The sequence below is a fragment of the Sphingomonas sp. Leaf343 genome (assembly GCF_001423765.1).
In the GTDB taxonomy this organism is placed as follows: Bacteria; Pseudomonadota; Alphaproteobacteria; order Sphingomonadales; family Sphingomonadaceae; genus Sphingomonas.
Genome location: NZ_LMPG01000014.1, coordinates 111,582 through 312,556, shown reverse-complemented (window position 1 = coordinate 312,556; position 200,975 = coordinate 111,582). Strand labels below are relative to the sequence as shown.

General features: G+C 67.4%; 186 protein-coding genes, 6 tRNA genes, 2 other RNA genes and 1 pseudogene (1 of these 195 only partly in view). 120 read left to right on the top strand and 75 right to left on the bottom strand.

Translation table 11 applies throughout. The features are described 5' to 3' along the window. Nucleotides 1-120 precede the first annotated feature (120 nt). The 4 genes from ASG07_RS14240 (at nucleotide 121) to ASG07_RS14225 (ending at nucleotide 2,249) form a co-directional block, all read left to right on the top strand. Nucleotides 121-297 carry a hypothetical protein gene (locus ASG07_RS14240; protein ID WP_236694695.1) on the top strand — a complete coding sequence of 59 codons (177 nt, stop codon included), beginning with the start codon at nucleotides 121-123 and terminating at the stop codon, nucleotides 295-297. A gap of 704 nt (nucleotides 298-1,001) precedes the next feature. Then, nucleotides 1,002-1,463, top strand: a complete 462-nt coding sequence (locus ASG07_RS14235; RefSeq protein WP_156361887.1) for a hypothetical protein — start codon at nucleotides 1,002-1,004, stop codon at nucleotides 1,461-1,463. 115 nt (nucleotides 1,464-1,578) lie between these two features. Beyond that, on the top strand, nucleotides 1,579-1,890 hold the full coding sequence (locus ASG07_RS14230; RefSeq protein ID WP_055848040.1) for a hypothetical protein: 312 nt from the start codon (nucleotides 1,579-1,581) through the stop codon (nucleotides 1,888-1,890). A 95-nt stretch (nucleotides 1,891-1,985) separates the two neighbouring features. Next, a complete protein-coding gene (locus tag ASG07_RS14225) occupies nucleotides 1,986-2,249 on the top strand; it encodes a hypothetical protein (protein WP_055848036.1) in 264 nt (87 codons plus the stop codon). A 3-nt stretch (nucleotides 2,250-2,252) separates the two neighbouring features. Here ASG07_RS14225 and ASG07_RS14220 read toward each other — a convergent pair whose 3' ends face one another. After that, nucleotides 2,253-3,158 carry an NAD(P)/FAD-dependent oxidoreductase gene (locus ASG07_RS14220; RefSeq protein ID WP_055848034.1) on the bottom strand — a complete coding sequence of 302 codons (906 nt, stop codon included), beginning with the start codon at nucleotides 3,156-3,158 and terminating at the stop codon, nucleotides 2,253-2,255. Between the two features lie 124 nt (nucleotides 3,159-3,282). Between ASG07_RS14220 and trmD the strand changes: the two genes are divergently transcribed. The 4 genes from trmD (at nucleotide 3,283) to ASG07_RS14200 (ending at nucleotide 7,105) form a co-directional block, all read left to right on the top strand. Continuing rightward, the gene (gene trmD, locus ASG07_RS14215; protein ID WP_055848031.1) at nucleotides 3,283-4,011 is read left to right on the top strand and encodes a tRNA (guanosine(37)-N1)-methyltransferase TrmD; all 729 of its coding nucleotides are present in this window, start codon (nucleotides 3,283-3,285) and stop codon (nucleotides 4,009-4,011) included. A gap of 2 nt (nucleotides 4,012-4,013) precedes the next feature. Continuing rightward, nucleotides 4,014-4,406, top strand: a complete 393-nt coding sequence (rplS, locus tag ASG07_RS14210) for a 50S ribosomal protein L19 (protein ID WP_055848026.1) — start codon at nucleotides 4,014-4,016, stop codon at nucleotides 4,404-4,406. A 115-nt stretch (nucleotides 4,407-4,521) separates the two neighbouring features. Further along, nucleotides 4,522-5,880, top strand: coding sequence for a DUF418 domain-containing protein (locus ASG07_RS14205; protein WP_055848023.1), 1,359 nt, complete (start codon nucleotides 4,522-4,524; stop codon nucleotides 5,878-5,880). Between the two features lie 10 nt (nucleotides 5,881-5,890). Beyond that, nucleotides 5,891-7,105 (top strand): DUF418 domain-containing protein, encoded by a 1,215-nt coding sequence (locus tag ASG07_RS14200; protein ID WP_236694694.1) that lies wholly within the window; start codon nucleotides 5,891-5,893, stop codon nucleotides 7,103-7,105. A 252-nt stretch (nucleotides 7,106-7,357) separates the two neighbouring features. On the opposite strand, the gene rpoD is transcribed toward ASG07_RS14200, so the two are convergent. The 4 genes from rpoD to ASG07_RS14185 all read right to left on the bottom strand — a co-directional run bounded on the left by rpoD (nucleotide 7,358) and on the right by ASG07_RS14185 (nucleotide 12,175). Next, nucleotides 7,358-9,391, bottom strand: a complete 2,034-nt coding sequence (gene rpoD, locus ASG07_RS14195; RefSeq protein WP_055848019.1) for an RNA polymerase sigma factor RpoD — start codon at nucleotides 9,389-9,391, stop codon at nucleotides 7,358-7,360. Further along, nucleotides 9,391-11,250 carry a DNA primase gene (gene dnaG, locus ASG07_RS14190; RefSeq protein WP_055848016.1) on the bottom strand — a complete coding sequence of 620 codons (1,860 nt, stop codon included), beginning with the start codon at nucleotides 11,248-11,250 and terminating at the stop codon, nucleotides 9,391-9,393. The genes rpoD and dnaG overlap by 1 nt, the downstream gene beginning before the upstream one ends. Beyond that, nucleotides 11,247-11,576, bottom strand: a complete 330-nt coding sequence (locus ASG07_RS17025; protein WP_082474826.1) for a GIY-YIG nuclease family protein — start codon at nucleotides 11,574-11,576, stop codon at nucleotides 11,247-11,249. Before ASG07_RS17025 ends, dnaG begins: the two co-directional genes overlap by 4 nt. Before the next feature lie 131 nt (nucleotides 11,577-11,707). Continuing rightward, nucleotides 11,708-12,175 carry a GatB/YqeY domain-containing protein gene (locus tag ASG07_RS14185; RefSeq protein WP_055848012.1) on the bottom strand — a complete coding sequence of 156 codons (468 nt, stop codon included), beginning with the start codon at nucleotides 12,173-12,175 and terminating at the stop codon, nucleotides 11,708-11,710. Nucleotides 12,176-12,297: 122 nt separating this feature from the next. Here ASG07_RS14185 and carA point away from each other — a divergent pair, with 122 nt between their 5' ends. The 5 genes from carA to ASG07_RS14165 all read left to right on the top strand — a co-directional run bounded on the left by carA (nucleotide 12,298) and on the right by ASG07_RS14165 (nucleotide 18,299). Then, nucleotides 12,298-13,455, top strand: coding sequence for a glutamine-hydrolyzing carbamoyl-phosphate synthase small subunit (gene carA, locus ASG07_RS14180; protein WP_156361886.1), 1,158 nt, complete (start codon nucleotides 12,298-12,300; stop codon nucleotides 13,453-13,455). Next, on the top strand, nucleotides 13,452-13,766 hold the full coding sequence (locus ASG07_RS17320; protein ID WP_156361885.1) for a hypothetical protein: 315 nt from the start codon (nucleotides 13,452-13,454) through the stop codon (nucleotides 13,764-13,766). Before carA ends, ASG07_RS17320 begins: the two co-directional genes overlap by 4 nt. Further along, nucleotides 13,766-17,110 carry a carbamoyl-phosphate synthase large subunit gene (gene carB, locus ASG07_RS14175; protein ID WP_055848005.1) on the top strand — a complete coding sequence of 1,115 codons (3,345 nt, stop codon included), beginning with the start codon at nucleotides 13,766-13,768 and terminating at the stop codon, nucleotides 17,108-17,110. The genes ASG07_RS17320 and carB overlap by 1 nt, the downstream gene beginning before the upstream one ends. 75 nt (nucleotides 17,111-17,185) lie before the next feature. Then, entirely contained in the window at nucleotides 17,186-17,662 is a 477-nt protein-coding gene (gene greA / locus ASG07_RS14170) for a transcription elongation factor GreA (RefSeq protein ID WP_055848173.1), read from the top strand. Between the two features lie 4 nt (nucleotides 17,663-17,666). Then, the gene (locus ASG07_RS14165) at nucleotides 17,667-18,299 is read left to right on the top strand and encodes a rhomboid family intramembrane serine protease (RefSeq protein WP_055848001.1); all 633 of its coding nucleotides are present in this window, start codon (nucleotides 17,667-17,669) and stop codon (nucleotides 18,297-18,299) included. 91 nt (nucleotides 18,300-18,390) lie between these two features. Here the strand turns inward: ASG07_RS14165 and ASG07_RS14160 are convergent, their stop codons facing one another. The 5 genes from ASG07_RS14160 to ASG07_RS14140 are packed head-to-tail and all read right to left on the bottom strand — an operon-like array spanning nucleotide 18,391 to nucleotide 20,355. Continuing rightward, nucleotides 18,391-18,618, bottom strand: coding sequence for a DUF4170 domain-containing protein (locus ASG07_RS14160; protein ID WP_055847998.1), 228 nt, complete (start codon nucleotides 18,616-18,618; stop codon nucleotides 18,391-18,393). Nucleotides 18,619-18,671: 53 nt separating this feature from the next. Then, nucleotides 18,672-19,151, bottom strand: a complete 480-nt coding sequence (locus ASG07_RS14155) for a DUF883 family protein (RefSeq protein WP_055848170.1) — start codon at nucleotides 19,149-19,151, stop codon at nucleotides 18,672-18,674. Further along, a complete protein-coding gene (locus tag ASG07_RS14150) occupies nucleotides 19,151-19,489 on the bottom strand; it encodes a DUF3618 domain-containing protein (protein ID WP_082474825.1) in 339 nt (112 codons plus the stop codon). Before ASG07_RS14150 ends, ASG07_RS14155 begins: the two co-directional genes overlap by 1 nt. After that, complete coding sequence (locus tag ASG07_RS14145; protein WP_236694693.1) at nucleotides 19,486-19,794, bottom strand: phage holin family protein; 309 nt, start codon at nucleotides 19,792-19,794, stop codon at nucleotides 19,486-19,488. Before ASG07_RS14145 ends, ASG07_RS14150 begins: the two co-directional genes overlap by 4 nt. Before the next feature lie 27 nt (nucleotides 19,795-19,821). After that, a complete protein-coding gene (locus ASG07_RS14140) occupies nucleotides 19,822-20,355 on the bottom strand; it encodes a hypothetical protein (protein ID WP_055847992.1) in 534 nt (177 codons plus the stop codon). Between the two features lie 150 nt (nucleotides 20,356-20,505). On the opposite strand from ASG07_RS14140, the gene eno reads away from it, so the two are divergent. Both eno and ASG07_RS14130 read left to right on the top strand, forming a co-directional pair. Next, nucleotides 20,506-21,789, top strand: coding sequence for a phosphopyruvate hydratase (gene eno, locus ASG07_RS14135; RefSeq protein ID WP_055847989.1), 1,284 nt, complete (start codon nucleotides 20,506-20,508; stop codon nucleotides 21,787-21,789). Further along, the gene (locus tag ASG07_RS14130; protein ID WP_055847985.1) at nucleotides 21,786-22,106 is read left to right on the top strand and encodes an FtsB family cell division protein; all 321 of its coding nucleotides are present in this window, start codon (nucleotides 21,786-21,788) and stop codon (nucleotides 22,104-22,106) included. Before eno ends, ASG07_RS14130 begins: the two co-directional genes overlap by 4 nt. Nucleotides 22,107-22,127: 21 nt before the next feature. On the opposite strand, the gene ASG07_RS14125 is transcribed toward ASG07_RS14130, so the two are convergent. The 6 genes from ASG07_RS14125 to ASG07_RS14100 form a co-directional block, all read right to left on the bottom strand. Beyond that, entirely contained in the window at nucleotides 22,128-22,844 is a 717-nt protein-coding gene (locus tag ASG07_RS14125; RefSeq protein ID WP_156361884.1) for a hypothetical protein, read from the bottom strand. 209 nt (nucleotides 22,845-23,053) lie between these two features. Beyond that, nucleotides 23,054-23,608, bottom strand: coding sequence for a dCTP deaminase (gene dcd / locus ASG07_RS14120; RefSeq protein WP_055847979.1), 555 nt, complete (start codon nucleotides 23,606-23,608; stop codon nucleotides 23,054-23,056). 66 nt (nucleotides 23,609-23,674) lie between these two features. After that, the gene (locus ASG07_RS14115) at nucleotides 23,675-25,417 is read right to left on the bottom strand and encodes a bifunctional metallophosphatase/5'-nucleotidase (RefSeq protein ID WP_055847975.1); all 1,743 of its coding nucleotides are present in this window, start codon (nucleotides 25,415-25,417) and stop codon (nucleotides 23,675-23,677) included. A 225-nt stretch (nucleotides 25,418-25,642) separates the two neighbouring features. Beyond that, nucleotides 25,643-26,200, bottom strand: coding sequence for a 30S ribosomal protein S9 (gene rpsI / locus ASG07_RS14110; protein WP_082474824.1), 558 nt, complete (start codon nucleotides 26,198-26,200; stop codon nucleotides 25,643-25,645). Next, nucleotides 26,200-26,679, bottom strand: coding sequence for a 50S ribosomal protein L13 (gene rplM, locus ASG07_RS14105; RefSeq protein ID WP_082474823.1), 480 nt, complete (start codon nucleotides 26,677-26,679; stop codon nucleotides 26,200-26,202). Before rplM ends, rpsI begins: the two co-directional genes overlap by 1 nt. Before the next feature lie 138 nt (nucleotides 26,680-26,817). Further along, nucleotides 26,818-27,834 (bottom strand): COX15/CtaA family protein, encoded by a 1,017-nt coding sequence (locus tag ASG07_RS14100; protein WP_443024610.1) that lies wholly within the window; start codon nucleotides 27,832-27,834, stop codon nucleotides 26,818-26,820. Between the two features lie 151 nt (nucleotides 27,835-27,985). Here ASG07_RS14100 and ASG07_RS14095 point away from each other — a divergent pair, with 151 nt between their 5' ends. The 5 genes from ASG07_RS14095 (at nucleotide 27,986) to ASG07_RS14080 (ending at nucleotide 32,118) form a co-directional block, all read left to right on the top strand. Further along, nucleotides 27,986-28,369: a MerC domain-containing protein gene (locus ASG07_RS14095; protein WP_236694692.1), complete on the top strand. Its 384-nt coding sequence runs from the start codon at nucleotides 27,986-27,988 to the stop codon at nucleotides 28,367-28,369. 44 nt (nucleotides 28,370-28,413) lie between these two features. Then, complete coding sequence (locus ASG07_RS14090; protein ID WP_055847965.1) at nucleotides 28,414-28,881, top strand: Fur family transcriptional regulator; 468 nt, start codon at nucleotides 28,414-28,416, stop codon at nucleotides 28,879-28,881. Between the two features lie 105 nt (nucleotides 28,882-28,986). After that, a complete protein-coding gene (gene dxs, locus ASG07_RS14085; protein ID WP_055847962.1) occupies nucleotides 28,987-30,912 on the top strand; it encodes a 1-deoxy-D-xylulose-5-phosphate synthase in 1,926 nt (641 codons plus the stop codon). Next, nucleotides 30,909-31,058, top strand: a complete 150-nt coding sequence (locus tag ASG07_RS17315) for a hypothetical protein (protein ID WP_156361883.1) — start codon at nucleotides 30,909-30,911, stop codon at nucleotides 31,056-31,058. Before dxs ends, ASG07_RS17315 begins: the two co-directional genes overlap by 4 nt. Next, nucleotides 31,051-32,118: an Ig-like domain-containing protein gene (locus ASG07_RS14080; RefSeq protein WP_055847959.1), complete on the top strand. Its 1,068-nt coding sequence runs from the start codon at nucleotides 31,051-31,053 to the stop codon at nucleotides 32,116-32,118. Before ASG07_RS17315 ends, ASG07_RS14080 begins: the two co-directional genes overlap by 8 nt. 57 nt (nucleotides 32,119-32,175) lie before the next feature. Here ASG07_RS14080 and ASG07_RS14075 read toward each other — a convergent pair whose 3' ends face one another. Further along, on the bottom strand, nucleotides 32,176-32,841 hold the full coding sequence (locus tag ASG07_RS14075; protein WP_055847954.1) for an RBBP9/YdeN family alpha/beta hydrolase: 666 nt from the start codon (nucleotides 32,839-32,841) through the stop codon (nucleotides 32,176-32,178). 183 nt (nucleotides 32,842-33,024) lie between these two features. Here ASG07_RS14075 and ASG07_RS14070 point away from each other — a divergent pair, with 183 nt between their 5' ends. From ASG07_RS14070 to proC, 5 genes are all read left to right on the top strand, one after another. Further along, complete coding sequence (locus ASG07_RS14070) at nucleotides 33,025-33,759, top strand: TlyA family RNA methyltransferase (protein ID WP_055847950.1); 735 nt, start codon at nucleotides 33,025-33,027, stop codon at nucleotides 33,757-33,759. A 129-nt stretch (nucleotides 33,760-33,888) separates the two neighbouring features. Continuing rightward, complete coding sequence (locus tag ASG07_RS14065) at nucleotides 33,889-34,440, top strand: TspO/MBR family protein (protein ID WP_055847947.1); 552 nt, start codon at nucleotides 33,889-33,891, stop codon at nucleotides 34,438-34,440. A 22-nt stretch (nucleotides 34,441-34,462) separates the two neighbouring features. Next, nucleotides 34,463-34,741: an accessory factor UbiK family protein gene (locus ASG07_RS14060; protein ID WP_055848159.1), complete on the top strand. Its 279-nt coding sequence runs from the start codon at nucleotides 34,463-34,465 to the stop codon at nucleotides 34,739-34,741. A 69-nt stretch (nucleotides 34,742-34,810) separates the two neighbouring features. After that, nucleotides 34,811-35,320 (top strand): YbjN domain-containing protein, encoded by a 510-nt coding sequence (locus ASG07_RS14055; protein WP_055847944.1) that lies wholly within the window; start codon nucleotides 34,811-34,813, stop codon nucleotides 35,318-35,320. After that, entirely contained in the window at nucleotides 35,317-36,123 is an 807-nt protein-coding gene (gene proC / locus ASG07_RS14050; protein ID WP_055847939.1) for a pyrroline-5-carboxylate reductase, read from the top strand. The genes ASG07_RS14055 and proC overlap by 4 nt, the downstream gene beginning before the upstream one ends. Before the next feature lies 1 nt (nucleotide 36,124). Here proC and ASG07_RS14045 read toward each other — a convergent pair whose 3' ends face one another. Then, a complete protein-coding gene (locus ASG07_RS14045; RefSeq protein ID WP_055847937.1) occupies nucleotides 36,125-36,613 on the bottom strand; it encodes a MarR family transcriptional regulator in 489 nt (162 codons plus the stop codon). 62 nt (nucleotides 36,614-36,675) lie between these two features. Here ASG07_RS14045 and ASG07_RS14040 point away from each other — a divergent pair, with 62 nt between their 5' ends. Beyond that, the gene (locus tag ASG07_RS14040; protein WP_055847932.1) at nucleotides 36,676-37,758 is read left to right on the top strand and encodes a branched-chain amino acid aminotransferase; all 1,083 of its coding nucleotides are present in this window, start codon (nucleotides 36,676-36,678) and stop codon (nucleotides 37,756-37,758) included. 46 nt (nucleotides 37,759-37,804) lie between these two features. Beyond that, a tRNA-Gln gene (locus tag ASG07_RS14035) sits at nucleotides 37,805-37,879 on the top strand. Between the two features lie 90 nt (nucleotides 37,880-37,969). On the opposite strand, the gene ASG07_RS14030 is transcribed toward ASG07_RS14035, so the two are convergent. Then, complete coding sequence (locus ASG07_RS14030) at nucleotides 37,970-38,512, bottom strand: HEPN domain-containing protein (RefSeq protein WP_168377355.1); 543 nt, start codon at nucleotides 38,510-38,512, stop codon at nucleotides 37,970-37,972. Between ASG07_RS14030 and ASG07_RS17020 the strand changes: the two genes are divergently transcribed. The 3 genes from ASG07_RS17020 to ASG07_RS14015 all read left to right on the top strand — a co-directional run bounded on the left by ASG07_RS17020 (nucleotide 38,511) and on the right by ASG07_RS14015 (nucleotide 43,834). Beyond that, entirely contained in the window at nucleotides 38,511-39,026 is a 516-nt protein-coding gene (locus ASG07_RS17020) for a DDE-type integrase/transposase/recombinase (protein WP_168377354.1), read from the top strand. The genes ASG07_RS14030 and ASG07_RS17020 overlap by 2 nt on opposite strands. 178 nt (nucleotides 39,027-39,204) lie before the next feature. After that, a complete protein-coding gene (locus ASG07_RS14020) occupies nucleotides 39,205-41,787 on the top strand; it encodes a TonB-dependent siderophore receptor (RefSeq protein WP_082474821.1) in 2,583 nt (860 codons plus the stop codon). Nucleotides 41,788-41,800: 13 nt separating this feature from the next. Then, nucleotides 41,801-43,834 (top strand): hypothetical protein, encoded by a 2,034-nt coding sequence (locus ASG07_RS14015; RefSeq protein ID WP_055847926.1) that lies wholly within the window; start codon nucleotides 41,801-41,803, stop codon nucleotides 43,832-43,834. Nucleotide 43,835: 1 nt separating this feature from the next. Here ASG07_RS14015 and ASG07_RS14010 read toward each other — a convergent pair whose 3' ends face one another. Both ASG07_RS14010 and ASG07_RS14005 read right to left on the bottom strand, forming a co-directional pair. Then, nucleotides 43,836-44,513 (bottom strand): DUF6445 family protein, encoded by a 678-nt coding sequence (locus tag ASG07_RS14010; RefSeq protein WP_055847923.1) that lies wholly within the window; start codon nucleotides 44,511-44,513, stop codon nucleotides 43,836-43,838. Next, a complete protein-coding gene (locus ASG07_RS14005; protein ID WP_055847920.1) occupies nucleotides 44,510-46,009 on the bottom strand; it encodes a tryptophan halogenase family protein in 1,500 nt (499 codons plus the stop codon). The genes ASG07_RS14010 and ASG07_RS14005 overlap by 4 nt, the downstream gene beginning before the upstream one ends. A gap of 175 nt (nucleotides 46,010-46,184) precedes the next feature. Here ASG07_RS14005 and ASG07_RS17015 point away from each other — a divergent pair. The 5 genes from ASG07_RS17015 to ASG07_RS13975 all read left to right on the top strand — a co-directional run bounded on the left by ASG07_RS17015 (nucleotide 46,185) and on the right by ASG07_RS13975 (nucleotide 53,162). After that, nucleotides 46,185-46,948 (top strand): IS5 family transposase gene (locus tag ASG07_RS17015; protein ID WP_156361881.1). Its coding sequence is split into 2 segments (ribosomal slippage): nucleotides 46,185-46,491 and nucleotides 46,491-46,948, totalling 765 coding nucleotides; the frame shifts between segments, so codons are not numbered across the junction. A gap of 218 nt (nucleotides 46,949-47,166) precedes the next feature. Next, the gene (locus tag ASG07_RS13990; RefSeq protein WP_055847908.1) at nucleotides 47,167-47,496 is read left to right on the top strand and encodes a hypothetical protein; all 330 of its coding nucleotides are present in this window, start codon (nucleotides 47,167-47,169) and stop codon (nucleotides 47,494-47,496) included. Nucleotides 47,497-47,553: 57 nt separating this feature from the next. After that, entirely contained in the window at nucleotides 47,554-48,816 is a 1,263-nt protein-coding gene (locus ASG07_RS13985; RefSeq protein ID WP_055847905.1) for a TolC family protein, read from the top strand. Continuing rightward, complete coding sequence (locus tag ASG07_RS13980) at nucleotides 48,813-49,961, top strand: efflux RND transporter periplasmic adaptor subunit (RefSeq protein WP_443024609.1); 1,149 nt, start codon at nucleotides 48,813-48,815, stop codon at nucleotides 49,959-49,961. The genes ASG07_RS13985 and ASG07_RS13980 overlap by 4 nt, the downstream gene beginning before the upstream one ends. A gap of 3 nt (nucleotides 49,962-49,964) precedes the next feature. Continuing rightward, nucleotides 49,965-53,162, top strand: a complete 3,198-nt coding sequence (locus ASG07_RS13975) for an efflux RND transporter permease subunit (protein WP_055847902.1) — start codon at nucleotides 49,965-49,967, stop codon at nucleotides 53,160-53,162. A gap of 145 nt (nucleotides 53,163-53,307) precedes the next feature. Here ASG07_RS13975 and ASG07_RS13970 read toward each other — a convergent pair whose 3' ends face one another. The 3 genes from ASG07_RS13970 to ASG07_RS13960 are packed head-to-tail and all read right to left on the bottom strand — an operon-like array spanning nucleotide 53,308 to nucleotide 58,234. After that, nucleotides 53,308-53,697, bottom strand: a complete 390-nt coding sequence (locus tag ASG07_RS13970) for a hypothetical protein (RefSeq protein WP_055847899.1) — start codon at nucleotides 53,695-53,697, stop codon at nucleotides 53,308-53,310. A 43-nt stretch (nucleotides 53,698-53,740) separates the two neighbouring features. Then, complete coding sequence (locus ASG07_RS13965) at nucleotides 53,741-57,325, bottom strand: ABC transporter permease/M1 family aminopeptidase (RefSeq protein ID WP_055847896.1); 3,585 nt, start codon at nucleotides 57,323-57,325, stop codon at nucleotides 53,741-53,743. A gap of 12 nt (nucleotides 57,326-57,337) precedes the next feature. Beyond that, complete coding sequence (locus ASG07_RS13960) at nucleotides 57,338-58,234, bottom strand: ABC transporter ATP-binding protein (protein ID WP_055847892.1); 897 nt, start codon at nucleotides 58,232-58,234, stop codon at nucleotides 57,338-57,340. Nucleotides 58,235-58,503: 269 nt separating this feature from the next. On the opposite strand from ASG07_RS13960, the gene ASG07_RS13955 reads away from it, so the two are divergent. Both ASG07_RS13955 and ASG07_RS13950 read left to right on the top strand, forming a co-directional pair. Next, on the top strand, nucleotides 58,504-59,187 hold the full coding sequence (locus ASG07_RS13955) for a response regulator transcription factor (RefSeq protein ID WP_055847887.1): 684 nt from the start codon (nucleotides 58,504-58,506) through the stop codon (nucleotides 59,185-59,187). After that, the gene (locus ASG07_RS13950) at nucleotides 59,184-60,476 is read left to right on the top strand and encodes a HAMP domain-containing sensor histidine kinase (RefSeq protein WP_055847882.1); all 1,293 of its coding nucleotides are present in this window, start codon (nucleotides 59,184-59,186) and stop codon (nucleotides 60,474-60,476) included. The genes ASG07_RS13955 and ASG07_RS13950 overlap by 4 nt, the downstream gene beginning before the upstream one ends. Nucleotides 60,477-61,009: 533 nt before the next feature. On the opposite strand, the gene ASG07_RS13945 is transcribed toward ASG07_RS13950, so the two are convergent. Genes ASG07_RS13945 through ASG07_RS13930 form a run of 4 tightly spaced genes read right to left on the bottom strand, consistent with a single transcriptional unit; the run spans nucleotide 61,010 to nucleotide 66,701 of the window. Next, nucleotides 61,010-62,164, bottom strand: a complete 1,155-nt coding sequence (locus ASG07_RS13945) for a glycerophosphodiester phosphodiesterase family protein (protein WP_055847879.1) — start codon at nucleotides 62,162-62,164, stop codon at nucleotides 61,010-61,012. A 52-nt stretch (nucleotides 62,165-62,216) separates the two neighbouring features. Further along, a complete protein-coding gene (locus ASG07_RS13940) occupies nucleotides 62,217-62,771 on the bottom strand; it encodes a hypothetical protein (RefSeq protein ID WP_055847874.1) in 555 nt (184 codons plus the stop codon). A 31-nt stretch (nucleotides 62,772-62,802) separates the two neighbouring features. Further along, nucleotides 62,803-63,930, bottom strand: a complete 1,128-nt coding sequence (locus ASG07_RS13935; protein WP_201781030.1) for a hypothetical protein — start codon at nucleotides 63,928-63,930, stop codon at nucleotides 62,803-62,805. Next, the gene (locus ASG07_RS13930) at nucleotides 63,927-66,701 is read right to left on the bottom strand and encodes a TonB-dependent receptor (RefSeq protein ID WP_082474819.1); all 2,775 of its coding nucleotides are present in this window, start codon (nucleotides 66,699-66,701) and stop codon (nucleotides 63,927-63,929) included. The genes ASG07_RS13935 and ASG07_RS13930 overlap by 4 nt, the downstream gene beginning before the upstream one ends. Nucleotides 66,702-66,827: 126 nt before the next feature. Here ASG07_RS13930 and ASG07_RS18090 point away from each other — a divergent pair. After that, nucleotides 66,828-67,520 (top strand): annotated as a pseudogene (locus tag ASG07_RS18090) (ROK family transcriptional regulator); the annotation flags it as partial. A 277-nt stretch (nucleotides 67,521-67,797) separates the two neighbouring features. Here ASG07_RS18090 and ASG07_RS17920 read toward each other — a convergent pair. Then, nucleotides 67,798-69,168, bottom strand: a complete 1,371-nt coding sequence (locus tag ASG07_RS17920) for an MFS transporter (protein ID WP_330219023.1) — start codon at nucleotides 69,166-69,168, stop codon at nucleotides 67,798-67,800. Nucleotides 69,169-69,576: 408 nt separating this feature from the next. On the opposite strand from ASG07_RS17920, the gene mgrA reads away from it, so the two are divergent. The 3 genes from mgrA to ASG07_RS13905 all read left to right on the top strand — a co-directional run bounded on the left by mgrA (nucleotide 69,577) and on the right by ASG07_RS13905 (nucleotide 72,425). After that, nucleotides 69,577-70,659, top strand: coding sequence for an L-glyceraldehyde 3-phosphate reductase (gene mgrA / locus ASG07_RS13915; RefSeq protein WP_055847860.1), 1,083 nt, complete (start codon nucleotides 69,577-69,579; stop codon nucleotides 70,657-70,659). Nucleotides 70,660-70,748: 89 nt separating this feature from the next. Continuing rightward, entirely contained in the window at nucleotides 70,749-71,885 is a 1,137-nt protein-coding gene (locus ASG07_RS13910; RefSeq protein WP_236694689.1) for a glycoside hydrolase family 43 protein, read from the top strand. Between the two features lie 60 nt (nucleotides 71,886-71,945). Further along, the gene (locus ASG07_RS13905; protein ID WP_055847857.1) at nucleotides 71,946-72,425 is read left to right on the top strand and encodes a hypothetical protein; all 480 of its coding nucleotides are present in this window, start codon (nucleotides 71,946-71,948) and stop codon (nucleotides 72,423-72,425) included. Between the two features lie 153 nt (nucleotides 72,426-72,578). Here the strand turns inward: ASG07_RS13905 and ASG07_RS13900 are convergent. The 3 genes from ASG07_RS13900 to moaA all read right to left on the bottom strand — a co-directional run bounded on the left by ASG07_RS13900 (nucleotide 72,579) and on the right by moaA (nucleotide 74,507). Further along, nucleotides 72,579-72,653 (bottom strand) — tRNA-Asn (locus tag ASG07_RS13900). 97 nt (nucleotides 72,654-72,750) lie between these two features. Continuing rightward, entirely contained in the window at nucleotides 72,751-73,530 is a 780-nt protein-coding gene (locus ASG07_RS13895) for an NAD kinase (RefSeq protein WP_055847853.1), read from the bottom strand. Continuing rightward, on the bottom strand, nucleotides 73,527-74,507 hold the full coding sequence (gene moaA, locus ASG07_RS13890) for a GTP 3',8-cyclase MoaA (RefSeq protein ID WP_201781029.1): 981 nt from the start codon (nucleotides 74,505-74,507) through the stop codon (nucleotides 73,527-73,529). The genes ASG07_RS13895 and moaA overlap by 4 nt, the downstream gene beginning before the upstream one ends. Nucleotides 74,508-74,658: 151 nt before the next feature. On the opposite strand from moaA, the gene ASG07_RS13885 reads away from it, so the two are divergent. Both ASG07_RS13885 and ASG07_RS13880 read left to right on the top strand, forming a co-directional pair. Continuing rightward, complete coding sequence (locus ASG07_RS13885; RefSeq protein ID WP_055847847.1) at nucleotides 74,659-76,125, top strand: EAL domain-containing protein; 1,467 nt, start codon at nucleotides 74,659-74,661, stop codon at nucleotides 76,123-76,125. Beyond that, nucleotides 76,122-76,541, top strand: a complete 420-nt coding sequence (locus ASG07_RS13880) for a YybH family protein (protein WP_055847844.1) — start codon at nucleotides 76,122-76,124, stop codon at nucleotides 76,539-76,541. Before ASG07_RS13885 ends, ASG07_RS13880 begins: the two co-directional genes overlap by 4 nt. A 27-nt stretch (nucleotides 76,542-76,568) precedes the next feature. On the opposite strand, the gene mfd is transcribed toward ASG07_RS13880, so the two are convergent. Then, complete coding sequence (gene mfd / locus ASG07_RS13875; protein ID WP_055847840.1) at nucleotides 76,569-80,036, bottom strand: transcription-repair coupling factor; 3,468 nt, start codon at nucleotides 80,034-80,036, stop codon at nucleotides 76,569-76,571. 36 nt (nucleotides 80,037-80,072) lie between these two features. Further along, on the bottom strand, nucleotides 80,073-80,339 hold the full coding sequence (locus ASG07_RS13870) for an FAD assembly factor SdhE (protein WP_055847837.1): 267 nt from the start codon (nucleotides 80,337-80,339) through the stop codon (nucleotides 80,073-80,075). Nucleotides 80,340-80,413: 74 nt separating this feature from the next. Between ASG07_RS13870 and recG the strand changes: the two genes are divergently transcribed. After that, nucleotides 80,414-82,465, top strand: coding sequence for an ATP-dependent DNA helicase RecG (gene recG / locus ASG07_RS13865; RefSeq protein ID WP_055847834.1), 2,052 nt, complete (start codon nucleotides 80,414-80,416; stop codon nucleotides 82,463-82,465). A 117-nt stretch (nucleotides 82,466-82,582) separates the two neighbouring features. Then, complete coding sequence (locus ASG07_RS13860) at nucleotides 82,583-83,023, top strand: DMT family transporter (RefSeq protein WP_055847830.1); 441 nt, start codon at nucleotides 82,583-82,585, stop codon at nucleotides 83,021-83,023. 176 nt (nucleotides 83,024-83,199) lie between these two features. Here ASG07_RS13860 and ASG07_RS13855 read toward each other — a convergent pair whose 3' ends face one another. The 5 genes from ASG07_RS13855 to serS all read right to left on the bottom strand — a co-directional run bounded on the left by ASG07_RS13855 (nucleotide 83,200) and on the right by serS (nucleotide 88,063). Continuing rightward, nucleotides 83,200-83,517, bottom strand: a complete 318-nt coding sequence (locus ASG07_RS13855; RefSeq protein WP_055847828.1) for a PilZ domain-containing protein — start codon at nucleotides 83,515-83,517, stop codon at nucleotides 83,200-83,202. Between the two features lie 69 nt (nucleotides 83,518-83,586). After that, nucleotides 83,587-84,816: a tyrosine--tRNA ligase gene (gene tyrS / locus ASG07_RS13850; protein ID WP_055847825.1), complete on the bottom strand. Its 1,230-nt coding sequence runs from the start codon at nucleotides 84,814-84,816 to the stop codon at nucleotides 83,587-83,589. A 50-nt stretch (nucleotides 84,817-84,866) separates the two neighbouring features. Next, nucleotides 84,867-86,018, bottom strand: a complete 1,152-nt coding sequence (locus tag ASG07_RS13845; RefSeq protein WP_055847820.1) for a M23 family metallopeptidase — start codon at nucleotides 86,016-86,018, stop codon at nucleotides 84,867-84,869. Between the two features lie 3 nt (nucleotides 86,019-86,021). Continuing rightward, the gene (gene surE / locus ASG07_RS13840) at nucleotides 86,022-86,786 is read right to left on the bottom strand and encodes a 5'/3'-nucleotidase SurE (protein ID WP_055847816.1); all 765 of its coding nucleotides are present in this window, start codon (nucleotides 86,784-86,786) and stop codon (nucleotides 86,022-86,024) included. Further along, nucleotides 86,786-88,063 (bottom strand): serine--tRNA ligase, encoded by a 1,278-nt coding sequence (gene serS, locus ASG07_RS13835; protein ID WP_055847813.1) that lies wholly within the window; start codon nucleotides 88,061-88,063, stop codon nucleotides 86,786-86,788. The genes surE and serS overlap by 1 nt, the downstream gene beginning before the upstream one ends. Nucleotides 88,064-88,171: 108 nt before the next feature. Between serS and ASG07_RS13830 the strand changes: the two genes are divergently transcribed. The 4 genes from ASG07_RS13830 (at nucleotide 88,172) to ASG07_RS13815 (ending at nucleotide 91,234) form a co-directional block, all read left to right on the top strand. Then, nucleotides 88,172-88,681, top strand: a complete 510-nt coding sequence (locus ASG07_RS13830) for a host attachment family protein (RefSeq protein ID WP_055847809.1) — start codon at nucleotides 88,172-88,174, stop codon at nucleotides 88,679-88,681. Nucleotides 88,682-88,836: 155 nt separating this feature from the next. Beyond that, complete coding sequence (locus tag ASG07_RS13825) at nucleotides 88,837-89,748, top strand: hypothetical protein (RefSeq protein WP_201781028.1); 912 nt, start codon at nucleotides 88,837-88,839, stop codon at nucleotides 89,746-89,748. A gap of 526 nt (nucleotides 89,749-90,274) precedes the next feature. Next, nucleotides 90,275-90,736, top strand: coding sequence for an RNA polymerase-binding protein DksA (gene dksA, locus ASG07_RS13820; protein ID WP_055847806.1), 462 nt, complete (start codon nucleotides 90,275-90,277; stop codon nucleotides 90,734-90,736). A gap of 114 nt (nucleotides 90,737-90,850) precedes the next feature. Further along, on the top strand, nucleotides 90,851-91,234 hold the full coding sequence (locus ASG07_RS13815) for a PilZ domain-containing protein (RefSeq protein WP_055847803.1): 384 nt from the start codon (nucleotides 90,851-90,853) through the stop codon (nucleotides 91,232-91,234). A gap of 30 nt (nucleotides 91,235-91,264) precedes the next feature. Here the strand turns inward: ASG07_RS13815 and ASG07_RS17005 are convergent, their stop codons facing one another. Next, nucleotides 91,265-91,423 (bottom strand): DUF465 domain-containing protein, encoded by a 159-nt coding sequence (locus ASG07_RS17005; protein ID WP_082474815.1) that lies wholly within the window; start codon nucleotides 91,421-91,423, stop codon nucleotides 91,265-91,267. Between the two features lie 170 nt (nucleotides 91,424-91,593). On the opposite strand from ASG07_RS17005, the gene ASG07_RS13810 reads away from it, so the two are divergent. Both ASG07_RS13810 and ASG07_RS13805 read left to right on the top strand, forming a co-directional pair. After that, on the top strand, nucleotides 91,594-91,791 hold the full coding sequence (locus tag ASG07_RS13810) for a YdcH family protein (RefSeq protein WP_055847798.1): 198 nt from the start codon (nucleotides 91,594-91,596) through the stop codon (nucleotides 91,789-91,791). A gap of 72 nt (nucleotides 91,792-91,863) precedes the next feature. Then, the gene (locus ASG07_RS13805) at nucleotides 91,864-92,328 is read left to right on the top strand and encodes a DUF1465 family protein (RefSeq protein WP_055847795.1); all 465 of its coding nucleotides are present in this window, start codon (nucleotides 91,864-91,866) and stop codon (nucleotides 92,326-92,328) included. Nucleotides 92,329-92,353: 25 nt separating this feature from the next. On the opposite strand, the gene ASG07_RS13800 is transcribed toward ASG07_RS13805, so the two are convergent. Continuing rightward, a complete protein-coding gene (locus tag ASG07_RS13800) occupies nucleotides 92,354-93,322 on the bottom strand; it encodes an NAD(P)H-dependent flavin oxidoreductase (RefSeq protein ID WP_055847791.1) in 969 nt (322 codons plus the stop codon). Nucleotides 93,323-93,430: 108 nt separating this feature from the next. Between ASG07_RS13800 and ASG07_RS13795 the strand changes: the two genes are divergently transcribed. Beyond that, nucleotides 93,431-96,028: a M1 family metallopeptidase gene (locus ASG07_RS13795; protein ID WP_055847788.1), complete on the top strand. Its 2,598-nt coding sequence runs from the start codon at nucleotides 93,431-93,433 to the stop codon at nucleotides 96,026-96,028. Nucleotides 96,029-96,071: 43 nt separating this feature from the next. Here the strand turns inward: ASG07_RS13795 and ASG07_RS13790 are convergent, their stop codons facing one another. Together ASG07_RS13790 and ASG07_RS13785 are read right to left on the bottom strand one after the other, a co-directional pair. Beyond that, on the bottom strand, nucleotides 96,072-98,348 hold the full coding sequence (locus ASG07_RS13790) for a putative bifunctional diguanylate cyclase/phosphodiesterase (protein WP_236694687.1): 2,277 nt from the start codon (nucleotides 98,346-98,348) through the stop codon (nucleotides 96,072-96,074). 11 nt (nucleotides 98,349-98,359) lie between these two features. Further along, nucleotides 98,360-100,042, bottom strand: a complete 1,683-nt coding sequence (locus ASG07_RS13785) for a ShlB/FhaC/HecB family hemolysin secretion/activation protein (protein ID WP_236694686.1) — start codon at nucleotides 100,040-100,042, stop codon at nucleotides 98,360-98,362. A 162-nt stretch (nucleotides 100,043-100,204) separates the two neighbouring features. On the opposite strand from ASG07_RS13785, the gene ASG07_RS13780 reads away from it, so the two are divergent. Both ASG07_RS13780 and ASG07_RS13775 read left to right on the top strand, forming a co-directional pair. Next, the gene (locus tag ASG07_RS13780) at nucleotides 100,205-102,202 is read left to right on the top strand and encodes a FecR family protein (RefSeq protein WP_055847782.1); all 1,998 of its coding nucleotides are present in this window, start codon (nucleotides 100,205-100,207) and stop codon (nucleotides 102,200-102,202) included. A 71-nt stretch (nucleotides 102,203-102,273) separates the two neighbouring features. Next, nucleotides 102,274-102,912 (top strand): TetR/AcrR family transcriptional regulator, encoded by a 639-nt coding sequence (locus ASG07_RS13775; protein ID WP_055847779.1) that lies wholly within the window; start codon nucleotides 102,274-102,276, stop codon nucleotides 102,910-102,912. Here ASG07_RS13775 and ASG07_RS13770 read toward each other — a convergent pair. From ASG07_RS13770 to ASG07_RS13720, 11 genes are all read right to left on the bottom strand, one after another. Beyond that, nucleotides 102,822-104,315 carry an efflux transporter outer membrane subunit gene (locus ASG07_RS13770; RefSeq protein WP_082474814.1) on the bottom strand — a complete coding sequence of 498 codons (1,494 nt, stop codon included), beginning with the start codon at nucleotides 104,313-104,315 and terminating at the stop codon, nucleotides 102,822-102,824. The genes ASG07_RS13775 and ASG07_RS13770 overlap by 91 nt on opposite strands. Then, nucleotides 104,315-105,880 carry an MDR family MFS transporter gene (locus ASG07_RS13765; protein ID WP_055847776.1) on the bottom strand — a complete coding sequence of 522 codons (1,566 nt, stop codon included), beginning with the start codon at nucleotides 105,878-105,880 and terminating at the stop codon, nucleotides 104,315-104,317. Before ASG07_RS13765 ends, ASG07_RS13770 begins: the two co-directional genes overlap by 1 nt. Nucleotides 105,881-105,882: 2 nt before the next feature. Then, nucleotides 105,883-107,043: an HlyD family secretion protein gene (locus ASG07_RS13760; protein ID WP_055847772.1), complete on the bottom strand. Its 1,161-nt coding sequence runs from the start codon at nucleotides 107,041-107,043 to the stop codon at nucleotides 105,883-105,885. Between the two features lie 80 nt (nucleotides 107,044-107,123). Continuing rightward, on the bottom strand, nucleotides 107,124-107,795 hold the full coding sequence (locus ASG07_RS13755) for a spermidine synthase (RefSeq protein ID WP_055847769.1): 672 nt from the start codon (nucleotides 107,793-107,795) through the stop codon (nucleotides 107,124-107,126). Then, nucleotides 107,792-108,142, bottom strand: coding sequence for a DUF6481 family protein (locus tag ASG07_RS13750; RefSeq protein ID WP_055847765.1), 351 nt, complete (start codon nucleotides 108,140-108,142; stop codon nucleotides 107,792-107,794). The genes ASG07_RS13755 and ASG07_RS13750 overlap by 4 nt, the downstream gene beginning before the upstream one ends. 101 nt (nucleotides 108,143-108,243) lie before the next feature. Then, a tRNA-Lys gene (locus tag ASG07_RS13745) sits at nucleotides 108,244-108,319 on the bottom strand. Between the two features lie 91 nt (nucleotides 108,320-108,410). Further along, nucleotides 108,411-109,520: a rod shape-determining protein RodA gene (gene rodA / locus ASG07_RS13740; RefSeq protein WP_055847761.1), complete on the bottom strand. Its 1,110-nt coding sequence runs from the start codon at nucleotides 109,518-109,520 to the stop codon at nucleotides 108,411-108,413. After that, nucleotides 109,517-111,592: a penicillin-binding protein 2 gene (mrdA, locus tag ASG07_RS13735; RefSeq protein WP_055847758.1), complete on the bottom strand. Its 2,076-nt coding sequence runs from the start codon at nucleotides 111,590-111,592 to the stop codon at nucleotides 109,517-109,519. The genes rodA and mrdA overlap by 4 nt, the downstream gene beginning before the upstream one ends. After that, nucleotides 111,589-112,128, bottom strand: a complete 540-nt coding sequence (mreD, locus tag ASG07_RS13730; protein ID WP_055847755.1) for a rod shape-determining protein MreD — start codon at nucleotides 112,126-112,128, stop codon at nucleotides 111,589-111,591. The genes mrdA and mreD overlap by 4 nt, the downstream gene beginning before the upstream one ends. Next, a complete protein-coding gene (gene mreC / locus ASG07_RS13725; protein WP_055847754.1) occupies nucleotides 112,125-113,003 on the bottom strand; it encodes a rod shape-determining protein MreC in 879 nt (292 codons plus the stop codon). Before mreC ends, mreD begins: the two co-directional genes overlap by 4 nt. Before the next feature lie 23 nt (nucleotides 113,004-113,026). Next, nucleotides 113,027-114,067, bottom strand: a complete 1,041-nt coding sequence (locus ASG07_RS13720; protein WP_055848136.1) for a rod shape-determining protein — start codon at nucleotides 114,065-114,067, stop codon at nucleotides 113,027-113,029. Nucleotides 114,068-114,232: 165 nt separating this feature from the next. Here ASG07_RS13720 and mutL point away from each other — a divergent pair, with 165 nt between their 5' ends. Next, the gene (mutL, locus tag ASG07_RS13715) at nucleotides 114,233-115,987 is read left to right on the top strand and encodes a DNA mismatch repair endonuclease MutL (protein WP_055847751.1); all 1,755 of its coding nucleotides are present in this window, start codon (nucleotides 114,233-114,235) and stop codon (nucleotides 115,985-115,987) included. Nucleotides 115,988-115,994: 7 nt separating this feature from the next. Here the strand turns inward: mutL and ASG07_RS13710 are convergent, their stop codons facing one another. Next, a complete protein-coding gene (locus tag ASG07_RS13710) occupies nucleotides 115,995-116,810 on the bottom strand; it encodes a hypothetical protein (protein ID WP_055847748.1) in 816 nt (271 codons plus the stop codon). Between the two features lie 205 nt (nucleotides 116,811-117,015). On the opposite strand from ASG07_RS13710, the gene ASG07_RS13705 reads away from it, so the two are divergent. Together ASG07_RS13705 and pncB are read left to right on the top strand one after the other, a co-directional pair. Then, complete coding sequence (locus ASG07_RS13705; RefSeq protein WP_055848132.1) at nucleotides 117,016-118,227, top strand: multidrug effflux MFS transporter; 1,212 nt, start codon at nucleotides 117,016-117,018, stop codon at nucleotides 118,225-118,227. 315 nt (nucleotides 118,228-118,542) lie between these two features. Then, the gene (pncB, locus tag ASG07_RS13700) at nucleotides 118,543-119,847 is read left to right on the top strand and encodes a nicotinate phosphoribosyltransferase (protein WP_055847744.1); all 1,305 of its coding nucleotides are present in this window, start codon (nucleotides 118,543-118,545) and stop codon (nucleotides 119,845-119,847) included. A gap of 249 nt (nucleotides 119,848-120,096) precedes the next feature. On the opposite strand, the gene ASG07_RS13695 is transcribed toward pncB, so the two are convergent. Together ASG07_RS13695 and ASG07_RS13690 are read right to left on the bottom strand one after the other, a co-directional pair. After that, nucleotides 120,097-120,354, bottom strand: coding sequence for a hypothetical protein (locus tag ASG07_RS13695; protein ID WP_055847741.1), 258 nt, complete (start codon nucleotides 120,352-120,354; stop codon nucleotides 120,097-120,099). Beyond that, nucleotides 120,330-122,036, bottom strand: coding sequence for a M1 family metallopeptidase (locus ASG07_RS13690; RefSeq protein WP_055847737.1), 1,707 nt, complete (start codon nucleotides 122,034-122,036; stop codon nucleotides 120,330-120,332). The genes ASG07_RS13695 and ASG07_RS13690 overlap by 25 nt, the downstream gene beginning before the upstream one ends. A gap of 119 nt (nucleotides 122,037-122,155) precedes the next feature. On the opposite strand from ASG07_RS13690, the gene lon reads away from it, so the two are divergent. The 5 genes from lon to ASG07_RS13665 all read left to right on the top strand — a co-directional run bounded on the left by lon (nucleotide 122,156) and on the right by ASG07_RS13665 (nucleotide 130,038). After that, nucleotides 122,156-124,552: an endopeptidase La gene (lon, locus tag ASG07_RS13685; RefSeq protein ID WP_055847734.1), complete on the top strand. Its 2,397-nt coding sequence runs from the start codon at nucleotides 122,156-122,158 to the stop codon at nucleotides 124,550-124,552. 165 nt (nucleotides 124,553-124,717) lie between these two features. Then, entirely contained in the window at nucleotides 124,718-124,990 is a 273-nt protein-coding gene (locus tag ASG07_RS13680; RefSeq protein WP_055847732.1) for an HU family DNA-binding protein, read from the top strand. Nucleotides 124,991-125,064: 74 nt separating this feature from the next. Continuing rightward, nucleotides 125,065-125,139, top strand: a tRNA-Val gene (locus ASG07_RS13675). Between the two features lie 466 nt (nucleotides 125,140-125,605). Then, the gene (locus ASG07_RS13670) at nucleotides 125,606-127,204 is read left to right on the top strand and encodes a hypothetical protein (RefSeq protein WP_055847727.1); all 1,599 of its coding nucleotides are present in this window, start codon (nucleotides 125,606-125,608) and stop codon (nucleotides 127,202-127,204) included. A gap of 101 nt (nucleotides 127,205-127,305) precedes the next feature. Further along, a complete protein-coding gene (locus ASG07_RS13665) occupies nucleotides 127,306-130,038 on the top strand; it encodes a TonB-dependent receptor domain-containing protein (protein ID WP_082474813.1) in 2,733 nt (910 codons plus the stop codon). Between the two features lie 166 nt (nucleotides 130,039-130,204). Here ASG07_RS13665 and ASG07_RS13660 read toward each other — a convergent pair whose 3' ends face one another. Further along, nucleotides 130,205-130,855, bottom strand: coding sequence for a prolyl hydroxylase family protein (locus tag ASG07_RS13660; protein ID WP_055847724.1), 651 nt, complete (start codon nucleotides 130,853-130,855; stop codon nucleotides 130,205-130,207). Nucleotides 130,856-130,968: 113 nt separating this feature from the next. Between ASG07_RS13660 and ASG07_RS13655 the strand changes: the two genes are divergently transcribed. From ASG07_RS13655 to ASG07_RS13560, 20 genes are all read left to right on the top strand, one after another. After that, nucleotides 130,969-131,826, top strand: coding sequence for a type II secretion system protein N (locus ASG07_RS13655; protein ID WP_055847720.1), 858 nt, complete (start codon nucleotides 130,969-130,971; stop codon nucleotides 131,824-131,826). Next, nucleotides 131,823-134,060, top strand: coding sequence for a type II secretion system secretin GspD (gene gspD / locus ASG07_RS13650; RefSeq protein ID WP_055847717.1), 2,238 nt, complete (start codon nucleotides 131,823-131,825; stop codon nucleotides 134,058-134,060). The genes ASG07_RS13655 and gspD overlap by 4 nt, the downstream gene beginning before the upstream one ends. After that, nucleotides 134,057-135,646 carry a type II secretion system ATPase GspE gene (gene gspE, locus ASG07_RS13645; protein WP_082474812.1) on the top strand — a complete coding sequence of 530 codons (1,590 nt, stop codon included), beginning with the start codon at nucleotides 134,057-134,059 and terminating at the stop codon, nucleotides 135,644-135,646. Before gspD ends, gspE begins: the two co-directional genes overlap by 4 nt. Before the next feature lie 50 nt (nucleotides 135,647-135,696). Further along, on the top strand, nucleotides 135,697-136,920 hold the full coding sequence (gspF, locus tag ASG07_RS13640) for a type II secretion system inner membrane protein GspF (RefSeq protein ID WP_055847713.1): 1,224 nt from the start codon (nucleotides 135,697-135,699) through the stop codon (nucleotides 136,918-136,920). Nucleotides 136,921-136,942: 22 nt separating this feature from the next. After that, nucleotides 136,943-137,380 (top strand): type II secretion system major pseudopilin GspG, encoded by a 438-nt coding sequence (gene gspG / locus ASG07_RS13635; protein ID WP_055847710.1) that lies wholly within the window; start codon nucleotides 136,943-136,945, stop codon nucleotides 137,378-137,380. Continuing rightward, nucleotides 137,355-137,843, top strand: a complete 489-nt coding sequence (locus ASG07_RS13630; protein ID WP_055847706.1) for a GspH/FimT family pseudopilin — start codon at nucleotides 137,355-137,357, stop codon at nucleotides 137,841-137,843. The genes gspG and ASG07_RS13630 overlap by 26 nt, the downstream gene beginning before the upstream one ends. Next, a complete protein-coding gene (gspI, locus tag ASG07_RS13625; RefSeq protein ID WP_055847702.1) occupies nucleotides 137,833-138,219 on the top strand; it encodes a type II secretion system minor pseudopilin GspI in 387 nt (128 codons plus the stop codon). Before ASG07_RS13630 ends, gspI begins: the two co-directional genes overlap by 11 nt. A gap of 47 nt (nucleotides 138,220-138,266) precedes the next feature. After that, entirely contained in the window at nucleotides 138,267-138,917 is a 651-nt protein-coding gene (gene gspJ / locus ASG07_RS13620; protein ID WP_236694685.1) for a type II secretion system minor pseudopilin GspJ, read from the top strand. Next, nucleotides 138,907-139,863, top strand: a complete 957-nt coding sequence (gene gspK, locus ASG07_RS13615; RefSeq protein WP_055848120.1) for a type II secretion system minor pseudopilin GspK — start codon at nucleotides 138,907-138,909, stop codon at nucleotides 139,861-139,863. The genes gspJ and gspK overlap by 11 nt, the downstream gene beginning before the upstream one ends. Next, a complete protein-coding gene (gene gspL, locus ASG07_RS13610; RefSeq protein ID WP_055847699.1) occupies nucleotides 139,860-140,936 on the top strand; it encodes a type II secretion system protein GspL in 1,077 nt (358 codons plus the stop codon). The genes gspK and gspL overlap by 4 nt, the downstream gene beginning before the upstream one ends. Beyond that, nucleotides 140,933-141,406, top strand: coding sequence for a type II secretion system protein GspM (gene gspM, locus ASG07_RS13605; protein WP_055847695.1), 474 nt, complete (start codon nucleotides 140,933-140,935; stop codon nucleotides 141,404-141,406). Before gspL ends, gspM begins: the two co-directional genes overlap by 4 nt. After that, a complete protein-coding gene (gene gspN / locus ASG07_RS13600; RefSeq protein ID WP_055847690.1) occupies nucleotides 141,403-142,128 on the top strand; it encodes a type II secretion system protein N in 726 nt (241 codons plus the stop codon). The genes gspM and gspN overlap by 4 nt, the downstream gene beginning before the upstream one ends. A gap of 49 nt (nucleotides 142,129-142,177) precedes the next feature. Beyond that, nucleotides 142,178-142,254 (top strand) — tRNA-His (locus tag ASG07_RS13595). Nucleotides 142,255-142,278: 24 nt separating this feature from the next. Next, nucleotides 142,279-143,325 carry a Leu/Phe/Val dehydrogenase gene (locus ASG07_RS13590; RefSeq protein ID WP_055847687.1) on the top strand — a complete coding sequence of 349 codons (1,047 nt, stop codon included), beginning with the start codon at nucleotides 142,279-142,281 and terminating at the stop codon, nucleotides 143,323-143,325. Between the two features lie 76 nt (nucleotides 143,326-143,401). Further along, a complete protein-coding gene (gene ccmC, locus ASG07_RS13585) occupies nucleotides 143,402-144,127 on the top strand; it encodes a heme ABC transporter permease CcmC (RefSeq protein ID WP_055847683.1) in 726 nt (241 codons plus the stop codon). 117 nt (nucleotides 144,128-144,244) lie between these two features. Continuing rightward, entirely contained in the window at nucleotides 144,245-144,679 is a 435-nt protein-coding gene (gene ccmE, locus ASG07_RS13580) for a cytochrome c maturation protein CcmE (protein WP_055847680.1), read from the top strand. Further along, nucleotides 144,676-146,589, top strand: a complete 1,914-nt coding sequence (locus tag ASG07_RS13575) for a heme lyase CcmF/NrfE family subunit (RefSeq protein ID WP_055847677.1) — start codon at nucleotides 144,676-144,678, stop codon at nucleotides 146,587-146,589. Before ccmE ends, ASG07_RS13575 begins: the two co-directional genes overlap by 4 nt. Continuing rightward, entirely contained in the window at nucleotides 146,586-147,113 is a 528-nt protein-coding gene (locus tag ASG07_RS13570) for a redoxin family protein (protein ID WP_055847674.1), read from the top strand. The genes ASG07_RS13575 and ASG07_RS13570 overlap by 4 nt, the downstream gene beginning before the upstream one ends. After that, nucleotides 147,110-147,511 (top strand): cytochrome c-type biogenesis protein, encoded by a 402-nt coding sequence (locus ASG07_RS13565; protein ID WP_055847669.1) that lies wholly within the window; start codon nucleotides 147,110-147,112, stop codon nucleotides 147,509-147,511. The genes ASG07_RS13570 and ASG07_RS13565 overlap by 4 nt, the downstream gene beginning before the upstream one ends. Continuing rightward, complete coding sequence (locus ASG07_RS13560) at nucleotides 147,508-148,149, top strand: tetratricopeptide repeat protein (protein ID WP_236694684.1); 642 nt, start codon at nucleotides 147,508-147,510, stop codon at nucleotides 148,147-148,149. The genes ASG07_RS13565 and ASG07_RS13560 overlap by 4 nt, the downstream gene beginning before the upstream one ends. A gap of 213 nt (nucleotides 148,150-148,362) precedes the next feature. Here the strand turns inward: ASG07_RS13560 and ASG07_RS13555 are convergent, their stop codons facing one another. Both ASG07_RS13555 and ald read right to left on the bottom strand, forming a co-directional pair. After that, nucleotides 148,363-148,581 carry a DUF3072 domain-containing protein gene (locus ASG07_RS13555; RefSeq protein WP_055847667.1) on the bottom strand — a complete coding sequence of 73 codons (219 nt, stop codon included), beginning with the start codon at nucleotides 148,579-148,581 and terminating at the stop codon, nucleotides 148,363-148,365. Between the two features lie 66 nt (nucleotides 148,582-148,647). Beyond that, entirely contained in the window at nucleotides 148,648-149,748 is a 1,101-nt protein-coding gene (gene ald / locus ASG07_RS13550; protein ID WP_055847664.1) for an alanine dehydrogenase, read from the bottom strand. Nucleotides 149,749-149,952: 204 nt separating this feature from the next. On the opposite strand from ald, the gene ASG07_RS13545 reads away from it, so the two are divergent. The 3 genes from ASG07_RS13545 (at nucleotide 149,953) to ASG07_RS13535 (ending at nucleotide 152,496) form a co-directional block, all read left to right on the top strand. Then, entirely contained in the window at nucleotides 149,953-151,830 is a 1,878-nt protein-coding gene (locus ASG07_RS13545) for a potassium transporter Kup (RefSeq protein WP_055848114.1), read from the top strand. Nucleotides 151,831-151,841: 11 nt separating this feature from the next. Further along, nucleotides 151,842-152,357, top strand: a complete 516-nt coding sequence (locus tag ASG07_RS13540) for a 2'-5' RNA ligase family protein (RefSeq protein ID WP_055847660.1) — start codon at nucleotides 151,842-151,844, stop codon at nucleotides 152,355-152,357. A 62-nt stretch (nucleotides 152,358-152,419) separates the two neighbouring features. Then, a tRNA-Met gene (locus ASG07_RS13535) sits at nucleotides 152,420-152,496 on the top strand. Here ASG07_RS13535 and fdhD read toward each other — a convergent pair. The 3 genes from fdhD to ASG07_RS13520 are packed head-to-tail and all read right to left on the bottom strand — an operon-like array spanning nucleotide 152,475 to nucleotide 156,057. Then, nucleotides 152,475-153,233, bottom strand: a complete 759-nt coding sequence (gene fdhD, locus ASG07_RS13530) for a formate dehydrogenase accessory sulfurtransferase FdhD (protein WP_236694683.1) — start codon at nucleotides 153,231-153,233, stop codon at nucleotides 152,475-152,477. The two genes, ASG07_RS13535 and fdhD, sit on opposite strands and share 22 nt — an antisense overlap. 47 nt (nucleotides 153,234-153,280) lie before the next feature. After that, the gene (locus tag ASG07_RS13525; RefSeq protein WP_055847656.1) at nucleotides 153,281-153,787 is read right to left on the bottom strand and encodes a molybdenum cofactor guanylyltransferase; all 507 of its coding nucleotides are present in this window, start codon (nucleotides 153,785-153,787) and stop codon (nucleotides 153,281-153,283) included. Next, nucleotides 153,784-156,057, bottom strand: a complete 2,274-nt coding sequence (locus ASG07_RS13520) for an FdhF/YdeP family oxidoreductase (RefSeq protein ID WP_055847652.1) — start codon at nucleotides 156,055-156,057, stop codon at nucleotides 153,784-153,786. Before ASG07_RS13520 ends, ASG07_RS13525 begins: the two co-directional genes overlap by 4 nt. Before the next feature lie 112 nt (nucleotides 156,058-156,169). Between ASG07_RS13520 and trxB the strand changes: the two genes are divergently transcribed. Then, a complete protein-coding gene (trxB, locus tag ASG07_RS13515; protein WP_055848108.1) occupies nucleotides 156,170-157,138 on the top strand; it encodes a thioredoxin-disulfide reductase in 969 nt (322 codons plus the stop codon). On the opposite strand, the gene ASG07_RS13510 is transcribed toward trxB, so the two are convergent. The 3 genes from ASG07_RS13510 to ASG07_RS13500 are packed head-to-tail and all read right to left on the bottom strand — an operon-like array spanning nucleotide 157,119 to nucleotide 158,829. Continuing rightward, a complete protein-coding gene (locus tag ASG07_RS13510; RefSeq protein WP_055848103.1) occupies nucleotides 157,119-157,889 on the bottom strand; it encodes a hydrolase 1, exosortase A system-associated in 771 nt (256 codons plus the stop codon). The two genes, trxB and ASG07_RS13510, sit on opposite strands and share 20 nt — an antisense overlap. Beyond that, the gene (locus tag ASG07_RS13505) at nucleotides 157,877-158,518 is read right to left on the bottom strand and encodes a hypothetical protein (protein WP_055847646.1); all 642 of its coding nucleotides are present in this window, start codon (nucleotides 158,516-158,518) and stop codon (nucleotides 157,877-157,879) included. Before ASG07_RS13505 ends, ASG07_RS13510 begins: the two co-directional genes overlap by 13 nt. Before the next feature lie 35 nt (nucleotides 158,519-158,553). Further along, a complete protein-coding gene (locus tag ASG07_RS13500) occupies nucleotides 158,554-158,829 on the bottom strand; it encodes an acyl carrier protein (RefSeq protein WP_055847642.1) in 276 nt (91 codons plus the stop codon). Nucleotides 158,830-158,973: 144 nt separating this feature from the next. On the opposite strand from ASG07_RS13500, the gene ASG07_RS13495 reads away from it, so the two are divergent. From ASG07_RS13495 to ASG07_RS13440, 12 genes are all read left to right on the top strand, one after another. Continuing rightward, the gene (locus tag ASG07_RS13495; protein ID WP_055847639.1) at nucleotides 158,974-160,473 is read left to right on the top strand and encodes an AMP-binding protein; all 1,500 of its coding nucleotides are present in this window, start codon (nucleotides 158,974-158,976) and stop codon (nucleotides 160,471-160,473) included. After that, nucleotides 160,470-161,687: a pyridoxal-dependent decarboxylase, exosortase A system-associated gene (locus ASG07_RS13490; protein ID WP_055847636.1), complete on the top strand. Its 1,218-nt coding sequence runs from the start codon at nucleotides 160,470-160,472 to the stop codon at nucleotides 161,685-161,687. Before ASG07_RS13495 ends, ASG07_RS13490 begins: the two co-directional genes overlap by 4 nt. A gap of 134 nt (nucleotides 161,688-161,821) precedes the next feature. Beyond that, on the top strand, nucleotides 161,822-162,418 hold the full coding sequence (locus ASG07_RS13485) for an XrtA/PEP-CTERM system exopolysaccharide export protein (RefSeq protein ID WP_201781032.1): 597 nt from the start codon (nucleotides 161,822-161,824) through the stop codon (nucleotides 162,416-162,418). Between the two features lie 10 nt (nucleotides 162,419-162,428). Further along, nucleotides 162,429-163,940: an XrtA system polysaccharide chain length determinant gene (locus ASG07_RS13480; protein WP_055847633.1), complete on the top strand. Its 1,512-nt coding sequence runs from the start codon at nucleotides 162,429-162,431 to the stop codon at nucleotides 163,938-163,940. After that, complete coding sequence (locus ASG07_RS13475; RefSeq protein ID WP_055847630.1) at nucleotides 163,937-164,983, top strand: AAA family ATPase; 1,047 nt, start codon at nucleotides 163,937-163,939, stop codon at nucleotides 164,981-164,983. The genes ASG07_RS13480 and ASG07_RS13475 overlap by 4 nt, the downstream gene beginning before the upstream one ends. Next, nucleotides 164,980-166,578, top strand: a complete 1,599-nt coding sequence (locus ASG07_RS13470) for a hypothetical protein (RefSeq protein ID WP_055847627.1) — start codon at nucleotides 164,980-164,982, stop codon at nucleotides 166,576-166,578. Before ASG07_RS13475 ends, ASG07_RS13470 begins: the two co-directional genes overlap by 4 nt. Before the next feature lie 10 nt (nucleotides 166,579-166,588). Further along, on the top strand, nucleotides 166,589-167,683 hold the full coding sequence (locus ASG07_RS13465) for an ExeA family protein (protein WP_055848097.1): 1,095 nt from the start codon (nucleotides 166,589-166,591) through the stop codon (nucleotides 167,681-167,683). 16 nt (nucleotides 167,684-167,699) lie between these two features. Next, nucleotides 167,700-168,509 carry an XrtA system polysaccharide deacetylase gene (locus ASG07_RS13460; RefSeq protein ID WP_236694682.1) on the top strand — a complete coding sequence of 270 codons (810 nt, stop codon included), beginning with the start codon at nucleotides 167,700-167,702 and terminating at the stop codon, nucleotides 168,507-168,509. Between the two features lie 2 nt (nucleotides 168,510-168,511). After that, a complete protein-coding gene (locus ASG07_RS13455) occupies nucleotides 168,512-169,546 on the top strand; it encodes a FemAB family XrtA/PEP-CTERM system-associated protein (protein ID WP_055847621.1) in 1,035 nt (344 codons plus the stop codon). Beyond that, on the top strand, nucleotides 169,546-170,679 hold the full coding sequence (locus tag ASG07_RS13450; RefSeq protein ID WP_055848092.1) for a TIGR03087 family PEP-CTERM/XrtA system glycosyltransferase: 1,134 nt from the start codon (nucleotides 169,546-169,548) through the stop codon (nucleotides 170,677-170,679). Before ASG07_RS13455 ends, ASG07_RS13450 begins: the two co-directional genes overlap by 1 nt. Then, complete coding sequence (gene xrtA / locus ASG07_RS13445) at nucleotides 170,676-172,175, top strand: exosortase A (RefSeq protein ID WP_055847618.1); 1,500 nt, start codon at nucleotides 170,676-170,678, stop codon at nucleotides 172,173-172,175. The genes ASG07_RS13450 and xrtA overlap by 4 nt, the downstream gene beginning before the upstream one ends. Nucleotide 172,176: 1 nt before the next feature. Beyond that, nucleotides 172,177-174,063 carry an XrtA/PEP-CTERM system amidotransferase gene (locus ASG07_RS13440; protein ID WP_055847615.1) on the top strand — a complete coding sequence of 629 codons (1,887 nt, stop codon included), beginning with the start codon at nucleotides 172,177-172,179 and terminating at the stop codon, nucleotides 174,061-174,063. A gap of 79 nt (nucleotides 174,064-174,142) precedes the next feature. Here ASG07_RS13440 and ASG07_RS13435 read toward each other — a convergent pair whose 3' ends face one another. Further along, nucleotides 174,143-175,222, bottom strand: a complete 1,080-nt coding sequence (locus ASG07_RS13435; RefSeq protein ID WP_055847612.1) for a 1,9-bis(guanidino)-5-aza-nonane synthase — start codon at nucleotides 175,220-175,222, stop codon at nucleotides 174,143-174,145. Nucleotides 175,223-175,340: 118 nt separating this feature from the next. Beyond that, nucleotides 175,341-176,573: a type III PLP-dependent enzyme gene (locus ASG07_RS13430; RefSeq protein ID WP_055847609.1), complete on the bottom strand. Its 1,233-nt coding sequence runs from the start codon at nucleotides 176,571-176,573 to the stop codon at nucleotides 175,341-175,343. A 140-nt stretch (nucleotides 176,574-176,713) separates the two neighbouring features. On the opposite strand from ASG07_RS13430, the gene ASG07_RS13425 reads away from it, so the two are divergent. Further along, complete coding sequence (locus ASG07_RS13425) at nucleotides 176,714-177,676, top strand: threonine ammonia-lyase (RefSeq protein WP_055847608.1); 963 nt, start codon at nucleotides 176,714-176,716, stop codon at nucleotides 177,674-177,676. Further along, nucleotides 177,673-177,852, top strand: a complete 180-nt coding sequence (locus ASG07_RS13420) for a hypothetical protein (RefSeq protein WP_055847605.1) — start codon at nucleotides 177,673-177,675, stop codon at nucleotides 177,850-177,852. Before ASG07_RS13425 ends, ASG07_RS13420 begins: the two co-directional genes overlap by 4 nt. Before the next feature lie 162 nt (nucleotides 177,853-178,014). Here ASG07_RS13420 and ASG07_RS13415 read toward each other — a convergent pair whose 3' ends face one another. After that, on the bottom strand, nucleotides 178,015-178,671 hold the full coding sequence (locus ASG07_RS13415; RefSeq protein ID WP_055847601.1) for an alpha/beta hydrolase: 657 nt from the start codon (nucleotides 178,669-178,671) through the stop codon (nucleotides 178,015-178,017). 138 nt (nucleotides 178,672-178,809) lie between these two features. Here ASG07_RS13415 and ASG07_RS13410 point away from each other — a divergent pair, with 138 nt between their 5' ends. The 9 genes from ASG07_RS13410 (at nucleotide 178,810) to ASG07_RS13375 (ending at nucleotide 184,745) form a co-directional block, all read left to right on the top strand. Continuing rightward, nucleotides 178,810-179,823, top strand: a complete 1,014-nt coding sequence (locus ASG07_RS13410) for a cysteine desulfurase family protein (protein WP_055848088.1) — start codon at nucleotides 178,810-178,812, stop codon at nucleotides 179,821-179,823. After that, nucleotides 179,820-180,848, top strand: a complete 1,029-nt coding sequence (locus ASG07_RS13405; protein ID WP_055848084.1) for a cysteine desulfurase family protein — start codon at nucleotides 179,820-179,822, stop codon at nucleotides 180,846-180,848. The genes ASG07_RS13410 and ASG07_RS13405 overlap by 4 nt, the downstream gene beginning before the upstream one ends. Then, the gene (locus ASG07_RS13400) at nucleotides 180,845-181,156 is read left to right on the top strand and encodes a 2Fe-2S iron-sulfur cluster-binding protein (protein ID WP_055847598.1); all 312 of its coding nucleotides are present in this window, start codon (nucleotides 180,845-180,847) and stop codon (nucleotides 181,154-181,156) included. Before ASG07_RS13405 ends, ASG07_RS13400 begins: the two co-directional genes overlap by 4 nt. 149 nt (nucleotides 181,157-181,305) lie before the next feature. Then, on the top strand, nucleotides 181,306-181,650 hold the full coding sequence (locus tag ASG07_RS13395; protein ID WP_055847595.1) for a hypothetical protein: 345 nt from the start codon (nucleotides 181,306-181,308) through the stop codon (nucleotides 181,648-181,650). 87 nt (nucleotides 181,651-181,737) lie between these two features. After that, a complete protein-coding gene (locus tag ASG07_RS13390) occupies nucleotides 181,738-182,040 on the top strand; it encodes a hypothetical protein (RefSeq protein WP_156361879.1) in 303 nt (100 codons plus the stop codon). Nucleotides 182,041-182,077: 37 nt separating this feature from the next. Then, nucleotides 182,078-182,173: signal recognition particle sRNA small type (gene ffs / locus ASG07_RS17000), an RNA gene on the top strand. 307 nt (nucleotides 182,174-182,480) lie between these two features. Further along, nucleotides 182,481-184,100 (top strand): DNA polymerase III subunit gamma/tau, encoded by a 1,620-nt coding sequence (locus ASG07_RS13385; protein ID WP_055847590.1) that lies wholly within the window; start codon nucleotides 182,481-182,483, stop codon nucleotides 184,098-184,100. Continuing rightward, a complete protein-coding gene (locus ASG07_RS13380; RefSeq protein WP_055847587.1) occupies nucleotides 184,097-184,420 on the top strand; it encodes a YbaB/EbfC family nucleoid-associated protein in 324 nt (107 codons plus the stop codon). Before ASG07_RS13385 ends, ASG07_RS13380 begins: the two co-directional genes overlap by 4 nt. Nucleotides 184,421-184,502: 82 nt before the next feature. Further along, nucleotides 184,503-184,745 carry a hypothetical protein gene (locus tag ASG07_RS13375; protein ID WP_055847584.1) on the top strand — a complete coding sequence of 81 codons (243 nt, stop codon included), beginning with the start codon at nucleotides 184,503-184,505 and terminating at the stop codon, nucleotides 184,743-184,745. A gap of 33 nt (nucleotides 184,746-184,778) precedes the next feature. Here ASG07_RS13375 and mtgA read toward each other — a convergent pair whose 3' ends face one another. From mtgA to ASG07_RS13355, 4 genes are read right to left on the bottom strand one after another with little or no spacing between them, the layout of a single operon-like run. Beyond that, a complete protein-coding gene (mtgA, locus tag ASG07_RS13370; RefSeq protein ID WP_055847580.1) occupies nucleotides 184,779-185,453 on the bottom strand; it encodes a monofunctional biosynthetic peptidoglycan transglycosylase in 675 nt (224 codons plus the stop codon). 9 nt (nucleotides 185,454-185,462) lie between these two features. Next, entirely contained in the window at nucleotides 185,463-186,683 is a 1,221-nt protein-coding gene (locus ASG07_RS13365) for a flavin monoamine oxidase family protein (protein ID WP_055847578.1), read from the bottom strand. 14 nt (nucleotides 186,684-186,697) lie between these two features. After that, nucleotides 186,698-187,600, bottom strand: coding sequence for an RNA polymerase sigma factor RpoH (rpoH, locus tag ASG07_RS13360; protein ID WP_055847575.1), 903 nt, complete (start codon nucleotides 187,598-187,600; stop codon nucleotides 186,698-186,700). A gap of 59 nt (nucleotides 187,601-187,659) precedes the next feature. Continuing rightward, nucleotides 187,660-188,607 (bottom strand): RluA family pseudouridine synthase, encoded by a 948-nt coding sequence (locus ASG07_RS13355; RefSeq protein WP_055847572.1) that lies wholly within the window; start codon nucleotides 188,605-188,607, stop codon nucleotides 187,660-187,662. Between the two features lie 17 nt (nucleotides 188,608-188,624). Between ASG07_RS13355 and ASG07_RS13350 the strand changes: the two genes are divergently transcribed. The 10 genes from ASG07_RS13350 (at nucleotide 188,625) to ASG07_RS17310 (ending at nucleotide 198,207) form a co-directional block, all read left to right on the top strand. Then, nucleotides 188,625-189,059, top strand: coding sequence for a M67 family metallopeptidase (locus ASG07_RS13350; protein ID WP_055847569.1), 435 nt, complete (start codon nucleotides 188,625-188,627; stop codon nucleotides 189,057-189,059). 10 nt (nucleotides 189,060-189,069) lie between these two features. Further along, entirely contained in the window at nucleotides 189,070-189,714 is a 645-nt protein-coding gene (locus ASG07_RS13345) for a histidine phosphotransferase family protein (RefSeq protein ID WP_055847566.1), read from the top strand. A 90-nt stretch (nucleotides 189,715-189,804) separates the two neighbouring features. Next, nucleotides 189,805-192,156: a chemotaxis protein CheA gene (locus ASG07_RS13340; RefSeq protein WP_055847563.1), complete on the top strand. Its 2,352-nt coding sequence runs from the start codon at nucleotides 189,805-189,807 to the stop codon at nucleotides 192,154-192,156. Then, a complete protein-coding gene (locus ASG07_RS13335) occupies nucleotides 192,153-192,575 on the top strand; it encodes a chemotaxis protein CheW (protein WP_055847560.1) in 423 nt (140 codons plus the stop codon). The genes ASG07_RS13340 and ASG07_RS13335 overlap by 4 nt, the downstream gene beginning before the upstream one ends. A gap of 91 nt (nucleotides 192,576-192,666) precedes the next feature. Further along, a complete protein-coding gene (locus tag ASG07_RS13330; protein ID WP_055847557.1) occupies nucleotides 192,667-193,032 on the top strand; it encodes a response regulator in 366 nt (121 codons plus the stop codon). A gap of 19 nt (nucleotides 193,033-193,051) precedes the next feature. After that, the gene (locus ASG07_RS13325) at nucleotides 193,052-194,152 is read left to right on the top strand and encodes a chemotaxis protein CheB (RefSeq protein ID WP_055847554.1); all 1,101 of its coding nucleotides are present in this window, start codon (nucleotides 193,052-193,054) and stop codon (nucleotides 194,150-194,152) included. Continuing rightward, a complete protein-coding gene (locus ASG07_RS13320; RefSeq protein WP_055847552.1) occupies nucleotides 194,149-195,018 on the top strand; it encodes a CheR family methyltransferase in 870 nt (289 codons plus the stop codon). The genes ASG07_RS13325 and ASG07_RS13320 overlap by 4 nt, the downstream gene beginning before the upstream one ends. Before the next feature lie 76 nt (nucleotides 195,019-195,094). Further along, complete coding sequence (locus tag ASG07_RS13315; RefSeq protein WP_055847550.1) at nucleotides 195,095-195,784, top strand: N-acetylmuramoyl-L-alanine amidase; 690 nt, start codon at nucleotides 195,095-195,097, stop codon at nucleotides 195,782-195,784. A 13-nt stretch (nucleotides 195,785-195,797) separates the two neighbouring features. Then, nucleotides 195,798-196,189: RNase P RNA component class A (rnpB, locus tag ASG07_RS14245), an RNA gene on the top strand. A gap of 17 nt (nucleotides 196,190-196,206) precedes the next feature. Then, nucleotides 196,207-198,207 carry a hypothetical protein gene (locus tag ASG07_RS17310; protein ID WP_055847546.1) on the top strand — a complete coding sequence of 667 codons (2,001 nt, stop codon included), beginning with the start codon at nucleotides 196,207-196,209 and terminating at the stop codon, nucleotides 198,205-198,207. 21 nt (nucleotides 198,208-198,228) lie between these two features. Here the strand turns inward: ASG07_RS17310 and ASG07_RS13305 are convergent, their stop codons facing one another. Next, nucleotides 198,229-198,864: a carbonic anhydrase gene (locus ASG07_RS13305; protein ID WP_055847541.1), complete on the bottom strand. Its 636-nt coding sequence runs from the start codon at nucleotides 198,862-198,864 to the stop codon at nucleotides 198,229-198,231. Then, nucleotides 198,861-200,423 (bottom strand): SulP family inorganic anion transporter, encoded by a 1,563-nt coding sequence (locus ASG07_RS13300; protein ID WP_055848082.1) that lies wholly within the window; start codon nucleotides 200,421-200,423, stop codon nucleotides 198,861-198,863. Before ASG07_RS13300 ends, ASG07_RS13305 begins: the two co-directional genes overlap by 4 nt. Before the next feature lie 224 nt (nucleotides 200,424-200,647). Here ASG07_RS13300 and ASG07_RS13295 point away from each other — a divergent pair, with 224 nt between their 5' ends. Continuing rightward, nucleotides 200,648-200,975, top strand: partial view of a J domain-containing protein gene (locus tag ASG07_RS13295; protein ID WP_055847538.1) — the 5' portion only. Its footprint extends 206 nt past the window's final position; only the first 328 of its 534 coding nucleotides appear in the window; the start codon lies at nucleotides 200,648-200,650; its stop codon lies off the right edge, out of view.

Sequence of the window (200,975 nt, the reverse complement as noted above, 5' to 3'; positions counted from 1 at the left end):
CCCGCCGATGCTGCCAGGCGGGTTGTGCAACACCGCCCCGAGGGGCACCATACTAACCCCGGACTCCAGTTATGACTGGTAGAGCTTTGGGGAACACGTCAGGAGCGCTATGCGTCGCTGATGAACCTGGCCGTGCGGGCCAAGGCGCTATTTGCGGCCGACCAGGACGACACCAACGGGAAGACGGACGAGGGTCGTGCGTTGCTGTTCGAGATGAAGGACGTGCTGAAGGACGTTCGCAACCGGCGCGTCCGAGAGGAACTGCCGGACGATGAGGGCGAGGTCACCGGCGACTGATCGCTATTTTCTAATGATCTGAGTGCCCAGCTTTGTCCCCTGTGGAGCACCATCTTCACGTAGAAATATCGTGGGAGAACCGCCTGGTTGCTTGTCCGGTGCGGGTGCCGGGTCGTGAACTTGACTTTTGAGCAATCTGTTCTCTATTTGTTCCATTGGGCAACGGGGGCTGTGGCATGGCAGGAATATCTGGCGGAAGGCAGTCGGACGCGTTTTCGTGGTGGCTGCGGACGGGCAAGTTGCCTCCAATACCCGGTACCTGCAATCTCGAATTAAAATTCAACCCGTGGCATGATCCCACCGACGGGCGGTTCACCTTTGCGGGCGCGGGAAGCCGCTACGGCGGGGGCAGTGATGCCGCAGCCGGTGCAGCAGGACGTGGCACATCAGGACGGGCCGGTCGCACGCTCGACTTGAATACACCTGTATACACGCAGAACGCGAAACCGCCGAAGATTAAGGTGCCGCGAGCCGATTCGTCGGCAGGAGGGCAGAGATCGGCGAGACATGACGCATCGAGGACGAAGCCTTGCGACATTGGCAGAACGCCACCTGGCGATCAGCCGAATCCCGTCGGCGAATTCTTCGGGGGTGTTGGCGAAGGACTTTCCGACGTCGGGAAAGGAGCAGTGGAAGGCATCCGCTCGGCGCTCACGACGAGTCCGGCGACGACCGTCCGCGACGCGGCCGGCGGGGTTGCGAGCATGATCGATGCCGCGATCTTCGCGGAGGATACGCCTGCTCGCATCCAGGTTTCGCGCGCCGCAAGCGCGGTGGCCAATGCCTCGGCGCGGGACGTTGGTCGTTTTACCGGATCGGTCGCTGGAAATGTCGCACTGGCGGCAGCGCCGGGAGCAACGCTCTCCAGAGTTGCAGCATTGCGCCGACTTCGCGTGGCAAGGCCGCGCAGGACTTTCGACCCGCCGCAGATCGGCTGGGTCAAGGAAACCACGAAGTCCAAGAAACCTTGGAAAGCCTATAACGACGCGGCGACCGGCGCGCGTCCCGGTCTGGCGCCGACGTTGATGCGGACGATGGCGGATGGTTCGAAACGGCCGGTGAAGTTCGACGGGGTCCGTGGCGATTATGTGATCGACCGGAAAATGAAAGTGGTCGATGCCCCCCCCGCGCGCGGGCTCAGCTCCTGCGACAATCGGGGGTATTGACAGAACATCATTTGATCGGATTATGGGCAGTTCCAACTGCTGCCCAGAAAATTAAGGCTTTGAAGCTGTTCAGAAAGATGAACGCCACCAATATCCATGTGAAGGTCATGAAGCCATGATTGCCAGGCAGGTTGCAAGCATTATCGCGGAGTTCTACGTATTTCTGGAACTGAGCGACGAGGAAGAGCTCAATCCTGATAATGCTGTGAACATGATAGAATCCCTCGCCTGCCATCTCGAGGAGATGGAAAAGGGATTCCTCAGAGAACTGGTGGATGCTTTCGCGATAATCTCCGAAGACTACAGCGACGAGGCACGGGAGTTGGTGCGCGACATACCGTATAGCTTGTATCTGGAAGAGGCGCTCGCAGCCGATGATCCCGTCAGGCTCGCCGAGTTGGAGGCGCAGCGTGACGCGAGAGACTGAAGAGGCGACGTGAGCATCGTAGATTTAAAGTCGCATCCAAATGCGGCGGTTCTGGGTGCCAGGCCGCGGCGAAAAGTCTGTCCGGATCAGTAAAAATGCCGAGCAACAGCACCGTCGCCGCAGCTTGCCGAAAGTTCGGCGTCGTTCGAAGAAAGGTCGGTGAGGAGCGATACGCGATCCTGATGGATACCGCTGAACATGCTGAAGCGTTGTTCCAGGCTGACCCGAACGCCGACAATGGTAAGACCAACCGGGGACGCGATCCATTGTTCGACATCGAACACATGGTGCAAGATGCTTGTCGGAAACGCGTCGAGGCCAAGCTGCTCGACGAGGAGGGCGAAGCATGCGGCGATTGACCCTCACCGCCGCAACGGCCGCTGTTCGTCCAGCAGGTTGCGGATCGTCGTGGCGGCGACGCCGGCTTCGCCCATGGCGTGGCTGATCTGGTCGAGGCCCTTCACCACGTCGCCGGCGGCGAAGAGGCCGGGCAGCGTGGTGCGCTGGTGGTCGTCGACCTCCAGACAGCCTTCGCCGGTCGCGCCCGCCCCTGCGGCGACGGCGAGGTCAGAGCGGATCACGGAGCCGAGCGCCGGGTAGACGCTGTCGAAGCGCATGCGGCCTCTGGCGGTGTCGAACGCCAACTGGGCGCCCTCGACTGCGAAGCCGCCGCAGGGCCCTTGCACGCGGGTAATGCCGGCGGCGTCGAGGGCCGCTTCGCAGGCGGGATCGAGGTCGAGATCGGCTTCGGGGCTGACCAGCGTCACGTCGCGCGTGTAGCCGCGCAGGAACAGCGCCTCCTTCATGCCGTGGCTGCCCTTGCCGACGATGCCGACGCGGCGATCGGTCACTTCGTAGCCGTCGCAGATCGGGCAATAGCGGAGCAGGCCGCGGCTCAGCGCTTCGTCGTGCAGGGCGGTATCCATCTTCGGGCGATTGTTGACGACGCCGGTGGCGAGCAGGACGGTCCGCGCCCGGGCAAGGCGGTCGCCCAGACGCACCACGAAGCCGTCATCGACCGGTTCGATCGCGGTGACGACCGCTTCCTCGCGGACGGCGCCGTAGAGTTCGGCCTGACGCAGCATCAGCCCAAGCAGGTCGCGGCCGGCGATCCCGTCCGGATACCCCGCATGATTGTGCGTGCGCGGAATCCAGGCGGCGCGGCTGTCGCCGGAGTCGAACAGGCGGATGCCCAGGTGGAAGCGCGCGAGATAGATGGCGGCGGTCAGGCCGGCGGGGCCGGCACCCACGATGATGCAGTCGTCCATGCGGCTTGCCTCGTTCTTCGCCCTTGCCCTAGTGCCTCCTATAGATGGAGGAACGGATGAGTAACGACTTTCCTGCGAAGCCGTTCAACCGCAGGCGTTTTCTGAACAGCCGGGCGAGCTTCGCATGACGTTCGCGGCAACCGTGCTGACGCTGTATCCCGAGATGTTCCCCGGGCCGCTCGGCGCAAGTATCGCCGGGCGAGCGCTGCGCGAGGAACGCTGGTCGCTGGAGGCGGTCCAGATCAGGGATTTCGCCACCGACCGGCATCGCTCCGTTGACGATACGCCGGCGGGGGGCGGCGCGGGGATGGTGCTGCGCGCGGATGTCGTGGCGGCGGCGCTGGACAGCGTCGCCGATGACCGACCGGTGCTGGCGATGACGCCCCGGGGTGCGCCGCTGACGCAGGACCGGGTCCGGGCGCTGGCGGCGGGGCCGGGCGCGACGATCCTGTGCGGTCGGTTCGAGGGATTCGACGAACGGCTGTTCCAGGCGCGGGCGATCGAGGAAGTGTCGATCGGCGACTATGTGTTGTCGGGGGGCGAGATGGGAGCGCTGGTGCTGCTGGACGCTTGCATTCGACTGATCCCCGGCGTAATGGGCGCGGCTTCCAGCGGGGACGAGGAAAGCTTCGAAAGCGGCCTTCTCGAATATCCGCATTATACCCGCCCCTATGAATGGGAAGGGCGCACGATCCCCGAAGTGCTGCGATCGGGGGATCATGCGCGGATCGCGGCGTGGCGCAAGTCACAGGCCGAGACCGATACACGGCTACGGCGGCCGGACCTTTGGGAGCGCCATGAGGGTGCTCGGGTCCAGTCGCCCTCTGGCGCGCGGCGACGACAGGACGATTGAATATGAACATCATCCAGCAGATCGAAGCCGAGCAGATCGCGAAGCTGACCGAGAAGCGCGCAATCCCCGAATTCCGCGCCGGCGACACGCTGCGCGTCGGCGTGCGCGTGGTCGAGGGCGAGCGTACCCGCGTCCAGGCGTACGAAGGCGTGTGCATCGCGCGTTCGAACAAGGGCATGGGATCGTCGTTCACCGTCCGCAAGATCAGCTTCGGCGAGGGCGTCGAGCGCGTTTTCCCGCTGTATTCGCCGAACATCGATTCGATCGACGTCGTGCGCAAGGGTGCGGTGCGTCGCGCCAAGCTCTACTACCTGCGTGGCCGCACCGGTAAGTCGGCGCGTATCGCCGAGCGTCGCGACACGCGTCCGGCCAAGGGCACCGCAGCGGCCGAGTAAGCCGGGCGAGCTTTTTCCGGCTTTCAGATCGGGCGGTGGTTCCAGACGGGACCGCCGCCTTTTCTTTTGCCCCGATGCGGCGCATGATGTCGCCTTCGTTCGGGGGAGCGGGGGCATGACGACGGGGATAGTGGCGACCGACGCGGTCGTCGGGGTATTGGCCGTGCGTGAGGAGCCGGACGGCGCGCCGCGTATCGCGACGCTGGATATCCTGCGAGGGATCGCGATCCTCGGCATCCTGTTCATGAACATAAATTCGATGGGCGGGACGATGGCGGCTTCGCACGGGCCCCGGCCGGATCTGATCGGGTGGACGCCGCTCGATCAGGTCTTCTGGTGGGCGCGGCAGGTCTTCGCGGCCGGCACGGCGCGCGCGCTGCTGGAGATGCTGTTCGGCGCGGGGATGGTGATCCTGACGACGCGCATGGCGGATCGCATTGGACGGTGGCGGATGGTCGGGCGCTATTACTGGCGCAACGTCATGCTGTTCGGGTTCGGGATGGTGCACGTCTTCGTGCTGCTGTGGCCGGGCGACGTGCTGCACAGCTATGCACTGGCGGCGCTGATCGTCTTTCCGTTGCGGCGGCTGCCGGTGGGGTGGCTGATCGTGCTGGGGCTGAGCTTCGCGACCTGGTCGACGGCCAACGAATTGCCCAAGATGTTGCGGGCGGTGCAGGAGAACGTGCTGGTCGCCTCCGCCGGCCTCCACCATGCGCAGGGTATCGCACCGACCATGGATGAGAAGAAGGCGATTGCCGGACTCGGCTCATGGCACGGCTTCGTCGCAAAAACGGTGAGCGATCATGCGGCCGAACTACGGGCGCGCACGGGCGGCTACACCGAATGGCGCGGGGTGATGATCGGCGAGTATGTCCGGCGTGCGTCGCGGCCGACGACGGTTCTGACAGTCCTGTGGGAAGCGGGCAGTGTGATGCTGATCGGTGCGGCGCTGTTCCGGCTCGGCATCCTGCAGGGCGCGCGCGACATCGCCTTCTATCGCCGAATGACGACCGGCTGGTACGCGATCGGGCTGGGCATGCGGGTGATTACGGTGTGGCGGACCAGCCGACTGGATGACAGCGTGACGCTGTTGTGGGCGTTCGAGGAATATGCCCGGATCGCGGTGACACTGGGCCATGTCGGGCTGGTATGCTGGCTGCTGAAGACGGGTGCGGGGGCTCGCTGGTTGAGGCCGTTCGCGGCGGCGGGGCGGACGGCGCTGACGCTGTACATCGCGCAGACGTTGGTGTGCCTGTGGTTGCTCTATCCGCCATTCGGCCTCGGCGTGTTCGGGACGCAGGGATGGGCCGCATTGATGCTGACGGCGCTGGCGATCGACGCGGCGCTGCTGTGGGCGGCGACCGTCTATCTGCGCCGCTATCCGATCGCGCCGGTCGAATGGCTGTGGCGGTCGCTGGCGGAGGGCCGGCGAATGCCATTCCGCGGCGTTGCGGCGGAGGCGCGTGCGGGGTAGCGACTGTGCGATGACGGCTGGTGCGATGACGGGCGAGCCTTCGATCGCGGGGAGCGAACCCGATGGCGCGCCGCGGCTGCTGTCGCTCGACGTGCTGCGCGGGGTCGCGATCCTTGGCATATTGTTCATGAACATCAACGAGATGGGAGGTTCATTCTGGGCATCCTGGGTGGAGCCTCGGCATTTCGGCTGGACGTTGGTGGATCGCAGCGTGTGGGCGGTGCGCGAGGTGCTGGCGGAGGGGACGGCACGCGCGTTGCTGGAGATGCTGTTCGGGGCGGGCATGGTAATCCTGACCGACCGCGCGGCGGGGTCGATCGGCGAAACGCCGGCGGTGCGGCGCTATGTCGGGCGCAATCTGGTGCTGCTGGGTTTCGGAATCGTGCACATGCTGGTGCTGCTATGGCCGGGTGACATCCTGCACAGCTATGCCATCGCAGCGCTGATGATCGTCTGGTTCCGGGGGCTGGAGCCGGGGCAGATGCTGGCGATCGGACTGTGGCTGACGGTGACGGAGTTGATCGCGAACGGCGTGGCGCTGATCGACCCGGGGGCGGCGGTGACGGTCATCGACCATGCACGCGATATCGCGCTGGAGGATGCGGCGCGGATGCATGACTTCGGCGCATGGGCGGGTTTTCTGTGGGGGATCGCCGCGACGGTCCTGGCGGCGGGCGAGATCGAAACGGTTCTGGAGGCGGCGGGAACGATGCTGGTGGGGGCTGCGCTGTATCGCTGGGGCGTATTGCAGGGCGGGCGCTCACGGCGGTTTTATGTGGCGCTGATGGTGGTCGGATATGGCATCGGCTTTCCAGTCCGCATCGCGAGCGTGGCGCAGGAGTGGGCCGGGCGCGATGTCGGGCGCGGGATCGACATGCTGTACGAGGTTTCGCGACTGGCGACGACGCTGGGACATATCGGGATGCTGCACCTGCTGCTCGGTACGGCGGTCGGCGTGGGGCTGTTGCGGCCGTTCGCGGCGGCGGGGCGGACGGCGCTGACGCTGTATATGGTGCAGTCGGTGCTGTGCCTGTGGGTGCTGTATCCGCCGTTCGCGCTGGGGCTGTACGGGACGCAGGGGTGGGCGGCGATGATGGCGACCGCGCTGGTGGTGAACGCGGTGCTTCTGGTGGCGGCGAACTGGTGGGTCGCGCGCTTCCGGATTGCGCCGGTCGAATGGGCGTGGCGGTCGCTGGCAGAGGGGCGGCGGTTGCCCTTCCGGTAGGTGGGGACGGGGGGATTGGGGCTGCCCCGCAAATTACCCTCCGTTCGCCCTGAGCCTGTCGAAGGGCCTGGGGAATTAGCGCTTGCGGTCGGGTGGGCTTCGACAAGCTCAGCCAGAACGGTTCGGCGCGATGAGCGAATGATAACCTGGTCTCGCCGCACAACTGTTTGCCGGGGGTGAGGGTACTCGTCCTCACCCTTCCGTCGCTGCGCTCCTCCCTCCCTCTCCCGAGGGGAGAGGGAAGAGAAGAGACTACTGGTCGAGGAAACTGCGCATCTTGCGGCTGCGGCTGGGATGCTTGAGCTTGCGCAGCGCCTTCGCCTCGATTTGGCGGATGCGTTCGCGGGTGACCGAGAACTGCTGCCCGACCTCTTCCAGCGTGTGGTCAGTGTTCATGCCGATACCGAACCGCATGCGCAGCACGCGCTCTTCGCGCGGCGTAAGCGAGGCGAGGACGCGGGTGACCGTTTCCTTGAGGTTCGCCTGGATCGCCGCATCCACCGGAATCACCGCATTCTTGTCCTCAATGAAATCGCCCAGATGCGAGTCCTCCTCGTCGCCGATCGGCGTTTCGAGGGAGATCGGCTCCTTGGCGATCTTCATCACCTTGCGGACCTTCTCGAGCGGCATCGAGAGGCGCTCCGCCATCTCTTCAGGGGTCGGCTCACGGCCCTGCTCGTGGAGGAACTGACGGCTGGTGCGGACCAGCTTGTTGATCGTCTCGATCATATGAACCGGGATGCGGATCGTCCGCGCCTGATCCGCGATCGATCGAGTGATCGCCTGACGAATCCACCACGTCGCATAGGTGCTGAACTTGTAACCGCGGCGGTATTCGAACTTGTCGACCGCCTTCATCAAGCCGATATTGCCCTCCTGGATCAGATCCAGGAACTGAAGACCGCGGTTCGTGTACTTCTTCGCGATCGAGATCACGAGGCGCAGGTTCGCCTCGACCATTTCCTTCTTGGCGATGCGCGCCTCGCGCTCGCCCTTCTGGACCATGTTGACGATCCGGCGGAACTCGGTGAGCGCCATGCCGGTCGCCTGCGCGATCTCGCCGATCTCGTTGCGGATGCGGTCGACCGACTCGCTCTCGTTGGCGACGAACGCGGACCACTTCTTGTCCATCTTGCCGAGCGACTGGAGCCACGTGTCGTCGAGCTCGTGCCCGACATAGCGGTCGAGGAAGTCCTTGCGCGGCACCTTGTGGCGCTCCGCCAGACGCAGCATCTGGCCACCGAGCGCGGTCAGGCGACGGTTGAAGGCGTAGAGCTGATCGACGAGATATTCGATCTTAGCGTTGTGGAACTGGACGCTCTCGACCTCGGCGGTCAGCTCCTCGCGCAGCTTCTGGTACTTGCGCTCGTCCGCGGCCGACATGTCGCCGCCGGCCGACATCGAGTCGAGCCGTGACTGCTGCAGCTTCGAGAACTTCTTGTAGAGCGCGGTGATGTTGGCGAACCGCTCCAGCGCGATCGGCTTGAGCTGCTCCTCCATCTGCGCGAGGCTGAGGGTGTTATCCTCCTCCTCGTCGTCGGACGGACGCGGCGTGCGACGCTCGGTCAGGTCGTCCTCGTCGTCGGCGGACGCCTCTTCCTTGACGTCCTCCTCTTCCTTGAACGACGCGCCGGCGGTCTTCTCGCTGATTTCGTCGCCTTCGTCCTCGGCACCCTCGACCTGCTCGGCCGACGGCCCCTTGGACAGCATCGCGTCGAGATCGAGGATCTCGCGTAGCTGCATCGTGCCTTCGTTGAGCGCGGTCGACCAGTCGATGATCGCGTTGAAGGTAATCGGCGATTCGCACAGGCCCAGGATCATCGTGTCCCGGCCGGCCTCGATCCGCTTGGCGATCGCGATCTCGCCCTCGCGCGACAGGAGCTCCACGGCCCCCATCTCGCGCAGGTACATGCGGACCGGATCGTCGGTACGATCGATCGTTTCCTTTTTCTTTTCGGGCAGTGCGGCGTCGGGGGTTTCGCCCTCCGCGGCCTCCGGCTCGTCGCCGTCGTCCGCGCGTTCCTCGGTTTCGCCGTCCTCGCCCGCTTCCTCGTTCTCGACGATGTTCACGCCCATTTCGTTGAGCGCGGACATCACGTCCTCGAGCTGGTCGGAGGACATCTGGTCCTGCGGCAGAGCTTCGTTGAGCTGGTCGTAGGTGATGTAGCCGCGCTTCTTCGCGCGGGCGATCAGCTTCTTGATATTGGCGTCATTGAGATCGATGAGCGGCGCGTCGGTCACCTCGACGCCGCCATCATCACCACCGCTGCCGTTCGACTTCGCCATTAATTACCCTCGGGTCCCGATAACCGGGCGTCTTCGTGCGCCTGACATAGGTTTGCAAGCCGCAATTCCAACGCCTGTTTCTCTCTAACCAATGCCACTTGTCGCTCGAACGCCTCGTCGGTGAAGCGCGCCTGCATCGCCGAGGTCGCCTCGGCCAGCAGTGCATCGACCTCCGGCCGAGCGATCAGGATGGCGATCGCCTCATCGAGATCTTCCCGAATACGGATCGCATCCGCCGTCTTGCGTGTGAACGAATAGGGCATCGTGTCGGCGCGGAGAAGATCGCTGGCGATCCCCTCGAAACCGGATTGTGCCAATATGGTGACGAGGCGCGCGCTATCAAGCTGGCGATCCTCCAGCGCGACGTCGACCACCGCCTCGAACAGCCGGCCGAGCGCGCCGTCAGCCAGTTTCAGGCTGCCTAGCACCTCCATATGGCGTGCGATCTCCGCGGGATGCCGGATCAGGCCGGCGAGCACCGCCTTCGCCAGTACGCGGTCGATCCCGGCGGCGCGCACCGCCTTCGCGTCCTGGGTCACGGGAAGCGGACCGGGCCGCCACGGCTGCTTGCCGCGCTGGAACGGCACGAACGGCTTGCGCTGCGGCGTGACCTGCGCGTCGGCACGGCGACGGAATTCGGCGAGATATTCCGATTTCACGTTCGGATCAGCGATGGAGTTCGCCAGATCGGACAGGCGGCGCTTCAGGCCGGCGCGCTGCTCCGGCGTGTCGAGCGGTTCGGCGGCGACCTCGCTCTGCCACAGCCGTTCGACCAGCGGCTCCGGCTTGGCGAGCAGCGCCTCCATCGCGGCTGGGCCACCCTGCTTGACGAGGTCATCGGGGTCCTGACCCTCTGGCAGGGTCACGAACGACAGGCTGCGACCCGGTGCCAGCATCGGCAGCGCGCGATGCGCGGCCCTGAGCGCGGCCTTCTGCCCAGCGGCGTCGCCGTCGAAGCACAGGATCGGCACGTCCACCATCCGCCACAGCCGCTCCAGCTGCGCCTCGGTCAGCGCGGTGCCGAGCGGGGCGACGGCCTCGTGGATGCCAGCCTGAGACAGGGCAATCACATCCATATACCCCTCGACCACCAGCACGCGGCCGGCCTTGCGCGCGGCGGGGGCGGCGCGATCGAGATTGTAGAGCGTGCGGCCCTTGTCGAAGAGCGGCGTGTCGGGCGAGTTGAGGTATTTCGGCTCGCCCTGATCCAGGATCCGCCCGCCGAACGCGATCGTCCGGCCGCGCGCGTCGCGGATCGGGATCATCAGGCGGCCACGGAACCGGTCGTACGGCTCCTTGCCCTCCACCTGGATCAGCATGCCGGCCTCGACCAGCAGCGGACCGCCGTAATCCTTGAGCGCGGTCTTGAGCCGCCCGCGCGAATCGGGCGCGAACCCCATGCCGAACGTCCGCGCGGTCTCTGGCGAGATGCCGCGCCGGTCGAGCAGCGCACGCGCATCGTTCCCTGACAGGCCGTTAAGTTGCTCCGTGAACCAGGTGGCGGCGTCCGCCATCGCTTCGTGCAGGCCCTTGGCGCGCTCCGCCTTTTCCGCGGACTGACGGTCCTGCGCGGGCATCTCCAGCCCCGCCGCCTGCGCCAGTTCCTTGACCGCATCGATGAAGGGCAGGCCGCGCTGGTCTGTCATCCACCGGATCGCGTCGCCATGCGCGGAGCAGCCGAAGCAGTGGTAGAAGCCCTTGTCGTCGTTGACGTAGAAGCTGGGCGTCTTCTCGTTATGGAACGGACAGCAACCGCGCATCTCGCGGCCGGCCTTTTGCAGCTTGGTCGTCTTGCCGATCAGCGCCGACAGCGACGTGCGCGCACGCAGTTCGTCGAGGAATGCGGGCGACAGGCTCATGCGACGACGCTCATCGCCACGTCTTCCGTTCGTCCTGAGCCTGTCGAAGGGCATGCAGCCCGCGAGCGGGAGAGTTGGACGACTCGTTCCCAATCGCCCGCGATCAGCGCTTCCTTCTTCGCGCGGCTCCAGCCCTTGATGCGTCTTTCGCTTTCCAGCGGGCTCGGGAAGTCCTGTGCCCGTGCAAAGGTGATCGGCTGCCGTCGGGCGGTGTAGTCGCAGCTTCGCCTTGCCATGTGCTGCGAAACCCGCGCATCCAGATTGTCCGTGTGACCGGCGTAGAAGCTGCCATCGCCACAGCGGAGAAGATACGCTCGGAAGACCATTGCGCTCCGCCTGCCACAGAGGCGTGATTCGGTCGAGATGTTTGCGCTCGAGGCATGTCCTTCGACAAGCTCAGAACGAACGGGGGAGAGATTGCTCCTCCCGATGAGGGAGGAGCGATCGATAGAAATGCCTACGCCAACGCCGCCTTCACCAGCCCGCTGGCCTTAGCCATGTCCAGGCTCACCGCGTGGCGCGCCTTCAGTTCGGCCATCACGCGGCCCATGTCCTTCATGCCGCTCGCGCCCAGATCGGCCTTGATCGCCTCGATCGCGGCGGTCGTCTCTTCGTCCGTCATGCGCGTGGGCAGGAAGCGTTCGATCACCGCGACTTCCGCGGCTTCCGCGGCGGCGAGTTCGGGGCGGTTGCCGGTCTCGTACATCGCGATCGATTCGCGGCGTTGCTTGACCATCTTCTGCAGCACCTCGACGACGAGGGCGTCGTCGTCGTCGGGGGCCTTGCCCTCGCGGCTCTGCGGCGCGCGGGCTTCGATGTCGCGGTTCTTGATCGCGGCCTGGATCAGGCCGATCGCGGCGCGGGATTCCTTGTCGCCGGCCTTCATGGCGGCGATCTGGGCGTGTTTGATGTCGTCTCGAATCATGGTGGTGGGGCCATAGCAGATTGACGGGAGGGGTGGGCGAGTTTAGCGGGCGGGGCTTAGCGACATCGTAGATCAACCAACGGAGTGCCCGCCGCATCATGGTCGAGCCCACGCCTTTCGTCATGCCCGCTAAACCCGATGGGGCCACCGGCTGTCTGGTGCTCGCCAGCGGCGACGTGCTGTGGGGCCGCGGCTTCGGTGCGGAGGGGCATGCGGTCGGCGAAGTGTGCTTCCACACCGCGATGACCGGCTATCAGGAGATCATGACCGACCCGTCCTTCGCGGGTCAGATGATCGCCTTCACCTTCCCGCACATCGGCAATGTCGGCGCGAATCCCGATGACGTCGAGGCGGACGGCCCGCATGCGCTCGGCATGATCGTGCGTGAGGACCCGACCGCGCCGTCGAACTTCCGCAGCATGGAGCGGCTGGACGGCTGGATGGCCCGGCATGCACGGATTGGCCTTGCCGGCATCGACACGCGCGCGCTGACCCGCCGCATCCGCACCGGCGGCGCGCCCAACGGCGTGATCGCGCATTCGGCGGCGGGTGAGTTCGACCTCGAAGCGCTGCTGGGCATTGCGCGCGCCTGGCCGGGGCTGGAGGGCATGGACCTCGCCAAGGCGGTATCGCGCGAGACGCAGGGCGGCTGGGGCGGCGGCGTCTGGCGGCTGGGCTTCGGCTATGGCGAGGCGGTCGGCGAGGAGTCGCGCCCGCACGTCGTCGCGATCGATTACGGTAGCAAGCACAACATCTTCCGCAACCTCGTTCATGCGGGAGCGAAGGTGTCGGTGGTGCCCGCGACCGCCAGTTTCGATGAGATCATGGCGCTGAAGCCGGAGGGTATCTTCCTCTCGAACGGCCCCGGCGACCCCGCCGCGACCGGCGAGTACGCGGTGCCGGTCATCCGGCAGTTGCTCGACACGAAGCTGCCGCTGTTCGGCATCTGCCTCGGGCACCAGCTTCTCGGGCTGGCGGTCGGCGCGATCACGACCAAGATGTTCCAGGGGCATCGCGGCGCGAACCACCCGGTCAAACGGCTGAGCGACGGCGCGGTCGAAATCACCAGCATGAACCACGGCTTTTCGGTCGAGCGGGACTCGCTGCCTGCCGGTGTGACGGAGACACACGTGTCGCTGTTCGACGGCTCGAACGCCGGGCTGGAGCTGGACGGCGGGCGCGCGTTCAGCGTGCAGTATCACCCGGAAGCGTCGCCGGGACCGCAGGATAGTTTCTATCTGTTCGAGCGGTTCGTACGATCGCTGGTAACGCCGACGTGATCGCGGCGTTTCCTCCGGCGATCCATCATTGCGTCGATCCGGCATCGCCAGCCGCGCAGAACAGCCGCGCAATCTGGGACGTTGTTGGCTCTCCCCCCGTCATCGACGACCTGCTCCGTTCAACAGCATTAGGTGAATGGGCAGTCGTGGTTCTCAATGAGGTGCATGATGGTAAACGACGCTTGTCGTTTACCATCGATCCATCGGCGAGATACAGCGTGATCGCCGGATTAATTCACCGCGCCCAGACCCTGAAACTTGATCTCACCAGCAGATTCGATCCCCCGATCTGTGAGGCGGAACAGAAATAATGCCCAAACGCACCGACATCTCCTCCATTCTCGTCATCGGCGCGGGGCCGATCGTCATCGGGCAGGCGTGCGAGTTCGATTATTCGGGCACGCAGGCGATCAAGGCGCTAAAGGAGGAAGGCTATCGCATCGTTCTCGTCAATTCCAACCCCGCCACGATCATGACCGACCCCGAGCTGGCCGACGCCACCTATGTGGAGCCGATCACGCCCGCTGTGGTCGCGAAGATCATCGAGAAGGAGCGGCCCGACGCGGTCCTGCCGACGATGGGCGGGCAGACCGCGCTCAACACCGCGCTGGCGCTGTTCCGCGACGGGACGCTGGAGAAGTTCGGCGTGCAGATGATCGGTGCGGATGCCGATGCGATCGACATGGCCGAGGATCGGCTGAAGTTCCGCGACGCGATGGACCGGATCGGGCTGGAAAGCGCGCGTTCGGCTATCGCACACACCGAGGCGGAGGCGCTGGAGGGGCTGGAGAAGGTCGGGCTGCCGGCGATCATCCGGCCGAGCTTCACGATGGGCGGTTCCGGTGGCGGCATCGCGTACAACCGCGCCGAGTTCATTCAGATCGTTCGCAACGGGCTCGACCTGTCGCCGACGACAGAGGTGCTGATCGAAGAATCCCTCCTCGGTTGGAAGGAATATGAAATGGAGGTGGTGCGCGACCGCAAGGACAACGCGATCATCATCTGCTCGATCGAGAATGTCGATCCGATGGGCGTCCATACGGGCGACTCCATCACCGTCGCGCCGGCGCTGACGCTGACCGACAAGGAATACCAGATCATGCGCAATGCATCGATCGCGGTGTTGCGCGAGATCGGTGTGGAAACAGGTGGTTCCAACGTACAGTTCGCGGTCAATCCAAAGGACGGCCGCCTGATCGTCATCGAGATGAACCCGCGCGTGTCGCGGTCGTCGGCGCTCGCATCGAAGGCCACTGGCTTCCCGATCGCCAAGGTCGCGGCGAAGCTTGCGGTCGGCTATACGCTCGACGAGATCGAGAACGACATCACCGGTGCGACTCCAGCCAGCTTCGAACCGACGATCGACTATGTCGTCACCAAGATCCCGCGCTTCGCGTTCGAGAAGTTCAAGGGATGCGAGCCACTACTCGGTACCGCGATGAAGAGCGTCGGCGAAGTCATGGCGATCGGCCGCAATATCCACGAGTCGATGCAGAAGGCGTTGCGTGGGCTGGAGAGCGGTCTGTCGGGCTTCAACGAGGTCGCGCATCTGGTCGGCGCACCGCGTGCCGAGATCGAGGCGGCGCTCGCCACCGCAACTCCCGACCGGCTGCTGGTCGCGGCGCAGGCTCTACGCGAGGGCTTCACCGTCGCCGAGGTTCACGCGATCGCCAAATACGACCCGTGGTTTTTGGAGCGGATCGCGGAGATCGTCGCGGCCGAGGCCGAGGTAATGGCGAACGGCCTGCCGATCGACGCGCCGGGTATGCGCCGCCTCAAGGCGATGGGCTTTTCCGACAAAAGGCTGGCGTGGCTGGCGCTGCAATCGGCCAATTTGCGCGGCATGAACCGGGGCATCGCGCGTGGGTCGGGCCTGATCCACGAGGTCGTGAAGGCGATGACCGGTGGGGTCACCGAGGACGAGGTTCGGGCGCATCGGTTGAAGCTGGGCGTGCGTCCGGTGTTCAAGCGCATCGACACCTGCGCGGCCGAGTTCGACGCGAAGACGCCGTATATGTACTCGACCTACGAGGCTCCGACGTTCGGGGCGCCGGAGGACGAGAGCCAGCCGAGCGATCGGCGCAAGATCGTGATCCTGGGCGGCGGACCGAACCGGATCGGGCAGGGGATCGAATTCGATTACTGCTGCTGCCACGCCTGCTTCGCGCTGGCGGATGCCGGATTCGAGACGATCATGGTCAATTGCAACCCGGAGACGGTCAGCACCGACTACGACACGTCCGACCGCCTGTATTTCGAGCCGCTGACGGCGGAGGACGTGCTGGCGATCCTCGACGTCGAGAAATCGCGCGGCGAGTTGGTCGGGGTGATCGTGCAGTTCGGCGGACAGACTCCGCTCAATCTGGCGCGGGCGCTGGAGGCGGCGGGCATCCCGATCCTCGGCACGTCGCCGGCGGCGATCGATCTGGCGGAGGATCGCGAGCAGTTCGCGGCCCTGGTCAACCGGTTGAAGCTTTTGCAGCCGTCGAACGGCATTGCGCGCAGCCGCGATGAGGCGATCAACGTCGCCGCACGCGTCGGCTATCCCGTGTTGATGCGGCCCAGCTTCGTGCTGGGCGGGCGGGCGATGGAGATCGTCGAGGGGCCGGCGCAGCTCGACGATTATATCCAGACTGCGGTGCAAGTATCCGGCGACGCACCAGTTCTGATCGACCAGTATCTGCGCGATGCGATCGAGGTCGATGTCGACGCGATCTGCGACGGCGACGATGTCGTGGTCGCGGGCGTGTTGCAGCACATCGAAGAGGCGGGCGTCCATTCGGGCGACAGCGCCTGCTCGATCCCGCCGTACAGCCTATCCGCCGATATCATCGGAGAGATCGAGCGGCAGACGGAGGCGCTGGCGCGCGCCTTGTCCGTCGTCGGGCTGATGAACATCCAGTTCGCGGTGAAGGACGGCAAGGTTTATCTGATCGAGGTCAACCCGCGCGCATCCCGGACCGTGCCGTTCGTCGCTAAGGCGATCGGCACGCCGATCGCGAAGATCGCAGCACGCGTGATGGCGGGCGAGAAGCTGCGCGATCTGCCCCGGATCGACCGCAACATCGCGCATGTCGCGGTCAAGGAGGCGGTGTTCCCCTTCTCGCGCTTTCCCGGAGTCGATCCGGTGCTCTCACCGGAGATGCGATCCACCGGCGAGGTCATGGGAATTGCAGGGGATTTCACGACCGCGTTCGCGAAGGCGCAATTGGGTGCCGGGACCGTGCTGCCGACCAGCGGCGCGGTGTTCGTCAGCGTCAAACCGGGCGACAAGGCACACATCCTGCCCGGTGTGGAGGCGCTGGTGGAGGCCGGTTTCACGATCGTCGCGACCGACGGCACCGCCGATCACCTGACCCGCGCGGGCGTACCGGTCGAGCGCGTCAACAAGGTCGCGCAGGGCCGGCCGCATATCGTCGACCGGATCGCGGACGGTGGCATCGACCTGATCTTCAACACCACCGAAGGCTGGCAATCGCTCAAGGATTCCAAGCCGATCCGTCAGGCGGCCTTAGCCGGGCGCATCCCGTACTTCACGACAGCGCCCGCCAGCGTTGAAGCGGCGCGCGCGATCCTCGCCTCAAGGAAGGACGCGGGCGGGGGTGTCCTTGAAGTCAGGCCCCTTCAGTCCTATTATTCGCAGTCGCACGACTGACCCGGACATAACGACGTGACGTGTGCGGGCGATTCCAAGGGATCGCTCCGGGAACAGGAATTGGGGAACGAGATCATGGCGACCGTCGAGAAGATGCCGATGCTGCAGGAGGGGTATGAAACCCTCACCGCGGAGTTGCGGCGTCTGAAAGAGGAGCGCCCGTCCATCGTCGATGCGATCGAGGAAGCACGCGCGCACGGCGATTTGTCGGAAAACGCGGAATATCACGCTGCCAAGGAGCAGCAGGGTCAGAACGAAGCGACGATCAGCGACATCGAGGACAAATTGTCCCGTGCGCAGATCATCGATCCACGCGACCTGTCCGGCGACAAGGTGGTATTCGGAGCGACGGTGACGTTGCTGGACGACGACGACAAGCCGGTCGTTTACCAGATTGTCGGCCAGACCGAGGCGGATGCCAAGCGTGGCCGCATCAGCTACAACTCGCCGCTCGGCCGGGCGCTGATCGGGCGCAAGGTGGACGAAGAGGTCGAGGTGTCGGTGCCAGCCGGCGACCGCTACTATGTCGTCTCGAAGATTGCGTTCATCTGACATCATGAACGAATGGCGCGAGTGGCGGGTTACCGCGGTACTGACCGTGGTCACACTGATCGCGTCCGTGCTTCTGATCCTGACCGACAACATTCCCGCTGCGGCCATCGAGGCCGGGTTCATTCCCGGCCGGATCGGCGGGGTGCCAGTCGATCATGTCTTCCTCGTGCCCGAATGGCTGACGCCGTTGACCGCGACGCTGATCCACGGTGGCTGGGCCCATGTCGCGCTGAACCTTGTGATGCTGGTATTCTGCGGACAGCAGGTCGAGCGCGCGCTAGGGCCGGCGGCGCTGCTGATACTTTATGGTGTCGGCGCATATCTGGCGGCGGCGGGGCAGTGGGCGTTCGATCCGGCGTCCACGATGCCGATGATCGGCGCATCCGGTGCGATCTCGGCCATCATCGCGGCCTATGCGCTGCTTTACGGTGAGCGCCGGGCGCGGCGAATGGGGCCGCTGTCGGCCAATATCGTGCATGCCGCGTGGCTCGCGGCGGCGTGGATCGGTATCCAGCTGCTGATCGATCTTGCCGGAATGGGCGGCGTCGCGGTGGCGATCGGCGCGCACATCGGCGGGTTCGTAGCGGGGCTGGTTCTAACCCGTCCGCTGTTAATGTGGCGGTATCGCAGCGCCTGACGCGTTGGGTGGCAGCGCTGTCGTAGCCTGCTACCCCGAAAGCGAGCGACCAAAATACACAGGCTACTCTCGGTTATCCCGGCCGACGGCCCTAGCCGGCCGGCGTAATCGCATCAGGCTCCAGCAACCGATGCAGATGTACCACGACGAACCGCATCTCCGCGTCGTCGACCGTGCGCTGCGCCGCAGCGCGCCACGCCTTCTCGGCGCTGGCATAGTCCGGAAAGATGCCGACCACATCGAGATTGGCGGGATCGGCGAAGTCGAGTGTCTGCGGGTTCGTGACCCGGCCGCCGAAAACGAGATGGAGCTTGCTCATGGGCGCACCTCTAGCGGCAGACGGCGGGGGAATGAACCCCCGCCGGTACGGCATCAGACGGTTTCGGGGGCAGAAGGCGCCGTGTCGCTCTTCTTGGCGGATTGCGCTGCTGCACTGCCCGCACTGACCAGCGCCTTCTTGACGCCGTCGAGCAGGTCCTTGCCCCGATCCTTGGCCGCACCCGGAGTGAGCCCGGCCTGATCCAGTTCGCTGCGGCCGGCTTCCTTCGCCGCGGCGAATGCCTGACGCGCGGTATCAGACAGTCGCTTCCCGACCGGGGCGAGCAATTCCTTCTCCTTCGCACTGCGCGGGATCAACGCACCGACAAGCGCTCCGACGGCCAACCCGCCAGCGAGGATCGCGAGAGGGTTGGTTTCGATCTCCGAAGCGGCGCGATGGACCGCCTGTTTCGTCGTCTCCCTGGATGTGGCCAGCGCCTCGGCGGCCTTGTCACGGGCGTCGTGCAACTTCTGCGCGGCGGCGGTGCGGGCGTCTTCCAGACTGGAGTGGGTGTCGTTCGACTGGTCAGTCATCATTCTGTTCCTTGCGTCGAAGGGGGCGTCGAAGGGGATGGGGATGCGGGTTCAGCGGGAAGTGGCTTGCGAACCTTGCGGCGGTGGAAGAACCGGGCGATGGGGCCGCTGGCGAGCAGCAGGCCCGTGGCCGCCGCCGCACCGGCGACGAGTCCCGGATTGCGCCGGGCACCCTCCGCGCCCGCGCGAGCCGCGGAGAGGCCGGCGTCCTTCGCTTCCTCCGCCAGTGCCTTCGGGTCGAGTTTCGCCTGAAGTTGCGACACGGTGCCCGACAGGCGTTCGCGGGCAAGCGCCGCTTCCGCCTCCGCGGCGAGCAGATCGAGTTTCGGATTGCTCATGCGTCGCGCTCCGGTCCTGCGAGCCGGCCCTTGCCGACGATACCGAGGATCGCGGCCAGCACCAGCACGACGCCGACCACGATCAGCGTCGCCCAGATCGGATGCAATACCGTCGACAGCGCCATGACGAGGCCGACCAGCAGCGCGATCAACGCCGCCAGCGCCAAGATGCCGGCCACCACGAAGAGGACGATCGCCGACTTGTATGCGGACAGCCGCTCCGTCGCCTTCGCCTTGTACAACGCGACTTCCGCCGACACGAGCGTGCGGCTTTCGTCGACGAGACGCCCGACGAGCGTCGTCACGCCCGGTTGTTCCCCGAACATGAAGGTTCAAGCCCGGTCGTCGAGGCCGGACTGGAACAGCCGGGCGACGACGAAGCCGAGCGCGGCGGCCGCACCGATCGCCACACCGGGGCTGGCGCGAACGAAGCTGCGTGCGTCCTCCAGCAGATCGTCCACGTCCTTGTTCTTCACGGTATCCGCAAAACCCTGAACCTGATCGGCGGCGGAGCGGGCATATTGCCCGTATTGCGCGCCGAGTTTCTCATCGACCTGACCGGCAGCATCGATCAGCAATTGCGACAGCTGGTCGAGGGCCGACCCCGCGCGCGCCTTGCCGTCATCCGCATAAAGTCGCAGCTTCTCGGTAGCTTGCTGGCCTACCTTACCGGTCGTGTCGCGGATCGCCTGCTTTGCGGCATCGGTCTTGCTGGCACCCGCTCCCGCTAGAGTACCGGTATCGGTCGAGGCCGATTCGAACTCCACGCCCGCGGTCTTCAGCGGTTCCGCCGGCTGGAATTGCGTTGTCGCGGGCGGGGTTACGATGTCGCCGTCGCTGATCGGCTTGAGGTCGTCGTCGGCCATGTGTGTTCCTCCGTTACCACGCTTCAAACAAAACCTACCCGCGGCGGTTCCCTGTAAACAAGGTCGGATGCGAAGGTGGGCGGGGCGATTGCCCGCACGGCGGCACGGCTCTACAGCGTCGCGCGAACGATACGCTGCCAGGAGCGCCCAGTGACCGCCATCATCGACATCCACGCCCGCCAGATCCTCGACAGCCGGGGCAATCCCACCGTGGAGGTCGACGTGCTGCTGGAGGATGGCAGCTTCGGTCGCGCCGCAGTCCCGTCGGGCGCGTCCACCGGCAAGCACGAGGCGGTCGAGAGGCGCGACGGCGACAAGAGCCGGTGGGGCGGCAAGGGGGTCGACGAGGCGATCGAGGCGGTGAACGACGAGATCGCCGACACCGTGCTGGGTATGGATGCGGAGGATCAGGCCGATCTGGACCGGGCGATGATCGAACTGGACGGCACCGAGAACAAGAGCCGGCTGGGCGCCAACGCCATTCTAGGCGTCAGCCTTGCAGTGGCGAAGGCGGCGGCGGAGGCGCGCGGCCTGCCGCTGTACAAATATGTCGGCGGCGTTTCGGCGCACCTGCTGCCGGTGCCGATGATGAACATCATCAACGGCGGCGAGCATGCCGATAACCCGATCGATTTCCAGGAATTCATGGTGATGCCGGTCGGCGCGCCGAACATCCTGGAGGCGGTCCGCTGCGGCTCCGAAATCTTCCACGCGCTGAAGAAGGCGCTGCACGACAAGGGCTTGGCCACCAGCGTGGGCGACGAGGGCGGCTTCGCGCCGAATATCGCCAGCACGACCGAGGCGCTGGACTTCATCATGCGGGCGATCGAGACGGCGGGCTATACCCCCGGTGACGACGTGATGCTGGCGCTCGATTGCGCGGCGACCGAGTTCTACAAGAACGGCCGGTACGACATCAGCGGCGAGGGCAAGGTGCTCGGCAGCCACGAGATGGCGGAGTATCTGGCGGACCTGACCCGTCGCTATCCTATCCTGTCGATCGAGGACGGCATGAGCGAGGACGACTGGGAGGGGTGGAAGGCGCTGACCGAGGCGGTCGGCGACAAGGTGCAGCTGGTCGGCGACGACCTGTTCGTGACCAATCCCAAGCGGCTGAAGCAGGGCATCGACGGCGGCTACGCCAATTCGATCCTCGTGAAAGTGAATCAGATCGGCACGCTGACCGAGACGCTGGAGGCGGTGTCGATGGCGCAGCGTGCGCGCTATACCGCGGTGATGAGCCACCGTTCGGGCGAGACCGAGGATTACACGATCGCCGATCTCGCGGTCGCGACCAACTGCGGCCAGATCAAGACCGGCAGCCTGTCGCGTAGCGACCGGTTGGCGAAGTACAACCAGTTGATCCGCATCGAAGAGGAACTGGGCGACGCCGCGCGTTATGCCGGTCGTGACATCCTGATGGGAGCGCGATGAAGAAACGGGAATCCGCCCTCCGCAACGCGCTGCGCCGCGCTGCCGTGCCGGCGCTGGCGTTGACGGTGCTCGCGTTTTTTGGCGCCTATGCGATCCTGGGCCCGAACGGCGTGCTGGCGTATGGCGACTATAAGCGGCAACTCGCCAAGCGGGAAAAGGACTTCGCGGTGCTGGACAAGCGCCGTGAGGTTCTGCGCAACCGGGTCGCGCTGCTCAACCCGGATCATGCGAACCCGGACATGGTCGACGAGATGGTCCGCAAGGAACTGAACGTCGCGCATCCGGACGAGGTGATCGTTCCACTCGATACGAAGTAGGGCGAGCGTGGTGCGATCAGGTCAGGCGGCGGGGATCAAGCTCGCCACGTTCCTGGCGGCGACGACCCAGCGATAAAAAGCGTCGAGCACATACGCCCGGAAGTTGGTGGGATCGATCACGATCTTGCGGTTTTCGCCAAGACAGGCGCGGCCCTCGACCAGCATCGCCTGCGTCAGGCCCTGCCCAAGTGCAGACCCCGGCGCGGAGCGGATCAGCCGCGTTGCCAATTCCGGCTGCTCGCGAACGAGGCACGAAGTCAGTACGAGCGCCTCGCGATCTCCACCGATCCGCAAGCGATTGCGCGGGATCTCACGATTCCTGAAGCGCTCCCGGACTTCGGGATCATGCGTGTCGGCGATCGTCAACGCGGCGTCCGGCGCATGAGTTTTGAAGACTTCCTCCAGCAACGCGGCGCGATCAAGGCTCGAGCGACCAAAGTCGGCGACATCAGGGGCAGCGGATTGGCTGGGAAATCCGGGATAGCAGACGCGGTTCTTCAAGACGATCCAGCCTTGTGCGAAGGTTGCCTGTGCCGAATTGGGCTCGCCGTCGACAACCTTTCGTAACCACGCGGAGCCCGTCTCCCTGGCGCATTTCGCGAATTCGCGCGCCCGTTCATATTGTATCCGGTTGTGCGTCGCCCTGACATAGCTCCAGCGAACCTGCGTCGGTAACGCCCGACGGGGAAGCCGCAATGCCTCGACGATGATCTCGTCGCTGTCTTCGGCGTTCGGCAAGTGGACGGTTCCGCCCTGTTGAGCCATTAGTGGCGCCGCGAAGCCGAGCAGGACCGCTGCGCTTGCGACCAGATGGCGAACAGCCTGTCTCACATCGAGTCTCCCACGCCGTCAGCGGCCGGCCGGCGACCCTTTCCGGCCGAGCGTCTGCCGACAGCGATGTCGCCGATCCGGCGCAGCGGCGCAAGCAGCCTGTGAGCGACCCGGGGTCAGAGCCGCGGCAGCGTGACGCCGCGCTGGCCCATATATTTGCCGGCGCGGTCGGCATAGCTCGTCTCGCACGGCTCGTTGCCTTGCAGGAACAGGAACTGGCATGCGCCCTCGTTGGCGTAGACCTTGGCGGGGAGGGGCGTGGTGTTGGAAAACTCCAGCGTGACATGGCCCTCCCAGCCCGGCTCCAGCGGCGTCACGTTCACGATGATGCCGCAGCGGGCATAGGTGGATTTGCCGAGACAGATCACCAGCACGTCGCGTGGGACGCGGAAGTATTCGACCGTGCGGGCCAGCGCGAAGCTGTTGGGGGGGATGATGCACACGTCGGTCTTGCGGTCGACGAAGCTGTTGGCGGCAAAATTCTTCGGGTCGACGATCGCGCTGTCGACATTGGTGAAGATCTTGAACTCGTCCGCCACCCGCGCGTCATAGCCATAGGAGGACAGGCCGTAGCTGACGCAGCCGTCGCGGCGTTGCGATTCGACGAACGGCTCGATCATCGCATCGGCGAGCGCGCGCTCGCGAATCCAGCGGTCGGACATGACGGACATCGTTGGGGCTCCCTTTGCCGTCGCTCATCGCGGCAAGGACGGGGCGGGGCAAGAGCGTCGTTGGGGTCAGCCCGCCGGAGGCGTCCGATCGGCGATCCGGTTGACGGCGGGCGGCGTCACCGTCGCGCGGCCGAGATAGTCGGCGAGTGCGTCGACATCGGCGACGGTGCCCGCGGCGATATCCTGCCCGGCCGAGAAGCCGGTGAACCCGTCGCCGCCGACCGCGAGAAAGTTGCTCATCGATACGCGGTACGGGGCGGCATCGTCGAGCGGTCGGCCCTGCACGAGGATGTCCGACACGCGGTGACCGACAGGGCGCGAACGGTCGAAGGCGTAGGTCATGCCGGCGACGCTGAGGATCAGCGGCTTGCCACCGGCCATCTCGAATTGCTGCTCCAAGACGGCGCGAAGCTGAGCCCCGGTGAAGGTGCGGACCATGAGTATGTTGCCGAACGGCTGTACCGCATATGCATCGGCGAAGGTCACCGTGCCGTCCTGCCCGACCTTGAGATCGGTGCGCAGGCCGCCCGGATTCATGAACGCCACCTGCGCGCCCCCGTTCGCGGGCAGGCTCATCGCGGCAAGCTGGGCATCGGCGACGAGGTTGCCGAGTTCCGTCTCGTGATTCCGGGGCGGCCCATCCTTCGGTGCCGGAGCGCGGGTCATGCGGCCTACGATGCGTTTCGCCAGCGGCTCGGCTGCGGCGACATAGCGATCGACGATCGTCGCGACGGCCGGGTCGGCGGCGAAGCGGGGGACGGCATCGGAGACGGCGATGGTCGAACCATTCGCATCGAACCCTTCGCCCTGGACGATGACGTTGCGGGCCGTGCTGTCGATCAGGCGCTTCGTGCGGGGATCGAAGCGCAGGGTCATGTCGGTGACCAGCGTGCCGAACTTGCCCGCGCTGGTCAGCAGCAGCGATCGCCCGGCGATTCCGGGGCAGATATACGCCTTATGGGTGTGGCCCGACACGATGACCTGGATCGCGGGATCGAGCCGCCCGGCGATGTCCACGATCGGGCCGCTCAGGCCGTCGCAGGCGTCGGGATCGGTGTCGGGCCGGGGATAGGCGCCTTCGTGGATCAGCAGCACGATCGTGTCCGCGCCGGCCTTGCGCAGGGCGGGGACGAGGCGGTTGGCGGTGTCCGCCTCGTCCGCGAAATGGATGCCGCGGATGCCCGTGGGGCTGACCAGCGTCGCGGTGGTGCGCGTCGTCAGGCCGATGAAACCGATCGTCACCTGCCGCGACCCCCTGCCGAAACGGCGGATGGCGGTGCCGGGGAGCAGGCTCTCACCACTGGCGGTGATGGTGTTGCCGGCGAGATAGCGGAAGCGCGCGCCGGGAAAATTCTTGTCGATCTGGCAGGGCAGGGGCGTCGCGTTGCGATCGCAGCCGCCGTTCTGGAGCCGCAGCAATTCGGTCGTCCCGCGGTCGAATTCGTGATTGCCCACCGCGTTCAGATCGACGCCGATCGCGTTCATCGCCGCGATCGTCGGTTCGTCGAGGAAGATCGACGAGGGCAGCGGACTTGCTCCGGTCATGTCGCCGGCCGAAACGGTGATGGAGTTCGGGTGCGCGCGCCGCAGGGTGGCGATGGCGGACGCCAGATAGGCCGCGCCGCCGGCCGGAACCGCCGTCGTACCGTCGGGCGCGGTGATCGCCAGATGCGGCGGCTGGATATTGCCGTGAAAGTCGTTGATCGCGAGGATGCCCACCTCGATCGGTGCCGGGCGGGTCGCGACGCGATCGGCGGCGCATCCGGCCAGCATGGTGAGCAGCAGCGTGGTGAGGCAGCGCGCTGTCATGGCGATCTCGTCGTTGTCCGGGGTATCGGCCGCGCCTCTAGCGACTGTGCCGCAGGATCGCCAGTGGGTTGCGGACAAGTGTGGGTTACGCGGAAGCGTGGATGCCGGGACTGGCCCGGCATGACGGGGGCCGGGAGCAGGTCCGACGATCCCCAACACCGGAAGCCGCAACGAAAAAGGGCGGCCCCGCAGGACCGCCCTCCGTCGTTCGCGGGAAGCGAAGGATCAGCGCTTCGAGAACTGGAAGCTGCGGCGGGCCTTCGCCTTGCCGTACTTCTTGCGCTCGACCGTGCGGCTGTCGCGGGTCAGGAAGCCCGCGGCCTTCACCGGCGCGCGCAGGATCGGCTCGTACTTGGTCAGCGCCTGGCTGATGCCATGCTTGACCGCGCCGGCCTGACCCGACAGGCCACCACCCTTGACGGTGCAGACCACGTCGTACTGGCCCTCACGCTCGGTGATGCCGAACACCTGGTTGATGACCAGACGCAGCGTCGGACGGGCGAAATACACTTCCTGATCGCGACCGTTGATCGTGATCTTGCCCGAACCCGGCTTCACCCAGACGCGGGCAACCGCGTCCTTGCGGCGGCCGGTGGCATAGGCGCGGCCCTGCTTGTCGATGATCTGCTCCCGCAGCGGCATCGTCGGCGCGCGGGGCGCCTCGACCGCACCCGACATATAGTCGTCGGCCTGCTGCGAGGACGTGTCGCCCGACTGCGGGGCGGGGGCCGGCGTCTGCGTCAGCGCGGCCAGATCGGCGAGGGACTGGCGGTTGTCGGTCATTATGCGCCCACCTTGTTCTTGCGGCTCATGCCGGCGATATCGAGGACCTCGGGGTTCTGCGCCTCGTGCGGGTGCGCTTCGCCCTTGAAGATGCGCAGGTTGCGCATCTGCTCGCGACCCAGCGGGCCGCGCGGGATCATGCGCTCCACGGCCTTCTCAAGGACGCGCTCCGGAAAGCGGCCCTCAAGCACCTTGGCGGCGGTCACGCCCTTGATGCCGCCCGCATAGCCGGTGTGCTTGTAATAGATCTTCTTGCCGGCCTTGTTGCCGGTGAAGCGGACCTTGTCGGCGTTGATGACGATGACGTTGTCACCGCAATCGACGTGCGGGGTGAACGACGTCTTGTGCTTGCCGCGCAGGACGTTGGCGATCACCACGGCGGCGCGACCGACCACCAGGTCGGTGGCGTCGACGATGTGCCACTTCTTCTCCACCTCATGCGGCTTGGCCGACTTGGTGGTCTTCATGAGCGCCTTCATGGGCGTAGACCTTTCAAACGAGAGCGCGCCGCTTCCAGAAGGAGCGGCGCGGACCGGAAGCCATTCGTAGAAAACCGGGAATAAGTCAAGCAATCCGCCGCTTTGCTGGCGGGTATCCTGGTACCATGCCGGTCGCGCTCAGGCGCGGCGTTGTCCGATCGCATGCGCGGCCATGACGGCGGCGATCAGCAGCAGCGCGGCATTCGCCTGATGCGCGACGGCGATGCCGATCTGCACGCCGCTGAGCAGCGTCGAGATGCCGAGCGCGATCTGCAGGCCGACCAGCACGACGACCATGCCCGCCGCGCCGCGTGCGCCGACCCGGCTGGCGCGCCAGGCCAGCGCCACCAGGGCGGCGGCGGCGGCGAAGGCGAACCAGCGGTGGATGAACTGCACGACGATCGGGTTGTCGATCGCGTTGCTCCAGCCCGGCGACTGCATCGGCACGCCGGCCGGAAACAGCGCGTCGCCCATCAACGGCCAGCTTGCGAACGCGTAGCCCGCGTCGAGCCCGGCGGTGAACGCGCCATAGACGATCTGCGCGAACAGCGCCGCCAGCGCCACGGTCGCTACCGGGACCAGCCGCGCCGGCGCGGCCATGCGGCTGCCGTGCAGCAGCATCAGGTCGCGGGCGGTCCAGACGATGCCCGCCAGGATCACCAGCGCCGTCGTCAGGTGCACCGCCAGCCGGATATGGCTGACATCGGTGCGCACCGACAGGCCGGACGCGACCATCCACCAGCCGATCGCGCCCTGAAGCCCGCCAAGTGCCAGCAGCGCGGTCAACCGCCAGCCATAACCGGCGGGGATGCGCCGCCGCACCGCGAACCAGATCAGCGGCAGCGCGAACGCCATGCCGATCACGCGGCCGAGCAGCCGGTGGAGATATTCCCAGAAGAAGATCGCCTTGAACCCGGCCAGCGTCATGTCCTGATTGAAGGCCGCATATTCCGGAATGCGCCGGTAATTGGCGAACTCCGCCTGCCATTGCGCCTCGTTCAGCGGCGGGACGATGCCGCTGATCGGCTTCCACTGGGTGATCGACAGCCCCGACTCGGTCAGGCGCGTGATACCGCCGACGATCACCATCGCGACGATCAATGCGGCGACGGCATAGAGCCAGCGCGCGACGGCGCGGGGGCGGGCAGTGGACATGAAGGCGGCACTGGGTTGAAGCATGGGGGCATTTACCGCAGCCGGTGGCGCGAAGGAAGCGGCGGCATCTGCGGAGCTTCCGAGCATCGGGACGCGCGATTTTTGCCGATGTGATGTTGTAACCTTGCGGCCTTCTGGCTACATGGTGGACGTGAGTTTCGTCCTGCATCGTCCCCATTGGCTGTCGAGCCTCGATCGGTTCGCGATCGGGCTGTCCGGCCTGTGCGTGGTGCATTGTCTGGCGACGTCGGTCCTCCTGGCGCTGGCCTCGACCGCGGGCGGCATGCTGCTCGACCCGATCTTCCACGAAATCGGCCTGACGCTGGCGATCATTCTCGGCGCGGTGGCGCTGGGACGGGGCATCATGAAGCACGGCTATGCGATGCCGGCGGCAATGGGCGCGTTCGGGCTGGGCGTGATGGCCGGCGCGATGAACCTGCCGCATGACGGTTCGGGCGGAGAAGCGCTGTGGACCATCGTCGGGGTCGGTCTGCTGGCGTTCGGTCATGACCTGAACCGCCGGGCGACATCCTGACGGCGCGCTTGTCCGGTGGCTCCGGTCACCTTATCTCATCCGGCATGGCGCACGCGCACGATCATCACGAACCGGAGGGCGACGCCCTCTTCACCGCGGCGCAGGCGACGCTGGAGAAATCCGGCGAGCAGTGGACGACGATGCGCGCCAGCGTGTTCGAGGCGCTGGCCGGCTTCGCCAAACCCGCCTCCGCCTATGACATCGCCGATGCGGTGTCGAAGCGGGAAGGGCGTCGCGTCGCGGCCAACAGCGTCTATCGCATCCTCGACCTGTTCGTCGGGGCCAATCTGGCGCGGCGGGTCGAAAGTGCGAACGCCTACGTCGCCAATGCCCATCCCGATTGCCTGCACGACTGCATCTTTCTGGTGTGCGACCAGTGCGGGCAGACGACTCACCTCGACAACGATGCGGTGACCGGCGGCGTGCGCGCGGCCGCCAGCGCGGCGGGTTTCCAGCCGGTCAGGCCGGTGATCGAAGTGCGCGGCCGCTGTGCGGATTGTCGGGTGAACTGAGGACGTTCGTCGACGTCCCGTGCACAGGTCGTGCAGGACGTGACAGAAATTCGCCCATGACCGGTTGCAATCGACACCACCGCCGGGCTGGGATAAGCCGACGGAATGTCTGATCTTCCCGCAACCCCGTTGCTCGATACCGTTTCGACCCCGGCCGACCTCCGCACCCTCCAGCCGGAGCAGCTTCGCCAGCTTGCCGACGAACTGCGGATCGAGACGATCTCCGCGGTCGGGACGACCGGCGGTCATCTCGGCTCCGGGCTGGGCGTGGTCGAGCTGACGACCGCGATCCACTATGTCTTCGACACGCCGCGCGACCGGCTGGTCTGGGACGTCGGCCACCAATGCTATCCGCACAAGATCCTGACCGGGCGGCGCGATCGGATCCGCACGCTGCGCCAGGGTGGGGGGCTCAGTGGCTTCACGAAGCGGTCGGAAAGCGAATATGATCCGTTCGGAGCGGCCCACAGCTCGACCTCGATCTCCGCGGCGCTGGGCTTCGCGATCGCCAACAAGCTGGCGGGGACGCCCGGCAAGGGCATCGCCGTGATCGGCGACGGCGCGATGTCGGCGGGCATGGCGTATGAGGCTATGAACAACGCCGAACAGGCGGGCAACCGGCTGGTCGTGATCCTGAACGACAACGACATGTCGATCGCGCCACCGGTCGGCGGCCTGTCCGCCTACCTCTCCCGGATCGTGTCGAGTCGCGAATTTCTGGGCCTGCGCGAGCTGATGAAGAAGTTCGCGCGCAAACTGCCGCGCCCGTTCCACACCGCCGCGCGCAAGACCGACGAGTTCGCCCGCGGCATGACGATGGGCGGCACGTTGTTCGAGGAGCTGGGCTTCTACTATGTCGGGCCGATCGACGGCCATAATCTCGACCACCTGATCCCGGTGCTGGAGAATGTCCGCGATGCCGAGGAGGGGCCGATCCTCGTCCATGTCGTGACCAAGAAAGGCAAGGGCTATGGCCCGGCCGAGGCCGCCGCGGACAAGTATCACGGTGTCCAGAAGTTCGACGTCATCACCGGCGCGCAGGCCAAGGCTCCGCCGGGGCCGCCGCAGTACCAGAACGTCTTCGGCCAGCAGCTTCTGAAGGAAGCCGAGCGCGATCCGACGATCTGCGCGATCACCGCGGCGATGCCGTCCGGCACCGGGCTCGACAAGTTCGCGCAGGCGTTTCCCGACCGCTGTTTCGACGTCGGCATCGCGGAACAGCATGCGGTGACGTTCGCGGCCGGTCTCGCCGCTCAGGGGATGCGGCCGTTCTGCGCGATCTACTCCACCTTCCTCCAACGCGCCTACGATCAGGTCGTGCACGACGTCGCGATCCAGAACCTGCCGGTGCGCTTCGCGATCGACCGGGCGGGGCTGGTCGGCGCGGACGGCGCGACGCATGCCGGGTCCTTCGACCTCACCTATCTGGCGACGCTGCCCAATTTTGTCGTGATGGCCGCTGCGGACGAGGCGGAGCTGGTCCACATGACGCACACCTGCGCGCTGCACGACAGCGGCCCGATCGCGGTCCGCTATCCGCGCGGTGCGGGTATCGGCATCAACCTGCCCGAGCAGCCCGAGCGGCTGGAGATCGGCAAGGGGCGCGTCGTACGGGAGGGCAAGACCGTCGCGATCCTGTCGCTCGGCACAAGGCTGGAGGAGGCGTTAAAGGCCGCCGAACAACTGGAGGCGAAGGGGCTGTCGACCACCGTCGCCGATTTGCGCTTCGCCAAGCCGCTGGACGAGGCTCTGATCCGCCGCCTGCTGACCACGCACGAGGTTGCGGTGACGATCGAGGAGGGCGCGGTCGGCGGCTTCGGCGCGCACGTGCTGACGCTGGCGAGCGACGAGGGGCTGATCGACGGCGGGCTGAAGCTGCGCACGATGCGCCTGCCCGACACGTTCCAGGATCAGGACAAGCCGGAGGTGCAATACGCGTCCGCCGGACTCGATGCGGACGGTATCGTCGCCACCGTGCTGACCGCGCTGCGTCACAATAGCGCCAGCGTGCCGGAGGGCGCGCGGGCGTGAAGGGGTGGACGGCGGTCGTCGTCCTCACCGGATTGCTGGTGGTGATGCTGGTCGGCGTCAACGTCCATCTCTGGCGCAGGATGAAGGCCGCCACCGCCACTGCCCGCGCGCGGAAGGAGCGGGACGGCGCATCGGTCGATGGCTGAGCTCTCCGCGTCGGACCTGCCGCTGACGGGGATCGAACGGCGCGTGCTCGCGCTGCTGGCGGAGGGGCATACGGCCAAGACCGCCGCGGTCGAACTCGGCCTGACCGAGAATGCGGTCAATGAGCGTCTGCGCGAGGCACGTCGCAAGACCGGCGTGGGCAGCAGCCGCGAACTCGCCCGCAGGCTGGCGGCGAGCGTCTCACAAGAAAATCGGGACGAGGAAATCGGGATGGCCGTCGCGCCGTCCGCCGACCAGCACGTCGCCACGGACCCGCCGCACAGGGCGACGGGCCGCTGGCCGAAAGTGTTGATCGCCATGTCCATCCTGATCGCGGTGGGGTTGCTCGCTTATGTCGTCGTTCCGCAGCAGACTGCGCGGAACGCACCCGATCCTCTGCTTGGCGACGTTGCCATGAAATCGTTCCCGGACATCGACGCTCTCTACGGCAAGCTTCGCCGCGAGACGCGAGACGCTGGTTGGGGTGCCAGGACGGAGGCGGCGTTGCTCAACCGCTACGGTTCGATCGCCGGGTTGAAGAAGCTTCGCACAACATGTGCTTCGACCCTGTGCGAGGTCGCGGGCGAGATCGGTGACGAACGTGGGGGCAAAACGCTCGAACAGCTACAGAATTACGGGTTGATCCGCCCGCAGGAGATGGGCTTCGGCCTCGACGGAAGCTTCGCTGTCGCCTCGGGACCAAGCGGAAAGGGCGTGTTCGTCGCGTATCATCACCGCCTCGACACGGACGCGCCGACTGTGAGCCGCAGCAGTCCCGCCGACGGGGCTATCGTGCCTGCCGGTCCCATAACCCTGTCGGTGACGTTCGACCGGCCCATGCAGCGTGACGGATATTCCTTCACGTCGACAGACTTCGGAGCCACGCCCGAGTGCAAACCCAAGGCGGACGTCTCCGCGGACGGGCGGACCTTCGCGCTGCGCTGTTCAGTAGAGGCGGGAACGTCCTACGCCGTCGGCATTAATTACGGGCACTTCCGGAGCTTCGCGGCGCGGGATGGGACCCCCGCCAAAATGAGTATTATCCGCTTCTCAACGCGCTGAAGCAGGTTTGCCGGCCAAGCCCGCGAGGACGGATCGGAGCGGCGGCGACTCACCCATTCAACTCCGCACGCCCCGCCGCATCGCCTCCGCCCGTGTCGCCAATACGCGGCGCGCATCGCCGGGCGTGCGCTGGTGGCCGCGGCCGTCGCCGCTGGCCGCGATCACGCGTTCCAGAAAATCCTGTCCCTCGTGCCACGCGCCGACGCCGCTCGCCGCGTTGATGTGGCCGAGCGCGCCGACCTCCTCGAAATGGCTGCCCCATTCCGCCGCCAGACTGTGCGCCCGCTGCGAGGTGATCCACGGGTCGTCGGTCGAGGACACGACGATCGACGGGAACGGCAGCGCGCCACGCGGGGCGGGCGCGAAGCCGGCGATCTCCGGCGGCGCATCGGCGCGGTCGACATCGGCGGGGGCGACCAGCAGCGCAACCGCCACCGGCCAGCCATAAGGCTGCGGGCTGAGCGACGCCCACCACGCCACCGCGATACAGCCGAGCGAATGCGCGACGAGGATCACCGGGGCCTGCGCAGTCGATATCGCCTGATCCAGCTTCGTCACCCACGCGTTGCGATGCGGCGTGTTCCACATGCCGAGTTCGGCTCGAATCGTATCGTGCCGCTCCCGCTCCCACAGACTTTGCCAGTGCGACGGGCCGGAGCCGCCAAGGCCCGGCACGGTCAGGATGGTCGGCTGTACGCCCTCGAACGGAGCGAACGATCCCATGACGCCTCTCCTTCTATCCAGTCGAGGAGGCGTGGGCTTCCGGCGCTTCAGGGCACGCCATCAGGCCACGCTCTCCCGTCTGCGAAGTTATTCCCATCAAGCCGGTAGACAATAGCGATTCGAGATCGCTGCGCCGGTGCGACGCCGGGTTGCGGCGAGACGAAGCGGGCGCGATAGGGGGCCATGCCGAAACAGCGCGCGGACCAGATGCTCGTCGACCGCGGGCTTGCCGAATCGAGGACGCGGGCCGCCGCGCTCGTAATGGCGGGGCTGGTGTTCGCCGGCGACCGTAAGCTGGACAAGCCTGGGCAGCAGCTTTCCGACGACGTCGTGCTCGACGTGCGCGGGCGCGATCATCCGTGGGTGTCGCGCGGCGGCATCAAGCTGGCGCACGGTTTGGACGAGCTTGGCTGGGACGTGACCGGTGCGGTGGCGATCGATGTCGGTTCCTCCACCGGCGGCTTCACCGACGTGCTGCTGACCCGCGGCGCGGCGAGGGTCTATGCGGTCGACAGCGGCACCAATCAGCTCGCGTGGAAGCTGCGGCAGGACCCGCGCGTCGTTGTCCACGAGCAGACCAGCGCGCGCATCCTGACGGACGCGCATATCCCGGAGGCGATCGACGTCGTGGTGTGCGACGCCAGCTTCATCGGCCTGTCCAAGGTGCTGGAGCGACCGCTGTCGTTCGCCAAACCCGGCGCGCGCCTGCTCGCGCTCATCAAGCCGCAGTTCGAGGCGGGGCGGGGAGAGGTCGGCAAGGGCGGCGTCGTCCGCGATCCGGCGATCCACGCCCGCGTCTGCGCGGAGGTGGCGACGTGGCTGGAAGGATCAGGCTGGCACGTGGCGGCGACGACGACCAGCCCGATCACCGGGCCGGAGGGCAATGTCGAATTCCTGATCGGCGCGGTGCGGGGATAGGGCCCGCCGGGCTGCGTCTTCCTCCGGATACGGGTGCACCGCGCACGTTCGACCGTGCCCGGCATCCAGCCCGCTTTACGCCACCCCGCCAGTCGGGCATCACCCGCGAAACGACGGACAGGAGCGCGCGTGGGCGGGATCGCATCGAAAGGTCAGTTGAGGGCGTCGTTCCTGCGCTGGGCGGTATTCACCGTGCCGCTGATCCTGCTGCTCGGCTTCCTGTCGGGCCGGGCCGTGTCGGCCGGCGGCGACAACGCCTGGTATGTCGCTTTGGACAAGCCGTCGGTGAACCCGCCCGACATCGTGTTCCCGATCGTCTGGACGGCGCTCTACATTCTGCTCGGTCTGGCGTTGGCGATGATCCTCAACGCGCGTGGTGCACGCGGGCGGGGCACGGCGATCCTGCTGTTCGCGCTGGCGTTCGGGTTGTCCCTGTTCTGGACGCCGCTGTTCTTCGGCGCGCATCAGGTGCTGGCCGCCGCCGCGCTGATCGCGGCGATGCTGGCGACGGCGATCGCCGCCACCGTCGCGTTCGGACGCATCCGCAGCGCGGCGGCATGGCTGATGGTGCCTTATCTCGTCTGGATCAGCTTCGCCGGCGTGCTGACATGGAGCATCCACCGCATGAACCCGGACGCGGAATCCCTTGTGCCGACCGCCCGTACATCCCAGATGCTGTGATCCAGTCTTCTAAGGAATCATGATGCAGTCCGAGAACCGCCTCCTCGACGATGTCGCCAAGCTGCTGAACGGCGCGGCGGGGACGATCGCCGGCATGGGGCGGGAAGCCGAATCGAGCGCCCGTTCGCGCGCACGGGAATGGATCGGCGGCCTCGATTTCGTCAGTCGCGACGAGTTCGACGCGGTGAAGGCGATGGCCGCCGCCGCGCGCGACGAGGCGGATGCGCTGCGTGCGCGGCTCGACGCGCTGGAGGCGAAGACCGCGAGCGCGGCCGAGCCGCTGAGCGCGGATCTGGGCTGAACAGCCCGAACATCCGCGAGCGGTGGCACGGGTGCCTCGCATCCACCGCCGCGATGCGCCATAAGGAGCATGATGCTCGACCAGACCGACCACGACGACCACGAACCGTCCGCCCCCATCGACATGCTGGAGGCGTATTACGCCGCCCATAACTGGGAGTTCGAGCGGCACGAGGATGAGATCGTCGCGTCTATCAAGGGAAGCTGGACGACCTACGAATTGCGCGCCCTGTGGCGGGAGGACGACAGCGTCCTGCAATTCCTGGCCTTTCCGGACATCAAGGCGACCGATGACCGCCGGCCGGCGCTGTACGAAGCGATCGGCCTCGTCAACGAACAGCTCTGGATCGGCCATTTCGAACTGTGGTCGTCCAGCGGCATCCTGCTGTACCGCCACGCCGCGCTGGTCGATGGCGAGGAGGAGCCGATGCTGAGCCTGTCGGGGGCTGAATTGCTGGTCGAATCCGCGATCGAGGAGTGCGAGCGCTTCTACCCGGTGTTCCAGTTCGTTTTGTGGGGCGGCAAGAACCCGCGCGAGGCGCTGGCCGCCGCGCTGGTCGAAACGCACGGCGAGGCATGAGCGCGGTTCTGGCCGTGAACGGCCCGCTCTGGATGATCGGTTGCGGCAATATGGGCGGTGCGATGCTGTCGGGCTGGATCGCTGCCGGTCTCGATCCCCGGCAGGTGACGGTCGTGACCCGGACGGAGCGCTTCGGTCCCCCCGGCGTTCGGCACCTCACCGCCGTTCCCGCCGACGAGCGGCCGGAGGTGCTGGTGCTCGCGGTCAAGCCGCAGCAACTCGACAGCGTCGCGCCCGCTCTGGCGGGGCTTTCGCCGGCGGTGCTGATCTCGATCCTTGCCGGGGTGGAGGAGGCGGCGCTGGCCGCCCGCATCCCGTCTGCCGCGATCGTGCGTGCGATGCCCAATCTGCCGGTGGCGATCGGGCGCGGCGTGACGGCGCTGCACACAGGCAGCAGCGATCCGGCCGTCCGGATGCTCGCCGAGGCATTGGCCGCGCCGCTCGGGCTGGTCGAATGGATCGCCGATGCGGGCGACTATGACGCGGTGACCGCGCTGGCGGGGTGCGGTCCCGGCTTCGTGTTCCGTTTCGGCGAGGCGCTGGCGGAGGCCGGGGCGGCACTGGGGCTGCCAGCCGATCAGGCGCTGCGCCTTGCCCGCGCCACGTTGGCCGGCGCCGCCGAGATGCTCGCCGCCAGCGACGAAACACCTGCGACGCTGGCCGACCGGGTTGCCAGCCCCGGTGGATCGACGCGGGAGGGACTGAACGTCCTCGACCGGGACGACGTAATGAAGCGGCTGATGAAGGCGACGCTGGCCGCCTCGGCCGAGCGCAACGCCGCGATGGCCGCCGCGGCGCGCTAGGTCACTCGCGCAGGCCCTGGACCTGCCCGCGCTCGTCTTCGGGGATCAGGCCCTCCAGCACCGCCCAATAGCCTGCCACGGCGGCTTGACCGGCGCTGGCATAGGCGGCCGACATCAACTGCCGCACCCCTTCGAACAGGTCGCTCTCCATCGTCACGCCGGCGGGCGTCAGACGCAGCAGTCGTTGCCGCCGGTCGCGATCGCCCGATCGCGTCTCGACCAGACCGCGCTCGGCCAGTTCCGTCAGCACCCGTCCCAGCGATTGCTTGGTGATCGCCAGCAACGATAGCAGCTCGCTCACCGTCAGGTCCGGCTTGCGGGCGATGAAGTACAATGCGCGGTGATGCGCCCGTCCCAGACCCTCCGCCGCCAGAACGCGATCGGCCGATTTGGTCAGGTGAGCATGACCGAAATACAGCAATTCCATACCCCTGCGAAGCTCGGGCTCGCGGAGGAACAGGGCGGGGGCAGAGGGAGCAGCGGCAGCCATGTTGACCCGTTTAGACATCCGTCTTAGGCGACTGCAACACCCAAAACGCCAGAAAGACGCCGATGTCCAGTTCCTTCCGGTTCGATCCCAACGCGGCACCGGTCGCCAGCACCGAGCGGGCGGAGCGACTGATCGACCCTGGTTTCGGCCGCGTCTTCACTGATCACATGACGGTCATCCACTTCTCCGACGCGGAGGGCTGGCACGATCCGCACGTCACCGCGCGCGCGCCGCTCCAGATCGATCCCGCGTCGTCCGTGCTGCATTACGCGCAGGAGATTTTCGAGGGGATGAAGGCCTATCGTCTCGCCGACGGCGGCACCGCGTTGTTCCGGCCCGATGCCAACGCCCGCCGGTTTCAGGACAGCGCGCGCCGGCTCGCCATGCCCGAATTGCCGGAAAGCCTGTTCATTGAATCGATCGAGCGTCTGGTCGATGCCGACCGCGACTGGATACCGGGCGGCGAGGGGGCCTTGTACCTGCGCCCCTTCATGTTCGCGTCGGAGGTGTTCCTGGGCGTCAAGCCGGCGAGCGAGTATCTCTACATGGTCATCGCCTCGTCGGTCGGGGCCTATTGGAAGGGCGGGATGCGTCCGATCACCGTCTGGGTCAGCCGCGAGCATACCCGCGCCGCCGCCGGCGGTACCGGTGCGGCCAAGTGCGGCGGCAACTACGCCGCCAGTCTGATCGCGCAAAAGGCCGCGATCACGCAGGGGTGCGATCAGGTCGTGTTCCTCGACGCGGTCGAGCGCCGCTGGGTTGAGGAACTGGGCGGCATGAACCTGTTCTTCGTACTGGACGACGGAACGCTGGTGACGCCGCCGCTGACCGGCACGATCCTGCCCGGTATCACCCGAGACTCGCTGATTACGCTCGCCCGTGCCGATGGGCTGACCGTGCGCGAGGAGCCCTATGCGATCGACCAGTGGCGCGCCGATGCCGAAAGCGGCCGTCTGGTCGAGGCGTTCGCCTGCGGCACCGCCGCGGTCGTGACGCCAGTCGGCAAGGTCAGGGATTTGGAAGGCGATTTCGCGATCGGCGGCGGCGGCACCGGCCAGATCACCCGGCGCCTGCATCAGGCGCTCAACGCCATCCAGCGCGGCACCGCGCCCGATCTGCACAACTGGCTGCACCGCCTGAACTGAACGGGCTTCCTTCTCTCGCGAGCGTCGCTATAAGGCCGCGCTCCACTGGGGCGTCGCCAAGCGGTAAGGCAGCGGCTTTTGGTGCCGCCATGCGCAGGTTCGAATCCTGCCGCCCCAGCCAAATCCGTAAAATACTGCCTTTAGAATGACTTAGCGCCTTCTTTTTGCTTTCTGTGGGGCAGGATCGTGGGACAGGGTTGTGAGGCTGCGATTAAACGCAAGCCGCGTGGATCCCGTGGCCTACCGGTTCGACTATGTCGATCATCCCCTCGACCATCTCACGGTTGATGGGCCAAAGTTGTCTTGGAAAGGAGGGATCCACGTCTGCTTCGTGCGCAATCTTGTTCCGTCGATCAACGATCAAGCCAAGGATCGCTTTCACATCAGCCGCAGTCATGTCCATTTCTGCTCCCACCGCTTCCCACAGGCTAACGGCAGAGAAGAGCCGAACGGCTTCCGCAATCTTGTCGGGATGCTGGAAGGACAAGTGGCTGTGCTTCGTCCGTATCTCGGCATCGAGGGTTGATGCCGCCGTTGCAGAAAGCCGCAACAGCGGTGTTACGGAGAGCGGAACAGGAAAGCGGTTGAAGGCATCAGTTTTCGGGCGCGCTCCGGCGTAGCTTTCCAGCACGCCAAGGCGTGCTAGTGTATGGACATAACGATCCAAGGCGCTGACAACCATTACAACCTCGGCGCGCAGGATGTCGCTTACGTTGTCCGCCGGTGAGGTGCGCAGGAAGCGCGTCAACCACATGCGTGGCATCCGCCACTGGCGCTGGCACCCGGACGAGATGTACGTGAAGCTGGATGGCGAGACGGCTTTACCTCTGGCGAGCAGTAGATCACGAGGGCGAGGTGCTGGAGAGCTAGTCACGAAAAGCGGCGATAAGGCGGCAGCGCTCACCTTCATGAAGAAGGCGCTGAAACGCCACGGCTCACCCGAGGCGATTACCACCGACGGGCTGCGCTCCTACCGTGCAGCGATGAACGAGCTTTACCGCCTCAAGCTTGAACTCGCGGCTGAACTTCCGTCGTTGCATTCACAGCCTCCGGTCTCAAAACTCCTTATCTCGGTGTCCACGAAACCGGCAGCAGCTCACCTCGCGCTGTCCAATACCGGCGACAAACCGAAGGAAGTCGGCATCGACCTGCGCTGGCTCGGCCTGTCGCGACCGGTATCGGTACGCGACCTCCGGACCGGACGCGACGGAGGCGCGCGACCAGCCGAATCGTCACCACAATCCCCGCGCACGGTGCGGAACTACTGAGTCTTGGCTAGACCCGTCTTCGCTCCGCAAGGCCGGTTAACCATGCTGTGGCTCGCTCGCCACAGCAAAAGCTTATTCTCTAATGGGTGCAAATCAACGCATTGCGGGGGAGAGGACGCAGGTCTAGCCCGGTGGCAGCCGCCGCAGAGTGGCACCGGAACCACCACGGGAGAGCAGCATGTCCGCCTTCAACCGCTTCGGTCCGCGCGCCCTGTTGCTGGCGGGGGCCACCATGCTCCCCACCAGCCTTTTCGCGCAGACCGTGCCCGGCGACCAGCCCACGACGCAGGCGACCACGCCCGACGCCGCACCGTCGGGTGAAAGCAACGACGACCTTCAGGACATCGTCGTCACCGGCCAGACCTCGCGCGATCGGCCGCTGATCTCCGCCTCCGCCGACATCACCTATGCGACGCGCGAGGATATCGATCGCCGAGCACCCCGCTCGACCGCCGACATGCTCGAACTCGTTCCCGGCATTTTCGTCGAGGCGACGGCGGGCGAGGCGTCGAACAACTATTCGGTCCGCGGCCTTCAGGGCGGTGGCCAGCGCTTCGTCCAGCTCGAAGAGGACGGCATGCCGATCCTCTACGGCGGCGGCGGTGCCGACTTCTTCTTCCAGCAGGATCTGACGATCGACCGTCTGGAGGCGGTGAAGGGCGGCTCGTCCGGCGTGCTGACCGTCAACGGTGCCGGCGCGACCATCAACTTCATCTCCAAGCGTCCGAACTTCAAGGAGTTCGAGGGTGCGATGCGGCTGACCGGCTACAGCTACGGTCTGAAGCGCGCGGACTTCTACTATTCCGCGCCGCTGGCGGAGAATCTCGCCTTCAACTTCGGCGGCTATGTCCAGAGCAGCCCCGGCGTCCGCAAGAACCCGTTCGACTATGCCGGCTACCGGATCAAGGGATCGCTGGAATATCGCCTGTCGAGCGGCGGTTCGGTTCGCCTGTCGGGACGGCGCGGCGACATGGAGACCGCCTATTACGCCTCCGCTCCATACCGCTTCGATGATGGCGATCCCGCGAGCATCCCCGGCTTCAACATCCAGCGCGACAATATCGGCGGCGATGCCTTCCGGTCGATACAGGTGCCGGTATCGACCGCGGTCGACCCCGACGGGTTCCGCCAGTTCCGCTACAAGGACGGCATCCGTTCGCTCTCCAATCAGGCCCGACTGGACATCGACGTCCCGCTGTCGGACACGCTCAGCGTCTTCGGACGTGGCCGCTACATGGACTACAGCTACGACTTCAACGGCCTGTTCCCCGGCTCGGGCACCGGCAATGCGGGTCTGGCGAGCGCGGTCAACTACCTGACGCCGGACCCGGCGGTATCACCCATCATCGACCTGCTCCGCGCCGGCTTCGCCGCCTATCCGACCGCCCAGCGGTTCGGCATTCGCAACATCCGCACCGGCCAGGTCATCGGATCGAACCAGACCGCAGCGCTGAACGCGCTGAACGGCAACGGATTCCTGCAACGGACGACGCTCAACCACGATTATGTCGACGGCCGCGATCTCGGCATCAACGTCGGCACGCGGTGGGAGATTGGCACCGGGTCGATCAAGAACTCGCTGACCGTCGGCGGCATGTACTACAACGTGCGCCGCAACCAGGACCAGTCGGCCACCGCCAGCGTCGTCAACGACGTGAGGAACAACAGCGACATCTACGACATCGTCGCGCTCGACGCGGGCAATGGAGTCGTCGGGTCGCTGACCGATAGCGGCCTCGTTTCCTATGGCGACTGGGGAAACGGCATTCGCCAACGCAAGGACGAGAGCTACTCGCTCTACGCTAACGACGAAATCGCGTTCGGCGACCTGCGCATCGACGGCGGCATTCGCTGGGAGAGCGATACGGCGACCGCGTTCGACGGCAACAGCGCAACGGTCAATCAGGCGGTGCAGCCAAGCGTCGGCGGCGTCGTGCGCAACGTCGGCTCGACCTTCAACGGCACCTTCTCGCCCACCAATGCCGGGCGTACCGGCGCGGACGGCAAGCTGACGCAGGACAAGATCTCCTGGACGGTCGGCGCCAACTATCTGATTACGCCCAGCTTCGCGGTCTATGCGCGCTATGCCGACGGGTTCCAGACCAACAACATCGACCCGATCACGACGATCGAACTCTACGAGGCCGGCGTCCGTTACCAATATGGCCGCCTGTTCAGCGGATCGGTGACGGTGTTCCGCACCAACTTCAACAACCAGAGCTACAACTTCGCCAATCCCGCAAATCCGACGCAGCAGCAGAACATCAACGCCGATCTGCGCACCAAGGGTGTCGAGGTCGACGTCGTAGTTCGACCGGTGCGCTGGTTCTCGGTCGATTTCCAGGGCGTGTTCCAGGATCCGAAGCTGGAGAACCTTCAGATCGACGGCGCGACGCAATCCGGGTTCGAAGGCAATCGACCGGAACGCACGCCGGCGCGCCTGTGGACGGTGACGCCTGCGATCCAGCTGCCGAACGGCCTCGGCGACATCTATGGCCGCTACAAATATGTCGGCAAGATCTTCGCGGATGCGGGCAACGGCGTCGCGCTGCCCAGCTACGGCGTGACCAGTGTCGGCGTGAACCTGAACGTCACGCAGCAATTGCAGGTCAGCTTCAACGCGGAGAACATCTTTGACGTCGTCGGCCTGACGGAGGGCAATCCGCGACAAGGCCAGACTCAGGCGATCACCGACGGCTATTTCTATGCCCGCGGAATCGTCGGGCCGACCTACGGCGGATCGGTGACGTTCCGCTTCTGATGAGGCGCAGGCGATGAAGACGATACGCAGCGCAATTATGCTGGCGGCCGGCACGGCGCTCGTTGCACCGTGGCCCGTGATTGCTCAGGCGAAACCCGAACTCGCCTATCAGGTGACGGAGGGCCAGAATCTCAACGCCTTCGTTCGCGACGGTCGCGTCGCAGCGCACCTGTTGCTGCGCAACGGCACGGACCCGCGCATTCTCGTGGCGTTTCCCGCGGGGAACAGCGGCGTCGGCCTGTGGTTCGAACCGCTGTCAAAGCCCGCGACATGGCGGCTGGAGAAACCGCCCCGCCCGACCACAGCGCCTGGCATCGCGGGACCGCAGCCGGCGATCGTCACCATCGCGAGCCTCGCCGCGCCAGAACTGCGCATCAAGCAGGCGGTGCTGTCCAGCGTCCGCTTTCTGCGCGACTATCAGGCGATCGGACGCTTCCCGCCGGACGTCGCGGTCGCCCCGGTTTTCGCGGGCGACACGATCCGGTGGAGCCGGCCACGGCTGGACGGCAAGCCGGGCTATATGCTGCAGCTGCGCGTGCTCGCCGGCCGCGTGCAGGGATCGCGCGTCGTCGCGAACGGCGGCGCACCGATCCGGCTGGAGATCACAGCATCAAGCGGCGAGACACCGCTGACCGGCCTCGCGCAGGCCGACTTGCTCAACGCCCGTGCCGCGAACGACAGTACCGCCCGCAACGCGTTGCGCTTCCTGAGCTACCGGGAGAAGTTCCTCGCCGGTTCGTGGCGGTTCCAGACCTATTTCGGGCGCGACACGCTGATGTCGCTGCGACTGTTGATGCCCGTCCTGCAGGCGCGCGCGATCGAGGCGGGGCTGGGCTCCGTGCTCGCGCGCCTCGACGCGAGCGGCGATGTCGCGCACGAAGAGGGAATCGGCGAGTTCGCGGTCGTCGACCGTCGCCAGCACGAAGGCAGCGGCGACGCCGCCGTGCTCGATTATGCGATGATCGACGACGACTACATGCTCGCGCCGGTTGCAGGCAGCTACCTACTCGATCATGCCGACCGGGCCGCCGCACGCCGCTTCCTTGATGCGCCGCTGGTCAGCGAAGGCGTGCCGGGCAAGACCGAGCCGACGGGGGCGGCACTGGTCCGCAATCTATGCTTTATCATCCGGCATGCCCGCGCCTTCACCGACGCACCCACTGTCGAGCACCTGATCCCGCTGAAGCCGGGCCGCCTGACGGGCCAGTGGCGCGACAGCGACGAGGGACTTGGCCGTGGCCGTTACGCCTATGACGTCAACGCGGTGTTCGTCCCCGCCGCATTGGATGCCGCCGCGCGAATGATGAAGGCGGGACTGTTGGATTCTTACCTGACGCCTGCCGACCGCGCGCTGCTGGCCGACGCCGAGCGCATGGCAAGCGTCTGGCGCGAGCATGCGCCGGCCCTGTTCAGCGTGACAATTCCGAACGCCGACGCCGTGCCGGCGGTTCGCCGTTACGCGAAAAACCTCGCCATTCCCGCCGAGCCGGCGGTCGCCGCGCTGGGCACTTCGCCGCTCGTCTTCCACGCGCTCTCGCTCGATCAGGAAGGGCGGCCGGTGAAGATCGTCAACTCCGACGAAGGCTTCGCACTGCTGTTCGCGCAACCATCGGCGGCCGATCTGGAAACCTACGTCAGCACGGCCATGCGCCCCTTTCCCGCCGGGCTGATGACCGACATCGGCCTGCTCGTCGCGAACGCCGCGCAGACGGATGCGGCGACGCAAGATCGCTTTACCCCCGCCGCCTATCACGGCGCGGTCGTGTGGTCGTGGCAGCAGGCACTGTTCGCCGCCGGTCTGGAGCGGCAACTCGCCCGGCCCGACCTGCCAACGTCAACCCGATCGGTGCTGGCGCGCGCGCAGTCGACGCTGTGGCGCGCAATCTCCGCAACGCGGGCGACGCAGAGTTCGGAGCTTTGGTCGTGGGCGTTCGCCAACGGGCGCTACAAGGTCGTGGCATTCGGAGCCGGCAAGCAGGACGTGGACGAGTCCAACGCGGCGCAATTGTGGAGCACCGTGTACCTCGCCGTGCAGCCGCCGAAATAGCTCAGCCCAGCGACAGGAACGCCGTCACCGTCAGCCGCCCGCGTGTCGGATCGTCGCTCAGCGCCGCGTCGGGCGCGATCGCCCCGCTGTGCAGCAACGCGCTCCGGTACAGCACTGCACGATTGTACCGTGCGTCAACCTGCGCGATCCGCTCGAACAGCGGCGTCGACTCCGTAACATAGCTCGCGGGCGGCGCTCCCCCCTGCTGCAACTCCGCATTGAGCGTCGCAAGGTACCGCTCGGACCGCATTGCGTCGATCGTCTCGTATCCGGTCGCGCGGTGACGGAAGAAGGCGGTGCCGTCGCCACCGTCCGGGTCCAGATACTGGACCAGCGCAATGCGGTTCAGGTCCACGGCGTCCATATGCGGCAGTCGCTGTTGCACGCTCAGCGTCTCCGGCGGGTGCGTGACGATCGAGAAGCTGGCGTCGATCAGCGCAACGTCGCCCGCCAGGCCGAACACACCCTTCAGCGCCGTCGTCAGGGCGGGCCGGACGCGGTCGAAATAATTGATCGGCAGCGTGGCGCGGATGCCTGGATAGTGGTTCCGGCCCGGCCCGAACGCGGCGCGCGCGGCCGCAAGACGCAGCGCATCGGGATCGGGGTGGAAGCCGTCGATGATCGCGATCGGCTGTGCCTCCTGTCCGATCCGCCGTGCGGCGATGTCGGGCCGGATCACGCCATCAGCTCCGCCAGCGCCGTGTCGTGCAGCGGCAGCGTCGGTGCCGCGCGCGCGATGACGTCGGCGATCTGCTGCACCTGCGCGCGGTTGGTGGCGCTGTCGATCGCGTCTGCCAGCGGGTTGTACCCCGCCGCGGTGATTCCCTGCCCGTTCAGAACCGCGAGCCAGCTTGCGTCGCGAAACAGCTCCTCGGGGTCGAGCATCAGCCGGCCGGAGCGGCGATACTGCTCCTCGCGGATCAGCAGCGTGTCCGGCAGCGCCATCGTCTGGCAGCGTCGCCACAGCGGTTCGTCACGTCCGCTCGTCGCATGATAGTGGAGGATCAGGAAGTCCCTGATACCGTCCATGTCGCGGCCCAGCAGCTGGTTGTACCGATCGGCGAGCGCGGGGTCGCAATCCCTGTCGGGAAAGAGCGTCAGCAATTTGGTGATGCCGCTCTGGATCAGGTGGATGCTGGTCGATTCCAGCGGCTCCAGAAATCCTGAGGCCAGTCCGATCGCCACGACATTGCCACGCCACGCGCGCCGCCGCATCCCCGCGGCGAAGCATAGCATGCGCGGTTCCGCCAATGCTTCGCCGTCGAGGTTCGCGAGCAGGGTCGCCGCCGCTTCGTCGTCCGAGATATAGCGCGACGCATAGACATACCCGTTGCCGGTGCGATGCTGGAGCGAGATCCGCCACTGCCACCCCGCCGCACGCGCCGTGGACCGCGTGAACGGCGGCGTTGCTGTGGTCCGCGCGCACGGCACCGCCACCGCACGGTCACAGGGCAGCCAGTGGGACCAGTCTTCGAACGCCTCCCCCATTGCCTTTTCCACCAGCAACGCACGAAAGCCCGAGCAGTCGACGAACAGGTCACCCTCCATCCGCTCGCCACGCTCCGTCGTCAGCGCCGTGACGAAGCCCGTCTCCGGGTGTCGCTCGACCGCCTGCATCTTGCCCTCGACCCGCCGCACGCCGTGCCGCTCGCTCAGCCCGCGCAAATAGGCCGCATAGAGGCCGGCATCGAAATGATAGGCATAGCCCAGCGTCGAGAGGATCGATCGTCCGTCGCCGCCCGGCTTTGCGAAGCGCCCCTGCGCTGCCAGCCGCCCCGCCAGCGAAAGGTCGGACAGGGGCATGTCCAGCCCCTCCGCCCGCGCCTTCAGCCAGCGGTGATGGAAGGCGACGCCCGGCAGCGCCGCGCCAAAGTGGCCGAACGGGTGAAAGTAGCGGCTGCCCGGTGCCGTCCAGTCGACGAATTCGATGCCCAGCTTGAACGTCGCCTTGGTCGCGCGCAGGAACTCCGCCTCGTCCAGCCCGATCAGGTCGTTGAACCAGTGGATCGTCGGGATCGTGGCTTCGCCGACCCCGACGGTGCCGATCTCTTCCGACTCCAATAGCGTTATCGAAATTGAGCGGCCGAAGCTGCGCGATAGTGCAGCAGCCGTCATCCAGCCGGCGGTCCCGCCCCCGAGGATTACGACGCGCCGTATCCGTGCCTGCTGCTCCATATCGCTTGGTAGGCCGATCCGGCAGCGAATGCACCCGCATTGGCGCGCGTTTTGCGGCTTCCGAGACCGGCTCAGGCTGCTGGGGTCAGGACCCATTGATGTGAGAGGCGCGATCTGATTCAGGCTCCCTGAGGAGACTGAGGATGAGCGCCTATACTGGCTGACGGAGGAGCAGATGGCGCGCCTGCGGCCATATTTCCCAAAGAGCCATGGCAAGCCGCGAGTTGACGACCGGCGGGTGTTGAGCGGCATCGTTTTCGTGAACCGCAATGGGCTGCGCTGGCGTGATGCGCCCCGGGACTACGGCCCGCACAAGACGCTCTACGATCGCTGGAAACGATGGGGTGAGATGGGTGTGTTCCTCCGCATGATGGAGGGCTTGGCTGCCGCTGATGCCGACCCAAAGACCGTTATGATCGACGCGACGTATTTGAAGGCGCACCGCACGGCATTGAGCCTGCGGGTTAAAAACGGGATCTCGGGCGCCTGATTGGTCGCACCAAAGGTGGCATGGACACGAAGCTCCATGCCGTGACCGACGCAAACGGCCGTCCGCTCAGCTTCCTCATGACCGCCGGACAGGTCAGCGACTATACCGGTGCGGCCGCGTTGCTCGACGATCTGCCCAAGGCGCAATGGCTGCTCGGCGACCACGGCTACGACGCTGACTGGTTCAGGGATGCCTTGCAGGCCAAGGGTATCCAGCCATGCATCCCAGGTCGGACGTCCCGGCTCGAGCCCATCAAATACGACAAACGCCGCTACAGGCGCCGTAGCCGTATCGAAATCATGTTCGGACGGCTCAAGCACTGGCGCCGCGTTGCGACCCGCTACGATAGGTGGCCGACGGTCTTCTTGTCCGCCATCGCCCTCGCTGCCACCGTCATCTTCTGGCTTGATCAACGAGTCCTGACCCTAGCCGATAGCTGTTTCAGCTAGCATCGTGGCAATCTCTGACACCTTCATCGTCTCGTCGATCGCGCCGGCCTGTGTCCCGTCGCGTAGACCCAGCGCCTCGGTGAGTTTGGCGCGACTGATCGCGACATAGACCAAGCGGGCGTTGACGGTGTTGAACGTCTGGATTGGGTCCTCTCCACCGCGTCCGTGCGGGCAAGCAACCCGGGTTACGCCGCGCCGACTGAGTGATAAGGGGAGAAATGCGCAAGCTGTTGCCCTTGCTGGCGTGCATGATGCTGGTCCTCACGACGTGGGCCGGTATGGCACATGCCGCGGAAGCAGGCGGCGTCGAGATGAGCACGACCGAGATGTCCGCCCATGCGCCGGGCGACGGCGACGAGGTCCCTGCCGATGCCGATAAGGGCTATCCGCATCACCATGCGAGCTGCCACGAGCATCAGGTTAACACGCCGACCGTCGGGGCGGCGATCGACGCAACCATCGGAGCACCGACGATGCCACCGGCCGTGTTCAGCCGCGCGCTGACCGGGCACGATTCGGAAGCAGCTCTCCGACCACCGCAGGCCTGACGCGTCGATCGGGCGCGCGCGGATGCGCGTCCGGGATACTACCGTCAGGAGCATATCATGCATCGCATCATCGCGGCCGTCCTGGCCGCCGGCGCCTGCGCATCGTCGCTGCAGGCCCAGACCGACCGGACCGTCGCTCCGCCACCGGTCCTCACGCTTGCCGAGGCGCTCGACAGGGCGGGCGCGTCTTCGCCATTCCAGGGCGTAGCAGCGGCGGGCATCCGTGCCGCCGAGGCGCAGCGTCGCGTCGCCGGGCTTCGTCCCAACCCGTCGATCGTCGGCGAGGCGGAGAACGTCGCGGGGACCGGCATCTATCAGGGGCTGCGATCGTCGGAGACGACGATCGGCCTCGCCTTGCCGCTCGAACTCGGCGGCAAGCGCGGCGCCCGCATCGCCGTCGCCAAGGCGCAGATCGGACGTGCCGGTTTGCAGGCCGATATCGCGCGCGCCGACCTGCGGCTGAGGGTCACGCAGACCTACAACGCCGCCGCCGCCGCCCAGCGTCGGGTCATCATTGCGGAGGATCAGGTCGGCATCGCGGCCGAAGTGCTGCGTGCCGCCCGCGTGCGGGTGCAGGCAGGCCGCGCGTCTCCGCTCGAGGAGCAGCGCGCGGACGTCGCCCGCATTTCCGCCGAAGGGGCGCTGGAACGGGCACGTCGGTCGGCCGAGGCTGCGTCCGGCAATCTCGCGCGGCTGCTGGGCATGCCGGTGGGACAGCTCGATCGCAGCTGGTTCGACGCGGTGCCTTCGACCATCACGACGCGACCGATGGCGACTTCCGGGACCCTGACGGTCGCCGCGGCGCGCGCCGACCTCGACACGGCGAGCGCGCAGGTGCTTCTGGCACGCAGCCAGCGGGTGCCCGACCTCACGGTCAGCGCCAGCGCGCGGCGACTGGAACAGACCAACGACGTCGCCGCGGTGTTCGGCATCTCCATCCCGCTCAACGTCTTCAACAACGGGCGCGCCAGCATTGCGGTGGCCGAAGCCCAGCGCGAGCAGTCTGATGCGCAGCAGCGCGTCGCGCTGCTCGATGCCGAGCAGGACGTGGCGACGACGCAGGCCGATGCCGGGAACGCCGCGACCACGGCGCGCAACGCCGCTGGACCGGCGCTCGTCGCGGCGACCGAGGCCGTCCGCATCGCCCGCATCGGCTACCGCGAAGGCAAGTTCGGGCAGCTCGATCTGCTCGATGCCGAACGCACGCTGCTCGACACCCGCACGGCCGCGATCGACGCGCTGGCGGCCTATCACGACGCACAGGCGCGGCTGGAACGGCTGACCGTCGCCGCGCCGCTCCCCAAGGACGATCAACGATGAACCGCATCATGAAAGCCGCGATGCCGGCCGTTCTGGCCCTCGCCGTCTCCGGCTGTGGCCGGTCGGCGGAGCCCACGGAAAACAGGGGCGAGGCCGGGGAAACCAAGGAAGCCGCTACCGGCGATCCGATGACCGCCACGCTCTCCGCGCAGCAGATCGCCGACGCAGGCATCGAGGTCACCCGCCCGACCGTTGGCGGCGTCGCAGGCGCGATCGAGCTTCCTGCGACCATCGAGGGCGATCCTGAGGGAGTTCAGGTTGTTTCAGCTGCGATCGCGGGCCGCCTCGTCTCGCTCACCCGCAACCTTGGCCAGCCGGTCCGGCGCGGCGAGACGTTGGCCATCATTGAGAGCCGCGAAGCCGCGAGCCTCAATGCCGAGGTGGAAGCCGCCCGCGCCCGCTCCACGCTGGCCCAGTCGAACCTGCGTCGCGAGCAGCGCCTGTTCGCCGAGCGCGTGTCACCCGAACAGGACCTCGTCGCCGCCCGCACCGCCGCGACCGAGGCGAACATCGCGCTGCGTCTCGCCCGCCAGCAGCTGTCGGCCACCGGGGGTGGCGGTGGGGCGCTCAACCGCATTACCGTCCGTTCGCCCATCTCCGGTCAGGTGATCGCTCGCTCAGCCACGCTCGGCCAGCAGATCGCCGCCGACGCCGAGATCTTCCGCGTCGCGAACCTCGCCAGGGTATCCGTGACGATGTCGCTGGTGCCCGCCGATGCCGGACGCGTCGCGCCGGGCGCGCGCGTCGAGGTGACGTCGGCAGGACGACGTCAGGAAGGCCGCGTGACCTTCGTCTCGCCGATCCTCGACGAGACCACCCGGCTGGTGCCGGTGATCGCGACCATCGACAACGCTGGCGGCACATGGCGCGTCGGCGAGAACGTCAGCGTCTCGGTGCTGCTGCCCGCGACCGGCGATCGCAGCGTCGCCGTGCCCTCCGCCGCCGTGCAGATGATCGGCGACAAGCCGCATGTCTTCGTCCGCACGCCGTCGGGCTTCGAGGCGACCCCGGTGACGCTCGGCCGCACCAACGGCGGCTCGGTCACCGTCATGGCCGGCCTGACCGGCGAGGAGCGCATCGCCTCCACCAACTCGTTCACGCTCAAGGCCGAACTCGGCAAGGGCGAAGCGAAGGACGAGGACTAGGCCATGCTCGCCCGTATCGTGACCTTCGCCGTCGAGAAGCGCTGGCTTGTCCTGCTGCTGACGCTCGCCGCGGCACTTGCCGGGGTGTTCGCCATCCAGCGGCTGCCGATCGACGCCGTCCCCGACATCACCAACAATCAGGTGCAGATCAACGTCGTTGCGCCAGCACTCTCGCCGGACCAAATCGAAAAGCAGGTCGCCTTCACCATCGAGACCGCGCTCGCCGGCACTCCCGGCCTCGAATACACCCGCTCTCTCAGCCGCAACGGCTTCGCTCAGGTCACCGCGGTGTTCGACGAGAAGACGGACATCTACTTCGCACGCCAACAAGTCTCTGAACGGCTGCGCACGGCGGAGGAGAGCCTGCCCGAGGGCGTGAACCCGGAGATGGGACCGATCGCTACCGGGCTCGGCGACATCTTCATGTGGACGGTGGAATATCGCGAGCTCGATCAGGTCAACCACCGCAACGGCGAACCCGGCCTGCAGAAGGATGGCAGCTACATCACCCCGGAGGGTGACCATCTCGTCGATGCCGCCGACAAGGCGACCTACCTTCGCACGGTGCAGGACTGGATCGTTACGCCGCAGCTGAAGAGCAGCGCTGGGCTGGCCGGGGTCGACAGCCTTGGCGGCTACACCAAGCAGTATCTGGTCGTCCCCGACATCCAGCGCATGGCGGCGATGAAGATCACGCTGCAGGATCTCGCCACCGCGCTGGAACGTAACAACACCAGCGCCGGTGCCGGCGTCGTCAACCGCAATGGGGAAGGGCTGGCCGTCCGTGCGGATGGTCGCGTGCGCAACGCCGACGACCTGGCGCGGACAGTGATCGCCACGCGCGAGAGCGTGCCGATCCTGCTCAGCCAGATTGCCACCGTCCGCACCGGACAGGCGCTACGCATGGGCTCGGCATCCGAGAACGGCCATGAGGTGGTCGTCGGCACCGCTGTCATGCGGATCGGCGAGAACAGCCGCACCGTGTCCACCGGCGTCGGTGAACGGCTGAAGGCAATCGGTCGCGCGCTGCCCGTTGATGTCGTCGTCAAGCCGGTGCTCAACCGCACCGAGCTGGTCAACTCGACCATCGCCACCGTCGCCCGCAACCTCGCGGAGGGAGCGCTGCTCGTCATCGTCGTGCTGTTCGCGCTGCTCGGCAACGTCCGCGCGGCGCTGATCGCGGCGCTCGTCATTCCGATCACCATGCTGCTGACCAGCGTCGGCATGCTGCGCGCGGGCGTCTCGGCCAATCTGATGAGCCTCGGCGCGCTCGACTTCGGCCTGATCGTCGATGGCGCAGTCATCATCGTCGAGAATGCGCTGCGGCGGCTCGGCGACGCGCAGCACGGGCGTAGCGACGCGCTGCCGCTCCGGCGACGCCTCGATCTGGTCTCAGCATCGGCGCGCGAGATGATCCGTCCGTCCGTCTACGGTCAGGCGATCATCATCCTCGTATACGCGCCGCTGCTCACCTTCACCGGCGTCGAGGGCAAGATGTTCGAGCCGATGGCGCTCACCGTCATTATCGCGCTCGTCTTCGCCTTCATTCTTTCGATGACCTTCGTGCCGGCCGCCATCGCCATCTGGCTCAGCCGACCCGTCGACGAGAAGGAGAGCCGGATCATCGGCTGGCTCCGTCGCCGCTACGAGCCGGGTCTCGGCAAAGCGATGGGGCGGCCGAGCGTCACGCTCGGCATCGCGGTGGGCGCGCTCGCACTCGCCGGTGTCGCGTTCACCACCTTGGGGCAGGAATTTCTGCCGCAGCTCGACGAGGGCAACATCCTCGTTCAGGCGGTCCGCATTCCCGGCACCTCCGTCGACCAGAGCCAGGCGATGCAGTTCCAGGTCGAGAAGATGCTGGCGCGCCAGCCCGAGGTGCGCTTCGCCTTCTCGCGCACGGGGACGTCGGAGATCGCGTCCGACCCGATGCCGCCCAACGCCACCGATACCTTCGTCATCCTGAAGCCGCGTGCGGAGTGGCCCGACCCTGGCCTCGGCAAGGAGGAGCTGGTGGAGCGGATGGAGAAGAGGCTTTCGACGCTGCCGGGTAACGCCTACGAGATCACCCAGCCGATCCAGATGCGCTTCAACGAGCTAATTGCCGGCGTTCGCGGCGACATCGCGGTGAAGGTCTTTGGTGACGACTTTGGCGGCATGAAGGATGCGGCCGACCGCATCGCCGACATCCTGCGCAGGACACGCGGTGCCGTCGATGTGCGGGTCGAACAGACCGAGGGACTGCCGATGCTCGATATCCGCCCCAACCGCATGGCGATGTCGCGGATCGGGGTCACGGCCGGCGATGTGCAAGACACCGTCGCCGCCGCGATCGGTGGTCGCGAGGCGGGCGTGATCTTCGAGGGCGACCGCCGCTTTCCGGTGGTGATCCGCCTGTCCGAAGCATCGCGATCGGACCTGACCGAGGTGGCGCAGGTGCCGGTGCCGACCTCGGCCGGCGGTTTCGTGCCACTGTCGACGGTGGCCGACATCGCTGTCGTCGACGGGCCGAACCAGATCAGCCGCGAGAACGGCAAGCGCCGCGTCGTTGTGCAGGCGAATGTGCGCGACCGCGACGTGGCGGGCGTGGTGGCGGATGCGCGTGCCGCAATCGACGCGCAGGTGAAGTTGCCGCCGGGAACGTACGTCGAATGGGGCGGGCAGTTCGAGAACCTCGCCTCGGCGCGCGACCGGCTGCTGCTTGTGGTGCCGGTCTGCTTCGCGGTCATCATGCTGCTGCTCTACGGTGCGCTTGGATCGGTGCGCGATGCGGTGATCGTCTTCACGGGCGTCCCGCTGGCGCTGGTCGGGGGCGTGCTGGCGCTGACGCTGCGCGGCATGCCGTTCTCGGTCTCGGCGGCTGTCGGGTTCATTGCGCTGTCGGGGATCGCGGTGCTCAACGGACTCGTGATGGTGTCCTCGATCCACGACCTGATGGCGCGTGGCATGGACCGGGTGCAGGCCGCCCATGACGGCGCGCTCGCGCGTCTGCGGCCGGTCGCGATGACCGCGCTTGTCGCCAGCCTCGGCTTCGTGCCGATGGCGCTGGGCCACGGTGCGGGCGCGGAGGTGCAGAAGCCGCTCGCCACCGTCGTCATCGGCGGCCTGATCTCGGCGACGCTGCTGACGCTGTTCGTCCTGCCGACGCTCTACGCCCGCTTCGGCGGGTGGCAGGGTCGGTCCGAACACGAACCCGCTAGCTGAAGGGTTGTCTCTCGTCGGAAAGCCCGGAAGCGCTTCTGAATGTACGGGTCCGGGTCCGAACGGCTGCGGATCGCCACGGCAGCTAGCAATCGGATCCCGGCAATGCAGGGAGGCCCGAACTCTTCACACTATTTGCACGTGCCGTTCAGGAGAAGGCGGCGGTGGTCGCCGGAGCGTCGGTGTCGGGCATCACGGTGCGCGAGATGTCGCGGCGGCCAGGCATTGTCTCAAGTCTTGTCTGTAACTGGCGGTCGGTGCAGCAGAAGGCCGAGAGCATCGCCAGCAAGCGGTGGCAGTTCATCCCGTGGGGCGCGGAGACGGACGCCGTGCCCGCCGAGCCGGGCGCGGCACTGACGCCGGCAACGCCCGCACCAGCCTGTCGCCACCTGCCGCACCGGCGGAAGACGCCGGCGGTCGGCATCCACGGACACATCCGTGCCGCATCAACATCGACCTGGCCAACGGCGTCGGGTCGTCGGTCGACATCCACCGTCTCCTCGTGGAGCCAGAACCAGATCGTGACTTTCAGATCCATGGGTCACGACCCTGATTTTCGGACGGTTAGTCGAACCTACAGCCTATTGTCTGACCTCGACGGCGTTGTCGGCGCCATCGCGGTCGATATATTTCGTGTAGGGATCGACGCCGCCAAACGTCGGCATTCCTGTCGTGACGAAGGTGACTTGCTGCAGGCCCGTGTGGACCGGAATGCGCCTGATGACGAGGATGTTTCGGGCGCTGAAGCCAGCGGCATCGGGCGGTGCGGTAAACAGCCCCACCTCGATCGTGTCGGCAAGCGCGGCCGGTCGTTCGACGCCCTTCGGATCGAGATGCGACTTCGATGCCGCGATCGTCAGGACCGTTTCCCAACGCCCGTTGCCGACCGGACGCGTCTTCGCCAACGTCGTGCGCAGATCCCACAGCGTCACCCGATCCGTCAGGTCGTCGACCAGCTCCCGTTCCGCACGCGTACGTGCCAGACGGCGCAGTCCGTTCGCCAATAGCAGCGAATTGGGGTAGGGGGCGCCCTTGAAGCGGCGAGACGCGACGATCCCTCTCAGCATCGCATTGACGCGATCCTCGCCCAGCCGGTCTTGCAGCAGGTACATCGCCACGGCACCCTTGTTGTAATAGATATGGCTCTGCCGCTCCACCCGGTCGAGCGGCGGCTCGATACCGGTATCGCGCGCCCGGCCGACCAGATACTCGTCCATCTCGTACTTCAGGAACCGGCGCACCTCGCCTTCGCCGTGAAGCTGCTTCATCACCATCAGCGCGGTATATTGCGCCATGGTCTCGATCAGCATCGACGCGCCTTTCTGGTCCGCAGCGGCGAGCTGGTGTCCCCAATATTGGTGCGCCATCTCGTGCGCCATCACGTACGTCACGAAGTCGACGCGGCGACGGTCGCGGGTATCCGCGATAAAGCCCATCGCTTCGGATACGGGCACCGTGCCGGCGAACGCCACCGCGCCCGGCGTATAGCCCGGAAATTCGACGACCCGCGCGTGGTCGAACTGATAGGGTCCGAAGGCGCGTTGGCCATAGGCGAGCGTGGCCTGCATCGCGCGCAGCATCAGCTCGACATTGTAGCGGTGTTTCGGATGATGATACACTTCCAGCGCGATCGAACCGGATTGCCGGCGGGCGACGGCGTAATCGGCGGACTGCACCGAGAAGAATGACAGGATCGGAGCGGTGGATGCATAGCGGGTCGTGCGACGACCGTTGGCGACGCGTTCGGCGATACGGCGGCCCGGTGCGACGGCGACCTGCGTGGCGTCGGTCGTGATGGTGATGTCGGACATGACCCATACGGCGCCGCCGAACGAGTTGCGTCCCATCGACGGGCGATCGCCCAGCGGGGCCATCGGCGGCAGCGGGGGCAGCCCCAGCCGCTTGCGGGCCTTCCAGTCCTCCACATACCGGATCGGATTGATGCCGAATTGCGGGAGGAAGGCATGGCTCAGCACCGACGTGCCGTTGCGGACCAGCGAAATATCCTCCCCGTTGGCGCGGAACCCGCGTTGCGCGCGGACCGTGACGAAGCGCAGTTCGCCCGTCGCGCCGGGTGCCAGCGGCGTGGCGAACCGGAATATCTTCATGTGCAGGCGGGGATCGTTCAGAACCAGCGTCGCACCGGGAACGCTTGCCTGTGCGATGTCATAGTCCGCCGTAAGCCCGGTCAGATAGAGCGACGCCACCGGCGCACCGGTATCGTTGACGAAGCCATATCGCCCCCGCGTCACCATCCGGCGTTCGCGCGGGTGCAAGTCGATCGCGAGGCGCACGGTCGTCAGCGAGGGCTGCGCCACCGCGTGATAGCGCCCGTACCGGCGCTCGAAATCGGCCATGTCGCGCTCGACCTCGGCCTGGGGTGGCTGGCGGTTCAGCACGTCGATATTGCGATGGATCCACGCGCCGCTGGCGCCGGCGACGATGCCGCAGGCGACCAGGATCATTCCGGGTATGCCGCGCAATCGGGCGGGCACCCGTCGCAGTCGGGAGGCCAGCCGGACATCGGTGCCGCGACGCCACAGGAGATGGGCGAGCACCGCCAAGGCGCCCGCGAACGCACCCCAGTAAAGCCGCAGCCACCAGCTACCCGGACCGCCGATCTGGTCGCCGTTCATGTCGGACAGCTGGAGGGGCAGGGTCGCGCCGTAGCGATAGAGGGGATAGGTCAGCCCCAGGCCCTCGAGCGCGAAGTTCAGCACTAGATAGCCGACCATGATCGCCCATCCGACATATTTGCCGGGACTGAGCGCCTGAACGAAGACGGCGAGGATGGCGAGGATGACCATGTCCACGGTCTTCGGCAGGAGATACCAGGCGACATATTCGCCCACGACGAAATCGCCACCGCCGCGGATCAGCTGGATCAGCGCGACGGGCACGATCGACGCGAGCAGCGAGGCGAGCAGCACCGTCGTCACGGCGAGCGTCTTCGGTACCATATACGCCCAGTTGGGCAGGGATGTCGCGTCGATGATTTCGTCGATGCGGTTCTGGCGATCGCGCCAGACCAGTTCGCCCGCATAATAGATCGCAATGATGAGCGGGATGATTCCGAAGGTGTTGCGCAGCACGCCGATCATGTTGAACGTCAGCGGGCGAGGGGGCATCCCGTGCATCTCGCCGGCGGTCAGCGCGGCGGCGCCGGCGTTGAGAACGCCCAGCAGGACGAGGATGAGGAACGCCGGGCTGCGCAGCACCATCAGCATCTCGAACCGCGATCGTTCGAACAGGCGCGACCAGCCGGCTACGTCGGGCCGCGCAGGCGGCAGGCGCTTCACGATCAGCGGCAGCTTCGCACTCGTTGCCGCCTTCCCCGTCCGACGCGGCGCGCGACGTTCCGACGGTCCGTTGCGGGCGAAATCGAAGCGGAGATAGGCGAACGACAGGGCGAGCACGCCGATACCGGTCCAGATCGCCCGGTTGACGAGCAGGGCCTCGGCGAACACCGGCGTCCGGATATTGGACTGTGCGGCGGTCCAGAAACGGGTCGTCCGGTCGACCGCGACCATCCCGAACGGTTCGACATAGGACAGGGCGGCGGCGAGCGGGGGGCGATTGGCGACCAGGCCCAGCAGCGCGAAATACGCCACGAGGAATACGATGACGCCAAGATAACTGTACAGCATCGATCGCGTCGTCGTTGCCACGGCGAAGAACACCGCAGCGGTTGCGAACAGGCTCGGCAGCATCACGACGCAATAGCCACCGATATAGTGCAACGGGATCGTCGGTCCGATGACGTCGGGGTCGACCCACGGCATCTGCGATCCCAGCCAGCCGCCCAGCGGTATCATCAAGCTGGCGATCATGGCTGCCGCGAAGGCACCCGTGAACCGCCCGATGACGTAGTCGAACTTGCGGATCCGCGTCGACCGCACGATCGGCCAGAAACCGGTCTCGTCATCGCGGATGACGACATTGGCGACGAACGCCGTCGTTACGAACATCAGGAACAGCGTCAGGATTGCGTAGCTGCGGGCGATGGAGGGGCCGGCATTGCGATGGACCTGGCCCCCGCCGGCGAGTTGCAACTGGTCGATCGCCACCGAGCCGAACGACAGGGCGAAGAACAGCGCGGTCATGCTCAGGAAGACCGGACCGGTGAGTTGGTAGCGCAGTTCGAAGCGCGCGATCTTGTTGAACATGGACATCGCCCCTCAGGCCGCGGGAGCGACTGTCGCGGCGCGGCGCGTCCGGGCGAGGGTGGAGAAATAGACGTCCTCCAGACCACCCGATGCGACCGCGAACCCATCACCCGGATCGTTCTCCGACAGGACATGGATCATCGTGCGACCAGCATACAGGCGCGTCGCGATGACCTCGAACCGGCGGGAATAGTCGTCGAGGTCCGCCCGCTCGATCGTCTTCGCCCACACCGTTCCGCGTGCCCGCTCGATCAGGTCCAGCGGTGCTCCTTCCAGCTGGATGCGCCCGGCCGCGAGCACTGCCATGCGCGGACAAAGGTCCGCCACGTCCTCGACGATGTGGGTGGACAGAATTACGACCACGGACTCACCGATCTCCGCCAGCAGATTGTGGAAGCGGTTGCGTTCCTCCGGGTCGAGGCCGGCAGTCGGTTCATCGACGATGATCAGTCCGGGATTGCCGATCAGCGCCTGGGCAATCCCGAACCGCTGCCGCATCCCGCCCGAGAAGCCGGCGATCGCCTTGCCCCTGACGGTCCACAGGTTGACCTGGTTCAGCAGCGTCTCGACCGTCTCCCGGCGCTCGCCTTTCAATGCGATACCCTTCAGGACCGCCATGTGGTCGAGCATGTGATAGGCGGAAACGCGCGGATAGACGCCGAAATCCTGCGGCAGATAGCCCAGCGTCGCGCGCAGTCGTTCCGGCTCCGCCAGAATGTCGATATCGCCGAACCGGATGCTGCCCGACCGCGGCGTCTGCAACGTGGCGAGCGTCCGCATCAGCGTGGACTTGCCCGCGCCGTTGGGACCCAGCAGGCCGAACATGCCCTTGGGGATGGACAGCGTCACGTCGTCGAGTGCCCGGGTGCCATTGGCGTAGACATGGCTGACGTTCACCAGCTCGAGCATGGGGCTATCCTGCTGTTGGATTGAGGAGAGGGCGGCGCGTACGACCGGCCCGACAGACGTCTGTCTACGGAGCGAAATGTCATGCGCGATCGCGGGGCCGCAGCGATGGATGGGATTGATGGCGCGGCGGAGTGCATCGCCGTCCTCATGCCGCACCGACACGCGCGCGCGGGTAAGGTTTTCGTCAGCGAAGCGTAAAGATCGCGTAAGGATCGATGACAATCGGCTCGTGCTCGTCCATCCGTACCGCCCGTGCAGGAACGAAAGAGATGATGACCGCGGTCCTGCTGATCGATGACGACGCCGAGCTTAGCCGGATGCTTGGCACCTATCTTGCCGACGAAGGCTTCGCAGTGACGGCGGCGACGACAGGAGAAGATGGTGTCCCGCTGGCGCTCGGCGGCGGTTTTGCCGCCGTCATTCTCGATATCATGCTGCCGCGGATCACCGGGATCGAGGCATTGCGTCGCATCCGGGAAGAGAGCGCCATTCCTGTCATCATGTTGACCGCGCGCGGTGACGACATCGACCGTATCATGGGGCTCGAACTGGGCGCCGACGACTATATGGCCAAGCCGTATTCGCCGCGCGAACTGGTCGCCCGGCTGCGTGCTGTCCTGCGGCGCTCCACCGACGTCCGGCATCCCGGGCCGCTGATACGCGGAAAGCTCATGCTGACGCCGGCGACCCGCGGCCTGTCTTGGGCCGGCACCCCGTTCCAGCTGACGGTCACGGAGTTCAAATTGCTGGAAGCGTTGATGCGTGGTGGCGATACGGTCGCCACCAAGGACCATCTGTCGCTGGTGGCGCTTGGGCGCGAACGCCAGCGCTACGACCGGAGCATCGATGTGCACGTCAGCAATCTGCGCCTGAAACTTGCCGGCGTCAGCGCGGGAGCGATCGAGATCGAGACGTTTCGCGGGTTTGGTTATCGACTGACCGTACGCGAATGAAGGGCCGGCTGTTCTGGAAGATCTGGCTTGGCTTCTGGCTGGCGTACCTGTTCATGTATGCCTGCACTGCGATATTGTATTTTGAGCGTAGCGCCGGGCCGGTCGATCCGGCCTGGGACGCGCCCCGTACCGTCGGCCGTACGGTCGTCGAGATGGCGGGATCCGTCTTGCAGCGGGACGGCGCCGATAGTCTCGCGCGGCAGTCGGCTGCGTGGCCCATCGACGTGAGGCGGCGGCTTCGTGTGGTGCCGCTTGCCACGGATCGTTGCGCGCCGGCCAGCGATCCCCGGCAGATCGCCCGACGGATCGAGCCGGACTGGTGCCTGCGCTATACGCCGGGACCGTTACCCGAAGTGACCGACGACTGGTCCGCATGGCTCATCCCGCTCGATGCGTTCCTGATGCTGAATCTCGCCGGTATGGTGTTCAGCGCGGGATTGGCCTGGTACGTCGCACGGCCGATCCATAGCCTGCGCCGGGGGTTCGAACGGCTCGCGGACGGCGAACTGGATTTGCGGCTGGCGCATTCGATGGGGCGCCGCCGCGACGAGGTGGCCGATCTGGCCAAGGATTTCGACCGTATGGCGGACCGGCTGGAGCAACTGGTGCAGGCGCGCGACCGCTTGCTGCACGACGTATCGCATGAACTTCGGTCGCCCCTTGCCCGGCTGCGGCTGGCGAGCGGGATCGCGCGGGACAATCCCGCCAAGCTCGCGGGAGCACTCGACCGGATCGATCGTGAAACGATCAGTCTCGACGCTCTGGTGGGAGAGCTGCTGACCTTGAGCAGGATCGAAAGCGGCGCCGGCAACGGAGACGATTATTTCGACGCGCTCGAAGTGTTGCGGGTCATTACCGTCGACGCTGCGTTCGAAGCGCAACTGCAGGGTGTAACCCTCGTCACGAACGGACTGTCTGTCGACCGCGATGGCGCGGACTGGCTGGTCGCCGGAAGTGGCTTGCTCGCCCATCGTGGCATAGAGAACATCTTCCGCAACGCGCTGCGGTTTTCAGGCCGGGGCCAGTCGATACGCACAACCTTGCGTCGGAGCGACGGAGCCGCCGTCGTGGAGATCGATGACGAAGGACCCGGCATCGACGAGGCGGTGGCCAAATCGCTGTTCGAACCCTTCGTACAAGGTGCTGGTCAGTCGCGAACCGGATTCGGACTCGGTCTGGAAATCGCCCGGCGTGCGATCGAAGCGTGCGGTGGAACGGTGACATTGCGCAACCGAAGCGATGCGGGGTTGCGCGTTACTGTCTCGCTTCCGCTGGCACGACCGCGTTGAAACCTGTTCCAACGGATGTGACGACCGCGCGGAGATCAGCAACCGGTGAGAAGCGTTTGTTACCTTCACAAGGCTGAGCACCCATGGCCATTGCGGCTATGCCCAGGCGGCGGAAGTCGAAAAGCCATGATTGCACGGGGCACTGCGGAACATGCGACGAGCCGTACATCCGCTGGAGGTGACCCGTCCCTGCGTCGGCCCCACCTCGATCCTGAGACATCCGCTCTCGTCCGGTGTGCGCCGAAGCAAAGTCACAGCGATGAGAGGCGTGACACGGAGCACACCATGTTAACGCCGCGCAGCGAGGCCGATCGGCTGCAGCAGGGAACCGGCGCGACGGGCGAGTGACGGGTTTCCACGGCCGTAATGGCACCAGTCGCCGCGCGCTGGTCGCTCGGGCCGGTTCAGCCGCCGCCACCCGCCTGCCGGTCGTGGGAGCCGGTGACGTGGCTCGATCCGCGGATGGTGGCGACAAGCCGGCGATTACCTCATGTTCCGCGTGTCGCCGACGACGGCGACACCCCGCCATCACGTCAATAGTACAGCTTGTACTGATCGGCCCGACCGCCCATCGCACGTGCGACGTTCAGGGCGGATGCGGCCTGGTCACTGATCGTGACCGCATTATAGCTTATCATATAGTGCAGGTTCTCGCGGTCGTCCCGCAGATCCGGGCCGAAGGCCCGGGACCGATCAAGGGTCCCCCCGAGCTGCTGGCAGCATTGGCCGTCAACGAAATAATAGCCGGTTCCGGGCTGGTCTGCCGTCGAGTAATGCTCGGTATGCGGAGCGTAGCCACCGATCGCAATCCTGGACAAGGCCATATAGAAATCGAGCTCGCTCAGCGGTCCCTCTACCTTGGCATCGAAGGTGTTGCCGCTGGACGGCCCGGAGAACATCTTGTTCCGGACCTCGAAATAGACGAACCCGCCGGTATGCGCCCAGTCGCTGACGTACGCGGCGATCCGCTCGGACGGCTGGCTTTTTTCGAGATGGTGGTGATCGGCGATCTGGTCCAGGCTTCCAGTCCCGAGGACGGGCACGAAATGCAGGCCCTGCGTTTCCGCCGAAACTTCGGATACCGACGTCAAGGTGCTGTTGAATTTGAGGACGGAGCGATCGTCCAGCCCGAGCCGCTTGATCATGGCGGCGACTTTTCCGATCGCCGCCTTCGTCTTGATGTCGAAAACATAGACCAGGTTGCGATTTCGCACGTCGACCTGGTGCATCATCGCCTCCAGCGGCTGGAACGGGCTGCTGGTCACGACACCTGAGGGATCGCGCAACTTGAGTGTCCGAAGGGTTGCATCCCGCATGGCCTCGATCGCCGGGTTGTTCACGTCGTTCTGCGCCGAATGGTAGAAGGGATTGAAGAGGTGTCCGTTGGCGCTGTAGTTCGTCAGGCGCCCGATTTTCGTGTCGTGGATCGGCCAGAGCGTGCCGTCTGCCGACTCGCGGATATCGATCTCGGCGGCTTCTATGCCACCATCGGCGGTGGCGGCCATCGCGCAGGCCGAATTCTCCGGACAGCCGCCCGAGAAGTGGCCGCGATGTTCCACGACGATGCGCAGGCGGGAATTATCCACCTTCATCGCCTGGATCACCTTGGCCGGTGAATAATTCTCCGCGACGGCCGGCGCCGCCAGCGTGACGATCGCAAATGCGATGCACAGATTACGCACGTTCATCGTGTCGGTTTCCTTTAGTAAACTGTTCCGGGGTAATCACCAGCAGTGCGGATCATTTTCGCTGCAGGTATTCGGTGAAGTGGAGGGTGCCGGCGTCGTCGGCGTCGATGCTGAGCGCCTGCATCGGCTGGAGGCCGGCACGATCGTAAGTGGCATGCAGGCGTCCCCGCACCAGTCCATCGACAATCCGCTGGCGGTCGGACGGTGACGAGGAAGCGATCGTTCCCTGCACGGAGCACAGGGTGTCGGTGCAGCGGATCGCGCCCGGCACGACATCGTTGCCGCGCAACTGCGCGCGCAGCGACGCCTCAGTCTGCGTTGCCCATATCGCGTCGCGCGGCCGGCGTTCGAGCGCCTCCGATCGTTCGTTGACCGTCAAGTCGGCCATGGGTGGAGCGGCGTTCCCGGTCGGGGCCGCGGCGGCGGTAGCCGGGGCTGCCGTGCTACGCAGACCGGTGGCCGGGCCGGCGACGACGCGGACCGACGCCGCGTTTGCGTCGCGGCCGGAGCCGTCCTGCCAGAAGATCATCGTGCCTGTCGCCGACAGGATCACAAGCGCGATGCCGGCGATGTAGAGGCGCCTCCTGCGGATCATGCCGACCGCCATTCGGGTCGGCTCCGTGGTGTAAAGGCGTCCTTCACCGGCCTGACCCGGCAGCGGTTCGGGATTGCGGTACGGACGGCGCACCGGGCGGTGGCGCCATGGGTGACAGCAGGAGTCCGGTCGCCGGTGCATAGCGGAAGGTCTCGACGATCGTGTCGGTCGTGACTTTCAGAACGCCGTCCTCGAGGTCGTCGCGCACGGTGATACGTTGCTGGCGACCGTCCGGGCACGTGACCGTGGCACCGTCCGCGAAACCGGTATCCGACAGGGGGCGGATTTGGCAGGTCCGCCCATCGCCGTCGGCGATGTCGAGCCAGCCGCGTTCGGTGATCCGATGGGTATAGGCGGTCGTTCCGTCCGGTGCGATCGTCGCGAACGTCTCGCCGCGCTCATATCGCCGGTCCGGCGTGCCGAGCCCCTTCACGCCGACCAGATTGTGCGACAGCGAGCCGGCCCGATCGATATAGTAATGCCCGATCTGCGTGCCGGTATCGCCGGGCCAGCGCAGGTGCATGTGAACGTGCGGCGGCGCATCGACGTGGCCGTGCGGCGCATTCATGTCGAACCCCATGATCTGGATGGCGCCCCATCCGCGCTGCGCCGCCCGCTCGCCGAGTCCCAGTGACCGGACGACCTGCCGCTGTGCGAATTCCAGCACGTCCGCCGCTCGCCGTTCGCGTTCGGGGAAGGCTCCGCTTGCATAGGCACCAGCGCGGCGGGCGGGATCGGCGTGCTCGAACCGCAGGACCATGCCCGGCTCGACGATGTGAGTCGCTACCTCCGCGGCGGTGATCGCGTCCTGCGCCAGCGGTGGCAAGTCGACGACGATCCGGCTGCCATCGTTGCGGAAGGCGAGGTCGCCGGCTTCCAGCAGCACCTGGCGAACCATGCCGGGCCGCCCGTCGAACGCCAGCTCGATCGTACGCCGGCGCGGCACGCTGAGCGCGATCACCGTCTCGCGCGGATTGTCGGCATTGAACAGCGGTTCGTCGATCAGGCGACAGGCGGGACAGGAGGCAGGATCGAACCGGATCGCCGAGCCACCGGCGCCATCGCGCTTCACGAACTTCAGGACGACGCGCACCGCGTCCTCCGCCGGCGCCGCGGTCGCGATGACGGGGAGGCACGTTAGCGCGATGGCAGCCGCGATGCCGCGGTTCACCAGTTCGGCTTCCACGACAGGCCCAGCCAGAACGTCCGCCCGACCGGGAAGAAATAGTTCAGATAGTCGCGACCGACCCCCTGCCGGACGACGAACGCCTCCTTCGTCAGGTTCTGCACCTGCCCGACCAGTTCCACCCCTTCGCGCACCGCGTACCGGGCCTGCACGTCGACCTGCTGGCGCGGTTCCTGGTACAGGTCGCGCGTCGGTGTATCGCCATCCGCCGATTGCAGCGCGCGACCGATGCGATTGTACGAGGCACGCAATTCGACCGGCCCCGTGGCGTAGAAAACCGTCAGATTGGCGATATAATCCGGCTGCTGGATCAGCCCGCTGGTCTTGCGCGCCGCCGGCAGCCCCGATGCGATGCCGGCCGTGCTGACCGGCTGGCGATACGATCCGTCGAGCAGGGTGAAATTGGCGTTGAAGCCCAGCCCCGGCAGCGTCGCGATCCGGTCCATGGTGTAACCGACCTCCAGCCCCTTCACCGTCGCGCCGGTGGCGTTGCGCGGTGTGCTGACGAATACGGTCTGGTAGGTAACGCCCTGGAAAATGGTCGCCGGGCCCTGCTGGCTGCTCGTGAAGATCTCGTTCCGGATGTCCTTCGCGAACGCCGCGACCGAGATCATGCCGGCGGGCATGTACCATTCGTAGGACAGGTCGTAGTTCCACGCCTCGCGCGGTTTCAGGTCCGGGTTGCCGGTGCTGACCGTCAATGTCCCGTCGGTGCCGATCCCGAACGACGTGCGCGCCGCATATTGGCTGTAGTCGGGCCGGCCGATCGTCTTCGACACGCCCGCCCGTATCCGCATGCCGTCTCCCAGCTGGTATGTCGCAAGCGCGGAGGGCAGCCAGAACGCATAGTCCGTGTTCCGCCGCACTGCTTCATACGCCGTCGCCCCGCGCGCGGTGGGCGCCTGATTGGTATCGATGACCAGCTTCGTCGCATCGTAGCGTATCCCCGCCTGCACATCGAAACGGTCGGCGCGGAACAGCGCCTGGGCATATCCGGCCTTCGTCGTTTCCAGATCGCGGAAGTCGTCGGCCGCATTGTTGGCGCGCTGGTCGGTGGTGGTGAACGCCCCGCGATTGGCTTCGAACCGCTGCCACGCCGCCGGCCGGTCGATCAGCAAATACGGCACCGCCGGCGTCAGATATGCGGTCGGCCGCTTGTCGTGGAGGATGCCGCGCATCGTCCCGATCGTCGCGAGGCCGGCGGCATTGGCGGAGACATATTCGGTGTAGCGCTGGTCATAGGACAGGTCGGTCCGGGTGACCGCGGCACCGACATTGCCGCCGAAGCCGCGATCGTCCGCCGTCGCGTTGAAGCCGAGATTGACCCTGCCGAAATCGACGGTGGAATCGAGATCGCGGTTGATGCTGCGATAATAGAGTGCGCGGTAGCTGTCGGGATTGTTGGCGGCCGCGGTGTCGTTGATCGTCAGCCGCGGGCGACCGTCGGCGATCGTATAGCCATAGCCGAACGCTGGCAGAAATCCGGCCGCCGACGTGCCCGCCCGCGGGTTGGTGTCGTATTTTATCATCTGGCGCAGTTCGCGATATTCCGCCTTCGAGCGCGCCAGCGTCGTGTCGAGCACCACGCCGCCACCGAAATCGTGGCGCCCCCTGGCGTCGATCAGCCACGTGTCGCGCGTCACCGGCTGATAGGTCAGCCCTTGTTGCAAATCGCCCTGCGCGAATGCGCCGCTCGTCGCGGTGACGGCGGTGGGCGCGCCGGTCGGCAGCGTCAGTATCTCGTACCGGGTCTCGGTATCCTTGTCGTGGTAGTACCCGCCGAACAACGACAGTTCGGTCGCATCGTCCGGCCGCCATTCCAGCTTCAGGTTGACGCTGAGCCGGGTACGCATGTTCTCGAAGAAATAATCCTGATTGCGAACCGGCACCAGCAGTCCGGTCGACCGGTTCGGGAATGGGCTCCGCGCGCCCGCTGCGGTGAAGTACGACCAGCCCGCGCCGTTGCTGTCACCGGGCAACTCGGCCCGTGCGGTGGAGGGCAGGCGCTGGTATTCTACCGACGCGACGATGCCGAAATCCCGGTTCGCGCCGAAGCGCGTCGCAGCCGTTGCGTCGGTCCGGACCGCCGGGCCGCCGCCGCGGATCAACTTGCCAGCGGTGTCGTTGTAGCCGCCATTGGCGTTGACGACGAAGAACCGGTCGCCGCGTCCGTCGAACGCGCTCTTCGACACGATGTTGATCTGGCCGCCCAATGCGTGCGGATCATATTGCGCGGCGACGCTCTTGATCGCCTCGATCCGCGACACCAGCGACGAGGGCAGCATATCAAGCCGCGCGCCGCGGAAAACCCAGTCGGGCGAGGCCAGCGGAATGCCGTCGATCGTCACCAGATTGTATTTCGGATCGAGGCCGCGGATCGTCGCGCGCTGGTAGATGTCGCGATTCTTGGTCGGATCGGCACCGCCCACTACCGACACGCCGGTGATCCGACGGCTCGCCTCCACGATGTTGAGGTCGGGCAGGCGGCCGACATCGTCCTGCGACACGGCGTCGAGGATAACCGCCGACTCCCGCTTCGCCTTGGTCGCCGAACGCTGTGACGACCGGAAGCCGGTAACGACGATGTCCTCACCCCCGTCCTCGTCCGGCACGGCCGGCCGATCGACGTTCGCCAGGTCGCGCGATGTCGGGGTGACAGGCGTCGTCACGGATTGGGCGGCGGCCGGCACGCCGCACGGCAGTGATGTTCCAATCAGCAGCCAGACGGTCGGGCGCATGCGGTACAAAGATGTCATCTACGATTTCCCCTTGGAGCCGCAATATATACGTTACAGTATGAAACTTATTTGACGGTCAATGGGATTTACGGCAATCATGAGCGTGAGCTGCTGCAAGTCGTTCTGGTGGAAGGGAGAAATAAAATGGGCTCGGACAGGATCTCGGCACGCAGCAGAGCGATGCTGGCGGCGATCCGGCGCCACGGCAGCGTGTCGCGATCCGAACTGATTCGCGAATCCGGCCTTTCGGGAACCGCGGTGTTCCGGGCGACCGAGGAACTGGAGGCGGCCGGGCTGGTCCGCAGCGGCGAGGCGGTGGCGGCCGGCCGGGGACAGCCCAGTGCGTTGATCCATATCCAGCCCGACGCGGCCTTCAGCCTCGGCGTGTCGGTGATGACGGATCGCGCCGACGTCGTGCTGATCGATCTGGCGGGGGCGGTACGGGCGCGGCAGGAGATCACCCAGCCGGGGATGCCGCGGGCGCAGATGCTCGATGCTGCGATGGCGTTCGGACTGGAGCGGATGGCCACTGCGGGGGTGGACCGGCGACGGTTGCGGGGATTGGGCGTGGCGGTCGCGGGCTATTTCGTCGCGTCTTCTGCGGTGAATCCGGGGCCCGAGCTCGACGATTGGGCGCTTGTCGACCTGCACGAGACGATCGGGCGACAATTGGCGATGCCGGTAGTGGTCGAGAATATCGCCAGCGCGGCTGCATTGGGCGAGCGGATTCTAGGTGTCGGTTCGCGCTACGACAGCTTTTGCTACATCAACGTCGCTGCGGGCTTCGGCGCAGGAATCGTTGCGGATGGCACGCTGATGCGCGGGCGGCACGGCAATGCCGGCGAGATCGCGGGCCTGTTTCCCGGCAGCGGGCGTGTGACGCCCAATCTGACGACGCTACGCGACCGTCTGGCCGAGTATGGCGTCGGCTGTTCGGGCATTTCCGACATGATCGCCCGCTTCGACCCCGAATGGCCGGGTGTGGAGGAATGGCTGGCGGAGCATCAGCCGTCCTTCTCCTGGCTGTTCGGTACGTTGCGCATGACGCTGGATTGCGAGGCGCTGATCCTCGGCGGGCGGCTGCCGCGCGCACTGGCGCAGCGGATCGTGGATGCTATCGAATGGCCGGAAAGTCGCTTGCCGATGCGCCGCGGACGCCGTGCGCCATCGACCGCGCTGGAGGTTGCAAGTCTGGAGCCCGACCTTTCCGGCCCGCTCGGTGCGGCCTCGCTGGTGTTCCATCGGACGGTATTCGACTGACGGTAATCGCCAGTGCCAGCGCAAGGCATACCCCGGCGATAGCGACGAGCGCGCCCACCATCGACAGCGACGGCCACGACAACGGGTCCCGCATCGCAAAGCGATAGGGCGTTGCCGCCAATACATGGCCGGTCAGCAGGATGGCGGCCGCCTGCGCCGCTTTCGAAACGCAGGTGAACGTGCCGACATAGCGGGTGGCGTTGCCCCGCGCCGCCCGGTCCATCATATCCGCCCACAACATCAGCCACAGTCCGCCCGAACCCACGCCGAATGCCGATCCGATGAGGACGATACCGATTGGCGAGCACCGCTGCGCGCTCGACAGCGTCGCAGCAGCCCCCAGCAGCAGGATCGCAGCGCCGATGAGCACGCCGCTTTCCGCCCACCGTCGGCGGCACCAGGCCCAGGCGGGCTGGCTCAGGGTTCCGCCGACAGACGCCCATAGCAGCAGGCCCGCCCCATCGGCGGCAAAGGCGGCGTAATAGGGCTCGATCACGCGAAACATGGCGCTGGCCGCGATCATTACCGCCAGTGCGCAAAGGATCGTTGAGAAGGGCAGACCGGGCGGGGTGGGCGCGTCCGCTTCGGGCCGGGGCATGTTTTCGATCGCTGGCATGCGTGCCAGCCACCACGCGGTGCCACAGACGAACGCCGAAAGGCCGCCCGCCCAGATCATCCAGCCGACGATGCCGGTGTGACCGATCAGCATCGGTGCCGCGACCAAGCTCACCGCGACGGCCGCGAGACCCGACGCGATGTTGCGCCCGGCCAGCAGCGTGCACCGCGCATGCCTGCCCAGCGGGAGCAGTGCCGCGAAGGCGTTTTGCGGCACGTCGAGCAGCGGATAGGTCGCGCGGAAGCCGAGCAGCGTGGCCAGTGCCCATGCCGACCGCGCATCCGTGGGTACGAGCGGTGTCGCACAAAACAGCAGGAAGAAGCCGCAAGTCAGCGCCGTCCCCCGTGCCTGCAGGCGACGGGCAATCATCTCCTGCGTCACGCTGTCACGCAGCCATCGCCCCACGCACCAGTCGATCACGCCGTTGAGCAGCAGCGACGCCGCCATGATCCAGCCCATCGACCGCGCATCGATGCCGCAAGCTTCCGTCAGGAAGAAACCGAACAGCAGGGTGCTCGCGTGCCAGAGCTGGCTCTTCGCATGATGCGCAACCAGATAGACAGGGATCGTGCCCGTCCGCCATGGCCGCGATCGTCGGGGCGGGTACAAATCATGTATCCTTGGAAAACGGCTTCACGGATCGCGGACGGCTAACACCCGTCTGTGTTGCTTTTATGTAACGAGCTGCATCTACTATGCCGACGGCATGGCACGAAGTTCCGTCGTTCATCAGACATCGTCCAGGTTCCGGGCGACGTCGAGGGTGAGAAAGCGGCGGGCGTGTGCCGTCGTCGGGGCAGACCGCATGAGCATGCGGTGGTGTCGGAATGTCATGCCATGCGGTCATCATCCGAGCTTTGCCGCGCCGGCCAGCACATCATCACGTTCAGGGTTCTGCCGCCGTCGCGGGGGCGACTGGCTGGCCTTCGTTGCCTGCCCGTTGCGTTCACCACGTATGACGGGATACCTGGCCCGGGATCGGCATCCTTTACAAGGCATTCCCGTTCAGGAGGTTGCATGCCCTATCCCGCTCCGTATACGCCCGCTCCCGCCCGCTACGACGGCAGCATGCCGTATCGCCGCACCGGCCGGAGCGGATTGAAGCTTTCCGCGATCAGTCTGGGCCTGTGGCAGAATTTCGGCGGCACCGATGTGTTCGATACCGGCCGCGCGGTGCTGCGGCGGGCGTTCGATCGCGGCGTCACGCATTTCGATCTCGCGAACAATTACGGGCCGCCCTACGGATCGGCGGAGGAGAATTTCGGGCGCGTGCTCGCCTCCGACTTTGCCGCGCACCGCGACGAACTCATCGTCTCGACGAAGGCGGGGTGGGACATGTGGCCCGGCCCCTACGGCGACATCGGCTCGTCCCGCAAATACCTGATCGCCAGTTGCGAGCAGAGCCTGAAGCGGATGGGCCTCGACTATGTCGACATCTTCTATTCTCACCGCGTCGATCCCGACACGCCGCTGGAGGAGACGATGGGCGCGCTCGTCCAGCTGCATCGGCAGGGGAAGGCGCTGTATGTCGGTATCTCGTCCTACGAACCCGGTCTGACCCGGCGGGCGGCGGCGATCCTTGCGGAGGAGAAGGTGCCGCTGTTCATCCACCAGCCCAGCTACTCCATCCTCAATCGCTGGATCGAAGCGGAACTGCTCGCGACGCTCGACGATCTGGGCACGGGCTGCATCGCGTTCTCGCCGCTGGCGCAGGGGATGCTGACGACCAAATATCTGGACGGCGTTCCCCAGGATGCGCGGGCCAGCCGGGGAGGATCGCTGTCGCAGGCGCTGCTGACCGACCGGAATCTGGCCGCGATCCGAGCGCTCGACGCGATCGCCGGCCGGCGCGGCCAGACGCTGGCGCAAATGGCGATCGCCTGGGTGCTCCGCGACCCTCGCGTGACGTCGGCGTTGATCGGCGCGCGATCGGTGAAGCAGCTCGACGACTCGCTCGATGCGGTGAAGGGGCTCGATTTTTCCGCCGACGAGCTGGAGGCGATCGACGCCGCCGCGCAGGATGGCGGGATCAACCTGTGGGCGGGATCCTCCGACATCGTCGATCTGCCCACTGCGCAGGGCGTGCCACGCAGCGGCTGATCCCGACGGGCATCTAGTAGGAGTAATTGACCTGCCGCTGCCCTCATGGTCTAAGTCGTCGATCGGCGGCTACAGCCATGAGGGACGGGATGAAGGCATTTTGGATTTCGGGTGCGGCGGCGCTGGCCTGCTGCGCAGGCGCGTGGGCGACCAGCCCCAAGGTCTCGGTCACCGCGGCCGCGACGGATCGCCAGTTGAAGGTCGTCAGGGACCTCGGTCGATATCCGGCGCCCCGCGCGGCCAGGTTGCCGCAAACGGCCTATCTGATGACCTATTTCAAGGACGAGACGCACTCGCTCTATTTCGCCGTCTCGCGCGACGGGTACAGCTTCACCGATGTCAATAATGGCCGCCCGGTGCTGTCCGGACGCGACATCGCCGACCAGAAGGGCGTGCGCGATCCGCACATCATGCGCGGGCCGGACGACTCCTTCTACATGTCGATGACCGATCTCCACATCTTCGCCCGGCGCGAGGGGCTGCGCACGACGGAATGGGAGCGGCCGGACAAGGATTTCGGCTGGGGCAACAACCGCAACCTGCTGTTCATGAAGAGCCGCGACCTGATCCACTGGACGCTGGCAAAGGTCGACGTGTCGCGCCTGTTTCCCGCCTTTGCGAATGCGGGCAATGCCTGGGCGCCGGAGACGATCTGGGATCCGGCGAAACGGCGGATGATGGTGTATTTCACGACGCGCTACGGCAACGGCCCGAACTTCATGGTCTATTCCTATGCCGATCCGGCGTTCACGACGTTGACGACGGTGCCGGAGAAGATCCTCGATTATCCCCGGCCCGACGTGAATGTGATCGACGCCGACATTACGAAGGTCGGCGACCGGTATCACATGTTCTACGTCGCGCATGAAAAGCCCGGCAACATCCGTCAGGCGGTGTCGGACAGGCTGACCGGCCCTTATGCCTACGACCCGCAAAAGGTCGATCCGGAGAAAGTCGCGGCGGAGGCCCCGACGCTGTGGCGTCGTCACGGTACCGATACCTATGTGCTGATGTACGACGTGTTCGGGGCCAAGCCCAACAATATGGGGTTCGCCGAGACGAAGGATTTCCGGACGTTCACCGATATCGGCCGCTTCAACGATCCCGGATCGCGGATGAGGGCGACCAACTTCGCGTCGCCCAAACATGGTGCGGTGATGCCGATCACCGTCGCGGAAGCCGCACGACTGGAGGCGTATTTCGCCGGAACGGGCAGCGCGCGGTAGGCCGTCGCAGGATCGCTTCCGACCGTCATCCGTTCGTCGGACGGATACGGAAGGAACATCATGCTACGCTCGATCCTGATGGGGCTGGTCGCCGGCCAGCGCGCGATGACGCCGCTGTCGGCGCTGGCCGGGGCCGCAAGGCTCGGTAATTTGCCGCACGACAATGCCCCGGCACGCCTCATGGCACGGGCCTTGCCGGCGACCGGTGGTGTCGTGATGGCCGCGGCAGAGATGGCGGGCGACAAGATGAAGAGCGCGCCCGACCGTACGGTGTTTCTCGGACTGCTCGCCCGGACGATCACGAGTGGTTTCGCAGGAGCGACGCTGGCCCCGCCAAGACGGCAATGGGCTGGGGCGGCACTGGGCGTCGCGGCTGCCGTTGCGTCGTCCTATGGCGGCCTCGCGCTGCGGAAGCGAGCGATGCGACGCTGGGGGCAGACCGCGACCGGCTTTGCGGAAGATGCCCTCGTCTTCGCGGCGGCCACGGTGATCGCCAACGCGAAGCCAGCTACGGCCAAGGCTGATATCGACCGCCCCTGATCGAACCAGACAGGGCCTGCCGCCGTGACACAGGCTGTGCGCCCATATTTACGAATATGATGATAAACCGGTTCGCGATCTGTCGACGGGAAGACCGTGACGATCGAGGCATTTCACGAGCCGAAATCCGAACGCGCGCGGCATCCGGAAAACTGGCTCCCTGAGTAGGATTCGAACCTACGGCCGCTCGATTAACAGTCGAGAGCTCTACCGCTGAGCTATCAGGGAATGCCGTGCCGCGGTCCTATAACCGGTCGAAACGGCGGCGCAACCCCTTGCGTGACCATATTGCGACAATCCGTCCGCGACCCGCAAACGGATGTCGTCAGGCGATGAACTGCTCCATCGTGATGCGGTCGTCCAACGCGTGTTCCGGATCGAACATCAGCGTCAGTTCGCGGGCACGGTCGACGCAGATCGTCACCTCCGCCACGTCGCGGACCTCGCGCTGGTCGGCCACGGCGGAGACGGGGCGTTTGCCGGCGTCCAGCACCCGGATCGCGATCCGCGCCTTGTCCGGCAGGATCGCACCGCGCCAGCGCCGGGGGCGGAACGGGCTGATCGGCGTCAACGCGAGCAGGTTGGAGCCCAGCGGCAGGATCGGGCCCTGCGCCGAGAAATTATAGGCTGTCGACCCCGCGGGCGTCGCGACGAGGATGCCGTCGCATGCCAGTTCGGGCAGGACGATGCGGTCGTTGACCATCACCTCCAGCTTCGCGGTCTGGCGCGTTTCACGCAGCAGCGACACTTCGTTGATCGCGGGCATCGTGTGGATGCGCCCGTCCGCGCCGGTGACGGTGCATTGCAGCGGCGTCACCTTGAACGGACGGGCCTGCTCCAGCCGTCCCTCGAGGCCATGCCGTCGCCACTCGTTCATCAGGAAGCCGACCGTGCCGAGATTCATGCCGAAGACAGGCACCGGCGCCTTGCGACGCTCCAGCATCCTGTGCAGCGTCTGGAGCATGAAGCCGTCGCCGCCCAGCGCGACGATCAGATCCGCCTCTTCGATATCGACCCAGTCCTGCGCATCGGCGAGTTCCGCCGCCGCGACCTGCGCCGGAGCGGTGGGGGAGGCGACCAGCGCCCGCCGCGGCGGCTGGCTCATCCGCCGGTGACGCTCATGTGCCGTGCTACGGCGGGCGCGGCTCCGGCCTCGATCCGGAAATCGTGCCGCGCCGGCTTCCGCCCGAGGCCGAGGTCGATCGCGTCGTCCAGTGCCGACAGCCCCCCATCGCGGAGCGCCGCCTTCAGATCGACCTGATCGTCATGGCCGAGACAGAGGTACAGCTTGCCCTCGGTCGTCAGACGAACGCGGTTGCAGCCATCGCAGAAGTTCGCGGTCAGCGGGGAGATCAATCCGAGGCGCGTGTCGGTGCCCTCGACCCGCCAATACCGCGCTGGCCCCCCCGTCCGGTGGGTGTCGCGCACCAGCGGGAAATCGACGGAGAGCGAGTCGAAGACCGCGGTCAGCGGCAGGAACCGGTCGGTCCTGTCCTCGTCGATCGCGCCGAGCGGCATCGTTTCGATCAGCGACAGGTCCAGCCCTTCGTCGATGCACCAGCGCAGCATCGGCGCAAGCTGATGCTCGTTCAGACCTTTGAGGGCCACCGCGTTGATCTTGATGCGTAATCCTGCATCTCGGGCGGCCCGGATGCCGGCGATCACCTGCGCCACGTCGCCGTGTCGCGTGATGTAGCGGAACGTGTCGGGGTCGATCGTGTCGAGGCTGACGTTGACGCGCCGGATGCCGGCATCGACCATCGCCGCCGCATGTTCGGCCAGCCGCGTGCCGTTGGTGGTCATCGTCAGTTCGTCCAGGCCGGAGCCGACCATCCGGCCGAGCCGACGCACCAGTTCGCCGACGTCGCGCCGCACCAGCGGCTCGCCGCCCGACAGCCGGATCTTGGTGACGCCGCGCGCGACGAACCGTTCGGCGATGATCGCGATCTCCTCCAAGCTCAGCAAGGCAGAGCGGGGCAGGAAAGTCATCTTTTCCGACATGCAATATCGGCAGCGCAGGTCGCAGCGATCGGTGACGGAAATGCGCAGATAGCGGATCGTTCGCCCGAAGGGGTCGATCATCGGGCTGTTCGTCGCGCAGGCCATCATGACGGGAGCTAGGATGCGCGAGGGGCGGCGGCAAGCCCGACTTTTTCAGGATTGGACGCAACCAATCGGCGATCGGCGAAACGCGCGCGTTTCACGGAACGCGGATTTGCCCTAGAGTCGAAGGATGAACGGGGGCGAAGAGGAGGGGCAACTGGCACCCCTGGTGGATGCGCGTGGCCGTAGCCCGGAGGCGCTGGCGGAGATCGCCGCCCGGACGGCGGACGGTGGACCGTTGCTCGTCCTGCTCGCGGGCGATGACGATCCGCAATGCTATGCCGCTGCCGGAGCGAGCCATTTTCTCGCTGACCCGGCGGGTGACGGTGCGATAGCGGACGCCCGTCGCTTCGCCGCCGCCGCGCGTCTCCACGACCGGCGCGCAGGCGCGGGAGAGGGAGGCGAATCGGTCGACCTGCTGCCGTCGATGCCCGATCCATCCGGCATGGCGGTGATCGCGGTGGCGTTGTCGCGGCTGGACCTGCTCAACGCCGCGCACGGTCGCGACGCCGGCGACGCCGCACTGGTCCAGGCGGCCGGGCGGATCGGCGCGGCGGCCGGATCGCCGGCCACGGCCTTGCCCGCCGCGCGCTTTCTGGTCGCGGTCGACGATGGCCGGGCGGCCCGGATCGCCGCGACGATCGCGCAGGATCTGGCGAAACCCTATGCGATCGGTGACGTGCCCGTGATGGCGGGCGCACGACTGGGACTGGCGCAGCCGCAGCCGGGGGACGATGCCGCCACCCTCGTCCGCCGCGCGCTCGACGCGCTCGACCGGGCGCAGGCCAGTGACGGCGCGACGATGCGGGTCGCGGCCCGCGAGGGCGCGGCACCGCCCGACGAACTGGCGATCGATCTGCATCATGCCGTGTCGGCGGGGGAGATCGCGGTCGTCTTCCAGCCGCAGGTCGAGATCGCGACGGGGCATATCGTCGGGGTCGAGGCGCTGGCGCGCTGGTCGCATCCGCGGCTCGGGTCGCTGGGTGCGGAGGAGTTGTTCGCCGCCGCCGATCGCGCCGATCTGGGGATCGCGCTGTCCGATCATATCCAGGAACTCGCGTTGCGTCGGGCGGCGGCATGGCCACGTTCGCTGGGTGCACTGCGGCTGTCGGTCAACCTGACGGCGGCGGATGTGACCCGGGCAGGGTTCGCGCGGCTGTTCCTCGACCGGGTCGACGCGAGCGGATTTCCGCGCGGGCGACTGACCGTCGAGGTGACGGAAACCGGGATGATCCGCGAACTCGATGCCGCCGCCGCGCTGCTTGCCGAACTGCGCGGCGCGGGATGCCGGGTGGCGATCGACGATTTCGGGACGGGCTATTCCAGTCTCGCCTATCTGAAGGCGCTGCCGCTCGATTACCTGAAGATCGACAAGGCGTTGGCGCGGGACATCACCGGCAATCCGCGCGACCGCGTGGTGGTGCGCGGGGTGATCGAGATCGCACGCGCGCTCGGCCTCGCGGTGATCGCCGAGGGCGTCGAGACGCCGCAGCAGCTCGCCTTGCTGGCGGCGGAGGGATGCGGCTGGTATCAGGGCTTCCTGCGGGCCGGTCCGCTAGACGAGGCCGCGCTGGTGCGGATGGTGGAGGGACAATGATCGCGTCGATTCTGATGACGGCGGCGGCTCCGGTCGCGATCGTGGCGGCGGCGCCGGCGGATACCGGCGTCGCCAAGGCGATGGCGGAGAGCGCGGCGGGCTGGAACGCCAACGATCTCGACCGTTTCCTCGCCGTTTACGCCGACGATGCGGTGTTCGTCACCGGGACCGGCGACGGACTGGCGCGCGGCCGGGCCGAGATCGCGGCGATGTACCGCAAGAATTACGGCGCGACCGGCACGCTGCGCGGCAAGCTCAGCTTCAAGCCGCTGGTGGAGCGTGCGCTCGACCCGACCCACCGCCTGTTCATCGCGCGCTGGACCCTGACGGGCGACAAGGTCGAGACCGGCATGACGACGCTGGTGTTCGAAAGGCGCGGCGGCAAGTGGCTGATCCTGAGCGATCATAGTAGCTGACCGCGCCGCTGCTTCTGACGCCGCGTATCACCCCGCGGCCTTTGCCAGTCCCTTCGACAATTGCAGTGCACCGTGCAGCCGCGCCTTGGCATCCGGCCAGGCGCGGTTGAGCACCAGCTTGCCGTCCGGTCGCAGCTTCGCGACATCCTTCAGTCGCTCGACATAGGCGAGCAGCCCGTCGACATTGCCCGGCCGGTTGTCATGGAAGCTGACGAGTACGCCCTTCGCGCCGACGTCCATCTTGGCGATGCACGCCTTGCGCGCGTTCAGCTTGATCTCGATGACGCGGATCAGATTGTCGGTCGCGTCCGGCAGCGGCCCGAAGCGGTCGATCATCTCCGCCGCGAACGCCTCGATCTCCCGCGCCGCCTCCAGTTCGTTCAGCCGACGGTACAGACCCATTCGCAGGTCGAGATCGGGCACGTAATCCTCCGGGATCAGGATCGGCGCGTCGACCGTGATCTGCGGACTGAAGTCGCGCGGCCGATCGCGCAGCCCACCGGCCTTCGCATCCATAATCGCTTCTTCTAGCATGGACTGGTAGAGTTCGTAGCCAACCTCCTTGATATGTCCGGATTGTTCGTCACCGAGCAGATTGCCGGCGCCGCGGATGTCGAGATCGTGACTGGCGAGCTGGAACCCTGCGCCGAGCGAGTCGAGATCGGACAGGACCTTCAGCCGCTTCTCCGCGGCGTCGGTCATCTGCCGCTCCGGCGGGGTGACCAGATAGGCATAAGCGCGCGTCTTGGCCCGGCCGACGCGCCCGCGAAGCTGATAGAGCTGGGCGAGGCCGAAGCGGTCGGCACGGTTGACGATCAGCGTGTTGGCGGAGGCGATGTCGATGCCGCTTTCGATGATCGTGGTCGACACAAGCACCTCGAACTTCTTGTCGTAGAAGGCGCTCATCCGCTCCTCGACCTCGGTCGCGCTCATCTGCCCGTGTGCCACGACATAGCGCACTTCGGGCACTTCCTTCCTCATGTAATCTTCGAGGTCGGGCAGGTCGGCAAGGCGCGGCGTCACGATAAATGTCTGGCCGCCGCGATAATGTTCGCGCAGCAACGCCTCTCGCAGGACGACCGGGTCCCACGGCATGACGTAGGTGCGAACGGCCAGACGATCGACCGGCGGCGTCTGGATCACCGACAATTCGCGCAGGCCGGACATCGCCATCTGCAACGTGCGCGGGATCGGCGTCGCGGTCAGCGTCAGCATGTGAACGTCCGCCCGCAGCGCCTTCAGCTTCTCCTTGTGCGTGACGCCGAACCTTTGTTCCTCGTCGACGATCACCAGCCCGAGCCGTTTGAAATCGATGTTCTTCGCCAGCAGCGCGTGCGTGCCGATCACGACGTCGATCGTACCGGCCTCCAGCCCCTCGCGCGTGGCCTTCGCCTCGCTTGCGGTCACGAGCCGCGACAGGCGCCCCATCTTCATCGGAAAGCCCTCGAACCGGGCGCTGAAGTTGTTGAAATGCTGGCGCGCGAGCAGCGTCGTCGGGCAGACGACCGCGACCTGCTTGCCCGCCATCGCCGCGACGAACGCCGCACGCAACGCGACCTCGGTCTTGCCGAAGCCGACGTCGCCGACGATCAGCCGGTCCATCGGCTTGCCCGCGGCCAGATCGTTCAGCACGTCGTCGATCGCGCGATCCTGGTCGTCGGTCTCGGAATAGGGGAAGCGGTCGACGAAGCTCGGATAGCCGGCGGCGTCGGGTTCCATGACGTCGCCGTGGTGCAGGGCGCGTTCCGCCGCAGTCCGGATCAGGTCGCCCGCGATCTCGCGGATGCGCTCCTTCATCTTCGACTTGCGCCGCTGCCACGCCTCGCCACCCAGCCGGTCGAGGCTCGCATTCTCCTCGCCCGATCCGTAGCGGGTCAGGACCTCGAGATTCTCGACGGGAACATACAGTTTGTCGCCGCCGGCATATTCCAGCGCGACGCAATCGTGCGGGCTTTTTCCGACCGGGACCGACGTCAGGCCGTTATACCGGCCGATGCCGTGATCGGCATGGACGACGAGATCGCCGGGCGACAGCGTCGCGAGTTCGGCGAGGAACGCGTCGGCGGACTTCTTGCGCTTGGTGCGTCGCACCAGCCGGTCGCCGAGCATGTCCTGCTCGGTCAGCACGGCGACGCCGGGCGCGGTGAAGCCATGGTCGAGGGGCAGCACGACCAGCGCGACGCCGAAGCTCTTGCCGGTGTCGGCAACGCCCAGCGCGTCCTGCCAGGTTTCGGCCGCCTTACCGCCCTTCAACCCATGATCTTTCAACAGGTTGCCGAGACGTTCTCGCGCACCGTTGGAATAGCTGGCGAGGATCGGCTTGCGGCCCTCCTTGCGCAGTTTCTCCAGATGCTCGACCACCGCCTCGTAGACGTTGGTCTGCGCGGCGCGCTCCGGCGCGAAGTCGCGCGGGCCGTCGACCTCGAAGTCGAGCACGATTTTCGATTCCGGCTCGTGATACTGCGTCGTGACGTGCGCCGTCGCTGCGTCGAGCGCACCGCGCCACTCGCCCGCGTCGAGATAGAGCGACTTGGCGGCGAGCGGGCGGTAGCTGCCGGGCTGGGCGGCCTCGGCGCGGCGGCGGTTCTCGAAGTAATCGGCGATCGCCTCGAACCGGCTCTCGCCCGCGGAGCCGGTAACGCCGTCGCGGACGACGACCGCGTCGCCGTCCAGATGCTCGAACATGGTCGCCAGCTTGTCTTCGAACAGGGGCAGCCAATGCTCCATGCCGGCCAGACGCCGCCCCTCCGACACCGCCTGATACAGCGGGTCGCCGGTCGCGGTCGCGCCGAACTTCTCGCGATACCGCGTGCGGAACCGCTTGATCGACTCCTCGTCGAGCAGCGTCTCCGATGCGGGCAGCAGCGTGAAGCCGTCGACACGGCCCGTCGTCCGCTGGTCGGCGGGGTCGAAGGTGCGGACGCTCTCGATCTCGTCGCCGAAAAAGTCGAGGCGTAGCGCCTGTTCCTCGCCACTCGGAAACAGGTCGACCAGCCCGCCACGGACGGCATAATCGCCTTGATCGTGAACGGTTTCTGTTCGGACATAGCCATTGGCTTGCAGGAGGGTGGCGAGGTCGTCGCGGCCGATCCGCTCACCCGGTGCGAGTGTCGCGACCAGTTGCCGGATGCGGAACGGCGTCAGCGCGCGTTGCGTGGCGGCGTTGACCGTCGTCAGGATCAGCTGCGGCGTCTTCGGCTTGACCTGCATCCGGTGCAGCGCGGCGATCCGTTCGGCCATGATGCGGAGCGTCGGCGACGCCCGGTCATAGGGCAGGCAGTCCCAGGCCGGGAATTGCACCACCTCCAGATCGGGCGCGAAATACGGCGCGGTGGCGGCGATCGCGCGCATCGCCTGATCGTCGGCGGCGATGAACACCACGCGCGACGTCGCGGCGCGGGCAAGATCGGCGAGCAGGAATGGGCGAAAGCCGTCCGGTACGCCGGACAGGGTCAGCGGCGTCTTCGCCGTCAGGATCGTCTTCAGGTCGGGCATGGTATCTCCCCCCTCCCGGTCAGGGGAGGGGCTAAATCATTTGGCGATGGGGACGTAGCCGAGCTGGCGCATCGCGTGCATCATCGGGCCGTCCCATTGCGGCGGGCAGGGCAGCGAGCCGATCGCCCACGCCATGATGTCGACATCCTGTTCCTCCAGCAGCGTCTCGAACCAGTCGAGTTCGTCGGCGGTCCAGCCGGCGTGATGCGCGTCGAAAAAGCCGCCGATCATCAGGTCGGCCTCCTTCGTGCCGCGGTGCCAACTGCGGAATCGCAGACGCTTGATGCGGATTTCGTGATCCATAAGGCTCCCAACGGCGATGAGCCGGCGGGCGCTGGCGGCGCACGTCGGCTGGAGTATAGGGGGCGTATCTAGTCATGCGCCCCGCTATCCTCAATCCGCTGTTCGCAGAGGTCACGTCGCTGAAGGGCGTCGGGCCGGCGCTCGCCAGGCCGCTCGACCGGCTCGGGCTGGCGCGTGTCGTCGATGTCGCGTTCCATCTGCCGACCGGCTGGGTCGATCGCGTCGCACGCGACGAACTGGATGCCGCCGACGCCGGGCGGATCATCGCCATCGTGTTGACGCCGCGCAGCTATCGCGAATCGAACGGGCGCGGCCCGACGCGGGTGAACGCGTTCGACGCGGCGGGAAACGCCGTCAGCCTGACCTATTTCGGCGGGCATCCCGGCTGGGCGAAGAAGCTGCTGCCGTTGGGCGAGCCGAAGCTCGTGTCGGGACGGCTCGACCAATATGGTCAGGACCTTCAGATCGTGCACCCCGAACTGGCCGATCCCGGCGAGCCGATGCGCGCGCGCGAGCCGATCTATCCATTGTCCGAAGGGGTGACGTCGCGACGTCTGTCGGGCTTCGTCGATCAGGCGATCGAGCGCGCGCCGGTGTTGCCCGAATGGATCGAGCCGGGGCTGAAGGCCAAGCGCGACTGGCCCGACTGGCGCGAGGCGCTGGTCCGGATCCACGCCGATCCCGCGGATGCGGCGGCCCGGGCGCGGCTGGCCTATGACGAGGTGTTCGCCAACCAGCTGGCGATGACGCTGGTGCGGGCCGACACGCGCAAGCGGCGGGGGCGGGCGCTGGCCGGGGACGGGCGGCTGCGTGACCTGTTGACGCTGCCGTACAGCCTGACCGGGGCGCAGGCGCGGACGGTGCGGGAGGTCGAGGGCGATCTGGCGCAGGAAGCGCCGATGCTCCGCCTTCTGCAAGGGGATGTCGGGTCCGGCAAGACGCTGGTCGCGGCGATGGCGATGCTGGTCGCGGTGGAGGCGGGGGCGCAGGCGGCGATGCTCGCGCCGACCGAGATCCTCGCGCGTCAGCATTACGAGACGCTGCGGCGGACGCTGTCCGGCCTGCCGCTGGAGGTCGCGGTGCTGACCGGGCGCGACAAGGGGCGGGTGCGGGAGGCGACGCTGATGGGCCTCGCCGACGGATCGATCGATATCCTCGTCGGTACGCACGCGATCTTTCAGGATGCTGTGGGCTACCGCGATCTGGCGCTGGTGGTGGTGGACGAGCAGCACCGGTTCGGTGTCGCCGAGCGGCTGATGTTGCAGGCCAAGGGTGCGCGCCCGCCGCACCTGCTGGCGATGACGGCGACGCCGATCCCGCGCACGCTGACGCTCGCGCAATATGGCGAGATGGATGTCAGCCGGCTCGACGAGATGCCGCCCGGCCGCCAGCCGATCGAGACGCGCGTGGTGTCCGAGGACCGGCTGGACGAGGTGGTGAATGCGCTCGGCCGGCATCTGTCGGAGGGCGGACAGGCGTATTGGGTGTGCCCGCTGGTCGAGGAGAGCGAGAAGTCCGACCTCGCGGCGGCGGAGGCGCGCGCGGAGGAGCTCGGGCGGCGCTTTCCGGGCAAGGTCGGTGTCGTTCACGGGCGGATGAAGCCGGCGGAGAAGGACGACGTCATGGCGGCGTTCTCCGCCGGATCGATCGGCGTGCTGGTCGCGACGACGGTGATCGAGGTCGGCGTGGATGTGCCGAACGCCACCCTGATCGTGATCGAACATGCCGACCGTTTCGGGCTGGCGCAGCTCCATCAGTTGCGCGGGCGGGTCGGGCGGGGCGGGGGATTGTCGCGCTGCCTGCTGCTGCGGGGATCGTCGCTGTCGGAAACGTCGCGGGCGCGGCTGGCGCTGATGCGCGAGACGAACGACGGCTTCCGTATCGCCGAGGAGGATCTGCGCCTGCGTGGCGGTGGCGAGATGCTGGGTACGCGCCAGTCGGGGGAGCAGGGGTTCCGCCTCGCACCACCCGATCTGCTGCCGGACCTGCTGCAATGTGCGCAGGACGATGCGCGCTTGCTGGTCGACCGCGACGGCGGGCTCGAGGGGGAGCGGGGGCAGGCGGCCCGCATCGCGCTCTACCTGTTCGAACGCGATGCGGGGGTGGCGCGGCTTCGCTCGGGTTAGATGCGCCCGGGTTAGCAGCGCCCGGGTTAGAAGGGCTCGGGTCAGCAGCGCACGGGTTGGAAGGGCTCGGGTCGGAAGCGTTGACGGGTCCGGTCCTTGCGGCCAACGATCGCGACCATGCCTGCCCTGATCCCCATCCTGATCGTCCTGCTTGCCGGTGTCGGCGTCGCGATCCAGCCACCGACCAATGCTGCGCTCGCCAAGGCGTCCGGCTCGCTGTGGCTGGCGTCGCTGGTGTCGTTCGCGGTCGGAACGATCGTGCTGGCGGCGGGCTGGGCGGCGCTGGACCGGACACCGATGGCCGCGCTGAAGGGGGCACCGGGCTGGGCGTGGGCAGGCGGGCTGTACGGCGCGTGCTTCGTCGCCGCGCTCGCCTATGCCGCGCCCAGACTCGGGCTGGCGTCGACGCTGACGATCACCGTCGCGGGTCAACTCGGCACCGCGATCCTGCTCGATCATTTCGGGCTGCTGGGGTTGAAGATCGAACCCGTCAGTCCGGCGCGGATCGGCGGTGTCGTGCTGGTGCTGGCGGGGGTGCTGCTGGTCCGGCGCGGCTGAGGCCGACGATGATCCCGTTTCGTGACAGATCCGTTACGGGAAGCGCTTGACCGGGCGCCCGCCGTGCATCATCCCTGCGTAGCGAGGCGCATGCTGCCGAACCCGATTTTCCCGGATCCCGATGTCCGTCGGGGGAAGCCGTCGACCGAAAGGTCGGCGGCTTGTTTCCGGATGGCTCAGGCCCGGCGCATCGCCTGCAGGATGGCGTGATAGTCGGACATCCCGATCATCCGGTCCAGACGGCAGCCGATCCGGCCCCCCAGCGACCAGCGCACCTGCGCCGCGACCTTCCCGACGCGCGGCAAGATGATCTGGACGCAATCCCCCTCCGCATGGTCGCCCTCGACCCGCACCATCAGGCCGCGGGCGGACACGTTCACCACCGTCACCAACCGGTCGACGCCGTCCGCCCCGGTCAGGCGGGTGCGGTGGATAACGTCGATGCGCGGTTCGCTGCGATCGTCGATGCTGGTGCGCAGACCGGCGGTGTTCATGGCGAATCCTTTTGGCATCGACGGGGGCGACGGACGAATCCGTATACCGCCGCGAATCCTTACCGGACGTTAATCTCGGTTACCGGGAACGAGCATCCCGTGATGCTTTTTACCGGCGGACAGGCGTTTTGGCGCATCGATTACGATGACCGCGCTCTCGTCGCCGATCGCTTCGCCGTCGATGCGCGCGCCACCGCCGGCGATCAGCCGCTTCGCCTCGCCCTTCGACTTGACGAGGCCGAGACCGATCAGCGCGTCGATCACGCCGATCGATCCGTCGATCGCCAGCGTCGGCAGCGCCGCGCCGCCGGCCCCTTCCTCGAAGGTCCGCCGGGCCGTCTCCGCGGCTTCCGCGGCGGCAGCGCGGCCGCGGCACATCGCGGTCGCCTCGTTGGCGAGGATCTTCTTCGCCTCATTGATCTCCGCGCCCGGCAGCGCTTCCAGCCGGCGGATCTCGTCGAGCGGCAGGTCGGTGAACAGGCGGAGGAAGCGGCCGACGTCGCGGTCGTCGGTGTTGCGCCAGAACTGCCAGTAATCGAAATGCGGCAGCTGGTCCTCGTGGAGCCACACCGCGCCGGCCATCGTCTTGCCCATCTTGCCGCCATCCGCGGTCGTGATGAGCGGCGTCGTCAGGCCGAACACCTCGGTGCCGTCCATCCGGCGCGCCAGTTCGATGCCGTTGACGATGTTCCCCCACTGATCGCTGCCGCCCATCTGCAACCGGCAGCCGGCGCGGCGCGACAGTTCCAGAAAGTCGTAGGCCTGGAGGATCATGTAGTTGAATTCGAGGAAGCTGAGCGACTGCTCGCGATCCAGCCGCAGCTTCACGGAATCGAACGACAGCATCCGGTTGACGGAGAAATGCTGGCCGACATCGCGCAGGAAGGGGATATATTCCAGCGCGTCGAGCCATTCGGCATTGTCGAGCATCACCGCATCGGTCGGCCCGTCGCCGAACGTCAGGAAGCGTTCGAAGATACGCCGGATCGACGCGACATTGGCCGCGATCCCGTCCTCGCCCAGCAGCTTGCGCGCTTCGTCCTTGAAGCTGGGATCGCCGATCTTGCCGGTGCCGCCGCCCATCAGCACGATCGGCTTGTGCCCGGTCTGCTGAAGACGACGGAGCAGCATGATCTGCACCAGGCTGCCGACGTGCAGCGACGGTGCGGTGGGGTCGAAGCCGATATAGCCGGGCACGACCTGCTTGGCCGCCAGCGCGTCGAACGCCGCCGCATCGGTCTGCTGGTGGATGTAGCCGCGGTTGCCGAGGACGGTGAGCAGGTCGGACTGGTAGGACATGGCCGGCGGTTAGCAACTCGCGGGCGCGGCGTCACGTCCCGCGGATTGCGTCACGTCTGCGGCAATTGCCCTTGCGGATCGACGGGCGTGCGGCCCTTGCGCAGTTCGAAATGCACCTCCGGCCGGTCGGCCGCGAAGCCCGTATCGCCCGACAACGCGATCGTCTGGCCGCGCTTGACGCTCTGGCCGCGGCTCACGAGCAACTTGGCGGCATGGCCGTAGACGCTGGTCCAGCCGCCGCCATGCTTGATGATGACGAGGCCGCCCAGCGCCTTGATGCCGTCGCCGGCATAGGCGACGACGCCGTCGGCGGTCGCACGGATGGGCGTCGACAGCGGCACCGCGATCTTGATCCCGTCGCTGCGTTCGCCGCTCGCACCGGGGCCGAACCGCTTGACGACGCGGCCGTCGACCGGCCAGCCGAAGCCGCCCCCCGCCAGCCGAACCGGCGGCGCGACCGGGGTGGTGGGCGGCAGCTTGCGGGTCGGTCGCGACACCGGCCGCGCGGGTGCCTGGTTCTGGGCGAGCGCCGGCTCGCCGCCGGTCAGGATGTCGTCGACGTCGAGGCGGAAGGCCGCGGCGCGTTCAGATGCGCGCGATTGGCCGGCGGCGGTGCCGGGGATCACGATTCGCCGCCCGGCACTCAGCGTGTACGGCTCCGCCAACACGTTGGCGGACACGATCCGCGACCATTCCACACCGTAGGCGCGGGCGATCGCGATGCCCGTTTCTCCCGACCGGACGAGGTGATAGCGCCCCGCCGGGATATCGAGCCGTTGTCCGATCCGCACGGTGTAGGGCGAGGCGATGCCGTTCGCGCGCGCGATCGCATCCAGCCCCGCGCCGGTGCGGTCGGCGATCCGGCGCAGCGTGTCGCCGGACCGCACGGTGTAGGTCGATGCCTCGACCTCCACTGCATCCGCTGCGACAGGGCGCGCTTCCCAGGCCGGCTTCGAACTGGCGGCTGGCAGCGCGACGGTGCCGACGCGGCGATCCGGCTCCTCCGCCGCGCCCAATGTATCTTGCGGCGGTTCGTCGGGCACGGGGTCTGCGACCGGTTCCGCAGGTCCTTCGGCAGGCTCTCCGACTGGCCCTCCGACTGGCCCTCCGAATGGCGGGGTCCTGTAGGAGGCAGGCGGCTCGACCTGCGGGATGCAGCCGGCGAGACCGACCGCGATCAGCAGGAGCGCCCGCGTCCGCATCGCTCAGCGATACGCCCGTTCGAGCATCGCGAGCGACGCAGCGTGCGTCATGTCCAGATGCAGCGGGGTGACGGAGATATGGCCGTCCGCCACCGCCGCCAGATCGTCGTCGCTGCCGGGGCGATGCTCCGTCACGCCGAGGGCGAACCAGTGATAGTCGTAGCCGCGCGGATCGGTGTTGGTGACGATCTTCAGCCGGCCGTAATCGCGCAGGCCCTGCGGTGCGACGCGGATGCCCTTCACCGCGTCGACCGCAACGGCGGGGAAGTTGACGTTGACCAGCGTGCGCGGTGTCATCGGCGCGTCGATCAGGGGCCGTAGCACCCGCTCGCCCCACGCCTCCGCCACCCCGAACGGAACCGCATCGCCGAGCCCGTCGCGGCTGTACACCTGGCTCAATGCGATCGAACGGATGCCGGCCAGCGCGCCCTCCATCGCGGCGGAGACGGTGCCCGAATAGGTCACGTCCTCGCCCAGATTGGCGCCGCGGTTGACGCCCGACAGGATCAGGTCGGGCGGCGTATCGGCCATGATCTTCGCCACCGCCATCATCACCGCGTCGGTCGGCGTTCCCGCGACCGCGAAGCGTTTGTCGGCGTGGCGGCGCACGCGAAGGGGCCGGGTCAGCGTCAGCGAGTGGCCCGCGCCCGACTGTTCGTCGGCGGGCGCGACGATCCAGACATCGTCGGAAAAGGCGGCGGCGATCCGCTCCAGCACCTTCAGGCCGGGGGCATGATACCCGTCGTCGTTGGTCAGCAGGATTCGCATCAGCGCGCCGGCTCCAGCACGGTCATGCCACCCAGATATGGCTGCAACACCGCGGGAATTGCAACCGAACCGTCCGCCTGCTGATAATTCTCGATGACGGCGACCAGCGTGCGTCCGACCGCGAGGCCGGACCCGTTCAGCGTGTGCACGAACTGCGGCTTGCCGCCTTCCGGGCGATAGCGCGCGTTCATCCGGCGCGCCTGAAAGTCGGTGCAGGTCGAACAGCTCGAAATCTCGCGATACCGCGCCTGACCGGGCAGCCAGACCTCCAGATCATAGGTGCGGGCAGCGGAGAAGCCCATGTCGCCGCTGCACAACAGCATCCGGCGATACGGCAGATCCAGCGCTTCCAGCGCACCCTCGGCGGCGCGGGTCATGCGCTCGTGCTCGGCATCGGACGCATCGGGCGTCACGATCGACACCATCTCGACCTTGTCGAACTGGTGCTGGCGGATCAGCCCGCGCGTATCGCGCCCCGCCGCGCCCGCCTCCGAACGGAAGCATGGCGTCAGCGCGGCGAGGCGCAGCGGCAATTCCCCGTCCGCCAGCACGCGCTCGCGCACGAGGTTGGTCAGCGACACCTCCGCGGTCGGGATCAGCCAGCGATCGTCCGTCGTCCGGAACAGGTCGTCGGCGAACTTCGGCAACTGGCCGGTGCCGAACAGCGCCTCGCTGCGCACCAGCACCGGCGGCGCGACCTCTTCGTAGCCGTGCTCCGCGACGAGGCGGTCGAGCATGAACTGGCCGAGCGCGCGGTTCAGGCGGGCGATGCCGCCCCGCAGCAGGGTGAAGCGCGCCCCGGCGATCGCGATCCCCGCATCGAAATCCATGCCCAGCGCGGGGCCGATCGCGTCATGCTCGCGAACGTCGAAGTCGAACGCGCGCGGGCTGCCCCATTCGGACACCAGCCGGTTGTCGTCCTCGTCCTTGCCTTCCGGTACGTCGGGCGCGGCGCGATTGGGGATGGCGGCTAGGGCGGCGTCCAGCTCCGCGCCGATCGCGCGTTCTTCCTCTTCCAGCTGCGGCAGGCGTGCCTTCAGGTCGGCGACCTCCGCCATCAGCGCGGTGGCCCGCGCCTCGTCCTTCTGCGCCTTCGCCTGACCGATCTGCTTCGACAGGTCGTTGCGGCGGGTCTGCGCGTCCTGCGCGGCGGCGGTGGTGCGGCGGCGGCGTTCGTCGAGCGCGACCAGCCACTCCGCCTGTGCGGGCAGGGCGCGGCGGGCGAGGGCGGCGTCGAAAGCGGCGGGATCGTCCCGGATGGCGCGAATGTCGTGCATGGCGGCGGCTATGCCGGGCGCGGGGAGGCCATGCAAGGCGAGGCGGGGCAACCCTCCCGCCGTGCGCCGCGTTAGTGCCTCAGACCACAACGATCAGGAGATGTGACGATGCAGGTGCCCCATAACGCGTTCGTGCTGGTGGCCGATGGTCGCAAGGCGTTGTTCTTTCGCAATGAAGGCGACGCCGAGTTCCCGAACCTGAAGGTCGAACATGCGCAGGAGCATGTGAACCCGGCCGATCGCGACCAGAAGACGGACGCCGCGGGCGGCTCCAGCTCCACGCAGTCGGGTGCCGGTGCGCCTGCCGTCGCGCAGGGCGGCAGCAATCACGCATCGGGCGGCGGCGCACAATTCGCGCCGTCCCGCGGTTCGATGGACGAGACCGACTATCACCAGCAGGAGGAGGATCGCTTCGCTGCGGAAACCGCCGACATGCTGAAGCGTCGCGCGCTGGCGAACGAGTTCGAATCGCTCGTCATCGTCGCCCCGCCGAAGACGTTGGGCGAGCTTCGGAAACATTATCACAAGGCGGTGAGTGATCGGCTGGCCGGCGAACTGGCCAAGGACCTGACCGGCCATCCCGTGCCGGACATCGAAAAGGCGTTGCAGGCGGCGTGACGACGAACATCGTGGCGGCGTCTCCGGACGTCGTCACGATATCCGGTCCCGCCCGCCCGTCTCAGGCTGCGATCGCCTTCGCGCGGCGTTGACGGACTACCAGCGCCGCGGCCGCCGCGCCGAACAGCAGGACCATCGGCGGCGCAGGAACCGGGGTGGGCGGACCGCCGCTGGAACCGGTGCTGCCGGATGCGCTGCTCGCCGACGATGCGCTTGAGGCCGAGGATGCGCTGCTCGCGCTCGATGCCGAGGACGCGCTGGACGCGGACGAGGCGCTGCTGGCGGACGAGCCATTGGACGACCAGCCGCCGCTGGAACTCCAGCCGCCGCTCGACGACCAGCCACCGCTGGACGAACCGTGGCCCGGCTTGCCACTGCTGCTGCCGCTGCTGGAGGCGGAACTGGCGCTGGAGGCGGACGACGCGCTGGAGGCCGAGCTGGCGCTTGATACGCCGGAAGAGGTCGATACGCCCGAGGACGTCGATACGCCCGAGGACGTCGATACGCCTGAGGACGTCGAGACGCCTGAAGACGTCGACACCCCCGAGGACGTCGACACGTTGCCGGACGATGTCGAAACCCCGGAGGACGTCGAGACCCCCGAAGACGTCGAGACGTTGCCCGACGACGTCGATACGTCGCCCGAGCTCGACACGCTGCCCGACGATGTCGAGACGTTACCGGACGAACTCGACACGCCCCCGGTCGAACTGGAGACATTGCCCGAGCTCGAGCTGGAGACGATGTTGCCGCCGGAACTGGTCGACGAGATCACGACCGATCCGCCGCCGCCGCCACCACCGAACCCGAAGCCGCCACCGAATCCGCCGCCAAACCCGGGACCACCGCCGAAGCCGCCGCCGATCACCGCCGGCACGAATCCGCCGCCGCCGCCGATGAAGGGGCTGCCGCCCGGATCGGAGATCGGAACCGGGGGCGACTGGGTGGAGACGGTGACGATCGCGGGCGCGCAGGTCGTCGTGGTGCGGGTCACGACGCGGCGGACGCGCGGCTTGCTCGCGATCTGGCGGTGGACGACGCGCTTGGCCATCTTCTGCTTGGAATAGGCGACCCGTTGCGGACGCTCGGCGACATGCACCGCGCCGCCGCCGATCACGGCCCCGCCGCATGCGCAGGCGCACAGTTTTGCCAGAGCCATCCGCACAGACATAGTTCGGTCGCTTTCCCGTTTGCGTCGCCTCCACGCCCCGACTCCCCGGGACGCAGCGCACCAATCCGCTGTGGGCTTTAGGGGGCCAACAAAATGTTAAGTGCAACCGCGTTAACCACGATTCATCGGCTCTTTGCGCCGGGGAACGACCGCGCGGAATGCCGGGCAGCGTTAACGTGCCACATTGATACAAGTCGGGGATACAGGTCGGGGATACAGGTCGGCTGGGACCGGTGTCGGCCCGATGCGTGCCCGGACGACGGTCGTTTTCCCATCACATGCGTTAAAAAACACGAACTTGGATCGCGCATCGTTCGCTTGTGAGCCGCCCGATCCGCTACTATAGGCGCTCAACGATTTGGGGGCGACCCGATCGCCGCGAGCAAAGATGCCGCGGAGACGGGATCGATGGAGAGTGGGGCATGGCGACCGTGTTGAATCGCGTGGATGAGCTTCCCTCCGGTCTGGGCGCGGCGAACGATGCCGACGGCTACAGACCCACGGCCGACGAGCCGTTCATGAGCCTGCGTCAGCAGGCCTATTTCCGTGACAAATTGCTGCGCTGGAAAGAGGCGATCCTGCTCGAGGCGCAAGGGACGCTGTCGCAGCTTCAGGTCGACTCGCTGCGGGAGGCGGACCTGACGGACCGCGCGTCGAGCGAAACCGACTGGTCGATCGAATTGCGGACGCGGGATCGGCAGCGCAAGCTCATCAGCAAGATCGACGCGGCGATTCGCCGGATCGACGAGGGCGAGTACGGTTATTGCGAAGTCACCGGCGAGCCGATCAGCCTGGGCAGGCTGGAGGCGCGGCCGATCGCGACGATGACCGTCGAGGCGCAGGAGCGCCACGAGCGCAACGAAAAGGTGTCGCGCGAGGATTGAGGCGGCGTCCCGGATCGGGACGTTTGGCTGTCCGGTGCCCGGCGATTTTAAGGATTTGGCGACTTTCGTCGCGCTACGCGGGCACCCGGACAGGTTATACGGGCGCTTAACGCTATGGACGGCATCTCACGCGGCTGGAACGAGGCGGAGCCGGACGCGCCGTTGAGTGGCGACACGGATGCGCGGCAACGGCAGCGCGACAGCCTGTTGCTGAGCGCACATATGCGGGTCGGTGACGATGCCGCGGTATCCGAGGTCCGCATCCGCAACCTGTCGGCGGGTGGCCTGATGGCCGAACATCCGACGCGGGTCGCGACCGGGACGGTGGTATGGCTGGAAATGCGCGGGATCGGCGAAGTGACTGGCAAGGTTGCGTGGTGTGCCGAGGGTCGTCTGGGCATTGCGCTCGACCAGACCATCGATCCGCAGCTTGCCCGCAAGCCCGTGGGCGGGTCGGCCCCGGTGCCGCTCTTCGCCAAACCGCTGCCCCGCCGCTGAGGGCGGCGCAGCGGTCCATCGGCCCGGACCCTACAGGCCGGCGATCTCTTCCTTCAGCTTCAACTTCTGCTTCTTGAGCGCGGCCAGCGTCACAGCATCGGGAAGCGGCCGATGCTCTTCCTCGGCGATGCGCCGGTCGAGCGTGGCGTGCTTGCCCTCAAGGGCTGTCTGATGCGCGGTCGACTGCATGGGCAGGGTCTCCTTTGCTAACGGGGGACGGAGTAAACCATGCGAAGATGGTTTTGTCGCCATGCGATCGAAACCGTTTGCGATGTTCCGTGCGCGATCATCCGTCGACCGTTTGCACGCTCTGCTTTTCCGCTACAGGGGGGCGGGAGTGACCGGGGTTGGGGACGCATATGGACGATACGCAACTGATCGCCAGACGGGACGTGCTGCGACAGGAGCATCGCGATCTGGATGCCGCGATCGCCGCACTGGGAACGGTGGCCGTGCCCGATCAGCTGCAACTGGCCCGCTTCAAGAAGCGCAAGCTACGCCTGCGGGACGAGATCGCGATGCTGGAAGATCAGCTCGTCCCCGACATAATTGCTTAACGAACGACATTGGGACAGCCGTGTCGTCCGTAGCCGGTGGCCGGAATCTTTCCGCCGTGTAACGTGGCCATCATGACCCGGACCGTGACCGATTCGCGCCTCGACCGTCGTTTCGTCGATGCGCTCTATACCGATGCTATGCTGCTGGCGGACGAGGCACGCGCCTATTTCGATGAGGCCGGCCGCGCCGAACGGGAGGCGCTCGATCCGTTCGCCCGCGTGACCTTCTCCTGCGAGTCGCTGAAGGTGACGACCCGGCTGATGCACGTCATCGCGTGGCTGATGACGCAGCGCGCGGTGGACGCGGGCGAGATCAGCCGGCGCGCCGCCTCCGACCCGTCGCGCCGGCTGGGTGAGGCTCCGGCCTATGACGCCGATGTCGCCGCCACGCTGCCGCCGCGTGCCGGGCGGTTGATCGCGTCGAGTGCCGCGCTGCACCGGCGGGCGGCGGCGATGGACCGGACGCTGTCACCGGACCCGCCTGCCGTTTCCTGCGGCGTCCATTCGTTGCAGCGACGACTGGCTGCGTCGTTCTAGGACGGGGGGCTGCGACGGTCCGCGCCTACAAGGCCAGTCGCGCCCTTGCCGCCTGATACTCCGCCTGCATCCGCGCGACCCGGGCCGCGACCGGCTCGACGGAATCGATGACGCCGATACCCTGTCCCGATCCCCAGATGTCGCGCCACGCCTTGGCCTTGCTGCCTTCGCCGCCATTGGTCTGGCCGAAGTTCATCGTCCTGTAGTCGCCCTCCGGCAAGGCATCGGGGTCCAGCCCTGCGGCGACGATCGAACCGCGCAGGTAATTGCCATGCACGCCGGTGAACAGGCTGGAATAGACGATGTCCTTGGCCCGGCCGTCGACCACGCCCTGCTTGTAGGCGGCGTCGGCATTCGCCTCGTCGGTCGCGATGAAGGCGGATCCGATATAGGCGAGGTCCGCGCCCAGCGCCTGCGCCGCCAGAATGGCACCACCGTTCGCGATCGACCCGGACAGCGCGAGCGGTCCGTCGAACCATTGGCGGATTTCCTGGATCAGCGCGAAGGGCGACTGCCGCCCGGCATGGCCGCCCGCGCCCGCCGCCACCGCGATCAGGCCGTCGGCACCCTTGTCGACTGCCTTGCGCGCGAAGGTGTCGTCGATGACGTCGTGCAGCGTGATGCCGCCCCAGCCGTGGACGGCGGCGTTCAGGTCCTCCCGTGCGCCCAGCGAGGTGATGACGATCGGCACCTGCCACTTGGCGCAGGTGACGAGATCGGCCTCCAGCCGGTCGTTGGAACGGTGGACGATCTGGTTCACCGCGAACGGCGCGGCCGGGGCATCGGGATTGGCGCGATTGTACGCGGCCAATTCCTCGGTGATCCGGTGCAGCCATTCGTCGAGCATCGCGGAGGGGCGGGCGTTGAGTGCCGGAAACGAGCCGACGATCCCCGCCTTGCACTGGGCGATCACCAGTTCCGGGCCGGAGATGATGAACAACGGCGAGCCGATGACGGGCAGGCGGAGGCGATCGAACAGGGCTGGAAGCGTCATGCCGTAAACCTTGGCGGGACGAAACGACGCTGTCCAGCGACCGCACGTTGAAACCGTTCGGGGATGGCGTATGACGTGCACCATACACTGAACAGGGGATTCTCTTCCATGAAGCTCGCCGCCGCAGCCCTGCTGTCACTTACCGTTTCCGTGCCGGCACTCGCCGCCGCTACGTCATCAGGGCAATTGCCGCGCAACGTGGTGCCCGTTCTTTACGACATCAGCGTGCGGCCGGACGCGAAGACGCTGACCTTCTCGGGGGCGGAGACGGTCACCGTCGACGTGCGGGAAGCGACCCGCACGATCGTGCTGAACGCCGCCGATCTCGACGTGACCAGCGCGACCTTCGACGGCAAGCCCGCGAAGATCGCCCTCGACAAGGATGCGCAAACGCTGACCCTGACGCTGTCGGCACCGGCGACGGTGGGTCGCCATGCCGTGGCGTTCCAGTGGACGGGCAAGATCAGCCAGTCGGCATCCGGTTTCTTCGCGATCGACTACAGCAATGCGGACGGCACGCCGGCGCGGATGCTGGCGACCCAGTTCGAGGCTCCCGATGCGCGCAAGTTCGCGCCGATGTGGGACGAGCCGTCGTTCAAGGCGCGCTTTCGCGTCACGACCACTGCGCCGGCGGGCCAGCTCGCCTATTCCAACACGCCCGTCACGACCGTGACGAAGCAGGCGGACGGATCGCAGCTCTACAAGTTCGGCGAGACGCCGCTGATGTCGAGCTATCTGCTGTTTCTGGGCATGGGCGAGGTCGACCGCAAGGCGGTGAAGGCGGGGCCGGTCGAGATCGGCGTCATCACGCGCAAGGGCGTGGTCGATCAGGGCGATTACGCCCTGGGCGCGGCGAAGCGGCTGCTGGCCTATTACAACGATTATTTCGGTCAGCCCTATCCGCTGCCCAAGATGGACATGATCGCCGGCCCCGGCTCCAGCCAGTTCTTCGGTGCGATGGAGAATTGGGGTGCGATCTTCTATTTCGAGCCGACCCTGTTGTTCGATGCGGCGCGAACCGCCGAAAGCGGTCGTCAGCAGGTGCACAGCGTCGTCGCGCACGAGATGGCGCACCAGTGGTTCGGCGATCTGGTCACGATGGAGTGGTGGGACGACCTGTGGCTGAACGAGGGCTTCGCGAGCTGGATGGAGGGGAAGGCCACCAGCGTACTGAACCCGACGTGGAAGGCCGATGCGGTCGCCGTCGCCTATGAGCGCGAGGGTGCGATGCAGCTCGACGCGACGGCGGCGACGCACCCGATCATCCGCCACGTCCAGACCGTCGACGAGATCGGCCAGGCATTCGACGGCATCACCTACTCCAAGGGCCAGGCCGTCATCGGCATGATGGAATCGACGCTCGGCGAGGTGAAGTTCCGTGCCGGCATCCGCACCTACATGGCAAAGTACAAATACGGCAACACCGTCACCGACCAGCTCTGGACCGAGTTGTCGGCCGCGGCGGGTCGGGACGTGACGAAGATCGCGCACGATTTCACGTTGCAGGGTGGTGTGCCGCTGGTGACGATGACAGGTGCCCGCTGCGCCGGAGGCGTGACGACGGTATCGTTGTCGCAGGGCCGCTATGGCCTGGATGCGCCCTCCAAAACCGCGCAGACTTGGCACGTGCCGCTGGTCGTTGCGACCGTCGGCGGCGGTAGCACCAGCGCCGTCGTTTCGGGCGCGCAGGTGACGCCGGTGAAGATCAAGGGTTGCGGCACGATCGTCCTCAACCGCGGCAAGGGCAGCTACACGCGCGTCCTGTACGACGATGCCGGGCACGCCGCGATCGTGCGCGACTATGCGAAGCTGACGCTTGAGGACCGGGTCGGTACTCTGGGCGACGACTTCGGGCTGGCGCTCGGAGGATATCAGAACCTGACGCGCTATTTCGCGGTGCAGGACCGGGTGAATGCCGGCTCCGATCCGCTGGAATGGTCGGTCGTCGCGTCGAAGCTGGGCACCCTGACCGGGCTGTTCGACCAGACTCCGCTGGAGCAGCCGCTGCGTACCAGAACCAACGCGATGCTGTCGCCGGTGCTGGCGCGAATCGGGTTCGAGGCGCGCCCGGGCGAGGAGCCGCTGGCGAATAACCTGCGCGAGACGCTGGTCGGGCGGCTGGGATCGAATGGCGATCCGATGGTCGTGGCGCGGGCGCGCAGCTATGTCGGGCAGCTGGCGACCAATCCCACCGCGATCCCGGCGTCGATCCGCCAGCCGATCCTGTCGACCTATGCCATCAACGCCACGTCGGCGGAGTGGGACCAGTTGCTGAAGCTGATGCAGGCGGAGCGGTCGCCGGTGGTGAAGAACCGCTACGTCTCGCTGCTAGGTGCGGCGCGCGATCCGGCCATCGGTCAGCGCGCGCTGGACCTCATCAAGACCGACGCGCTGACGCCGCCGCAGAAGGCCAGCCTGTTGCGATCGGTCGCGGGGCGGCATCCGGATATGGCGTTCGACTGGGCTATCGCCAACCGCGAGCTGGTCGAGAGCTTCGTCGAGCAGAGCCAGCGCGGCGGCTATGTCGCCGGTCTGGGCGGCGGATCGAACGATCCGGCGATGCCGGGCAAGATCCAGGCTTATGCCGACAAGTACCTGCCCGAGCCGGCACGCAAGCCCGCGCAGCAAACGATCCAGCTGATCGGCGTGCGCAAGGCGGCGGCCGAGAAGCTGCGGCCCGGCACGCAGGCGTGGCTGGGAATGTAGGAATGAGGGGGGAGCGCCGGCATCCTGGCGTTCCCCATCGTCGTCAGGCCGCCTGCGCGTCGCGGGCGTCCATGAAGGTCAGCAGCCCGTCGAGCGATACCGGGCGGCTGATGAAATAGCCCTGGATCAGGTCGCATCCCGCGGCGCGCAGGAATTCCAGACATTCCGCGTCCTCGACCCCTTCGGCGACGACGGTCAGGCCGAGGTCGTGCGCGAGGTCGATCGTCGAGCGGACCAGGACCGCGTCGTTGCGGTTCCGATGCGCGAACTGCACGAAGCTGCGGTCGATCTTCAGCTCGTTGAGCGGCAACTGGCGCAGATAGGTAAGCGTCGACTGGCCGGTGCCGTAATCGTCCATCGATACGGCGATGCCCAGTTCACGGTATCGGCGCAGCGCCGCCACCGCCTGATCCGGGTTCGACATCGCCGCCGATTCGGTGACCTCGAAGATCAGCAGCGATGTCGGGACCCCGGACCGCTCCAGCAGATGCTCGATCGCCGCGTTGAACGCCGCCGAGGAGAGCAGCTTGGCGGAAATGTTGATCGCCGCGGCCAGATCATGGCCCAGCACGCGCCACGTTGCGATATCCGTCAGCACGCGCTCTACGACATACAGCGTCAGCGGCGCGATGCGATCGGTCTGTTCCGCCAGTGGGATGAACAGGTCGGGACCGACGAAGCCGCGCGTGGAATGACGCCAGCGGACCAGCGCCTCGACACTGGTCGGGCGGCCCTTCGCCAGCGACAGTTTGGGCTGGTAGAAAACGTCGATCTGCCCGGCGGCGAGGGCATCGTCCAGCTCGCCCATCAGCGACGCCTGCCGCTCCAACTGGTCGAGATCGGTCGCGGCGCGGCGCCAGAACACGCCGTCACGCTGGGCGGCATCGGCGGCAAGCATGGCATCGGCCACCTGCCGTTCGGTATCGCCCTCCTCCGCCAGCCCGACCGCGACGGCAACGTCGATGCGCCGGCCACCGACCTCCACCGGCTGGAGCAGGATCGCGCGCAGCCCCTGAAGCTGCGCCTCCGGATCCGATCCGTCCTTCATGACGAAGCCGAGATGATGCCGGTCGAGTCGGTACACGATGGCGTCGGCGCTCATCAGCCGCAGCCGCTCCGCGGTCCGCACGACCGCATCGGTCAGCGACTGGCGATCCAGCACCGCGGCCAGCCCGTCGATATTCACCAGCCGCGCGACGATGAGCGACCCTTGCGTCGCAGCGGGAAGCGCGTGGCGGTTGGGCAGGCCGGTGGCCTCGTCGGTGGTGCGCTGCGACTGGAACCGGGCGGCGACATGGCGGGCGGCTGCCCCGGCCATCGCCGTCCCCAGCAACGCGAGCGATCCCGCAAGCGGATAGAGGTGGCCGAACCGGTGTTGTGCGATCAGCACCGCAACGCCGATCACGACCATGCCCGCAAATCCGGTCCCGAGCACGGCGCGCAACGACCGGCGCGTAAGCATGGCGATCACGAACAGGGCGGCGAGCAGCATCGGCCACGCCCCATCGCCGGCGAGGGGTACGCCTCGCAGCAGCGTCTCCGCGGCCAGCGCCTGCACGACGACACCGGGCAGCACGCCCCATACCGGCACGGCATAGCGGTCGCCCATCTCGATCGCAGTCGCGCCGATCAGGATATTGCGCCCGCGCACGGCTGCCGCGTCGAAGCCGCCGCGTTCGACCGCGACGAAGCTGAGCCGCGGGATCGTCGCCGGATCGATTGCCATGTCGATCGGGAAGGTCCGGTCGGCGGCTCCGGAGCGTCCGGCGATATAGGCGGACAAGGTCGGGCGCGGCACGCCCGCCGTCATGGTCGCCAGCGGCATCGCGCGAACCACGCCGTCGCTGTCTGGCGCGATGCTGACGGAGGCGAGCGAGGTCGTGCCCCGCAACATCGGGATCGGCAGAGCGTCGATCGTCCGCAAACTGCCGGTGCCCGCCTGCTGTCCGAAGGTCGGCAGCGTCACGATGCCGTCTGCGCGCCGGAGCGCCGCGGCAAAAGCGGCATCGCCGGTCGCGTCGGAGCCCGTCGAGAAGTCGACGTCGAAGACGATCGACGCCGCGCCCGCCCGACGCAAGGCATCGACGACCTGTGCGTAATGCGACCGCGACCACGGCCATCGCCGGATCGCGGCGACGCTGGCGGCGTCCATCTCGACGATCGCGACGTGGCCGCTGGCGGGCCGCGTCGCGACGTCGAACCGGGCTGTGTCGAGCATGCGGTCGGCGGCCTCGCCGATCCCGGTCGAGGCGACGACGGTACCGACCATGAGCGCGATGCCGAAGATGGCGGAGGACGAGGTGCGGAACCAGCGGATCACGGCGTTAGCGCTCAGAAGCTACGCGACAGGCGGACGGACAGGCGCGGGCGGCGGTTACGCGTGTCGAACCGGTCGGCGTTCAGCGGCAGGGCGATTTCGATCATTCCGTCGAGGCGCGCGAACAGTCCGGCGCGGACGCCGGCTCCGCTCGACAGCAGCGAGCCGCCGCCGATGCCGTGCCGCCAATTGCTGACATGGCCACCGTCGACGAACGCATAGACCTGCGCCCGCTCGATCGCGCCCGGCGCGACGCGGCCCAGATCGCCGCGCAGCTCGACCGAGCCGAGGATGCCGTTGTCGCCCGTCCGCTCGGCATAGTCATAGCCACGACCGAATGCCGGTCCGCCCGCGCCGATCTCGGCCGTGGCGAGCACGGGGCGCGAGGCAAGCTGGCCGGAGGAGCCGAGCACAAGAGTGATCGGTCGGGCGAGCGTAAGGACCCATTCGACGGTATAGCCGATCGTCGCGAACCGCGCATCGCCATCGCGGCGGGAGATGCGGGCATCGCCCTCGTGGCTGACACCCGACAGGGGCAGGCCGCCCGTTATCGACGTCTCGCCGCGGAGGATGCCGCCGCCCAGCGCCGTAGCACCGTTCAGCGATCCCGTCAGCGTCGCGAGGCGATCGTCGCGCAGGAGCAGGCCCGACAGGGTCTGCCGGATCTGGATCGCGCGGAACTCCAGCGTTCCCCACAAACTGCGCGCGCGGGAGCGGACCAGCGGCCGGGCATAGGCGGCGGCGAGATCAACGCTTTTGCCGATCACGTCCAGCACGGCTAGGGAGGCGCCGGGGTGGGAGCGTCCATAGGACGCCGATGCCGACAGGACCGCGCCGTCCGCCCCGACCGGCGCGGCATAGCGGCCGCGGACGAACGCGAATTCCGACGGGTCGAACGGAGTTTGCGCGGCAATCAACGACAGTTCGTCGCCCGACCCGGCGAGGCCGCGCAGGCTGGCGAGCATCGTGGAGCGGACCGGCCCCACCTCCCGGCTGCCGCGATTGTCGAGCTGGACGTAGGCGCTCCCGCGGTCCTGAACGATCGTGACGAGGAGGATGCCGAATCCGTCCTGACGGGTGTAGCGGCTGTCCTTCACGCGCACGCCGGCGATGTCGCCGACCAGCAGGATGGCACGTTCCAGTTCTGCGCGGCGCACGCCCCGGCCGGTTACCAGCGCGCGTGTCAACAGGCGGTCGGCAGCGGGATTGGTCGCGCCGATCACGCGCACCGCATCGACGCGGCCATCGTCCAGCGTGACGCGCAGCACGCCGTTGCGCATCGGCTGCGCCTCGATCGAGGCGCTGGCAAAGGGATAGCCGTTGCCGCGGGCCACGCCCGCCACCGCGCCGGCCAGCCGGGCGAGATCGTCACGGCCCAGTTGCCGGCCGACATAGTCGGTAAGGGCTGCGGCGAAGGCGGAGGAGGGGAGCTGCGTCCGCCCGCCGACGGTGATCGCCGCGACGACGCCGGTGGGGCCGTCCGCCGCGCCGATCCGGGGCGTCGGCGTTTCGACGGTCGGTATCGCCGCCGTCGCCTCGCCGGGGTGGACGGCGCGGGGCAACGCCTGTTCCGTGATGCTCGGGTCGGCACGATCGAGGCGAACCTGCGCGAGTGCTGGCACGGTGCACGAAATGCCCAGGGTGGCGGTCAGGACGGCAGCAAGGAATTGGGAGAAACAGGGCATCGCGTCGTCCATCTGGGGTGATGTCCGATCTAGACGGCGAAGCCTTTGCAAAAGGTTAGCCGTGGAATTCGGCCCTAATGCGCGGTTAACCGCATCGGGCAAGACGACCGACACCGGAATGGCGCGACAGGGATGGCGGGTGGTCCCGCCGATGGGGGCCACCAGGAGATCCTCATGCGCAAGCGCCTTCTGTCCCTATTGGCCGTCACCTGTTCGTCCGCCGCGCTGGCGGGGCCGGGTGGCTGGACGATCAGCGAGATGTCGGGGCCGGTGCAGGTGTCGCGCGCAGGGATCGGCAAGATCGCGACGCGCGGCCTGGCGGTGTCGGCTGGCGATACGGTGACGACCGGACGCGGCGGTCGCGTCGTGCTGGTGCGTGGCACCGAATATATGATGGTTTCGCCGTCGTCGCAGCTGCGCCTGCCCGAGACGGAACCCGCCACCGGCGTGACGCGGGTGTGGGAGGATTTCGGCAATATCGTCTTCATGATAAAGAAGAAGATGACGCCGCATTTCGAGGTGAAGACGCCCTATCTGGCCGCCGTCGTGAAGGGGACGACCTTTTCCGTCGGCGTGACCGACACGGGGGCGTCGGTTCAGGTGCTGGAGGGCGCGGTCGACGTCGCCGCCGTCGATGGCGGCGCGCACGACCTGATCCTTCCGGGCGCCGTCGCGCTGGTCGGGGCGGGCGATCGCACGCGGATGCAGGTCGAAAGCAACGGCGTGACCCGTGTGGTCGAGGCTCCTGGCGCGGCTGGCTCCCCGACGCCGACACCGGCTGCTCCCCCGGCGCTTCCTCCGGCGGCGGCAGCCGCGATTCCGGCCGAGGCCGGCGAACCCGTCGCGGTGACCGCCACCGTCTATGAGGCACCGGTATCGGTCGCGGATACGACCGGCGGCCTCGTCAACGGCACGATCGGCGGCGGCATCGCCGCAGCGGTCGCCGATGTCGCCACCGCGACCCGGGTCGCGACCGAGGCATCGACCTATGCGGTGAAGACCGTTGAGATGGCCACGGTCGTGATGACGGCGAAGGCTTCGCAGGACCAGGCCGTCACCACCGCCGGTCAGTCCGATGCGGCGACCGCCGCCGCCACGCAGGCGAAGGCGGATGCCGAGCGGATCGCGCGGGATGCGGCCGCTGCCGCCGCCGCCCGCACCCAGGCGGATCAGGCCGCCCGGATCGCGGCGGACGATGCGGCGAAGACTGCCGCCGTGGCGGCGTCGGAAGCCAGCGCAGCCGACGCGGACCGTCTCGCCAAGGCGACGGCGCAGGTGGAGGCGCAGGCGGCAGCGGCAGCGGCGGCTCGCGCAGCCGAACAGGCGGCGCAGATGATGACCGACACCGCGATGCAGGATGCCGCCAGCGCGGCGGCGGTGGCGTCGGCACAGACGGCGATCGCGGCGCAACAGGCCGCCGATGCCGCCGCCGCTGCGGAGGTGCAGCGGGTTGCGGTGAAGGCGGCTCAGGCCGCGGCGCAGGCGGTGGCCGATCAGGCGGCGCAGGATGCGGCGCTGGCGGCACAGGCCGCTGCCGCCGCAGCCGGCGATTCGGCCGCGCAGGCGGCGGCGGCGCTGGCGGCCGCCAATGCGACGCAAGCGGCCGAAGCGGCCGGCCGGGCCGCCGCTGCGGCGGTGGCTGCGGCTGCCGACAAGTCCGCGAAGGATGCGGCGAAAGCGGCGGCGGATCTTGCTGCGCAGATCGGCAGGGAAGCGGAGCGCGCCGCACGCGCGGCAGCCGAAACTGCCGCTCGCGATGCTGCCAGACTGGCCGATCAGGCCGCCAAGGCCGCCGAGAAGGCCGCAAAGGATGCCGCAAAGGCATCCGAGGATGCGGCGAGGGCCGACGCCGACAAGGCCGCGCGCGATGCCGCGAAGGACGCGGCCACCAAAGCTGCGGAGAAGGCGGCGAAGGAAGCTGAAAGAGCCGCCGATGCCGCATCGGACAAAGCCGCAAAGGATGCCGAAAAAGCGGCCAAGGACGCCCAGCGTGCTGCTGAAAAGGCTGCGGAGGACGCCGTGAAAGCGCAGGAAAAAGCCGCCAAGGACGCGGCCAAAGCGGCCGACGATGCCGCCAAGGCCGCTAATCGCGGTTCGACGCCCGGCCTGCTCGATCCGCTCGGCGTCATTGCGGGCAAGCTCAACGATCTGTTGAAGGGCAGGAAGGACTGATCGGGTTGCGCCGGCAGGAGCGGGGCGGCATCAGGGCGGGATGATGGTCCGGCCGTTCCGATCCTGCCACGATGCGGCGTGACGCGCAGGCGCGGCGCGATGCCCTGATTGCGGCGGCATCCGAATGTTTCCGGGCGAAGGGCTATCTCGTCCCGCTGGAGGAGGTCGCGGCGCAGGCGGGCGTTGGGCGCGGCACGCTCTATCGCAACTTCAAGGATCGCGTGGCGCTGCTGATCGCGGTGTTCGACGTCGAACTGGACCGGATCGAGGCCGGGCTGGACCCGGCGATGCCGCTGGACCGGACGATCGCGGCGATGGCGCTGGCCGGGGTGCAGGCGAGCACGCTGTTCGACCGCATGGCCGCCGACCTGCCGATGGAGGGCGAGACGCGCTCCGCGCTGGAGGAACTGGCGCGGCGACTGGAGCGGATACTCGCACCGTTCGTGGATCGCGCGCACGCCGATGGGACTCTCGACCGGCATGTCACTCCCCGTCAGGCGGTGTTGGCGCTGAGGATGCTCGGCGGGTTGCTGTTGCCGCAACAATCGCGCGATGATGCGGAGGCGATGCTGGCGGAAGCGATGCCCGTGCTGCTCCACGGCCTTCGCCCCCGGACCGGTCAGGGCGCGGGCGGTGTCGTCGAGCCCAGCCCCGTCGAACCCGGCCCGATCGAGCCCGGCCCCGTCCAGCCCAGCCCCAGCGCGTTCTGAACCGCGACATAGCTGTTCGTCAGTTGCGCGGTCGCCTGCGCCACCGCAATCTCGGCGGATAGCCGCTGCCGCTCGACATCGAGCTGGTCGATCGTGGCGCTGGTCCCCGCGCGCATCCGCTGGTCGTTGAGCGCGACGGCGCGCGCGGCGGATCGCTGCGCACCGATCAGGGCGGCGAGTTGCCGGCGAAGATGGCCGAAGCGCGACAGCGACGTCTCCGCATCCTGCAAAGCCGTCAACACCGCCTGCCGGTACTTCGCCTCCGCCTGATCGCGCTGCGCCTCCGAAACGCGGGTCGCGGCGGCGGCGCGCCCGAAGTCGAGGAACGACCAACTGAGCGAGGGGGCGGCGAGGGCGGTCAGGTTCCCGAGATCGAAGATATCGCCCGGGCTGGTGCCGCCGAGCCCGAGCAGACCGAGAAAGCGGATGCCGGGCAGTTGCCTGGCGCGGTTGACGCCGATCGCGGCAGTGCTGCCGGCAAGCTGTCGCTCGGCGGCGCGGACGTCGGGGCGGTTGGCGATCAGGCTGCCGGGGTTGCCGATCGGCACGTTCGCAGGCGGCAGCGGGACGGGTACGACCGTGTCCAGCGTCGCGTCGAGCGCGCCGGGCGCGCGACCGGTCAGGACGGCGAGCTGGTTGAGATACTCGTCACGCTGTGCGCCCAGCGGCACCGCCTGCGCCTGCGTGTTGGACAGTGCTGTCTGGAGTCGCTCCACGTCGAGCGCGGAGGCGGTGCCGGCGGCGTAGCGCTGGCGGGTGAGGGCGACCTGCTGCTCCTGCAATTCCGCAGAGCGGCCGTTGAGGCGGATGCGCGCCTGCACGTCGCGGAGCGAGACATAACCCTGCGCGACCTGCGCTACGAGGCTGACCTGCGCGTCCGCGAGCTCGGCGAAGCGTGCCTCGATCGTCCGCTGCGACTGTTCGACGCCGCGGCGAGCCCCGCCGAACAGGTCGACCTCCCACGACGCGTTGAGACCGGCATTGTAGAAGGAGAGACTGGTGGAGCCGCCGCTAGTCTCGCCACCGCCGCCTTCGCTTCCGCCCAGATCGATACCGGGCACCTCCGCGCGCAGATAGGTGCCGTTGGCGCTGACGCCGGGCAATCGAGCGCTACGCTGCTGCGTCAGTTGCGCACGGGCCTCCCGGATGCGGGCCTGCGCCTCATCGATCGTTGGACTGTGCGCCAGCGCGTCGTCGACGAGGGCGGTCAGCGTCGAGTCGTTCAGCGTCTCCCACCAGCGGGCTAAGCCGGGGGCGCGGGTCAGGGCGGCATCGCCCGCCCGCACGAACGTGCCGCGAGCGGCGGCGTCGGAGGCGACCCTTGGCGGGCCGGCATAGTCCGGCCCGACCGTGCAAGCGGACAGCAGGGCGAGCGCGATGATCGGGGCGGCGCGTATCGTCATCAGTGCATCGCCGCGGGTGCGGCGTCCTTCGGGAGCGGGCGGAGGAACAGGACGAGCGGCAGGACGATGAGCGTCCCCATGCCCATGATCCAGAAGATGTCGTTATAGGTCATGACCAGTGCCTGCCCCTGTATCTGCTGCCCGATCAGCCGCATCGCAGTCGGCGTGCCGCCGACTTGCTGCGACAGCCCGCCGACATAATCCTGCACCGCCGGCGAGTTCGCGTTCAGCGTCTCCTCCAGCCGGCGCGAATGGAACCACATCCGCTGATCTTGCAGGATCGAAATCCCCGCCAACGCGAAGCTGCCGCCGAGATTACGGACGGCGTTGAAGAGACCGGAGGCATCGCCCGCATCCTCCGGCGGGACGGATCGCACCACCGCTTGACTGAGGAACAGCATGCCAAGAATTTGGCCGACGCCGCGCAGAAGCTGCGATTCGGTGAAATCGGGGCCGGACGACGTCAGCGACAGGTTGGCGTCGAGCAAGGCCGACCCGCCCATGATGAACAGCCCCGCCGCGACCGCCAGCCGGATGTCGACGCGCTTCAGCAGGATCGGGACGATCGCCATCATCACCAGACTGGGAAGACCGGACAGCAGCACGACCTTGCCCGATTGCAGCGCGTTGTAATTGGCGATCGCCGACAGGAACTGCGGGATCGCGTAGGAGGTGCCGTAGAGAACCATCCCCAGCACGATGCCCATCAGCGCGACCGAGCCGAACTGCCGATCGAGCAGCAGCTTGAGCTTGATGATCGGTCGTCGCGCGGTCGCCTGCCCCCAGAACAACAGGGCAAAACCGGTGACGGAGACGAACGCCATCCAGCGGATCAGTTCGGACGAGAACCATTGTTCACGCTGGCCGTCCTCCAGGAACACCGTCAGCCCGCCGAGACCGAGCGCGAGGCCGGCGATGCCGAACCAGTCCGCCTCGCCGATCAGGTCGAGGCGCAATTTGTCGTGGGGCAGTCCGACGAGCAGCAGCACCACGAGGATCGCGCAGATCGGTACGTTGAGGAAGAATGCGTAGTGCCAGCTGACATTTTCCGTCAGCCAGCCGCCGATCAATGGCCCGAGAACCGGCCCCATGATCGCGGTCACGCCGAACAGCGCGATGCCGATCGGCTGTTGAGAGCGGGGCAGGCGTTGCGCGATGATCGTCTGCGCGGTCGGGATCATCGCGCCGCCGGTGAAGCCCTGTCCGACCCGGCCGATAATCATCATCGGCAGCGACGTGGAAATGCCGCACAACACCGAAAAGGCGGTGAACAGTCCCGCCGCGATCAGCAGGAAGGTGCGCAGGCCGAGCAGCCGGGTCAGCCAAGCCGACATCGGGATGACGACGATCTCCGCGACCAGATAGGCAGTGGCGATCCACGTCCCCTCGGTTCCGCTCGCGCCGATTTCGCCCTGGATTGTCGGCAGCGACGAATTGACGATCGAGATGTCGAGCGTTGCCATCAACGCGCCGATCGTGCCCGCCGCTACCGCCAGCCACGCCGCGGCATCGGCCTTTTCCGGCAGGCTGCGCGCGGTGGGTCGATCGAGGGCGGCACTGGCCATCGTCAGTGGGCCTGCCGGTCCTGCAATTGCTTCTGCTGGTCGCGGAGGCGATCGAGATCGCCTTTGGCAGAGATCGTATCGACGGTGACCGTCACCGACAGGCCCGGCACCAGCAGCCGACGCGCATCCGGCGTAGCTTCTAGCGCGATCCGCACCGGCACACGCTGGGTGATCTTGGTGAAATTGCCCGTCGCGTTTTCGGGCGGCAGCAGCGAGAATTGAGCACCGGTGCCGGGCGACTGACTGACGACGCGGCCGTGGAGTTCGACACCGTCCAGCGCATCGACCTTGATCGTGGCGGGCTGGCCGACGCGCATCAGCGCCAACTGCGTCTCCTTGAAATTCGCGACGATGTAGAGCTTGTCGAGCGGCACGATCGACATCAGCCGGGTGCCGGCCTGTGCGTACTGGCCGACCGTCACGGTCCTGTCGCCGATGCGGCCGGCGATCGGTGCGCGCAGCAATGTCGCCTGCACGTCGACGTTCGCCGCCTCTCGCTGCGCCTGTGCGGCGCGGCCCTGCGCCTCGCCCTGACGGACCTGCGACGTGAAGCTGGCGATACGGCGTTGCTGCGTGAGGAGCGCCGCTGCCTGGACACGGGCTTCCTCCGCCGATCGCGTCGCGGTGGCGCGAAGCTGCGCCAGCTTCTCCCGCGTCTCGGCACCGGAGGCGGCGAGGGGGGTGTAACGCGCCACCTCGGAGGCATCGAATGCCGCCTGTGCCCGCGCGGCGGCGAGTTGCGCGCGGGCTTGCTCAATGGTGGCATATTGTTCACGGATCTGCGCGCGGGCGCTGTCCGCCTGCGCCTGCGCGACGGCGACCTGCGCGTCGGCCTGCGCCATCTGGGCGCGATAATCGCGCGGGTCGATGCGGACTAGGGGCTGTCCGGCGGCGACGTCCTGGTTGTCCGCGACCAGCACCTCCGCGACATAGCCCGCGGTCTTCGGCGCGACGGTGACCGCGTCGGCGCGAATCGTGGCGTCGTTGGTCTCCTGCCGGAACCGGCCGTGCGTGCGATAGTCGACGAACCAGATCACAACCGCGACGATCAGCCCGAGCACGACGATCAGCAGGATCGCCTTCGCCCTGCCGCTCAGCTTGCGCTTCGGCGGTGTAGCGTCGGCCTCGTCCCGCGGGGCTGGGGCGGTGTCGTCCTGGTTCATGATGCGCTCGACTGCCTGATGTCGGCGCGGGCCATAAACGGACACGGTGTCCGGTTCAACCGATAAGCATGCGATTCATGCTATCGGCGGGTAGCGAACCAGATCACGTGGGTCGGCCCTTTGCCATTGTCGCGCGCCTTGGTGCGGACTTCGTCGACGATGAAGCCGGCATGCGCCAGACGGCGGGCGAACGCCGCATCGGGGGCGGCCGACCAGATCGCGAGGATGCCGCCGGGTCGCAGGGCCATGCGCGCACGGGACAGGCCACGCGACGTGTAGAGGCCGTCGTTCGCCGGACGGGTCAGCCCGTCAGGGCCATTGTCGACGTCGAGCAGGATCGCGTCATATCCGTCCTCCGGCGCATCCAGCACCGCGCCGACATCGGTGAGGCGCAGATCGACGCGGGGATCGTCCAGACAACCGCCCGTCAGGTCCGCCATCGGCCCGCGCGCCCAGTCGACGATGCCGGGAACCAGCTCCGCCACCACTACCCGCGCCTTGGCATCGAGCAGGCCGAGAACCGCGCGCAAGGTAAAGCCCATGCCGTACCCGCCGATCAGCAGCCGGGGCGCGGCGCGCCCCGCCAGCCGCCCGCACGTCATCGTGCCTAGCGCGATCTCGGACCCGTTCATCCGCGTGCTCATCAACTCGTTGCGTTCGAGCACGATCATGAAGTCGCCACCGCGGCGGAACAGTCGGAGCGGCGGACCGCCCGGCACCTCCGCCACGCCCAGCAACTCGCGTGGGGTCAACGCTTGCGAGCTTTCCGCGCGGCATAGCGCGCGTCGCGAGCCGCCTTCAGCTCGGCTTCGGTCGGCAGCAGGCGCGCGGGGTTCTTCGCGGCGAGCGCTTCCGCTTCCGCGGCGGCCTTGGCGGCGGCAGCGGCTTCGCGCTCCGCCTTGGCTTCCGCGATCGCCGCGGCCTTGGCGGCGCGCTTCTCGGCCTCCGCCGCTTCCTTGGCGGCCAGCTTGGCGGCGCGCTCGGCGACGACCTCCGGATCGAGGGCCGGCTTGGCGCGAAGCTGCTCCAGCGCGCGCTGTCTGGCGTCGCGCGCGGCAGCGTTACGCTCGTTGAAATCGGGGGCCTTGAAGCCTGCCATGTAGGGTTCCGCTGTTACGGGCGTGATCGCCCAGGATGAGGATAGTCGGGGAAGCCACAAACCAAAAGGGCTTCGCGTCACCGCGAAGCCCCTGGAAAATCTGGTGGACGCACTTGGGCTCGAACCAAGGACCCGCTGATTAAGAGTCAGCTGCTCTACCAACTGAGCTATGCGTCCGTACCGTTCATCGGGTGGCGCTTGGCACCGCCCCTCGTCGGGAAGCGCGCTGTTAGCAGCGTGGGCGGGCCGCGCAACCCCTTTTTTACGTTCACCAGCCCGGGCGACGGCGATTCTGGCGGTCGATCGACATCAGGATGCCGAGGCTGAGCAGCACGGTCAGCTGGGCCGAACTGCCAAAGCTGACCAGCGGCAACGGGATGCCGACCACGGGGGCAAGACCCATCACCATCATCAGGTTGATCGCGACGTAGAAGAAGATCGTCGTCGCCAGCCCCGCCGCGGTCAGTCGGGCGAACCGCCCCTCCGCCGCCTGCGCGACGTCGATGCCCCAGCGGATAACGAGGAGAAAGGCCAGGATCAGCAGGCACCCGCCGACCAGACCCCATTCCTCCGCCATGGTTGCGAAGACGAAATCGGTATGTCCCTCAGGTAGATAGTCGAGATGGCTCTGGGTGCCGTTGAGGAATCCCTTGCCCCAGAGACCGCCCGACCCGATCGCGATCTTCGACTGGCTGATGTGATAGCCGGTCCCGAGGGGGTCGCTTTCGGGATCAAGGAAGATCATGATCCGGTTGCGCTGGTAGTCGTGGAGCGCGAAGACGACCGCGAGCGGGATCGCCACCGCCACCGCGAGCGCACCGCCGACGAACAGGCGGAGCGGGATGCCGGCTAGGAACATAACCGTCGCGCCGCCCGCGCAGATCATCAGCGCGGTGCCGAGATCGGGTTGTTTCATCACGAACGCTGCGGGGAGGCCGATCAGCAGAGCCGCCGGCCACACCGCCGAAAACCGGCGGGTCTCTCCGGCAGGCAGCAGGTCGTAGAATTTGGCGCAGGCGAGGACGATCGCCGGCTTCATGAACTCCGATGGCTGCAACCGGATGAAGCCGAGATCGAGCCAGCGCTGGCTGCCGCCCTTGATCGCGCCGAGCAATTCCACCAGCACCAGCGCGACGAGGATCGCCGCGTACACGGGCAACGCACCTGCCTTCCAGATGCGCTCCGGCACGCGCGAGATGGCGATGGCGCCACCCAGCAGGATGAAGAAGCGCAGCCCCTGGGATTTCGCCCACGGACTGAACGAACCACCCGCGGCCGAATAGAGCACGATCTGACCGAACACGCCAATCGCGATCACCAGCAGGATGACCTTCCACGGGAGACGGGCCAAACCCTCCGGTACGGTCCGCCCGCTCATTCGCCGCGCTCCATGCTTTCGGTGGAGCCTTCCTCGGCGACGGTGTTCGTCGCAAGGGCCGCCTGCGTCTGGTTGGCGAGGTCGGTCGCGCGTTCGACGGCGGGCGCGTCGCTGGGGACGACCGAGTCGGTCTTGGTCGCGGCGGCGGCCGGGGGCGGGTTGCGGGCGGCGCGATACGCCGCCTCCGTCGCCGCCATGCGCGTCGCGATGTCGCCGCCCCAGGTGGGTTCCACCTCCGCCAGCGATGCCAGCGCCCGGTCGCGATCGAGCATATACGTCATGATGTCGCGCCCGATCAGCGGCGTGTCCAGATTGCGGACGGTATGGCCGTTATGTTCGAGCACGATGCTCGCGGCATAGCGAGGATTGTCGGCGGGCGCGAAGCAGACGAACAGGGCGTGGTCGCGCAGCTTGAACGGCAACTGCCCGTTCTTCAGCACGCCGGAGCGACGCTCTGCCATGGTGATGCGGCGGACCTGGGCAGTGCCGGTCTTCGCCGCAATCTGTACGTTCGGGATCAGCAGCCGTGCCGCCCCGCCGGTGCCGCCGCCATTGACGACGGCCCACATTGCCTCCCGCACCAGTTGCAGGTGTTCGGATTGATAGGGCAGCACCGGCGCGTCACGGTGAACCTGATCGGCCAGAATGCTCGGTTGCAATGCGCGACCGGAGGCGAGGCGTGCTGCCATGACCGCGAGTTGCAGCGGATTGGCGAGAACATCACCTTGCCCGATCGAAGCGTTCAACGCGTCGGAAACGCGCCAATTTGTTTTGTGTTTGCGTAACTTCCACGCAGAATCCGGGACGGTGCCGTAGCGTTGCGTGGTGAACGGCAGGTCGAATTTCTGCCCCAGCCCGACCGTGCGCGCCACCGGCGCGACCCGGTCGTAGCCGAGCCGGCGGATCATCTCGTAGAAATAGATGTCGCATGACTGCGCGACCGCGCCTTTCATGTCGAGCGGGCCGTGGCCGCCGCGCTTGTGGCAGTGGAAGACGCCGGTGCCGACGCGCATCGCGCCGGTGCAGTTGATGCGCTGGTCGGGCGAGACACCAGCATCGAGCAGCGCCAGCGCGTTCATCGGTTTGACCGTGGACCCCGGCGGATAAAGCCCCTGCGTGACCTTGTTCATCAAGGGGACGTGGTCGTCGTCCGACAGCATCTGCCATTCGAGGTGGCTGATCCCGTCAGAGAAGCTGTTGGGATCGTAAGCGGGCACCGAGACCATGCACAGCATCTCGCCGGTGCGGCAGTCGATCACGACCGCCGAACCCGAGTTGGTGCCGAGCCGGCGTGCGGCATATTCCTGAAGCCCGGCATCGATCGTCAGCTTGGCTGTTTTCCCCGGCACGTCGGGACGCGTGGCCAACTCGGCAACCAGCTTGCCACGCGCGGTGACTTCCACGCGCTTTGCCCCCGGCTGGCCGCGCAGCCGGTTTTCCAAAGCCTTTTCAAGACCATCCTTACCGAGCTTGAAGCCCGGTGTCACGAGCAGGCCGTCGCGCGTGGCCTTGAACTGCTCAGCGCTGGGTGCGCCGACATAGCCGGTCAGATGAGCCACCGCGGCACCCGCCGGATAGTGGCGGGCGAAGGCGCGGCTGGGCTGGACGCCGGGCAGTTCGGGCAGGCGCACGCTGACGGCGGCGAACCGCTCCCAGTCGAGTCGCTCGGCCACCTGCACGGGCTGGAACCCCGCGGCGCGGTCGAGATCGATCTTCACGCGCGCCATGTCTTCCGGCGTCAGGCTGAGAAGCTGCCGAAGTACCTCCAGCACGCGATCCTTGTCGCGCAGCCGGTCCGGGATGATATCGACCCGGAAATCGGTGCGGTTGTTGGCGATCGGAACGCCGTTGCGATCGACGATCCAGCCGCGCCGGGGCGGGATCACCGTCGAGTCGACGCGGTTCTTTTCGGACAGGATGCTGTAATGCTCGTTCTGGGCGATCGAGAGCCACGCCATGCGTCCGGCCAGCATCACTCCCACGCCGGCCTGCGCCGCGCCGAGCAGCCATGCCCGGCGGGAGAAGCTGTACGATTGCATCGCCTCCGTGACGATCCTTGGGCTGCGCCTCATGCCGTGTCCCCGGTGGGCAGGCCGGAGTTCATGCCCCGCTTGCGATCGATCCACGCCACCATCCGCGCGGCGACGGGAAACAACAGGATCGTCGCGATCGCCTGCGCTGCCATCGCGGCGTCGATCGGCGCACCCACCGGCATGGCGACGATGTGGCCGCCCGCCAGACAGAAGACGATCGCCGCCGACGCGATCAGCCAGTCCTGCCAGAAATCACGATAGACCAGACGCCGCTCGATCAGATCGATGCCCAGAAAAACGAGCGACCAGAGCAGCACCGAGGAGCCCAGCGGCTGGCCGCTGAGCAGATCGTCGAAGGCGCCGAGGGGAGCGGCGGCCCAGGGCCGCAGCGCGAACCGCGCGAGCAGACGCCACGTCACCAGCACCAGCAGCCCGAGCGGCGGCAGGATCGGAACCGTGGCGACGATCGGGATCGTCGTGGTCAGCGATCCCAGCATCACCGTCATCCACGGCAGCGCGCGGGCACGACCCGGCGGCAGGGGCGGCGCGAAGGGGTTGTATTCGATCCCGCTCAAGGCGCTGTGGCCGGGGCGGGCGCGGCGGGTGGCAGCGGCACGAACACGCGACTGACGATCGCGAAGTCGAACGTATCGGGCTGGGCGAAGGTGCGGGCGATGACCGTGTCGGAACCGCCGGTCACGACCCGCGCCACCGGGATGCCGGGCGCATAGAGGCCGCCGGTGCCGCTCGTCACGAACAGGTCGCCGGGCGAGAAGCGGACGTTGGTCGCGTTGACGGACCGCAGATCGACCGCACCGTCGCCGCGCCCGGCGACGATCGCCGGAAGGCCATCGCGCGTGCGGCGGACGGGGACGATGCTGTCGGGATCGGACAGCAACAGCACGCGTGCGGCATTGAGGCCGGTTTCCGTCACGCGGCCGATCAGCCCCTCCGGACCGCGCACCGGCATGCCCGGCCGCACGCCGTTCAGCCGCCCGGCATTCAACAGGGCGAAGCGGCGGCCGCTGGTGGCGGACGAACTGACGAGACGGGCGGTGACGACCACCTGCTCGTCGCGTTCCCTCAGGACGAGCAAGGTGCGCAACCGGCGATTGTCATAGGCGATGACGCGGGCGCGTGACAGCAATGGACGGGTGACCGCCAGTTCGCGTTTCATCGCCGCATTCTCCTGATGCGCGAATACCCAGCCGTTGATCGCGTCCGGCACCACGGCCAGCCCGCGACCCATCGCCGACAGCCCGGACGACACCGGCACCGTCACGCCCGCTACAGCCATCCGCATGCCGGCGAACAGAGGGGGGTCGAACCGGCTGGCGACGAGCAGGACGCCGCCCACGACCGCGCCGGCCACGGCGAGGACGTAGCCGATGAACATGCTATATTGCCGCCGCCGCGAAAATCCGGTCCTGCGGTCGTGGACGGGCGCCATGCGCCGGCCTCCTTCCCTGGAGGTCAGCCGTTCTGAAGGACGCCGCGGAACATCGGATCCTCCAGCGCGCGACCGGTGCCGAGCGCAACGCAGGTCAGCGGGTCCTCTGCGACCATGACCGGCAGGCCGGTCTCGTCGCGCAGCACCTCGTCCAGCCCCTGCAACAGCGCGCCGCCGCCGGTCAGGACGATGCCCTGATCGACGATGTCGGCGGCGAGTTCGGGCGCGGTATTCTCCAGCGCGACGCGAACGCCCTCGACGATCGTCGCCACCGGTTCGGACAGCGCCTCGGCGATCTGCCCCTGATTGATCTGGATCTCCTTGGGCACGCCGTTCACCAGATCGCGGCCCTTGATGTAGATGACCGCGCCGATACCGTCGGCGGGCGGCTTCGCGCAGCCGACCTCCTGCTTGATCCGCTCGGCCGTGGCCTCGCCGATCAGCAGATTGTGGTTGCGGCGGACATAGCTGACGATCGCCTCGTCCATCTTGTCGCCGCCGACGCGGACGGAGGTAGTGTAGGCGAGGCCGCGCAGCGACAGCACCGCGACTTCGGTCGTGCCGCCGCCGATATCGACGACCATCGACCCGATCGGCTCCGTCACGGGCATGTCCGCCCCGATCGCGGCGGCCATCGGCTCCTCGATCAGGAACACCTGGCTGGCGCCGGCATTCGACGCGGCGTCGCGGATCGCGCGGCGCTCGACCTTGGTCGAGCCCGACGGCACGCAAATCACGATCTCGGGCCAGCGGGCGAACTTGCGGGGGCCGTGCACCTTGCGGATGAAGTGCTTGATCATCTCCTCGGCGACGTCGATGTCGGCGATGACGCCGTCGCGCAGCGGCCGGATCGCCTCGATCGTGCCCGGCGTCTTGCCCATCATCAGCTTGGCGTCGTCGCCGACCGCCTTGACCCGCCGGACGCCGTTCAGCGTCTCCACCGCGACCACCGACGGCTCGTTCAGCACGATGCCGCGGCCCCGGACGTACACCACCGTATTCGCGGTGCCGAGGTCGATGGCCATATCCTGCGACATGAACTTGAAGAAGCGGAAGGGATTCATGGAGCGGAGTTCCGTGTCACGCCGGCCGTAGGGAGCCGGCAAAGTTTCGGGTCGTGGGGCAATCGCATCGGCATCCCCCGAAACCCGCCCCGACATAAGTAAGCGGCGGTTTGTCACATCGTGCGGGGTCGCGGGATGCCTGCGCTTGGTCTAAGTGCCGGCCCCATGTCAATACGGCGTCTCCCTGCGCATCTGGTCAATCGTATCGCTGCCGGTGAAGTGGTGGAAAGGCCCGCCAGCGCGTTGAAGGAACTGGTCGAGAACGCGATCGACGCGGGCGCGACTCGCGTCGCCGTGACGCTGGCAGAGGGCGGCCTGACGCGGATCGAAGTCGCCGACGACGGTTGCGGGATGACGCCGGACGACATGGCGCTGGCGCTGGAGAGGCATTGTACGTCGAAACTGCCGGACGAGGCGATCGAGGCGGTATCAACGCTGGGCTTCCGCGGCGAGGCGTTGCCCTCGATCGCCAGCGTCGCGCGGCTGACGCTGGAGAGCCGGCCGGCGGGCGCGGACGGCTGGCGGCGTGTGGTCGACAACGGGAAGGTGGTGACGGAGGGACCCGCGGCGGTGCCGCCCGGAACGCGCATTCTGGTCGAGGACCTGTTCGCGCGCGTTCCCGCCCGGCGCAAGTTCTTGCGCAGTCCGCGCAGCGAATATGCCGCCTGTCTTGATGCGGTCCGGCGGCTGGCGATGGCGCGGCCCGATGTCGGAGTGACGGTGGAGCATGACGGGCGGCGCGTGCTGTCGGTGCCGCCAGGGCAGGACCGGCCCGCCCGCGTTGCCGCGCTGACCGATCGCGCGCTCGCCGAGAACGCGGTCGCGATCGACTGGGTGCGCGAGGAGGTGGTGCTGGGCGGTGTCGCCGGTCTGCCGACCTTCCACCGCGGTGTCGCCGACCACCAGTATCTGTTCGTCAACGGTCGCCCGGTAAAGGACCGGCTGCTGATCGGCGCGATCCGCGGTGCCTATGCGGAGATGATGCCGCGCGACCGCCACGCCGTCGTCGCGCTGTTCATCGACCTGCCGGGCGAGCAGGTCGACGTGAACGTGCACCCGGCAAAGACGGAGGTCCGGTTCCGCGACCCGGCGCTGGTGCGCGGGCTGATCGTATCGGGTTTGCGCCGTGCGCTGGACGATGCCGGCCATCGCAGCGTGCAACGCCCGGGCGAGGACGCGCTCGCCCGCTGGCAACCGGAGCCGGTCGCGGCGATGCCGGGCTGGCCGGAGCCCGCGCCGGCTGCGACGACCCTTTTCGACCGGCGGCCCGGGTTCTTCAGTGCCCCTCCGCCCCAGGCTCGCGCTGAAGCCGCGCATGCGGTCCCGCCTGCCACGATCGCGCACCCGCTCGGCGTTGCACGGGGGCAGGTCGCGCGGACCTACGTCGTGGCGGAGGCGGAGGACGGGCTGGTCATCGTCGACCAGCATGCCGCGCACGAGCGGCTGGTGCTGGAACGGATGCGTGCGGCGCTGGCGGGCGGACGGGTGGCGGCTCAGGCGTTGTTGCTGCCGGAGGTCGTGGAGCTGGACGAACCGGCCTGCGACCGGCTGGAGGCGCGGGCGGACGAGCTGGCGGAATTCGGGCTGGAGCTGGAACGGTTCGGGGCGCGGGCGATGCTGGTGCGCGCGACGCCGGCCCTGCTCGGGCAATCCGATCCCCGCGGGCTGGTCACCGATCTGGCCGACGAACTTGCGGCGTTCGATCAGGCGCTGTCGCTGCGCGAACGGCTCGACGCGGTGGCGGGAACGATGGCGTGCCACGGCTCGGTCCGGGCGGGGCGTGTGCTGTCGGTCATGGAAATGAACGCGCTGCTCCGCGAGATGGAAGCGACTCCGCATTCCGGCCAGTGCAACCATGGCCGACCGACCTGGGTGAAATTAAAGATGCACGACGTGGAGAAGCTGTTCGGCCGGAAGTGAAAGGAAGCTACACGAACACCGTTCGGCCGGTTTTGCGACCGGCGGCTGCGGTCCAGCCCAGAATGACGGCGACGAGGCCCGCCACCAGCCCGAAGGCCATCAGCGCCGCCAGCGGCGAGGTTCCGATGACGGTGAACAGCTTGCGCCAGGTTTCGCCGACAGCGACGGTTTCGAACCCGACGGCCTGCACGACGACGACGCCAAGCGCGACCGCCCAGGGTTTGCCGTTCCGGGTATCACGTCGCCATAGCCAGAGTGCGACGATGCCCGCGACGAGGTTGGCGAGTTGCACGCCCCATCCGAACAGGTGAAAATCCTGCGGACCGCGGATGATGATGCCGGGTACGGTCTGGTTGAACACGCGGCCGAGGACGGGGCTGACCAGCGGCAGCGCGGTCGAAAGCATGTAACCGGCGTGAAGGCGCACGTTGCGCCGATGCCGGAACGCCATGCCGACGGCATAAAGCACCGCACCGAAGGCGAGGATGTCGATGAATGCAAGCCGGGCACCCCAGATCGCGTAGAAGGGATGGCCGCCGGCCGTCCCCGTCGCCATCGAGTGGATCACGCCCATCGATCCGGCTGCGAAGAGAGGCATGGCGACGAACGTCGTTTTCCCGAGACCGCGGTGGACCGCGATACCACCGCGATGCGGCGTCCAGCTTTGGGCGAGCAGCAGCAGCATCCACAGGCCCGCCGTCATGCCGTGGATATGAAAACCCGCTGATGACGAAGACAATCTGCCGAAATAGCTTCGCCAGAACGCGAAGATCGTCGCCGCGATCAAGGCGACGATGAACAGCCATGCTTTGCGATACGGCATGTTTCCCCCCGGAAACTCCAGACCTTCCCCAAGGTCTTCGGATACTGCGATGATATCACTGCCGCGAGGGCGCTGTCCACCGTCGACATTGGGGCGGAGTCGATCCGCCCTTCGACCCGACGACGTCATGGCCTCTCTGTCGATCCCGCGCTAAGCGGCCGGGATGACTGAACGAACGCCGGATGCCGACACGCCCGCGGCCGACATGCACCCCAACGAGTTCGTCGCCTTCGTCGCGGCGGTGATGGCGGTGAACGCGCTGGGCGTCGACCTGATGCTGCCCGCGATGTCGCAGATCGGCCACGACCTCGCGATCGCGACCGCCAATCACCGGCAGTGGATCGTCACCGCCTATATGCTCGGCTTCGGTACCGGGCAGCTGATCTATGGCCCGCTGGCCGACCGGTTCGGGCGCAAGCCGATCCTGCTCGTCACGCTGGCAGGCTTTGTCGCGGCGAGTGTCTTCGCGGCGGGATCGGCGACGTTCGCGGCGCTGCTGGGTGCACGCATGTTGCAGGGGTTGATGTCCGCCTCCACCCGTGTGCTGGCGGTGGCGATCGTCCGCGACAGGTTCTCCGGGCGGCAGATGGCGCGGACGCTGTCGTTGGCGCAGATGATCTTCTTCCTCGTGCCGATCCTCGCGCCGACACTGGGGCAGGGGCTGTTGGCGTTCGGGCCGTGGCGCTTCATCTTCTATGCGCTCGGGGCGTTCGCGGCGTTCGTGCTGGCATGGAGCGCAATCCGGCTGCCGGAAACGCTGCCGATCGCGCGGCGGCGGGCTATTTCGCTCGCCTCGCTCGGCAACGCGTATCGCACCACGCTGACCGATCGCTACTCGGTGGGCTATGCCTTCGCCGCATCGCTGACGTTCGGGGGGATCATCGCCTTCGTGTCGTCGGCGCAGCAGATCTTCGTCGACGAGTTCGGCGCGGGCGAGCGATTCACCTTGCTGTTCGCGCTCTGTGCCTTCGCGATGGCCTGCGCCAGCTTCGCCAACAGTCGGCTGGTTGAACGGCTGGGCACCCGACTGATCTCGCAAGCGGGGGTGTTCGCGCTGATCGGGCTGTCGATCGTCCATATCGCGGTGATCGCCAGCGGGCACGAGTCGCTCGTCAGCTACATCCTGTTTCAGGCGCTCAGCATGACCTGCATCGGCCTGTGCGGTTCGAACTTCGGTGCGATGGCGATGGAGCCGGTCGGGCACATCGCCGGCAGCGCGTCGTCGGTGCAGGGCTTCATCACCAGCATCGGCGCGGTGATCGTCGGATCGATCATCGGTCAGGCGTATGACGGGACGACGCTGCCCCTGGCGATCGGGTATCTGGGCATCGGTGTCGCGGTGCTCGTCGTTGTGCTGTTGATCGAGCGCGGTCAGCTGTTCCGGGCGCGGATGGCGACGGAGTCGCCGCTCAGTTGAAGGTCGCCCAATATTGTGCCGTGCCGATGACGATGATGAGCGCGACGAGGGCGATGATGCCGCCGAGGACCATGCGCAGATACCGGCGATCGGGCGGGGAGGGCTGGCTCATCGGAAACCTTTCAGGTTGGTGGCAGGCGGCCATCGAACGCGATCATTCCTCATGATTTCCCTCCCGCGCCTCCGTATCCAACATAGTTTATGATGTTTTCCGGTGGTTTGATGGCGCGGTGTTTGTTGCCGGAACGGCCGCCGCTTCCGATCGTAGCGTGTCGATGCAGGGGACGGGGTTATGACGGGTGAACGGTCGATGCGATGCCGGTGACCGATATCGCCACGCGCGTATGGAACCACGGCTGGCGGCTGGACCCGATCGTCCGCAGCCTGCTCGACACCGATTTCTACAAGCTGCTGATGCTGCAGATGATCCGCAACGTGCATCCGACGGTCGACGCCACCTTCACGCTCATCAATCGGACCCGGTCGGTGCGGTTGGCCGACATCATCGACGAGGGCGAGTTGCGCGCCCAACTCGATCACGCGCGGACGCTGCGGTTCGACAAGCGCGAGCTGATCTGGCTGGCGGGAAACAGCTTCTACGGCGAGGCTCGCATGTTCGCGCCCGACTTCATCGCGTGGCTCGCCGATTTTCGCCTGCCCGAATATGAATTGAGGACGGTCGACGGACAGTTCGAGCTCCGCTTCGCCGGTCCGTGGACGCACACGACGATGTGGGAGGTGCCCGCGCTGGCGATTGTCAACGAACTGCGGTCGCGTGCCGCGCTGAAGGGCCGGGGGCGGTTCGAACTCGACGTGATCTATGCGCGGGCCAAGGCGCGGTTGTGGGACAAGGTGGAGCGGCTGGCGGCGCTGCCCGACCTCGTCCTGTCGGACTTCGGGACTCGACGACGGCATGGCTTCCTGTGGCAACGCTGGTGCGTGGAGGCGTTGCAGGAAGGGCTTGGTGATCGCTTCATCGGGACGTCCAACGTCCTGCTGGCGATGGACGCCGGGCTGGAGGCGATCGGCACCAACGCGCACGAACTGCCGATGGTGCTCGCCGCGCTGGCCGATAACGACGCCGGGATCGCGGCCGCGCCGTACCGCGTGCTGGAGGAATGGCAGCGGCATTATCGCGGCAATCTGCTCGTCGTTCTGCCCGACGCGTTCGGGACCGCCGCATTCCTGCGCGGTGCGCCCGACTGGGTGGCGGACTGGACGGGCTTTCGTCCGGACAGCGCACCGCCGATCACGGCGGGGGAGGCGATCATCGATTGGTGGACTGCGCATGGCCGCGATCCGCGCGAGAAACTGCTGATCTTCTCCGACGGGATGGACGTGGAGTCGATAGAGCGGGCCTACAACCACTTCGATGGGCGGGTGCGGACCAGTTTCGGCTGGGGCACCAACCTGACGAACGATTTCCGCGGCTGCGACAGCGGCGGTGGCGACGCGCTCGCGCCGATTTCGCTGGTGGCGAAGGTCGTGGCGGCGAACGGATGCCCGGTCGTGAAGCTGTCGGACAATCCCGCCAAGGCCAGCGGCTTACCCGACGAGATCGCCCGCTATCTGCGGATATTCGGCGACGATGGCCGGGCTGATGTCGCGGTGCAGGTCTGATCGTCGTCCCGCTTCGCTACATCCAGATCATGATTGTCGTTCACGCCACCGCAACCTTTCGGGCGGCGGCGGCATTATGACGGGCAAGACCTCTCGCCATCAGGTGCGTCATGAAGCAGCTTTTTCCCCTCGTCTTCGCTCTCATCCCGCTGGCTGCCGTGATCGGCGCCTGCGTGACCTGTCCCTGAGCCAAGCATCCGCAGCATCCTGGAGGCCGTCCCGCATCAGCGAGGCGGCCTCTTTTTTTGCTCAGCGTTTGAGGCGGGAGGCGAGGGCGATGCCCGCCCCGAGTTGCAGCAAACCATAGACCCGCCGCCGCTCCGCCTTGCCATCGAAGGGCTTCACCAGAACATCGACGGCCGCCACATCCGATCGCCAGAGATCGACGTGCCGCCGGGGCTGGAGCATCCCGAGCAACCCGTCGCCGATCATGAACACCGCCGCCATCTCGGCTGCGCGCCGGATGCCGAGTTGCGTGTTCGTCATTTCTTCCGGCTGGCGTTCCATGCCTGTAGCTCCTCGACCGCGATCGAACGCTTCAACACGCGAGACCAGGGATCGATCACCACATGGGCGTCCGCCGGCACCGAAATCGTGCCGCGACCGCCCGTCATCGGCAGCTTTTCGATGCGGTCGCCGATCTGAACCTCGACTGGCATGGGGAACGGTCCACCGCCCGGCACCTTCCACGACAGCGACAGCGTGTCGCCGGTGCGGGTCTCGACCAGCTCCGGCAGTGCAGCCTGACGCAGGTACACGTCGAAGAACCAGCCATAATCCTTGCCCGTTACCTGACGGACGAAGCCCTCATACTCCCCGGTGGAGCCGAAGCGGGGTTCGAAATTGCCGGGTCTCGGATCGGGCCGGCCATAGACCGCGAGTCGCGTGACGTCCCAGAAGTCCTTGTCGCCGATCAGGTTGCGCAGCGTGTGCAGCATCCACGATCCCTTGACGTAGATGTCCTGGCCGGGACCGCCTTTCGATGCTTCATACACCTCCTCCTCGGAGATGATCTTGCCGCGGACGATCGGGACCTTGTTCATGATGCCGCCGCGCTGAGACATCATCATCGCCGCATAACGCGCCTCGCCCTCGCGCCAGCGGCCATAGGCAGGCTGCATATAGGCACCATAACCCTCGTGCAGCCAGTAATCGTCCCAATTGGCCGCCGTCAGCTGGTTGGCGAACCATTCATGGGTGAATTCGTGCTGGAACAGCCAGTCGAACCCCTCGATCGCCTTGGCATAGCCATTGCCATAGGCGTTGATCGTCTGGTGCTCCATGCCCTTGTGCGGCGTCTCCACCACGCCGACCTTCTCGTCGCCGAAGGGGTAGGGGCCGACCAGCGCCTCGAAGAAATCGAGCGTCGGCGCGAATTCCGCGAACAGCTTCTCCGCCTGCGCCTTCTCGCCCGGCAGATACCAGTAATACATCGGGATCGTGTTGCCGAAGCGGCTCTTGTACGATCCGCTGATCTCCTCATACGGGCCGACGTTCAGCGCGATCGCGTAGGTGTTGGTGCGCTTCGCCCGCCAGTTCCAGCGGGTGCGGCCGTCGGGTAGCGTGTCGATGCCGATCAGCTTGCCGTTCGAGGGCGCCTTCAACCCCTTGGGCACAGTGATGTGCAGCGTGACGACGGTCGGCTCCCCCTCCGGAAAATCCATGCACGGCCAGAACAGGTCGCAGCCATAGCCCTCCGCCGTGGTCGCGAACCACGTCTTGCCCTCCGGCGTCTTCGACCAGACCACGCCGTCATCCCAAGGTGCGTTGACCGCGACGTGCGGCACGCCGCCATAAGTGATCTTCGCCGACACGCGCTGACCCCTGGTCAACGGGCGCGGCAGGCGGACGGCGAGCTGGCCGTCGGGGTTCGACCACGCTCCCGGCTTCAACGCCACGCCGTCGATCGACACGGCGGTGACCGGCAGGTTCTTGTCGAGATCGATCAACAGGCGCGACACAGGCGATCTGGCGGTAAAGCCCAGCGTCGCGATACCGTTCAGGCTGTACGTTTCGGGCAGTACCTCGAACTGGAGGTCGGCCGAATCGAACGTCACGGCCAGCTGCTCGGCCGGGCGAACGCCGCCGGACTTCTCCGTCTGCGCGGTGATCGGCGGTGTGCCCTTGGCGGGCGGGGTGGTGGCGGCCGACTGGAGCGCGGCGGCGAGCGCGAGGAGTGAGATCATCATGGTATACGATGGTCGCCGCGATCGTGTCGTGACGCAAGAGGGCCGATTGATGGAATCGGAACGATCACCATATAGTCGGTGAAACGGGGCACCACGTACGGTGCCCGACCGGAGCTTGCATGACCCAGACTTTTCCCGTGCTGCCGCTGCGCGATATCGTCGTCTTCCCGCACATGATCGTCCCCCTGTTCGTCGGTCGCGACAAATCGGTTGCGGCGCTGGAGGCGGCGATGGCTGCCGACAAGGAGATATTCCTCGTCGCGCAGCTCGACCCGGCCGAGGATGATCCGCAGCGCGACAGTCTGTACGAAATGGGCGTCACCGCCACCGTCCTCCAGCTGCTGAAGCTGCCCGACGGCACTGTCCGCGTGCTGGTCGAGGGCAAGCAGCGCGCCCGGCTGGACGAGTTGTCGGAGGCCGATGGCTATCTTGTGGCCAGCGTGGGGATGATCGAGGATGTCGGCGTCGAAGGCACCGAGGTGTCGGCATTGATGCGGTCGGTCGTCGACCAGTTCGAGAACTACGCGAAGCTCAACAAGAAGCTGCCGGCTGAAACGGCGGTGCAACTGGCGGAGATCGATGAGGCGGCGCGTCTCGCCGATGCCGTCGCCGCGAACATCGCGGTCAAGGTTGCGGACAAGCAGGCGCTGCTGGTCGAGATCGATCCGGCCAAGCGGCTGGAGATGGCGTTCGCGCTGATGGAGGGCGAACTCGGGGTTCTTCAGGTCGAGAAGAAGATCAAGAGCCGCGTGAAGCGCCAGATGGAGAAGTCGCAGCGCGAATATTATCTCAACGAGCAATTGAAGGCGATCCAGCGCGAACTCGGCAATAGCGACGAGGAGAGCGACGGCGACGAGATCGCCGAGCTGACTCAGAAGATCGCGACGCTGAAGCTGTCGAAGGAGGCGCGCACCAAGGCGACCGCCGAGCTGAAGAAGCTGAAGACGATGGCACCGATGAGCGCCGAGGCGACGGTGGTGCGCAACTATCTCGACGTGCTGCTCGGCCTGCCGTGGGGAAAGAAGTCGAAGATCAAGCGCGACATCGCGGCGGCGCAGGCGGTCCTTGACGAGGATCATTATGCGCTGGAGAAGGTGAAGGACCGGATCGTCGAGTATCTCGGCGTGCAGGCGCGCACCAACAAGCTGAAGGGGCCGATCCTGTGCCTCGTTGGCCCGCCTGGCGTCGGCAAGACCTCGCTGGGCAAGTCGATCGCGAAGGCGACAGGCCGCGAATTCATCCGCCAGTCGCTGGGCGGCGTGCGCGACGAGGCCGAAATCCGTGGCCATCGCCGCACCTATATCGGCTCGCTGCCGGGCAAGATCGTCACCAACCTGAAAAAGGCGGGTGCGGCGAACCCGCTGTTCCTGCTCGACGAGATCGACAAGCTGGGTCAGGATTTCCGCGGCGATCCCGCGTCGGCGCTGCTGGAGGTGCTCGACCCGGAGCAGAACGGCAAGTTCCAGGATCACTATCTGGAGATCGACATCGATCTGTCGGACGTGATGTTCGTCTGCACCGCCAACACGCTGAACCTGCCGCAGCCGCTGCTCGACCGGATGGAGATCATCCGGCTGGAGGGCTATACCGAGGATGAGAAGGTCGAGATCGCCGAGCGGCATCTGGTCGCCAAGCAGGTGGAGGCGCACGGGCTGAAGCCGGGCGAGTTCACGCTGACGCAGGACGGCCTGCGCGCGTTGATCCAGCATTACACGCGGGAAGCCGGTGTCCGCACACTGGAACGCGAGATCGCCAAGCTGTGCCGCAAGGCACTGCGCCGCATCCTCGAAGGCAAGGCGACGAGCGTCACGGTCGACCGCGACAATCTGCACGAGTTCGCGGGCACGCTGAAGTACCGCTACGGCCTGTCGGAGACGGAGCATCAGATCGGTGCGGTCACCGGACTGGCGTGGACGGAAGTCGGCGGCGAGTTGCTGACGATCGAAAGCGTGACGGTCGGTGGCAAGGGCGCCGTCAAGACGACCGGCAAGCTCGGCGACGTCATGAAGGAGTCGGTCGAGGCGGCGTGGAGCTTCGTCAAGGCGCGCGCGCCCAGCTATGGTATCAAGCCGTCGGTGTTCCACCGCAAGGACGTTCACGTCCACTTGCCCGAAGGCGCGGTGCCGAAGGACGGTCCGTCCGCAGGCATCGGCCTCGTCACGTCGCTCGTTTCGACGCTGACCGGCGTGCCGGTGCGGCGCGAGGTGGCGATGACCGGCGAGGTCACGCTGCGCGGTCGCGTGCTGCCGATCGGCGGATTGAAGGAGAAGTTGCTGGCGGCGCTGCGTGGCGGCATCACCACGGTGCTGATCCCGCAGGAAAACGAAAAGGATCTGGCGGACATCCCGGCGAACGTGAAGGCGGGGCTGACGATCATTCCCGTCAGTCATGTCGACGAGGTGCTGAAACTCGCGCTGACCGAACCGCTGGAGGCGATCGACTGGACGGACGCGGACGAGTTGGCCGCATTGCCCCCGCCGGCGATCGCGCCCGCCGGGGCCGAACGGCATCACTGACAGCAGCGGTAGCAGCGCCGGAGCGGAGCGCCGTTAAACGTCCAACCACCGCAGCTTAGCCGCTGCGGTGGTTGACACCGCCGGGTCCCCCCGCCTTAGTGGCACCTCCGCGCCGGTGATCCACCGGCGTGCCAAGTATCGAGTCGAATCGGGGGATTTCAAAGGATGAACAAGCAGGAGCTGATCGCGACGGTCGCCGACACATCGGGGCTGAATCGCGCGGACGCGGTGCGGGCGGTCGAAGCCGTGTTCGACGCGATCTCGGCCAGCCTGAAGAAGGGCGACGAGGTCCGGCTGGTCGGCTTCGGCACCTTTTCGGTTTCCAAGCGCAAGGCGTCGACGGGTCGCAATCCGCGCACCGGCGAGCCGATGACGATCAAGGCGTCCACCCAGCCCAAGTTCAAGGCCGGCAAGATCCTGAAGGATTCGGTCAACTGACACTGGACAGGCCGCGCCTCGATGGATAGACGCGCGGCTCCGGTTTTTCCCGAGGTTCGATGGACTACGGGATCGGGCGCGTAGCTCAGCGGTAGAGCACACCCTTCACACGGGTGGGGTCACAGGTTCAATCCCTGTCGCGCCCACCAATTCGGCCCGTCGTTTCTGTCAGGAAGCGGCGGGCTTTTTGGTTCTTGGCGTGTCGCCCCACGGCTACGAAGAATGGCAACGGGTCGGGTCGCCTGCGGGGCGGAGCCTTCCGATCGATGGCAGCCGGCGCAATCCTGACCTGTCTCCGTGACAGCGGCTAAAATGCCGAATCTGCTCGCCAATGTCCTGCCCCGGCACCACGTATGGCTCAATACGTTGCGCCTTAACCTGCTCTCGTTGCTGAATTAAAGCGTCTCCGCAGTTGCGCCCGCGCGGCAGCGGGCACCCCGTCGCGCCGATCTCGACGTCATAAAACCGCAATGCGGGAGTCACGCAAACGTCGCTGAAACGGCATTTTCCCGTCATCGAACTCCCCTAACCGCAGCGATGAGATCGACAGGGGGGACCTTGGCCGATCCGAAGGCGAACACGCCTGCCAGACATCGACCGGGAGCAATCAGACCAATGGCCCATTTCGCGCGCACGACCCGCATCCTCATGGCGGGCACCGCCTGCATGCTGCTCGCTTCCTGCGACGGCGCGGACAGCGTCGCATCGCCCGGTGAAGGCGTGATCGTCGTGCCCAGCACGCCGGCGCCCACCCCTGCGCCGTCCGCTACGCCGACGCCCGCGCCGGGCACGCCGGCCGCGTCCTGCCCGACCGGCCTCGCAGATGCAGGGGTCGTCGGCAATTATCGCGGCTGTCGCCTGCCCTCCAGCATCACCAGCGACCTGCGTCTCCAGAAGCTCGCCGGCGTCGCCTACGAAATCAGTGGACCGACCAACGTCGGCGTCGATCTCGGCGGCGGCGGCAATCTGCCCACTGGCCGGTCGGCCGTGCTGACGATCGATCCTGGCGTGCTCCTCTACGCCAACACGACCAATGCCGATAACGACTATCTGATCGTCAACCGCGGCTCGCGCATCTTCGCCGAAGGCAGCCCGACGCAGCCGATCATCTTCACCGCGCAGCAGAACCTGACCGGCGGCGTCACCGACGAGAGCCAGGGCCTGTGGGGCGGCGTGATCCTTGCCGGCCGCGCACCGATTTCGAACTGCAACACAGGCGTCGCTGGAGGTGCAGTGAACTGCGAGAACGCGGTCGAGGGTACGTCGCCGCAGGCCCTGTATGGCGGCAACGTGCCCGCCGACAGTTCGGGCACATTCCGCTACGTCCAGATCCGCTACTCCGGCACCATCATCAGCCCGAACAACGAGCTTCAGGGCCTGACGCTGGGCGGAACGGGTTCGGGTACGACGATCGACCACGTCCAGATCCACAATTCGTCGGATGACGGCATCGAGGTTTTCGGCGGCCGCACCAACATGCGCTACCTCGCGATCACGGGCGCCGACGACGACGGCCTGGACACCGATGTGGGCTGGCAGGGTCAGGTCCAGTTCCTGCTCACTGTGCAGAAGCCGAACAACCCGCAGTCGGATAATTACTCGACCGAGATCGACTCGAACGGCAATGAAGACGCCCTGCCGCGTCAGCGGTACAATCTGGCGAACTTCACCTTCGTCCAGACCTCCAGCAACACCAACGCTGCGATCCGCTTGCGCGGCGGTGCCGATGCGCGCTTCGTCAACGGCATCGTCGTCAGCCCGTCGGCCTGCCTCAACATCATCGCCGGTATCGACGCCAGCGGCAAGTCGACGATCCGGCCGGCCAATGCCGGGCTGGAAGACAACGGCCCGCCGTTGTTCGACTCGGTGCTGTTCAGCTGCGGCGGCGCATCGCCCTATGCCGAGACACCGGTCAACGGCGTAACGGTGACGCTCGCGGAGCAGCGCACGGTGTTCACCGCCGGCACCAACAACGTCGAGAACGGCACAGGCCTCCTGGGAACCAACAGCTTCCTTCCCGCCGGCGTCGCTACGACCGCGACGCCGTTCAACGCCGCCACGCTGAACCCGGCCAACACCTCGTTCTTCGTGCAGACGAGCTTTGTCGGTGCGGTCAGCGGGCCGAACGATACTAGCTTCGCCGGCTGGACCTGCAATTCCAACCGCGCGAGCTTCGGCTCGACCAGCGGCAGCTGCACCGGCCTGCCGAACTGATCGAGCGGTGGGGCGGCGACCGGTTCGCCGCCCCATCACGCAATGACGCGGGGGCCGGGGGAGGTCGCCCGCCATCCATCTAATTGAGAGCCGGGGCCGCCATGAAGCATCCGATCCACGCCTTCCTACTCGCGACGACGATGCTCGCGCCCACTGCCGCATTCGCACGGGCCGCGCCCGCCGCGCCGGCGGGCGGTCAGTCCGGCGCGCCCGCAGGCAGCGTCGTCTCGCCGCAGGCCGGTCAGCCGGCGATCGACGCGGCCGATCCCGCCGCCGCTGCGGAGGGGCAGCAGGATCAGGTCGAGGTTTCCACGCCGGGTGGCGCGAACACCGACGATATCGTCGTCGTCGGCCGCAACATCCCTAACGTCGTCCGCGCCACGCCGGAGGTCATCAACGTCCTTTCGACCGCCGACATCGCGCGGACGGGCGAAGGCGACATCGCCGGCGCGCTCAGCCGCGTCACCGGCCTGTCGGTCGTGGGCAACGGTTTCGTCTACGTCCGCGGCCTTGGCGACCGCTATTCGTCGTCGCTGCTGAACGGGTCGCCACTGCCGTCGCCCGAGCCGCTGCGCCGCGTCGTTCCGCTCGACATCTTCCCGACCAACGTCATCGCGTCGGCGCTGGTGCAGAAGAGCTATTCCGTGAATTACCCCGCTGAATTTGGCGGCGGCGTCATCAACCTGACGACCAAGGCTGTACCCGACGAAACCTTCTTCCAGATGGGTGGATCGGTCGGGGCGGACACGGTGACCACGTCCGAACTCGGCTATGTCTATGATGGTGGCAGCCGCGATTGGACGGGATACGACTCCGGCGTGCGCAAGACACCCGGTTTCATTACCGCGGCGGGTCAGAACGGCACCTCGCTGACGTCGAGCCAGATCACCGGGCTGAACAACGCGCAGACGACGCTGCTTCAGCGCAACAATCAGTTGCCGGCCAACCTGTCGGGCGAACTCAGTCTTGGCAGCTCGATCGACATCGGTACCGTCCGTGTCGGCGCGATCGCCGCAGCAGGCATCAGCAACACATGGCGCACGCGTGACATCACGCAGCAGTCGACCGACGATCCCACCGGCATTCTGTTGCAGGACTTCCGGACCGTCCTGACCGACAATCGCGCTGTCGTGAACGGTCTGCTCGGCTTCGGTGCGGAATTCGGCGAAAACAAGATTCGCTGGACCAACCTGTACCTGCACGACACCGTCAAGCAGGGTCGCCTGTCGCGCGGCAGCACCGCCAATGTCGGCGTCGGTGCGGACGGTATCCAGCCCTTCCTCGTCCAGAACACCAACTGGTTCGAGCGCGAGCTGTTCGACACCCAGCTCGTCGGCGAGTTCAAGCTGTCCGACCAGTTCAGCCTCGATGCGCGCGGTGCCTATGCGAAGACGAGCCGGAACAGCCCGTACGAGCGCGCCTTCACCTACCAATATAATGCGGCGATCGGCGACTATCAGAACAACCTGTCGGGATTGCAGTCGGCGTCGATCGCCTTCTCCGAACTGGATGAAACGCAATATTCGGGTCAGGGCAACCTGACGTGGAACGTGCCGTTCGACCGCCCCTTCGCACTCTCTGTCGGCTACGCCTATACTGATACGTCACGCGATTCCACGCGCTATACCTTCCAGTACACGGGTCCGAACAACGGCCCGGTGCTGGGTGCGGCGCCGCAGCTTCGCCCGGACTATCTGCTCTCCGACTATATCATCCAGGCGTACGGGATCGGCCTGCGGAACACGTCGACGGGGCAGGGCGCGGCGGCCTATTCGGCGCTGCTCAGGGTCCACGGTGCCTATGCTCAGGTCGAGGGCGAGATCACCGACGGGCTGCGGGCGACCACCGGCGTTCGCTACGAAACCGCGACCGAGCGGGTCAACCCCTCGGGTGGCGCGACAGGCACGAGCCTGAAGAACGACTATTGGCTACCGGCTGTCACGGTGACGTGGAATTTCGCGCCCGACATGCAGCTTCGTGCTCACATGTCGAAGACGCTGGCCCGTCCGCAATTCCGCGAACTCGCACAGCAGCTATATCAGGATTTCGAGAGCGACCGCCTGTTCTTCGGCAACACGTTCCTGAAGGATTCGCAGCTGTATAACGGCGAGCTGCGATACGAATATTATTTCGCCAAGGATCAGCGCGTGAGCCTCGCCGGCTTCTACAAGCGGATCGACAACCCGATCGAGGCGGTGGCGTTCTTCGCCGCCGGTGCGAGCGCGTTGCAGACCAGCTTCGCCAACGCCCCCCGTGCCAAACTGTACGGCGGCGAGGTCGAGTTGCAGAAGTACGTTCCTCTCGATGCACTCGGCTCGGACTTCCTCGCGACGCGCCGCCTCGTGGCGATCGTCAACTACACCTATACGAAGTCCAGCATCGACGCGGGCAACCAGCTGATCGCCAGTCCGCTGTCCAGTGCTTCCAGCCCCGTGCTGACGCCGGCCAACATCCTGTTTCAGGACGGCGCGGCGCTGGTGGGTCAGTCGGACCACCTCGTGAACCTGCAACTCGGGATCGAGGACAAGGCGTCGCTCAGCCAGTTCACGGTGTTGTTCAACTATGCGTCGAACCGCGTCACCAATCGCGGGCCGATCGGTGGCGGCGGCGGCACGCGGCTGCCCGACCTGATCGAGAAGCCGGGCATCCGCCTCGACCTCGTGGCGCGTCAGGGCATCAAGGTGCTCGGATCGCAGTTCGAGATCAAGGCGGAGGCGCGCAACCTGACGGGCACCGGCTATCGCGAGTTCCAGGCGTTTGACGGGACCACGGTCGACATCAACCGCTATAAGCTGGGCCGTACCTTCACGCTCGGCGCGAGTGTGCAATTCTGAGGTGAGACTTCGCCCCGTCCAAGGGGGCAGCAGCCCGTCATTGCGATCAGCGACGAGGCCATCCAGAGCCACTGGCGGCATACCGGATGGCCTCGTCGCGCCTGCAGTGAGGATGTCGGCCGGGCGGCAGGTGTCACCGATGCGCAAGCCGAACCGGCGGCCCTGCTCACCAGCCCCAGGGCCGCTCCCGGAACCACTTGGTCACGACATATTTCGTGCCGGCGCGCACCTTCATGCCCTGATGGATCGTCGCCGGGTTCAGGGTACGGTCGGCACGGCGATTGTTCCAGCAGACCAGCTTGCCGGTTTCCGGCTGGATGATCTTGTCGACCGCCGTGAACCGCGTTGCGCCGCCGGCTTCGGGTTCGTTGAGGTAAATCATCACCGTCCACGTCCGGTTTCCCGCAACCGAGCAATATCGCTCGAAATCGACGCCGTTCGGCTCGAAATAATCCGTATGCCCCTTGAACTCCTGTCCGACGGCATAACGCTGGCCCTGCAATGGCTCGCCGTAGATCGGGTCCAGTCCGGTCAAGGCGGTGATCGTCGCCTCCGCTGCCATCACCGCGGGATCGCCCGCCGAGAGGTCTCCCGTTTCGCTCGTCCGGAACCCTGCGTCGCCGGTCGCGTCGGCAATCGTCGAGGGGCGGCGTACAGCATCGATCCGTTCGATCAGTGCCTCGCAAAGCCGGGCCGTCAGAAAGCCGCGGCGTACGAACAGCGTCAGCTTCGGGCTGGGGATACGCTGCACACCAGCATGGCCCAGAATGGTCGCCACCACAGGCGCTTCGTCGATGCCGGAACCGGATGTCGTCATGGCGCTACCCTGGCAGCAGGACGGCGATCTTCGCCAGTGCCTTTTTGTTTCAGTCCGTCGCCGCAATCGCGTAACACGGGTCGAACGAGGCGATCGGGCGGGATGGGGTTGCAATGCAGTTGAAGCTCGACGCGCGTGCCCGCCGCTGGTTGCGGCGGCTCCCGCGCGTCAACGTCTATTCGGTGGCCGAACTGGCGCTCATGGCCGGTCTCGCGACGCAGGCCGCACGGCTGCTGTGGGTGATCGCCACGCCGGTGACGCCGCTCGGCGACTGGCGGCCGGCGGGGATCGCCTTGCCGGGAAGCCCCTTGTCGATCCTCTCAGGCTTCGATCCTTTCTTTCGACTGGGTGCGCCCGCCGATGCGCCCGCAGCGGTCACCAGCCTGCAACTGACGCTCTTCGGCATCCGGCTGGACGAGGCGACGGGGCGCGGCTCCGCGATCGTGGCGGGGCCGGACGGCGTCCAGCTCAGCGTCGCGGTCGGCGAGGAGGTCCAGCCCGGCGTCCGGTTGAAGGCGGTGGCATTCGACCACGTCACGCTGGATCGGGGTGGCGCGACCGAGGACCTGTTCCTCGATCAGTCCGGCGCAACGCCGCCGGCTCCGGCGGTCGGGGGTGCGGTGCCGATCGCGCCCGTCGCACCCGTCGCGCCGGGTGTTGCGCCGTCGCCACCGTCCGATGCCGTACCCGCCAACCGCATCCGGCAGGAGATCGGCTTCATCCCGCGGCTTGACGGCGGCCGGATCAGCGGCCTGATCGTCCGGCCGCAGGGCAGCGGCACCGCGTTCCGAAGGGCCGGCCTGCGCGAGGGCGACGTCGTCACCTCGATCGGCGGCCGTCCCGTCAGCGGCCCCGGCGACCTCGACCGGGTCACGACCGATTTCGCGGGCGGCGGCAACGTCCCCATCACCGTCGAGCGCGGCCAGCAGACGCTGTCGCTCTCCATTTCCGTTGCAGGCCCACGTCCGTGAAGCTTTCCCATCTTCTGATCCCCGCCGCCATCGTCGCGGCACCCGCATTCGCCCAGACGACGCTCAACGTGCGCGATGCCGATATCCGCGCGTTCATCGCCGATGCCGCGCGGGTCACGCAGCGCACGTTCATCATCGACAACCGCGTGCAGGGGAAAGTGACCGTCGTCACCGACCGGCCGCTGTCGCGCTCCGAATATTTCGAGGTGTTCCTGTCGACGCTCAGGGCCAACGGCCTCGTCGCGGTGCCGACCGGTAACGGCGCGTTGCGGATCCAGCCGATCGACAACGCCGCCAGCCAGCCGACGCGGATCGGAGCGGGCGGCGCGGCGCGCAACAGCTTCGTGACGGAGATCGTCCGCCTCCGCTCGGTCGACGCCACGAGCGCGGTGGAGACGGTCCGGCCGCTCGTCTCGGCGCAGGGCGCGGTGACGGCCAACCGCGGCGGCAACAGCCTCGTCGTGGTCGATTTCGCCGACAATATCCGGCGCATCCGCGAAGTGCTGCGCCGGATCGACACCGACAACGCATCGACCCGTGTGGTCACGCTGCAGAATGCCGGCGCGCGCGAGATCGCGACTGCGCTTCAGGCGCTGGCATCGGGTGGATCGGCGGCGGCCGGGCAGACGCAGGGGCAGGGCGGCGCTCCCTCTGCGGGCGGCAGCAGCGGTGGCGGCATCTCGATCGTATCGATCGACAGCTCCAATTCCGTGGTCCTGCGCGGCGATCCGGCGACGGTGTCGCGGCTGGCGCAGATAGCCGCTGACCTCGATCGCAAGGCGCGTAGCGGTACCGAGATCCGGGTCGTGTTTCTCGAAAATGCCGATGCCGAACAATTGCTGCCGGTTCTTCAGCAACTCGTCGGGCAGACCCCTGATCCGGTGCAGGAGACGACGCTGTCGCGCGGGTCGTTCCAGACCAGCAATTCGGCCAGCGGCACCGGCGGCGGCACAGGATCGCGCACCGTGCAGCCCGTGCAGCAAGCGGCACCGCAATCCTCCGGCAGCGGCGGGCAGCCGAATGCGCAGAACGCCGCCGTCACGACGCAGGGCGGGCGTACCGCCGCGGTCGTCACCCGCTTCCAGGGGGCGAACGCGATCGTCATCGCCGCGCCCGCCGACATCCAGCGCCAGCTGACGGAGGTGATCCGCCAGCTCGACACGCGGCGCGAACAGGTGCTGATCGAGGCGATCGTCGCGGAGGTGTCCGACCAGACGGTCAGCCGGCTCGGCGCGCAGTTTCTGCTCGGCAACCTGTCGGGCGGGGCGTTTGCGGCGTCGACCTACACCAACACCGCGCCCAGCCTGCTGACGATCGCCGGCGCGGTCGGCGCGCGCGAGCTGGCGACGACGACGACGACGATCAACGGCAACACGACCACGACGACGACCAACAACACCGTGTCGGATACGCTGGCGCAATCCGCGGTCAGCTCGATCCTCGGCACCACCGGTGGCTTCGCCGGTTGGGGCGGCAAGATCGGCGACACGATCTTTGGCGCGATCATCAATGCGGTGAAGAGCGACAATACGTCGAACCTGCTTCAGGTGCCGCACATCATCACGCTCGACAATCAGCAGGCGCACAGCCTTGTCGGGCAGGAGGTGCCGGTGACGACCGGACAGGCGCTGTCGCCCGGCAATTTCGATAACGCGTTCCGCACCGTGCAGCGGCAGAATGTCGGTATCCAGCTCGACGTGAAGCCGCAGGTGAATACCGGCGGCTCGTTGAAGATGTATCTCCGGCTGGAGGTCAGTTCGGTCGCGGGGCCGGTGTCGAGCGACAATTCGGAACTGATCTTCAACAAGCGCGCGTTCGAGAATACCTTCACCGTCGATGATGGCGCGATCACCGTCATCGGCGGGCTGCTGGACGACAACGAGCGGCGGACGATCGAGAAGATCCCGCTGCTCGGCGATATCCCGGTCGTCGGTAATCTGTTCAGATCGAAGGCGAAATCGCGTACGAAGACGAACCTGATGGTCTTCATCCGCCCCACCATCCTCCGCAACGCCGAGGATAGCCGCCGCGTCACCGAACAGCGCTATGGCTATCTCCGCGCGTCGCAGGGTTATGCCGAGCCGGGTGCGGAGCCATCGATCGACCAGCTTGTGCGCGACTATCTCAACGCCGCGCCGCCGATTCCCCGCGCGCCGCTGCCGGGCAATATCGAGGACCCCAACATCGCGGCGCCGCTACAGGGCGCGAAGACGATCCGGCCGGAGCGGAAATGACGATCCGCACGGGCGAGGAACTGGCGCTGGCGGAGGAGCAGGCGGTGCAGGCCGCCATCCTGCCGCCGCCGCCGAACGGCAACGTCGCAGACCTGCCGCAGGTGACGATCCCCTATCTCTTCGCGCGCCGGTTCGGCGTCGTGATGCAGGCGACCGATACCGAGGGACATCTGACGATCGGCCTGCGCGAAGGGGCCGATCCCAAGGCGCTCATCGAGGTACGCCGGCATCTCGGTCGCCCGTTCGACGTCGCGATCGTGCCGCAGCAGGCTTTCGACCGGCTGCTGTCGGATGCCTATGCGATGGACGGTCAGGCGAATGCGCTGGCGGCGGTCGGGATGGGCGACGAACTCGACCTTTTGGCGGATGGCTTGCCGACGGCGGAGGACCTGCTCGATACGGCGGACGACGCACCCGCGATCCGCCTCATCAACGGGATCATCGCCGACGCCGCGCGCCACGGCGTGTCCGATATCCATATCGAGCCGTACGAAACCGGCCTCGTCGTGCGGATGCGGATCGACGGCGTGCTCCGTGAAACCTTGCGAATGCCGCCGCATGTCGCCCCCGTCGTGGTCAGCCGTATCAAGGTCATGGCGCGCCTCGACATCGCCGAGCGGCGCATACCGCAGGACGGCCGCATGGGGCTGACGCTGGGGGGCAAGTTGCTCGACGTGCGCGTCTCGACCTTGCCGAGCCGGGCGGGCGAGCGGGTCGTGCTGCGTATCCTCGACAAGGAGAATGCGGGGATCGACCTCGACGCGCTGGGCATGACGCCGTCGATGTTCGCCCTTCTGCGCGGCGCGCTGGCGGAGCCGAACGGCATCATCCTCGTCACCGGGCCGACCGGTTCGGGCAAGACCACCAGCCTGTATGCTGCACTGCGCCTGCTGAACGACGGCAGCCGCAACATCCTGACCGTCGAGGACCCGGTCGAATACGCCGTCGACGGTGTCGGCCAGACCCAGGTCAATGCCAAGGTCGGGCTGACCTTCGCCGCCGGCCTGCGCGCGATCCTGCGTCAGGACCCGGACGTGGTGATGGTCGGCGAAATCCGCGATCGCGAGACGGCGGAGATCGCGGTGCAGGCGTCGCTGACCGGCCACCTCGTGCTGTCGACGGTTCACACCAACGACGCCGTCGGCGCGATCACGCGGATGCGCGACATGAAGGTCGAGCCGTTCCTGCTCGCCTCTACGCTCCGCGCGGTCATCGCCCAGCGGCTGGTGCGGCGGCTCTGCCCGAATTGTCGCGAGCCGGTGGCCGCGCGCGAGACGGTCGCGCCGCTGCTCGGCATGGATCCTGAGGCGACAGTGCGCCGCGCGGTGGGCTGCGAAAAATGCGGCCATTCCGGCTACAAGGGCCGCATCGGCGTGTTCGAGGCGGTGCGCGTTGACGAGACGATCCGCCGCCTCATCAACGAGGGCGGCGACGAGCAGGCCATCTCCGACCACGCCTTCGCCCGCACCACGAACCTCGCCACTGCCGCGCGCGAGTTGGTGCTCGCGGGCGAGACGACACCGGAGGAAGCCGTCCGCGTATCGCGTCGCGATGTCACGGATGTCGTGGACGTGGTGGATGCGTAGGGGCGGCTATCCTTCCGTGGCCCCTCTCCTGAAGTGGAGGGGCTCAGCCAGTGGCTGACTTCGACTATATCGCAATCGACACGCGCGGTGCGGAAAAGCGCGGGCATGTCGCCGCCGCGTCGATCGACGCCGCCCGGACGGCGCTCGACCGGCAGCGGCTGTACGTCGTGCGTCTCGAACCCGGTTCGCCGCCGGTCGCGACGGCGCGGCCGCTGTTCGGGCTCAAGCTGGGTCGCGCGAAGATGAGCGGCAAGCAATTGACGCTATTCACGCGCCAGCTCGCGACGCTCAACCGCGTATCCCCGCTGGAGGAATCGCTCCGCACGATCACCCGCCAGACCGAGCAGGACAGCGTCCGCGCGATCGTCGCGGAGGTGCATGTCGGCGTCGTCGAGGGTCGCCGTCTCGCCGATTCGATGGCGCGCGAGCCGAAGAGCTTCCCCCCGCTCTACCGCGCGATGGTCGCCGCGGGCGAGAGTTCGGGCACGTTGCCGACGATCCTCGACCGGCTGGCGGCGTTGCTGGAACGGCAGGCGGAAATCCGCGGCAAGCTCATCACCGCGCTCGCGTATCCCGCGATCCTCGCGATCGTCGCGCTCGGCGTCGTCACGGCGCTGATGATGTTCGTCGTGCCGCAGGTGGTGGAGCAGTTCGACACGGTCGGGCAGGAGCTTCCGTTCCTGACGCGCATGGTCATCGCCTTTTCCGACCTGCTGGTCGGGTGGTGGTGGGCGATGCTGCTGGTGGTGGCGCTGGCGGGCGTGGTGCTGTGGCAGGCGCTGAAACAGCCGCCGATCCGGCTCGCTTTCGACAGCTGGCTATTGCGCATTCCACTGATCGGGCGGCTGCTGCGCGATCTGCACGCGGCGCGGATGGCACGGACGCTGGGGACGATGGTCGCCAGTCGCCTGCCGCTGCTCGACGGACTGATGCTGACCGCGGGCACGATCCACAATCGCCGGCTTCGCGTCGCGTCCGACGACATCGTCGAGGCGATCCGCGGCGGCGGCAGCCTGTCGGCGGCGATGCGGCGTGCGGGCGTCTTTCCGCCGCTGCTGACGTATCTGGCGGCATCGGGAGAGGCGGCGGGGCGGCTGGACGAGATGCTGGAACGCGCCGCCGACTATCTGGAGCGCGAGTTCGATCGGTTCACCGCAACCGCCCTGTCGCTGCTGGAGCCGGCGATCATCGTCATCATGGGCGGCATCGTCGCGACGATCGTGCTGTCCATCCTGCTGCCGATCCTGCAACTGAACACGCTTGCCGGCGGGTAGCGGCGGGACAATGAGAGGTCACATGCGTATCAAGGACAAGAAGCCGCCGAAGCGTAACGGCTTCACGCTCGTCGAACTGATGGTCGTGATCGTCATCATCGGCCTGCTCGCGACGATCGTGGCGCTCAACGTGCTGCCATCGGGCGACACCGCGCGCATACAGAAGGCGAAGGCCGACATCGCGCAGATCGAGGGCGGGCTGGAACTTTATCGCCTTCAGATGAGCGTCTTTCCGACCACCGCACAGGGCCTGAACGCGCTGGTCAGTGCGCCGGCCGGCGTCGATGCCTCCCGCTATCAGCAGGGCGGCTATATCAAGCGGCTGCCCGACGATCCGTGGGGCAAGCCGTATCTCTACGCATCGCCCGGTCAGCATGGCGAGGCCGATGTCTGGACCTATGGCGCGGACGGCAAGGAAGGCGGCGAGGGGATCAATGCCGATATCGGCAGCTGGCAGTAGGCGCCACCGCGACCGCTCCGGCGAACGCGGCTTCACGCTGATCGAGCTGATGATCGTCGTCACGATCATCGGCCTGTCGGCGGCCGTCGTCGCGTTCGTCATGCCCGATCCCCGGGGTCGCGTGCTGGACGAGGGGCTGCGCTTCGCCGCGCGGATCAAGGCGGCACGCGATGTCGCGATCGTCGGTGGCACGCCGGTCAGCCTGTGGATCACCAGCGGCGGCTATGGCTTCGACCGGCACAGCGACGGAGCGTGGGTCCCGCTGTCGGAAAAGCCGCTGCGGGTCGAACGCTGGTCGGAAGGGACGCGCGCCAGCATTCCCGACGCCAGCGGCCGGGTGCGCGTGACGTTCGACCCGACCGGCACCGCCGATCGCGGCGCGGACATCCGGCTGGCGCGGGGTACCGCCGACGCTCTGGTCAGCATCGGCGCCGACGGAGAGGTTCGCGCCGATGCGCAGTAAGCTCCGGGAACAGGGCTTCACGCTCATCGAAATCATGGTCGCGCTGGCGGTCTTCAGCCTCGCCGCACTGGCACTGGTCCGCCTCGAAAGTGCGACCGTGCGCGGCGCGAGCATCATCGACGAGGATGTCGCCGCCGAACTCGTCGCTCGCAACGTCGCGCTGGACGCGCTGACGGAGGCGGAGGCTCCGATGCCGGGCCGCACGTCCGGCGCGGAGACGAATGGTGGTCGCGCGTGGCGGTGGACGCGGCAGGTGTCGTCGGTCGGCGACGCACGCGTGGTTCGCATCGACGTCGCGGTCGCCAATCGTCGCGGGCAGGTCGTCGGCCGCTTCACGATGGTCCGGCCCCCGAGCATTCCGGTGCTGACCACATGACCCACGCTGTATCCAAGCGATATTCCGCCCGACACGGCTTCGCACCGATGGGGCGCTCTGCCGAATATGGCTTCGCACCGATGAGGCACTCCGCCGAACACGGCTTCACGCTGGTCGAGGTCATGGTCTCGCTGATGATCTTCGGGATGATCGCGGCGGCGGGCGTAGCGATCCTGTCGTTCAGCATTCGGGCGCAGGCGGCGACGACGAAGCGGCTGGACGACGGCGCGGCGCTGGTGCGAACGATTACCGCCCTCTCGGCCGATCTGGCGCAGGCGCTGCCAAGGGCGGCACGCGACGAATCGGGCACGTTGCGTCCGGCGTTTGTCGGCGAGAACGGGAGCGTGGCGATGGTGCGCGGCGGCTGGACCAATATCGATGCCGCTGCGCGACCGGGCGCGCAGAAGCTGGTGTGGCAGATCGTCGACGGGACGCTCCAGCGGATCGGCTATCCGCAGATCGACGGTGCCGCGCCGCTATCCGCCACGCCGATGCTGACTGGCGTCCGCGACCTGACGCTCCGCTATCGCTTCAACGGGGCGTGGAGCGATCGATGGGATGGCGCGGGCGGCATCCCGCTGCCGCAGGCGATGGAGATGCGAATGACGCGCCGCGACGGCACCGCGTATCGCGCGATGTTCCTGATCGGCACCGGCTATGCGCCGCCACCTCCCGCACGGCCCGACGATGAAAGTTGATCCCCGCGAAAAGGGCGCGGCGCTGTTGACCGTGCTGATGCTGGTCGCCGTGATCGCGGTCATGGCGGGCGGCGCGCTGGAGAAGCTGCGCCTGTCCACCCGCTTGGCGGCCAACGCCGCCGCGGGGGAGCAGGCGCGCGCGTATGCCGTCGCGGCGGAGGCAATGGCGGCCGTCCGGGTCGGCACGCTGCTCGAACGCAGCCCGAAGCGGATCACGCTGGCGGGGGGGTGGAGCGACCAGCCCTTTGGCCTGCCGCTACCGGGCGGCGGGTTGGCGACCGCGCGCGTGACCGACGGCGGCAATTGCTTCAACCTCAACGGCCTCGTGACGCAGGTCGCGCCCGGCATCTATTCGTCCGGCGACATCACGCAACGGGTGCGGTTCACCCGGCTGATGGGGTTGCTCGGCATTCCGCAACAGGTGGCGCAACAGGTGTCCGGCGGGGCCGCGGACTGGATCGACACCGATCAGGACCAGCAGGCGGCCGGGGCCGAGGATGCGCGGTACAGCGGTTACCGGACGTCGGGCACGCTGATGGCCGACCCCAGCGAGCTGCGCGCGGTGTCGGGCGTGACCCCGGAAATATACGAGGCGCTTCGCCCGTGGATCTGCGCGCTGCCGACGACCGAGCCGTCGACGATCAACGTCAACACGCTGCTGCCCGAACAGGCTCCGTTGCTGGCGATGGTCGGCCCGGACACGCTGTCGGTCGACGCGGCGCGCGCGCTGCTGATGCGGCGCCCCCCGCAGGGATATGGTGATGCAAACGCGGTCTTCGGCGGCCTCGCCAATGCCGGCAGCCAGCAGATCGCGTTCACCTCCACTTGGTTCCGGCTCCGGATCGACGTGACGGTGCCGGGAGCTGCGCTGGAGGAAAGAGCATTGATCGACGCGACGAGGCTTCCCGTCCGGCTCGTCTCGCGGCAATGGGGCGAGGATACATGACCACGCTGTTGTTCCTCCCCACCGGCGATACCGGATTCCGCTGGCTGCGCGTCGGCGACGGCGGCACGATGGCGCGCGGTGACGGCGTGCCGCAGGGCGACGATCCGATCGTCGCGGTCACACCCGCCGACGCCGTGACATTGCACTGGGCGGACCTGCCGACCCGCTCTGCGGCACAGGGGATCGCCGCGGCACGCCTGCTGGCGGCGGAGGCGAGCGCCGCGCCCGTCGGGGAACTTCACGTCGCGGTCGGTAGCGAGGGCGAAGGGGCCGAGCGCCCGATCGGCGTCGTCGGCGCGGGCACGATGCAGGCGTGGCTGGCGCAGCTCGCCGGCGCGGGCGTCGATCCGGTGGCGATGATCCCCGCACCGATGCTGCTGCCGCGCCCCGACGACGGATATATCCGTGCCGATATCGGCGGACAGGGCGTGGTGCGCGGCCGCACTGCCGGCTTCGCGGACGAGGCGCGGCTGACCGACCTCGTCACCGGTGACACGCCGCCGCAACCGCTGGACCGCGCGGCACTGGATGCAGCGCTGTTCCGGGCGGCGGCGGAGCCGGCGCTGGACCTGCGGCAGGGAGTATTCGCGCGGCGGCGCGGTTTCGCGATCGACTGGCGGCTGGTTCGCCGGCTCGCGGTGATGGCGCTGGCCCTGCTGGCGGTGACGCTGGCCATTTCGCTGGTGCGGCTCGCCAAATACAGCTTCGCCGCCGACCGGCTCGAGGCGAAGGCCGACGCGCTCGCCGCCACGGCGCTGCCGCGCGGCGAGACGGTGACCGATCCCTCTCGGCAACTGACCGAGCGTCAGCGGCGGACGTTCGGCCCCGGCGCGGGCTTCTCCACCACTGCCGCCGCTGCCTTCGCCGCGGTGCGCGCGGTGCCGCAGACCGAGCTGACCGGGCTGGACTTCACCAACGACGGCGCGCTGCGGCTGTCGGTGGCGACCGAACGCGAATCGGCGGCGACCGACCTGAAACGGGCGCTGGAACGCGCGGGCTTCACCGTCCGCGCCAGCACGTTCGTCGCAAACGGCACTCGCGTCAGCGGCGAACTGACCGTGACCGCGCCATGATCGCGCTGAAGACATGGTTCGGGCAGCGGTCGAAGCGCGAGCAGAGATTGTTGCTGGTGATGGCCGCGCTCGCCGTCGTGACGATCGTCTGGGGCCTCGTCATCCGCCCCGCCGCCGATGCGCTGTCGAGCGCGCGGGAACGGCATGCGGCCGCGGTGATCCGGCTGGGCGAGACGCACAATCTGGTCGACTCGCTGCGGCAGGCCCGACGTGCGCCGCCGATCGTCGGCACGCTGACGGAGATCGTCCGTACCCGCGCCGAAGAGGCCGGCTTTCCGCTCGCCAGTATCGATCCCGACGGCGGCGGCGACGGCGTTCGCGTCGCGATCACGTCCGCGCGGGGTGCGGCGCTGTCGACTTGGCTGGCCCGGCTGGAACGCAGCGGCGTGGTCGTCGAAAGCGCGGCGCTGACGGACAATGGCGACCGCACCGTCGCCGCGCGGCTGGTGCTGCGGAGCCGCGGGCAATGAAGCGCATCCGCCTGACGACCGGCCCCACCGCGCTGTTCGGCGCGATGCTGGTGCTGGGGCTGGTCGTGTTTCTGCCGATGCGGCTGGTGCTCGGTTGGGCCGGCGTCGGCGATCAGGGCGTCGTGGCGCGTGCTGTCAGCGGCACGATCTGGGGCGCGACGCTGTCGGAGGTGAAGTTCGGCGATCTCGCGCTGGGGGACCTCCGCGCGCGCCTGTCGCCGTGGCCGCTGCTGACGGGGCGCGCGACGATCGTCGTCGCCGGTCCCGGCGGGATCGGCGCGCCGCCGCTGTCCGGCAAGGCGTTCGTCAGCCGCAGCGGCATGGGCATCGACGGCTTTACCGCGCGTCTGGCGACGGGGTCGACGTTCCAGCCACTACCCGTGTCGGCGATCGACCTCGACGCGCTGACGGTGCGTTTCCAGGATGGGCAGTGCGTCGCGGCGCAGGGCCGTGTCGTCGCGACGCTGGCGGGGGAGGCGTCCGGCATCGCGCTGCCCTCTTCGGTCAGCGGCAACGCCCGGTGCGATGCCGGCGCGCTCCTGCTGCCGCTCGCCAGTGCCGGGGGCGGGGAGGCGATCGCCCTGCGGATATCGGGCGGCGGTCGCTACCGCGCCGACCTGTCGCTGCGCCCCAGCGATCCGGCTGCCGGCGAGCGTCTGGCCGCCAGCGGCTTCACCGCCGGACCGGACGGATATCGGCTTTCGGTCGAAGGTCGCTTCTGATGGTCTTGACGGCGGACCGTCAGGGACGCTAGGGGCGCTGCTCTTCGCGGCGACCGTAGTTCAATTGGTTAGAGCGTCGGCTTGTGATGCCGGAAGTTGCGGGTTCAAGTCCCGTCGGTCGCCCCACTTCTTCACAGCCGAGAACCCGCGATGACCGATTGGGGCTTTCCCGATTTCGACGACCATGAGGGCGTCCACCTGTTCACCGACCCCGCGTCGGGTCTTCAGGCCGTCATCGCGATCCACTCGACGTCGCTTGGGCCGGCCGCCGGCGGTGCCCGCTTCTGGCATTATGCGACCACCGACGCCGCGATCACCGATGCGCTGCGCCTGTCGCGCGGCATGAGCTACAAGAACGCCATGGCCGGCCTGGAACTGGGTGGCGGCAAGGGCGTCGTGCTTGCGGCCAAGCCCGGCGACGTTATCACCAGCGCGCAACTCGAAGCATTCGGCCGATCGGTCGAATCGCTCGGCGGCCGTTACGTGACCGCCGAAGACGTCGGTATGTCCGAAGAGCGGATGAAGATCATCGCCGGACAGACGAAATATGTCTCCGGCCTGCCCGTCGCCAGCGGCGCCGCGGGTGGCGATCCCGGTCCCTACACTGCCCATGGCGTCTATCTCGGCGTGAAGGCGGCTGCCGCACGCGGTCTCGGCGCGACCGACATGAAGGGCGTCCGCGTCGCCGTGCAGGGCCTCGGCTCGGTCGGTGGCGGCCTTGCAAAGTTGCTGGCCAACGACGGCGCGATCCTGACGCTGGCCGATGTCGACGAGGGTCGTGCCAACCGCATGGCCGGAGAACTCGGCGCAACCGTCGTATCGCCGGAAGCGATCCTGACGCAGGACGTCGATCTCGTCAGCCCCAACGCGCTCGGCGCGATCCTGACCGAGGCTAGCATCGCCGCACTGACCGCCAAGGTCGTCGCGGGCGGGGCCAACAACCAGCTCGCGACACGGGGCGAGGGGCAGCGGCTGCACGATCGCGGCATCCTCTACGCGCCCGATTATGTCATCAACGCGGGCGGGATCATCAATGTCGGGCTTGAATATCTCGGCCACGGCGACGAGTCCGAAGTCATGGCCCGTATCGCCCGCATCCCCGAGCGACTGGTCGAGGTTTGGGACGAAAGCGACCGCACCGGTCAGCCGGCGTCGGACGTGGCGGATCAACTGGCGAAGCGCCTGATCGATCGTTGAGGGTATCACGCGAAGCACTCTCCTCTCCAAGTCTCGCGTGACGGCGCGTCACTTTCACCATAATAGCGATCGCTCAGTGCCGACGCTCCACGCCCTCGCCAATCCCGCCCGCTTCATCCGGATCGCGCGCCCGTTGACGCCCCTCCTGTTCTGGGTGGGCGTGGTGCTAATCGCGATCGGCTGCTGGGCGGGCCTGACCCAAACGCCGCCCGACTATCTTCAGGGTGAGAGTGTCCGCATCCTGTACATCCACGTGCCGACCGCGTGGCTCGGCATGGGCGGATGGACGGGTATCGCGCTGTCCTCGATCGCGCTCCTCGTCTGGCGCCATCCGCTCGCCGCTATCGCCGCGCGGGCGATCGCCGTGCCGGGGGCGCTGTTCGCGGCGCTGTGTCTGGTCAGCGGTGCGATCTGGGGCCGACCGACCTGGGGAACGTACTGGCAGTGGGATGGGCGGCTGACGTCGATGCTGCTGCTGTTCTTCGTCTATTGTGCCTATATCGCATTGGCCCGTGCCGATGCGGATCGCGGTGGCGACGGACGCGTGCCGGCGCTGTTCGGCATCGCTGGCACGGTTTTGCTGCCGATCATCCGCTATTCGGTGATCTGGTGGAATACGCTGCATCAGGGGCCGAGTATCGGGCTGACCAGATCGACCATAGCCGGATCGATCCTGTGGCCGCTGCCGTTCATGCTCGCGGGCTTCACCTGCCTGTTCGGCGCGATTGTGCTGATGCGGATGCGAACGCTGCTGGCGAAGGCGAAGGCGGAGGCGCGGATGCGTCGGATGGCGCGGGCATGAGGTGGCAGGTATGAACCCCTGGCCCTTCGTGACCGCGGCCTATGCGGTGGTGCTTGGCGGTGCGGCGGTGCTGGCCTGGCTGTCGTTCGTCGCCATGCGGCGCGCTGAGAAGCGGTCGTGAAGGCGAAGCATCAACGCATGACGCTCGTCCTGCTTGCGCTGGGTGCGGTCGCAGTCGCGGCGGTGCTGGCTTTGTCGGCGCTGCAGGATCAGGCCGCATTCTTCTACGCACCGTCCGACGTCGCCCGCAGCGGCCTGCCACTGGGCCGCGCCGTCCGGCTCGGCGGGATGGTCGAGGCGGGCTCCGTCATGCGTGCCGCCGATGGCGTGACCGTCCAGTTCGTCGTGACCGATGGCAAGGCGACGACATCCGTCACCTATGCCGGCATCGTCCCCGACCTGTTCCGCGAAAGATCGGGCGTCGTCGCAGAGGGGCAGTTCCAGCCTGACGGCTCATTCGTGGCCGGCAACCTGCTCGCCAAGCACGACGAGAAATACATGCCGCCGGAACTGGCCGGCAAGATGCACGAGACGAAGACGCTGGAACAATGATCGCCGAACTGGGTCTTGCCGCGCTGTGGCTCGCCGCTGCGCTCGCCGCGCTGCAACTGGCGCTGGCGGTGATCGGTCTGCGTCGGGGGGAGGCGCCCGTCCTTGCCACGGTGCGGCCGGTCGCGCTGGTGCAGGGTGCGCTGATCGGCATCGCCATGCTGGCGCTGATCGCCGTCTTCCAGATCTCCGACATGTCGGTGAAGCTGGTTGCGGAGAACAGCCACTCCGCCAAGCCGTGGGTCTACAAGGTCGCCGGCGCATGGGGCAATCACGAGGGGTCGATGCTCCTGTGGGTCACGATCCTCGGCCTCGCGGGCGGGGCCGTGGCCTGGTTCGAGAAGACGCTGGCGGAGCGCACGCTGATCGCGACGCTCGGCGCGCAGGCAGCGATCGCGCTGGGCTTCTACGCCTTCCTGCTGTTCGCCTCCAACCCGTTCGCGCGGCTCAATCCGCCGGCCATCGACGGCGCCGGCCTCAACCCGCTGTTGCAGGACCCCGGCCTCGCCTTCCACCCGCCGACGCTCTACGCGGGCTATGTCGGGCTGTCGGTCGCGTTCTCGTTCGCGGTGGGGGCGCTCGTAACCCGCGATGTCGGGCGCGACTTCGCACGGGCGATGCGGCCATGGGTGCTGGGCGCGTGGATCTTCCTGACGCTGGGGATCACGGCCGGCAGCTACTGGGCCTATTACGAATTGGGCTGGGGCGGCTGGTGGTTCTGGGACCCGGTCGAGAATGCGTCGTTGATGCCGTGGCTGGCGGCGACCGCCCTCCTGCATTCGGTGACGGTGCTGGCGACCCGCGACGGGTTGCGCGCATGGACGGTGATGCTGGCGGTCGTCGCCTTTTCGATGTCGATGCTGGGCACCTTCCTCGTTCGCTCCGGTATCCTGACCAGCGTCCACGCCTTCGCAGTCGATCCACGCCGGGGCGCCTTCATCCTCGTGCTGCTCGCGCTCTACATCGGCGGCGCGCTCGCCCTGTTCGCGGCGCGGGTCGGCACGGTGCGACAGGGGACGACGTTCGATCCCGTCAGCCGCGAAGGCGGCCTCGTCGCCAACAACCTGCTGCTCTCCGTGATCCTCGGTATCGTCCTGATCGGCACGCTCTATCCGATCGTCGCGGCCGGGTTCGGCGTGCAATTGTCGGTCGGGCCGCCGTTCTTCAACAAGGCGGCGGGGCCGCTGGCGTTGATCCTGATCGTCGTCATGGCGGTCGGTCCGCTGATCCGCTGGCGGCGCGACGATGCGCAGGCGCTCATCGTGCGCGCGGTCTGGCCGATCGGGATCACCGCGTTCGCCTTCGCCGCGCTCGTCGTCTTCGCGATGCCGATCGGGGTGCTGCCGCTGCTCGGCCTGTCGCTCGCCGCCGGGCTGGCGGTGGCCAGCGTCGCCCCGCTATGGGGTCGCGATCTGCGACGGACGCCGCTTTTCACCTGGGGCATGGTCGTTGCGCATCTTGGCATCGCCGTCAGCCTGGCCGGGATGGCCTGCGATTCGGCCTTCACCGTCGAGCGATTGATCGCGCTGCGTGGCGGTGATGCGACGCGCGTCGGCCCGTACCGGGTGACGCTCGATGGGATTTCCCCGGTCGTCGCCGACAACTGGTCCGCATTGCAGGCGCGATTGACCGTCGAACGCGACGGCGACAGGACGCGACTCTATCCGCAATCGCGCACCTTCTCCGATCCACCGACCACGACCAGCGAGTCGGCGATCATGACCGTGCTCGATGGTCAGCTCTACACCGTCCTTGGCCAGCCCGACGGCACCGGTCGGTGGCAGGTGCGATTGTGGTGGAAGCCGTTCGTGACGTTGATCTGGGCCGGCGGCGGACTCGTCGCGCTTGGCGGCGCGCTGTCGCTGGTCGGTCGCCTGCGCAAACGCCGGCCGCGCGTGGAGGCATGGGCATGAGACGCTGGCTGCTCTGGCTGCCGCTCGGTGCGTTCGCGCTGTTGGTGGCCGTCGTCGCCAGTGGCCTGATGCGGCCGGCCGACCGCACCGTCCGGTCGGCGCTGGCGTGCAAGCCGCTGCCCGCCTTCACGCTGGCCCCGTCCGTGCCAACCAAGCCCGGCCTGTCGTCGGATTCGATGCGCGGGCAGGGGCCGCGCCTGCTCAACGTCTTCGCCAGCTGGTGCATCCCGTGCATCGCCGAAGCGCCGCAATTGCTGAAGCTGGAGGCCGCCGGGGTGCCGATCGACGCGATCGCCGTCCGCGATACCCCGCGCGCTGTGCAGGGGTTCCTTGCCCGCAATGGCGATCCCTATGCACGGATCGGCGATGACCGGCAGAGTGCCGTGCAATTGTCGCTCGGCTCGTCCGGCGTGCCCGAGACGTTCCTGATCGACGGCAAGGGCGTGATCGTAAAGCAATATGTCGGCGACATCCGGCCCGATCAGGTCGACGCGGTCATCGCCGACTGGCGCGCCGCCCGATGAGACGCGCGCTCCTGTTGGCGGCGCTGGTCGCCGCCCCCGTCGCGGCGCAGACCAGCGCACCCGCCGCCTATGCGGACACGCAACTTGCCGATCCCGGGCAGGAGGCGCAGGCGCGGGGCTTGATGGAGACGCTCCGCTGCGTCGTCTGTCAGGGCCAGTCGATCGCCGACAGCGACGCTCAGATGGCCAGCGACATGCGCGCGCTGGTCCGCCAGCGTATCCGCGCCGGTGAGCGGCCGGAGGCGATCCGTGCCTGGCTGATCGACCGCTATGGCGACTATATCAGCTATGATCCGCCGTTCGGTACGGCCACCGCGGCGCTTTGGCTGACGCCGGTCGCGCTGCTGGTGGCGGGCGTGTGGATCGCTCGCGGCAGCTTCCGGAGGCGGCGGACGTGATCGGCTGGATCGTTCTGGCGGTTCTCGCGGCGGCGGCGTTCGGTGCGATGGTCGCGTTGCGCGTACCCCGTCTGTTGTGGTCGATGGTCGGCGCGGCGCTGATGCTCGGCACGACGGGGTATGCGTTGCAGGGCAGGCCGGCGCTGCCCGCCGCGCCGGTAGCCCCGGACAACCAGTCGCTGGTCGTCGACGAGGCGCTGGCGAACCTGCGCACCGACATGTTCGGCCGCTATGGTTCGGAGAGCGCCTATTTGACCGCCGCCGACGCGCTCTCCCGCGGTGGCAATCCGCGCTACGAGGTGGAGGCGCTGCTTGGGGGAATCCGGACCTCGCCGAGAAGCGTGCAATTGTGGACCGCGCTGGGCGACGCACTGGCACGGCATGACCGGCAGTTGTCGCCTGCGGCGCGCTTCGCGTTCGACCGGGCGCGGCAACTGGAGCCGGCGCATCCGGGACCGTATTTCTTTTTGGGTGTGGCGCAGGTTCGTTCCAACGACTTCCCGGCGGCGCGGGACTCGTGGCGACGGGCATTGGCGAAGACGCCGGCCGGTGCGGCGTATCGGGTATCAATCGAGCAGCGGCTTGCGCTGCTGGACCGTCTACTGAGTGTCGACCCGGCGGCGGACAGGGCTAAATAGCGTCGATGGGGCGTATCGGGCAGACCGCCTTGAACTCCCCCTTATTTCCATGAATTCCGTCATTGCGAACACGGGGGACAATCCAGAGCGTTGCGTAACACTCTGGATTGCTTCGCCAAACTCGCAATGACGGCACCGGTTCAAATTGCTTGCGAAGATTCCCGGGAACAGAGGTCTTCGCTGGCCTGATCCAACGTCGCGCAGACGCGTGGATCAATCCGTCTTCCCGCGCCCCGTCTTCGCCTGCAACTCGTCGATCCGCTTCGACGCATCTGCCTTCGACAGGCTGTCGTCGAACTCCTCGTGCGCCTCTTCGGACAGTGTCTTCAGGTAGCTTGCCTGCGCGCCGGTCATTGCCTCGTCGCCGGTCGTCCAGTCATCGGGATCCTTCTCGGCGTTGGAGAACGTGTCGGATTTCGGGTTGTCGGTCATCGTGGAATTCCTTTCGGACGACCAACAACCCTGTTCCGTGTTCGTTCCAGTCAGTCTCGCCGAAACTCAAGCTGGCTCGAACGTCAGGTCCAGCGCATCGGCGACGGCCTTGTGCCGGATCTTGCCGCCCGACACGTTCAGCCCGGCTGCCAGATGCGGGTCCGCGGCCATCGCCGCGTCCGCACCCATATTCGCCAGCTTCAGCGCGAACGGCAGCGTCGCATTGTTCAGCGCGAACGCCGACGTCCGAGCGACCGCACCCGGCATGTTGGCGACGCAGTAATGGATCACCCCGTCAACCTCGAACACCGGGTCCTCGTGCGTGGTCGCGTGCGACGTCTCGAAACAGCCGCCCTGATCGATCGCGATGTCGACCAGCACGCTGCCGCGCTTCATCGTCTTCAGCATCTCGCGCGTCACCAGCTTCGGGGCCGCCGCACCCGGCACCAGCACCGCGCCGATCACGAGATGGGCGTTCTTCACCGCCGCCGTGATCGCCGCCTTGCTGGCATAGGCGGTCTTGATCTGGCTGGAGAAGAACATGTCCAGCTCGGCCAGCCGCGCCATGTTCAGGTCGTAGATCGTCACGTCGGCACGCATCCCGACCGCCATCTGCGCTGCATTGATGCCGGACACGCCGCCGCCCAGAATGGCGACCTTCGCCGGTGCGACGCCGGGCACGCCGCCGAGCAGGATGCCGCGACCGCCCTGTTCCTTCTCCAGGTAATGCGCGCCGACCTGCACCGACATGCGGCCCGCGACCTCGCTCATCGGCTTCAGCAGCGGCAGTCCGCCGCCCTGCGCCGTCACCGTTTCGTACGCGATGCACGTCGCGCCGGACTTCATCAGCCCCTCCGCCTGCGGCTTGTCGGCGGCGAGGTGGAGATAGGTGAATAGCAGGTGCCGCGGCTCCAGCATCGCGATCTCGACCGCCTGCGGCTCCTTCACCTTCACGATCATCTCGGCAGCGGCGAACACCGACTTCGCGTCGGGCAGGATCGTCGCGCCGACAGCCTCGTAATCGGCATCCTCGAAGTCGATGCCGGCACCCGCCTGCGTCTCGACCATGACCTCGTGACCGGCAGAGACCAGGTCGGCCACCGACGGCGGCGTCAGGCCGACGCGATACTCGTGATTCTTGATTTCCTTGGGAACACCGATTTTCACAGAGCCGCTCCTATTAGATTGTTGCGCACGCTATAGCGGCCCGCCTGCGCCGTTGCACGCGTCGCGGCAGGGGTGTAGTCGACGCGACATGACGAACAGGGGCGTTGACGGGCTGACCAGCCCCTATCGTACTGACAGCGCACGACCCGGAGCGTCGCGGCCGTGACCGCGACGCAGGTGGCGACGGAGTCGGCTCCGTCGCCGATGGACAGCGGCCATCACCACGGTGACGGCATGCTGAAACTCGCATTGGGTGCGATCGGCATCGTCTTCGGCGATATCGGCACCAGCCCGCTCTATGCGTTCCGCGAGACGTTCGCCGGCCACCACCCGCTGACGCTCGATCCCGCCCACATCATGGGCGTACTCAGCCTGATGTTCTGGTCGATGATGATCGTGGTGACGGTGAAATACGTCATCATCATTATGCGCGCCGACAACCGGGGGGAGGGCGGCAGCCTCGCGTTGCTGGCGCTGATCTCCGGCAAGACCAAGGTCAAGCGGTGGAGCAACGGCATCGTCCTGCTGGGCGTGTTCGCGACCGCCCTGTTCTACGGCGACAGCATGATTACCCCCGCCGTGTCGGTGCTGTCCGCGGTCGAGGGCGTGGCGGTGGCCGCGCCGGCCTTTGCGGGGCTGGTGCTGCCGATCGCGGTCGTCATCCTGATCTTCCTGTTTTCGATCCAGCGCGGCGGCACCTCGCGCGTCGGCCTGTATTTCGGGCCGATCATGCTCGTCTATTTCGGCACGATCGCCGTGCTGGGGACGCTCAGCGTGCTCCAGAATCCGGACGTGCTCTGGGCCTTCTCTCCGCATTATGCCGTGCAGTTCTTCCTGATGGACCCGCTGCGTGCGTTTCTCGCGCTCGGCTCGGTGGTGCTTGCGGTGACCGGGGCAGAGGCGCTGTACGCCGACATGGGCCATTTCGGCCGGCGGCCGATCGGCCTGTCATGGCTGTGGTTCGTGCTGCCCGCGCTGATGCTCAATTATATGGGGCAGGGTGCGCTGCTGTTCCGTGAGGGTGCGGCCGCGCTGGAAAGCCCGTTCTACATGCTCGCGCCGGAGGGGCTGCGGCTGCCGCTCGTCATCCTCGCGACGGCGGCGGCGATCATCGCCAGTCAGGCGGTCATTTCCGGCGCGTTCTCGGTGACGCAGCAGGCAATCCAGCTCGGCTTCATGCCCCGCCTCCGCATCGAGCATACCAGCGCGTCGACCGTCGGCCAGATCTACATCCCGCTCATCAACTGGCTGTTGATGGTGATGGTGATCCTGCTGGTGCTCAGCTTCCGCACCTCGTCGGCGCTGACCTCGGCGTACGGGATCGCGGTGACGGGCGCGATGTTTATCGACACCTGCCTGCTCGCGGTGGTGCTGTTCCGCCTGTGGAAATGGCCGCCCTATGCGGCGGTTCCGCTGCTCACGATCTTCTTCATCGTCGACGGTGCCTATCTCACTGCGAATCTGACCAAGATCCCGGCGGGGGGCTGGTTCCCGCTGCTGGTCGGCTTCGTCGTCTTCACGTTCCTGACGACCTGGTCGAAGGGGCGCAAGCTGATGATCGACCGGCTGCGCGAGGCGGCGATGCCGATCAAAGTCTTCATCGCGTCGGCGGCGACCTCCGCCAGCCGCGTGCCGGGGACGGCGGTCTTCATGACCTCCACGGCGGACGGCGTGCCGCACGCGCTGCTCCACAACCTGAAGCACAACAAGGTCCTGCACGAGCGCATCATCCTCTTGACCGTCGCAGTCGCCGGCCAGCCCTATTGGCCGGAGGCGGATCGGGTGCATCACGACGATCTCGGCGACGGGTTCCACCGTATGATCCTGAAGTTCGGCTTCATGGAGGAGGCGAACGTCCCCGCCGCGCTCAAGCACGCCCACAGCGTCGGTCCGGAATTCCGGATGATGGAAACCAGCTTCTTCCTGTCGCGCCAGACGCTGATCGCGTCAGAACGGCCGGGAATGGCGTTGTGGCGCGAGAAGCTGTTCGCCTGGATGCTGCGCAATGCGGAATCGGCGATGGAGTTTTTTCGCCTGCCGACCAACCGTGTCGTCGAACTCGGCAGCCAGGTCGAGATTTGACGGCCCCGGGCATGCTGGGACAGGGGCCCGCTCCGATCATCGTCACGGCGCTGTTCGGTCGCAACGATCAGGGGTGGTTCGATGCACAGCGCGCGGAGTTCTTCCCGCCCGAGCGCAACGTGCTGGCGGCGCACTGCACCCTGTTCCACCATCTGCCGCCGTCCGCTGCGGAGGAACTGAAGCACCGGTTGACTCAGGAAACCCGTGGCATCCGTGCACCGGTGGCGCGCGTCGGCGGGCTGATGTCGCTGGGACGCGGTGTCGCCTATCGGATCGAATCGCCTGCTTTGGTGGCGATCCGGGGCGGGTTGGCGGAGGCGTTCGCCGGTTTGTTGACCCCGCAGGATGCCGGCGGCTGGCGTCCGCACGTGACGATCCAGAACAAGGTCACACCCTCGGTGGCGAAGCTTCTGCTCGATCGTCTCGCCCGCGACTTCAAGCCTCGCGATGTCGAACTCGCCGGGCTGGCGACGTGGTGGTATCGCGGCGGCCCATGGGAGCCGTTGTCGCGCCACATGTTCGCGTAAAGCGGGAAACCCGCTTGACCGACTTCCGCCGCCCTCCTATCAGCGCCGCTCTTCACGGCTGTGGCGAAGTAGCTCAGCTGGTTAGAGCACGGGAATCATAATCCTGGGGTCGGGGGTTCAAGTCCCTCCTTCGCTACCAGCCGTGAAGAGGTTCCATGGATCGTTGGCTATGAGAATCGCGTCGCTGCGGGCGAGCGCGAGCATCGTCAGCCCGTGCGTCACAGCATGATCGATCGCCAGCGTGGTGGGAGCGGACACCCCTATCAGCAGCGGCGCACCGGCGACCAGCGCCTTGTCCACCATCTCGAAGCTGATCCGCGACGTCACCACGATGAACCCGTCGATCACGCTCCTGGTCGACGCCATCGCACCGACCAGCTTGTCGAGCGCATTGTGCCGGCCGACATCCTCATACGTCGCGATGATCGATCCTCCGCGATCGCAAGCCGCGGCGGCATGCACAGCTCCGGTTCTGGCGTTAAGCGGCTGATGCGCGCGTAATCCAGCCAATGCCGCGAACAACGCGTCCACCTCGACCTCCGGGCGCGGTGGGGGAGCGGCGACGGGCCGGCGCAACTGCTCCAGCCCGGATATCCCGCACAACCCGCAGCCGGTGTCGCTTGTCCGGTGGCGGACGCGATCGTGGATGCGCCCCCGACATCGCTCCGACAGGGCGATCCGCAGGATCCAGCCCGCCTCGGCCTCGAACGGCTCCACATCGAGAATGTCAGTCGCCGAATCCGCCAGACGTTCGGTCAGCATGAACCCCACCGCGAACGCCTCCAGGTCCGCTGGCGTCATCATCATCACCGCGTAACCGAACCCGTCGACCTCTACCGCCACCGGAGCCTCTACGGCGATCGGCCGTCCGGTCACCGCGCGACTATCGGGCCGCAAAATGACGATCCGCCGTTCGTCGGCCGTCACAGTGCCATCAGGTCGTCACGCGTGTTGACGTTGGGGATCGCCACGCCGGACGCGATCGGGATCGCGCCCACCGCTCGCGCCCATCCCCGGACGGAGCGGTCGTCGCCGACCTCCAGATACGACAGCAGTTGCGCCCCCAGTGCCGACGGCCACAGCCCCAAGACCGGCGCATCGCTGCAATAGGCCGGCGCGCGGTGCAGCAGCGTCTCGAACACCGCGTCCGGTACGCGCGGCATGTCGCATCCGATCGTCAGGACGCAGCGGAACCCTCGGCTCGCGCCATGATCCAGCGCAGCCGCGATACCGCCCAGCGGACCCAGTCCGGCGCGCGGAAGGTCGGGCACGGCATCGCCGCCGATCATGACGACCTCCTGCACGAACGGCCGGAGCGCAGCGGCGGCATGATCCGCCAGCGATCGTCCGCCGAACATCGCCTGCGCCTTGTCCGATCCGAACCGGGACGACCGCCCGCCGATCAGCACCGCTCCCAAGATACCGGTCATCGCCTGATCCTGACCGGTATTGACTTTGCCGCCGGGACATGGCTGTCGAGCGCGTGATGCTCGACCGGGATCAGGTAATTGAGTTCGGGGTAATATCCCGCGATACAGCCTGCCGGGATGTCGTATTCGACCACGCGTAGCCCCTCGACGACACGGTCGGTCGCATCTTCTGCATCGCTTTCCAGCGCGATCATATCGCCCTTCTTCAACCCCATGCGCGCCAGATCGCCACGGTTCATCATCGCCACCATGCGCGTACCGCTGATCCCGCGGAACCGGTCGTCATAGCCGTAGATGGTGGTGTTGAACTGGTCGTTCGATCGCAGCGTCACCAGCCGGAACCGGCCGTCGGCATCTGCGAATCCGGCTGCGTTCAGCGCGCGGGGTACGTTGAACTCCGCCTTGCCGCTCTCCGTCTCCCACTGGCGATGCGAGGCGGGGTTACCCTTCCAGAACCCGCCGGGTGTAAACAGACGCTCGTTGAAATTCGAGAATTTGTCCGGATACGTATCTTCGATCGCGGTACGGACCAGCCCGTAATCACCGACCCAGTCGTCCCACGGCACGTTCGGGTTGGGCTCCAGCACAGCGTTGGCGATGCCCGCCACGATCGCCGGTTCGGACAGCAAAGTGTCCGCCGCCGGTGTCGCCTTGCCCACCGATCCATAGATATGGCTGAACGAATCCTCCATCGATACCGCCTGTCGGCCACCAGCCTGCATGTCCTGCTCCATCCGCCCGAGGCAGGGCAGGATCCAGCTTTCCTCGCCGGGGATCAGGTGGCTCTTGTTGAGCTTGGTCGCGATGTGAACGGCGATCGGCAGCTTCGCCCAGCCTTCCTTCATCGCCCCATGCTCCGGCGTCGCGCGCAGGAAATTGCCGCCGAGTTGGACGAAGCCCTGACACTCGCCAGCGATGATCTTGCGACAGGCATCGACCGTGTCCCAGCCCTTTTCGGTCGGCGGCTCGAACTCGAACAGCTCCCTCAGCCGCTCGACGGGTGCGAGCTCGGTCTTCTCGGTGATCCCGACGGTCCGCTGGCCCTGCACATTACTGTGGCCGCGCACCGGCCCCGGACCGGCACCGTCGCGACCGATATTACCGCGCAGCAGCAGCAGGTTGACGATCATGTACAGGCTGTCGATGCCGTAGCGGTGCTGGGTGATGCCCATGCCGTACACGGCAATCACCCTCTCCGCCTCCATGTAAACCCGCGCCGCCGCCTCGATCGCCTCGCGGCTCAGGCCGCTTTCTCGGACGATATCCGGCCAGTCGGCCTTGCGGCAGAAGGCGGCGAACTCCTCGAACCGCACCGTATGTTGCTCGACGAAATGATGGTCGACCACGCGCGGCGCACCGCTCGCCAGCGCGATGTCGTCGGCCTCGATCACGATCTTGCAGATACCAAGGATCGCCGCGATATCGCCACCCGCGCGAAGCTGGTGGTATTGCGATGAGATGCGGGTCGAACCGCCTGTCGTCATCTCCACCGGGTTCTGCGGATCGGTGAACCTTTCCCACCCGCGTTCGCGCAGCGGGTTGAAGTTCACGATTTCGACGCCGCGCTTCACGCAATCGCGCAACGTGTGGAGCATCCGCGGGCTGTTGGTGCCGACATTCTGCCCGAACGCGAAGATCGCGTCGCATTTCTCGTAATCGTCCATCTGGATCGTCGCGACCGGCGATCCGATCGCGTTCTTCAGCCCGACCGAGGTCGTTTCGTGACACATGTTCGACGAATCAGGCAGGTTCTGGCTGCCCCACATCCGCGCGAACAGCGCATACATGTACGACGTCTCCAGCGAGGCGCGCCCCGACGCGTACAGCACGACCTTCTTCGGGTCGCACGTCCTCAGCTTCGCGCCGATCGCCGCGAACGCCTCGTCCCAGCTGGCCGCGACATAGCGATCCGTGGTCCGGTCGTAGCGCATCGGATGCGTCAGTCGGCCCGACTGTTCCAGATCGTGATCCGGCCACGACTCGAGTTCGGTGACGCTATGTTGCTGGAAGAACTCCGGCGTCACTCGCTCGCGCGTCAGCTCCCACGCCGTTGCTTTCGCCCCGTTTTCGCAGAATTCCGCGATATGGGGTTTGGCGGGCTTTCCCCACGCGCAACTGACGCACATCACGCCTTCCGGCTTGTTCTGGCGGCGCAACGCATCGAGCAGATCGGGGCTGATCCCTTCCTTGGGCAGCACCTTCGCCATGCCCTTCATCGAGCCCCAGCCGCCGGCCGCCCCGGTGTATTTCGTGATCTCGATGTCGCTCATGATTCCTCCGCAATCTCATAACGAAGCGGGCGGCGGATCGGTGCCGTGACTGCCGGTTCAAATTCGCCGTCGGAACGCCTAGATGAGGTTCGATTCGGACAGGACGCATTTGATGACGACGCATACCACTCGCATGCTCATTCTCGGCTCCGGCCCCGCGGGGTTGTCGGCCGCGATCTATGGCGCGCGGGCGGGGATGCAGCCGATCGTCGTGCAGGGTATCCAGCCCGGCGGCCAGCTGACCACCACCACCGATGTCGAGAATTATCCCGGCTTCGCTGACGTGATCCAGGGCCCGTGGCTGATGGAACAGATGCAGAAGCAGGCGGAGCATGTCGGCACCCGCCTGATGTGGGACACGATCACGGAGGTCGACCTGACGCAGCGGCCGTTCCGCCTGATCGGTGACGGGGGCGACGTGTACGAGGGCGAGGTGCTGGTGATCGCCACCGGCGCGCAGGCCAAGTGGCTCGGCCTCGACAGCGAAGACGCGATGAAGGGCAAGGGCGTCAGCGCCTGCGCAACCTGCGACGGCTTCTTTTACCGCGGCAAGAAGGTCGCGGTGATCGGCGGCGGCAACACCGCGGTCGAGGAGGCGCTGTACCTGACCAACCACTCGGATGACGTGACGCTGATCCACCGCCGCGACACCCTGCGCGCCGAGCGCATCCTGCAGGAGCGGCTGCACGCGCATCCCAACATCAAGGTCTTGTGGAACAAGGAAGTCCGCGCGTTTGTCGACGGCGGCGGCAATGCCGGCCTCGTCGCGCTGGAACTGGAGGACACCGTCACCGGCGAACATTCGCGTCTCGATGTCGAGGGCGGCTTCGTCGCGATCGGGCACCATCCGGCGACCGAACTGTTCCGCGGCCATCTCGATCTCGACGGCGACGGCTACATCACCGTCGAGGTCGGCTCGACGCGCACCAGCGTGCCCGGTGTGTTCGCGTGCGGCGACGTACAGGACAAGGTCTATCGTCAGGCAGTGACCGCGGCCGGCACGGGCTGCATGGCTGCACTCGACGCCGAACGCTTCCTCGCGGCCGCGGAGTTCGAGGAATTCAGGGAAGCCGCCGAATAGCCTCGATCAGCAGGCGGTGCAGCGTGTCGGCATGGCCGACAAAGCTGTGGGATGCGGTGGCAACTCGCTCGATCGTGTAGTCGCGGCCCACCGCAGCGTCGGCGAAGGCGATCGCGGTGGCATCGCCTTCGGCCAGCACGATCCGCCCGGCGTCGCCCCACGCGTCGATCCCCGCCAGCACCCGATCAGCCAGCGGATCGGGCGCGCTGCGGCGGCCAAGCTTCGTCAGCCCACCGGCCAGTTTGCCCAGATCGACACCGCCGGTCAGCAGCCGACGCCATTCCGCCGGGTCACGCAGCCGCTGCGCATAGCGCGCGCGGATCGCTGCGGCAGGGGGCAGGGCGTCCGCCTCCTCGCGCAGCCAGGGATTGGCGAGCAGTACCGCGTCGACTCGGCAGGTCCGACCGCCCAGCGCCAGGGCGCTCGCCGCATCGCAATTGCCGAAGCCGACCAGCCGCTCGACCTGCGGCATCTGGCTGCGAAAGATCAGCGACGCATTCAGGACATCCGGGACGCTCGCTTCAAACCCCCGATCCTCACCCTCAGAGTCGCCGACCCCGCGCCGGTCGAAGCGGAACACCGGCACGCCCCCCGACGCCAGCCGAGCGGCCAGCATCGCCATCCCACGATGCGCGCCGATGCGCGGCTCGCTGCCGCCGGATACGATCAGCACACCCGTGCGCCCGTCCGCTTCGTCGAGCGTGCCGAACAGGCCGTGACTTTCGGAGGTGAAGCGGATCACCCTTCGCATGATCGCACCCACGCCGCGATGTCGCTCGCCAGCCGCTCCGCCAGCGCCCGATCGCTGCCCGGCTCCGCTCGCCGCCAGAGCGGTGCCCCCGCCATCTTCAGGTCTGCCGGTCGGGGATCGCTGTCGAGTCGCACCACGCGTCGCGGCACATGCTCGCCGTCATAAACCCGCGCGTTCGCCAGATCGGACAGCATCGTTGGCGACAGCAGATTGCCCGCCAGCTCGACCGGCTCGTTCGCTTCCAGCAAGGTCGCGACGTCCATACCCGGCCTCGTCCGCGCCAACTCGCGCAGCAGCGTCTCGCCCTCCACCGGGGAGAGGTGCCAACGCCCATCCACCGGCGCCGACGCATCGATCAACGTCCCGCTCCGCACGCCCAGTGCATAGGCCGGTCGCGTGATCTGCTCGACCAGCGCCTCGCACGCGGCGCGCATCGCCATCAGCCGCGCATCCTGCGTTTCGATCAGGCTCTCGCCGGTGCCGGGCCAGTGCGGCAAGATGCTACCCACGCCCTGTACAGCCAGCACCCGCAGAACCGCCACGACGAAGGCCCGCGTCCGGTTCGCCTCTTCGAACAGCGGCAGCGACGCGATGACGACCGGCCCGTCATCCGGCCCGAAGCGCAGCATCGCCTCCCGGCCGCCGGCCCAGTCATAGGCGTCGATCAGGTCCGCGCCTTGGAGGCGGCGAAATCGGTCAGCGCGCCGAAGGTCTCCAGCATGTCGCCATCGACCTCGTCATCCTCGATCAGGATACCGAGACGATCCTCCAGTTCGGTCAGGACGCTGGCGACCGCCATCGAATCCAGTTCGGGCAGCGCACCGAACAGCGGCGTCTCCGCATCGAACGCCGCGACCCGCCCGGGCGACAGGCCCAGCACATCGCCCAGTACGGCGCGCACCGCATCCTCGACCGTCGTTTCGCTGCGTTCTGGAAGCAAAGCCCCGTTTCCCGGCTGTTATGCAGCGCCCCTATCGCCCGCCGGGCGAAACGGCAATGTCCACGCGACCGGCGTCCTGCGCCCGGCCTCCCTGCGCACGCCGCCTCGTGCAACCCGTCGCTGTTGCCGCTACATCCTTCCCGCATGATCCCGCTCGACCCGGTGCCCCGTCCGCTCGACCACCTCCCGGCTCGCGGAGCCGCGGATGCCGTGGCGCTGGTCGATCGCGCGGGGGCGATGACCTATGCCGAGCTGGAGGTCGCGGTCGGCGGCCTCTCGTCATGGCTCGCCGCTCGCCACACGCCGGGCGAACGCATCGCGACATGGCTGCCGAAGACGCGCACGGCCTGCATAATGCCGCTTGCGACCGTGCGTGCCGGCCTGATCCACGTCCCGATCAATCCCGCTCTCCGCCGCGCACAGGTCGCGCACATCCTGTCCGACAGCGGCGCGGCGATGCTCCTGACGCAACCCGCCCGCGCCGCGACGCTGGAGCCGGGCCACCTGCCGGCCGGGTGCACGATCGTCGCTGAAGCGGAGGTCGCTGCGCCGCATCTGGAACTGCTGCCGGCATCGTCGCACGATCCGCAGGCGCTGGCGGCGATCCTCTACACATCGGGATCGACCGGCCGCCCCAAGGGCGTGATGCTTAGCCATGCAAACCTCTGGCTGGGTGCGATATCCGTAGCACATTATCTTGAAATACAAAGAGAAGACAGAGTTCTCGGAGTTCTTCCTTTATCGTTCGACTATGGTCAGAACCAGCTTTTGTCGACTTGGGCCGCGGGGGCATCCGTCGCACCGCTCGACTATCTCGTCGCGCGCGATGTCGTGAAGGCGGTGGAGCGTGCCGATGCAACGACCCTCGCCGGCGTACCTCCTTTGTGGGTGCAACTGCTGGAGGCGGACTGGCCGTGCGAAACCGCCGCCCGCCTGCGTCGCCTGACCAACTCCGGCGGTGCGCTGACTCCTCGCCTCGTCCGTGCGTTGCGGGAGCGGTTCCCGGAGGCCGATCTCTATCCGATGTACGGCCTGACCGAGGCATTCCGCTCGACCTATCTCGCGCCCGATCTGGTCGACGCGAACCCCGACGCGATGGGCCGCGCCATCCCCTTCGCGGAGGTCGCCACGGTGCGCCCGGACAATACGCGCGCCGCGCCCGGCGAGCCGGGCGAACTCGTTCACGCCGGCCCGCTTGTTGCGCAGGGCTATTGGCAGAATGCGGAGCGGACCGCGCAACGCTTCCGCCCCGCCCCGGACTTCATGGGGCAGGGGATGGCGGTCTGGTCTGGCGACACCGTGACCGAAGGGGCGGACGGCCTGTTCCGGTTCGTCGGCCGTGATGACGAGATGATAAAGTCCGCCGGTAACCGTATCAGTCCACAGGAAATCGAGGACGCCATCCTGTCCGGCGGCGAAGCGCGCGAGGCGGTGGCGATCGGTATGGACAACGAACGCCTCGGTCAGGTGATCGTCGCGGCCGTCGCAGGGGACGCCGCTGACGAACCTTCCTTGCGTCAGCGCCTGAAGACCGAGCTGCCGGCTTTCATGCAGCCGCTACGCTACGTTTGGCACGACGAACTCCCCCGCAACGCCAACGGCAAGCTCGACCGGGCGGGCATCCGCAGGGACCTGACGTCATGAAGCCTGTCGGCCCGATTCCGCCTGAGTTCGTCCTTCAGCAGGGTGACCTGACGATCGCCGGTCGCAGCGCGTCGTCATGGGCGTCGGCGGCGACACCGCTGTTCGTCTACGACGCGGCGATCGTTGCCGCCCGCGTCGACCGCTTCCGGGCGGCACTCCCCTCAGTCGACCTCCATTACGCGATCAAGGCCAACCCGCACCCGGACCTGCTTGCCGCGGTCGCGCCGCTGGTCGACGGCCTCGACGTGGCCTCGGGCGGCGAGCTCGCCCGCGCGCTGGCCGTAAAGCCCGCCGTCGCGATCAGCTTCGCCGGTCCCGGCAAGCGCGATCCCGAACTCGAAGCGGCGATCGTCTCGGGTGCGACGATCAATCTGGAATCGGAGGGCGAGGCGGCACGCGCGCTGACGATCGCGAATCGTTCGGGGCTGACCCCGAACCTCGCAATCCGAGTGAACCCCGACGTCGAACTCCGTGGATCGGGTATGAAAATGGGCGGGCGTCCATCCCCCTTCGGCATCGATGCCGTGCGCGTGCCGGCATTGGTCCGGCATCTCGTCGCCAGCGGTGCGAACTGGCGCGGGTTCCACATCTATGCCGGCAGCCAGGCGCTGGATGCGGATGCCATCGCCGATACGCAGGCAGCGACGCTGGCACTCGCCGGCCGCCTTGCCGACGACGCGGGTCATGTACCGCCGCTCGTCAATCTCGGCGGCGGTTTCGGCGTGCCGTACTTCGCCGGCGATCACCCGCTGGACGTGGAGCATGTCGGCCGGCGCCTTGGGGAAGCACTCGCGACCCGCGCGCCCGTTCTCGCGGACGGCCGCTTCGCGATCGAACTGGGCCGCTGGCTGGTCGCGGAAGCGGGGGTCTATATTTCCCGCATCGTCGACCGGAAGGACAGCGGTGGCGAGACGTTCCTGATCCTCGACGGCGGCCTCAACCACCAGCTTGCCGCATCCGGCAATTTCGGCACCGTCGTCCGTCGCAACTACCCGATCGCCATCGCGCACCGGATGGGCGACCAGCCCACCGAAACCGTCTCCGTCGTCGGCCCGCTCTGCACACCGCTCGACCGGCTGGGCGACCGGGTCGCGCTACCCCGTGCGGAGCCGGGCGACCTGATCGCGATCTTCCTCGCCGGCGCCTATGGCGCGACCGCCAGCCCGGCGGCGTTCCTCGGTCATCCGCCCGCCCTCGAACGGGTCGCGTCTTAACGAAGCGTCACTAACGCTATCTTCACCTCTGCCCCGCATAGCCGCCTCTGAAAGCCCGTCCTGCGTCCGCGCCGGATCGGCCCATGGAGATGTCGATGCGTTCGTACCGTGCCCCTCTCGCCTTCGCGACGACGATGATGCTTGCGGCCTGCGCCGGTGCCGGCGGCAGCCGTCCGGAACTGCCCGCCGCGGGCTACGTCGCCAGTCGTGAGACACCCAGCGAGGAATATGTCATCGGCCCGCTCGACCAGCTGTCGGTCTTCGTGTGGCGTAATCCCGAACTGTCCGCGAAGGTGCAGGTCCGGCCAGACGGCCGCATCACCACGCCCCTGGTCAGCGACATGCCCGCCGTCGGCAAGACGCCGTCGCAACTGTCGGACGACATGAAGAAGGCGCTGACCGCCTACATCAACGCGCCGATCGTCTCCGTCATCGTCGAGAATTTCTCCGGCACCTATTCGCAGCAGGTCCGCGTCGTCGGCGCGACCGAAAAGCCCGCGTCGATCCCGTACCGAGCCAATATGACACTGCTCGACGCGATGATCGCGGTCGGCGGCCTCAACCAGTATGCCGCGGGCAACAAGGCGCGGCTGGTCCGCTACGATCGCGGCACCGGCAAGCAGAAGGAGTATCAGCTTCAGATCTCGAACCTGCTGAAGAAGGGCGACAGTCAGGCGAACGTCCGGCTGGAGCCGGGCGACGTCATCATCATCCCCGAGTCGATGTTCTGAGCGCCCGGCCGTGACCGGTATCTATGACGAGGCGCGACTGGCGCTGCACGCGATCTGGACGCGGCGCTGGCTGGCGCTCGCGGCGGCGTGGGGCGTGTGCGTCGCGGGCTGGCTGGTCGTCAGCCAGATCCCCAGCCGCTACGAGAGCCGTGCGCGCGTGTTCGTGCAGATGCAGACGTTGCTGCCCGCCGGCCTCACCGGTCAGCCTCAGGACCAGAACGCCGACATCGATCGCATCCGCCAGACGCTGGTGTCCGCCGTCAATCTCGAAAAGGTCGTGCGCGGCACCGATCTGGCGAACACGGTCGCCAGCGACCGCGACGTCGCCGACCGCGTCGCTTCGCTCGCGCAGAACATCAAGGTCACTTCGACGCAGGATAATCTGTTCGAGATCACGACCAGCGCCGCCAGCCCGAAACTGGCACGCACCGTCACGCAGAAGCTGATCGACATCTTCGTCGAACAGAACCTCGCCGGCGATCGTACGCAGACGTCGCAGAGCCTCGCTTTTCTCGACAAGCAACTCGCCACGCGGCAGCAGCAGTTGCAGGACGCCGAATCGAAGCGCGCCGATTTTCAGAACCGCTATCTCGGCAGCCTGCCGGGCACCGGCTCGGTCGCCGACCGCATCGGCGCGGCGCGCGCGCAGATGGCGCAGGTCGACGGCGATCTCGGCGCGGCGCAATCCGCGCTGTCGGCGGTGCAGGGGCAGATGGCCGCCACGCCGCAGACGATCGCCGGGGCAGGGGGCATCACCGGCGGCCCCGCCCGCGCGCGCCTCGCTGCACTTCAGGGCCAGTTGGCCGACGCCCGCGCCCGCGGCTTTACGGACGCGCACCCGGATGTGGTCGCGCTGAAAAGTCAGCTCGCTTCCGCACAGGCGGCCGCACGCGGCGAGCCGACCGGCGTGGCCGGCGGCGGGACCGGCAATCCGCTCTATCTGTCGCTCCAGTCGATGCAGGCCGACAAGCAGAGCCAGGTCGCTGCCCTGCGCATCCGTCGCAACCAGCTTCAGGGCGATCTCGATCTGCTCAATTCAAGGCTGACCGAGGACCCGGAGGTCGCCGCCGAACAGGGCAAGATCGAGCGCGACTATCAGGTGCTGAAGGATCAGTACGACCAGCTTCTCGCCAACCGCGAACAGATCGCGTTGCGCGGTCAGGCGCAGTCGCAGACCGACCAGGTGAAGTTCAGCGTGATCGACCCGCCGACCACGCCGCGCGTCCCAAGCGCGCCCAACCGCCTGCTGCTGCTGACCGGCGTGCTGCTGGCCGGGCTGGCGGCGGGGATCGGCGGCGCGTTTGCGCTGGGCCAGCTTCGCGCCACCTTCGCGACCGCACCCAAGCTGGAACGCGCGACCGGCCTGACCGTGATCGGCTCGATCGGCGAAGTCGTGACGCGCACCCAGTCTGATCTGCGCGCAAAGCATCTGAAGATCTTCGGCGGCGCGACCGCGGGCCTCGCGCTCGCCTATGTCCTGCTGCTCGGCATCGAGTTCCTCCAGCGCGGGATGGCCGCATGACCCTCCCCAACGCCAGACCCGCATCACTGCTCGAACGCGCCGCCGCGGTCTACGACTTCGGCGAACACTACCGTGCGAAGGTCGGGGGTGCGTCCTTTGACCATGGCCGGGACGGACGGGAGGTGGAGGTCGCGCCCCCCCCTCCGGTCGTGCCGGGCAAAATCGAAGCCCTGGCCGCCCAGCAACCCGCTGCTCCCGTGACTCACGCTGCCCGGGCCGCCCCCGACCTGTCCGCGATCCCGGCCGAGTTCCTCGCCGACCCGGAGGCCGACCCCGACGAGTTCGTTCCGCCGCCGCTCCCCACCGGCGTCTTCGCGATCGACCGCGGCATGCTCGCGGAACACGGCATGATCGTGCCCGGCGCACCGGTCGGCCCGCTGGCCGAGGAGTTCCGGCTCATCAAGCGCCAGTTGCTCGTCACCCGCCGCCGCGTCGCCGACAGCGATCAGGCCGACCGGGCGCGCAGCGTCCTCGTCTGCTCGGCGCGTCCGCGCGACGGCAAGACGTTCTGCGCGGTCAATCTTGCCCTCTCGATGGCGGCCGAGCGCGATACCGAGGTGCTGCTGGTCGACGCCGACGTCGCCAAGCCCGACGTATTGCGCCGGCTCGGACTACAAGATGGTCCTGGCCTGCTCGACGCGTTGGCGGATCAGACGATCGACGTCGAGTCGCTGGTGCTCCAAACCGACGTGCCGCAACTGTCGGTGCTGCCGGCCGGTGCGAAGACCGCGATGGACACCGAGTTGCTCGCCAGTGCGCGGACGGAGGTGGTGATCCGCCGCCTGCTCGACGCCAATCCGCGCCGCCTGCTGATCTTCGACTCCCCGCCCGCGCTCGCCGCGTCGCCGGCCGCCGTGCTGGCGATGCTGGTCGGGCAGGTGATGCTCGTCGTCCGCGCCGACCGGACGCCCGAAACCGAGATCGGACAGGCCGCCGACCTGCTCGACGGCTGCGAGCATATTCAGCTCGTGCTCAACGCCGTGTCGTTCGTGCCCGGCGGCGCGCGCTTCGGCAGCTATTACGGCATGGAGGATCGCGCATGATCCGCTCTGCATTCGTCATCCTGCCGGCGCTGGTGCTGGCGAATCCCGTCGATGCGCAGGACGCGCCGCGCGTCGTCGTCGCGCCCTATGTCGAACTCAGTCAGGTCGTGACCGCCGACCTGAATTCGGGCGACGTGCTGACCTACAGTTCGGTGGCGGCTGGCATCGACGCGTCCGTCTCGACCAGGCGCGCCAACGGCCAGGTGTCCTACCGGTACGAGCGGCGGATCGCGTGGGACGACCGGATCGGCGATTCCGATGTCCATTCCGGACTGGCGCGGGGCCAGTATCTGCTCGCCCGCGGCCTGACGCTGGACGGGGGCGCGATTGCCGCCCGCGCACGCAACGACATTCGGGGTGATGCGCCGGGTATCCTCGCCGGCAACGTCGGCAATACCAGCCAGATCTACGGTGCCTATGTCGGCCCGTCCTACACGACGCAGCTCGGCGCGTTCGGCCTGAACGCCGCCTATCAACTCGGCTACACGAAGGTCGAGACGCCGACGTTCGACACCACCGGCACCGGTCGCCGCCTCGACTATTACGACGATAGCTGGGGTCATCTCGCCGCCGCCAGCATCGGCATCGCGCCGGGCACCGTCCTGCCGATCGGCGTCACTCTGTCGGGCGCATACAGCCGCGAAACCGCGTCGCAGCTGAAGCAACGGTACGAGGGCTGGTACGGCCGCGCCGACACACTGTTGCCGGTGTCCTACACCGTCGCGCTGACCGCGGGCGTCGGCTACGAGAAGATCGAGGCGTCGCAGCGCGACCCGCAGGTGGACGCGACCGGCGCGCCCGTGGTCGATGGCAATGGCCGCTTCGTCACCGATCCCGCCAGCCCGCGCCGGATCGCGTACCGCACCGACGGCGTCTATTACGACGCCGGCGTCGCTTGGCGCCCCAACCACCGCACCGAAGTGCGCGGCGCGGTCGGCCGGCGCTACGGCTCGACCAGCTACACCGGCAGCGCCACGTGGCAGGCATCGCAGTCGACCGGCGTCGGCATCGTCGTCTACGATACGGTCACTACCTTCGGCCGCCAGCTTCGTACCGGCCTGACCGCGCTGCCGACCAGCTTTCAGGTCCGCCGCGATCCATTCGGACAGAATTTCAACGGCTGCACCTTTGGCACCTCCGGGTCAGCGCCCGGGGGCTGCCTGAACGATGTGTTCCAGTCGATCTCGACCGCCAGCTACCGCGCACGCGGCTTGGAGGGTGTCCTGTCGTCGCAGCGCGGGCGCAGCACCTACGGCGTCGGCATCGGCTACGCCAATCGCCGCCTGTATGCTCCCGCCAACGGATCGGGCATCGTCGTGACCGGGCTGGAGGACGAGAACTACTTCGGCCAGCTCTTCTTTACCCGCGCGCTGTCGCGAGTGTCGGGCTTCGATACCAACGTCTTCCTGACCTACACTGACACCGAACTTCAGGACGGCGACGGCACCTGGTCGGGTGGCGCGACCGCCAGCTACTATCACGGCTTCGGCCGGCTCAGCACCACCGCGTCGCTCGGCCTCTATGCCTTCAAGGTCGGCGATTTCGAGACGAACTGGTCGGCGCAGGCGCTCCTCGGCGCGCGCTACACCTTCTGAGGACTGGATGATGGACGACGCGCACTGGGGCCTGACCGATCGGCCCTTCCAACTGACGCCGGACCCGCGCTTCTGGTTCGAGACGGCGACCCACCGCAAGGCGATGGCCTATCTCGGCTACGGCCTCGCGCAGGGGGAGGGGTTCATCGTCATCACCGGCGACATCGGCGCAGGCAAGACGACGTTGCTCGGCCATCTGCTGGAGACGGTCGATCATCAGCGGCTGAATGCGATCAAGCTGGTCTCGACCGCGATCGAGGCGGACGACCTGCTGCGTATCTGCGCGACGCAACTGAACGTCGATCCGACCGGCCTGACCAAGGCGGACCTGCTCGTCGCGATCGAGCGCGGCCTTCACGCCGTCGCGCGCACCGGTCGCCGCACGCTGCTGATCGTCGACGAGGCGCAGGCGCTGCCCGTGTCCGCGGTCGAGGAATTGCGGATGCTGTCGAACTTCCAGGCGGGCGGCCATGCGCTGCTCCAGATCCTGCTGCTCGGCCAGCCCGAGTTCCGGAACCGGCTCCACGGCCTTGAACAGCTTCGCCAGCGGATCATCGCGATCCACCATCTCGATCCGATGGAGGAGCATGAGGTCGCCGACTATATCGCCCACCGTCTGTCGGTGGTCGGCTGGACCGGTCGCCCCGATTTCGCGAGCGATGCCTTCGCGGCCTTCTATGAAGGATCCGGCGGCGTGCCGCGCCGGCTCAACCTGCTCGCCGGCCGCGTCATGCTCCACGCCGCGCTGACCGATCTCGACATGATCGACGGCGCGACCGTGCGTCAGGTGATCGCCGATCTGGCCGCCGATCTGCCCGCTCCGGCGTCCTCATCGGTCGCGACGCCCGCCGTCGCGACCGAACCGGCGGACGGTCCGGACCTTGGAGCTTCGCCCGAACCGCCGGTCGCGCCCGTCGCCTCCGACCTGCTGCTGGAGGCGCGCATGGCCGCGCTGGAGGATCGTATCGAGCAACAGGATGCGGCCCTGCGCCGGGTCCTCACCCTGCTGGTCGACTGGATCGAGGCGGAGGAGCCGACCCGCGCTCCGTCGCCCGAAAGCTATGCCCCGATCCAGTCCGCGACGGCGTGGACCGATGCGGCCTGAGTGCATCCTCAACGGTATGTCCGTCGACGTCGAGGACTGGTTTCAGGTCGGCGCTTTCGAGACGGTTATCGACAGGGGCGACTGGGACACGCTCGACCGCCGCGTGGAACGTAATACCGACGCGGTCCTCGACCTGTTCACGGAAGCCGGTATCGCCGCGACCTTCTTCACGCTCGGCTGGGTCGCTGATCGCCATCCCGCGCTGATCCGCCGCATCGCCGCGGCGGGGCACGAGGTCGCCAGCCACGGCTGGGATCACCGGCGCGTCTTCACGCTGTCGCCCGGCGAGTTCGTCGCCGACCTGCGCCGCGCACGCGATGCGCTGGAACAGGCGGGCGGACGGGCCGTCACCGGCTATCGCGCGCCCAGCTTCTCGATCGATGCTCGCACACCCTGGGCGCACCCGATCCTCGCGGAGGAGGGCTATGCCTATTCCTCCAGCGTCGCTCCGCTCGCGCACGACCATTACGGCTGGCGCGACGCGCCCCGCTTCGGTTTCCGCCCGCTCTCCGACAGCGCGCTGGTCGAGGTGCCGGTGACCGTCGCCGAGTGGCGCGGCAAACGCGTCGCGACCGGAGGCGGCTTCTTTCGCCTGCTCCCCGCGAAGCTCACCGATATCGCCGTCGGCCAGTCGAACCGCGCCGGTCACCCTGCGATGTTCTACTTCCATCCATGGGAGATCGATCCCGCCCAGCCCCGTGTCGCCGGTGCGCCGCTCAGGTCCCGCCTGCGCCATTATTCGCGTCTCGGCGCGATGCGGGGCAAGCTCGCGGGGCTGCTCGACCGGCATCATTGGGGCCGCGTCGACCGGGCGATCGGCCTGTGACGATGCCGCTGGTCACCGCTCCGCTCGGTATCCGCGAGGCGTCGCTGGCTGACCGGCGCGAAGCCGCCCGCATCGACGCGTTCGTTCGCGATACCATGGGCGCGACGCCGTTCCACCTGACCGGCTGGAGCCGCGCGGTGGAAAATGGCTGTCGTCAGCGGTCCCGCTATCTGCTGGCGGAGCGCGCCAACGGCACGCTCGCCGGGGTCCTGCCTCTGACCGAGATGCGCTCGCGGCTGTTCGGCAAGGCGCTGGTGTCGACCGGCTTCGGCGTCGGTGGCGGCGTACTGGGAGAGGGGGTGGAGGCGCTCGCCGCCGGTGCATGGGATCTTGCGACGCGGCTCGGCTGCCCCGATGTCGACCTGCGTGGCGGGCCTGCGCCGGCTGGCTGGACGATCGACGACACCACCTATGTCGGCTTCGCACGAGCGCTCGGGACCGATGCCGCCGCCGATCTCGCCGCAATCCCGCGCAAGCAACGCGCGGAGGTGCGCCGCTCGCTCGGCCTCGATCTGACGGTCGACACCGGCCGCGACCTTGCGACCCACCACCGCGTCTACGCGGAGTCGGTCCGCAATCTCGGCACTCCGGTTTTCCCCGCCGCCTTGTTCCGCGCCGTGCTGGACGAACTCGATACCGATATCCTGGCGGTCCGCAACGCGGGAAAGCCCGTCGCCAGCGTCCTGTCGCTCTATTTCGACGGCACCGTCTTCCCCTATTGGGGCGGCGGCACCGCCGAGGCACGCGGCCTGCGTGCCAACGACCGCATGTATCTTGCACTAATGAGCCACGCGCGGGACCGCGGCTGCACCCGCTTCGACTTCGGTCGGTCCAAAGCCGGCACCGGCCCGGCGGCATTCAAAAAGAACTGGGGCTTCGATCCCGTCCCGCTCGCCTATGCCCGTCGGCACGAGGGGGAGGCGCGCAGCGTCAATCCGCAGAATGCGAAATACCGCCTGATGGTGGCCGGCTGGAAACGCCTGCCGCTGTCGATCGCGCGGCTGGCCGGGCCGCTCCTGTCGCGGGGCCTCGGGTGATCGACCTGCTGTTCCTCGCCCACCGTGCGCCGACCGCGCCGGATCGCGGCGACCGCATCCGCAGCTACCACGTCCTGCGCCATCTTGCCGCTCGCGCGCGCGTCCATGTCGTCGCCTTCGACGAGGGCGCAGCGCCGCGCCCCACGCTCGATCTCGCCAGCTGGACGGTGATCCCGCGCACCAGGACCCGCGCACGCGCCACCGCCGGGGCGCTGGCGACCGGTCGGCCGGTGTCGCTCACCGCCTTTGCCGATCCGGCGATGACGACGGCGCTCGCGACGCTGCCGCCGGTCGATGCGACCTACATCTTCTCCGGCCAGATGGCGCAGCACGTTCCGGTCGGCCCGACGACGATCATGGATTTCGTCGACATGGATTCGGCCAAGTTCGGGCAACAGGCGGATAGCGCGCGGGGCCCGTTACGCTGGCTGCTCGCCCGCGAAGCGCGCCTGCTCGCCCGCTGGGAACGGGACGTCGCCGCCCGCGCCGGCACCACCCTGTTCATCAGCGAGGCGGAGGCATCGCTGTTCCGCGCGACCGGAGGGCAGGGCGATATCCGCGCGATCGGCAATGGCATCGACGCGCGCCACTTCGACCGGACCGGCGTCGTGCCGGCGCCGACGCAGCGCCCGCTGATCGTCTTCACCGGCCAGATGGATTATCAGCCGAACGTGGAGGCGGTCATGTGGTTCGCTGACCACGTCCTGCCCCGTCTCGCTGCCGACTTCGCGATCGTCGGCCGCGCGCCGACCGCCGCCGTTCGCGCCCTTGGCCGGCGGGAGAACGTCGTCGTCACCGGCGAAGTCCCCGACACCCGGCCGTGGCTGGCCGCGGCATCGGTCTGCGTCGCGCCCCTGCGGCTCGCGCGCGGTGTCCAGAACAAGGTGCTGGAGGCGATGGCGATGGCCTGCCCGGTCGTCGCAACGCCGCAGGCGGCGGAGGGGATCGATCACGGCGGCACGATTCGCGTCGCCGAGCCCCGCGACTTCGCCGCCGCCTGCGCCGCAATGATCGCCGCGCCCGGATCCTTCGGCGGACAAGCGCGCGCGCGAGTTCTGTCGCACTACGATTGGGCGGCACGGCTTGCCCCGCTGGACGATTTGCTCGGAACAGGCCAGTCGCTCGCCGCATGACGTCGCTCGTCGTTGCACCCGTCCGCACCACCGGACCCTGGCCGCGCCATGCGGGGGTACTGGTGGGCGTCATGGCGATGATCCTCGCGCTGTTCGCGCATGACGTCGCGCAAGTCGCCGGCATCTGGTGGACCAGCACCACCTACGGTCATTGCCTCTTCATTGGCCCGGTTGTCGCGTGGCTCGTCTGGACCCGCCGCGTCGAACTGTCGGCGCTGACCCCGGTCGCATGGTGGGCGGGCCTGCTGCTGGTCGCGGCGGGTGGGTTCGGCTGGCTGCTGGGCGATGCCGGATCGTTGGCGATCGCGCGCCAGCTCGGCCTCGTGCTGATGCTTCAGGGCGTGGTGGTGACGCTGCTGGGTCCGAACGTCGCGCGTGGACTGCTCTTTCCGCTCGGCTACGCGCTGTTCCTCGTCCCCTTCGGCGATTTCCTGGAGCCGCCGCTTCAGGAGGTGACCGTCGCGATCGTCATGCCGTTGCTCCACCTCGTCGGCATCACTGCCTCGGTCGACGGCGTCCTGATCCATGCGGGTCGCTATCATTTCGAGGTGGCGGAGGCGTGTTCGGGCGCAAAGTTCGTCATCGCGATGCTTGCCTTTGGTATCCTCGTCGCCTCGACCTGCTTCCTTTCGTGGCGGCGTCGTGGGGGCTTCATGCTCGTCGCGATCGTCGTGCCGGTGCTGGCGAACGGTGTCCGCGCATGGGGCACGATCTACGCCGCCGACCTTTGGGGGATCGAACGCGCCACCGGTCTCGATCATATCGTCTATGGCTGGCTGTTCTTCGGCCTCGTCATGGCGGGCGTCCTCGCGCTCGGCTGGCGTTGGTTCGACCGCGCACCCGACGCGCCTGCATTCGACGCCGCACGCCTGCAAGCACCACCGCGCTATGCCGCGCCGCTTGTCGCCGCCGCCGTGCTGACGCTTGCGACCGCCGCCTTCTTCCTCGCGTGGAGCGCCGCCATCGCCGGCCGCGCCGCGTCTCTGCCGCAGGGTATCGACCTGCCGCAGGTCGCCGGCTGGACCCGCTTCCCGCTCGACGGGAGCGTTCCGTGGCAGCCGCATCATCCGGGCGCGGATCGCCAACTGTTCGGGCGCTACACCGACGGCCGGCACAGCGTCGCTGTCGGTATCGCGATCTATGCCACCCAGCATGAGGGCAAGGAACTCGTCGCGTTCGGCACCGGCGTCCTTGCGGAGGAGGACCGCTGGGTGCGGGTCGCCGACCTGTCCTCCGTCGCGGGCGGATCGGCGATGCGGATCGTTGCGCCGGGGCCGGTGGAGCGGACCGTCGCGACATGGTACCGCGTCGGCTCTGTGGTCACGGCGGACGAGAAACGGGTGAAGCTGGAAACGATGCGCGCCCGCCTGACGGGCGCGGACCAGATGGCGGTTGCTTTGCACATCGCCGTACCCGGCGACGATCCGGCGGCGATCGCCCGGTTCGTCGCGGCGGCGGGCGGCCCCGCCGCACTGCTCGATCGGGCGATCCGCTGACATGTGCGGCATCGCGGGGATCTTCCACCCCGGCATCCCCAAGCCCGTCGACCCGACCCGCATCCAGCGGATGCTCGACGTGCAGGCGCATCGCGGGCCGGACGGGCAGGGGGTGTGGACCGCGCCCGGCGTCGCACTCGGCCATCGTCGCCTGTCGATCATCGATCTCGTCGGTTCGCCGCAGCCGATGGCGGACGGCGCGCTGACCGTTACCTACAATGGCGAGATCTACAATTTCGCCGCCCTTCGCGCCGAACTGACGCAGAAGGGCGCCCGTTTCCGAACCAACGGCGATACCGAGGTGCTGCTCCATGGCTGGCGGCACTGGGGTCCGGCGATGCTCGACCGGCTCGACGGGATGTTTGCGTTCGCGATCCACGATGCCGAGGCGAGCACGCTGTTCCTCGCCCGCGACCGGTTCGGCGTGAAGCCGCTGCACTACGCCGAACTCTCCGATGGCAGCATCGCTTTCGCCTCCGAACTCAAGGGGCTACTCGCGCACCCGCTGCTGCGGCGCGTGCCGGATGTGTCGGCGGTCGAGGATTACCTCGCCTATGGCTACGTCCCCGACGACACCTGCCTCGTCTCCGGCGTCCGCAAGCTCGCTGCCGGCCATACGCTGCTGCTGCGCCGGGGCCACTCACTACCCCCGCCCTCGCAATGGTGGGACATCAGCTTCGCCGACCGCGCCACCGGCAAGACCGATGCGCTGGCGGAGGAGCTGATCGACCGCATGCGCGCCGCCGTGCGCAGCCGCATGATCGCCGACGTGCCGCTCGGCGCGTTCCTGTCCGGCGGCGTCGACAGCTCGGCCGTCGTCGCCCTGATGGCGGAGGCGTCGTCGCGTGCCGTCCGGACGTGTACGATCGGCTTCGACGAGGCGGATCATGACGAGCGCCGCTTCGCTGCCACCGTCGCGAAGCGCTTTGCCACGGATCATGTCGACCGCGTCGTCGATGCCGAAGACTTCGGGTTGATCGATAGGCTCGCCGGCCAGTTCGACGAGCCGTTCGCCGATGCGTCGGCCCTCGCGACGTGGCGGGTCTGCGCACTCGCCCGCGAAAGCGTCACCGTCGCGCTGTCGGGCGACGGGGCGGACGAGGCGCTGGCCGGCTACCGCCGCCACAAATTCCACGCCGCCGAGGACCGGGTGAGAAGCATGGTTCCCGGTGCCATGCGCCGCTCGCTCTTCGGTACGATCGGCGGCATCTATCCCAAGGCGGACTGGGCACCCCGCCCGTTGCGCGCGAAGTCGACATTGCTCGCACTCGCCAGCGACGGCGATGAGGCTTATGCCCGCGCGGTCGGCGTCACCACGCCCGAATGGCGCGCTCGCCTGTTCACCCCCGTCGCTCGCGCCGCCTTCTCCGGTCACCACGCCGAGGACCGCTACGTCGCGGCGATGCGTGCCGCCCCCGCGCGCGATGCGTTGGATCGGGCGCAATATGCCGACGTCAAAATCTGGTTGCCCGGCGACATCCTGACGAAGGTCGATCGCACCAGCATGAGCGTCGGACTGGAGGCACGCGAGCCGCTGCTCGACCACCGTCTCGTTGAATTCTGCGCCACCCTGCCGACGTCGCTGCGGTTGCGCGGCGGCGAGGGCAAGTGGCTGATGAAGCACGCCCTAAAGCCGTACTTGCCGAACGATCTCCTCCATCGCCGCAAGATGGGATTCGTCACACCGGTCAGCACGTGGTTCCGCAATACCCTGGCCGAGGAGGCGGCGGCGCTGTCCCGCTCCCGCACGTTGGCGGAGACGGGCTGGTTCGACATGCCGACGCTCGCGACGATGGCCGCCGATCACCGCGCAGGGCGAGCGGAGCATGGCCGCACGTTGTGGCAGTTCATGATGCTGGAACGCAGTCTGGGTCGGCTCTTCGGCTAGTCGAGACGTTCGTTCGGCGCATCAAGAAAACCTCCCCCGGTCACCCGGAGGAGGCTCCTTCAAACCCGGTCCTAAAAGATCAGGCGAACAGCCTCGCCCAACCCCGCTTGGCACGATTCTTCCAGTGCCCGCGGTGATAGGCATCCGACGCCAGTAGCGGCATCACCGAACCGGCCTCCGCGAAGACCATCTGCTCGATGCCCGTGTTCACCTTGCCCCAGCTTGCCGCTTCCTGCAGCGTCGAGGAGGAACAGGCACCGTCGCGCACGTCGGCGACGGTGATCTGCACCGCGTATTTGTGCACCGCGACGTCCTCATGACCCAGGATCTCGGCGCAGACGACCGTGTCCTGGATGAAGTTCTTCGGCACGCCGCCGCCGATCATCAGCAGGCCGGTGGTGCCGGCCTCGATCTTGATCTGCGTCAGCTCGCGGAAGTCTGCGATCGCATCGAGCAGCAGGTACGGCTTGCCCGCCTTGGCGCGGTCGACCTGATGTTTCACGAGGCCGAAGCCCGCCGAGGAGTCCACGAACGCCGGGCAGAAAATCGGCACGTCATGCTCATACGCGAGCTTGACGAGGCTGTTGTCCTTCTTGCCGTGCTCGACGAGGTACTTGCCCATCTCGCGGATGAACGCACGGCTCGAATACGCCTTGGGCTCCAACGACTCCGCGATCTCGAAGATCGTGTGGTCGACATTCTGGAGCGCCTCCTCGTCGATATACGTGTCGTAGATGCGATCGATATACAGCGACCGCAGCGTGTCGTCGTCGGGGATTTCCAGCGCCTGATAGTGCTTGTGGCCAAGCCCTTCGAAGAAATCCATGTCGACGATGGTCGCGCCGGTGGCGACGATGCAGTCGACCATGTTGTTCCGGACCAGCTCCGCATAGAGGTCCATGCATCCGCCGGCGGAGGTCGACCCTGCGATGACGAGGCAGACCGTGCAGTCCTTGTCTGCCAGCATGTCATTGTAGATCTTCGTCGCGCGACCCAGGTCGCGGCTGGTGAAGCTCATGTCCGCCATCGCGTCGACGATCGGGCGCGCGTCGAAGCTGGTGATGTCGATATGCTTGACCTGCTTCGACAGAAGCTCGGCCTTGCGCGTGTCGTTGATCGGCGCGTTCGCCGCGGCGGTCTTGGTCAGGGAGTCGGTCATGGTTCGCCCTTGGCTATCCAGAACCCGTCGTCGTTCGAAAATGGGGACGCGGAAACCCAAAGCCGCCCCCTCCGCGCGCTGGCGCGAAGGGGGGCAGCACTGCGATATAGGTAAGCCGTTACAGCTTGACGACGTTCGACGTCATCTCGATCTCGGCGGGAACGTAGAGCGACACCATCGGCTCGTCGTCGACGATCACCGTCTCCTCGCAGCCGAAGCCGTTGAAGGCGGTGCGCATTGCCGCACCGTACGCACCGAGCATTCCGATCTCGATATAGTCGCCCGCATTGACATCGGCCGGCAGCAGGAATGGTCCCGCCATATGGTCCATGTCGTCGCAGGTCGGTCCATAGAACGAGAAGGGATGATCCCGCACCGTCGATTCCGGCTCCCGCAGCAGCATCGTCGGAAATTGCCAGCCGAGATGCGCGGCATCGAACAGCGCGCCATATGCGCCGTCGTTGATGTACAGCTCGTTGCCGCGGCGACGCTCGACGCGCACCACGACCGAGGAATATTCCGCACACAGCGCCCGGCCCGGCTCCGCCCACAATTCCGCCGAATAGCTGATCGGCAGCGATTCGAACGCGCGGTGGATCGTCTCGAAGAAACGCTCCAGCGGCGGCGGCTCCATGCCCGGATAGGATGACGGAAACCCGCCACCCACGTCGATGACGTCGACCGTCACCGCCGCTTCCACGATCGCCGCACGAACGCGCTCCATCGCCGCCGCATAGGCTTCCGGCGTCATTGCCTGGCTGCCGACATGGAAGCAGATACCCAGCGCGTCCGCCGCCTGGCGGGCCGCGAACAACAGTTCCTTCGACTCGCCGGGACCGACGCCGAACTTCGATGCCAGCGACAGCTTCGAATGTTCGGACGACACGCGCAGCCGGACGCACAGCGTCAGATCGGACGCGTTGCGCGTGGCACGCATGATTTTCGCCAGCTCTTCCATGCTGTCTAGGGAGAAGGTGCGGACGCCGTGTGTGAAGTATGCTTCGGCGATCGCCTCTTCCGGCTTGACCGGGTGCATGAAACAGCAGGTCGCCTCCGGAGCCACCGACTTCACCAGACGCACCTCGGCGATCGACGCCGTGTCGTAATGGGTGATGCCGTTGTCCCACAGGATCCGGATCAGATCGGGCGACGGATTCGCCTTCACCGCATACATGGACCGGCCCTGGAACTTCTCGACGAAGAACCGGGCGGCCCGCGCAGCGGCGTGGGGACGAGTCAGCGTCACCGGCTCCACCGGTTTCCGCCTGGCGATGTCGATGCCTCCACGAACGACGGGGAGGACGGTCGAATGGGCTTTCGCTAGCCCCAGCGCGCTATGATGCTTGTGCAATTCAAGGGACCTCCAAGTGCCTGACGGCTACGGTTCGAAAAACACTGCCTTGCGGTTGGAAGTCCCATGGGGCAGCGGAAGCGCGATTTATGGTCGCGCGGCCCCCATGTAAAGCGACTTGATAAAGGAACCGGCAAAAGGTGACAATTTTGCGACAACCGACACGCGCCGGCGTTCGCGACGCCGCGGCGAAGGTCGCTCAGGTGATCCCGGCCACACCCATCTATATCATCGAGATCAGAGGTGTATCCGTCGCGCTGAAGGCCGAGTCGCTGCAACCCATGGGCGCGTTCAAACTGCGCGGTGCGTGGCACCGGTTGACCGCACTGGACGAAGCCGCGCGACGCCGCGGAGTCGTCGCCTTTTCGTCCGGGAACCACGCGCAAGGAATTGCCTGGGCGGCGAAAAAACTGGGCATCGCCGCGACGATCGTAATGCCTGCGGACGCGCCGCGCTCCAAGCGCGACGGCACGCTGGCTCTCGGCGCGGAGGTGGTCGACTATGACCGTGCGACGCAAAGCCGGGAGCAGATCGCCGCGCAACTGGCGGAAGCGCGCGGCGCGACGCTCGTTCCCAGCTTCGACGACCCATGGATCATCGAAGGGCAGGGGAGCTGCGGTCTGGAAGCGGCGAGGCAGATGGTGGCGCGGGGCCTGCCGGAACCGGCGCAGGTCGTCATCCCGTGCGGTGGCGGCGGTCTCGCCGCGGGCATCGCCCTCGCGCTGCCGGACGCGCGGATCACCGTGGTCGAGCCGGAGGGCTGGGACGATATGCGCCGCAGTCTGGAGGCGGGGTGGATCGAGCCGGTCGGTCCCAACCCACCGCCCACCGCGTGCGATTCGCTCCAGACCCCGCGCGTCTCGCCGCTGACCTTCGACGTGCTGTCGCGCCGGGGCGCGGAGGGTGTCACCGTATCGGAAACGGAGATCGCCGCCGCGCAACGCTGGGCCGCCGAGCGCCTGCGACTGGTGGTGGAGCCGGGCGGCGCGGTCGCGCTGGCGGCGCTGATGTCCGGCGAGGTGCAGCCGGTCGCGGGAACGCTGGCGATCCTGTCCGGTGGCAATGTCGATCTCGCGGCCTATGCGGGGGTGCTGGCCGCATGACCGGCCCGCTCGCCGCGATAGCCTCCGCCGCCCCCGCCATTGCGATGCTCGGCTGCTTCGCCTGCATCGCGGGCGGAGCCGTGCTGATCGTCCGCCAGCGCAACTATTTCAAGGGTACGCTGATGCTCGTGATGGCGGCGGTGCTACTGGGAAACGTGCTGATCTGGACGATGTGAGGGCGGCTCCCGTCCGGCTGTGTCCGACGCCAGCCATGCCGCCGCGCTGTTGCAAGGCAGGCCCGCCGCGGGCGAAGCCCGCGTCGTCGGACGGCGCGAGGCGCCGCCGGCCGGGCGCGCCGCCGGGGCGCGGCATAGCTCGCTATGCCGCTGCGGCGCGCCTCACTTGATCGGCGACTTCGGGTCGAGGCGCATGTCCAGATACTTGTCCACCGAGCCCATCAGCTGTGGCATTTCATGCTCGAAGAAGTGGTTCGCCTTCGGGATCGTGTCGTGATGGATGGTGATGTGCTTCTGCGTGCGCAGCTTGTCGACCAGCTTCTGGACGGCGCCGGGCGTCACCACCTCGTCCGCCTCGCCCTGGATGATGATGCCCGACGAAGGGCAGGGAGCCAGGAAGGTGAAGTCGAACATGTTCGCGGGGGGCGCGATCGAGATGAAGCCGCGGATCTCAGGTCTCCGCATCAGCAGCTGCATGCCGATCCACGCCCCGAAGCCGGTGCCCGCGACCCAGGTCTGCGACGCCTCCGGGTGGAAGCTCTGCACCCAGTCGAGCGCCGACGCCGCGTCGGACAGTTCGCCGATGCCGTTGTCGAACGTCCCCTGGCTCTTGCCGACGCCGCGGAAGTTGAAGCGCAACGTCGCAAACCCGCGGCGCTGGAACGTCTTGTAGAGTTCCTGCACGATCCGGTTGTTCATCGTCCCGCCTGCGCTGGGATGCGGGTGCAGGATCATCGCCACCGGGGCGCGAGGACGTGGTGCGGGGGCGAAGCGCCCTTCGAGACGGCCTTCGGGACCAGGAAAAATGACTTCGGGCATAAGAGACTCGTCCGGGAAAGCGCGACCGAGGTGGAGCGCGGAAACTGGCGCGCTATATAGGCACCGTCCCTTCTTTCGCAAACGAAACGGCCCACCCGCTTGCCCCGCATCTATCTCGACCATGCCGCGACCACGCCGATGACCCCCGCCGCGCGTGCCGCGATGGCGGAGGCGGCGGCGATCTGGGCCAACCCGTCGTCGCCCCATGCGGAAGGTCGCGCCGCGCGTGCCGCGCTGGAGGATGCGCGCCGCCGCATCGCCGCCGCCTATGGCTGGACGGGGGAGGTGATCCTGACCAGCGGCGCGAGCGAGGCGCTGGCGCTGGCGTTGACCCGCACGCAGGGCGCGCATCGCCGCATCACCGCGGTCGAACACGACGCCGTCTTTCGCGCCGCTGCCGATGCGGAGGTGCTGCGCGTCGATGCGAACGGCCAGCTTGCGGACATCCCCGTCGCGGCCGACACGCTGACCTGCGTGCAGTGGGCGAACAGCGAAACCGGCGTTCGCCAGCCGATCGCCGCCATCGCCGACGCACTTCACGACGCCGGCGGCCTGCTGCTGGTCGACGCCGCGCAAATGCCCGCGGGCGTCGACGCGGATATCGCGAAGGCCGATTTCATCGCCGTTTCCGCCCACAAGCGGGGCGGCCCCCCCGGTATCGGCGCGCTGCTGGTCCGCGATCTCGGCAGGTTGATGCCGACCGGCGGGCAGGAGCGGGGCTATCGGCCGGGAACGGAGAACGTGCCTGCCGCGATCGGCTGGGCCGCGGCGCTGGCCGAAGCGGAGGACGTGAGCGCGATGGCCGCGCTTCGCACCCGGCTCGACGATGCGATCCTGCGCTCGGGCGGAGACGTCGTCGCCGCCGCGGCAGCGCGCCACCCCGCGATCGGATCGTACCGGCTGCCGGGGGTGGCCTCCGCCGCGCAGCTGATCCGCCTCGATCTCGCAGGGTTCGCGGTGTCCGCCGGCAGCGCCTGTTCGTCGGGCAGCATGAAGCCCAGCCACGTCCTCGCCGCGCTGGGCTACTCCGAGGAGGCCGGTCGCGAGGTCATCCGCGTCAGCTTCGGCCGCACCACGACGGCGGCGGAGGTCGACGCCTTCATCGCCGCATGGCGCAATGTCGCCCGCGCCACGCGCAGTTTCGCGGCATGATCTACCTCGATTATCAGGCGACGACCCCGCTCGCGCCCGAGGCGTTCGAGGCGATGCTGCCGTGGCTGCGCGACCAGCACGCCAATCCCCATTCCGCACACCGCCCCGGCCGCGCCGCCAGGGCCGCCGTCGAAGTCGCCCGCGCGGAGATCGCCACGTTGCTGCCGCCGGGGGGACGTGTCGTCTTCACCAGCGGCGCGACCGAGGCGCTGAACTGGGCGATCAAGGGCAGCCGCCGGCCGGTCACGACGATTGCGACCGAACATGCGGCCGTGCTCGATACCGTCGCGGCGGTCGGCGGCGCGACGATCCTGCCGGTCGACGGGGACGGTCGCGTCCAGCCGCCGCCAGCGAACGATGGCCTCGTCGCGGCGATGCTCGTCAACAACGAGATCGGCACGATCCAGTCGCTGGGCGAGATGCGCGGCGCACCGCTGCTGTGCGATGCGGTGCAGGGCTATGGCCGCGTGCCGATTCCCGGCAATGTCGATCTCGTCGCCGTCTCCGCGCACAAGATTCATGGGCCAAAGGGGATCGGCGCGCTTTGGATTCGTGACGGCGTCCACCTCGAACCGCTGCTCCACGGCGGCGATCAGGAGGGCGGCCGTTCGGGCACGCTCTCGCCCGCCCTGTGCGCGGGCTTCGGCACGGCCGCCCGCCTGATGCGCGACCGCGCCGTGCAGGACGCCGCGCATGTCGAACGCCTCTGGTCGCTCGCCACCGATCGGCTGGAGGGGTGGACGATCAACGGTTCGACCGAGCAGCGCTACCGCGGCAACCTCAACGTCCGCCGACCGCGGCTCGACGTCGCGCGCTTGATGAGCGACTTTCGCGATATCGCCTTTTCCGCCGGCTCGGCCTGCGCCAGCGGATCGGGTCGCCCCAGCCATGTCCTGCGCGCGATCGGGCTGACGGATGCGGAGGCGCGCTCGTCGATCCGGCTCGGCTGGGGGCGGTATACGACGGAGGTGGAGCTTGGCGACGCGCTCGACCGCCTGACCGCCGCGGCGGAGGCGCAGGCATGATCCGCGTCCGCTTCGAGTCGCCAGACGGTGCCGTCGTCGACGCGGCAGGCGTGGACGGTGCGCGCCTGCTCGACGTGGCGCAGGCCGCCGGCATGCCGCTGGAGGGCACCTGCGACGGCGACATGGCCTGTGCCACCTGCCACGTCATCGTCGCCGCCGGCGACTTCGCGCGCTTGCCGTCGGCGTCGGAGGCGGAGGAGGATCTGCTCGATCTCGCGCCTGCCGCGACGCGCACCAGCCGGCTGTCCTGCCAGATCCGGCTGACCGACGTCCTCGATGGCCTGACGGTGCGGGTCCCCGCCGACTGAAGGTGGCGGCAGACGGCGTGAGACTTCGCCCGACCCACCGGCAAATCTGACGTTTTAACAACGGCGGGTTCAGCGACAATCCATCGGCCGGGGTCCATTCCCCCTTCATGCCCGCACCGGGATGCGGGTCAGTAAAGGAGTATGGAGCCATGAAGATCATCGCATCGATGAAGATCGTGATGGGTGCCGGCCTGATCGCCGCCAGCGGCCTCGCCGCCGCGACGCCGGCCGAGGCGCAGCGCTGGGACCGCGACGGATACGGGCGCGGCGGATATGATCGTGGTCACGATCGGGATTATCGCGACGATCGTCGCGGCCGGCACTGGAACCGTGGCGACCGTTGGGATCGCGGCGATCGCTGGCACCGCGGCAACGCGCGCTGGGATCGCGGTTCGCGCTGGGGCGGCCGGGACTATCGTCGGGGCAGGACGGTGTGCCGGTACGAACGGACGCGCCACGGCCCCGTCCGCAACTGTTTCCAGGTCTATCGCTGAACCCCCACCGACCGGATCGGACCGGATGGAACGGGCCTGTCGCCCCGGACATTCGGCCCCGACCGGAAGCCAAAAAGGATGCACGTCATGACGTTCAAATTCGTTCTCGCCGCCGCGCTCGCCGTCGTCGGCGTCTCTCCGGCGTTGGCCAGCCCGGCCGCCGCCGCCCCTGTCGCGGCCCCCGCGCCGCTGGCCGCCGTCGCCGCGTGGGAACCGCAGCGCACGGTCGTCCACGAACGCACCGTCGTGCGTCGCGGACCGGGTTATGGCCGGCCGGGCTATGGCCGCCCCGGCTATCGCAATCGCGTCCGCACGCGCCGCGTCTGCACCAACCGCTGGCGTCACGGCGAGCGCGTCCGCGTCTGCCGCACGGTGCGCCGCTACCGCTGACGACTTGATCGCGCCGCCCGGCTCCGCCATAGGGGCCGCGGGAGTCGGGCGGACGTGGTCGTCGCCAACCCGGTCAGGTCCGGAAGGAAGCAGCCGCAACGATTCCGCCACGGGTCGTCCCGGCTCCCACCGCGCAGTGCGCGAGACGCCGCAATTGCGGCGCACGCGCGCAAGCGCGGCCGGCGGGCAAAGCCCGACCGACGGCGCGGCTCGGCCGCGACGCCCCTTCTGCCTCCCTGGCCCCGTCGCCCGTGGAGAACGCCTCCCCCGGGGAGGGCGCGCCCCAACCACGAACCTGTCCTACGCCCCCCACATCGTGCATAGCGTCCGCATGCCCGCGACACCGCAGCCCTCCGCAAACACCCCCCTGACGGCGGCCGTCCGCGCGCCTATGTGGAGACCGATGGAACGCTTCCACTTCCTCCACTTCGGTGCCGCCCGTGGCTGATTCGTTCGACCTTGGCGAACCCGTCCAGCCTGCGAAGCCGGAGGCGTACCGCGTCCTCGCCCGCAAATACCGGCCGCAGACCTTCGCGCAACTGATCGGCCAGGACGCGATGGTCACGACGCTGGGCAACGCGATCGCGCGCGACCGGCTGGCGCATGCGTTCCTGATGACCGGCGTGCGCGGCGTCGGGAAGACGTCGACCGCGCGGCTGATCGCCAAGGCGCTGAACTGCATCGGGCCGGACGGGCAGGGCGGTCCGACGATCGACCCGTGCGGTGTGTGCGAACCGTGCCGCGCCATCGCGGAGGGCCGGCATATCGACGTCATCGAGATGGACGCCGCCAGCCATACCGGCGTCGATGACGTGCGCGAGATCATCGACGCCTCGCGCTACGCCGCCGTCTCCGCGCGCTTCAAGATCTACATCGTGGACGAGGTCCACATGCTCTCGAAAAACGCCTTCAACGCGCTGTTGAAGACGCTGGAGGAGCCGCCCGCGCACGTGAAGTTCCTGTTCGCCACGACCGAGGTGAACAAGGTTCCGATCACCGTGCTGTCGCGGTGCCAGCGGTTCGACCTGCGCCGCATCCCCGCCGACAAGCTCGCGAAGCATTTCGCGGAGGTCTGCGAGAAGGAAGGCGTCGTCGCCGAACCGGAGGCGCTGGCGCTGATCGCGCGCGCGGCGGAGGGCTCCGCGCGCGACGGCCTGTCGATCCTCGATCAGGCGATCGCGCATGCCGGGCTGGAGGGGGGCGGCGTCACCGCCGATGCCGTGCGGCAGATGCTCGGCCTGTCCGACCGGGGTGCGGTGCGCGACCTGTTCGCGATGCTGCTGGCGGGCGATTCGGCGGGGGCGCTCGGTTCGCTGCGTCGGCAGTACGACTACGGCGTCGATCCCGTCGCGGTGCTGCGCGCACTGCTGGAGACGGTGCACGGCGTCACGCTGTCGAAGGTCGGCGGCACCGACGATCCCGCGCAGGCGGTGGAGGAACGCGCGGCGCGCACCGACTGGGCGGCGCGCCTGTCCTTCCCGGCGTTGCACCGGTTGTGGCAGTTGCTGCTGAAGGGCCATGACGAGGTCGCGCACGCCGCCTTGCCGATCGAGGCGGCGGAGATGGCGCTGCTGCGGGTCATCCACGCGTCCAGCCTGCCCGATCCGGGTGAACTCGCCCGCCGTCTGGCTGGAGCGCCCGATGCCGCACCGGCACCCGCGCCCGCCGCACCATCGCCGCCGCCCGCGTCGACCATGCCCGCCGACTTCGCCGCGTTGGTCGATGCGCTGGACGAAGGCGGCCAGCTCGCGCTGGCAGCGCGGCTGCGGCATGGCGCCCGGCTGGTCCGCTACGCGCCGCCCGAAATCGTCTTCAGCGGATCGCGTCCGATCGCTACCGACACGCTGGCGGAACTCGCCGCCGCGCTGAAGGGTATGACGAAACAGGTGTGGAAGCTGTCGCTGGACGATGTCCCCGGCGAGCCCACGCTGAACGAGCGCCAGCTTGCGGCCGATGCGGCGGAGCGGCAGGCGATGCTCGACACCCCGCTCGTCCGCGCCGCGCTGGCCGCGTTCCCGGACGCCGAACTCGAATGGCCCAACCAACGGAGCTCCGCATGAAGAATATCGACGAAATCCTGGCGATGGCCGCCAACGTCCAGCAGGAACTGGAAAAGGCGCAGGCGAACCTCGACACGATCGAGGTCGAGGGGGCATCGGGCGGCGGTCTGGTCAAGGTCAAGGCGTCGGCCAAGGGTCGCATCATCGGCATCGCCATCGACGATTCGCTGATGCAGCCCTCCGAAAAGGGCATGCTCGAAGACCTGCTCGCCGCCGCGTTCAACGATGCGCGCGCGAAGGCCGATGCGGTGTCCGGCACGGAGATGTCGAAGATGACCAGCGGCCTGCCGCTGCCGCCGGGTTTCAAGCTGCCGTTCTGATCCCGTTCCGCAGTCGTTACGCTACGGGAACAGCCTGTGCCGGTGCCGCGTTGAACGCCGCACCAGTAACAGGGAGAGTATCATGGCAGACGAACGCATTGTAACCAGCGACACCGCACCCCACACGACCGTGATCGAGCGGCGCGGCGGCGGTGGCACCGCCATGATCGCCGTCGTCCTCCTGATCGCCGTCCTGATCGGCGGCTTCTATCTGTTCAGCCGCCAGGGAGCGCAGAACAGCAAGGACGCTGCGATCACCTCCGCGGCGAAGAGCGTCGGCGGTGCGGCCGACAAGGTCGGCGACGCGGTCGGCTCGGACAAGTAACGATCGAGGCGAGGGGGGCGATGGCCGCTCCCCTCACTTCACGCAGGCGTCCATACCGTTGCGACGGACGACCGCGACATACCGGCTCAACGTGTTGCCATGCCGCCGGACGAATCCACGCGGATCGATCGCCGCGCGTTTCTTCGGCAACGGTAACACCGCCGCAATCCGCGCCGCCTCGGTCGGCGACAGTTTCGATGCGTCATGCCCGAAATACCGGATCGCTCCGGCATTCGCGCCATATGTGCCGATACCCGTCTCGGCCACGTTCAGATACACTTCCATGATCCGCCGCTTGCCCCACAGCGTCTCGATCAACACCGTGAAATACGCCTCCAGCGCCTTTCGGATATAGCCGCCGCCCTGGAACAGGAATGCGTTCTTGGCGGTCTGCTGGCTGATCGTCGAACCGCCGCGGATGCGCCCGCCATGCGCGTTCCGCCACGCCGCGTTGGCGATCGCGCCGAAGTCGAAGCCATGATGCTGGCAGAAGCCGGAATCCTCACCCGCGATCGCCGCCCGGGCCATGTCGGGGTCCATGTCGGACAGCGACATCCAGTCCTTCGTCACGCTGCGCCCGCCGACCACATCGCCCATCATCGTGAAGGTGAAGGGCGGCGGCACGAAGCGATAGATGCCGACCCAGAGCAGCGACGCGGCGACGAAGATCAGGACGGCCTTCAACAGCCAGCGCAGGACGATGAACATTCCCGCTCCTTACGGCCAGAGGGCCTTGTCCGCCAAGATGGCGTCCGCCGCCGCGATGCCGGTTACGTAGGCACCGTGCGCGGTCGAGAAATCATGCCGGGAGCAAGCCTCTCCAGCGAAGAAGATGCGGTCTTCCACCGGCTCGGCCAGCACCGCGCGCCGATCCGCATGGCCGACGCGGGCGTGGCTGTAGCTGCCGCCGATCCACGCCTCGTGCCGCCACCGCGTCGCAGTGAGCGGCGTCAGCCGGGTCCGCCATTCGCCGCCGAGCAGCGCGACCAGTTCATCGACGGCGAACGCCGTCGCCGCCCGCGCGTCCTCCAGCGCCTCCGCGCACGGCCCGCCGAAGAAGCTCTCGATCACCGGCCACCCGAACGGCGACAGACGATGGCTGGCGGTGCAGGCGCTGTGCGGGTTGCCGATCAGATGCGCGTTGGCGGGCCAGTCCGGCGTATCGACGCGCAGCATCACCTTGTCCGCCAGTCCCAGCGGCAACGCGGCGGCGGCTTCGTGTTTGCCGGGCAGGGGAGGGTCGAACACCAGCCGCTCCTCCGCCAGCACCGTCGTCGGTACGCAGACGATCACGCGATCCGCCTCGATCGTGCCGCCCGGCGTTTCCAGCCGCAGCATCCGGCCGCGCCGGTCGATCCGCGTCACCGGCGTGTTCAGCCGCACCGGCACGTCGCCGGCATGGCCGACGATCAGCGTCCCGTACCCCTCGCACACCGCCCAATTGTCGTCGGTGGCGGCGTCCTCATACGCGGCCCAGTCGTGCAGCGAGACGTCCGCGAGTGCTGCTCCGTTGGCATAGCCGGAGATCGCGTCGATCATCGGCCGCGCCGGATCGTCGTCGGTGATGAAATCGGACAATGGGCGGTCCGGGCCTGCCAACGCGGCGTGCGCCGCCGCTTCCCACCGCGTAAACGCGTCGCTGAAGGTCCGCTGCTCGTCGAGCGGGTAGCCGAGGTCGCGCCATTGCACGCCCCAGTTGGGCGACGATCGATCGATCGTAAAGCCCGCCCCCCCGGCGATGTCGGTCCACGGATTGCGCCCCGCCGAGTGGAGCCAGCCACATCCGAGATCGAGGGTAGCGTCGCCGAAGCTCACGCTATGCGCGCGCCCGCCGATCCGTCCGCGTGCCTCGACGAGCAGCACGTCCCGCCCGGCGTCGTGCAACCGCCGTGCCGCGGCAATGCCCGCGGCACCGCCCCCGACGACGACGGTCTTCATGTCACGCCTTCACGTCAGGCCGCGAGCAGCCGCTTTTCGCCGGCCAGTCGCATCATCGCCTTTTGCAGCTTTTCGAACGCACGCACCTCGATCTGGCGCACCCGCTCGCGGCTGACGCCGTAAACCTGCGACAGTTCCTCCAGCGTCTTCGGGTCGTCGGTCAGGCGACGTTCGGTCAGGATGTGCTTCTCGCGATCGTTCAGGTCGTCCATCGCCGATACCAGCATGTCGTGGCGGACATCCGCCTCCTGCTGGTCGGCGACGACCTTGTCCTGCAACGGCGCGTCGTCCTGCAGCCAATCCTGCCACTGACCCTCGCCATCCTCGCGCATCGGCACGTTGAGCGAGGTGTCGCCACCCATCGCCATGCGACGGTTCATGCTGACCACGTCGCTTTCCGCCACGCCCAGATCGGTCGCGATCTTGGTCACGTCCTCCGGCTTCAGATCGCCGTCCTCGAACGCGTCGAGCTTGGACTTCATCCGGCGCAGGTTGAAGAACAGCTTCTTCTGCGCCGCGGTGGTGCCCATCTTCACGAGGCTCCACGACCGGAGGATATATTCCTGGATCGACGCGCGGATCCACCACATCGCATAGGTGGCGAGGCGGAAGCCGCGATCGGGCTCGAACTTCTTCACGCCCTGCATCAGGCCGATATTGCCCTCGGAGATCAGCTCCGACGTGGGCAGGCCATAACCGCGATAGCCCATCGCGATCTTCGCCACGAGGCGCAGATGGCTGGTCACGAGCTGCGCCGCCGCCTCCGTGTCGCCATGCTCCTGAAAGCGTTTGGCGAGCATATATTCCTGCTCCGGCTGGAGCAGCGGAAACTTGCGAATCTCGGACAGATAGCGGTTGAGGCTCTGCTCCCCGCCCAGAGCAGGAATCGTCGCCGGGACGTTGCTGCCTTTTGCCATGATTGCATTCCCTTTCGTCGAAGGACGTGTCCGCCGCGCCGCAGCGTGAAACGTCTGGTCTATACGTGGAGCCGGGTGAACAGTTCCTGCATGTCGGGCGGCATGGCGCTGTCGAACGCCAGTCTCGAACGGCTGATCGGATGGATGAACCCCAGGTGCGCGGCGTGCAAGGCCTGCCGCTGGAACCCCAGCGTTTCCAGCAGGGCGCGAATCGTGCCCTTGCCCTTGCCGTAGACGGGGTCGCCGAGCAGCGCGTGGCCGATCGACGCCATGTGCACGCGCACCTGATGCGTCCGCCCCGTTTCCAGCCGGCATTCGACCAGAGCCGCGCCGTTGAGCGGCTCCATCGTCGTATAGTGCGTCACTGCGCGCTTGCCGCCCGCGACGATCGCGATCTTCTTGCGGTTCTGCGGACTGCGCGCGAGCGGGGCATCGACCGTCCCCGCCGCCGGGCGCGGAATGCCGCCGGTGATCGCGCGATACCGCCGGTCGATGCTGTGGTCGGCGAACTGTTTCGCCAGCCCCTCATGCGCGCGATCGGTCTTGGCGGCGATCATCAGGCCGGACGTGTCCTTGTCGATCCGGTGGACGATCCCCGGTCGCGCCACGCCGCCGATGCCCGACAGCGATCCGTGACAATGATGCAGCAGCGCGTTGACTAGCGTGCCGTCGAGGTTGCCCGCCGCGGGGTGGACGACCAGCCCGGCGGGCTTGTCGACGACGATCAGATGCTCGTCCTCGTATGCGACGACGAGCGGAATATCCTGGGCCTCGTTATGCGCCGGCGTCGGGTCGGGGACCGCCACCGCGAACAGCGCCCCCGCGCTCGCCCGTTTCGCCGGATCGCGCGCCAGCAATCCTTCGTGGGACACCGATCCCCCGGCGATCAGCACCTTCAGCCGCTCCCGCGACAGCGTCGGCACCGCGTCGGCCAGCGCGCGATCCAGCCGCCAGCCATCCGCCGCCGGTGCGATCCTCGCTTCGATGATGGAAACCCCCCGGTTCATGTCGTAGCGAGATATGGATGGAGGTCCGGATTTCAAGCGAGATACTGGATCGAATCGTTGCCGAAACGATCGTCTCGCCCGATCGGGAGGTCTGCGGGCTGCTGCTCGGCGAGCCGGCGTGCGTCGCGGGCGTACGATCCTGTCGCAACGTCGCTGCCGATCCCGCGATCCGGTTCGAGATCGATCCTGCCCAGCTGCTCGCCGCGCACCGCGCCGCGCGGACGGGCGGCGCGGCCATCGTCGGTCACTACCATTCGCACCCCACGGGTATCGCCGCTCCGTCGCGACAGGATGCCGCCGATGCCGCGCCGGACGGATCGCTGTGGCTGATCGCCGCAGGCGGAGTCGTCACGGCGTGGCGGGCCGGCCCCGATGGCCCGGTGCACGACCGTTTCACGCCTGTCGCCTTGCGCGTCACGTCGCGGGACGGCATCAGGGGTCGTAATAACTAGGGAAGACAGTATGACCATCAGCCCTGTCGACTTTGCGAGCCTGCTCTGTTCGCGCCTGTGCCACGACCTGCTGTCGCCGGTAGGCGCGCTCAACAACGGGCTGGAGCTGCTCGCGGACGAGACCGATCCGGCGATGCGCGAACGCTGCATGGAATTGCTGGCGGAAAGCGCGCGCACCTCCGCGAACAAGCTGAAGTTCTTCCGGCTGGCGTTCGGCGCGGCCGGCGGTTTCGGCGATGCGGTCGACCCGCGCGAGGCGAAGAACGCGATCGAGGGGCTGTTGAGCGACGCCAAGCGCACCACGCTCGGCTGGATGGTCGATCTCGACACGATGCCGAAACCGGCCGTGAAGGTCCTGCTCAACCTGTCGCTGATCGCCAACGAAGCGCTGGTCCGCGGCGGCACGCTGGATGTCGGGGCGGAGGAGAATGCCGGGCAGCTGGAGATCGTCGTGAAGATCGAGGGCCTACGCATCATCCTCGACCCCGAACTGCGGCGGATGCTGACCGACGGGGCGGGCGAGCAACCCGTCGCGGCGCGCACCGCCGCCGCGTTCCTCGTCAATACGCTGGCGCACGAAGCGGGCGGCGCGGTGCTGGTGTCGGAGCCGGCGGAGAACGTCATGATCTTCGGCGCGGCGATGCGGGCGCGCTGACGCCCGGACCCGAACGGCGACCTAACGCCGGGTAAAGTCCGTATTAACGCATTTCGGGCACACCGGGGTCGAGCAAACCCCGGGAGCCTCATGGACGACCTGCTGCAAGAATTCATCGCCGAGACGCGCGAGACGCTGGAAGCGCTCTCGGGCGAGATCGTGCTGTGGGAAGCGCAGCCCGCCGACCGCGCCCGGCTGGACGCGATCTTCCGCTTCGTCCACACCGTGAAGGGCAGTTGCGGCTTCCTCGATCTGCCGCGTCTCGGCAAGCTCGCCCATTCGGCGGAAGACGTGCTCGCCGCCGTCCGCGACGGTCATCGCACGCCGGACACCGCGCTCGTCAACGCCGTCCTCGCGATCGTCGATCGAATCGGCGAACTGACCGAGGCGATCGCCGCCGGCATACCGCTGGACGACACGACCGAGGATCTGCTGATCGCCGCGCTGGCGGAGGATGCCGCACCGGTCAAGCCCGCCACGCCCGCCCCTGTCGAGGGACAGACGACCACCGGTACGCCGCAGTCGCGGGTGGCGAATCGCAGCGTCCGGCTGGGTGTCGAATTGCTCGACCGGATGATGGCGGGCATGTCGGAAATGGTGCTGGCGCGGAACGAACTCGCCCGCCGCCTGCGCGATGCCGCGCCCGACCCGCGGGTCGAGGGCGCGCTCGAACGCCTGTCGCTGACCGTTGCCGAAATGCGCGACACGATCACGCGCACCCGCATGCAGCGGATCGAGGCGCTGTTCTCCGCGATCCCGCGCATGGTTCGCGACACCGCCACGCCGCTGGGCAAGCAGGTGGCGCTGGCGATCGAGGGTTCGGACGTCGAACTCGATCGCGAGATGATCGAATTGCTGCGCGATCCGCTGGTCCACATCATCCGCAACTCGGTCGATCACGGGATCGAAATGCCGAACGAGCGGCGCGCGGCGGGCAAGAAGGAGAATGGCCGGCTGGTCGTGTCCGCCCGCCAGTCCGGCAACCGCATCCTGATCGAGATCGCCGACGACGGCCGCGGCATCGATGTCGACCGCGTCGTCGCCAAGGCGGTTCGCAGCGGCCTCCACACCGAAGCCGATGTGTCGCGGATGGATGATGTGCAGCGGCTGGAGCTGATCTATTGCCCCGGCCTGTCGAGCCGCGACACCGTCAGCGCGACATCCGGTCGCGGCGTCGGCATGGACGTGGTGCGCGCCAATATCGAGCAGATCGGCGGTCGCATCGCGCTGCGCAACATGCCGGGGCGCGGGCTGGTCATCACGCTGCAGGTGCCGCTGACGCTGACGATCATCCCGACGATCATCGTCGCGGTCGGCGCGCAGCGGTTCGCCCTGCCGCGCCAGTCGGTGGAGGAGATCGTGTCGCTGAACGGCGGTGCCGTCCGCATCGACCCGCTGGGTGATTCGCGCGTCGCCACCGTCCGCGGCCAGCGACTGCCGCTCGTCGCGCTGGGCGATCTGCTCGACATCCCGACCGAGGACCCCCGCGTCCTCGTCATCATGGCCACGCGCGAAGGCAATTTCGCGATGGCGATCGATGCGGTGCTCGACACCGAGGAACTGGTGGTGAAGCCCGCCGCGCCCGCCGTGATGGCCAGCGGCCTCTATGCCGGCCAGACCCTGCCCGACAGTGGCCTGCCGCTGCTGCTGCTCGACAGCGGCGGCATCGCCGCCGTCGCCGGACTGCGATTCGCGCCGACGATGGGCGATACCGCCGACGAGGCCCAGGTCGCCGAGGAAACCGGCGTGACCGCGTTGCTGTTCGACGATCTCGACGGTGCGCGACGGGCCATTGCGCTGGGCGTGGTCGACCGCGTCGAAACCGCGCCGGCGGCGATGATCCGGACGACCGGCGGCCGCCGGCATCTGACTGTCGAGGGCGGGGTCATCCCCCTGATCGCCGTCGCCGAACCGGCCGGCGGAGAGGGCGTCGCCGTGCTGCGCCTGACCGATGGCTTCGCCGAGATCGGTTACGCCATCGCCGAACCGCACGAGATCGTGACCTTGCCGATCGCTATCGCGCCGGCCCGGGACCGTCCGGGAATCGTCGGCGTCGCCGTGATCGACGGCGAGCAGATCGAAGTGATCGATCCGCACGCGCTGTTCGCAGGCGAGGCCCCGGTCAGCAGCGAACGGCCGCTCTGCCTGCTGCGCTGCGACGGCAGCGGCTGGATGGAGACGTTCCTGCGACCGGTGCTGGAGGCATCCGGCTATCGTTGCGCGCCATGGTCGCCGGGCGGGCCGGCCACGCCGGGCACCGTGACGCTGGCGATGGACGATGGCCCGCCCGATGTCGCGGCGGACACCGTCCTGACGTTGCGCCGTCAGGTCGCGGCGACTCCGGGCAGCGACAGCATCTATCGATATGATCGCACCGCACTGATCGCGGCGCTGGAAGCGCGAATGAATCGCTTCGGCGGCAGCAAGAGGAATGCGGCATGAGCGAGTTGTTCCTGATCGCGCACGTCGCCGGCCGCGCCATCGCCATCGATGCCGATCAGGTCGCCTCCGTCGTCGATATCGGCCAGGTCGTGGCGGTACCTCGCGCGTCCGGCGTCGTGCGCGGTCTGGCTGCGCTGCGCAGCCGCGTGGTGACGGTCATCGATACGCAGGCGGCCCTGGGTCATGGCGCGGCGGGAACGCCGGGCCGGGCGGTGATCGCCTGTTTCGACGGCCACCATTACGCCTTCCTCGTCGATGCGCTGGAGGATGTCGCGCCGTTCGACCGGACGCAGCTGTCGTCCGGCATGGCCCTCGATCGCGGCTGGGCAAGCTGCGCGGCGGGGGTGATCGAACGCGACGGCGAGCCGCTGCTCGTGATCGACCTCATCCGGCTGGTGCCGATGCCGATCGCCGCCTGAAAGTTCCTAACGGCGTACTCACGCGCGATTAAGCCGACGATTACGCTTTGCTGTCATACCGATCTTCGAGTTTGCGGAAGGCCCATTTCCCATGAAGACCTGTCTAGTTGTCGACGATTCCAAGGTGATCCGGAAGGTCGCGCGCCATATCCTCGAAACGCTCGACTTTCAGGTCAGCGAAGCGTGCGATGGCCGCGAGGCGCTGGATGCGTGCACCGCATCGCCGCCCGACGTCGTCCTGCTCGACTGGAACATGCCGGTGATGAGCGGCATGGATTTCCTCCGGGCGCTGCGCGAATCGAACGTGCCGACCCGCCCCAAGGTCGTGTTCTGCACGACCGAGAACGGCATGGCGTATATCCGCGCCGCGATCGAGGCCGGCGCCGACGAATATGTCATGAAGCCGTTCGATCGCGACACGATCGAAAGCAAGCTGCAGATCGTCGGCCTCGCCTGAATCCGTCGGCGCGACCGTCATGGCCACCGTGCTTCCCGGCGTCGCGCCCGTTGTCGCGAAAGACGGCCTCCGGCGCGTCCTGATCGTCGACGATTCGGTGGTCGCACGGGCCGTGATCGGCGGTATGATCGCACAGGGTCTGATCGCGCAGGGGCCGCGGTTCGTCGTCGCCGGCGCGGTGGGAACGGTGGCGGCGGCGCTAGCCTTTCTGGCGGTCGAGTCCGTCGACGTGATCCTGCTCGATATCCAGATGCCCGGCGTCGACGGCCTGACGGCACTGCCCGATCTGCTCGCCGCATCGAAGAACGCCCGCATCGTCGTCGTGTCGTCCTCCGCCGGACAGGGGGCCGCCAACACGATACGCGCTCTCGCCCTCGGTGCGGCGGACACGCTGGAGAAGCCCACGACCAGCGGCATGTCGAAGGGGTTCGGCGCGGCGCTGGCGGAGCGGCTGCATCGCCTGTTCGACACTCCTGCGACGCGCCTGCCCCCCGTCCCGGCGCCGTCGTCGCCTCCGCTGACGAACCGGGCGGCGATCGGCGACGATTTCGATATCGTCGCGATCGGAGCCTCCACCGGCGGCATCCACGCGCTCGGCCGCCTGCTGAAGGCGATCCCGCCCGGCTTCCAGTTGCCGATCCTGGTGACGCAGCATCTGCCCGCCTCCTTCATGCCGTATTTCGCGGCGCAACTGGCGGTCCTCGCCGACCGGCCCTGCGACGTGGCGGTCGAGCGGCTGCGAATCCGCCCCGGCCGCATCATCGTCGCCCCGGGCGATGGCCATATGCGCTGCGTTGCGCTCAGCGACGGGCAGGCCGCCGTGCGCCTGTCGACGGAGCCCGCCGTCAGCCACTGCATGCCCTCCGTCGATCCGATGTTCGCGTCGCTGGCGGAGATCTACGGCCCGCGCCTGCTGGCGGTGGTGCTCAGCGGCATGGGCCGCGACGGCGCGGAGGGCGCGCGCCGGGTCCGAGATACCGGCGGCTGCGTCGTGGTGCAGGATCAATCCACATCGGTCGTGTGGGGCATGCCCGGCGCGATCGCGGCGCAGGGCATCGCCCACGCCATCCTTCCTCCCGACGAGATCGGCAAGCTGATCGGTACGAGGCGTCGCGCATGATCGAATCCCACCTCGCCGTCGCCAACCCGGCGGCGCATCCCGGTGCCAGCGGCGCGGGGGCCAGTGCCGGCACGCTGACGGTGCTCGCGCGCCTGCTGGAGGCGCGCACCGGCCAGCAGATCGCCAGTTCCCGCGCGTGGCGGCTCGACGTCGCGCTGAAGCCGCTGCTCCGCGACCGCGAGATGGAGACGCTCGACCAGCTCGTCGATACGTTGCTGGATGGTAGCGACCCTGCGCTGGGCGATCGCATCATCGACGCGCTCGTCAATGGCGAGAGTTCGTTCTTCCGCGACCAGCCGGTGTTCGACGCCATCGCCGAAGCCGTGACCGCGATCGCGCCGGATCGTCGTGCCCGGATCTGGAGCGCCGGCTGCGCGACCGGGCAGGAGGCCCTGTCGCTGGCGATGATGTTCGCGGAGACGGCGGGCGACGCGTCGTGCCCGGAACTGGTCGCCACCGACGTGTCCGAGGCCGCGTTGGCCCGCGCACGTACCGGTCGCTACAACCAGTTCGAGATCCAGCGCGGCTTGCCCGTGCGCCGGATGATGCGTTGGTTCGACAGCGACGGGGCGGACTGGATCGCCAAGCCCGAGTTGACGCGGCTGGTCCAGTATCGCCAGTCCAACCTCGTCACCGATGCGCCGCCGGCCGGCCGGTTCGACGTCATCCTGTGCCGCAACGTCCTGTTCTATCTCGCGGCCGGTGCCAAGGCGAAGGTCTTCGCCAGCCTCGCCGCGGCGCTCCGTCCCGGCGGGTTGCTGGTGCTGGGCGCGGGCGAGACGGTGATCGGCCAAACCGGGCTGTTCGTGCCCAGCATGCGGTACCGCGGCTTCTACGAACATGCCGAGACGAACCGGCACGCGTAGGACTGACCAACCTCCAAGGCTTGCCCGCGAACCCGCTTTGCGCCAACGCTGGTCCTCGATCCGGGGAGCGCAGCCTTTGACCATCATCGATACGCCGTCGCCCAATTACGACGACCGCACGGCGCCGATCTCGATGCTGGTGCTGCATTATACGGGGATGCAGACCGCGGAGGCGGCGATCGACCGGCTTCGTGATCCGGCGGCGAAGGTATCCTGCCATTACCTGGTGGCGGAGGATGGGACGATCCTGCGCATGGTCGCCGAGGAGCACCGCGCCTGGCATGCCGGCCGCTCGCACTGGCGGGAGGTGGACGACTGCAACGACGCCAGCATCGGTATCGAGATCGTCAATCCGGGCCACGACTGGGGCTATCGACCGTTCCCGGACGAACAGATGGATGCGCTGATCCCGCTCGTCGCCGACATCGTCCGGCGCCACGGGATCACGCGCGGCAACGTCGTCGGCCATTCCGACATCGCTCCCGCCCGCAAGCGCGATCCGGGCGAACTGTTCCCATGGCACAGCCTCGCCCGCCTGCGCCTCGCCCTGCCGCGTCCGACGAAGAACCTGCTCGACCCGCAATGGACGGAGGCCGGCTTCTGCCTCGCGCTGGAGCGCTTCGGGTATGACGTGTCGGACCGCATGGCGGCGATCATGGCGTTCCAGCGCCGGTTCCGCCCGGAGCTGGTCGACGGAGAGATCGATGCGGAATGTCGCATGATCCTGCTCGCATTGCTGCTTCCCAAACCGCAGGGCGACGCGTAGGGCCGCGCCAGCGCCAGAGGGTCGGGCGGCCGCGGCTTCTCCTTTATGGGGGAAGGCGAGGAAAGTCCGGGCTCCATGGAACGACGGTGCCGGGTAACGCCCGGCGGGGGCGACCCCAGGGACAGTGCCACAGAGAGCAGACCGCCTAATCCTTTCGGGGACGAAGCCTTCGGGCGGGCAAGGGTGAAAGGGTGCGGCAAGAGCGCACCGCGCGTCCGGTAACGGAGGCGGCATGGTAAACCCCACCGGGAGCAAGATCGAATAGGGACGGCATATGGGCCTCGTTCCGGCTCGTCGTCCGGGTTGATTGCTGGAGGCGGCGCGCAAGCGTCGTCGTAGAGGAATGGTCGCCTATCCCGCGTTCGCGCGGGTGGACAGAACCCGGCTTACAGACCCTCTGGCGCGATCCGCTCCCGCACGGCATGACGTCGGGCGAGTTCATCGGGGGAAGCGGGATGCGGGCGAGTTTCGGCGTGGCGGTGGCATCGATGCTGGGATCGGCGGCGGTGGCGCAGCAGCCGGCGACGACGGTGCAGCAGGATTTCCTCGCGGCCGAGGCGCTCGACACCGCGAAGAATTATACCGGCGCGCTCGTGGCGTGGACCGCGCTGGAGGCGCGGACGAGACCCGGATCGCGCAGCCGTGCGATCGTCCAGGTCCGCAAGGCCGACGTGCTTTACCGCCTGTTCCGGTACGACGAGGCGGCGGCGGCGGCCAACGAGGGGCTGGCCGGCCTGCCGGTGTCCGACGCGACGCTGCGGACCGATCTGCGACGGACATGGTACATGCTCGGCACGATCGCCGCGAACACGCTCGACTATGCGGGTGCCGCCGCCGCCTATGCGAAGGCCGAGCAGTTCGCCGATACCCCCGGCGAGAAACTGGGTCCGCAGGTCGGCCTCATCGAGATGCTCACCTTCGTCGACCCCGCGGCGGCGAAGACCGCGCTGGCGCGTGCCGACGCGGTGCTGGCGTCGGCGGCGTTCGACGATAACGTCAAGGCGCTGCTGGCACGGCGTCGCACGATCCTGCTGCTCAACACCGGCGATCTCCCCGGCGCGAAGGCGAGCGCGATGGCCGCGGTCAAGCTGCTGGGCGGACTGACGCCCAAGACCAGCGGCCTCGACGTGCAGGCCCGGTCCGACGCGGCGATCGCCCTGATCCTCGGCGGACAACCGGACAGCGCTCGCGAATATATGGCGATGACGGGGGCAGGACGCATGCCGAAGGGCCGGTTCGATCCCGCCGCCGAGATGCAGTCCCCGACCTGCGGGGGAGAGGCCGGGCTGAAGCCGTCCGACGTCGCCGTGGTCGAGTTCGGCATCGACGATCAGGGTCGCGTCAACGCGGTCACTCCGGTCTATGCGGCGGGGGGCGGCCGCGTCGCGCTGGAGTTCGCACGGGCGGTTCAGGGCTGGTCGTGGTCGCCGGACACGGTGAAGGACGTGCCGCCGTTCTTCCGCTACAATGTCCGGGTCGAGATGCGCTGCTCGACGGCATTCGAGCGCCCGTCGATCAGTCAGGGTCTGGACGCGGCGCTGGAACAATGGCTGGCGGACAAGCACGTTGCCGTCCCGCCCGCGCCGACCGGCGGCGATGCGCAGGCACTGCCGTCGCAGCGGGCGGCGCTGGCCGCTGCGGAGGGTGCCTCGCCCAACTCGCTGGCGACATTGGCGGCGTTGCACCGCCTGGTCGAGAACCGCACGGTACCGCGCGAGGAGCGGGCGCGGCTCGCCGCGCGCGGCCTGGCGATAGCGACCGCCAACGACGCGCCGGCATCGGCGCGGCTGGGCCTCGATCTCACCGCGCGGATCGAGGCGCTGGTCGATCCGTGGCGCAACGACCGCTACCGCCGGACCGTCACGCCGATGGCGTCGGAGCCGGTCTATGCCTCCGATCCGCAGGCGCGCGCCGCCATCCGTCTCATACTGGCCGATCGTGCGCGGGCGGACCGGGGCGAGGACGGACAGACATCCATCCTGCTCCGACAGGTGGCGGACGATGCCGCGCTGAAGCCGAACGATCCTCTAAGGGTCGGCGCGCTCGTGCGGCTCGCCTCGATCGAACAGCGCAACGGCCGTGCCGATGTCGCGCGGGCATCCTTCGCGTCGTCGGGACTGTCGGCCGATCAGTGCGCGATCCTCGACGCGCCACCCAAGCCGGTGTCGAGCCCGGGCGCTGACGCGTTTCCGATGGAGGCGATGCGCTGGGGCTTCGAGGGTTGGACGCAGGTCCAGTTCGATGTCGCCGCCGACGGTACATCGGCGGCCCGCCGCACGTTGCTGAGCTACCCGCCCTTCATCTTCTCGAAGGCCGGGACCGACTATATCGGCGGGGTGAAGTACGCCAAGACCTTCCGCCCGGACGGCGGCCTCGGCTGTGGCGGCAACACCAACCGGATCAGGTTCATGATGCCGAAATAGCGGGCGACTGCCCGGCGCCCCTCACACCAAAACCGGTGCCGGCCGGCCCACCTCGTCCAGCCTGGTGTGCCGGTCGATCTCCATCAGCGGCTTCAGCAGTCCGTCGCGGATGTCGTAGATCCAGCCGTGCAGCGTCAGGTCGCGACCCGCCGCGAAGGCGTTCTGCACCGTGTCGATCCGCGCCAGATGCAGCAACTGGTCGCGCACGTTCATCTCCGCCAGCCGGTCGACGCGCTGCGCCTCCGGGAGTCCATCCAGCTCGTCGGCGTGATTGCGCGCCACGTCGCGGGCATTGTCCAGCCACGTGTCGAGCGCACCGGTGACGCCCCCGTGCAGCGCGCCGTGGATGCCGGTGCAGCCGTGATGGCCGCAGATGACGATGTTCGGGACCTGCAACACGTTGACCGCATATTGCAGCACGGACAGCAGGTTCAGGTCGTCGTCATGAACGAGATTGCCGATATTGCGGTGGATATACAGCCGCCCCGGCAGCGACTGCGTCTTCTGTTCGGGGCTGACGCGGCTGTCGGAACAGCCGATCCATAGGAATTGCGGCTTCTGTCCGGCCACCTGCCGCGAGAAGAAATCCGGGTTCTCGTCTGTCAACTCGGTCGCCCACGCCTTGTTGGCGAGCAGCAGTTGCTGGGATTCCCTCATGAAAACACAACCTCGGAAACGGGGGCGTTGATCTTCGTCGCGGTCCGTCCGGCGACGTCCGCGCGGACCATGATCTGGATGTTGCGGAAACTGGCGTTCTTGATGAAGGCGTTGATGATGTCGATGTTGTCGAGGTCGACATAGTTGGTCGATGTCAGGTCGATCAGGAGGTTCGCCCCGTCGGGGACCAGCGCCAGATCCTTTTGCAACTCGTATTTGTGAATGAAGTACAGGTTGCGCCGGGCGCGGACCAGCCAGTCGTCGCCATCGTGCGCCACCGTGATCGCGGTACGGAAATTGCGCGCGATGACGAAGCCGAAGCCGACGACCATGCCGATCATGATCCCCTCCAGCAGGTCGGTGAACAGGATCGCGACGACCGTGACGACCAGCGGCACGAATTGCGTATAGCCCTGTTTCCACCGCTCGGCGAACAGCTTGGGCTTGGCCAGCTTGTACCCCGTCGCGATCAGCACCGCCGCCAGCGCCGACAGCGGGATCAGGTTCAGCAGCGCCGGGATCAGCGCCACCGACAGCAACAGCCATGTACCGTGCAGCAGGGTCGACAGCTTGCTCTCCGCACCCGAATCGACGTTGGCGGAGGAGCGGACGATCACCGACGTGACGGGCAGGCCGCCGATCAGGCCGGACACGATGTTGCCGCCGCCCTGCGCCATCAACTCCCAGTTCTTGTCGGTGGTGCGACGCTTAGGATCGATCTCGTCGACCGCCTTGACGCTCAGCAGCGATTCGAGGCTGGCGACGATCGCCAGCGTTGCCGCGGCCATCCAGACCGTGCCGTTGCCGATCTGGCCGAAGTCGGGAAAGCTGAACAGCGCGATGAATTCGGACGCGTTCGCCGCCTGCGGCACCTGAACCAGATGCTTCGGGCCCAGTTGCCAGTCCGGCTTCACCGCACCCAGCAGCATGTTGCCGAGAACGCCGATCAGCACGACGACCAGCGGCCCGGGCACGAAGCGCAGCGGGCCGTCCTTGGGCCGGGCGGCATCCCACCAGAACAGGAAGGCGAGGCTGACCGCCGCGATCAGCACCGCACCGGGCGTGATCGCGCCGGTCAGGCTGTCGACGATCCGCGTGAAGGTGTTGATGCCGTCACCGGTCGAGAATTCGAAGATGCCCTCCGCTTCGGCATCGTAGCCGACCGCATGCGGCACCTGCTTCAGGATCAGGATCAGCCCGATCGCCGCCAGCATGCCGGTGATGACCGACGACGGCACGAACTCCGCGAGGATGCCCGCGCGGGTGAACGAGAAGGCGAGCTGGAGGATACCCGCCAGCATCACCGCCAGCGTGAACGCCTGAAACGTCGGCAGGCTTTCGATCGCACCGAGCACGATCACCGTCAGGCCGGCGGCGGGGCCGCTGACCGACAGTGGCGACTTGGACAGCGATCCGACGACGAGGCCACCGACGATGCCCGCGATCAGCCCGGCGAACAGCGGCGCACCGGACGCCAGCGCGACGCCGAGACACAGCGGCAGCGCGACGAGGAAGACGACGATGGACGCCGGAATGTCCGCCCGCGCGGTCGCGAGCAGGGAAGGCCGGGCAGGGGGCGCACCGGTAGGGAGTTCTGTTGACGGCACCGATGTTCCTGTTCGCTGAGCTGTCGTGACTATGTCCGTTGCGGACGTGAAGCTAACATGACGCGCATGTCATAATGCCACCCGCTTTGCGATCAACCGCCTTTTCGCCACGGCGGGATGCTGCGTTGCGACGCGAACGGTTGCGCCGTCCTGCGGCTCGCCTATGTCAGTTGGTAATGGCCTACCGCCCGACACGATCGAACGACTGGGGTTTCCCTCGCTGGCGCGGCTATGGCTCCGGCCGGGAGGCGAAGCCCGTGCGGCTGTGCGACCGTCACGGTTGCGAGGAGCCGGGCGACTGCCCGGCGCCGAAATCGCCGAACAATCCCGAACGCTGGTATTTCTGCCGCGACCACGCCGCCGAGTACAATCGTGGCTGGGACTATTTTCAGGGCCTGTCCGCCGAAGAAGCCGCCGAGCGCGAGGCCGAGGAGTCACGCGGGGCAGCCGGCTACGAACGCTCGCGTCATTATGCGTGGAGCGGACCGGGCGACGGCACCCGTT

Bases quoted from the DNA above. Each gene is read 5' to 3' on its own strand.
- ASG07_RS13305 (WP_055847541.1), bottom strand. From the start codon at position 198,864: ATGAGGGAATCCCAGCAACTGCTGCTCGCCAACAAGGCGTGGGCGACC.
- ASG07_RS13970 (WP_055847899.1), bottom strand. From the start codon at position 53,697: ATGGATCTGAAAGTCACGATCTGGTTCTGGCTCCACGAGGAGACGGTG.
- ASG07_RS13505 (WP_055847646.1), bottom strand. From the start codon at position 158,518: ATGCTGCGCTTCGGGCCGGATGACGGGCCGGTCGTCATCGCGTCGCTG.
- ASG07_RS14160 (WP_055847998.1), bottom strand. From the start codon at position 18,618: ATGAGCAAGCTCCATCTCGTTTTCGGCGGCCGGGTCACGAACCCGCAG.
- ASG07_RS17310 (WP_055847546.1), top strand. From the start codon at position 196,207: ATGACGTCGGGCGAGTTCATCGGGGGAAGCGGGATGCGGGCGAGTTTC.
- ASG07_RS13855 (WP_055847828.1), bottom strand. From the start codon at position 83,517: ATGAACACCGCCGGTCTGCGCACCAGCATCGACGATCGCAGCGAACCG.
- ASG07_RS14220 (WP_055848034.1), bottom strand. From the start codon at position 3,158: ATGGACGACTGCATCATCGTGGGTGCCGGCCCCGCCGGCCTGACCGCC.
- rpoD (WP_055848019.1), bottom strand. From the start codon at position 9,391: ATGGCGAAGTCGAACGGCAGCGGTGGTGATGATGGCGGCGTCGAGGTG.
- ASG07_RS14015 (WP_055847926.1), top strand. From the start codon at position 41,801: ATGAAGACGATACGCAGCGCAATTATGCTGGCGGCCGGCACGGCGCTC.
- ASG07_RS14240 (WP_236694695.1), top strand. From the start codon at position 121: ATGAACCTGGCCGTGCGGGCCAAGGCGCTATTTGCGGCCGACCAGGAC.
- ASG07_RS13760 (WP_055847772.1), bottom strand. From the start codon at position 107,043: ATGAACCAGGACGACACCGCCCCAGCCCCGCGGGACGAGGCCGACGCT.
- ASG07_RS13880 (WP_055847844.1), top strand. From the start codon at position 76,122: ATGATCGCGTCGATTCTGATGACGGCGGCGGCTCCGGTCGCGATCGTG.
- ASG07_RS13525 (WP_055847656.1), bottom strand. From the start codon at position 153,787: ATGACCGGTATCTTGGGAGCGGTGCTGATCGGCGGGCGGTCGTCCCGG.
- rpsI (WP_082474824.1), bottom strand. From the start codon at position 26,200: ATGACCGACAACCGCCAGTCCCTCGCCGATCTGGCCGCGCTGACGCAG.
- ASG07_RS13365 (WP_055847578.1), bottom strand. From the start codon at position 186,683: ATGAAGACCGTCGTCGTCGGGGGCGGTGCCGCGGGCATTGCCGCGGCA.
- ASG07_RS13470 (WP_055847627.1), top strand. From the start codon at position 164,980: ATGATCCGCTCTGCATTCGTCATCCTGCCGGCGCTGGTGCTGGCGAAT.
- ASG07_RS14005 (WP_055847920.1), bottom strand. From the start codon at position 46,009: ATGGAGCAGCAGGCACGGATACGGCGCGTCGTAATCCTCGGGGGCGGG.
- ASG07_RS13765 (WP_055847776.1), bottom strand. From the start codon at position 105,880: ATGGCCAGTGCCGCCCTCGATCGACCCACCGCGCGCAGCCTGCCGGAA.
- ASG07_RS13845 (WP_055847820.1), bottom strand. From the start codon at position 86,018: ATGCGGACGCGGGCGCTCCTGCTGATCGCGGTCGGTCTCGCCGGCTGC.
- mfd (WP_055847840.1), bottom strand. From the start codon at position 80,036: ATGCCCGACCTGAAGACGATCCTGACGGCGAAGACGCCGCTGACCCTG.
- ASG07_RS13405 (WP_055848084.1), top strand. From the start codon at position 179,820: ATGATCTACCTCGATTATCAGGCGACGACCCCGCTCGCGCCCGAGGCG.
- ASG07_RS13805 (WP_055847795.1), top strand. From the start codon at position 91,864: ATGACCCGGACCGTGACCGATTCGCGCCTCGACCGTCGTTTCGTCGAT.
- ASG07_RS13520 (WP_055847652.1), bottom strand. From the start codon at position 156,057: ATGAGCGACATCGAGATCACGAAATACACCGGGGCGGCCGGCGGCTGG.
- xrtA (WP_055847618.1), top strand. From the start codon at position 170,676: ATGACGTCGCTCGTCGTTGCACCCGTCCGCACCACCGGACCCTGGCCG.
- ASG07_RS13800 (WP_055847791.1), bottom strand. From the start codon at position 93,322: ATGACGCTTCCAGCCCTGTTCGATCGCCTCCGCCTGCCCGTCATCGGC.
- ASG07_RS13465 (WP_055848097.1), top strand. From the start codon at position 166,589: ATGGACGACGCGCACTGGGGCCTGACCGATCGGCCCTTCCAACTGACG.
- ASG07_RS13780 (WP_055847782.1), top strand. From the start codon at position 100,205: ATGCGCAAGCGCCTTCTGTCCCTATTGGCCGTCACCTGTTCGTCCGCC.
- ASG07_RS14150 (WP_082474825.1), bottom strand. From the start codon at position 19,489: ATGAGCAATCCGAAACTCGATCTGCTCGCCGCGGAGGCGGAAGCGGCG.
- ASG07_RS14070 (WP_055847950.1), top strand. From the start codon at position 33,025: ATGCCGAAACAGCGCGCGGACCAGATGCTCGTCGACCGCGGGCTTGCC.
- surE (WP_055847816.1), bottom strand. From the start codon at position 86,786: ATGCGAATCCTGCTGACCAACGACGACGGGTATCATGCCCCCGGCCTG.
- rplM (WP_082474823.1), bottom strand. From the start codon at position 26,679: ATGAAGGCGCTCATGAAGACCACCAAGTCGGCCAAGCCGCATGAGGTG.
- ASG07_RS13350 (WP_055847569.1), top strand. From the start codon at position 188,625: ATGGAGGTCCGGATTTCAAGCGAGATACTGGATCGAATCGTTGCCGAA.
- dcd (WP_055847979.1), bottom strand. From the start codon at position 23,608: ATGTCCGTCATGTCCGACCGCTGGATTCGCGAGCGCGCGCTCGCCGAT.
- ASG07_RS13905 (WP_055847857.1), top strand. From the start codon at position 71,946: ATGCTACGCTCGATCCTGATGGGGCTGGTCGCCGGCCAGCGCGCGATG.
- gspN (WP_055847690.1), top strand. From the start codon at position 141,403: ATGAAGCGCATCCGCCTGACGACCGGCCCCACCGCGCTGTTCGGCGCG.
- ASG07_RS14155 (WP_055848170.1), bottom strand. From the start codon at position 19,151: ATGACTGACCAGTCGAACGACACCCACTCCAGTCTGGAAGACGCCCGC.
- ASG07_RS13415 (WP_055847601.1), bottom strand. From the start codon at position 178,671: ATGCCCGAAGTCATTTTTCCTGGTCCCGAAGGCCGTCTCGAAGGGCGC.
- moaA (WP_201781029.1), bottom strand. From the start codon at position 74,507: ATGATCGACCCCTTCGGGCGAACGATCCGCTATCTGCGCATTTCCGTC.
- ASG07_RS14200 (WP_236694694.1), top strand. From the start codon at position 5,891: ATGACGGCTGGTGCGATGACGGGCGAGCCTTCGATCGCGGGGAGCGAA.
- ASG07_RS13335 (WP_055847560.1), top strand. From the start codon at position 192,153: ATGAGCGAGTTGTTCCTGATCGCGCACGTCGCCGGCCGCGCCATCGCC.
- ASG07_RS17025 (WP_082474826.1), bottom strand. From the start codon at position 11,576: ATGGTCTTCCGAGCGTATCTTCTCCGCTGTGGCGATGGCAGCTTCTAC.
- carA (WP_156361886.1), top strand. From the start codon at position 12,298: ATGCCCGCTAAACCCGATGGGGCCACCGGCTGTCTGGTGCTCGCCAGC.
- mreC (WP_055847754.1), bottom strand. From the start codon at position 113,003: ATGGCGCCCGTCCACGACCGCAGGACCGGATTTTCGCGGCGGCGGCAA.
- ASG07_RS13545 (WP_055848114.1), top strand. From the start codon at position 149,953: ATGGACAGCGGCCATCACCACGGTGACGGCATGCTGAAACTCGCATTG.
- ASG07_RS13705 (WP_055848132.1), top strand. From the start codon at position 117,016: ATGCACCCCAACGAGTTCGTCGCCTTCGTCGCGGCGGTGATGGCGGTG.
- ASG07_RS13395 (WP_055847595.1), top strand. From the start codon at position 181,306: ATGAAGATCATCGCATCGATGAAGATCGTGATGGGTGCCGGCCTGATC.
- ASG07_RS13930 (WP_082474819.1), bottom strand. From the start codon at position 66,701: ATGACATCTTTGTACCGCATGCGCCCGACCGTCTGGCTGCTGATTGGA.
- gspJ (WP_236694685.1), top strand. From the start codon at position 138,267: ATGGGGCGCTCTGCCGAATATGGCTTCGCACCGATGAGGCACTCCGCC.
- ASG07_RS14130 (WP_055847985.1), top strand. From the start codon at position 21,786: ATGAAGAAACGGGAATCCGCCCTCCGCAACGCGCTGCGCCGCGCTGCC.
- ASG07_RS14185 (WP_055848012.1), bottom strand. From the start codon at position 12,175: ATGATTCGAGACGACATCAAACACGCCCAGATCGCCGCCATGAAGGCC.
- dksA (WP_055847806.1), top strand. From the start codon at position 90,275: ATGGCGACCGTGTTGAATCGCGTGGATGAGCTTCCCTCCGGTCTGGGC.
- mutL (WP_055847751.1), top strand. From the start codon at position 114,233: ATGTCAATACGGCGTCTCCCTGCGCATCTGGTCAATCGTATCGCTGCC.
- ASG07_RS13895 (WP_055847853.1), bottom strand. From the start codon at position 73,530: ATGAGCCAGCCGCCGCGGCGGGCGCTGGTCGCCTCCCCCACCGCTCCG.
- ASG07_RS13965 (WP_055847896.1), bottom strand. From the start codon at position 57,325: ATGTTCAACAAGATCGCGCGCTTCGAACTGCGCTACCAACTCACCGGT.
- ASG07_RS13440 (WP_055847615.1), top strand. From the start codon at position 172,177: ATGTGCGGCATCGCGGGGATCTTCCACCCCGGCATCCCCAAGCCCGTC.
- greA (WP_055848173.1), top strand. From the start codon at position 17,186: ATGGCGACCGTCGAGAAGATGCCGATGCTGCAGGAGGGGTATGAAACC.
- ASG07_RS14040 (WP_055847932.1), top strand. From the start codon at position 36,676: ATGTCCAGTTCCTTCCGGTTCGATCCCAACGCGGCACCGGTCGCCAGC.
- ASG07_RS13390 (WP_156361879.1), top strand. From the start codon at position 181,738: ATGACGTTCAAATTCGTTCTCGCCGCCGCGCTCGCCGTCGTCGGCGTC.
- rodA (WP_055847761.1), bottom strand. From the start codon at position 109,520: ATGAGCGGGCGGACCGTACCGGAGGGTTTGGCCCGTCTCCCGTGGAAG.
- ASG07_RS13680 (WP_055847732.1), top strand. From the start codon at position 124,718: ATGAACAAGCAGGAGCTGATCGCGACGGTCGCCGACACATCGGGGCTG.
- ASG07_RS13485 (WP_201781032.1), top strand. From the start codon at position 161,822: ATGATGCTTGCGGCCTGCGCCGGTGCCGGCGGCAGCCGTCCGGAACTG.
- ASG07_RS13710 (WP_055847748.1), bottom strand. From the start codon at position 116,810: ATGCCGTATCGCAAAGCATGGCTGTTCATCGTCGCCTTGATCGCGGCG.
- ASG07_RS13630 (WP_055847706.1), top strand. From the start codon at position 137,355: ATGCCGATATCGGCAGCTGGCAGTAGGCGCCACCGCGACCGCTCCGGC.
- ASG07_RS13985 (WP_055847905.1), top strand. From the start codon at position 47,554: ATGCATCGCATCATCGCGGCCGTCCTGGCCGCCGGCGCCTGCGCATCG.
- ASG07_RS13885 (WP_055847847.1), top strand. From the start codon at position 74,659: ATGAACGGGGGCGAAGAGGAGGGGCAACTGGCACCCCTGGTGGATGCG.
- rpoH (WP_055847575.1), bottom strand. From the start codon at position 187,600: ATGGCAAAAGGCAGCAACGTCCCGGCGACGATTCCTGCTCTGGGCGGG.
- ASG07_RS13455 (WP_055847621.1), top strand. From the start codon at position 168,512: ATGCCGCTGGTCACCGCTCCGCTCGGTATCCGCGAGGCGTCGCTGGCT.
- ASG07_RS13495 (WP_055847639.1), top strand. From the start codon at position 158,974: ATGATCCCGCTCGACCCGGTGCCCCGTCCGCTCGACCACCTCCCGGCT.
- ASG07_RS13950 (WP_055847882.1), top strand. From the start codon at position 59,184: ATGAAGGGCCGGCTGTTCTGGAAGATCTGGCTTGGCTTCTGGCTGGCG.
- ASG07_RS13460 (WP_236694682.1), top strand. From the start codon at position 167,700: ATGTCCGTCGACGTCGAGGACTGGTTTCAGGTCGGCGCTTTCGAGACG.
- ASG07_RS14235 (WP_156361887.1), top strand. From the start codon at position 1,002: ATGATCGATGCCGCGATCTTCGCGGAGGATACGCCTGCTCGCATCCAG.
- ASG07_RS13475 (WP_055847630.1), top strand. From the start codon at position 163,937: ATGACCCTCCCCAACGCCAGACCCGCATCACTGCTCGAACGCGCCGCC.
- ASG07_RS13325 (WP_055847554.1), top strand. From the start codon at position 193,052: ATGGCCACCGTGCTTCCCGGCGTCGCGCCCGTTGTCGCGAAAGACGGC.
- ASG07_RS14060 (WP_055848159.1), top strand. From the start codon at position 34,463: ATGCAGTCCGAGAACCGCCTCCTCGACGATGTCGCCAAGCTGCTGAAC.
- ASG07_RS13770 (WP_082474814.1), bottom strand. From the start codon at position 104,315: ATGACGATACGCGCCGCCCCGATCATCGCGCTCGCCCTGCTGTCCGCT.
- pncB (WP_055847744.1), top strand. From the start codon at position 118,543: ATGCCGGTGACCGATATCGCCACGCGCGTATGGAACCACGGCTGGCGG.
- ASG07_RS13795 (WP_055847788.1), top strand. From the start codon at position 93,431: ATGAAGCTCGCCGCCGCAGCCCTGCTGTCACTTACCGTTTCCGTGCCG.
- rplS (WP_055848026.1), top strand. From the start codon at position 4,014: ATGAACATCATCCAGCAGATCGAAGCCGAGCAGATCGCGAAGCTGACC.
- ASG07_RS13435 (WP_055847612.1), bottom strand. From the start codon at position 175,222: ATGACCGACTCCCTGACCAAGACCGCCGCGGCGAACGCGCCGATCAAC.
- ASG07_RS13565 (WP_055847669.1), top strand. From the start codon at position 147,110: ATGAGACGCGCGCTCCTGTTGGCGGCGCTGGTCGCCGCCCCCGTCGCG.
- ASG07_RS13975 (WP_055847902.1), top strand. From the start codon at position 49,965: ATGCTCGCCCGTATCGTGACCTTCGCCGTCGAGAAGCGCTGGCTTGTC.
- ASG07_RS13910 (WP_236694689.1), top strand. From the start codon at position 70,749: ATGAAGGCATTTTGGATTTCGGGTGCGGCGGCGCTGGCCTGCTGCGCA.
- tyrS (WP_055847825.1), bottom strand. From the start codon at position 84,816: ATGTCCTACCAGTCCGACCTGCTCACCGTCCTCGGCAACCGCGGCTAC.
- ASG07_RS13830 (WP_055847809.1), top strand. From the start codon at position 88,172: ATGCAGGTGCCCCATAACGCGTTCGTGCTGGTGGCCGATGGTCGCAAG.
- ASG07_RS13860 (WP_055847830.1), top strand. From the start codon at position 82,583: ATGCCTGCCCTGATCCCCATCCTGATCGTCCTGCTTGCCGGTGTCGGC.
- ASG07_RS14140 (WP_055847992.1), bottom strand. From the start codon at position 20,355: ATGGCCGACGACGACCTCAAGCCGATCAGCGACGGCGACATCGTAACC.
- ASG07_RS14225 (WP_055848036.1), top strand. From the start codon at position 1,986: ATGCCGAGCAACAGCACCGTCGCCGCAGCTTGCCGAAAGTTCGGCGTC.
- gspL (WP_055847699.1), top strand. From the start codon at position 139,860: ATGACCACGCTGTTGTTCCTCCCCACCGGCGATACCGGATTCCGCTGG.
- ASG07_RS14090 (WP_055847965.1), top strand. From the start codon at position 28,414: ATGGCGCACGCGCACGATCATCACGAACCGGAGGGCGACGCCCTCTTC.
- ASG07_RS13785 (WP_236694686.1), bottom strand. From the start codon at position 100,042: ATGGACGACGCGATGCCCTGTTTCTCCCAATTCCTTGCTGCCGTCCTG.
- ASG07_RS13380 (WP_055847587.1), top strand. From the start codon at position 184,097: ATGAAGAATATCGACGAAATCCTGGCGATGGCCGCCAACGTCCAGCAG.
- trxB (WP_055848108.1), top strand. From the start codon at position 156,170: ATGACGACGCATACCACTCGCATGCTCATTCTCGGCTCCGGCCCCGCG.
- ASG07_RS13955 (WP_055847887.1), top strand. From the start codon at position 58,504: ATGATGACCGCGGTCCTGCTGATCGATGACGACGCCGAGCTTAGCCGG.
- ASG07_RS13660 (WP_055847724.1), bottom strand. From the start codon at position 130,855: ATGACGACATCCGGTTCCGGCATCGACGAAGCGCCTGTGGTGGCGACC.
- lon (WP_055847734.1), top strand. From the start codon at position 122,156: ATGACCCAGACTTTTCCCGTGCTGCCGCTGCGCGATATCGTCGTCTTC.
- ASG07_RS13695 (WP_055847741.1), bottom strand. From the start codon at position 120,354: ATGGAACGCCAGCCGGAAGAAATGACGAACACGCAACTCGGCATCCGG.
- ASG07_RS13410 (WP_055848088.1), top strand. From the start codon at position 178,810: ATGACCCCCGCCGCGCGTGCCGCGATGGCGGAGGCGGCGGCGATCTGG.
- ASG07_RS13670 (WP_055847727.1), top strand. From the start codon at position 125,606: ATGGCCCATTTCGCGCGCACGACCCGCATCCTCATGGCGGGCACCGCC.
- gspM (WP_055847695.1), top strand. From the start codon at position 140,933: ATGATCGCGCTGAAGACATGGTTCGGGCAGCGGTCGAAGCGCGAGCAG.
- ASG07_RS13570 (WP_055847674.1), top strand. From the start codon at position 146,586: ATGAGACGCTGGCTGCTCTGGCTGCCGCTCGGTGCGTTCGCGCTGTTG.
- ASG07_RS13655 (WP_055847720.1), top strand. From the start codon at position 130,969: ATGCAGTTGAAGCTCGACGCGCGTGCCCGCCGCTGGTTGCGGCGGCTC.
- gspK (WP_055848120.1), top strand. From the start codon at position 138,907: ATGAAAGTTGATCCCCGCGAAAAGGGCGCGGCGCTGTTGACCGTGCTG.
- ASG07_RS14075 (WP_055847954.1), bottom strand. From the start codon at position 32,841: ATGGGATCGTTCGCTCCGTTCGAGGGCGTACAGCCGACCATCCTGACC.
- ASG07_RS13575 (WP_055847677.1), top strand. From the start codon at position 144,676: ATGATCGCCGAACTGGGTCTTGCCGCGCTGTGGCTCGCCGCTGCGCTC.
- gspE (WP_082474812.1), top strand. From the start codon at position 134,057: ATGACGATCCGCACGGGCGAGGAACTGGCGCTGGCGGAGGAGCAGGCG.
- mtgA (WP_055847580.1), bottom strand. From the start codon at position 185,453: ATGTTCATCGTCCTGCGCTGGCTGTTGAAGGCCGTCCTGATCTTCGTC.
- recG (WP_055847834.1), top strand. From the start codon at position 80,414: ATGCGCCCCGCTATCCTCAATCCGCTGTTCGCAGAGGTCACGTCGCTG.
- ASG07_RS13690 (WP_055847737.1), bottom strand. From the start codon at position 122,036: ATGATGATCTCACTCCTCGCGCTCGCCGCCGCGCTCCAGTCGGCCGCC.
- ASG07_RS13340 (WP_055847563.1), top strand. From the start codon at position 189,805: ATGGACGACCTGCTGCAAGAATTCATCGCCGAGACGCGCGAGACGCTG.
- ASG07_RS14080 (WP_055847959.1), top strand. From the start codon at position 31,051: ATGGCTGAGCTCTCCGCGTCGGACCTGCCGCTGACGGGGATCGAACGG.
- ASG07_RS14055 (WP_055847944.1), top strand. From the start codon at position 34,811: ATGATGCTCGACCAGACCGACCACGACGACCACGAACCGTCCGCCCCC.
- ASG07_RS13510 (WP_055848103.1), bottom strand. From the start codon at position 157,889: ATGCGAAGGGTGATCCGCTTCACCTCCGAAAGTCACGGCCTGTTCGGC.
- ASG07_RS14165 (WP_055848001.1), top strand. From the start codon at position 17,667: ATGAACGAATGGCGCGAGTGGCGGGTTACCGCGGTACTGACCGTGGTC.
- ASG07_RS13540 (WP_055847660.1), top strand. From the start codon at position 151,842: ATGCTGGGACAGGGGCCCGCTCCGATCATCGTCACGGCGCTGTTCGGT.
- ASG07_RS13490 (WP_055847636.1), top strand. From the start codon at position 160,470: ATGAAGCCTGTCGGCCCGATTCCGCCTGAGTTCGTCCTTCAGCAGGGT.
- ASG07_RS13320 (WP_055847552.1), top strand. From the start codon at position 194,149: ATGATCGAATCCCACCTCGCCGTCGCCAACCCGGCGGCGCATCCCGGT.
- ASG07_RS14020 (WP_082474821.1), top strand. From the start codon at position 39,205: ATGTCCGCCTTCAACCGCTTCGGTCCGCGCGCCCTGTTGCTGGCGGGG.
- ASG07_RS14100 (WP_443024610.1), bottom strand. From the start codon at position 27,834: ATGTCCACTGCCCGCCCCCGCGCCGTCGCGCGCTGGCTCTATGCCGTC.
- ASG07_RS13345 (WP_055847566.1), top strand. From the start codon at position 189,070: ATGACCATCAGCCCTGTCGACTTTGCGAGCCTGCTCTGTTCGCGCCTG.
- mrdA (WP_055847758.1), bottom strand. From the start codon at position 111,592: ATGAGGCGCAGCCCAAGGATCGTCACGGAGGCGATGCAATCGTACAGC.
- carB (WP_055848005.1), top strand. From the start codon at position 13,766: ATGCCCAAACGCACCGACATCTCCTCCATTCTCGTCATCGGCGCGGGG.
- ASG07_RS13375 (WP_055847584.1), top strand. From the start codon at position 184,503: ATGGCAGACGAACGCATTGTAACCAGCGACACCGCACCCCACACGACC.
- ASG07_RS13750 (WP_055847765.1), bottom strand. From the start codon at position 108,142: ATGGCAGGCTTCAAGGCCCCCGATTTCAACGAGCGTAACGCTGCCGCG.
- proC (WP_055847939.1), top strand. From the start codon at position 35,317: ATGAGCGCGGTTCTGGCCGTGAACGGCCCGCTCTGGATGATCGGTTGC.
- ASG07_RS13720 (WP_055848136.1), bottom strand. From the start codon at position 114,067: ATGAATCCCTTCCGCTTCTTCAAGTTCATGTCGCAGGATATGGCCATC.
- mgrA (WP_055847860.1), top strand. From the start codon at position 69,577: ATGCCCTATCCCGCTCCGTATACGCCCGCTCCCGCCCGCTACGACGGC.
- ASG07_RS13980 (WP_443024609.1), top strand. From the start codon at position 48,813: ATGAACCGCATCATGAAAGCCGCGATGCCGGCCGTTCTGGCCCTCGCC.
- ASG07_RS13945 (WP_055847879.1), bottom strand. From the start codon at position 62,164: ATGAACGTGCGTAATCTGTGCATCGCATTTGCGATCGTCACGCTGGCG.
- ASG07_RS13990 (WP_055847908.1), top strand. From the start codon at position 47,167: ATGCGCAAGCTGTTGCCCTTGCTGGCGTGCATGATGCTGGTCCTCACG.
- ASG07_RS13555 (WP_055847667.1), bottom strand. From the start codon at position 148,581: ATGACCGACAACCCGAAATCCGACACGTTCTCCAACGCCGAGAAGGAT.
- ASG07_RS13355 (WP_055847572.1), bottom strand. From the start codon at position 188,607: ATGAACCGGGGGGTTTCCATCATCGAAGCGAGGATCGCACCGGCGGCG.
- gspI (WP_055847702.1), top strand. From the start codon at position 137,833: ATGCGCAGTAAGCTCCGGGAACAGGGCTTCACGCTCATCGAAATCATG.
- ASG07_RS13330 (WP_055847557.1), top strand. From the start codon at position 192,667: ATGAAGACCTGTCTAGTTGTCGACGATTCCAAGGTGATCCGGAAGGTC.
- ASG07_RS13960 (WP_055847892.1), bottom strand. From the start codon at position 58,234: ATGCTCGAGCTGGTGAACGTCAGCCATGTCTACGCCAATGGCACCCGG.
- ASG07_RS14230 (WP_055848040.1), top strand. From the start codon at position 1,579: ATGATTGCCAGGCAGGTTGCAAGCATTATCGCGGAGTTCTACGTATTT.
- ASG07_RS13810 (WP_055847798.1), top strand. From the start codon at position 91,594: ATGGACGATACGCAACTGATCGCCAGACGGGACGTGCTGCGACAGGAG.
- ASG07_RS17020 (WP_168377354.1), top strand. From the start codon at position 38,511: ATGCGTGGCATCCGCCACTGGCGCTGGCACCCGGACGAGATGTACGTG.
- ASG07_RS14030 (WP_168377355.1), bottom strand. From the start codon at position 38,512: ATGTGGTTGACGCGCTTCCTGCGCACCTCACCGGCGGACAACGTAAGC.
- dxs (WP_055847962.1), top strand. From the start codon at position 28,987: ATGTCTGATCTTCCCGCAACCCCGTTGCTCGATACCGTTTCGACCCCG.
- ASG07_RS17005 (WP_082474815.1), bottom strand. From the start codon at position 91,423: ATGCAGTCGACCGCGCATCAGACAGCCCTTGAGGGCAAGCACGCCACG.
- ASG07_RS13940 (WP_055847874.1), bottom strand. From the start codon at position 62,771: ATGGCGGTCGGCATGATCCGCAGGAGGCGCCTCTACATCGCCGGCATC.
- ASG07_RS13665 (WP_082474813.1), top strand. From the start codon at position 127,306: ATGAAGCATCCGATCCACGCCTTCCTACTCGCGACGACGATGCTCGCG.
- serS (WP_055847813.1), bottom strand. From the start codon at position 88,063: ATGCACGACATTCGCGCCATCCGGGACGATCCCGCCGCTTTCGACGCC.
- ASG07_RS14115 (WP_055847975.1), bottom strand. From the start codon at position 25,417: ATGACAGCGCGCTGCCTCACCACGCTGCTGCTCACCATGCTGGCCGGA.
- dnaG (WP_055848016.1), bottom strand. From the start codon at position 11,250: ATGAGCCTGTCGCCCGCATTCCTCGACGAACTGCGTGCGCGCACGTCG.
- ASG07_RS13590 (WP_055847687.1), top strand. From the start codon at position 142,279: ATGACCGATTGGGGCTTTCCCGATTTCGACGACCATGAGGGCGTCCAC.
- ASG07_RS14205 (WP_055848023.1), top strand. From the start codon at position 4,522: ATGACGACGGGGATAGTGGCGACCGACGCGGTCGTCGGGGTATTGGCC.
- trmD (WP_055848031.1), top strand. From the start codon at position 3,283: ATGACGTTCGCGGCAACCGTGCTGACGCTGTATCCCGAGATGTTCCCC.
- ASG07_RS13420 (WP_055847605.1), top strand. From the start codon at position 177,673: ATGACCGGCCCGCTCGCCGCGATAGCCTCCGCCGCCCCCGCCATTGCG.
- ASG07_RS13400 (WP_055847598.1), top strand. From the start codon at position 180,845: ATGATCCGCGTCCGCTTCGAGTCGCCAGACGGTGCCGTCGTCGACGCG.
- ASG07_RS14045 (WP_055847937.1), bottom strand. From the start codon at position 36,613: ATGGCTGCCGCTGCTCCCTCTGCCCCCGCCCTGTTCCTCCGCGAGCCC.
- gspG (WP_055847710.1), top strand. From the start codon at position 136,943: ATGCGTATCAAGGACAAGAAGCCGCCGAAGCGTAACGGCTTCACGCTC.
- ASG07_RS13815 (WP_055847803.1), top strand. From the start codon at position 90,851: ATGGACGGCATCTCACGCGGCTGGAACGAGGCGGAGCCGGACGCGCCG.
- ASG07_RS13775 (WP_055847779.1), top strand. From the start codon at position 102,274: ATGCGGCGTGACGCGCAGGCGCGGCGCGATGCCCTGATTGCGGCGGCA.
- ASG07_RS13870 (WP_055847837.1), bottom strand. From the start codon at position 80,339: ATGGATCACGAAATCCGCATCAAGCGTCTGCGATTCCGCAGTTGGCAC.